This window comes from Bradyrhizobium sp. WSM1253, from assembly GCF_000244935.1.
GTDB lineage: Bacteria > Pseudomonadota > Alphaproteobacteria > Rhizobiales > Xanthobacteraceae > Bradyrhizobium > Bradyrhizobium canariense.
In genome coordinates this window covers 4879438-5107342 of sequence record NZ_JH600073.1, presented here as the reverse complement: position 1 = coordinate 5107342, position 227905 = coordinate 4879438, and the positions used below count along the sequence as shown (strand labels likewise).

The window sequence follows — 227905 nt, the reverse complement described above, 5'->3', positions numbered from 1 at the left end:
TCTTCGCTGCTTTCTTTGCAGCACTTTTCTTCCTGGTCGCCGTCTTCTTCGCCACGTCGCATCTCCTCAAATTGCGCTGCCGAAGTTATGGAGCTCACGCGACCGTGTACAGGCGCGTTTCTGCATGGCGCGGCGTCGGGGCGCGTTGTGGCGGCCGAAGGCGCGCGAGACGCTCATGAGGTCGTCTCCCGTGACGCATGTATCGGTTGAATGATGGAATGAACTGCCGCCAGATTGCGGCATCGCGAGCGGGTTTTTGACGCCGCCGTTTGGAGAGTGACAAATTGGGACGTTTGCCTACAGCCACACAGCATCCCATGTCGGTGGCGATCGCCGATGGAAGGGGGCGTCGCGGGCGTGCGCGAGGGACGGGAGGTGGTAGCGGGAGCGCTACCACGGACCAATTGCCTTACCAAGGGCTGGAGACGGGCAGAAGAGTTGGAGAAAGCCCCAATCGAGACCAGAAGGTCAAACGGTCCCGTGCGTCAACACTGGAAATACATCGGAAAACTTTGCCATCAGAGCACTCGTCTCCCCTTCGCGCAAGAAGCAGCCCTCCCCGGCCGTGACCCTCGACGGACGTAGAGCTTCAGTCGAAGCTCTCAATTGCAAAGCCGGGCAATCTGAGCTCCACACGCGCGCATAGGCTCCTGCGATTGCGCCACGCGCGCCTGAATGAGAGCACCTTCAAAGGCCGCCAAGATTACTGGCGCGAGCGTCTCCGCATTCTTCGGAGCCATTCCGCATCGGATCAAGCCATCAGCAATCGTTTGGTGCCAGAGACCGAAAGCGTTCTTGCATGCCTTGGTGAGCGCCTGAGATTGGGGTGCAGTTTCCAATGCAACGGTGCACACGGGGCAGCCAGCGGTGAACCCGGACTTTGCCAACTGTGCCGCGCTCCCCGCAAACAACTTGCGGACACCCTCCGCAGCGCGGCCGCCTTCGGGGAAGCACTGCGCGATGCCCCCAGCGACATTTTGTGCAGCCCATTCGAGAGCGGCGACTCCAACCTGCTCCTTACCATCCGGAAAATAGTGATAGGCGGAACCCCAGGGCGCTCCCGACTCCTGGACCAGCCGCCGCCATGAGGCCGCGGCATAGCCCTCTCTCTGAAAGAGAGACATGGCGGCCAAAATCATCTGTTCGCGCGGTGAATGGGCTGTCATGGGCGTTTGACTAGGACGATCGTCTTATCTATAGACGTAGAGACGTTAGGACAAATGTCATAATGGAGGGTGGGGATCTATGAAGGCGGTATTGTTGCATGCCTACGGCGACGCTGAGGCGCTTCGGGTGGAAGAGGTTTTGAAACCGCAGCCCGGGGCTGACGAAGTGCTCATCCGGATCGAAGCGGCGAGCGTCAACTACGCCGACATCGTGCGTCGGCGCGGTGATCCCTATCCACTGCGGACACCTTTGCCGGCGATCCTCGGCAGCGAAGCCGCCGGTGTCGTCGACGCCGTTGGCGAGGGTGTCACAACGCTGCATCCCGGTGATCGGGTGTTCGCGTTTTTCGGCGGAGACGGTCTTGGCGGCTACGCTGAGTACGCCCTCGCCGGCGTCGACAACGTCATCAAACTGGACCCAAGACTCGATTTTGACGTCGCTTCCACGCTTGTCGTTGCCGGCGTGACTGCTTTTCAAATGCTCAAGGACGCTGGACGGCTCAAGCCCGGCGAATCTGTCTTCATTCCCGGCGGCGCCGGAGGCGTTGGCAACTACGCAATTCAGCTCGCCAAGATTTTGGGCGCCGGCTGCGTCATTGCCGGCGCCAGCACACCCGAACGCCGGCAGCAAGCCTTGGCGCGGGGCGCCGACCACGCCATCGACTCTACCGCCGATGATTGGCCGCGCGAGGTGAAGCGGCTCACCGGCGGACGCGGGGCCGATGTGGTTCTCGATATGGTCGGAGGCGCATTTTTCGACCAGGCTCTGGCCGCGCTCGCACCATTCGGGCGCCTCGTCGTCTATGGGACCGCCAGCAGGAAGCCCTCTTCTTTCATCGCCCAACGCCTGATGCCGATGAACCAAGCCGTGATTGGCTACTACGTCAGCCACTGGTTCAAGGCTCGGCCGGATCAAGCGCAGAAGGCCTTCGACACCGTTGCAGGATTCGTGATCGAACAGCGCCTTCATGTGGAGGTTGCCGGGCGGCTGCCACTCGAAGGGGCCACCGAAGCTCACCGCATCATGGAAGCGCGGCAGGCGACGGGAAAATACGTGCTCAAGCCGTCGCTGACCGCCCCTTGAGCTAAGCAGCGCCACGTATCAACGGCGGCACGCAGCACGCCGCCGATATGTCGGAACCGAAGATGGCAGGCCGGCTGTCTTGAAAAGGGAGGAAACCATGACGATGAGCGACGAGCGTCCCGCATCGCGAGAGAATGGAGGGCTAGCGCTCTTCCGCGAGCTTTTGCGCACAGGCGCGCCAGCCGCTCCCATCTGCATGCCACTGAATTTCCAGTTGTCCGCGGCAGAGCACGGTAGCACAGAGTTTACTGGTTGGCCCGGACCACAGTTCGCAAACCCAGGAGGGGTTGTGCACGGTGGTTACCTCGCCGTGATTTTGAGCTCGGCGATGTCCTGTGCCGTCCATACGACACTTAATGAAGGCGAGGGTTATACGACAACGAACTTTACTGTGAATCTCACCCGTCCGCTAAAGCCGGGACCGGGCCCTGTTATCGCCTCGGGCGTCGTAGTTCACCGCGGCAGACAAGGCGCTACTGCCGAGGGTCGCATCGTCGATGACACGGGCAAGCTTCTTGCGCACGGCACAACGACTTGCGTGATTTTCGCTCCGCGAAAACAAGACTAGCAGTCGCTGCATTTACCAAATTGCTGCCTTCAAAGGACCTTACGAGGTTTCGCATCACCGGGACGACCGATCGTCCACTCGCGGGTGTCAAGGTGATCGATGTTGGCCACTACGTCGCAGCACCGCTGGCAGCGATGATACTGGCGGATCAAAGGGACGGACGTCATGCGCGTTAAGCGATCAGGACATCGAGCGGTAATGCCGCTCGCGGAGGCGGCCTGCGGGCTTGGGCGGGGTTGCTTGGTGCAGCAACGGGACTCCACACGGATGTCAGACGCCACGCGCCGACAAGCACGAGGGTCGGCCGACATGAAACAGAGAGTGTCTGTGACAAGCCAGCAAACGGGAGACATTCGCAGGACCGCGATCGTCACGGAAACCTCGTCCGGCACCGGACAGGCCACCGCAAGGGCGTGCGCGATTCCGGTTTTGTCGTCTAGGAAAGACGGCGAGAAATTACTTAGCCGTTGTTGTCATCACCGCAAATCTGCGCCGGCTAATGTAATTGTCAGCTACTCTGGGGCGCCTGACCGGGGCAACAGCGCACGATGGTGCGCAGAAAAGTCCAATATCGAAGATTGGCGTACAAAATCGTGCAATGGCGGAGGGAGGGGAGCTGGGCTCGAACCTTCTCCGCCCGTATAGCAAAAATCGCTGGTATCGGCTGCTTTCGACGGTGATCGAAGTGGCCGATGGCTCGAGCCCCCCAGCATTGGACCGAGCCCGCCGGGACCGGTGGGGTAAGCTGGGCCACGATGCTGCGTCCTGATGGGAACCACTGTTGATCGCGCCGCCGCGGCCGGATGTTCCGGCACCGAAGAACGTGCATTGCCACTCTGCACATCGTCCGGGCCTCGGCCGGGGCACTGGCTTTCGGCCTAAGGCTCCTGCCGGCGCGGCAGATATAGCGGCCCGGCCTTACACAACGGCGCAGCCAGCGGCCGTCGCCACGGTCCATTATTGGAGCGGCTTCTACATCGGGCCCCGAGGTTCGCACGTTGCGACAGGCGGCGTTGCCGGTGGTCAGGTTGGTTATCGCTGGCAGACGGCACCTGGGTGTTCGGCCTCGGAGCCCAGGGCCACCGGGCCGACCTGCGCAGCAGCAACCTCAGCACCCTGTTCGGAGCCGGCTTCGAACGATTCAAGGACCGACGCGTTCTGTCCGTTCACCGGTCAGCCACTGGCAACCATACGTCAAGGAAACGCGAGCAGGTCCGCAAAGACAAGTATAGATTGCTACTGCGGCTTTAAGGTTACAGGAAAGCTCAAGAATGTTACCCGCAGACTACGCTTTTTGCCTGGCTCTTGCGCTAGTGGTCACATTCAACCTTTACTTTGGGCCACGTATCGAGCGCGAACGCGTTGCGATGCAGTGGGGACGCAACGGCGAGCCAACATGGTACGCCCCAAAATGGTTGGCGATGTGGGGAATGATTGTCTTCATGGCGGCTGTTCGGCTCTTTATTTGGCTGGCTTCGACATATGCGCCGCAACGTGTGCACGGTGTTGAATTAGGAATAGTCATTTTCTCGGTGATCGCCGCAGGCTCTCACCTGTTCGTTTTGATGAAGTCGAGAGCGGCACGCTGAAAGAGGTCGCGCAAGTCGGCTAAGAGTCACAAACGGCCGTCGAAGCAAGCGCGTGTATTGTCCGCTCTACCAGCGATAGCCGACTCTACAACGGGATCGGCGTGCTTCGGCTTGGGACCAGAAGCGGAAGACCCGATCATACGTCAGTTCAGCTGCCCCAGAATATGTCGAGCATCCTCCGTTGTGTTGACCCGTTCCTGCTATCATCGTTTCGGTGGGAGGAGGCTTCGCGAGACATCCGCTTATGCAGGAGGACTCTCATGGGGAACGCTCTTGTGGTCCGCAAGGACCGACTGCCTCAATCTCAAAAGATGCAACGGGCAGCGCAGTATGTCCGCATGTCAACAGACTATCAGCAATACTCTATCGAGAATCAGGCGGCGGTGATCGCAACCTATGCCCAACTTCACCAGCTAACCATTGTTCGCACTTACCGCGATGAGGGACGGAGCGGGTTGAAGATTAAAAACAGGCAGGGCCTTACCGAGCTCCTCACCGACGTTCGGTCTGGTCGTGTGGACTTCGGACATCTCCTCGTATTTGACGTCAGTCGTTGGGGACGCTTCCAGGACGTCGATGAGAGTGCGCACTACGAGTTCATCTGTCGTGAGGCAGGCTTGAAAGTTGCGTATTGTGCAGAGCAGTTTGACAATGACAACAGTCTGCTTTCCAGCATCATAAAAACATCAAAAGGGTTATGGCAGCCGAGTTCAGCCGCGAGCTTTCTGGCAAGGTTCACGCAGGAGCCATGCGTCTCGCGAGACTGGGCTTCAAAATGGGAGGGCCAGCGCCGTTCGGGCTAGAGCGACAGGTTGTGGGCGACGGACACAGGCGCGGAGGAGGTTGCCGCTGACCATGATGACGGCCGGCGTCACGCGCAGCAAATTATGGTTCCTGGTTCTCAATAACTTCCGAAAGCAGGTCAGCTGTAACCTGCAAGCTGGTTCTTATTTCCCCGAGCTTTCGCGTCGAAAGCAAAGCCGGTCGATGCGATAACCTCAAGACAAACTCAAAAACCTGATCCGAATTGCGCATGAGCTGCAAGAGGTGCTCGCCACTCGGCCCATTCGCGCCTGAGAGCCAATTCTTAGCCGTCCTTTCATTCGCCCCGGTCCATCGCATCAGAGTCTTGTGAGCTTGATGGCTATTGCCAAGCTCAGACCTGAGGATATCGGCGATCAACCTTGCGTAACTGAGCGAGGTCTTCCCGTCGTTTGGAAACGTCTTGCCCGTTTTCGGAAACAAGTTTCCTCCCGAGCTAAGTTATAGTTTCAAATAGTCGACCATGCATTCTTGACACGAGTAGGGCGACCATGTTGCAGGGCACGTCTCATTCAGGCGCCGAACTGGGAAGCCAGGCCGCGAAACCCGCCGCTGAATACGTGCGGATGTCGACGGATCACCAACAATATTCAACGGCTAACCAGTCACAAGCGATACGCGAGTACGCAGCTCGTCACGGCTTTCGGATCGAGAAAACCTACGAGGACAGCGGCAAGAGCGGCCTCAATCTTGATGACAGGCAGGCTCTCAAGCAACTCATCGAGGACGTACAGACCGGAGTGGCCGAATTCTCGACCATTCTCGTCTACGATATCAGCCGCTGGGGCAGATTTCAGGACGCCGATGAAAGCGCCTATTACGAGTACATCTGCAAACGCGCGGGCATCTCGGTGCGGTATTGCGCTGAGCAATTCGAGAATGATGGCAGCCCGGTCTCGACCATCGTCAAGGGCGTCAAGCGGGCCATGGCGGGTGAGTACAGCCGAGAACTCTCGGTCAAAGTCTTTGCCGGCCAACGGCGCTTGATCGAGCTTGGCTACCGCCAGGGAGGCCCCGCCGGATTTGGGCTGAGGCGGCAATTGATCGATCAAAACGGTGTTGCCAAGGCGGAGCTCGTCCGCGGCGAGCACAAGAGCATTCAAACCGACAGAATTGTGCTCATCCCCGGGCCAGAGCAAGAGATCGAGACCATTCGGTTCATCTACGAGGCATTCGTCGCGCAAGACAAAAGCGAGCGGGAGATCGCAGACAGCCTCAATGCCAAAGGCATTACCACTGATCTCGGCCGGCCCTGGACCAGGGCGACCGTGCACCAAGTCCTCATCAACGAGAAGTATATCGGCAACAATGTGTGGAACAGGTGCTCGTGTAAGCTCAAGGGCCAGCGAATCTATAATCCGCCTGAACGCTGGATTCGTCACGATCAGGCTTTTGAGCCGATCGTCGACGAAGATACATTTAGATCCGCGCAAGTCATCATTACTGAACGTTGTAAGCGCTATTCCGATGAAGAACTTCTGGATGTGCTCCGCGGGCTGCTGGAGCAGCACGGCTATCTGTCTGGGATAATCATAGACGAACTCGAGGTCGGGCCGTCCAGCAGCGCCTATCGCACTCGTTTCGGTAGTTTGCTCCGAGCCTATGAACTGATCGGTTTTAGCCCAGACCGGGACTATCGCTATATCGAGATCAATCGTGCGTTACGCCGGATGTATCCTGATTTCATTGCAGCGACGGTGCGCGGCATCGAAGAGATCGGAGGATCGGTCCGCCAGGATACAAGCACCGACCTTCTCACGGTCAATGACGAATTCACCGCTTCTCTTTGTCTGGTCCGGTCACAGGAGACGATGGCGGGCTCTTATCGCTGGAAGATACGTTTTGATGCGGGCTTGCGGCCCGACATTACCGTGGCAATCCGGATGAACCAGATGAACAGCGCCGTGCTCGACTATTATCTGCTGCCACGCTTCGAGATGGAAACCGATCAGGTTGCGCTGGCCGAGAACAACGGGCTGGCGCTCGACGCTTATCGCTTCGACACCCTGGACATGCTGTTTGAGCTTGCCGCTCGTTCGCAACTGATGGAGGTCAGCTATGGCATCGGCTCAATGCATTGAAATCATTCCAGTCGGCTCCATCGACGTCGTCAATCCGCGCGCACGCAACCGTCGGATCTTCAAGGAGATCGTCACCAGTGTCGCCGAGCTCGGACTGAAGCGGCCGATCACAGTCAAACCGAAGGCCGGCGAAGGTGAGCCACGGTACGACCTCGTGTGTGGTCAGGGACGCCTGGAGGCGTATCAAGCCCTCGGGCAGCGCGAAATCCCCGCGGTCATTGTCGACGCCACCAACGAGGACAGCGCGATCATGAGCTTGGTCGAGAACTGTGCGAGGCGTCAGCATCGGGCGATCGACCTCCTGCACGACATCGAGGGCCTGAGGCAGCGTGGCTATGAGCCCGACGAGATCGCACGCAAAACCGGGCTCAGTGTCGAGTACGTCAAGGGTGTCACTAGCCTGCTGGAAGGAGGCGAGCACCGTTTGCTCCGTGCGGTGGAGGCCGGCCACATGCCAGTCAGCGTGGCCGTCCTGATCTCACAAGCCCCGGACAACGACATTCAGACCGTCTTGCAGCAAGCCTACGAGGAAAAGCTGTTGCGCGGTCAACGGCTGTTGGCGGCCAAGAAGCTGATCGAACAGCGCCGCCGCCGCGGCAAGGGATATAAGACGGGCCCGCGTCGGACTGATGGGGCTCCAATCAGCTCAAACGCACTGTTGCGGGCTTATCGTCAAGACGTCGATCGGAAACGGGTTCTGATCCGCAAATCGAATGGCACCAAAGCGCGGCTGGTCTTTATTTTGGAAGCTTTGCGCAAGCTTTTGACCGAGCCTGAGTTCCTCACACTTTTAGAAGGCGAAAAGCTGGACACGATGCCAAAGAACCTTGCGCTTCGTCTGCATGAGCAAGGATAGGCATTATGGCACGCCGGCCTCATATTTCGGTCCGGATGGGCTTTGAAGAGCGGACCCTGTCGGTCAGGCTCGCGGACATCCAACCCCTCAAACTGGTCTCGGAGGAACTAAAGCGCTCGCCAAAATACCGTCAGATCGCGGCCTCGATCGGCGAGATCGGCTTGGTTGAGCCGCCTGTGGTGGCACGCAGCCGTGAGAACCATGGCAAATATCTGTTGCTCGACGGCCATCTCCGGCTCGAGGTGCTACGGGAGCGTGGCCTTTTAGAGATAGAATGCCTGGTTTCGACCGAGGATGAGGCTTTTACCTACAACAAGCGCGTCAATCGCATCGCGATCATCCAGGAGCACCGGATGATCCTCAAAGCGGTCGAAAATGGTGTCTCCGAAGCGCGGATCGCCAAAGCTCTCAATGTCGATGTCGCCAGCATTCGGCGACGCCGCAAACTCCTTGACGGCATTTGCGCCGAGGCAGTCGAGCTCTTGAAGGAGCGGCATCTGACCCTGAACACGTTTTCGGAACTGCGCAAGCTCGGCGCTATCAGGCAAATCGAGGTGGCGGAATTGATGATCGCCATGAACAATTTTTCCAATAGCTATATGCGCTCACTGGTCGCGGCTACGCCGAAGAACCAGCTGGCGACGGGCTATACACCGCGTGCGCCCAAAGGCCTTTCGGATGAGCAATTGACATTGATGGAGCGAGAATCCGCCTCCCTCGCCCGTGAATTCAAGGTCGCCGAGCAGACCTACGGCGCCGATCATTTGGATCTGGTGCTGGCGGTTGGCTACCTCTCCAAGCTTTTGCGCAACGGCAAGGTGGTCGGCTATCTCGCCAAGCACTTTCAGGAGCTGCTGTTCGAATTCCAGCGGATCACCGAATCCGAGGCCAGCGCGGCCTGAAGCTAGCCGCATTTAAATCGATTCGGCGGCATTCGCGTATGCGTTGTTATGGAAGAAGTCAGCCAGCGGCTGAGCCCCGCAGGCGATGAACGGCCGCGCACACTGATGAATAAGACCGAGAGCAGCCAAAGCTCACGGTCGCTCTCGCCCACTCCGGTCCTCAGCTGAGTATAACAGCCAAAACGCACACTGAGGCTTCAGATGGCGCTGAGGCCATTTCCTCGCATTCTGGGGATGAGCATCCATCTGCATCCAACCAAGCGGCCCGACCTCTGTCTCAAAACGAGAAGAATCGCATCGTTCTGGGTTGCTTTACCGACCATGATGTTCGCTTGGTGCCGTTGCCCAGCTGAGCGGCTACACCGAGCGCAGTGCTGGCAAGACCAACATTTTCAGGTTGCCTAATGTCGTCCTTACTAGCCGCAAGAACTCTACCCAGATGGGCACAGGACCTAATCTCTACGGATTCCCCGGCAGCTTTTTCGTGGTGCTCGATTGATCCATCAGTGACCGGATCGTTGCGCCATTGGCGGCCGCATTCTCTGCGCCTGAAGCTACACGCTCGGGCGTGCACTTGGTCGACGGAGGATTTCCGCATTGCCGAGCGAGTGCCTCCCAGCCCACGCACTTCCCGGCCTGATTGCGATAACCTGGACCACCGTTGTCGCCACAAGCGGCGAAGGCGGGCGCGTTGAGTAGCGCGGCACAAAATGTCAGGCCTACAATTCTGCGCATCGTTGCTTCGACATCATTTGGGGCGCTCCACTCGGGACCCAACGAACTGGATAATCTCTTGAGCTGAGTAGACGCCTTGGGGAGCAGGGCCAGATGGCAGTTTCAGAACGCGTACATAGACGTCTTGTCCTGGCTTGATCACGGTGTCGACGCTACCGGGCGAGGTGGTCGTGAAAGCTTGGTTCCCGACGAAGGTTGTATTGCTCGTTCCAGGTGTCACTATCGTGGAGGCCCGACTTGCATCGGCTGCGCTGACAATCTGAAAATGTGTACCGCCGGCGGCTTGAGTTGTTTCTGCAGCCTTCAGGAGCACGTAGTCCTGCACTGTGGCCGAGTTAGTATAGGCGTTGCCCCGCGATTGGATGCGCCACGTGTCCGCAGTCATCTGCTGCGCGGCGACACCGCCTGAGAATCCCATTTCTTGATATTTTGTGCCGCAGCCGCCCAGCCCAAGGCATACCGCGGCGATCGCAATCCAACGCATTCTCGTCCCCCACCCTATTCAAGCGCAACTACCGAGAGAGATCAATGCGACGTTCGCCGAATCGGTAAAAATACGGGCAAGCGCGGAGCCTTCAGTTGTTCGCCCGTCCGGTCTTAGTGCTCGAATGATCAGCCTTCGCACGCACTGTGCGTTAGAGGTCTTACATGACACACCGGCGCCGGCTCGACTTCTTGTACTTGAGGAATTCCTCAAATGCGGACGTGACGTTCAAAGCCGACGACCTTTCTTTGGGTCGTAGGCGCCTTCTACGAAGAAGGACCTAATCAGTCGGAAGCACCTCCATCACGAAGGATGATGGTTGGAAGGGCTCAACAGATGTCGTTAGCGCAAATCTAAGAACCCCAATGACATCGTGGCTCGACCGCGGATATCCGCATTCACATCCTAGTTCGCGATATCCCTCTGGTCTCTCTTCGAAACTCTCTCAATTATCGCTGGCCGAATATAGCTTCCAACAAGCACCTCAATTTCATCGCCTTCCTCCGCGCCCAGCAGTGCAGAGGCGACCGGCGTGAGATGATGGACAATCCCTCGAGATGCGTCCGATTGCCCTTGGCTGATCGTTACGTTGATGACCTTTTGGTCATCGGTCAGATAGCGAAATCTCACCGTATCACCGATTTCAACCCTACGCTCACTGCTTGGGCTCGCCACCTCCTTCAACGGGGGTACGATGATCGGGAGGCCCGAATGTCTGACCGACTGCTCAACTTTCTCTCCGCCGGCACTTGCATCGAGCTGTGGCACGAGCGCTTTACTAAAGTCTTTCTCCCGAAGCTTCAGGGCGGCAAGCTGACTAGTTACTGCTGTACGGAGCTTTTCCGCTTCTTGCCGAGGATTATTGAACCAGTCCGTCGACCAAATTCGGTGGAGCTTCCAACCTAGACCCTCCAGAACTTCCTGTCTTAGCCGATCTCGGTCACGTGCTGACTTGGCCGAATGGTAAGTTGCGCCATCACACTCTACCCCAAGAACAAACCCATGCGGCCAATCCGGATGTCGGATACCGATGTCGATAAAATAGCCAGCCACGCCCACCTGCGCCACAGGCGTGCAGCCCATTGCTCGAATCTGATCGGCGACGAAAACCTCGAAGTCCGAATCCGCTTCACGTTCAGTGATATCCCCAGCGTCGAGAACACCGCTTGCGGAATACTCAAGCCAACGCTTGAGCATGTGCGCGCCAGGATTGCTGTTCTCTTCCGCCTCGATATCGGCAGCCGTCATAGACGAGAAGGTAACGATCTTCTGCTTGGCTCGGGTGAATAAAACATTCAACCGCCGCTTTCCGGCAAGCCCATTGATTGGACCGAAGCGCTGCATTACACGAGCACCCGGCTCCTCGGCTCCGTAAACCGTCCCAATAAATATGACGTCGCGTTCGTCACCCTGTACGTTCTCTAGATTCTTGATAAAGAATTCTTCGAGCCCGTCGTTTCTGTCCTTCCAAGACTCGACATACCTCTGAACCGAGCGATTGTTCGCGATAGCATATTCGAACTCCTCGATGATGAGATCTCGCTGCTTCTGATTCAGGGTGACGACGCCGAGAGACCTATCTGGGTCCGTCTGCATAAATTCAATAATGGCCTCGATCATCACCTTCGCTTCAATGGGATTGGTGCCCGCTTTGTAGCGACCTTTCACACTCTTAAAATCCACCCCCATACGCGTCATCGCCTCCGTGGGAGACGGAAACACGATCAGGGCGTCCTCGTAGACCAATCTATTCGAGAGTTTGATGAGGCCGGAATGACGAGAACGATAGTGCCAACGCAAACGCCGTGCTGGACGGAAGGCGCCATTTGCCATTTCCAACACCGACTCATTTAAGACAGCCTCGTCCTCGTCGGCCTCCTCATCTTCAATCACCGACTTGAAAAAGTTACTCGGCGGAAGTTGGTTGGTATCTCCAACCACGACCGCCTGCGAGCAGCGCAAGAGTGCCCCGATCGCAGACTCGGGGGGCATTTGCGATGCCTCGTCAATGATGCAAAGGTCAAATTGAACGCTTCCTTTAGGCACGTACTGGGCCACCGCGAGCGGCGACATCATCCAGCAAGGCTTAAGCTCGATGAGCGCCTGTCCAGCACGCTGTGTCAAATCACGGACTGGTATAAATCTCTGCTTTTTGCTGATCTCATTTTCAATCAGAGCCATTTCTGTCCAACTGGACTTCTTACCCACCCCATTCCCCATGGGCGGACGAGCGGTCGCCTTGACCTTGGCGCGAAGCTGGGCTCGCGACAACTGAATGATCTCACGGTCCTTCTCGGCGAGAGAGGCTCTCAGCTCTTCCAGCCTTCTGCCTCGATAGCGTGCAAGCTTGTGGCCCATTTGCGCAAATACAGTTTTAGCCAAGTGGCGTATCGCGAGCGCTTCAGCCTGAACGCCAAGGCCCTCCAATGAACCTCGCTCTAGCTTCTCATGGACAAGAGGCATTAGGCCCTCGGGACCAGCATCCGTGAGAGCGGTTGCAAAGGCCGCGAAGGCGAACAAGCCATTTCCGTCCATAGACGCCTGCTTGAGTGCCGAGGCCACCTCTGGCAGACCGCGGCCACGCGTAAACGCATGGACCTCAATCTTCGCGACGTCCGCTAGTTTCGTTAGAGTACCCGTGAATTTAACGTCGGCAGATAGTGCAACATCAATTGCGCGGGACGCCTCCGCCGGCGCCCCCCGATCAAGAATGTTCCGCAGCAGAGGACCGTGACCCGCGACCGATTTGGCCCAAGCGCTCAACTCCTCCAAGTTCTCTCGTCGCGTCCGGTGTCCATCAAACTTTTCACGTAAGAGTTCTCGTATTGGCTGGTGGTCGTCCAGCCTCTCACGTCCTGACAGCAGCGTCTCCAATCGCAGCTTCAAATCCCGGATCTCGTCGAGACCGATCTGCTGATTTGTTACGACCTTGGCGATGGGCCTAAGCTCAGCGATGATTCTCTTGAGGCGCGCTGCCTCATGTTCTGCAGCAGCAATCCGCTCGTCCAGGGAAGCGAAGCTGATCGAAATTCCCGTCTTCGGAATTGCGGGCAAAAGCTCCAAATGATCTAGCGCACCATTACGCAAGAATTCGCGTAACGAGGCGTGATCGTGACCACTAAACTCTGCAGAAAGCACCTCGAAAAACCGCGCTGCACGACGGAACGGCTCAAAGTCAGTATCGAGGCCACGATAGTAAAACCCAAACAGGCCTGTCGCTTCGCATTGTCTCACGAACTCGTCCGACTTACGCCGAAACGCAACAAGCTCGTCGAGATTGTGGAGTGCATCCACCTTTGAGTATTTAGGCGAACGCGAAATCGCCATGCATATTCGCTTAGCCTCACGGTAATTGGACGAGAGGAATCCAAAAGGACCAGCGGTTCGGAGGCTCGCTGCGTAGGCAACGAGCCTCTCAGTTGGAATATCAGCGGAGAGGGACATGCGCTCCGACAGCCTCGTCTGCTGCTCCTGTAGCTGCCGCCCCTCCTCGCACAACCTGCGTAAATGATAATGAGCATTGGATTCCGAGAGTTTGCCACCGCGCATGGTGAGTGCTTCACGGCCAACATCCCCACATAGGGCATGCGCCCTGCCGATGTCATCCAGCGCCCAGTTCCTGGCGGCTTCGTAAGCGGCCACAAGCGGAGCTAGTTTCGCCGCAATCTCACGCGCCCTCTTGGCCGACGCTAAGTTCGTCTGCAGCGTCTCGGCAAGAGCTTCTTCGCCAATTTCGGAGAGTGACTCGCGTTCACAGATCTCCTCGAGCTGTCGAATTTTTGCCAATACCGCCGTGTCTGGCCTCTCCGAAAGCTCCGAGGCTATTCGATCCGCGGACGCGCTTAATTCGGCACATTGTTCGAGAAATGAAGCGAGCAGGTCCGCTTGATCTTCAGCAAGTAGGTTGCGAACGAGCTCCGTCGAATGTTGCGGCAGATGGCCGATGCAGGCGGAAAGCGAGTGGCGAAGTGCCTCTAAGCTCGGCCGAGCCTCCTCGTGAAGAGCCCAGGGCTCGAGCGCATTGAGGGCCGCCGCGAGGTCGAGCGCTTCGTCCGAAGCTCGTTTAGCAATCGCGCATGCTTCTTCGACTGTGAACCGCTCTGGATGAACGAGCCGTGTGTCCTTCCAACTCGGCCCTGCAATGACTGTTTCGGCATGAGCCTTTTCGATTTTCTGGCCGAGCTGCGCGAATCGAGTCAGTCCCGCCGCTGTTTGCATCTCTGGCCGAAGCTTACAGAGCTCCAGCGTCTCGCGCGAGATCTCGGCCAGGCGATCACTGGTCGCAATGCTCTTTCCGAGAATGTCATGAACCGTCAATCCTGATCGATCAATCTCTGTCGTCAGAAGTTCAATGTAATCTGCAAGCTCTTGCCGGATACGACGGTATTCTTCGAGCTTGCTGTCATAGCCCCGAACGGCGGACGTCTTCTGCATATCAAGTCGAGCCCTCACCGACTCGATTACCTGTTCGCGCGTTGACTTCTCAGCCTGAAGCGGCAACAGGAACTCACCCAGACCGATCGCCTCGAGGCGAGCTTTGACCACATTCAGAGCTGCAAGCTTCTCCGCCACAAAGAGAACCTTCTTGTTCTCTGCAAGAGCGGCTGCAATTGCATTCACAATGGTCTGTGACTTGCCCGTACCGGGCGGCCCCTCGACGGCAAGATTTCTGCCGTCTGCGATGTCGACCAGAACACTGAACTGCGATGAGTCGGCATCCATAACCAGGCAAGGTACCTTTGCCTCGATTTCCGGCTCATCAACCTCATATTCTTCGGCAAAGGGAGAGGCACCCGCGGATTCGGAGCCGGCAAGAAGTGACTGCACTATCTCGTTCTGCGGAAACCCCGGCTGACTTGAATCGAGATCGTGGTACATTGCCATGCGAGCAGAGGGAAAGACACCAATGGCCACTTGGCGCCTAACCCGCCACTTCTTTCCATTGGGGAGAGCCTTTCCGACTTCGGCGAGATAAGCCTCAACTGAGGCTCCCTCGAACTTTGGCATCTCGACCGAAAAATCGAGCCTCAGCTTTTCGGCGAGTACGGCATTTAGCTCCGGCTCGTCGCCCGTGCCGGCAAGGAAATATTTGGCGCCCTGCGGCGTTCGCGTACGCTTCACTTCCACCTGCAGGAGGATGAGGGGCGCGAAAGAACTTTCGCTCCGCTCGACTTCCGACCACTCCAAGAACCCGAATGCAACTTGAAGCACATTCATACCGGTTTCCTGCAGCCAGGTCCGGCTCTTAGAAATGACTGCGTTCAGCTTGCGCTCCAGATCGGAAGGGAGCAACAGCATCTGAATCTTATCGTCAGTATGCCGCCCGTCAACAGGCTCGGTATCGATCGCCGGTAGATCGTAGGAGGGGAGTATCCCGTTGTTCTTGGCATGTTGGCTGAGGTTCACCTCGGACTTTTGTGCTCGAGGGGCCATTCCGAGTTGCTGCCTCAGCCGATCTCTTAGATCTCGTTCCGCGGCACGAGTTTTGTCGAGATAGTCATCGCCGTCGCGGTCTACGGCTTCCATGGCAGCGACATAGGTGTCGTCTGTTAGCCGAGCATTGATCACCGCATCCCTGAAAGTGGCCGTCTGCTCGTCACGCGGATCCTCGTCAATGGGAGGAAGAGGAACGAACTGCAGCTCATCCCCATTGCACAGCTTGAAGAACAGGACGTCCGGGAGCTCGTCTACGGCTCTCAAATGAGAATTCGAGCGCGGACCGAGTTTGGTGGATATGAGGGGGTTCCGACGGCTCAGATCGAGCAGCCGTGGACGAAGATTCTCGATTCTAGTGCGGACGAGTGCATCTAGCCCATCAGAGGCGGACGGTTTTCCCATGTAACCAGCCTCTAATTATCCGAGTTCTTGCCGCCAATGGAACAAACCCGCAGACCGACGTTGAGCGGACGATAGCCCGTTCGAGCAGCTGCGCTTCGCGCCAATGAAACGAAGAACCGAAGATTGAAGTGCACGATCGCCCTCAGATTCTCGCAGTTTCTTCCGCGAGTTATGCTTAGTTGACCCTTTTTTATGACCCAGCCGCGCGCTGTGTCTAGATAATTCTTCTTATTCACGACCAAAGTCGATCCGTGAGAACACGGCTTCGTCCCCGCGAGTCACTGCGATCGCGTATCCAATGTTGTGGAACCTGCTGTCGCTAAAAGGCAATGAGAGCCCGAGCGAAAGCGATGCGCTGCCTACCCACCAGCGGAGACTCGGACGTTGATACCAAACGGGCAAGCGTTTGCAGCTCTACGGGGCGTATGATTACAGACCCCATACTCCCGAGCGAATGATGACGTATATCAATCCGCTCGTCGCGTGCTCCCTGAGATGTCGTCGCATATAGAATAATGCTCTGCTGATTGGGGGACGCCAACGCGTACGTGGACAGCTGGTAGAGCCAATCAGCTGGGTATCCCTTCTGCCAAATGTCGCGGTACTTCGCGTCGAGAAACCCAATCAAACTATCTCCCTTGAACAGGGCGAAGTCTGGCCGAGGCCGCGGTAGACGCCGCCCCTTAGGATTTCCATGAGCCGCGTAAGCGAAAATGTCTTTGGTGACATACTCGTCCCGAATAGACTCGCTGAAGAGGTTCTCGCCCAGAAACCGTGACAGTAGTCGTTGAAAGAAACGGTTCATGTCGAAAAGAAAACCGGAAATCGGATGGGGGGCATCTGCATCGAATGACGCGCCATGCATTTCCAGGATCAGCCGGATTAGACGCAAGGCAGGCATACTCGTTGCGGTGAGACGCGTCAGCCCGCGCTCAACCTCATCAAGATCCCTTTGCTGCAGACCCGGCCGTGCATCCACCTCATGGAACGCGTCGATCAACCTCCTAACACGCAGATATAATTCGCGGTCTACTGTCATGCTTCCAGCAAGCTCCAGCCCCGACCGAAGAACTTGATTCAGCTTCCAATTGGAATGGCGATGAAAATGCCAGCAGGGCAACGCTCCATCGACGATTCCGCCGCGGGACGCTATTCTTCCAACCAGGATACGTCCCCTAGGGCTTGTCAGCCTCTCTGAAACGGGAATGTACCGCCGTGCTAGGCCTGAGCGCGATAACTCCTCAATTTCTGCTACGAGCAGGGCAATCAGAATATCGCGGAATCCCAACTTTGCGGTGGGCGCGATAGCATATCCGAGCACTCGTAGGTCGCGCAGTCCATAAGCGTACTGAAGAAGCGTTGCGAGGGGGGCACCTGATATCTTGGGATTGATCGTGATCCGAAGTGGCCCTACAGCTACGTGCCCAACGAACGATGTAGTCGTTATTTCGAGCCCTCTATATCCTTCTCGAATGTCGACGCAGCTTCGAAGCACATCTGCTTCTTTTTGAGCGTTTGGATTGTTCCTGAATGTTGTGCCCAAGAGTTGAGGGCACGAGTCCGGACCACAAGAACCCCATTCGGTCATCACGATAGGCTCAATATTCGTGCTAGGATCAGGACGGTTCAGCATCGTCTGCTTCGTCGGCAGTCAATTCAACCGCATCTTCGACGTAGGTATTCTGATCGCCTTTCTGAACCAGAGTAAGCGTCATCTCCTCATAAGTAAGAGCCTGAACCAGACTATCCTCATTTTTCGGATCGAACATTTCGTCCCGAATACGCCCACCTTTAACATCGACAAGGCCTGGGCCCAGTATCTCACTCAATGTACCAAAGTCATCGTAACAATACTCCTCGACGAGAGGGATGATGTCCTCCCGAAGCACACGCGAGAACTCCGCTACCGATTCGATCGGGTGACCTAGCAAATAGGCGTGACCGATCTGAAGATTTCGTGCATCTCGCTTCAGGTGCCTGCGTAACCTTGAATTGAGCGCGTCAAGCCAAGCGTCAAGAGGCAGATCGCCTGCCGCTCGTTTGTCCAGAAGGGAGCTGTCAGGCATCAGCTCAACAAATCCAAAGCGCCTTCTCAAAGCTATGTCGAGTAATGAAATCGATCGATCCGCTGTATTCATAGTGCCAACAATAAAAACGTTCGATGGAACGCGAAAACTTGCACCGCTCGCAAGCGTGACGGGCTTGCCTCGCTTGTCATGTTCGAGCAGTGTTATCAGCTCGCCAAAGATTCTAGGCACGTCCCCCCTATTTATCTCATCAACAATGAGAAAGAAGTGCTTGTCGCCAGCTTTCTCAGCCTCGGCACACAGTTGCTTGAAAATTCCCGCATGTCGTTCAAAGACCATTTGTCCACCAACAGCGTTCGGACGATATCCTTCAATGAAATCTTCATAGCTGTAGCCAGGATGGAAGGTGCACGTTCTCACCAAGCCTTGTGGACCAGAAACTTGCCCCCGTTCTGCTTCCGAGAGCAAAGAGTAAGGTTTACGGAATGATTGCCGCGCAGCGAGATCGTTTGCTACTCGATTCGCAAGATAAGTTTTTCCTGTGCCCGGCGGACCGTAGAGCAAAACTTGCCCCTTCCGGCGCAAGATGCCGTCTATCCTTGCCGCGAACGAATCTAGCTCAGGCAGCGGAGTAATACTGCCGGTTGTCCGAGTGCGCGTCTCGGGGGCACTAGATGAGCTAGCCCCGCCGTCAAACAGTCTACGTTCAAGTGCGAGCAAGTTCTCGCTGTTCTTACCCAACTCGTAAACCGTGGTGCGCGGCCCCTCAGACTGAGGCAGTTGCCAGGAATCGAGCAGTAGCCACTTAACCGGTCGTTTATGGGGGAATCGGAGACCACTCTCATATTCATAGGGCCCAATAATCCGTCCTATACCGAGAACCGTCTGACCTTCGCAGGCAAGGATGAGATCATTTTCTGCCGCGTCACGCGCAAACTTTACGATCTCGCCCGCTTTCCGAGAAGCTACTCCAGAATTGGTATAAGCAGGAATCAACCACTCCGTTATACGATCTTTGAGAGTGACCTTTTCTTCTCCAATATAATCGGAAAGATCTGGGACCGTATCTGGCCAGCCAATAGAAACGTAATTACCGTCACGCATTGGAGACCACTGGCTATCACCCGCACTTCCCTCGGTTGTGCCAATTCGCCAATACCGATGAAACCCTCCCGTTCTTCTATTCAATGCCGAGGTCAGCACGCTAACCGGGACGCCCAGGCGGCGAGCAATTGACACAAATCGACCGGCACAGAGGAATCTTGGTGCTCCCGCGTCAAGTATGCCGACTTGGTCCGGCGGCATCTGGAGTAACTTGTAGAGATGAAAGCGCTGGTAACGTGGACTGTGATAGTCATCTAGCTTGTCGGGATTCGCCAAGAACCAGTATTTATGCGCCCATCCATCACGGGATAGGTCCGGTGCGGCGGCCTCCATCTGCTCTTGCAACAGATTGTAAACTTCATCGGAGTGGTCGTTCGAAGCCAGAGAGCTCAAAACCCTATGTCCGGCGATCAATTCGTCACGTTGGCGCCGCGCTATTTGGATCGCTTCTTCCAGACCGATGACCTTCGGACTTGTCCCCTTGCCTCCAATCCAGGCTCCATCCGTTGGCCTCTGATACACACCAAATTTTAGCGCGGCCCCTCCGCCAATGCCGCCAAATGCGTTCGTTACAAACGCTTCGTCATTCTTGAATTCTAACCAATAACTCAGGCAGCGCGCGTCACTGTCCCGACGACCGTGCATCGACAGCAACAACGCCTCGCCGTCTAGACCGCGAAGTACGTCCGGACCAAATCGCTCGCTGAAAGTGCGGACGTATTGGTCGTGCTGTTCATTCGTGACTATCTCACCCGATGCCTGGCCCCGATCTACAATTTCCTGAAGATCCGTAAGAAGCCGATCGGTTACCGGTTGCCCATTCATTGGATTTTCTAACGCTCCATAACAACAACAAGCTGTGACAGAAATCGAGACCAGGCTGTCCACCTCACCGGTCCGAGCGGTGTGAAAGAACGCCCACTACTGTCGACCTAGGTCGCAGCGGAGAACAGATGTTATGGAAGAAGTCGGCCAGCGACCGACTAGCGAACCCATCTTGACCGTCTCGTCCATTATTCAACTAGCCGCCTCAGTTCTTTTGAGATCATTGCAGTTTGTTTTTTGAACTGGCTTCTCTGCTTATTGGCGGAAGATCGCCAATGGCGTTCAAATTGGACGTGCAGGTCCTTTGAGTCTCTATAAAATCGTGAGATGTCCAGCTGCTCCTGCGCAGGTCTCTTCTTCTTCGCCGCTTGGTAGAATTGGTAGGCGACGATATAGAGTTTATCGAAAGCCCTGCAAAGCGCATTCCAACTTCGACTGTCTTGGGAGGGACACTCGCCAACAAAAGCCCTTCGTCTTTCGCGCGTGTTCAAAATTTTTTCCAAGTGGCCCCACATTGCCGACACTGCGAGCCACTTGGCATATCCATTGTTCGCATTTCCCCGAGCTTGACTTGTTGCCGCGCGACGTAGCCACCACTTCACGAGATACAGATGCGGTTCCGTACCATTGAATATTGTCTTGTAATGAGCTTCGAACAGATGCTCGACACCTGATCGAACCTCGCGGGGATCGAGCGCACAGGCCCCGACAGCTTGAGCTAGCTCCTCTCGCTTGACCTGTTTAGCGTTCTGGCCCCCTTCTCGCCTTGCCTCCGATTTAGACTGCCGCTTGCGGATATACTGGTAGCCCAGTTTGTGTAGCTCCCGTTGGATTCGAATCTGTTCAGCATCATTGGCGTACAGATCGGATGCCTTTATCGCATTTTGGAAGTTGGTAGCTCCTACAACCTCCGAAACGAAGCCCGGGTAATCGAACTCTGGCACTTGCATCACCTTGACAAGTACTGCAGCCTCGGAAGTCGTACTGTGTTCAGCAATAGTGCGCACCGTTTGCTGGCCATTTATTACCTGGGCGTCCCACATCTGAAGTGCGCTTGTGTCCCCCTTGATGTACTCGGCACGACTACAGATGATTGTAATTCCATTGTTGAGATAGAAGAACCGAGACGAATGCTTGGTAAGTGTCTTGGACATCTCTTTGTTGATTTTGCTTTCGCCCAGATAGCCACGAATATTCTTAGCAAAGAGACGCGTCCCACATTGCTTGTAAAGGGTTGCCACCGATCTAATTTCTGCGGGAAAGATCCATGAGCGAATTTTCGATTTGGCGTCTGGTCTTTCGATAATCGTCGGACTGCTTGGCTCAATAGCTAGCGAGGTTACGGGGATCGGCGGCGCTATTCCATCTGCATAATCTCGATAGATACGGGCAAGATCGGTGGCATCAATGATCTCCAGGATGCGCGACCGAGTGCTGCGCCCAAACCTGCGACGCTTGTCTGCAGATACTTTCCCGGTGGTCAAATAATAGAGACGCGGCTGGTAATCATGTGACACTAGCCTGTTTCTTGCGTATCTCAACTTCTCTCTAGTCGTGGGATTCACTCGATCCAGCAAATCATTCAACCTGGAGCTATCGCCAGAATACAAACTTTCGCTATCCATCACGAATCGATCGATGTCGGAGGTCGGCTCTGCCTTAGATCCAAAGGATGCGCGATACTTTCCTTGAACTAAATGAACAATCCTTGCCCCCGAATCGATGTAAATCGCGTCGAAGCCACCGTCCTTTGAAGCTCCTACGACAGAAGCTGCGATGTTGTTGTCAGCTTCTCCAGCCACGTAGGCCTTTAAGAACCAGAGGACGAACAAGTTGTCTTTGCCGCTGGCTAAGCCTGGATGCGCTCTTCCGAGCTCGGCAAGTTCCTTTCTTATTCCCTCACTAGCGACTGTGGTCATGTTCGCCCCTCGTTGTTCTTGCCTTGTAACCGTCCGCATCTTTTGCGACGCGAACGAAACACCCACCGAGTTGCTTTGCTGACATCACCCGCAATCGACGCGAGGGTCCAAACATCATCTCAAATACGCAGCTTGCCATAATTCAGATTGTAACCCATAGTTGCAGCATGCCAAGCTCTCCCAAGCATGGAAGATCACCATAAGCGGACAACAAGGGGACTCGGCTCCGGTGACAACCTAGCTAGATCTGTGAGGCAAACACGCACAGATCCTATTCGGCTCCCAAACATCGCCTGGCGGCGCGGCTCAGTTCGTAGATTATCAATCCAGGACCTCGGCGCGGTAGCCTCGTCGGCGCGGGCGAGCGAAGTCGGCTCGGTTGAGCTGATGCTCAACCGGAACGCGTGAACGCTGGGCGAGGGCAGCGGACCAAAACGGGCCGGCGGAGGACGGACACGACAAGTCATTGAATTGGCTGCCCAGACAAGGAGGGATCCACGGAAGAGGCATAAAGCAGTTGCCCTTCGCATTCGCAGCATGGCCATGGTTTCGCTCTCTAGAGGTGTGGCATACGTTTTCCACGGCAGACCGCATAGCGCGGCAATACCCATAAGACGAAGGCCCAATGGCTCGCCTTAGGCTCTGTGTTTGCAACCCCCTATGGATTTTAATAAGTTCCTCCCCGGGGGAGTAAGGAATCAACGGCGGCGCGACTGCAAGTCACCACGAGAGCAGGCCCGAAATACATCCACGCACGCGATGCGCGATATGGGAAGTCAATCTGCTGCCGACCGATTGATCGCCGAAAACCAAACACCTGACCTTACATAAAAATGAAAGCGGATGGTCCGTACTGATAAGAACAAAATATTCCTGGAAGGGAATCTGCGGGAAGAGACCCGATCAGCGTTGGTATGTATCTATCAGCTCATTCAGAAGCTTGGCTACCAAGACGTTGTCCTCGACTTCTCCGGCGCAACCTATGTCGACGCCGGCATGATGCTGCCTATCGCCAGCTATGCCGCATACTATCGAAAAAATCAGATCGATTTTTCGCTCGTAGAACCAGCGGACCCTGTCTTGCAGCGACTCTTCATAAACACAAATTGGGCGCACTTTATCGATCCACAGAAATATGCGCTCAACAACCGACGACGCTCGAACAATCTACCCGTGCTCCAGTTCCAAGACGGCGACGCCCAATTCGACGTAGTGAATCGGGCTATGGAAATTCTGATGGAGACGATTAAAGTTCAGGAGCGCAAGCAGCTGAAAGCTCTCGAATGGGCTTTGAACGAAATTACGGACAACGTTTTAAATCACGCTGAGAGCCCGATCGGCGGGCTAGTTCAAATCCAATCGTTTCCGTCTAAAAATCGGGTTTCATTCTATGTTGCAGACGCAGGCCTAGGCATCCCATCGACCCTTCGAAAGGCCATTGCTGGAATTTCCAGCGACTCGGACGCACTTGATCGCGCTATTCGCGAAGGCGTGACTAGAAATAAGGCTACCAATCAGGGAAACGGCCTATTTGGAACATTCAAGTGCTGCGAGGAAAGCAGCGGGTCTTTCCTTATCCTCTCAAACCACGCGGTCCTTCGTTATGATTCAAAGGGTCTCTCAGTAAAAACCGACAACGTGCCTTTTCGCGGCTCTTTCATTAGCGCGACTATAAACTATTCCACCGAGGGGCTATTGGAGAAAGCGTTCGTATTCGGCGGCAAGATTCACGAACCAGCCAACGACTTTATCGATATGCATTACTCTCATGTGGAGGATAAGATTTTGTTTGAGGTCTCCAAGGAAGTCGAGGGGTTTGGAAGCCGAGAGTTCGGGCGCCGCGCAAGATCAAAGATCGACAACATCCTTGTCGACAAAAACAATTCTATCCTTTTCGACTTTGGCGGCATTCCATTGATCTCTTCCAGCTTCGCTGACGAAGTATTTGGAAAGCTCTTCGCCGAGCTAGGCGCCATGGAATTCATGCGTCGATGCGAATTTCGATCGGTAGATGCGACTGTGAAGCGATTAATCGATCGCGCCATAAGTCAACGCATGAAGGAATCAAACTGACCCGAAAGAACCACTTTTCCAAGAACCATCTTTAGGCTGATTTGGCGTGCGCCTATCTACAATTTTTACCTTCAATAGCAATGGGCGACGCAGACTTCGTGCTATGTCAAAGCCCCCCAACGGCGATTCGCTAAGAGTTGTTATGGAAGAAGTGAGCCGTTGACCGACTGTTGCGGATTCCGGGGATTGCGGCCAGGGATTCCGATTGAACGCGACCATGCATTCCGATCGAAGGCGGCCACCTGTTCCGACGAAGGCGGCCGGAGTGTCGTTGCCGGCATGAGGAGTTGGGTCAGGTTTTCTTGGCTGCGTCAAGATTGGCGCGCTGCGCAGTGATCTTTCGCATGCTGTCTCCCTTGAGTGTGAGGCGGTGAGCATTGTGGACGAGCCGATCCAGGACGGCGTCGGCGATGGTCGGGTCGGCGATGACCTCATGCCAATTTTCGATCGGCACCTGGCTGGTGATGATGGTCGATCCGCGCTGGTGTCGATCGTCGACGACTTCGAGGAGATCGCGACGCTGCTCGCCGGTAAGCGGTGCGAGGCCCCAATCATCGAGGATGAGCAAATCGACCCTCGATAGTGTCTTGAGGAGCCGCGCATAGCGTCCGTCCCCGCGGGCGAGCGCAAGAGCTTCGAACAGCCTTGGCAGGCGATGATATAAGACGGATCGATTATCGCGGCATGCCTTGTGGCCGAGTGCGCAGGCGATCCAGCTCTTGCCGACGCCGGTCGGCCCGGTGATGAGCAAATTTTGCTTGCGGCTGATCCAATCGCCATCGACGAGCTTGGCAAAGAAGGCGCGGTCGATGCCGCGCGGAGCGCGCAGATCGACATCTTCGACGATTGCGGCCTGCCGTAGCGAGGCGAACTTCAGGCGCACGATGAGCCTTTTGTTCTCTCGCTCGGTTGCTTCGCGATCGATCATCAGGCCGAGGCGCTGCTCGAAGGTCAGCGCGGTAACGTCCGGTTGGCGTTGCTGATCGTCGAAGGCCTTGGCCATGCCGGCGAGCCCGAGAGCAGCGAGACGTTCGTGGGTGTGGTTGCTGAGCATAAGGTCTCCTTGTTGGTGGTCAGTGGTAGTAGCCGCGGCCACGGATGTTGCCGTGCTGGATGGGATCGGCCTCGGGGGCGGTGTCGGGAAGGAAGGCTTTGTCCAGGCCGGTCTTGAGGATCGAGGCGATCGACCGATAGCTCGCTGAGCCGATGCTGATCCCACGGCGGCACGCGGCTTCCAGACGTTGCGTCCCATAGGTCTTTTCCAACCGCAGGATGCCGAGACAGGATCGGAAGCCCTGCTCGGGATGGGGCTTTGTCCGCATGATCGCCTGGCACAGCGCGATCGTGGACGGACCGATCTTCTCGGCGGCGGCCAGCAGACGTGCCGGCGTCCAGAAGGCGTATCGGCGATGTGCGCTCGGCATGTGCTCGGGGATCGTGGTGTGGCGGCGCCTGACGCCTGAGCGTGCGTGGCTGGCGATCCGGGTGCCGCGATGGAACACCTCGATGGTTGCCTCGGTGGCCCGCACCTCGACGACCTGGCGGATCAGGCGGGATGGCACCGAGTAGAAGTGCCCCTGAACCTCGACATGGTAATCCGGCGCTACACGGGCACGACGCCATTCGGCGTACTGATAGGGTTCGGCCGGCAGCGGCATCAGGGCCGGACGATCGATGGTGTCGAAGAACTCGCGGCGGCTGGCACCGAGCTTGCGCATCAGGCGGGCGTTGAGTTCGTCGACCAGGATGCGGATCGCAACGTTCAACTCGGCGAGCGAGAAGAAGCGCCGGTTGCGCAGCCGCGCCAAAATCCATCGCTGGACGATAAGAACCGCCGCCTCCACCTTGGCTTTGTCGCGCGGCTTGCGGGGCCGCGCCGGCATAATGGTGGTGCCGTAATGGGTGGCAAGATCCTGGTAAGTCCGGTTGACGCCTGGCTCGTAGCGGCTCACCACCGTCACCCCGGCCTTCAGATTGTCGCAGACGAGCGCCTTCGGCACTCCGCCCAGGAAGGTGAGCGCATCCACATGGGCGCCGATCCAGTCGGGCAGCGCCTCGCTGAACCGGGCTTGGACGAATGTGTAGTTCGACGCTCCCATGACCGCGACAAAGATCTTGGCGGCGCGCACCTCCCCGGTAAGCCCGTCGAACACCGGCACGGTATCGCCGGCGAAGTCCACGAACAGCTTTTCGCCGGCCGCGTGGGTCTGCCGCATGGTCGCCGTGATGCCGTGGCGCCATTCGACGTAGAGGTCGCAGAACCGGCTGTAGCCGTAGCCGTCGGGATGATGGCCGCGGTATTCCTCCCACAGCAGCGCCAGCGTTACGCTGCGGCGGCGCAACTCGGCATGGACATGCCCCCAATCCGGAAGCGGCTTCGATCGCGGCGGGTTGTAGCCGGCTGGCGCAAACAGCTTGCGCTCCAGTGCTGTGTCGTCGAGCTCCTCCGGTATCGGCCAGGTGATGCCGATCACCGCGGCGCGGCGGACATACTCCGCGATCGCCGTGCGACCGATCCCGACCGATCGGGAGATCACCCGATCGCTCACCCCACAGGCATACTTCAGGCGTAGAACTTCTCGAATCTTCCGCATCGGCAATCTCTCGGCGGGCATCGGACCTCCCATTGCGTGAACCGCAAAAGGAGGGACCTTGCCCCGTTCAGATTGCCGACAACGCCCCCCGTCTCACCCTATCAACAGGGTGGCCGCCTTCGTTCGGATTGGGTGGCCGCTTTCGATCGGAATCGCTGGCCGCCTTCCGTCGGAATCGGTGGCCGCTTTGCCTCGGATTCCGCAGACTGTCGAATAGGCTGCACGCCACAATCGACCAGGTAATCAGCCAGCCGGTCCATCTCGAAGGGTGATCTGGTCGGGTCCTCCTCATCTCCCAGAGGTACCCAAAGCACCATCCCCTCACGCGCCCTGGTCAGAAGGACACGATACTTGTTTATCGTGTATTCACGCTCCCGTGGCCGCCTCACGTTGGTCCAATTGGTCCCGCGGAACGTCCGCGGTAGGAGTTCACCGTCGCCAACAGTTAGGTCCCATCCCCAGCAAACCGCCACCCTGTCCAACTCGAGGCCCTGGCACTCGAATTCCGTCGCGGCGGTCTCCAATGCAAATGACGATCGCAAATCACCTCGCGGCGCGGTGAACCACTCAGCGTAGTCCAATTCCTTCCTGAACCCGGCCGAAACTTCGAGCCCATATGGCCTCAAGCGAGAACAGCCCGAACTTGCGACCAAGCCGAAGCGCCTGGAGCCGAGGGTCGTCTTGCGTAGCCACGCCCTGGCATCATCCAGGCGCCTTACGAGGGCTATCGGGAAACCGGTATAATCTATGTGTCGGCGCGCATCTTTGGGTCGCCCCGTCAGTACAGCATCAACCCAGTCGGCATGCTCCAACGCACGATGACTGCGGATTGAGCTACTCAGATGCATGCTTGGCCACACCTCCGCATTCACGCCTGCGGCGTCGACACCCGCTCGCTCGATTGCGGAAGGACTACAAATGAGCCGCCAGTTGGCATAGGACTGATTTCGAGCGGCAATCCATTCTCCAACACCAGCTTCCCCGTCATGAATCTCCTGCCCGCTTCCGCAGAGAGCCACGACCATGACGCCCCTCGCATGGCGGTTCATAACCTCTAGAATCTGCGCCGGTTCGGAAGTTGCCGCAACAGCAGAGGCCAATTCAGACACGGCACCGAAGCTACGCTGTCGAGCCGCCATCTTCTGCATCTTGGCTGCATCCCAGGCGCGCTGCGCTTCATCGAAAATTACAATGCTTTCTGACGGCGGCGATTGGCTCTTTTGCGCCTCGGCAAGGTATGCATGCACGCTATGGAGCAACGATTCGGCATGTCGCTGCGCGATAGCTTTGGTACAGCCTTGACGATCTTTATAGTCTGCCGCCAAAGCTGCTTTTAAGACCTTCAACAGAGGACCGTTTCCCGACAGGAAGACGCTCCGCCACCCCGCCTGCAGAAAGGCAGGGCTATGCGCGATACGAAGTCCCGTTAGCGTCTTCCCGGCGCCAGGAACGCCTGTGAGAAGGCACAAGATCTTTTGGCTCCGCTCGCGAGACTCTCGCGCGATACCCTCGATCGCCTGCATGGAGCGATCTATCGTATCGCGGTCGGCCAGTGCGGCGTTGATGTCTTCCGAGCCGTGCTTGTTGAACAAACTCACCGTGGTCTCGATGACTCCAGGAATCGGACGATAGGAACTCGAGCACCACTGTTCGTGCGAAATATCGTCCGAACTCCCCTTCCCGTCGTCGTTCGCGATGCGAATTAGCAGCGCTACGAAATTGGCTTCACCGACGCACTGTGTGTCCTCGATCAACGTCGCATCGGATGTGGGCACCACATGGCTGGACTGGGCCTCCGTTGAGCACACGATGGGAACGATCTTCAGCCCTTGGCTTTCCGCGTGATAGTAGGCCAGATCGAGACAATAGTCGGCGACTTGAGCCAAAGCGTCGCTCGTCGCTGTGGAGCTCCCTGCTTTGAACTCAACAACTGCGATTGTTTCGCGAAAGAGGAAAGCAGCATCCAAGCGCTTTTCTCGGCGGGGGATGCGGTATTCTAAGACGACGCCGACATCCGAGTATCGCACGTTAGCGGCGATGAGCTGTTCGCAAGCCGATTTCATAAGCCGAACGGCTTCACCCCACGACCATCCTTGCTTATGAGAGAACTGGCTGAACCCAGAAACTGCATCACTTCGAACCAGGCGGGCGAAGATCGCATCGTCCGGCGTAGTGAGAAATTCTTGAGCCGTATAGCTCGCATATGCGACCATGTCGAAAAAGTACCCCGCCTTATCTGCCCAACGGCTTCTAAACTAGTGGCCACTAAAGGCGCAAATGTCCACAGGGGCGCTCAACGCTCTCCTACCTCCCCATCAAAAAGTGGTAGCTGATCTTGTGGGGGCAAAGATATCCTACTCCGGCTTGCAGGCGTGAAACCGAACTCCGACGCAATGCGCATCATGATCTCTGCCTGTCGGTTGGCGATTGCGAGGTAGGGTGACTGTATCGGATATCCTGTCGGTGATTTTACCATGGTACCGAACTTCTGGATCTGCTCCATCGCTTCTGCCCACATCGCATAGGCGCCGCAGTAGGTAGCAAGGGCGCCGCGATCGAGGTGAGTTATGAGGCCGAGTTTTGCAAGCTCGCCTGTCAGCCGCGCCCATTCCCGTCTGGCAACTGAATTGAGTTCTAGTGGGCAGTCGGGTAACGCGGGTTCAGGCCGCGGCTCGTGCATATTAAGGGGACGCTTCCCCGGGTTGCCGGTCAACGCCTTAATCCTTGTTGGTTTTGGACGACGGCCACGCATGTCCGTTCTCGATCACACCAGCGGATCAAGAGCGCCGCCCGCGGATTGCGTCTCCTGCTCTAGCGTTTCAAACACAGCGCCATCTTGCTCGCGAGTTGCCTTCTCACCTGTGAACGCTTGCCATCGGCGGATCGCAACGTCGACGAACAATGGATCGATCTCGGATGCCAAGCAGATGCGCCCACACGATTGCGCCGCGATAAGCGTAGTTCCGCTTCCCAGGAAGGGCTCATACACCGCCTGTCCGGGACTGGAATTGTTCAGCATCGGCCGGCGCATGCATTCGACGGGCTTTTGGGTCGAATGCTTGGTTTCGGCATCCTGCCCACCGCTGCTGATATTCCAGACGGTCGTCTGCTTGCGATCGCCAGTCCAGTTGCCCTTCTTCCGGACCGCATACCAGCAGGGCTCATGCTGCCAGTGATAGTCTCCCTGGCTCATGACTAAGCGCTCCTTGGCCCAGATGATCTGCGCACGGATCGAAAAGCCGCTCTTTAGAAGGCTCTCGGCTACGATGGTCGAGCGTAGAGCACCATGCCAGACGTAAGCGATTTCGCCTGGATATAAGCCCCAAGTAGGCGCCCAGTCGGCGATCTCGTCGTTTTGGATTTTGCCGGTCCTTTTCGAGTTGTTGACACCGCGGCGATGACGCCATTCCGGGTCGTACTCGACACCATAGGGCGGATCAGTGACCATCAATTGAGGCAAGGCACCAGCCAGCAGTGAATGGACGAGAGCTGCGTCTCGACTATCGCCGCACGCAACACGATGCGGACCGAGCTGCCAGATGTCACCAGGTCGGGAGACCGCGACCTCGACGACCGAGGGGGTATCGTTCTCGTCCGTTAAGCCGCTTTCGACCCGTGACAGCGCGGCCGCCAACTCTTTTTTACTGAAGCCGATAGATGCGAGATCGGCCCCCAACGCAGACAGATCAGCCAGTTCGAGGCTTAGCATCTTGCTGTCCCAACCTGAATTTAGCGCAATCCTATTGTCGGCAAGCACCAACTGGCGGCGTTGCACCTCCGTCAATCCTCGGAGGACCACAACCGGCGCCTCCGTCAGCCCAAGCTTGCGAGCAGCGGCCAGCCGGCCGTGTCCCGCGATGATATCTGCGTCTTCGCTGACGAGGATTGGATTCGAAAAGCCAAAGGTGCGAATGCTGCCGGCGATCTCGGCGACCTGGGCCGGACTATGAGTGCGCGCATTGCGGGCGTAGGGGATCAGCCGATCAAGCGGCCAGTATTCGATTTGAAGTCGCGCGTTCGCTACTTCTGGGTACGTCGCTTCTGTCATGTCTCGGCCTTTGCACATCGCGTTGTCATCGGGCACCCTCCCCCCCTAGGGAATTTCGCGACAATTGTCCGAAACCAGCGCCATTGAATTGATTCACCTTTTGAGCAGGGCCGCGCGTGACCATCCCGAGCCGCTCAAAGGAAAATAATGGTTGGTTTTGCCTGCTGCTTACTGCGTTGCGGCAGACACGAAGGGCAACAGAACCACCCACGCCGAAATTGTGTTGCGCCTTCAAAGTGTTGCAGCTGGTCGCCGCACGGCTAAATGCTTGGCAGGGCGAGGCGCCGGAAATGCATTCCTCTACAGGCCCGAAAATTCGCCTGCGCTGGAAAAAAATCCCTGAATGAGAGAGGCGCCGGTCCGTGCACGCGTCAATTGCCGACTTTTGACCCGCCCCCCTGGTCGCGAGCCTATGCATTCGCCGGACCTTTCCAGTGTCCGCTTAACCGATAGCGCTCGAAGATTAGCTTGAGACCATCACCTCGTCGGCAGAGCTCCGCCTCCGTGGCAGCGATCCGTAATGGTTCGTCTATGAAGTCGACTAGCGCGCAATAAAGGGCGACTTGGTTTGCTAGTTCGCATCGAAGGTTATCGCTCCAACGCCGTTCCGCCGCGCAGTGAGCGGCTTCCGCCGAACGTATCGATGGTGTTCTGGGATGAGGCGACTCTTGCCGCTGAACCTGCATTGCCGAGCCTCTTCTGCAACTCGAAGCGACGGCCGATGCGTTGGCTGCATCGCGGCAAGGATCTGACAAGGTTGAGTCAGATTGGTTAGTATGAAAGGTTTGGATGGCGTCGGCGTCACTGCCATCGTGGCATCCATGCTCCCCTGACGATGACTTTCTGGTCCGACGAGCGCGCGCGGCAGCTTCGAAGCGCCTTCGCCAGCTACTCTCAAGATCCAGAAATTTTGACCAGACAGGCTCGTAGTGATTGCGGTGCGAATAGCCTCCGTGCCTCGTCTTACGGAACAGCCCTTTCGCCTCGAGCTTTGCCGTCGCACGAATGACAGTACGACGGTGGACGTTTAGCAGGCTTGCAATTCGATCCAGGCTTGGATCGCATTGTCCGGTTCTGCGGTTGAAACTGTCAAGAAGAGTGGCGCCGACCTGACGTTCGACTGCAGACAAATCGTCCGCGAGCGCGACTACCTTGAAAGCGATTAGTATCGGGAGTGTGTGCACTCGCCTTGCTGGGTTCACTTCGCCCTCCTATTGCACGACAGCCGCTAGAGGGTCCTGCGTTTCACAAACTTGCAAGGCGTGCCGACGGGCTCAGGTACTTGCAGGTAAGCCAGCGGAATTGGAAAATCGAAAGGGAGTGTGGAAAACCAATCCGGCGGCCGAACCGCGCAGGCTAAGCTGGTGAAATGCTCGAATCAGTTGTGCGGCCTGAGCTCAGTTCAGCTTGGAGGAGAATCTTCATGTCAATGATGACAAGTCGCCCGAAGCGAGGGCTTGATCCTGACAGCGCGTTCAAGAAATGGTCGGGCGAAGCGCGGTTTGCGCAGCTGGTTCAGTTGTCCGGCACGGCGGAGCCGCCATCTGAAGATAGAGCGCACGTGAATATCCGAGATCCTAGGGTGTTACGCGATTATCAAAATTGTCGTGCCGCAGCTGAGAAAGATTTCTACGACCAGCTATCCGACGCGCAGATCATTGGATCTGGAATTGCAGACGGAGGACATGGTCGAATACCCATCGATCCCAGTCTCTGGGACATCCTGGAGATCGACTACGAATTCTACGAGGCGAATGGGGAGGACCGCAGTTTCAAAAAGCTTGAGTTCTTCGCGCTATCGGCGGTCCCCCTGAACATCAGAACAATTCCGAAATGGCTCGATGATCTGCTTGGACAACAGGGTTACAATAGTTTCCGGCATACCGAAGATTATCGACACGTCTGCCTTCACGGCATCGACTATGTTTTGTCACCCCTTCTGGCCAAGATCGTGCGGATTTTGCATCTCGCGCGTCTCGAGGACGGGCACGGTTGGCGTAATGGCAAGCAAGTCCTGGAATCGGCCGGCTCAGCCCAACTTAAGATGAACGACGCCCTCAAGGACCGGAAGGATAGCAAGGCGCTCATTCAATCGGATGGTAAGGGCATGTTTCGTCTAGCCCTCGAACCACCTCCGGATGCCTCCGAAGACCCGTAAGCAAGAGGCAGCTCAGAAATTTCTCTTACTTTTCAACGATTCTTTCTCCCGCCCGGCAACCTCCGCAAGCCCCCCGACGAAGGCTCCGCAAATCAGCACACTCCCCGCGTAGTCACGAGCACTAACGCGGAGAGCTGACGATGAATGAGCACCTAAGCGAAAAGGCATTGGCGAGACGCCTCTCGATTTCGCACCGCACCCTACAACGTTGGCGACAAGAAGGGATTGGCCCTGGTTATTTGAAGCTTGGCCACCGCGTCGTCTATCCCCTCGAGATGGTCGAGGCGTGGGAGCGGAGCTGCAGAAAGTGATCCGCTCTGGCGAAGGGCCTGTACACGGCATCATCTGTTCAGGCGAATCTGACCACCTCGACGAAATCGCCGAAATTCTGGCAGCTGGCCTGAGGCGTCTGGCGGCCCAGAAGTCCAGTCGAAAACCCGCCAATTGCGGAGAAAGTTCGCTTCACTTCTCGCCCGACCGGAGCGGTGGTGTGCCTTCCTACTCCGCTGAGGCTCTCCATGACTGATCCGGTTCTAGCTCAATTGGCCGCCCTCAAGAATGCGCCCGCGTCGGCCCTGAAGGCAAAATGGCGCACATTGTTCGACACAGAGCCACCACCCTATAACCGGCGCTTCCTGGAGAACCGGCTGGCCTACCGCATTCAAGAACTGGCCTATGGCGGACTGAAAAAGGAAACCGTCGAGCGGCTTCGGGTGCTGGCAAAGCAATATGACGGCAAGCCAGGCGAGAGGCCGAAGGGGCGGAGTCTACGCCTGCCGATCGCCGGGACCCGTTTGATTCGGGAGTGGCAGGGAATCGAGCATTCGGTCACCGTCCGCGCTGACGATTTTGAGTACCAGGGACGCCCCTACAGGTCCCTCTCCGCCATTGCCCGGGAGATCACAGGCGTTCGCTGGAACGGCTGGGTGTTCTTTGGGCTAAAGAACCACCGCGGTGCTGTATGACCAGAAAGCCACAGCCCGCCACGCCGGCTCCACTGCAAAAGCTCCGGTGCGCCGTCTACACCCGCAAGTCCAGCGAAGAAGGTCTTGAGATGGAGTTCAACTCGCTTGAGGCCCAGCGGGACGCTTGTGAGGCTTACGTGTCCAGCCAGCGCGCCGAGGGCTGGCTCCTCGTGCCCGACCGATATGACGACGGCGGGTTCTCCGGTGGCACCCTGGACCGGCCTGCGCTGAAGCGACTGCTCGCGGATATCGAGACCGGCAAGATCGACATCGTCGTAGTCTACAAGATCGATCGGCTGTCACGCTCACTGATGGATTTTTCCCGGCTGGTCGAGGTCTTCGATCAGCACAAGGTCACGTTTGTTTCAGTGACGCAGTCCTTCAATACCACCACGTCGATGGGCCGCCTGACGCTGAACATTCTGCTATCCTTTGCGCAGTTCGAGCGCGAGGTGATTGGCGAGCGCATCCGGGACAAATTCGCGGCATCCCGTAAGCGAGGCATGTGGATGGGCGGGTGGGCTCCGCTGGGCTACGAGGTCAAAGACCGCAAGCTGATCGTCAATGACAAGGATGCCAATCTCGTCCGCTCGATCTTCGATCGCTTCCTCAAGGTAGGGTCAGCCACCACGTTAGCGCAGCAGTTAGTCGCAGAAAACATCCGCAACAAATACGGCAAGTTGATCGACAAGGGCATGCTCTATAAGATGCTCAATAACCCAGTCTATGTCGGTGTGGCCCTGCACAAGGGCGTCTCATACGCCGGTGAGCACAGCGGCATTATCGATCGCAAGATCTGGGACAAGGTACAGTCAAAATTTCAGGAAAACCCTCGCAAACGAGCGGCTGGTACACGGGCACAAACGCCCGCCCTACTGAAGGGGATTATCTTCGGTCCCACCGGCGTCGCGATGTCGCCAACCCACACACGGAAGAATGGCAGGCTCTATCGATATTACCTGAGCCAGAATGTCCTTAAGCAGGGCGCTGGCGATTGTCCCGTCGCACGCGTTCCCGCCGCTGAGGTCGAGAAGATCGTGATCGACCAGGTCCGCCTTCTCCTTCTCTCCCCCGAAATCATTGTCCAGACCTGGCGCGACGCTCGTAAATCCATCAAGGGCTTGACCGAATCTGACGTCCGCGACTCCCTGCTGGCATTCGGGCCGCTCTGGAATGAACTCTTCCCTGCTGAACAGTCCCGTATCATTGAACTCCTCGTCGAGCGGGTTGATGTCCGGACGGACCGCGTTGATATCAAGCTTCGGATCGCGGGCGTGACATCACTGATCGGCGAATTGGCCCGCGATTCCGTCACTCAACAGGATGCCGCATGACGACAAGTCCTCAAGCCAGCAAAGCCATCATCAGCCAGGATGGGCGCACGGCGATGGTCAGCATTGCCGTGAGCTTTCTTCAGCGGGCCGGCCGCAAGCAAATCCTGTCCCCTGCGGGGGCGGCACCCTGGTCGCCCGCCCCGCGTATAGACAGCGCCCTAGTCAAGGCAGTCGTCCGCGCGCATCGTTGGCGCCAAATGATCGAGAGCGGCAAGTACCCCTCGTCTGCAGAACTGGCCAAAGCAGAGAAGGTCAATGATTCCTATCTGAGCCGCATCTTGCGATTGACCTTGCTTGCGCCAGACATCATTGAGGCCATCCTGACCGGACGCCAGCCCACTACGCTCCAACTTGATGAGTTGCTTAAACCTCTGCCTACGGCCTGGAGCCAGCAGCGCTCCAAGCTATGCATTCCGCAGTAGCAGCTCGCTAAAGCTCGTCAGAGCACGGGTTCGCTGATCCATTGTTATGGAGTTTGATGACTCGCTTTGCGAAACGCAACTGATAAGCTAGTCACTTCGAACAATCCTATAGATCAATCACTTGGACCAATTCTCCGCTTACCGACCGCGCGAGATCGACTACGTGCCGGTGATGGGTAAACAAGATGATCTGTCGTCGCTCTCCGGCCGCCGCTAAAAGCCGAAGCATGGCCATAGTACGGCTCTCATCGAAACTAGACAGCAGATCGTCGCCGATGAATGGCATCGGTTCCGAGGTGCGCCGCTCCAGCAAAGCGAGGCGCAGGGCCATAAACAACTGGTCGCGTGTGCCTTCGCTGAGACCGCTCACCGGCACCTGCTCGCCGTCGCGACGCTGCGCCACCAGCACCGGCTGGTCGTCGTCGCTATAGGCGACTACCAGACCGGCGAAGGCAGTGTCGGTAGCCATGGCGAACAGCGTGCTGGCGCGGGCGATCAGCGGATCCTGCACCATGGCACGATGCCGCTCGATAGTACGCGATGCCAGTTTCGCGGCCGCGGCGCGCAGCAGCCAGCGCTCGGCGATAGACAACAGTTCGGCGCCGGCCTCGGCGCGCTCGGTGGCCGCCGCAGGCGCGTTGCGGCCTTTCAGCAACGCATCGAGCTGGGTTTTCCTGTCGTGATGAACCGCCGAGGCATTGGCGATGTCCCTGAGCAATTGATTCTGCCGCACTTCCTCGCGGGCGATGTCGCCGGGCAGCAAATCGAGATCGAGGCCTTCGCGCTCCCGACGCAGCGCGTCCTCGTCGCGGCTCTCGCTCTCTTGCAGATCGAGCTGTAAAGCGACGCGTTCGCTCTCCAGCGCATGCTTCGCGGATAATCGCGCCAGCGCATCGGGCAAGACATCGGCGTCGACGCCGAAGGCCCGGCAGGCTTCGTCGAGCAACGTCGCCGCAGCTTGCCGCTGCACCAGCAACGCCTTACGCCTGTCGGCGCGTTGTGTGGCGTTGTGGCGCAGCCGCTTGCAGGCCTCGCTCGCCTTGCTCGAACCCGCCAATGCCGTCGACAGTCGCGCGAGTGACTCCTGCGCCGATACGCTTTTAAGTTGCGGCGCGGCGCGATCGATGATCTCGAACACTTCCTGGTCGAAGGCTTTCAGGTCGGCCTCGATGGTCTCGACGCGATGGCTCTCGCTCTCGCGGCTTGCCTTTGGCAACGCTATCGACTGCCACACCGCCAGCGCCGCCTCGGCTTCCGCGGCACCTGCCGTCGCGACAAGTCCGATGCCATCCATGGCGGCGGGCCAGATCTCGCGCTGCGCGGTCAAGGCCGCCTGAGCTGCGGCCAAAGCCGTCACTGCTTCGGACAAGTCGTGTTCGGTGCGCTGCCCTTTGACGGCGCGCGTGCGGGCATCGGCCCACGCCGCCTGCAATTCATCGACGCGGCCTTTTGCTTCGCGAAACAGGATTTCCGGCGCCCCCCTGCCGTCTGGCGTCCGGCCAACACTGCCCAGGAACGCCATCAGTGCGGCCGTGCCGGATTGCAGACTTGCGGCCAATGCGTCGAGGCTGACCTTGTGCGCGTCGAGCTTGCCGAGCTTATTGAGGATGTCCTCGATCTTACCGCGCCACAGCGCCATTTCTGCCGGGCTATACGGCGTCAGGCCGGCAGCCGACCAGCTGTTCGTCCAGCTGACCGCGAGTTCGGCCAATCGCGCCTGCAGACCCCGCAGTTTCGCGGTATCCCGCTCGCGCGTGGCGCAATGAACTGCGAGACGCTGCAGCGCGTCTTCATAACGCGTGGCGCGCACGGTGTCGTTGAGCAAAAGGTCGGTGATGCCGTCAATCGTTTTGGATGATCGCTCAACTTCGGAAAATCGCAGTTTTCGCGCAACCGCATCGCCTTCGATCGCTAAGTACAACGCCTCGAGCTGGCTGTCGCGCTGCTGCCGCGCGCCAACGAGATCGCTGCGGCTCGGCACAGTGCCACCGCCGCTCAACTGCGCCAGCTCGGCGTCGGTGGACGCGATCGACTCGTCGGTGGCGGCAAGGCTGTCACCGAGGCGCTTGATCTCACTCTCTGCGACCTCCGTATCACGGACGAATTTGGCGATGGTGGCGGCATCGGGCAGCGGCAGCGCGCGCAGCCGGTCTAACGCGCCCGGCGCAGGGTCGATTGCTGCGACCGCCGACTCCAGACCCGAGGTTTCATTGTTGAGCGATGCGAGGTCGCGGCGATAGCGATCCGCCTGAGCGGGAATGTCGCCCAACGCATCGAAACGCTGCCGGATGTGCTCGACATCCAGTACGGACTGATGCGGACCGCCCTCGGCCTTGAAGGCGTCGTACTCGCTCTGAGCGCGCAGTTGGCGCGTTTCAGCTTCCTTCAGCGCCTGTGCGGCGCGATTGAGCTTAGCGATGGCATCGCGCGAGCACGCCAGCGCTGGGTCAGTGGGCAGGCGCTGCAGGAGGACCTCATGCGAACCAAAGCCGAGCCGGTGCGCGAGGCCATCGAGTTGGCGTTCGGCATCGTCGCGCGCTTGCCGACGGCGCGGCAGATCGTCTATAGCCTTGCGCACTGCGCCAAGCCGCTCACGTAACGCCTCGATGGCGGAAGCTTCCGCCAACACGTCTCCGTCGATAGCCAGAGCAGCCATCTCGGCAGCCTCAAGGGCGTCGGTAGCATCGAGCGCGGCCACTTCGCGCAGGAAAGCGGCATCACTGTCGAGCGCGCTGCGCCATGCCGCCAGCGACTGCGGCGGCACCGCCGGCAGATCCCCGAGACCAGCAAGTTCGGTTGCGACACTCTCCAGCCGCGCCAGTTTTGACCGCACACGGAGCGTGCGTTGCCAGCTTGCCAGCACGCCACCGCTGCGACCATGCTCGGTACTCAGCGCCTGGAGATTGTCCCGCGCCTGCTGCACGGCGGCTTCGAAATCGCGCACTGCTTCGCGGGTCACGAAGGCGTCGCGCAACGCCTTGTCAGCCTTGTCGCGGCGATCTGCCGCCACGTAGAATGGCTTGCCCGCCGATTTTCGCGGAGTGAAAAGCTCGTCGCCCTCAGTCTGCAGCTTCTCCCGCACATGGGACAGCGCGGTCATGCCCGCGGAACTTGCCGCCAGCGTTTCCGCAAGACGACCACCGGCATTGAGCAGGTCCTCGCCACCCTCGCGTAGAGCCTGCGCGGTGAGGCCGAATTCGCGGCCGAAATTTTCACGCGACAGGCCGCCGAGCAGCGGCGCCAGCGTGTCGGTTGGCAGCGGCTTTTCGTCGACGTCGATCAGTGTGTTCTGCTTGCCCCTGCGGCGGCGCGCCGTGATCAGCCGGCCGTCGGAATGGCGGAATGCGCCGCCGACGCGTAATTTGCTAGCTTCGTGAAGAAAACCGTATTCGATGCGACTAGGATTAAACCCGAACAGCAGGTCGCCGATCGCGATCAGCGCCGAGGTCTTTCCGCCTTCGTTGGGGCCGAGCACCACATGCAATGCGGCATCCGGGCGAAACGTCAGGCTGCGGTCGGTGAAGATGCCGTAGCGTTCGAGGTCGAGCCGTTCGATTTTCACGACAGCGCCCCGCTCAGTAGGGCGCGCGCTTCACAGACGAGCTTATTCTGCAGGTCCTCAGCCGACAATTCGTCATGCAAATCCTTCGGCAATTTCGCCTTCACGGTGTCGATCAGCTCGGCCATCGCCGCGGCGAATTCCGGATCCTGGGCAGCCTCAGCCAGCATGCGGTCGAGATCGAGACTGTCCTCCGCTGACAAATTGGCAGCGGGCCGCGGCGGCAGCGTGGTCCTGACCTTAAGCTGCTCGACCCAGCAATCGTCCCCGAACTGGAGGGAGCGGGCACGGATATCGTCCTCGAGCAGTTCGCGCCGAGCGATGAGTTGATTGTGCAGCAGCGTGGAGCCAGTCAGCGTCACCCGGATTGCCAGGGGGCGGCCTTCAGCATCACGATGCGCATCGGCAATGGCGGCCGTGACGCGCGCAACCACCTCGTCCTCCCTGTCGGCATCAACGATGTCGAGACTGAGATGCGCCCAGCGCGCGCCGTCCAGCGCCAGCGGCGTGACTTCGACGATTTTGCCGTCCTCGACGGTGACGCGCACCGCGCCCTTGGCGCCGGTCTCGCGGATGCTGCGGCCTTGAAGGTTTCCGGGGAACACAATCCAAGGATCTTTGTGAACGATTTCCGCGGCATGGATATGCCCGAGCGCCCAGTAGTCGTAACCGAAGCGCTTCAGATCATCGACGGTGCATGGCGCATAACCCTCGTGGCCAGGCCGCCCGTCCAGCGACGTATGCAGCACGCCGATGTTTAGCCAGCCGTCACGGCGCGCCGGATAGGTCTCAACGAATTCCGCGGTAAAACGGTTCGGAAAACTGCGCCCATGCAGCACGACGCGATATGCGTCGAGGATGATAGTCGCCGCCTTGCTCGACGGAAAGACGTTCACTGTATTGGGATAAGCGAGGTCGCGCGACATTAGGCTTTCAGCGTCATGATTGCCCTTGACTATAAATGTCGGGATTCCCGCGCGATGCAACGCGCTGACGGCGCGGACGAAAAAAAGTCCGGTGGTGACGTCCTTCCAGTCCCCGTCAAACACGTCGCCAGCGAGTATGAGGAAAGCAGCCTCGCTGGCGACCGTCTCGTTAATCAGCGCTTCTACGGCCCGGCGGCCGGCATTGGCGAACCGCCGGGCGACGTCCTCGTCCTTTAGTCGCAGACCCGCGAATGGACTGTCGATGTGAAGATCGGCTGCGTGGATGAACGTGAAGCGCATAATGCTAAATGCTCTCAATGTTCGACGTTTTGGAGCTCGCGGCGTCGCTGTTCGACTCACGAGACGTGTGATATTGATACCTAATAGCCTTAAAGTAGAAATGGCGCTTGCGATTATGGCCGCAATATCGGAATGACCAAGGTGAGCTTTTTGCTGGGGACCAGGCGGTGACGAGAGTGAAATGACAGATCCGACAAGGGGGGGAATCGAGCGGGTTGCACAAGGTCAAAACATAGCCATCCACGCCGATCCTGCCGCTACATCCACGTTCGCATTGCACCAAATTCGATTCCGGTGATCCGGATAGGATCAATGGTCGATTCCGTCGAAGCTGGACCTTCCTAAGTTTTCTTTTGCAGTGGCCGCAGTTTCCAAATATCTACCGTCCTAGTTGTATATATTAATCTGACAATTTGTTTTTAGGAGATTTCGGGTGGGAGCGGCTGAAGATATTCTTGAGTGGTCGACAACAAAGTTGACCCCTTGGCGCCAAGATGCGCTTCGAAGACTAGCGGGTGGCGCAGCAACTGGCGCGCAGGATCAGGACGACCTTCTCAGCCTCGTCAAAGAAAGTGCCGGCTTTTCGATTTCCCCAAAGCCGGCTGCGCCAATTGCCTTGGCGAAGGCTCATCTCTCGGGGGTCACCGCCGGGGCGTCACTTCAGATCAAAACCATTCGTAACGTCACGAATGTCAATCGGCTTATGCAATCGGCGGCGCTGACGTTCGCCGTCAAAGGTTTAACCATCATTTATGGCCGAAACGGCAGCGGAAAGAGCGGCTTCGTTCGGATATTTCGTACCGCCTGTCGTACACGTTCTGACAATCCGGCCAAGTTAAAGGTGCTGGCCGATGTCTACGGATCGAGCGCGGGGCCGCAGGAAGCTGAAATTGTCATCGAGACAGCCGCCGGAGAGGTCGTTGTCCCCTGGAAGGCAGGCGGGTCCGCTTCGGAAGCCCTCTTGCAGGTCGCGGTTTTTGATAGCAACGCGGCAGAGCTGTATGTGGATGGGGGCAACCAGATTCAGTTTCTGCCTTTCGGCCTCGCACTACCGCATAAGCTCAACGCATTATGCATCACGCTCAAAAGCAAACTCGAAGCCGAGCGGAAGCCTATCACGGACCAGATCGCCCTCCTAATGGTCGCATTCGAATTACAGCGTGCAACCAAGGCTCAGACATTTTACTCCGCGCTATCGGCCAAAACGACCGATGCGCAGATCGATGAAACGGCGAAGTTCTCGAAAGACGATCAGATTCGGATCGACGAACTGACGCGCCTGTTGACAGCCACGATGGCATCGAGCGCCGACCTGACTGCGCTGTCGGCTTGGGTGCAGGGGTTCGGAAAGGAATGCGGCAGCCTCGCTCAAGCTTTGAGCGATGCGAAGTTAGACGAGTATTACACCCTCAAGCAGCAAGCTGTGGAAGCCCGGAAAGCCGCGGGGCTCGATGCTGCGGTGCTGTTCTCGACCGAGTCCCTTCCAGGCGTCGGCGGAGAAACATGGCGACGCTTGTGGCTCGCAGCACGGGATTATTCGATTGCCGATGCTTATCCAGCACGCGAATTCCCGGTTCTCAATTCCACTGATGCTGAAGAAAGCTGCCTACTCTGCCACCAGCCGCTCAGCCCTGCCGCTTCGGAAAGATTGCGACGGTTCCAGGCATTCGTTGGTGGCGCACTCGCAACCGCTGCAGACCAAACCGAGTTGAAGGTTGCCGCGGCAGTGATCGCCCTACCCAATCTCGCGATGTTTACATCGAAGGACTGGCCTAACCGTTTGGAACAGATTCGCAAACGAGACGGCAAATTGGCCGAAGCGATCATTGTCTTCCAAAGCAGCGTAGCTGAACGGCATGCTGCCGCGGTCACGACTCTGGAGGGCACCAAGGGCACGGCACCAGTTTCAACGCCGGTGATTTCCCCCGAGGCAGCATTAACCGAACTATCGCAGCTTCTATCTCAGGAAGCGGCGGCGTTGGCGAGCGCCGATGAGGCGGGACAGCGCGCTATACTAGCAGCTGAGCAAGCAGAGCTTGCCGATCGCAAGATTTTCGCGGCCGCCCGCGAAACGGTGATCAAGCGTCGCGATCTACTAAAATTGGATGCGCTCTACCTTCTCGCTCTCGCCGAGGTGCAGACGACCGGGATCACGAAAAAGGCAAACGACCTTGTCGACATTCATCTGACCAAAGTCGTAATCGATCGATATGAAGCCGAGCGAAAGGCGCTGGACATCGCGCATCTCAAGGTCAGTCTAAGCCGCAAGAGCGATCAGACTAAGGCCGCGTTCCAAACCACACCCGGCACCACGCTGACGAAGTTGACTTCGGACATCTTAAGCGAGGGCGAACAGCGTGCGCTGGCCCTAGCGGCCTTCCTGACAGAGATCGCTGTCACGGAGGGGAATGGTCCGATTGTCGTCGACGATCCAGTGTCATCTCTCGACCGCGACCGCGGTCTGAGGGTCGCCGAGCGTATCGCGAGCGAAGCTCTGACACGCCAAGTCGTCGTCTTTACGCACGACTTGGTTTTCTTTAACGATTTATGCAGAGAGGCTGACACGCTCGGGGTCACGGCCGAGACAATCGCCCTGTTCGCTGACGCCGCCAATGCCGGCAAGGTCGATCCGGCTGGAGTCGTGTGGAGGGGATTGAACGTCAACAAGCGGCTCGCCCGAATCCGCAATGACTTCGCGACGATCAAGAAGTCTCACGCCTTGAGTCCGGCCGATTACGAAGTCGCGATCAAGAACCTGTATGGTCGCCTGAGAGATACCTATGAGCGTCTCGTTGAGGAATGCATTTTCTGTGACGTCATCCGACGGGGCACCGACCGGATCGAGACGCAGAAACTGCGGATGGTCCACCTCTCTGACGCGCTCGCAGTCAGATTCCATGAGGGCATGAGCAAGGCTAACACCTACAGTCACGACAATCCGGCTGCCGCCACCGTCGCAGTCCCCAATCCCACGGAGTTCGAAAGCGATCTCGCGTCAATTGAGAAACTCATTGGCGACCTGAAGATGGAGAGTTCCAAGGCGGAGGCCGCAAGGCCAAGCATGAAGCTGAAATAGCTGGGCTTGGTCGTTGCAACACTATTACTTGGTCGCGCGCGGTGCATATGGCGCGCTCACGGCAGATAATCTGGGAATTGGAGGTTCTCCCTTATCCGGGAGAAACAGCTGAACTCCTTTGGGCTGAACCTCATAAGTAACTCGAAACAATTGAATTCTGAAATCGTACCAAATGGACTGGGTCCAGAGGTTCGGAGAAAAACAGGCCTTTCGGAGAACAATGGGAAATCCTGCTGGTCGGCGGTCCAGAGCTCCAATTTGGAATTGGCTACTAAAACTGGGCTTACTTGCTAAGGGAACGGGCCGGAGAAATCGTTGTGTCGGCCGATGTGGCGGAGAGAGTGGGATTCGAACCCACGGTACGGTTTCCCGCACACACGCTTTCCAAGCGTGCGCCTTAAGCCACTCGGCCATCTCTCCGGAGCGCACTCTCTTGAAGGGGCGCCGATGATTTTGCAAGGGATCGCGGGGAAATCGGGTGATTTTTCCGTAAGATGTTGTATTTCATAGATAATATCGGGCGCCACGCTAACGCTCGGAACCGCCTGCCGGCTGAACCGGCGGCGGGTTTGGTGCGACGATTCACTCAAGACCGTCAAACAAGACCGGGGGCCCCATGATCATCCGCAACACCATCGCCGCGCTGAGCCTGATTTCGGCTGTCGCCGCCGCCTTTGCAGGACCGGCCGCCGCACAGGTCTGCACCCGGCAAGGGGGCGACGTCAGCTGTGACGACGGACGGCGCGGGATGCTTTCGGGCGATGCCATCCTCTGGCCGGACGGCACGCGTTCGAGCGCGACGCCGCATCAGAGCGTCATTATCGGCAACAAGAGCTCGGTGCATGTCGGGCCCGGCGTGTTCGTCGGCCAGGGCAAGGGCATGGTGCCGCTCGACGATCCGAACGCGCCGAACAAGCGGCAGTGCGCGATTCTGGAAGGCGTGTCGTATTGCTATTGAGGCTCTCGTCTTCGCCCCTGCCCTCCCCGAAATGAACGGGGAGGAGACTAGATCAGCCGCACGCCCGATATCGCCGACTTGAGCCAGCGCAGCGCTTGCGGCGGCTGGTTGGCGAGCGGCGCAACCGCGGCCTTCTCCGTCCGGCACTTCTCCAGTTCTGCGACGAAATCCGCCGACCATTGCTGGATGGTGTGGCCGCGCAGCTTCTTCATCATCGCATCCCAGCGCATCTTGCGCTCGGTGAGCGGCATCGCGGCCGCGACCGCGATCGCGCGCGCCATGCCGTCGATGTCGTGCGGATTGACCAGCAGCGCGGCGTCGAGTTCGTTGGCCGCGCCGGCGAATTTCGACAACACCAGCACGCCGGGATCGGCCGGGTTTTGTGCGGCGACATATTCCTTGGCGACCAGGTTCATGCCGTCGTGCAGCGGCGTCACCACGCCGATCTGCGCGGTGCGGTAGAGTCCCGCGAGCACGGCCTGGCTAAAGCCCTTGTTGAGATAGCGGATAGGTGTCCAGTCGGCCTCGCCGTGGCGGCCGTTGACGTCGGACACGAGCCGCGCGACTTCGTTCTGCAAATTGCCATAGGCTTCGATGGCACCGCGCGAGGGATTTGCGATCTGCAACAGCGAGATGCTGCGCGCAAACTGCGGATGCTCGGTCCAAAGCCGATCGAACGCGCTGATGCGGTTGACGAGGCCCTTGGAATAGTCGAGCCGGTCGACGCCGATCGCGAGCCGCTCACCGTTGAGGCTGCGGCGAAGCCGGGAGACGTCCGGATGCGACGCCGATTTCGCCGCGTATTGCGCGAACTTCTCGGCGTCGATGCCGATCGGAAAGACCTCGCAGCGCGTTCGGCCATGCTGCGAGATCGCAACGCCGTCTTCGACGGCGAGGCCGAGTTCGCCCGCGACATAGCCGAGAAAATTCTGGCAGTCGTCATGGGTCTGGAAGCCGATCAGATCGTAGGCCAGCATCGCCGTGATCAGCTCGCGATGATTGGGCACGCCCTGCATCACCGCGGCGACAGGCCATGGCGTATGGAGGAAGAAGCCGATCGGATCGTCGACGCCGAGGTCCCGCAGCTCCGCGCCGAGTGCGAGGAAATGATAATCCTGCACCCAGAACGCGGTTTGTGCTTTCCGAAAGCGCATCAAGGCGCGCGCCATGAAGGCGTTGACCTCGCGATAGCTGACATAGTCGTCACGCGAGACGCGGATCAGATCGCTGCGCGAGTGCAGCGCCGGCCACAGCGCCGAATTGGCAAACCCCTCGTAATACCCGCCATAGTGTGCCGCCGGCAGATCCAGCGTCGCGATCGCGCCCGAACCCAATGCTTCGATTTCGGCGAACGGCTCCTTTTGATGACCGTCACGCACACGGCCCGAGGAACCCACCCAGATCGCGCCCGAATGTTCCACGACGGGTAACAAGGCCGCCGCGAGACCGCCCGTCATGGGCTCGTTGGGTTTGCCGCGTGCGACGCGATTCGAAACGACGACTAAGTTCACAGGTCGTCCCCTCCTGTTTCATTCCACCCGTTTAACTGCCGTTCATCAATATGGTTCCTGATCATCCTTTGCACCAATTGAAACCAAAATCGGGCGTGCGCGTTGGAACCGGTTTACCTCCAGGGAACCCGACGATTTCGCTACACAAAGTCGGTTTGGGTTACCGTGGCGCGCACAGCATGAAACGGGCGCGCTGGGGAATTACGCGCGCGATATGTGGCTCCGAGATGTCGGTGCCTTATTCCAACCTTGAGTCGTCGAGCAGCCGCGCGAGGAACGTGCGCACGTCGTTCGGCGCGTCGAAGTGCCCGTTGACACCCATAGCGCGGCGGCCGACCGAGAAAGCGAGCCCGTTCATGTCGGGCATGATCGCGAACACGGTCTCGTCGGTGACGTCATCGCCGATGAAGATCGGACGGCGGCCCTTGAAAGGCTCGTGCTTCATCAACTCGCGCACGCCGGTCGCCTTGGTGAAACCGGAATGCTTGATCTCGCAAACGAACTTGCCGGGCAGCACCTCGATCGGCGCATTGGGCAGGTCGGCGCGGATCAGCGAAACGGATTCATAGATCGCCTTCTCCGCATGCGGCGCAAGGCGGTAGTGCAGCGCCAGCGAATAGCCCTTGTCCTCGAGCAGAATGCCGGGACTGAGCTTGGCGACCGCCGCGAGCCGCCGCTTCAGCTCCTTGTCCAGCGGCGGCGCGCTGACGGCATCGGCTTCGTTGTCCACCGAAAGCCGCATCTCCGCGCCGTGGCCGGCGACGGCGCGAAAGACATCGGGCGCGAAGATCAGGTCGATGTCGTTGAGCGAACGGCCGCTGACCATCGCCAGTGCGCCCGAGGTGCGCTCCGTCAACCGGTTCAGCGTTTCCGACAGGCCGGGCGGCACCCACACCTCGCGCGGCGTCGGCATCAGGTCGAGCAGCGTCCCGTCGATGTCGAGCAGGATCGCTGTTTGATTGAGATGCGGCACGAGCGCGTGGGGCACCGGCACCGCATCGGGCGCTTCATCGTCGACCATGGTGCGCTCTTGATCCAATTCAGCCAGTTCCGATTTCATAGTCTACTCCATGGAAGCAAGCGGCCGCGCGATTTCTTCGAGCGATCTGCGTTCCGCCGAGATGGCATAGCGCCACGCCACGATCGCGGCTGCGATCATCAGGAAGGCCCCCAGTAAATAGCCTGCGAATACGCTCGTGCGCGACCCCGTGTCGATCAGCGCCCCGAACAATGCGGGGCCGATCACGCCGCCGATACCGGTGCCGACCGCGTAGAACACGGCGATCGCGAGCGCGCGGACTTCCAAGGGAAACGTCTCGCTGACGGTGAGATAGGCGGCGCTCGCGGCGGGCGAGGCAAAGAAGAAGATCACCATCCAGGCGATGGTCTGCCCCTGCGCGCTCAAGGCGCCAATCGAGAACAGATAGCCCGACAGCGCCAGCAACAAGCCCGACACCCCATAGGTGAACATGATCATGGTCCGGCGGCCGAGCGTATCGAACAGGCGGCCGAGCAGCAGCGGGCCGAGGAAATTGCCGGCGGCGAAGGGGAGCAGATACCAGCCGACATGATCGGCGCTGATGCCGTAAAAATCGGTCAACACCAGCGCAAAGGTGAAGAAGATGGCGTTGTAGAAGAAGGCCTGCGCGATCATCAGCACGAGGCCGACCATCGCCCGCTGGCGATAGACCGAGAACAGCGTGTGCACGACCTCGCGGATCGGCGTGTGGCTCCGCATTTTCAGGCGGATCCTGGCGAAGCGGCCGTCGGTCGTATCCTGGTCGTGTCCGAGCACCGAGCGTTCGATCTCGTCGACGATGGCGTGGGCCTGGTCGGGACGGCCGTGGATCATCAGCCAGCGCGGGCTCTCCGGAATCCACATCCGCATCAAGAGCACGACGAGGCCGATGGCCGCGCCGATGAGATAAGCGAGGCGCCAGCCGAGATCAGGGCCGATCACCGCGGGATCGAGCAGCACAATGGCCGCTACGGCGCCCATCGCGGCACCGATCCAGAAGCTGCCGTTGATGACGAGATCAGTCCAGCCGCGATAGCGCGCCGGCACCAGTTCCTGGATGGTCGAATTGATCGCGGTATATTCGCCGCCGATGCCGGCGCCGGTGAGAAAGCGAAACAGTGCGTAGCTCGCGACATTCCATGACAGAGCCGTCGCGGCCGTCGCCGAGAGATAGAGCGCGAGCGTGATGAAGAACAGCTTCTTGCGACCGATGCGGTCGGTGAGCCAGCCGAAGCCGAGCGCGCCGAGCACCGCGCCTGCGAGATAGGCGGAATTGGCAATGCCGAGATCGAGATTGGAGAAATGCAGCGAGGGACTCTGCTTCAGCGCGCCGGAGAGCGCGCCGGCCAACGTCACCTCGAGGCCATCCAGAATCCAGGTGATGCCGAGCGCGAGCACGACGCGGGTGTGAAACCCGCTCCACGGCAGCGCGTCAAGTCGCGCGGGAATGCTGGTTTCGATGATGCGGTCGCCCGCGGCCGCCTTCGCGACCGCCTTGGAGACCACAGGTCCATCGTCCGGCGCTAGGCTTCGCTGCAATTCCATCGCGTTGTTGCATCTGACCAATGGACATGGCCCCGGTTCACATAGCGTGGACAGGGGCGATCCGATCAAGGGGGTGCGGCATTCCGCCTGCCACCTGCGACAACGTCTGCGGCGAGGGCAGGTTCCCGCAGGAACGACTGCTCGCGCCGCTGGTTTTCGGTGGAGCCGCAAGGAGTTGACGCATGGCTCATGCCAGAAAGACGACACATTCTCGCAAAACATCGGCGAGCAAGAGCACCAGACGCGCCGCACCGAAGCGCTGGTCACAGCGCGTGACGAAGGAGAGCGACGCGCTCGACCTCAAACAAGGCGTGTTCAAGCTGACCAGCGCGAAGAAAATCGCGGCTTCGTTGAAGCGCTCGGCCGAGCACAGCGCGCGCCGCAAGACCGGCGCCTACCGCTCGGCGCTGTCGATGCTGACGTTCTACATCAACCGCGCCGGCAAGACGCTGCCGCAGACGCAGCGCACCCGGCTGGAGCGGGCAAAGGTGGAGCTGAAGCGGGCGTTCGGGAGGGAGTGAGCGCCAGGTCGTCCTGGACAAGCGCAGCGCCGATCCAGGACCTGTTACCCCAGGGAGCAGTTTGGCGAAGATTCGGGGTTAGCGGCCCGCGCCGCAACTTCGCGCTGGGGTAATGGGTCCTGGCTTTCGCCAGGACGACGGCGGAGTGCGTGGCGCGCTTCGGGCCTTACGCCGCGCGGATATTCCCCATGAAGCGGTCGAGCTCGGCGCGCAGGCGGGTGCTTTCGGACGATAATGTCTTGGCCGAATGCAGCACCTCTTCCGAAGCCGAGCCGGTTTCGGCGGCACCGCGGTTGACCTGGCCGATGTCGGTGGCGGCGGTCTGAGTGCCCTGCGCGACGGTCTGGACGCTGCGCGCGATTTCCTGCGTCGCCGCGCCCTGCTGCTCCACTGCGCTCGCGATCGACGTCGAGATCGACGAGATCTGGCCGATGGTGGCGCCGATCTCCTTGATCGCCGCAACCGACTCGGCGGTGGCGCCTTGCATGCCCGTGATGTGCGAGGAGATCTCGTCGGTGGCCTTCGCGGTCTGGCTCGCCAGCGACTTCACCTCGCTGGCGACCACCGCAAAGCCGCGGCCGGCATCGCCGGCGCGCGCCGCCTCGATGGTCGCGTTCAAAGCGAGAAGATTGGTCTGCTCGGCGATCGCCGTGATCAGCTTGACGACTTCGCCGATCTGCTGGGCGGCGTGCGAGAGCTTGCCGATGCGGTTATCGGTCTCCCTGGCCTGCACCACGGCGTTTTCGGCAATACGGCTGGAATCGCGCACCTGGCGGCCGATCTCCTCGACCGAGGCCGAGAGCTCTTCGGTCGCGGTCGCGACCGACTGCATGTTGCTGGAGGCCTGCTCGGAGACGTCGGCGACCTGGCTCGACAGGCTCTGCGTGGTCTCGGCGGTACGGGTCAGCGTCGAGGCCGCCGATTCCAGCTGCACGGCGGAAGCCGAGACGTTGGAGACGATGGCACCGACCGCGCTCTCGAAATCGTCGGCGAAACGAATCAGCTCGGAACGGCGAGCAGCGCTCGCTTCCTTGTTCTGGGCTTCGTTGGCGGCAGCGTCGCGCTCGGCCTTGGCCACGGCCTGCACCTTGAATTCCTCGACCGCGCCGGCCATCTCGCCGATCTCATCCTTGCGGCCCAGGCCCGGGAGCACGACGTCGAAATTGCCCGAGGCAAGCTCGCGCATTGCCTTGCACATCGCGATCATCGGACGCGAAATGCCGTTGCCTAGCATCAGGGCGAGCGCAGCGCCGACGGCAAGGCCGCCCAGCGCCATCATCAGCATCAGCCGCTCGGTCTCGCCGATGGTGGCATTGGCGTTGACCTCGATGCGCTGCTGATCCGCCGTCAGCTCCGACCGCAGCTCACCCGAGAGCTTGAGAATGGACGCGGCCGTCTTGGTCATGTCGCCGTTCAGCTTGACGATGACCTTCACGTTCTCGGTCAGTTTTGAAAAGGAGGTGCGGTACTGCTTGAGGAGATTGCTGATCTCGGTGACGCGGTCGGTGATCTTCTGGTCGTTGGCATAGATCGAGACCAGCAAGGTCTCCAGGAATTTGATACGGGCGATCACGCCGTCGGCGGTCTTCGGCTCCGGCTTGGCGACGAAGGCGCTGACCGAGGTGGAGACCGCAAGGTATTGCGATGTGATGTCCTTGGCCGTGCTCTGAACCGAGTTCAGGCCCGCCAGTGCCGCGGTATCGGCGAGGTCGTCGAACTTGAACCGGATCTTGTTGCCGACGCTGTTGAGCTCATCGGTCGCGATCTTGCCATTCTCGCGCGTCAACGTGATGATCTCGCCGAACACCTTGGTAAAGCCCTTGAAGTCGGCCTCGAGCCTGCCGACCTGCTCGCGGCGCGCTGCGCCCGTGGTGGCCGCCGCCGACTTGGCGATCGCGGCCCTCAGATTCTCTTCGGCTGCTTTGGCCGCGGTCTCATCATCCGCCGCGCCGGTCAGCGTGTAGGCCCGCGCCAGCCCCTGGTAAGCGATCAGCTCGCGATCGACCGTCCGCGCAAGGTCCGCTTCGGCGACGCTGGAGCGGTAGGAGGCCACGGCGGCCTGGATCCGCTCGAAGCCGAAATACGCGAAAGCCATGCTGACGGCGAGGATGGCGAGCACCGCCACGAAGCCGAGGATGATTTTTGCGCGAAAACGCAAGGTGAGCAGCTTCGATGTGGTCGGCTTCGACTTGACGGGCATTCCCCACCCCATTCCATTCGCGGAAAAACAGGCGCAGCCCGGAAGCAGCCCGCTTCCTGACGCGTGAGCACGGTAAATGGCAAAGGATAAGCGGCGGTAAACTTGTGGCGCCGCAACTGGCGGTTAGGTGACGCAGGGTCTCGTCGTCCTGGACAAGCGCTACCCAGTGAGCAGTTGGCGATGACTCGGGGTTAGCAGTTCGCCCGACAACTCCTCCTTGGGGTAATGGGTCCTGGCTTTCGCCAGGACGACGGCGGAGTGCGTGGCGCGCTTCGGGCCTCACGCCGCCCGGATATTCCCCATGAAGCGGTCGAGCTCGGCGCGCAGGCGGGTGCTTTCGGACGACAGCGTCTTGGCCGAATGCAGCACCTCTTCCGAAGCCGAGCCGGTTTCGGCGGCACCGCGGTTGACCTGGCCGATGTCGGTGGCAGCGGTCTGAGTGCCCTGCGCGACGGTCTGGACGCTGCGCGCGATTTCCTGCGTCGCCGCGCCCTGCTGCTCCACTGCGCTCGCAATCGACGTCGAGATCGACGAGATCTGGCCGATGGTGGCGCCGATCTCCTTGATCGCCGCAACCGACTCGGCGGTGGCGCCCTGCATGCCTGTGATGTGCGAAGAGATCTCGTCGGTCGCCTTCGCGGTCTGGCTCGCCAGCGACTTCACTTCGCTGGCCACGACGGCAAAGCCGCGGCCGGCTTCACCGGCGCGTGCCGCTTCGATGGTCGCGTTGAGCGCCAGAAGATTGGTCTGCTCGGCGATCGCCGTGATCAGCTTGACCACTTCGCCGATCTGCTGGGCGGCATGCGAGAGCTTGCCGATGCGATTGTCGGTCTCCTTTGCCTGCACCACGGCGTTTTCGGCAATGCGGCTGGAATCGCGTACCTGGCGGCCGATCTCCTCGACCGAGGCCGAGAGCTCTTCCGTCGCGGTCGCGACCGACTGCATGTTGCTGGAGGCCTGCTCGGAGACGTCGGCGACCTGGCTCGACAGGCTCTGCGTGGTCTCGGCGGTGCGGGTCAGCGTCGAGGCCGCCGATTCCAGCTGCACGGCCGAGGCCGAGACGTTGGAGACGATGGCACCGACCGCGCTCTCGAAATCGTCGGCGAAACGAATCAGCTCCGAACGGCGAGCAGCGCTCGCTTCCTTGTTCTGGGCCTCGTTGGCGGCGGCGTCGCGCTCGGCCTTGGCCACGGCCTGCACCTTGAATTCCTCGACCGCGCCAGCCATCTCGCCGATCTCGTCCTTGCGGCCCAGGCCCGGCAGCACGACATCGAAATTGCCCGCGGCAAGCTCGCGCATCGCCTTGCACATCGCGATCATCGGACGCGAAATGCCGGTGCCGAGCAGGAAGGCGAGGACCGCGCCGAGCAGCGTGCCGCCGACGGCCAGCATCAGCACCAGTTGCTCGGTCTTCCCGATGGTCGCTTCCGATTCGGACTCCAGCCGCTGCTGTTCGGCAACGAGGTCCGCCTTCATGGCGGTAGCACCCTGAAGGATCGCGCCGGCCGAACCGCTCATCTCGGTGACGAGATCGTCGATCATCTTGGCATTGGCGATCAGTTTCTCCAGCGATTCCCGATAGGCACCGAGTAATCCCTTGGCATCCTTCAGGCCGGCGACGATCTTGTCGTCCATGGAATAAACCGCGCCGAGCGAGTTCTCGACGAATTTCAGCCGCGCCAGCGCGCTGGTCGCAATCGCCTGATCGGATGTCAGCACGAAATTGGTCGCCGCCGCGTTCGCGGTCTGGAATTGGGCATTGACCTGCTTGGTCCCGAACTCGATCGCCTGCGCCTCGGAATCGGAGGCATTGTTGCCGATGTCGTCGAGCTTGTATTTCAGGAGGTTGGCGTTGCGCATGAGCTGGTTCTGCACCAGCAGCGCGCTGTCACGCTTGGCCTGGAGGACTTTTGCGAAGGTCGCGGAGAAGTTGGAGAACTCCTTGGCGAGCTTGCCCAGGCCCTCCCGGCGCGCCGGCTTCTTGGCGCTCTTGACCGCCTGGTCGATGGCGCTCTTGAGGCCGGTCTCCGCGTCCAGCGCCGTCTTGGCGTCGTCCTCCTTGCCGGTGACGACGAAGTATTTGGCGGCCGAGCGATAGGCGAGCAGCTCCCGGTCGATATTGCGGGCGAGATCGGCCTCGGTGACGCTGCTGCGGTAGGACCCGACCCCGGACGAGACCCGCTCGAAGCCAAAATAGGAGAAAGCCATGCTGCCGGCGGAGATCACCAGCACGGCGGCAAAGCCCAGAATGATCTTGGCGCGGAACCTGAGGGTCGGCATTATGGTGCGCTTCGACGAAGACGCGATACGTCCGGACATTCCCACCCCCAACCCTCTGTTCTTGCAACGCTCAGCCGGCCCGGAAGCAGCCCTTCCCGAACCTGTGCGGAAAATTAAGGCAGAAACGTCAAGAGGCGGTAAATCCAGCCGGCCTGCACCCCGGGTGGCGAGACTATCCGTCCTCCCGGCGCTCGTTCAGCCTTGCCGGGCCGAGGGGGCCGTGTTGCGGCCAACCGGAAAGCGCCTTACTCTTGGGGAACTTGTCGGACACTTATCAGGCACTTGGCGTTAGACCGGGCTGGTCCTCGAGGGGAGAAACGAGTGGGGCAAACCGATTTTCGGTTTGGCGGTGCGTCTGGCGTTGCCGTTGCCAAATCGAAGGCTGCGAGCGTCGATGAAGCCGTGGCCGAGCTCGTCGCCCAACTCCCGTCCGACGAGCTGGCGCTGATCCTGGTCTTCCTCTCGCCCCGCTACGACCCCCATCGCTTCATCGCCGAGATCACCCGGCAGTTCGATGAGACCCGGATCTGCGGTTGCACGACCGCGGGCGAGCTCGCCCCTGACGGCTGGGACGAGAACAGCGTCGTGGCGCTCGCGTTCAGCCGTGCCGATTTCTCGGCCGCGGTGCGGCCGATTTTCAACCTCGACAGTTTCCGCGTCGAGGACGGCCGCAGAATCGGCGGCGAGCTCCGGCACGAGCTGTTGCGGATCACCCCGCAAGTCGATCGCGGCAATGCCTTCGGCCTCGTGTTGATCGACGGCCTGTGCCGCCGCGAAGAGGCGGTGATGTCCGCGATCTATGCCTCGCTCGACGACATTCCGGTTGTCGGCGGCTCCGCGGGTGACGGGATGCGCTTCGAGAAGACCTGGGTGTTCTGCGACGGCAAGGCACACACCAATGCCGCCCTCCTGATCCTGTTGAACACCTCGCTGCCGTTCCGGGTTTTCAAGTGCGACAATTTCGAGCCCAGTCCGCAGAAGATGGTGGTCACCGAAGCCGACATCGAAAATCGAACGGTCAGGGAGCTGAACGCGGAGCCAGCGGCCGAGGAATATTCGCGCATGGTCGGGATCCTGGACGCCAAGCTCGATCCGTTCTCCTTCGCGTCCCACCCGGTGCTGGTGCGGGTCGGCGGCGCCTATTACGCGCGGTCGATCCAGCGCGTCGAACCGGACGGCTCCTTGCATTTCTTCTGCGCCATCGACGAAGGCATGGTGCTGACGGCGGCGACGTCGCGCAGCCTGGTCGGCTCGACCCGCGACACCTTCACCGAAATCCGCGACCAGATCGGAGAGGTCTCGCTCTATATCGGCTTCGAGTGCCTGCTCCGGCGGCTCGACGCCGAGCAGCACCAGCTCACCCGCGACATGTCCGAACTGTACCGGCAGAACCGAGTCGTCGGCTTTCACACCTATGGCGAGCAGTTCGGCTCCATGCATGTGAACCAGACCTTCACCGGCGTCGCGATCGGAAGGCGCCCGTCGTGACGGACATGTGGCAGGGCCCTGATGCGACCGACCAGTTGCGGCGCGAGGCGGCGAAGCTGAAGAAGATCAACGCCGCCCTGATGTCGCGCGTCGAGCGCTCGATGGACCAGCAGCTCAACGCCTTCTCGCTGTTCGAGACTGCGATTGCGCTCGACCACAAGGTCCGCGACCGGACTCACCAGTTGCGCGGAGCGCTGCATTCGGTCGAGCGCGCCAATGAAGAGCTCTACCGCGCCAAGCAACAGGCTGAAGCCGCAAGCTCGCTGAAATCATCGGTGCTGATCTCGGTCACCCACGACCTGTTGCAGCCGCTCAACGCGGCGCGGCTGACGCTGTCGGCGCTGACCGAAATGATGGAGTCGCAGGAAGCGGGCCTGCTGATCGACCAGGCCGACCGCTCGCTGCTGATGCTGGAGGACCTACTGCGGTCGCTGCTGGAGATCGCAAAGCTCGACGCCGGCGCACTCAAGCCCGACGTGCGCGCCATCGCGCTGGCGCCCCTGTTCGAGCAGCTTCGCAACGAATTCGAGCCGGTCGCGGCGCGGCAGGGGCTTGCCCTGCACATCCGCACCTCACCGCACGCGGTGAGGTCGGATGCGATGATGCTGCGACGGATCCTTCAGAATCTGCTTGCCAATGCGATCCGCTATACCCGCAGCGGCGGCGTCGTCATGGGATGCCGGCTGCGGGGCGACCGCATCTGCGTCCAGGTCTCCGACACCGGGCCTGGAATTGCGCAGGCGCAGCAGGAGGCAATCTTCCGCGAATTCCAGCGCGGCGAAGCAACCGCGACCGACCAGGCCGGCTTCGGGCTCGGCCTCTCCATCGTCCGCCGTTTCGCAACCGTGCTCGGTCACGGGGTGCAGTTGTCGTCCCGGATCGGCAAAGGATCGACCTTCACCCTGGAGCTGGAGCCGACCGACCTCGCGGAGGTCGGCGACGAGGTGCACGAGATCAAGCTCGACGAGCGGCACTATAGCGGGCTCGAAGGCGCCAAGATCCTGCTGATCGAGAACGACCCGAACGGCTCGGAGGCGATGGCCGCGCTGCTGGAAGGTTGGGGCTGCGACGTCGCGACCACGCGCTCGGCTGCCGATGCGCTGCTGCGCCTCAGCGAGCTCGGCGGTGCGCCGGATGCCGTGATCGCCGATCTGCACCTCGATCACGGCGAGAGCGGCCTGTCGGCCATCGCCGATGTCCGCCAGCATCTGAAGCTCGACACGCCGGCCATGATCATCACCGCCGACTACTCCGACAAGGCTGCAAAGGAAGCGAGCCGCCACGGCCTCGAGGTGCTGAAGAAGCCGATCAAGCCCGCCGAGATGCGGGCGCTGCTGTCGTTCCTGCTGGGCTAGTCCCGCGCGGGTGGATCGGGCTGTGCCCGCTCGCGATGGGCCGTGGGGCTCTCGGCTGCCAGCGTCGCGAAGTCGATCCTGGACATTTCGACGATCGCCTTGGTGCGGCTGAGCACGTTGAGCTTGCGCAGGATCTCGGAGACGTGGACCTTCACCGTGGTCTCCGAAATCGTCAGCTCGTAGGCGATCTGCTTGTTTTGCAGGCCGCGCTGGAGCATTTCGAGCACGCGCAATTGCTGCGGCGTCAGCTCGTGCAGGCGCTTCAGGAGATCCTGCGCGGGGCCGGACGCCCGTTGCGGCCGGGCCCGTCCGCGATAGGCGGCGGGAACACAGACCGAGCCGCGCAGCACCTCGCCGATCGACTGTGCCAGCTCCTGCTTGGACGACGATTTGGGGATGTAGCCGGACACGCCGAGCGACAACGCGCCGGACACGATCTGCCGATCCTGATGTCCGGATACGATGACGACGGGAATTTTTGGAAACGCCTTGCGGATGCGGATGATGCCCGAAAGACCCGTGGTGCCCGGCATCGACAGATCGAGCAGGATCAGGTCGAGTTCGGTGCTCGCCGCGATCTGCTCCAGCGCGCCGTCGATCGACGTCGCCTGAACAATATCGGCCGCGGGCGCCACCATCCGGAGCGCGCCTTCGAGCGCCTCGCGAAACAGCGGATGGTCCTCGACGATCAGAAATCGCATCACGTAAGAGCCATTGTGAAGACCTTGCTGAAGACCTCGCCCAGGAGGCCGCCAGGGCCGGCGTCGAATTGAACGCGTTGAGAATGGCTCGGCACCGCCAAGCCGGCTTGATCCAGGTCAAGAACGACACTGCGCGTCATTGCGACCTGCCGCGATCGGGCCGCGCATAAGGCCGGCTGCGCGGATCGGGCAGCTCCATCTTGCCGATTTCGATGATCGCCTTGTTGCGGCTGAACAGGCCGAGCTTGCGCAGGATCTCGGTGATATGCGCCTTCACCGTGGATTCCGCGAGCTGAAGCTCCTGGGCGATCTGGCGGTTCGGATAGCCGCGACGCAGGAGGTCGAGCACGCGAAGCTGCTGCGGCGTGAGCTCGTGCAGCTTGACCTCGAGCGCCTTGCTGGCCTCGGCCCGCCGCTGCGGCGTCGCCACGAAATCCTTCGGCACCGACACCGACCCGCTCAGCACGCCCTCGATCGATTGCGCCAGCTCACGCTTCGACGTCGACTTGGGCAGATATCCGGCGGCACCCAGCGCCAGCGCCTCGCGGACGACGCGCTGGTCCTCCTCGCTCGACACGATGGCGACCGGCAGGCGCGGAAAGGCCTCGCGCAAGCGCAGAAAGCCGGAGAAGCCGGTCGCGTCCGGCAGCGAAAGATCGAGCAGCGCAAGGTCGATACCCTGCTCGGCCGACAGGATATGCAGCGCATCCGCGATCGACATCGCTTCGAAGATCCGCGCTTCCGGCAAGGCCAGCCGCACCGCATTGCCGAGCGCCTCGCGAAACAGCGGATGATCGTCGATGATCAGGAAGCTGGTCATGGCGCCTTCCCAACACTGCATCGCACGCGCACCTGCCGCGGCGGCGGAAGCGGCACATCCATGCGATCGCCGTCCGGCGCCGGGATGATGCCGGACGGACGCTACCACATCCTCCCGATCGCGCTCGGTCAAGATCGCTCAGTCGTTCGATTCGGATTGGACCGTCAGCAGGAAGGAAAAGATGTGGTCGAACTGATCGTCGGTGAAGACCTCTTTCCAGGCCGGCATACCCTTGGTCGGCCGCCCCTCATGCACGGTGGTCCAGAATTTCTCGCGCATATCGTCACCGTAGCGATGACGCAGCAGCCGCAGGTCGATCTTCCGCTCGCTCTGGATCGCGTCCGGACCGTGGCAGTGCGCACAGGTTCCGTTGAATATCTCCTTGCCCGAACCGACGGCCTCGGTGCCGGGCGCGTCGCCCTTGGTCTCGGTGGCGACCACACTGGCGGTCTGCGTCGCGCCGGGCCCGGCCCCGATGGTCGTTCCCGCCGGCATCGCTGGGGCCGCACCGAAGCGAGCCGGCTGGCCGGTCGGCAAGCCATATTTGACCGCGAGCGCGCCGATCGTGGCCTGAAGCTGCGGCAGGACGGCATCGACGCGATCACGCAGCTCGGTGGATGTCTTCGCAAAGCCGATCGCCGCATCCCATGACAGGCCTTCGCCCTCGGTGAGCTGAATCTGATAGCGATCATTGTAGCTGGTCTTGTTCAGCCAGCCGGCGACCGGGCCCCAGATGAAGGCGACGTCGGCCTTGCCCTGATCGAGCGCCTGCATGCCTTCCTCGGGCGACAGCACCGTCACCATCCGGATGTCGGCGCGGCTCGCGAGCAGGTTTTGCGGCGTGCTGGCGAACTGCACGGCAACACGCTTGCCGTGGAGGCTGTCGAGGCTGTTGAGCACCTGCCCCTTGGCCGCCACGAGGCCATAGCCCTCCTTCGCGACCGTGCCGGAGAAGATCACGGCCGGTCCCATGAAATCCTCGGACCGCGGCAGCCCGATCATGGCGTCGCATTGCTTGCCGAGCAGCGTGACACGCACGGTGCGCTTGCCGAAATAGGATTTGTACCAGTCGTAGGCGACCGGCCGGCCGAGCGCCTGCGCCAGGGCCTGCCCGATCTCGACATAGAAGCCCGGCTGAGACGGATTATCGCTTGAGAATGGAAGATTGGTCGGGTCGGCGCAGAGACGCAGCGGCTGCGCCTCGTCCGCATGCAGCAAGGCGGGAACCACCAGCGCGGCGGCACATGCGAGCAGACCTGCGATGGCGCGATTTCGGCTCGCACCGATGCCAGAACGATTCGGACGCATCCTCGTCTCCCGTAGCTCTTGATTGGGCCGGAGCTCTGTTGAGCCAGGCGCTGCGGCACCAGGCATCGGCCGATGCCGCAGCTCGTGTCAGGAAAAGGCGCGCGCGTATCCCGTCACCTCGAGGATGCGCGCGCGAGTGCTCACTGGACGGAGAACACGAAGAGCGAACCGCCCTCGGGGGCTGCGGCCGTCATCTTCTTTCCTATCTCGCCCAGGAACGCCGGCAGCGCAGCGGTGCGGCCGACGACGATGGCGACATATTGCGTGCCGTCGACCTGATAGGTCACCGGACCTGCGCCGATGCCGGAGCCGAGATTCTTGCTCCACAACACCTTGCCGGACTTCGCATCGATGGCGCGGAAATCGCCATGGATGTTGCCGGCAAACACGAGGCCACCGCCGGTGGTCAGCGTGCCGCCGTTGAAGGGCAGGTCTTCCTTGATCGACCAGACCTTCTTCTGCGCGACCGGGTCCCAGGCCACGAGCTCGCCGAGGAAGCCGCCGGGACCTTCCTTGGTCGGGAATTCGGCGCCGAGATAGAACACACCGCGCTTGTAGGCGACGTCCGAGACCGACCAGTCCATGCAGACGTTGTTGGACGGGATGTAGACGAGACCGGTCTGCGGATTGAACGACATCGGCTGCCAGTTCTTGCCGCCGATCAGGTTCGGGCAGATGTCCTTGGCGGGATGATTCGGCCCGGGACGCTTGTCGGGATCCTCGACCGCGCGCATCGTGGCGACGTCCCACTTCTTGGCCCAGTTGGAGAACACGTATTTCTCCGCCGAAAGCACCTTGCCGGTCTCGCGGTTGGCGACGAAGAAGTAGCCGTTGCGATCCGCCTTCATCAGCGCCGGAACGGTGCTGCCGTCGATCTTCAGATCCGCGAGCACGGCTTCGTTGACGCCGTCATAGTCCCAGGCATCGGCCGGCGTGGTCTGGATGTGCCACTTGATCTTGCCGGTGTTGGGATCGAACGCCACCGTCGAGGCGGTGTAGAGGTTGGTCAGCTTGCCGAAATTGCCGTCGCCGGTCGAGCGCACCGCCGTATTCCAGGGTCCAGGATTGCTGGTGCCCCAATAAACCGTGTCGGTCTTCGGATCGTAGGAGCCGACCAGCCAGGGCGCGCCGCCGCCATGCTGGGCGGAGTCGCCCTTCCAGGTGTCGCCGCCGGGCTCATCCGGCGACGGAACGGTATAGGTCTGCCACAACTGCTTGCCGGTGCCGATGTCGAAGGCCTGGAGCGAGCCGCGTACGCCGTATTCGCCGCCGCCGAACCCGGTGATGACCTTGTCGCGCACGACGAGCGGCGGCGAGGTGATGACCGAACCCTGCTTGTAGTCGACCACCTTCGTCGTCCACAGCGACTTGCCGGTCGCGGCATCGAGCGCCGTCAGCTTGCCGTCGAGGCGACCGACGAAGATCTTGCCGTCGGCATAGGAGACGCCGCGATTGTTCACATCGCAGCAGGCGTATTGCAGCACGTCCTCGGGAATATCGGGCTCGTAGGTCCACTTGCGCGCGCCGGTGGCGGCATCGAGCGCGTAGACATATTTCGGGCCCCAGGAGCTCGAAACGTAGAGCGTGTTGCCGACGACGATCGGCGAGGATTCGTTCGAACGCAGCGACGCCAGCGAGAACGAATAGGCGAGCGTCAGCTTGCCGGCGTTCTCGGTGTTGATCTGCTTCAGCGGGCTGAAGCGCGTGTTGCCGTAGTCGTGGCCGGCAACGGCCCATTGGTTCGAATCGGATTGCGCCTTGAGCAGGGAGTCGTTGGCGCGAACGCCCGGCGTAGCGGCGGCCAGCATCGCAATCATCGAGATGCCAGCCAAGAAGCCCTTCGTTCCAAAGGTCATGTATTCCCTCCGCGGTGTTGTTGTGCACGCCATGTTGGGCGCTTGAGCGCGCTGCGCTCGTGATGCGCAGTTTGTCTGCGAGCCATCGTTCGAAATTACAGCATCGCCGTTTCGCGGTTAGTATAGGCGGAAGGTAGTAGTGCGGATGGTTGGCGAGTTGCGCCGCTCATCTCGTTGTTCAGACTTGCGTCTTGTCCCTGCTTGCAGCTCGAAACGAGCCGTCGGATTTGGGCGCACCGCGACACAATCGGGCCGCTCCCATCCGGCGTCGCGTGCATCGGTCACGATGATGGCGCTACCACCACCGCAAATTTTTCGAAGACGTTCGCGGCAAGTTTTCGCGAGGTCGAGTCGGTCAGCCGCGCGCCGAGATGTGCGAGCTTGCCGCCGGTCTGCGCGTCGGCCTCGTCGTGCAGGATGGTGACGTCGGGCGATCGTTTCCAGCCGGACCGTGGCCCGACCTTGGCAAAGCCCGCGACGCCGCCCGCGCGGCGCCTTCACCGGACCGACCTTCAGCCCCACGGTCGCAGTCCTGGGCGCCCCGGCCGGCGCGGCTCGCCACCGGCATCGGGCCAGCACAGCTGCGGTGCACCGTCACGAACAAAATCAATGACTTAGCTTGCCACCGCCTACTACCAAGATCGCGATTACATTGGCGCAAGCGCGTGCTCCTATTCGTGTCAACGAACAAGACATCAAAGGGAGGCATGACGCGCGAGGACCCCACGTCCAGGACCAGCGCCTCGCACCGGCGGTTGAACCAAGCCCGCCGCTGACGAAGCGCACATCGTTTTCGAAGGCTCCTTGCAAAGTCGCGCCACGCGCTGGCGGCGGCACGGGGTATCGCGACCGAATCGCGCACCGCGGCAACCGTCACGGATGACCTTTCCATGACGCGCCGCCTGTAAAATCCCAGTTGCAAACTTCCGTTCGCGCTGTCTCTAATTGGAATAACTATAAACATTCGGGAGGTACTCACGTGTCTACAGTCAAACTGACGGTGAACGGCAAGGCTGTTGCCGTCGACGTCGAGGACCGCACGCTGCTGGTTCAGCTGCTGCGCGACCACCTCAACCTCACCGGAACCCATGTCGGTTGCGACACCAGCCAGTGCGGTGCCTGCGTCGTCCATATGGACGGCAAGGCGGTCAAATCCTGCACTATGCTGGCGGGACAGGCCGACGGCGCCAGCATCACCACGATCGAAGGCATCGCCAAGGGCGACGAGTTGCACCCGATGCAGGCAGCCTTCCGCGACAATCACGGCCTGCAGTGCGGCTATTGCACGCCGGGCATGATCATGTCGGCCATCGACATCGTGCACCGCTATGGTGGCCAGCTCGACGAGGCCACCGTCCGCCACGAGCTCGAAGGCAATATCTGCCGCTGCACCGGCTACCACAACATCGTCAAAGCCGTACTGGACGCAGCAGGCCGCATGAAGGTCTCGCAGGCGGCCGAGTAATCGGCGCGCCTCGAAACAAAAACCATCGCCGCCGCTTTCGAGGGAAAGCGCGGTCAAGACAAATTCCGGTCGGGAGGACCAGACATGGGTGTTGAAGGCATTGGCGCGCGCGTCGTGCGCAAGGAAGACAAGCGTTTCATTACCGGCAAGGGCCGCTACGTCGACGACATCAAATTGCAGGGCATGACCCATGCCCATTTCATCCGCAGCCCGCACGCGCATGCCAAGGTGAAGGGAATCGATTCCTCCGCCGCGCTGAAGATGCCGGGCGTGGTCGCGGTGCTGACGGGACAGGAGATCGTCGACGACAAGGTCGGCAACCTCATCTGCGGCTGGGCAATCACCTCCAAGGACGGCAGCCCGATGAAGATGGGCGCATGGCCGGCGATGGCGCCGGAGACGGTGCGCTTCGTCGGTCAGGCGGTCGCAGTCGTGATCGCCGAGACCAAAAATCTCGCACGCGACGCGGCCGAAGCCGTGGTCGTGAACTACGAAGAGCTGCCCGCGGTCGCCGACGTTCACGCCGCGATCAAGTCCGGCGCGCCGCAGCTGCATCCCGAAGCTCCCGGCAACCAGGTCTATGACTGGGTGATCGGCGACGAGGGCGCCACCGATGCCGCCTTCGCCAAGGCCGCCAACGTGGTGAAGCTCGACGTCACCAACAACCGTCTCGCGCCGAACGCAATGGAGCCCCGCGCGGCGATTGCCGATTACGATTCGGCGGAAGAGCACTTCACGCTCTACACGACGTCGCAGAATCCCCACGTCGCCCGCCTCGTGCTGTCGGCGTTCTACAACATCGCACCCGAGCACAAGCTGCGCGTGATTGCGCCTGACGTCGGCGGCGGCTTCGGCTCGAAAATCTTCATCTATCCCGAAGAGATGGTGGCGCTGTGGGCCTCGAAGAAAGTCGGCCGTCCCGTGAAATGGACCGGCGACCGGACCGAGGCCTTCCTCACCGATGCGCATGGCCGCGACCACGTCACCCATGCCGAGATGGCCTTCGACGCCAACAACAAGATCACCGGATTGAAGGTGAAGACCTACGCCAATTTCGGCGCCTACATGTCACTGTTCTCGTCCTCGGTCCCGACCTATCTCTACGCGACGCTGCTGTCGGGCCAGTACAACATCCCGGCGATCCATGCCGAGGTGGTCGGGGTCTACACCAACACCACGCCGGTCGACGCCTATCGCGGCGCCGGCCGCCCCGAGGCGAGCTATCTGATCGAACGTCTGATGGAGACGGCGGCGCGGCAGTTGAAGGTCGATCCGGCCGCGTTGCGCCGGACCAACTTCATCACCCAGTTCCCGCACCAGACGCCGGTGATCATGGCTTATGACACCGGCGACTTTAATGCCTCGCTCGATGCCGCGATGAAGGCGATCGACTATGCCGGCTTTGCCGGGCGCAAGGCCAAGGCGAAGGCCGACGGCAAGCTGCGTGGCATCGGCGTGTCCTGCTACATCGAGGCCTGCGGCATCGCGCCGTCGAAGGCCGTCGGCAGCCTGGGCGCCGGCGTCGGTCTTTGGGAGTCCGCCGAAGTCCGCGTCAACCCGGTCGGCACCATCGAGGTGCTGACGGGATCGCACAGCCACGGCCAGGGTCACGAGACCACGTTCTGCCAGCTCGTCGCGGAGCGGCTCGGCGTTCCCATCAGCCAGGTCTCGATCGTCCATGGCGACACCGACAAGGTGCAGTTCGGCATGGGCACCTACGGCTCGCGCTCGGCCGCCGTTGGCCTCACCGCGATCCTGAAAGCCATGGAGAAGATGGAATCCAAGGCCAAGAAGATCGCCGCGCATGCGCTGGAAGCTTCGGAAGGCGACATCGTCATCGAGAACGGCGAGTTCAAGGTGGCCGGAACCGACAAGGCGATCGCCTTCCCGATGGTCGCGCTCGCGGCCTACACCGCGCACAATCTGCCTGACGGGATGGAGCCGGGCCTGAAGGAAAGCGCCTTCTACGACCCGACCAATTTCACCTTCCCGGCCGGCACCTATATCTGCGAGCTCGAGGTCGATCCCGGCACTGGCAAGACGTCTTTCGTCAACTTTGTCGCGGCCGACGATTTCGGCCGGCTGATCAACCCGATGATCGTCGAAGGCCAGGTCCATGGCGGTCTCGTGCAAGGCATCGGACAAGCGTTGCTCGAGCACGCGATCTACGACGCCAGCGGGCAGCCGGTCACGGCCTCGTTCATGGACTACGCCATGCCGCGCGCCGACGACGTTCCCTCGTTCAATCTCTCCCACACCACGACGCTGTGCCCGGGCAATCCGCTCGGCATCAAAGGGTGCGGTGAGGCCGGCGCGATCGGCGCGTCAGCGGCCGTGATCAACGCGATCACGGATGCGATCGGCAAGAACAATCTGGAAATGCCCGCAACCCCGGACCGGGTGTGGCGCACGATCCACGCGGCTTAAGGGAGGAACGAAGATGTACCAGACCGTTTATCATCGCGCGTCCTCGGTCGACGAGGCCGTCAGCCTGTTCTCCAAGAGCAGCGAAGCAAAGTTCCTCGCCGGCGGCCAGACGCTGCTGCCGGTGATGAAGCAACGCCTCGCCAGTCCGTCCGACGTCATCGACCTCGGCAAGATCAAGGAGCTGCAGGGCGTCGAGCTCTCAGGCGACGTGCTGACCATCAAGGCCGGCACGACCTATTTCGACATCATGCAGAATGCCGATGTGAAGAAGGCGATCCCCGCAATCGCCTATCTTACCTCGGTGCTTGGGGACCCCGCCGTGCGCTATCGCGGCACGATCGGCGGCTCGATCGCCAACAACGATCCTGCCGCGGATTTTCCGGCCGCGCTGCTCGCGCTCGGCGCCACCGTGAAGACCAACAAGCGGTCGATTACGGCGGATGACTTCTTCCAGGGCCTGTTCACGACGGCGCTGGAAGACGGCGAGCTCATCACCGCCGTGTCGTTCCCGGTTCCGGCGAAGGCAGGCTACGAAAAGATGCGCCACCCGGCGTCTCGCTTCGCGCTGACCGGCGTGTTCGTCGCGCAGACGAAGTCGGGCGAGGTTCGGGTGGCCGCCACCGGCGCCTCGCAAAGCGGCGTGATGCGGGTCCCGGCCATCGAAACGGCGCTGAAGGCGAATTGGTCGCCGTCGGCGATCGACAGCGTGAGCATTTCGGCGAGCAATCTGCTGGCCGACATCCACGGAACGGCGGAGTACCGCGCCAACCTCATCAAGGTGATGGCGCAGCGCGCGGTGGCTGCCGCTCGCTGATCATCGCGCCTTAGCGCCTCAACACAAATTTTCCGCGGCGCGCACTTCGGTGCGCGCCGTTTTATTTGGCCGTGCGGGTGAAAAGCGCTTGCCTCACTGGCGTGGAGGCGAGAAAAGTTAATCGGCCAATTAACTTGCCCCGCAGAGGAACGCCTCGGCGCTTGCCGACCATCGGCAATATGCGCCTTGGATCCGAGGAAACAAACACGTGCCCGATCAATCAGCCCAAAACTCCTCCGTCCGCACCTCCGGCCCGCTCGCAGGTTTCCGCATCGTTGAATTCGCCGGCATTGGACCAGGCCCGTTCGCCTGCATGATGCTGGCCGACATGGGCGCCGAAATCGTCACGCTCGATCGGGTCGGCGCCAGGAAGAACATGAAGTCGGTCGCAGGCCGCGGCCGCAAGGTGGTCGAGCTCGACCTCAAGGACAAGGCGGCGATCGCGGAGGTGCTCGATCTGCTTGCGAATGCCGACGCACTGGTCGAGGGTTTTCGTCCCGGCGTGATGGAGCGGCTCGGCCTCGGGCCTGACGTGGTGCTCGCGCGCAATCCAAAGCTGGTCTACGGCCGCATGACCGGCTGGGGCCAGCAAGGCCCGCTCGCCAACGCCGCCGGCCACGACATCAACTACATCTCCATCACCGGCGCGCTCGCCGCGATCGGCACGAAGGAAGCGCCGGTGCCGCCGCTCAATTTGGTCGGCGATTTCGGCGGCGGCGCGCTCTACCTCGTGGTCGGCGTGCTCGCGGCGCTGCTGGAGGGCTCGCGGTCAGGCAAGGGCCAGGTCGTCGATGCCGCGATGTGCGACGGCGCGGCATCGCTGATGTCGTTCTTCTTCGACATGACCACGCTCGGCCGCTGGACCGAAGGCCGCAACGAGAACTTCCTTGACGGCGGCGCGCATTTCTACGGCGTCTACGAATGTGCCTGCGGCCATTTCGTCTCGATCGGCTCGATCGAGCCGCAGTTCTACGCGTTGCTGCGCGAACACGCCGGCCTGACCGACGCCGACTTCGACGCGCAGATGGACCGCAAGGCCTGGCCCGCGCTGAAGGAAAAATTGAAGACGGTATTCAAGAGCAAGACGCGCGAGGACTGGTGCAAGATCATGGAAGGCACCGACATCTGCTTTGCGCCGGTGCTGACCATGTCGGAAGCGACCGAGCATCCGCACATGGTCGCCCGCAACGTCTTCGTCGAGCGCCACGGCGTGAAGCAGCCGGCGCCGGCGCCGCGCTTTTCGCGGACGCCATCGGCGGTGCGCGAGCCGGAAGTGGCCGAGATCGGCGCGGTGATGAAGGCGTGGAAGGCGGGGCGTTAAGGCCTCCGCTGTCGCATCACACTCCGGGTCGTCCTGGCGAAAGCCAGGACCCATAGCCACCAAACGTGGTTTGACGAAGACCCGGAGTTACCAGTCCGCCCACCGACCGCTCCATGGGGTAATGGGTCCTGGCTTTCGCCAGGACGACGGCTGTGTTTGACGCTGCGGCGTGCCTATAGGTAGCGCGCCTACGCCGCATCCACCTTCAACACCCCACGCCGGATCTGATCCTCCTCGATCGATTCGAACAGCGCCTTGAAATTGCCCTCGCCGAAACCGTCGTCGCCCTTGCGCTGGATGAACTCGAAGAAGATAGGGCCGATCGCATTGGCCGAGAAGATCTGCAGCAGCACCTTAGTCTGGCCGCCGTCGACCACGCCCTCCCCGTCGATCAGGATGCCGTTTTTCTGAAGCCGCGCGACGTCCTCGCCATGCTTCGGCAGCCGCGCGTCGATCCGCTCGAAATAGGTCGCGGGCGGCGCCGGCATGAAGGGCAGGCCCGCTTCGCGCAAGTCCTCGATGGTGCGGTGGATGTCGCGGCAGCCGCAGGCGATGTGCTGGATGCCTTCGCCGCGATAGATATTCAGATATTCCTCGATCTGGCCGGAATCGCCGGCGTCCTCGTTGATCGGAATCCGGATCTTGCCGTCGGGGCTCGTCAGCGCCCGCGAGAACAGGCCGGAGGCGCGGCCCTCGATGTCGAAGAAGCGGATCTGGCGGAAGTTAAAGAGTTTTTCGTAGAACCCGGTCCAGACATCCATGCGGCCGCGATGGACGTTGTGGGTGAGGTGATCGAGATAGAACAGGCCGGCGCCGGCAGGCCGCGGATCGCGCGCGCCGAGCCATTCGAACTCGCCGTCATAGGCCGAACCCTTGGCGCCGTAGCGATCGACGAAGTAGAGCAGGCTGCCGCCGATGCCCTTGATCGCGGGGACATCGAGCGTCTTCTGCGCGGAGGACACATCCGCAGGTTCGGCGCCGAGTGAAATCGCGCGGTCATAGGCCTTCTTCGCATCGACGACCCGAAACGCCATTGACGGCGCACAGGGGCCGTGCGCGGCGACGAAATCGTGACCGTGAGTGCCGGGCTCCTCGTTGACCAGATAGTTGATATCGCCCTGACGATAAACCGTGATCGTCTTCGTTCTATGGCGCGCGACGGGCGCATAGCCCATCAGCTTGAACAGGGCGTGCAGCTGGTCCGGATCGGGATGCGCATATTCGACGAACTCGAACCCGTCGGTGCCCATCGGATTATCGGCGGTGATCGTGGCCGGCGGTGCATCGTGCGGAAACGGACCCATGCTGCTCTCCCAAATTGCTGTTGAGAGGAACTATCCTTCACGACGCCTGCAATGAGCGTGCAAATGGGACGCTGTTTGGCTATGTTGTGCACGGTCCGTGCATAAAATGGGTAAACCGCGCATGACTTTGGTGGATGCCTTCGACCTCAAGATCCTGGGCGCGCTCCAGGACGACGGCCGCCTCACCAACCAGGAACTGGCCGACCTCGCAGGCCTCTCGGCCTCGCAATGCTCGCGGCGACGGATGCGGCTGGAGGAGGAGAAGGTGATCTCAGGCTATCATGCCGATCTCTCCAGCGAGGCGCTGGGCTTCGGCGTGGTCGCCTTCATCCAGGTGACGCTGGCGACCCACTCACCGGATAACTCGAAACGCTTCCGAACGCTGGTCAATCGAATCGACGAGATCCAGGAGGCCTATTCGCTCACCGGCGACGCCGACTATGTGCTGAAAGCCGTACTGCGCGACCTGAAGGGTCTCTCCAATCTCGTCAACGACGTGCTGATGCCGCACCAGAGCGTGGCGCATGTGCGCTCTTCGATCGTGCTCGACCGGCTGAAGGAAAGCACGCGTCTGCCGCTGAAGGAAATCAAACCCGGCTGAAATCGAGGGAAATCCGGCATTCGCGCTGCGCGCGCGATCTGCGATGATCCCGGCCAATCTGCGGAGACTGAGCCATGGCCCTTCAGCTTCGACCGAACTGCGAATATTGCGACCGCGACCTGCCCCCGAACGCAACCGATGCGCGGATCTGCTCCTATGAATGCACGTTCTGTGCGGACTGCGCGGAGACGAAACTGTCCAACGTGTGCCCGAACTGCGGCGGCGGTTTTGCGCCGCGCCCGATCAGGCCAGTGCAGGAATGGCGACCGGGCGTGTGCACGACGAAGCAGGCGCCGTCGGATAAGCGAGTGCATCTGAAGTACAGCCTGGAGGACGTCGCGGCGCATTGCGCGCGGGTCAAGGACGTACCGCCTGAAATGCGCTGACTTCGTAGGGTGGGCAAAGCGAAGCGTGCCTACCGCGATCGCGGAGAGGAATGGTGGGCACGGCGCTGATGCCCCTTTGCCCACCCTACAAGACCGAGTGTGGGGCGCCCTACTCCGCCGGCAAAACCGTCCCTTCGACCTCACCAAAACCGACGCGATAGCCCTCGCCTTGACACCAGCCGCGCATGACGAGGCTGTCGCCGTCTTCCAGGAACGACCGCTTGATGCCGTCGGGCAATTCGACCGGCTCGGTGCCGTTCCAGCTGATCTCCAGCAGGCTGCCGCGCTGGTTCTTCTCCGGACCGGAAATGGTGCCGCTCCCGAGGAGATCTCCGACATTCATGGCGCAGCCGGAGGAGGCGTGGTGCATCAGCTGCTGCACCGACGACCAGTACATGTACTTAAAATTGGTGCGGCTGATGCCGGCCGGCGCGTTGGCTCCGGCGGCACGCAAGGAGACGTCGAGCTCCACATCATAGTTCTGCGGCTTGCCCTGCTTGAGGTAGTCAAGCGGCACCGGCTCCTGCGCCGGCCCGCTCAGGCGAAACGGCTCCAGCGCCTCGCGCGTCACCACCCACGGGCTGATCGAGGTCGCGAACGCCTTGGCGAGGAACGGGCCAAGCGGCACATATTCCCATTGCTGGATATCGCGCGCGCTCCAGTCGTTGAGTAGCACGAAGCCGAAGATCATCTCCTCGGCCTGCTGCTCAGTGAGCATGCCCCCCATCGGCGAGGGCTGCCCGATCACGACACCCATCTCCAGCTCGAAATCGAGCCGCTTGCAGGGCGCAAAGCTCGGCACCTCGACAGAGGGCGGCTTCAGCTGCCCGCGCGGACGCTTCACCTTGGTGCCCGAGACCACGACGGTCGAGGCACGGCCGTTGTAGGCGATCGGCATGTGCAGCCAGTTCGGCTGCAGCGCATTGTCCTTGCCGCGGAACATGACGCCGACGTTGGTGGCGTGCTCCTTGGACGAATAGAAATCGGTGTAGCCGGAGACTGCGAATGGCAGATGCAGTTTCGCATCGCGCATCGGCACCAGAGCCTGCTTGCGCAGCTCCTCGTTGTCGCGCAGCTCGGGATGATCGTGGCGCAGCAGCTCGCTGATCCGCGCCCGCGTCTTCGCCCAGACCTTTGGTCCCAGCGTCATGAAAGCATTGAGCGACGGCGTCGAGAACACGCCGAGCGGCCCGACGTCGAGCCGCGAATCCTGCTCGAGTTCCCAGAGATCGAGCACATAGTCGCCGATCGCCACGCCGACGCGCTGAGTCGGATTGGCCGCGGTCGAGAACACGCCGTAGGGCAGGTTCTGGATCGGGAAGTCGGAGGCGGGATCGACGTCGATGAAAGAGCGGAGGCTGGGATCGTTGGGGTGGGTTGTCACTTTTTCACTCGGTCCTTTTTCCTTCTCCGCTTGCGGGAGAAGGTGGCATAGGCGGCCTTTGGCCGCCGTTACTTAAGAGAACGCCGAAGCCAAGCTTCGGCTTTGGCGCCGGATGAGGGGTTGTATCTGCGTGTCCGAATGAGAGAGGCTTGTTCGCGGAGACAGACCCCTCACCCGTCTCGCCGCTACGCGGCGAGCCACCCTCTCCCACAAGGGGAGAGGGGAAGATCGCTACGGCTTGCTCGGATCGAACCGCTTTTCCAGGCCCTTCCAGCAATCCGCGTAGTCGTCCTGCAACGTCGCGGAATTCGCGGCGTGCGCGGTGACGCGCTGCGCGTAGCGGGTCTCGAACATGAAGGCCATGGTGCCAGTTAGCTTGACCGGCTTCAGCTCGCCATTACTGGCGTGCTCGAAAGCGTCGCGATCGGGGCCGTGCGGCAGCATGCAATTGTGCAGGCTCATGCCGCCCGGCACGAAACCTTGCGGCTTGGCGTCGTAGACGCCGTAGATCAGGCCCATGAACTCGCTCATGATGTTCATGTGATACCACGGCGGGCGGAAGGTGTTGTCGGCGACCATCCAGCGCTCGGGGAAGATCACGAAGTCGATATTCGCCGTGCCTGGGGTCTCCGACGGCGAGGTCAGCACGGTGAAGATCGAGGGATCGGGATGATCGAAGCCGATCGCGCCGACCGGCGAGAAGCTGCGCAGATCATATTTATACGGCGCATAATTGCCGTGCCAGGCGACGACGTCGATCGGCGAGTGCGGCAACGTCGTCTTGAACAGTGCGCCGCCCCATTTCACGAATAGCTCGGTCGGTGTGTCCTTGTCCTCGTAGTGCGCGACCGGCGTCAGGAAGTCGCGGGCATTGGCGAGGCAGTTGGCGCCGATCGGCCCGCGCTCCGGCAGGGTGAAGGCGCCGCCGTAGTTTTCGCAGAGATAGCCCCGCGCCGGTCCGCTCGGAATCTCCACCCGGAACTTGACGCCGCGCGGGATCACCACGATCTCGCCGGGCTCGGCATCGATCCGACCGAACTCGGTGACGATGCGAAGATTGCCCTGCTGCAGCACGAACATCAGCTCGCCGTCGGCATTGTAGAAGTGCTGGTCCACCATCGACTTGGTGATCAGATAAACATGGGCGGCCATGCCGGCCTGGGTATTGACGTCACCGGCGGTGGTCATGGTCTGCACGCCCTGAAGGAAAGTCATGTCCTCCTTCGGGATCGGCGCCGGATCCCAGCGCAACTGCGCGATCGGCAGATCGTTTTCATGGCACGGTGCCGAGCGCCACAGGCCGCCGTCGGCCTTCTCGAAGCGACCCGAATGTTTCACCGACGGGCGAATACGATAAAGCCATGAGCGCTCGTTGCTGCCGCGCGGCGCCGTGAAGGGAGAGCCGGAGAGCTGCTCGGCATAGAGGCCGTAGGCACAGCGCTGCGGCGAGTTGCGCCCGATCGGCAGCGCGCCCGGCAGCGCCTCGGTCTCAAAACTGTTGCCAAAGCCGGACATGTAGCCCGGCGTGACCTGGGCCGTGCTGCGAATGATCTGATCGGGCGAGGTATTGATGTTCATGATGATCCTCCTCCTTGCAGGGCGGCCCACATCTCCTGGTCGCGCTTGTCGGTCCAGATCACGGGGTCGTCGATTCCCGACGCCTCGTCGAAGGCGCGCGACACGTTGAACGGCAGACAGTGCTCGTAGATCGCGAAGCTCGAAAATTTCGGATCCATGACCTCGCGCGTCGCGGCCATCGATTCCTTCAGCGTGCGGCCCTTGGCGACCGAGATTTCGGCGGCGCCATAGAGCGAGGTGACGAAGTCACGCGTCATCGCGATGGCTTCACGCACCGTGGCAACACCTTTGAGCGCATCGCCGCGGCCCGGCGCGATCGCCTTGGGATTGAAGTTGCGGATTTCGTTCAGCGTCAGCGGCCATTCGCGCAAATGCGCGTCGCCGCAATAGCAGGCCGAATGGTATTCGATCAGGTCGCCGGAGAACATCACCTCGGCATCGGGCACCCAGGCGACGATGTCGCCGGAGGTGTGGCCGGCGCCGAGCTGCATCAGGCGCACCTCGCGCTTGCCGAGATAGATCGACATCTCGCCTTCGAAGGTCAGCGTCGGCCAGGTCAGGCCGGGAATGCTCGATGCGTCCTGAAACAGGCGCGGGAAGCGGCCATACTCGGAATCCCAATCCTGCTGGCCGCGCTCCTCGATCAGGCGATAGGTCTCCTGCGAGGCGACGATGCCCTGCGCCTTGTAGGCGGAGGCACCGAGCACGCGCACGGCGTGATAATGCGACAGCACGACATATTTGATCGGCTTATCGGTGACGGTACGGACGCGCTCGATCACCTTGTTCGCCATCGCCGGCGTCGATTGCGCGTCGAACACCAGGCAGCCGTCGTCGCCGACGATGATCGCGGTGTTCGGATCGCCCTCCGCGGTGAAGGCGTAGAGATCGGTGCCGATCTCCGAGAAGGTAATCTTCTTTTCGGAGAGGTCGCCGGTGGATGCGAAGTTCTTCGCCATCAATTCATCCTTCAAGTCTTCGGGGTTATTGTTGTTGCTGTTGTTGTTGCTGTTGCTGCTGCTGGCCGTCGATCATGCGCCGCCTGGCGAGGAGGATCGCCTCCCGCAGCACGTCGATATCGCCGATGTGATTGGCGAGGATCAGCACCAGCGCCGCGTCGAAATCGGCGCTTTGCTCGTCGGTGAAGCCACGATGCGCCTCCACGATGGCGCGAAAGGCGTCGTCGGGCCGCGCGAAGTTGGAACTGGTCGAGAGCGGCATGCGAATCCTCAATTCAAGCCTTGAGACCGCGACAGCGCGGTCGCAATCGCTTCGCGCGTTGGACGCCGGAAGCGCGCCGCAACGTAGCCGTCCGGCCTGAGTAAGTAGGCTGAGCCTGGTTCCGCATCATAGCGCTTTGCGGTGAGCGCTGCCGGATCTGCGAGCCCGTCCTTCCCGCCGATGCGGATATCCTTCACACCAACCGGCGCCTCAATCGCCGCGCCATTGCTGAATGACAGCAAGGTGAAGTCCGTTCCACCCTTGCGGAACGCGTCCGTCAAATAGGCTTGCTCGCCCGTGGGCGTCGCAACGGGAGCATCGAGCATCGAACAACCCGGGAGCGGACCACCGCGCCACGCATCCGCATCCGGCGATGACAGCGGCGAGTCATAGCTGCACGGCACCGAGAGCCGCCCGCCATTGACCATGCGCTGGCCGAACTCCGTTTCCTTGGCCAGCGACAGCACCGCCTTACGCAGCCGCGCTTCCTGATGCGAGTTCGGTGCCATGAAGTCGGTCGAGCGGGTGGATTCGCGAATGTTCTCGTCGGCAGCCAGGCTGCGCTCGACATGATAGCTCTCGAGCAGGCTCGCGGGTGAAGCGCCGCGCAGCACGCGGTCGAGCTTCCAGGAGAGATTCTCGGCGTCCTCAAGTCCCGAGTTGGCGCCGCGCGCGCCGAAAGGCGACACCTGATGCGCGGAATCGCCTGCAAAGATCACGCGGCCATGGACGAAGCGGTCCATCCGTCGGCACTGGAATTTGTAGAGCGATATCCACTCGAACTCGAACTTGTCGTGGCCGAGCATGCGCGCAATCCGCGGCCGCACGTTCTCGGGCTTCTTCTCGACGATGGGGTCGGCATAGCGATTGAGCTGAAGGTCGATGCGCCAGACATCATCAGGCTGTCGGTGCAACAGCGCCGAACGTCCCGCATGAAACGGCGGATCGAACCAGAACCAGCGCTCCGTCGGGAATTCCGCGGTCATCTTGACGTCGGCGATCAGGAACTGGTCCTCGAACACCTGTCCCGCGAAGTCGGCGCCGACCATCTGCCGCAGCGAAGAGCGCGCGCCGTCGCAGGCGACGACATATTGCGCGTGCAGGCGATAGGCGCCCTCCGGCGTCTCGATTGTCAGCGCAACGGAATCGTTGCGGCGCTCCAGCGCCGTCACCTTGTTGCGCCAGCGCAGGTTGATCTCGGGTAGATCGCCGATGCGGTCGACCAGATAGGCTTCGGCGTAGTACTGCTGGAGATTGATGAAGGCCGGCCGCTTGTGACCGTCCTCCGGCAGCAGATTGAACTGGTAGAGCTGCTGCTCGCCGTGGAAGATGCGGCCGACGCTCCAGACCACGCCCTTGTCGACCATGCGGTCGCCGACGCCGAGCCGGTCCCAATATTCCAGCGACCGTTTCGAGAAGCAGATCGCACGGGAGCCCTCTCCGATACGGTCGGCATCATCCAGAAGGACGACGTGCTGGCCGCGCTGGGCAAGGTCGATCGCAAGCGACAGCCCGACCGGGCCCGCGCCGACGACCACCACGGGATGCTCGGCCGCGCTCTGGCCGGGACGATCCTGATCGGGGTGGCGGCGATAGCCGAACTGGGTTTTGGCCTGATGCGTATTGGCCTTCGCCATGCGCTAACCTCGGCTCTGGTCAGGAGAGGCCTGATCTGCTAATAGTCTCACGTGCAACTATTTTGGACCGGAGCCGGCCGGCCGTCAACTGGAATTCGGAGCGCTCTCCCTTGGCGAGGACATCCAGCGACATCGCGCTGAAGACACGCGAGGCCGATGAGGCCTCAGCGCGGCCAAAAACACGGCTCGACCTATTCAGGTTCGTGCCGTTCCGCCTCAACCGGCTCGCCGCGGAGGTGAGTTCCGCGCTCGCGGTCGAATATCAGGAACGTCACGGCCTCGACATCCCGGCCTGGCGCGTGATCGCGACGCTCGGCTTCCGCAACGATGCCTGCAGCGCGCAGTACGTCGCGCAATGCACCCGCACGCACAAATCCACCATCAGCCGCGCGGTGACCATGTTGCTGCACCAGGGTTTGATCGAGCGCGTCGAGAACGAAGCCGACCGCCGCGAATTCCGCCTGCGACTGACAAGGAAAGGCCGCACGCTCTACGAGGAACTGTTTCCGCAATTGCTGCGGCGGGAAGACGAGATTCTCGCCTGCCTCTCGGCGCAGGAGCGCAAACAGCTATCGACGCTGCTCGGCAAGATCGAACAGAGCCTCGACCTGATCCAGACCAGCGAAGAGGCCGACGCCAAGCAGGCGTATTGATCACTTCGCAAACGATCGCGACGGCGGCAAATGCAGCGCCCAAACATCGACCTTGTCGCTGGCGCGCGGATAGATCTCCGTCACGATCGGATCATGCCCGGGAATGAACCGGTCAGGATGGCCGGCGAGACGCTCGATCGTCTCCCAGCCAACCGCCATGTCGCCGACATTGTAGACGATCGGGAATGGGCTTCGGCGCTGGAGATTGGCGTAATAATGCGCGGCATCCGACGCCAGCACCACCGGTCCGCGGGCGGTCTCAACCTTCACCACCTGCAGGCCGTCCGAATGGCCGCCGACGCGGTGCACGGTGACGCCGGGCGCGACCTCGCCGTCGCCGGAATAGAAATTGACGCGCTCGCCATAGACATGGCGGACCATCTGGGTGACGTGCTCGACCGAGAACGGATGTCGCAGCAGTCCGTTGCACATGCAGCGCCCCGTCGCGTAGGCCATCTCGCGCTCCTGGATATGGAAGCGCGCGTGCGGGAAACGGTCCAGATTGCCGGCGTGGTCGTAATGCAGATGCGTCACGATGATATCGCGAATGCTCGACGCCGCGACACCAAAGCGCTCCAGCGCGTCGACCGGATTGAGCGTCAGCTTGCGCGCCCGCGCGGACGCTTCCTCGGCATTGAAGCCGGTATCGACCAGAATGTCGCGGCCGTTGCCGCGGATCAGCCAGACGAAATAGTCGAGGTCCTGCGCCGCGCTGTCGTGCGGGTCGGGCGCGAGGAAGTTCATATTGGGCGTGCGCGGCGACATCGTCGCATAGCGCAGTGCGTAGATTTCGTAGGCGTTTCCCATGATTTTGATCTTGCTCTTTTGTGGATGCACCTTCAGGGGCGATCGACCGCACCAAGCCATCGTCCACCGCAAAGGTCAAACACCGGAGGTTGCGAAGCAGGCCCGTCCGCAATGTGAGACCAATCACATTGTTGTAGCCACGGCTGCCCTAACGTGCAGCCGCAATGACAACCAGAATGCATCGCGTGCAATCGTGACCGCCCGTTTATTCCCCCCGCAACATGCCCATGCGTCGCGGTCAATTGTCGCGATAGCGCCGAATCCGCAAGCGGTTGACGCCCCCCTTCGCCGGTTTGATAATGCACATTGCGTAAGTTAAGGTCGCCGCGGCGCAAGCTGGAAACGGCGCCTTTTTGGCTGGATCGCGCTAATTATGAAAATTCGCCTGCTTTTCGTTCTGTCCTTGCTCGTGTCGCTCGTCCCGACCGCTCCGTCACTTGCGGCCGGCGATCGCTTTGCGCTGGTCATCGGCAATGCCAAATATCCGGACGCGGACGCTCCCCTGAAGGAACCGCTCAACGACGCGCGCGACGTCGCAGACGAGCTCAAGCGCGACGGCTTTTCCGTCGAGATCGGTGAGAACCTGACCGGCGACGGCATGCGCCGCGCCTTCGACAAGCTCTACGGCAAGATCAAGCCGGGGTCGGTGGCACTGGTGTTCTTCAGCGGCTTCGGCATCCAGTCCGCGCGGCAGAGCTACTTGCTGCCGATCGATGCGCAGATCTGGACCGAATCCGATGTGCGCCGCGACGGCATCAGCCTCGAAACCGTGCTCGGCGAGCTCAACACCCGCGGCGCCGGCGTCAAGATCGCGCTGGTCGACGCCTCCAGGCGCAACCCGTTCGAGCGCCGGTTCCGCAGCTTCTCGGCCGGCCTCACCCCCGTCATCGCGCCGAACGGCACGCTGGTGATGTATTCGGCGGCGCTGGCGTCAGTAGTCTCGGACGCCGGCGGCGAGCACAGCCTGTTCGTCCAGGAACTCCTCAAGGAAATCCGCGTCCCCGACCTGATGGCCGAGGAGACGCTGAACCGCACCAAGATGGGCGTCACCCGTGCCTCGCGGGGCGAGCAGGTGCCGTGGATATCCTCATCACTGGCCGAGGATTTCTCGTTCATTCCAGGGGCCGGCGGGTCGCGCCCGACAATGACCCCGCCACCCCCGCCTCCCGCGCCGCCGGCCGTCGCCAATAACCCGCCGCCGGCTCCGCCCGCACCATCGCCTGTGCCGCCGAAACCGGCCGACACAGTCGCAGCACCGGCTCCGTCACCGAAGCCGCAGGTCGAGGCTGCCTTGCCTCCTGCACCGCCGCCGCCTCCGCCCGTGATTCCGGCCGACCCCGTCACCGCTCCGAGCATGGAGAGCGGGCCGAGTGCGGCCGTCCTGGCCGACGACCCCACCATCAAGGGGCTGACCGCCAAGATCGCGGCCAATCCGGACGACGTGAACGCGCTTTACCGGCGCGGCCAGGTCTATGCCAGCAAGGGCGCCTACAGCTTGGCCATCAAGGATTTTGACGAGACGCTCCGGATCAACCCGAAGGATGTAGAGGCTCTGAACAACCGCTGCTGGACCCGCACCGTGGTCGGCGACCTCCAGGGCGCGCTGAAGGATTGCAACGAGGCCCTGCGGCTGCGACCGAACTTCGTCGACGCGCTGGACAGCCGGGGGCTGGTCAATCTGAAATCGGGGGCGGTCAAGAACGCCATCGCCGATTTCGAGGCAGCCCTGAGGATCAATCCGCGCCTGACCTCCTCGCTGTTCGGACGCGGGATCGCCAAGCAGCGCAACGGCTCGGCCCAGGAAGGTGCACTCGACATCGCCAATGCCAAGGCGATGGACCCGAACATTGTTCAGGAATTCGCAAGCTACGGAGTGCGTTGATATTTTTTTGAATCGAGGCCGGTGTGCCTCGAACCCGCGGCGGCCCCGCGAAGACTAATCGAACGGATGCCGCAGGCCGTCCCTTCGGGGGCTTATTGCAGGGATTTTGGAACGACGCGAGCTGGCTGCGCAGGAGGGACTGGCTATGAGATTGGCTGCAAAGGGACTTACCGCAATCCTGTCCATCATCACCGTTGGCGCCGCGCTGTCGCTGACGATCCCGCCGGCATTCGCGGGCGACGACGGCAACAGCAAGAACGTCACCGAGGACGAGATCGTCCGCGCGCTGGCGCCGCCGCCGAAGAAGCCGCTGACCCGCGGCCTCTCGATCGCTCCGCAGGCCGATCCCGCACCGAGTGCGACGGAGACCAAGCTGATCCAGTCCGTGCGCGGCCGCTCGACAAGGTCGCTTTCATCGACCGAGCGTGAAGAAATCGCGTCGGCGGCCAAGGACAAGCCGAACATCGATCTCGAAATCACGTTCGACTACAACTCGGCCAATATCAGCGCCAAATCGCTTGCCTCGGTCCAGGCGCTCGGCCGCGCGCTGACCAGCCCCGACCTGAAGGGCTCGACCTTCGTGGTCGCCGGACATACTGACGCCGCCGGCGGCGAGAGCTATAATCAGGATCTGTCGGAGCGCCGCGCGGATTCGATCAAGCGCTATTTGGTCGACAAATACAGCATCTCCGCGACCGACCTCGTCACGGTCGGCTATGGCAAGAGCAAGCTGAAGGACCCGGCCCAGCCGATGGCGGAGGTCAACCGTCGCGTGCAGGTCGTCAACATGGAAAACAAGACCACCGCATCGAAGTGAGCACGACGTAATCCTTTGAAGTGACAAGTCGTGATGTGGTGTAAAGTCTCGCTTCCAGCACGCGTCCCGCAGGCTTGCGGGACGCTGCTTTATTTCAGGGAAACGCTCACCATGGGCCGCGCGCGGACGGCCGCGAGCCAGGCCAGGACGATCCGGCAATGAACCTCTCCGAATATCTCAAGCCGGCCGGAACGGTGGTCTTCGTCGTCGTGCTCGGCGTCGGCTATTATCTGTTCGAGCATCGGCACCGCGCCGAGCCCAAGGAAACGCCGAGCGAGGCGCTGGTCATCGTGACCAAGTCGACCAATGCCTGCTTCTCCGACCTGGTCCGGGTGACCGGCTTCTTCGTGCCGCGCCGCGAAGCCGTGGTCGTCGCCGACCAGGAGGGATCCAGGGTCACCGACCTCTTCGTCACCGAGGGCACCCTCGTCACCGACAATCAGGAGCTGGCGCGCCTGACCGCACCGCCCCAGATCCCGGGCCAGCCGCAGCGGCCCGGCCCGCAAGGACCGGTCTCGCTGAAAGCCCCTGCGCCGGGCCTCGTCACCGAGGTCCGCACCATCGTCGGCGCACCGGCCTCGCCACAGGCCGGCCCGATGTTCCGTATCGCCGTCAACAACGAGATCGAGCTGGACGCGCAGGTCCCGGCGGTGCACATGGCCAAGCTCAGCTCCGGCGCGACCGTGCGCATCAGCCGCGACGACGCGCCCGATTTGATCGGGCGGGTCAGGCTGGTCGCGCCCGAAATCGATCGCGCCACCCAGCTCGGCCGCGTGCGCATCAGCGTCACCAACAATCCCTCGCTGAAAGTCGGCGTGTTCGCCCGCGCCTCGATCGACGCCAAGCGAAGCTGCGGCGTCGCGGTTCCCAAGACCGCGATCGACCATCTCACCGTGCAGGTCGTCAAGAGCAACATTGTCGAGACGCGCAAGGTACGGGTCGGGCTGTCATCGGACAGCGCGACGGAAATCCTGGAAGGCCTCAACGTCGGCGAGATCGTCGTCGCCGACGCCGGCTCTTCGCTGCATGACGGCGACCAGATCAAGACCATGTTCGCCGATGAACTCGATCGCACGCGGGTACGCTGATGGCTCTCAATATCTCGGCATGGTCGATTCGCAATCCGCTGCCGTCGGTGGTTTTTTCCATCATCCTCCTGATCCTCGGCTGGGTGTCCTTCACCAAGCTCGCGGTGACGCGGCTACCCTCGGCCGACATTCCCGTGATCTCGGTCGCGGTATCGCAGTTCGGCGCGGCACCCGCCGAGCTCGAATCCCAGGTCACCAAGACGGTTGAAGACGCCGTCTCCGGTGTCGAAGGCGTCAGGCACATCACCTCGCAGATCACCGACGGCCTGTCGGTGACGACGATCCAGTTCGCGCTGGAAACCAACACCGACCGCGCGCTCAACGACGTCAAGGACGCGGTGACGCGCGTGCGCTCCAACCTGCCGCAGAACGTCACCGAGCCGCTGATCCAGCGCGTCGACGTCATCGGCCTGCCGATCGTCACCTACGCCGCGATCTCGCCCGGCAAGACGCCGGAGCAGCTCTCCTATTTCGTCGACGACGTGGTCAAGCGCGCGCTGCAGGGCGTGCGCGGCGTCGCCCAGGTCGAGCGCATCGGCGGTGTCGAGCGCGAGATCCTGGTCTCGCTCGATCCCGACCGCCTGCAGTCGATGGGGTTGACGGCCGTCAATGTCAGCCAGAGCCTGCGCGGTACCAATGTCGACGTCGCCGGCGGTCGCGCCGAGATCGGCAAGAACGACCAGGCGATCCGCACCCTCGCCGGCGCCAAGACGCTGAGCGACCTCGCCGGCACCATGATTCCGCTGTTCGGCGGCGGCGAGGTCCGGCTCGACGATCTCGGCACCGTCACCGACACCATCGCCGACCGCCGTACCTTCGCCCGCTTCAACGGCGAGCCCATCGTCGCGCTCGGCATCAAACGCTCCAAGGGTGCCAGCGACGTGAAGGTCGCCGAGGCCGTGCAGAAGCGCATCGACACGCTCAAGGCCACCTATCCCGACGTCGACCTGAAGGTGATCGACACCTCGGTCGAATATACCAACGGCAATTACCACGCGGCGATCTCGACCCTGTTCGAGGGCGCCATCCTCGCCGTCGTCATCGTGCTGTTGTTCCTGCGCGACCTGCGCGCCACCATCATCGCCGCGATCTCGCTGCCGTTGTCGATCTTCCCGGCATTCTGGGCGATGGACCTGCTCGGCTTCTCGCTCAACCTCGTCAGCTTTCTCGCCATCACGCTGTCGACGGGTATTCTGGTCGACGACGCCATTGTCGAGATCGAGAACATCGTCAGGCACATGAACATGGGCAAGTCGCCCTATCGTGCCGCCCTGGAAGCCGCCGACGAGATCGGCCTCGCGGTGATCGCGATCTCGCTGACGATCATTGCGATCTTCGCACCCGCGAGCTTCATGTCGGGCATCGCCGGACAGTTCTTCAAGCAGTTCGGCATCACCGTCTCGGTACAGGTGTTCTTCTCGCTGCTCGCGGCGCGCTTTGTCACGCCGGTGCTCGCCGCCTACTTCCTCAAACATGGCAATCACCAAGAGCCGCCGCCCGGCCGCGTGCTGCGGTCCTATCACAGGATCGTGGGCTGGTCGGTGAAGCACTATTTCATCACGGTGCTGGCCGGCTTCGGCGTCTTCGCCGCCTCGATCTGGAGCATCACGCTGCTGCCGCAGGGTTTCCTGCCGGCGCAGGACAGCTCGCGCTCGCTGGTTGCCCTCGAGCTGCCGCCGGGCACGCAGCTCGCCTACACCGAAAAGGTCACCGAAGACATCGTGGCGCGCCTGCGCAAGCGGCCCGAGGTGAAGAGCATCTTCGTCGATGGCGGCCGCGTTCCACCAGGGACCCAGGAAGTCCGGCGCGCCGCCTTGATCATCAACTACACGCCCAAGGACAGCCGCGATATCACGCAGCGCGAGCTCGAATTCTCGATCAGCCAGGAACTGGAGAACATTCCGGACATCCGCTTCTGGTTCCTCGACGAGAACGGCCTGCGCGCCATCTCGCTGGTCGTGACCGGCGCGGACGCCAACATCGTCAACAACGTCGCCAGCGAACTCGCGACGCAGATGAAGCGGATTCCCACCATCTCCAACGTGATCTCGGAAACCACGCTGGAGCGGCCCGAGCTGCGCGTCGAACCGCGCGCCGATCTCGCCGCACGGCTCGGCGTCTCGACCGAAAGCCTGTCGCAGACCATCCGCGTCGCCACCATCGGCGACGTCGGCCCCGCGCTCGCCAAGTTCGACGTCGGCGACCGTCTGGTGCCGATCCGCGTGCAGCTCGAGGATGCCGCGCGCGGCAATCTGAAGACGCTCGAACAGTTGCGCGTGCCACTCGGCGAACACGGCGAGAAGGGCGGCGTGCCGCTCTCCGTCATCGCCGACGTCAAGCTCGACCAGGGTCCGACCAGCATCAACCGTTACGATCGCGAGCGACAGGCGACCGTCGCGGCCGATCTCGTCGGCTCCGCCGCGCTCGGCGACGCCACCAAGAAGATCTACGACCTGCCGGTCATGAAGAGCCGGCCGAAGGGCGTGAAGGTCTCCCCCTCCGGCGACGCCGAAAGCCTGAACGAACTATCCGAAGGCTTTGCCACCGCGATCACGGCGGGCCTGATGATGGTCTACGCCGTGCTGGTGCTGCTGTTCGGCACCTTCCTGCAGCCGATCACCATTCTGTTCTCGCTGCCGCTCTCGATCGGCGGCGCGATCGCGGCCCTGCTGATCACCGGCAAGCAGCTCACGACACCGGTGTGGATCGGCATCCTAATGCTGATGGGCATCGTCACCAAGAATGCGATCATGCTGGTGGAATTCGCCATCGAGTCCATTCACGCCGGCACACCGCGCGAAGAAGCCATGATCGACGCAGGCATGAAACGCGCACGCCCGATCGTGATGACCACGATCGCAATGGCCGCGGGCATGATGCCAAGCGCGCTCGCGGTCGGCGCGGGCGGCGAATTCCGCTCGCCGATGGCGCTCGCGGTGATCGGCGGCCTGATCTTCTCGACCATCCTGTCACTGGTGTTCGTGCCCGCGATGTTCATGGTGATGGACGATCTCGGCGCCCTGATCTGGCGCTTCGGCAAGCGGCTGGTCGTGCACAGCGAAGATGCGGAGGGCGCAAGTCACCACGGAGCTGCGCCGGCGGAAGCGATGCAGCGGCCGAAAAACATCGTGCATCCTGCGGCGGAGTAGCTATTGCCTTCAGATCTCGGGCTCGACATCGGTAAGTGAAGTGCTATCTTTCGGGAATGAACCTCATAAGCCGAACGCTTGAGATCGACGCCGACACTGATGCCCGTCTCCGGGAGATCGCGTCCGAGCGGGGAAAGGACATCGCAACGGTTCTCGCGGAGGCCGTCGCATTGCTCGATTCAGTGATCGACGTTTCCAGTCCAGATCTCGCAGAGGACCGCAGTCGTTACGACGACTTCAAGCGCACCGGCCTGGCTGTCCCACTCGACGACGTTAAAGCGTGGGTGGCAAGCTGGGACTCGGCAGACGAGCTGCCCCGTCCCCAGCCGCGCAAGGTGAAATGATCCACCTTTCGCCAGCCGCGGTCGAAGACATCGAGCGGCTGCGAACACTCCTCGATACTGTTAATCTTGGCGCCGCGAAACGCGCCTTGGCCTCGATCTGGAAGGCAATCGATCGGCTGCCGGAATTGCCGGCGCTGGGCAAACCGACTGAGGATGCCGTCATCCGCCAAATCATCATCCGCTTCGGCTCGTCAGGTTACATCGTGCGATATGTCATCGCTCCCGAGACAGGCGATATTCTCATTACGAGAATCTGGCATGGCCGTGAGGCACGGACCTGACGCCCCTACTCGTTCCGCGCGATCGCCGTCAGCTTGGTCATGTTCCGCAGCAGGATGCGGCCGCGCTGGAGATCGAGGATCGCTTCCTTGCGCCAGGCCTGAAGCTGGCGGTTGACGCTCTCGCGGGCGGCGCCGACGAAGACGCCGAGTTGCTCCTGCGAGATGTGCACCTCCGAGCCGAAATCGGCGGCGAGCGCGCAGAGGCGCCGCGCGAGGCGAACCGGCAGCGGCTGGAGCATGGACTCTTCCATGCGCTCGCTCTGCCAGCGGATGCGCTGGCACAGCAGCGCGATGATCTTGATCCCGACTTTCGGCTCGCGTTCGAGGAAAGCCAGAAAGTCTTCGCGCCGCAGCACGAACAACTCGCTGGCTTCGCCCGCGGTGGCGTCCGCAGTGCGGCTCTGGCCGTCCAGCACCGCAACCTCTCCGAACAGGTCGCCCGGCCCCATGAAGTTCAGCGTCAGGCGGCTGCCGTCGGAGGCGCCGGTCTCGATACGGACCTGGCCTCGGCGCACGCCGAACAGCGCATCGCCCGCGTCGCCCTTCTGGAACAGCACCTCGCCGTTCCCCAGATGCTGGGTGTGGCAGAGATTCGCCAGCCGCTGGAGCTCGTCTGCGCCGAGATCGGCGAACATCGCATTCATCTTGAGGATGACCGCAAATTCGGCCTGCTTGCTCATTTCAATGTCCTTGTGAATTTCGTTGGCAAATCGCTTGGAACCATCAACATCAGGATCGCGTAAAACCGCGCCGGGGAAGTGTGCCATAAGTCACATAACTTTGCAGCACCCCCAGACTATTTTTCCGTGCTTGGAGCCGCTTCCCGTCCCGGGATAAACTCAGGCGCAAAGGACGCGCGCAAATGACGGTCATCTGCCGGATTCGACGCCGATCGTCCGCCGCTGGAAAGTCGACATGAGAGCAGTGAAATTCGCCGGCGCGGCGGTGGCCGCCGTCGTCATCGTGATCGCACTCCTGCTGGTGGTCGGGATCCCCTCGGGCTTCCTGACGTCGACGATTGCCTCGCGTGTTGAGAGCGCGACCGGCTATCGCCTGTCGATCGACGGCACGACCAGAATCAGCCTGTGGCCGACGCTGAACGTAACGCTGAACGACCTCACGCTTGCCGACCCCAAGGACCGCAGCGGCATCACGCGCCTGACCATCGACAGCGTGCAGGCCGACATGTCGCTCTCGAGCGTCTGGTCGGGCCGCCCGAAGATCAGCGAACTCGTCGTCACCCATCCCGTGCTCTACCAGCCGCTGCTGCGTGAACGCCTGCCGAATGCCGGCGGCACGTCGAAGCCGGTCGCGCTCGATACCGACGGCGCCGCCATCGACCGCGTCAAGGTCACCGATGGCGAGATCGCATTCGCGCGCATGCGCGATCGTGTCGAGAGCCGCATCAGCGCCGTCAATGCCGATGCCATCGTCGGTCGCGACCGCAAGGTCAACATCACCGGCACCGCACGGGTCGGCGAGCATCCGACCAAGTTCGACATCAAGGCAACCACGCCGGCGCCGCCGGCCGACCGGCCGACCATTCCGGTGGATTTCGCCATCGACATGCCGGACGTGCTGAAGTCCCGGCTCGCAGGTCATGCCGAGATGCGGCTGAGCGGCGACGTCGTGATGATCAACGGCGTGAGCGGCACGCTCGGCGACGGCGCGTTCAACGGCTGGGCCTCGGTCGATATCGCGAGCAAGCCTCTGGTCAAGCTCGATCTCGACTTCCAGCGGCTCGCGATCCCGCTGGCGAAATCGCCGGAAGGCGCGTCCGGCCAGCCCTGGAGCGATGCGCCGATCGATGTGTCCGCGCTCAACTATGTCGATGCGCAAATCAGGATCTCCGCGCATGAGGCGGTGATCGGCGAGGCACGCCTCGCGCCGCTGGCGGTCGATGCAAAACTCGCCGGCGGCGTGCTGAAGGCCGGCACCGCCAATCTCGGCGCCTATGGCGGCCAGGTCACGGGCGAATTGATCCTGGATGCCACCAGCGGCGCGCCGAGCTTTGCCATGCATTCCGACCTCGCCGGCGTGCGCGCGCTGCCGCTGCTGCAGGGCCTCGCCGAATTCGACCGGATCGACGGCAAGCTGCAGGCCAAGCTCGCGCTGCGCAGCGCCGGCACCAGCCAGCGCGCGCTGATGGCGAACATGCAAGGCACGGCCTTCGTCAATTTCCAGGACGGCGCCATTCGCGGCATCAACGTCGCACAGATGATCCGCTCGCTGACATCGGGCACGCTGTCCGGCTGGCAGGAAAACGGAGACAGCAGTCGGGAGCAGAGCACGGATTTGTCGCAGCTCTCGGCGTCGTTCCGGATCGACAAGGGCCAGGCGGTGACCACCGATCTCAACCTGACCGGACCGCTGGTCCGCGTGACCGGCGCCGGCACGATCGCACTCGACACCAAGATGATGGGCTTCCGCGTCGAGCCGAAGCTGGTGATGACGACCGAAGGCCAGGGTCGCGCCGCCGAGCCGGTCGGCTTCGGCATTCCCGTGATGATCCAGGGCACCTGGTCGCAGCCACGGATCTATCCTGACATGGCCGGCATGCTGGACAATCCGGATGCCGCCTATGCCAAGCTGCGCGAGATGGGCAAGGGGCTGTTCGGCGCTGATGGCGCCGGGCTCGGCAACATCTTGGGCAGCCTTGGTCTCGGAGGGACCACCGCGCCGGGTGGCGGCAATGCGGCCGGCAATGCCAATCCGCAAACCCAGCAGCCCGCCGGACAGAACAATTTGCTCGGTGGCCCCCTGGGCGAGGCGCTCGGCAATCTGATCCAGCAGGGACTTTCCGGTGGCGCGGGAAACGGCACGGCGACTGGGACTGGCACCGGCACTGGCACCGGCCGCAGCCGCAGCCTGCCTGCGGCGCCATCCCCATTGACGCCGCAAGCCTCGCCGGCGTCCCCCGCCCTGGAGGACCCGCCGGCGGCGCAGCAGGACAGCCAGCCGATGAACGACGTGCTGCGACAGCTCTTTAATCGATGATTGCAGGACCAAAGCGCTGGACTCCCAGCCCTCCCTTGCCAAGCCCATCCCCTTACATCGGCTTGCCCGGCAGCGGCTTCCTCCAAACGGACGAGACTGCGACAATTCACCATGCTTGCGCCTGCCCAGCGTCCAAGGCGGATAACCAAGACGGGTAACCACGCCGGCTGCTCGGCCGGCCCTTGACCAGTCCCTTCACAGTCCCCTGGACCAAATTGTGCTAGAAGGCTCGCAGGGTCCGTGCGGACCGTAGCGCCGGCGCTGATGGTGGCGCGAGAGGATCGGGATGGCAGGAGCGAACGACAAGACACGGTTTCTGCGCGAGGGTCTGTTCGCCAAATACGTCGTCTCTCTTGTCGGCCTCGTCGTGTTCGTGCTCGCCGTCAACGGCGCGATGGAGAGCTGGATCTCCTACCGCGCCACCAAGACACAGCTGACCGACGGTCTCGAGGACAAGGCGCAGGCAGCCGCGCGGCGGATCGAGCAGTCGATCTCCGAGCTCGAGCGCCAGATCAGCTGGGTGACGCGGGCGAGCCAGGACACGCTCGAGAAGCGCCGCGCCGACTATGCCCAGCTGCTGCACCAGGTCTCGGTCGTCACTCAGCTGTTCCAGCTCAACGGCGACGGCCGCGAGGTGCTCCGCGTCTCGCGCCAGTCGACCACGACCGGCAGCAATGCCGACCTCTCCCGCGACATGCGCTTCACCGACACCGTCGCCCGCGGCGTCAGCTACGCACCGGCCTGGTTCTCCGACCGGACGCCGTTCATGTCGATCTCGGTGGCGCATTCCGGTTTCAACGCCGGCGTCACCGTGGCCGAGCTCGATCTCAGCTTTCTCTCCGAGTACCTCTCCGACGCTCAGGTCGGCAAGGCGGCGTTCGCCTATGTGGTCGATCCGCGCGGCCGCGTGCTGGCGACGTCCTCGAAAGGGCCCGAAATCGGCAAGGACCTCTCGAAGCTGCCGCAAGTTGCGGCCGCGGTTGCGCCCGGCCACGCGCCCGACAATTCGGGCACCGACTTCAACGGCCATGCGGTGATGAGCGCCGCGAGCACCGTGCCGAAGCTCGGCTGGAGCGTGATGTTCGAGCAGCCGACCACGCAAGCCTTGATGCCGATCCGCGACCAGCTGGTGCGCATTGCGCTTTTGATCGGCATGGGCCTGCTGGTCGCGATCCTCGCCGGCACGCTTCTGGCGCGCCGCATGATCATTCCGATCACGGCGCTGCGTGACGGCGCGCACAAGCTCGGCGAGGGTGATTTCAGCCATCGCATCGAGGTGCACACCGCGGACGAGCTGGAAGATCTCGCTGGCCAGTTCAACCGCATGGCCAGCCAGATCCAGGAAACCTATTCGGATCTGGAGACCAAGGTCGAGGAGCGCACCCGCGATCTCGCGCAGTCGATCAACGAGCTCAAGGTGCTGGAAGAGGTCGGCCGCGCGGTCGCCGCCTCGCTCGATCTCAACGCCGTGCTGCCGACGATCGCCGCGCGCGCCATCGAGATCACCCATGCCGACGCCGTGCTGATCTACGGCTATGACGCGCAGGTGCGTCGCTTCAATCTGGTCGAGGCCAACGGCATCGACAAATCCGCCGACGGCGCCCATGTCACGATTGATGAGGGCCAGGATATCCTGAGCGATTCGGCCGGCAGCGGCGAACCGATCGCGATTGCCGATCTCGACCAGGCGTCCGAGCAACCGCTGCGCGACGTCGCGATCGAAGCCGGCTTCCATTCGGTGCTGGTGGTGCCGCTAGTCGACCAGCAGGGCACGCTCGGCTCGCTGGTGGTGCTGCGCCGAGCCAGCGGCGAGTTCGCCCCAAGCATCATCGGCCTGATGCGCACCTTCGCCAACCAGGCCGTGCTGGCGATGCGCAATGCGCGGCTGTTCACCGAGGTCGACCACAAGGGCCGCGAGCTCGCGGCTGCGCACGAAACCGTGCAGCAGCAGGCCGCCAAGCTCCAGGAGCAGACCGAGCAGCTGCGCAACTGGAATCGCTCGCTGGAAGAGCGGGTCGAGAAACAACTCGGCGAGATCGGCCGCATCAAACGGCTCGAACGTTTCCTCGCGCCGCAAGTGGCGCAGCTGATCGCCTCGTCGGACGGCCACGACGCGCTCCTCGACAGCCACCGCCGCGAGGTCACCGTCGTGTTCTGCGATCTGCGCGGCTTCACCTCGTTCACGGAGGCGACCGAGCCCGAAGAGGCGATGAACGTGCTGCGCGAATATCACGCCGCGCTTGGCGAGCTGATCCACCGCTATGAAGGCACGCTCGACCGCTTTGCCGGCGACGGCGTGATGATCCTGTTCAATGCGCCCATCCAGTTCGCCGACCACACCAAGCGCGCGGTGAAGATGGCGGTCGAGATGCGCGACACGATCGGCGCCCTGACCGAGAAATGGAAGAACCGCGGCCACTCGCTCGGATTCGGCGTCGGCGTCGCCATGGGCTACGCCACGCTCGGCCAGATCGGCTTCGAGCAGCGGCTCGAATATGCCGCGATCGGGAGCGTCACCAATCTCTCCTCCCGCCTCTGCGACGAAGCCAAGGCCGGCCAGGTCGTCGTCAGCCGCCGCGTCTACGGCATGGTCGAGCCCTGGGTCGAAGCCCGCGCGCTCGACGATCTCGTGCTCAAGGGTTTTAACCACCCCGTGCTCGCGATGGAGATTCTGTCGTGGCGCGAGGAGGTCGAGAACGTGGTGGACGCCGCCGCGGCAAGGTGGCGCGGCTAGCCAAAACAAAAAACTGCGAAAACAACCCCATGCACAGTAGCCGGGGCCTTCAAGATCAATGGCTTACGCGGGCACGGAATGGGCTGGAAGCGGTGCGGGTGATCACGCCCCGCGCTTCGGCCCCATCGCCTCGAACCCGGCCTTCTGCTCGTCGCTCAGGTCCGCCTCGAAATCATCGAGCGCGTCGCTGACGCCGTTCACGGCTTGCAGCATCGTCTCCAGCCGCGCCTTCACGGCGGTGAGACGGGCCTGTGGTGTCGGTGCTGGCTGTGACGGACAGGCGCTGAGCGTTTCCATGGTGCGCAGCGTGGTGTCCTGGAGCACGTCGAGGCGGGCGCGGCCGGTGTCGTCGAGCTTGAGCGTGGCGGCGATCTCGGCCGCGGGCCATTGCTGCTGCACGAGCTGCTCATATTGGCGCTGCAGCTTCTCGTCGTAGCGGGGATCGCTGTCCGCCTGACAGGCCGATGCCGTCTGGGGATTCTTTTGCTGGATGGCTGCAAGCGCGGCGCGGCGGTCCTTGGCCAGGCTGTCGAGCTTGGCCTTCTGGTCGTCGTCGAGGAGATCGACGAACTTTGCGAGCGATGGCGCGACGGCATCCGTTGCCTTGATCATGGCTTCGATACGCTCGCGCATCAGGCCGAGGCGCTCGATGGCCGTCGCGGGGACCTGCGTCGGACAGGCGGCGCGGATGGTGTCGCGCGCGGATGCCCACGCGGTCGCGAGCTCGTCGAGCGCTGTGCGCTGCAATTCATTCGGCTGCACGGCAGCGGCGATGCGATCGACCGGCAGGCCGCCGGTGTCGCTGGCATCGCAGACCGTCTCCGCGGTCGGGACTCGCCGTCCGCGCCGGCCGTGCGGCGTGGTGTAGGCGGCAAGCTCCGTGGCCGCATAGGGCGCGAAGATCGCGGCATAGATGTCGCCATAGCCATAGAGCGAGAGGCTGGTCGTATCGCCGAGGATGATTGCGGTGGTGAGATCGTCATGCGCGAACGGCCAGAACACCGGGCCGACCCAGCCGTAGCTGCCGTCGGGATGGCGCCACCAGCCCTGCGGACGGCGGCCGCCGCGCCAGCCCGCCAGCGCAGCTTGCGCCGTCATTGCGGCACGGAGGACGTAAGGATTCGCAGGCTGGCCGCGCTCTGAGCCGCGCGGATCTTGCGACCGCAACGCTGCGGACCGGTATCGGCTGCCCCGCACCGCCATGCGGGCATGGCGCAAGCGCGACATGCCGATCATGTGGCCGACGGCAAAGCGCGCGACACCGAGCGGGCCGCCGCGGAAGCCGAACTGCGCCTCGGCGCGGCTTGGCAGCAGGAGCGCCAGAATCGCCAGCGTTGCGCCCGTTAGCGCCAGCCCCAGCTTGGGTCCCAAGCGTGATCTCGACATGATCACTGACCTGTCCACCTTGGCCCTCCTCCGGCGCCAAGCGCGCATCGCGTCGCATCACAATGACGCGCGAGGGAACCAAATGTTCCGGAAGCGTACAGAGCAAAGCGTCGCGGTATTTGCTTAGGACGTCTCGGCGGCGCCTGAGCGAGCGCCTCGTCCTTCGAGACGACCGCTTGGCGGCCTCCTCAGGATGAGGCTTGGCAGCGCATCCTTCTACGTTGAATGCCGCCGCAGACTCATTCCTCATCCTGAGGGCCCGCCGCAGGCGGGCGTCTCGAAGGATGGCCGCAGGAGCCGCGGCGAAGCGCCGCCTTCACTCCGCCTTCTGCGGCAGCACGAAGGTCTGGCCAGGATAGATCAAGTTGGGATTGTGGATCTTGGCGCGGTTTGCGTTGTAGATCACGGCAAAGCGGGCGCCGTCGCCATAAGCGAGCCGGCTGAGCGCCCATAGGCTGTCGCCGCGGGAGATCACCCGGCTGCCGCCTGTTTCCGCCGGTGCACCGCCGACGACATCCGCCGGCGAGGCCGATGCAACCGCCGTGGCCGCGGGCGCCCGCGCCATCACCCCTGACCCGCCCTTCGGTTTCGGTGCGCCCATCAGTCGGGGGCGGGCCGCAGGCCTGTCCGATACCGATGCCACGACATCCGACTTGTCGTCGGGCTTCTCGGCCTTCGCTTCCTGCTTCGTCTCTTGCCTCGCGGCGGGTGCAGGGCGCGCGGGCGGCGGCGCGGCTTCGGCGATCGTCACCGGCATGCTGCGGCCGGATTGCGTGACGGTGCCGTCAGGCGATTTCGCCCGCAGGGTCAGCTCATAGGAACCGGCGGGAAGCTGCGGCGGCGTCATGACGAATTGGCCCGAGGCATCCGCCACCACCGTGTCGATCGGCTTGCCGTCGCGCAACAGCTCGACCTTGGCGCCCGGCGTCGCCTGGCCCGCGATCACCGCCGCCTCGCCGTGATCGTCGACGCGCGCGACGTCGAAACGGGGGCCGGCATCCGCAACCGCCGGCGGCGGCTTGACCGGTGCAAGATCGGCAAGTGCGGCCGTGACCTGCTTTTGCGTCTCGGCCAGCGCACCCGCCTTCGGCTCGGGGGCCGGTGCCGGAGACGCAGCTGGCGCCGGCGGCGCGACCGCGGCGAGCTTGGGCTCTTCCGGCTTGGGCTCGACCTTGGGTTCCGGCTTGGCGGCGATGTCGGTCTTCGCCCCCATCGGCAACAGGCGACGCAGCTCGGTGGGGCCGATCACCAGCACGGTGCCGCCCACCGCGAGCAGACAGAATGCAATGAAGGCCTTGGATGCGGTCAACATCGGAAACGAACCCTGATCAGGAAGAATTTTGCAAATCAATCGGCCCAGCAAGGTGCGCCGTTTTGGTCACGGCAGCAAGACGGTCGATAGGATGATGAGCCGGCACGGAGATGAACCGACGCACCCCCGCCGGTGTCAAATGCTCAAGGCCGCATCGCGGCATTTTTCTCGAGGGATTGTCCCGTGAACGCATTTTGCCGTCCCGCACAATGGCCTGTTGGGCTGGTGCTTGCCCTGACAATGGCCGCAACTCCAGGGCTCGCCGCGTCCGGCCCGCCGCCGGATTACATCCTCACCGACAATGCCGATCTCGCCTTCACCTCACCCGATGGCGCCACGGGGATCGAGCAGTACATGAAGGACGGCGGCGATTTCGACGTCAAATGGCAGGCCTGGGCGAGGCGTGGCGAACAGATGACGGAGCTCAAGCCCGAGCAGGGCTACGGGGCCGGCTTCCGCTTCACCCCCGACTCGCAATGGCTGGTGCGGATGCAGAAGACCGGTTCCGGCGAGCAGGACCTCTATCTCTACCATGCCGAGAAGGGTGCCTTCGTCAGCGCGACGAAGACCTCGTTCAGCGACTTGGCCTGGGCCTATTTCCACAGCCGGCCCGACACCGGGAAGATGAAGCTCGACTACCACATCTCGGCCAATCTCGTGAAAGGCACCGAAGAGGCCTATCGCGGGCTCGGCGTGCACTGGCCGGACAACCGTTACCTCGTGATCTCGTTGTCGGGCGAAATGGACAAGCACCCGAAGAACGTCGCCGTGAAGGGATTGGCCGACTGGCGCTGCCGCTATGATCTCAAGACCGGGACCTTCGACGTGCCGGCGACGTTCGCCAAGACCAATGCGGAAGCGTTGAGATGGGAAATCCGACGCTGAGGGAACCGTGGTCCACCGCGCCTTCAGACAAGCGAGGGAACCAACCCTCTGATTCCGTTCCGATTCATGCTTTTCTAACCCTCACTGGTAACGCGCTCTTGTCGGTTTTGCCGCATCTTGCATCCCACGGGAGGGCTGCATGGGCACATCGATCCGATGGAGCGCGCGCATGCGCGCGTTGCTGCGCCGTTGGCGCGGAGCGCCGCTGACATGGCTGATCGCAGGCGGCTTCGTGCTGATGGCCGCAATGGCTGTGGGCACCGCGCTCACCGTCGACCGCTTCCGGCAGAATGCAATTGAAAGCGGCCGTGACAGCGTGGAGAGCGCGGTCCGGTTGCTCGCCCGCCATTTCGACCGCGAGTTCGAGGATTTTGCGGTGCTGCAGAAGAGCATCATCGCGGAACTCGAAAGCCATGGCATCGAATCCGCAGACGTCTTCCGCAGCGAGATGGGCACGCTCGCCATGCACGAGGTGTTGCGCGCCAAAGCCAGCGGCTGGTCCGACGTCGCCGGCGCCAATTTGTTCGACGCCAAGGGCGTGCTGATCAACTCGTCGCGGCGCTGGCCGGTCGCCGATGTTTCGGTCGCCGACCGCGGCTATTTCGATCGCCTCAAGAACGATCCGGCTTCGCAGGAGGAGGTCGAGGTCGTGCCCGGACGGTTGGGCAGCGGACCGGTCATCGTATTCGCGCGCCGCGTCTCCGGCCCCCACGGCGAATTCCTCGGGTTGGTCTCGCGCGCGATCGCGCCGGAGCAACTCGAATCCTTCTTCGCCTCGAGCGGGCTCGGCGAGGATTCCTCGATCGCGATGCATCACCAGAACGGCCAGTTGCTCGCGCGCGTTCCGCATGTGGAGACGATGATCGGGCAGAATTTCCGCAACGGCACGCGCGAGCAGATGGCGGTGTTCGAGCGAACCTTCGTCACGATGCAGCTCGCAAGCCCGATCGACGGCAAGGATCGCATCGTCGCCGCACGCCTCCTGACCGGCGAGCCGCTGGTCGTGGTCGCGACCAAGTCGCTGGATGCGGCGCTGGCGACATGGCACACGCAAACGAAATTCTTCGTGGCCGTCGCCGTGCTGTCGATCGGCCTGCTCGTACTCACGCTCTATTTCATCTTCCGCCAGATGACCCGCCGGCTCGCCGTGGAGAAGCAGCAGCTCGACACCGCGATGAACACGATGACGCAGGGTCTCCTGATGTTCGACCAGGACGAGCGGCTGATCGTCTGCAACCGGCGCTACATCGAGATGTATGGGCTATCGGCCGATGTGGTGAAGCCCGGCGCATATTTCCGCCAGGTGATCCGGCATCGCCACGACACCGGCTCGTTCCACGGCGACGTCGATTCCTATTGCGACCGCATTTTGGGCGATGCCGGGCAGACGCAGAGCACGATCGTCGAGACCTCCGATGGCCGCCTGATCGAGATCAAGAACCAGCCCGGCGCCGCCGGCGGCTGGCTCGCGACCCATGACGACGTCACCGAGCGCATCCGCGCCGACGAGCGCATCGCGCATATGGCGCATTACGACGCGCTGACCGACCTGCCCAACCGCGTGCTGATGCGCGGCCATCTGGAGCGGCGCGTCGCCGAGCTTGCCCAAGGCAAGCCGTTCGCGATCCTCTATATCGACGTCGACGAGTTCAAGGGTGTCAACGATTCGCTGGGACACGAGGTCGGCGACGAGCTGCTGCGCCAGGTCGCGAACCGCCTGCGCGCTTGTGTCAGCGGCAACGACATGGTCGCGCGGCTGGGCGGTGACGAATTCGCCATCGTCAAGGCCGGCACCCGCGACGACGCCGAGCTGACGGCCCTGGCCGAGCAGGTCCTGAAGGCGCTGCGCGCGCCCGTGGACTGCAACGGCCAGGACGTCCCGACCGATGCCAGCATCGGCATCGCGATCGCACCCGACCACGGCGACAATCCCGACGATCTGCTCAAGCGCGCCGATCTCGCGATGTATGCGGCAAAATCCGAGGGCCGCCGTACCTTCCGTGTCTTCGCGCCCGAATACGACGCCAAGGCGCGGCTGCGCCGCCAGCTCGAGTTCGATCTGCGGCAGGCGCTGGCCCGCGGCGAGTTCGAGGTGCACTACCAGCCGCTGGTCGATCTCGCGGCCAACGTTGTCACCGGCTGCGAAGCGCTGCTGCGCTGGCATCATCCGGAGCGCGGCATGGTCTCGCCCGCCGATTTCATCCCGGTTGCGGAAGAGACCGGATTGATCGGCGAGATCGGCGAATGGGTGCTGAGGCAGGCCTGCCTCGAGGCCGCCAGCTGGCCCGGCGACATCGACATCGCGGTCAACGTCTCGCCGGTGCAGTTCCGCTCGCGGACATTGGCGCTGAAGGTGGCAGCCGCGCTCGCCGAGTCGGGGCTCGCGCCCGGACGGCTCGAGCTCGAGATCACCGAGACCGTCCTGATCCGCGATGACCAGGAGGCGCTGACGATCCTGCAGCAGTTGCGCGAACTCGGGGTGCGCATCGCGCTCGACGATTTCGGCACCGGCTATTCGTCGCTGAGCTATTTGCATCGTTTTCCGTTCGACAAGATCAAGATCGACCGCAGCTTCATCAGCGACATCGGCGAACCCGAGGATTCCTCGCCGATCGTGCAGGCGGTGGTGCACATGGCCGCCGCCCGCCACATGGCGACGACCGCCGAAGGCGTCGAGACCGAAGCGCAGCGCGCGGTGCTGCTCCAGCTCGGATGCAGCCAGATGCAAGGCTGGCTGTTCAGCCCTGCCGTGCCGGCGGCGAAACTGAAGCAGCTGTTGTCGGCACAGGCGGCCGCGGCGTAGCGGCGCCCCGGTCATCCGGTCCCGCCGTTTGGAGGATGTGTCGCAGAATCGGACAAGGCTTGTCCGCTTCGAAATCCGGCCATCCCGCGCCACAAGCGTGCCCAATCGCGCATCGATGTGACGGCCGTGTGGCGGCCTGCCCCCCTTTTCTTACAAGCACTTCCCCTCCCCGCCCGCCCGCCGTGCGTTCGCGAAAGCGCGGGCCGGCTTGGAGCAGGATCGGACAAAGCATGCCGGGTTCAGGAAATACGCACCGCAATCGCGGCGCATAGAACACGCGCCGTTCCGTACAAATGCGGACGACTGATCGAGAGCCCGAGCTGATCAGGAGGAGCCACACCATGACCGGGAACATTGCACTCATGCGCAATCCCTCGCACAAGGGCTTGCCGCCCGCACCCGACGCACAGCCCGACGACCGCTCGACGTCCGAACGGCGCGCCGCCGACGCGGAGATGGCGCGTGTGCTCAGGACCGAGCCGTTTCGCGTGGCGCTGGACTCCTCGGGTGCCGGTATCGCGCACTGGAAGCATGATCCGCTGCACGACGTCGTCGAGCCCATGCGCCACCACGTGGTCATGGCGCATAAAGGCGTGATGCAGCGCATGGAGCGGCGCTCGGGAAAATCGATCTCGATCGGCACGTTTCGTCCGGGGGTCGTGAACATCGTTCCGGAAGGGTCGAGCTCCCGATGGGACATTCCGAAGCCCGTCGACGTCGTTCAGCTTTACCTTCCCGACGCAACGCTGCAGCGCATCGCCGGCGAGGCCGGAACCGCGGGGCCCGCCGAATTGATTGAGCGAACGGCGCATCCCGACACGATCACGTCCCGACTGCTCCTGAGCGCGGCGGATTCGCTGGAGAGCCATGGCGTGCTTGATACGCTGTTCCGGCATCAGCTCACGGATCTTCTGGCCACGCGCCTTTTGGCTGCGCATGCAGGCTCGCCAACCACGTTCCAGCCGACCATGGGCGGACTGGCGCCGAAGGTCCTGCTCCGTGCAATCGAACGATTGCGCTCCGATAGCGAAGCGGACGTCTCGCTCGATGCGCTGGCGTCCGATGCCGGGCTATCGCGCTTCCATTTCTGCCGGTCCTTCAAGGAGAGCACCGGGCTGTCGCCGCATGCCTGGCTGCGCCAGCACCGGCTCGAGCAGGCCATGAACATGCTGCGGGAGAGCGACGAATCGATCGTCTCGGTCGCCGCGGCGCTTGGTTACTCCTCGCAGACCGCCTTCGCCGCGGCATTCAAGAAGCTGACGGGCGAGACGCCGAGCGATTGGCGCAGGCGCATGCGTTAGCAGCAATCTCTCGACAACGACGGCAATCGCGCTGGGGCACCGGCAAATCGGGTCAGCTACATCATCTCCATGTCCAGACCAATCGAGGGAGACCAAAGATGACCTGGAAAAACTTCGTCAACCGACGGCTGATTGCCTCACGCCGCCGAAGCCTTGCGACCGCGACCTTGTACGGACTCTCGCTGGCCGTTCGCTTCACGTCGGCGACGGGCGAGGAAGTGGAAATTCCAGCTTACACCATGCACCCGGCACAGCCGCCCGTTTCCATCATGATCCGAAATGGCCCCGGCCTTCCCTATCAGGACTGGAGTCGAAGTGAGCTTCAGCCCGTTGTCCTAGGCTACGGCCGGCCACCGAATTCGCTGCAGGCACGCTGCATCGCGCCCTAAGGCCAGCGACCCAACCAAACCCACGCGCTGACGCGGACGCTGCCCTCAACGCAGCAGCGCGGTCGCGCGCGGTCTTTCGAACAGCAACCAAGGAGAAAATCCATGCGACTCGTCATCATCGGCGCCGGCTTCGCCGGCATGTACGCCGCCCTTTCCGCAGCCCGGCTGCGCGACATCCGGGGCGTTTCGCCGCAAGATCTGCAGATCGCGCTCGTCTCACCGGAGCCGACGCTGGTGGTCCGTCCGCGGCTCTACGAGCCGAAGCCGGAAACCCTGACGGCCCCGCTGCTCGACGTCCTCGAGGCGATCGACGTCGACTACATCCAGGGCAGCGCCGAGACGATCAACACCGAGGCCCGAACGGTGCAGATCACGCCCGCGAAGGGCGCGCGAAAGACGCTGTCCTACGACCGCCTCGTCGTGACCACCGGCAGCCGGCTGTTCCGTCCGAACATTCCGGGCCTCGCCGAGCATGGTTTCAGCGTCGATTCGCTCGACGATGCCGTTGCGCTCGACAAGCATCTGCATGGTCTCGCGAAGCGGCCTGCCGTGAACGGACGCGACACGGTCGTCGTCGCCGGCGGCGGCTTCACCGGGATCGAGGCGGCCACCGAAATACCGGCGCGGCTGCGCGAAATCCTGGGCCCCAATGCCAGGACGCGCGTCGTCATCGTCGATCGCAACACTGCGATCGCACCCGACATGGGTGCAGGCGCCCGCCCCATCATCGAGGAAGCCTTGCGCAAGGTTGGCGTAGAGACACGGCTCGGCGCCGGCGTCGCCGCGCTCGACGAGAGCGGCGTCACCCTTTCCAGCGGTGAGCACATCGAAACCGAGACGGTGATCTGGGCGGCGGGCATTCGTGCGGCGCCGTTGACCGGGCAGATTCCCGCCGAGCGCGACAATTTCGGCCGGTTGCTGGTCGACCGCTGCTTGCAGGTGCCAGGCGTTCAGGGTGTCTTCGCGGCCGGCGACGCGGCACGCGCCGCCTGCGACGACGAGGGCAATTACGCACTGATGTCGTGCCAGCACGCCACGCGGATGGGCGCCTTTGCCGGCAACAATGCCGCGGCCGAATTGCTCGGCGTTCCGACCAGGCCCTACCACCAGAAGGCCTACGTCACGTGCCTCGACCTTGGCAAAGCCGGTGCGCTGTTCACACGCGGATGGGAGCGCAAGGTCGAGCTGGTCGGCGACGTCGCCAAGAAGACCAAGCGTGAGATCAACACCGTCTGGATCTATCCGCCGAAGGCGGAGCGCGCCCTGGCGCTCGCGTCGGCCGATCCGGAACGGGTGACCGAAGTCTAGACGCCCACGTGATGATGGCCGCGCTCCCGCGGGGCGCGCGGCCGCCACTGCAGACCGATCATTCAGGAGCCCACAGCATGAACCAGCAGATCCGCAACCTCGCGTTCGCGATGCCGCTGACGAACCCGGCTTTCCCGCCCGGCCCGTATCGCTTCATCAATCGCGAATATTTCATCATCCAGTACCGGACCGACCCGGAGGCATTGCGCCGGATCGTGCCGGAGCCGCTGGAGCTGACCGAGCCTGTGGTGAATTACGAATTCATTCGCATGCCCGATTCCACCGGCTTCGGCGACTACACGGAAAGCGGCCAGATCATCCCGGTGTCCTTCCGCGGCCAGACCGGCAGCTTCGTCCACCAGATGTTCCTCAACGACCATCCGCCGATCGCCGGTGGCCGCGAGCTGTGGGGCTTTCCCAAGAAGCTGGCCCAGCCGAAGCTGGCCGTCGAGACCGATACCCTGGTCGGTACGCTGGACTACGGTTCGGTGCGCATCGCCACCGGCACCATGGGCTACAAGCATCGCGCCCTCGATCTTTCCGCCGAAGCACGGAAGCTCATCGCGCCAAATTTCCTGCTGAAGATCATTCCGCATGTCGACGGCACCGCGCGCATTTGCGAGCTGGTCCGCTTCCATCTCGAAGACGTGACGGTGAAGGGCGCGTGGACGGGGCCCGCCGCGCTCGATCTCTTCTCCCACGCGCTCGCGCCGGTCGCCGAGCTGCCGGTTCTTCAGGTGCTCTCGGCCAAGCATATCGTTGCCGACCTGACGCTCGGATTAGGAACCGTGGTGCACGACTATCTGGAGCGGTCCGCGGTGGCGCGATCGCGTGGAGCCGAAGCTGAAATCCTGACCGAAACACAGGCCGGCTGACCGAACGGGTCGCATTGCAAGGAGTAGTCGCCATGTTCAACGTGACGCGCGAACAAATCGATTCCGCACGACCGGTCAATCCGCTGCCCTACGATGTCGTTGCGCTGGTGCTGCAGGGTGGCGGCGCGCTCGGCGCCTACCAGGCAGGCGTCTACGAAGGCTTGCACGAGGCGGGGATCCGGCCGAACTGGCTGGCGGGCATCTCGATCGGCGCGCTCAACGCCGCCATCATCGCGGGCTCCCCGGAAGACGAGCGCGTGGCGCGGCTGCGCGAGTTCTGGGAGACGATCTGCGCAACCCCGGTGGAATGGCCTGCCGGCGAGGGACTGGCCGGCGCGCTACCCTTCGCGTTCGACTTCAACTCCCTGCACAACACGCTTGCCGCGATGCGCGCGCTGTTCCAGGGCCAGCCCGGCTTCTTCAGGCCGCGCTTCCCCTCGCCCTTGTGGTCGCCCTTCTCGGGCGACGCGTCGACCAGCTTCTATGACACGGCGCCGTTGCAGCGGACGCTGGAACAGCTGGTCGATTTCGACCGGCTGAACTCGGGCGAAGTGCGCGTCAGCGTCGGCGCGGTCAACGTCCGCACCGGCAATCTCACCTATTTCGACACAGCCGAGCGGCGGCTCGGTCCGAAACACTTCATGGCTTCGGGCGCGCTGCCGCCCGGATTTCCCGCCGTCGAAATCGACTCCGAGCACTACTGGGATGGTGGCGTGGTCTCCAACACGCCTCTCTCCCGCGTGCTGTCGGGCGATGCGAAAGACACGCTGACGTTCCAGATCGATCTCTGGTCGGCGCGGGGCCGCGTGCCGCACGACATGATGGAGGTTTCGAGCCGACAGAAGGACATTCAGTATTCCAGTCGCACCCGCGCCGTCACCGACCAGGCGCTGCGGATGCAGAAGATGCGTCAGGCGCTGCAGCGGACGATCGACAGATTGCCGGAGGCCGCAAGAAACGATCCGGAGATGCACGCCATCGCCGAGCTCGCCCGTCACCGCTCCCACAACATCATCCACCTGATCTACCAGTCCAAGCTCCACGAAGGTCACTCCAAGGACTACGAGTTCGGACCGAAGGCGATGCGCGCGCACTGGCAAAGCGGGCGGGACGACATCCGCCGCACGCTTGCCGACGGACGGCGCCTCGAGCCGCCGCCTTCCGAACTCGGCATCGTCACCCACGACATTCACCGCCGCGATTGACGTCGCCGGCAACCATCATCGAAAGGAGTTTTTCATGTTGAAAGGCAAAGTAGCGATCGTCACCGGATCGACCAGCGGCATTGGCCTCGGGATCGCAAGAGAGCTGGCCAGCCTCGGCGCCGATATCGTCCTGAACGGCTTTGGCGAACCGGGAGCGATCGAGAACATCAGGGCCGGCATCGAACGCGAGGACGGCGTGCGCGTCGCGTATGACGGCACCGACATGTCGGATGGCGAGGCCGTGCGCGGAATGATCGAGGCGACCATCGAAAAATTCGGACGGCTCGACATCCTCGTCAATAATGCCGGCATCCAGTTCACCGCACCAGTCGAGGAGTTTCCGCCCGCCAAGTGGAAGACCATTCTCGACATCAATCTGTCGGCGGCATTTCACGGCATCGCTGCGGCCGTGCCCCAGATGAAAAAGCAGCGATGGGGTCGCATCGTCAACATCGCTTCCACGCATGGTCTCGTCGCATCCGCCCACAAGGCAGCCTATGTCGCGGCCAAGCATGGCCTCGTCGGCCTTACCAAGGTGGTAGGCCTTGAAACCGCCGGCAGCGGCGTCACTTGCAACGCGGTCTGTCCCGGCTGGGTGCGCACGCCGCTCGTGGAGAAACAGATTAGCGACATCGCGGCGGAGAAAGGCATCAGCCAGAAGCAAGCAGCCGAAGAGCTTCTCGCCGAAAAACAGCCGTCGCTGGACTTCGCCTCCCCGAAGCAGATCGGTGGCACCGTCGCCTTCTTGTGCTCGGCCGCGGCCGACCAGATCACCGGGACGACGATCTCCGTCGATGGCGGCTGGACCGCGCGATGAACGCGTGACGAGCCTCTAATCCACCAAGCGATGACGGCCGCGCTCTCCCTGGCGGCGCGGCCTGCTCAACCATGACCAGCCAGAGTCAACACCAACCGAGCGCCCAACCCTTCAAAACAGGAGACCAACATGAATCTGCACAACACCTCATATCCCGTGTCATCGGGACCCGAAGAGCTCGTTCCGTCGCGCTACGCGCTGAAGATCGGCGAGATCGACGTGCTGGTGGTCAGCGACGGCGTGCTGCCGTTGCCGACCAAGATGCTCGCGCACAACGCTGACCCGGCGGTGCGGGCGACCTGGCTGCACGACATGTTCCTGCCGCAGGACGCTTTCGACTGGGCGCTGAACGCCGTCATGGTCCGCAGCGGCGGCAAGACCATCCTCATCGACGCCGGACTGGGCTCGGACCCGAACCTGAACTTGCCGCGCGCCGGACAGTTGATCAGGCGACTGGCGGCCGCCGGCATCGATCTTTCGGCGGTGACCGATCTGGTGTTGACCCATCTGCACATGGACCACATTGGCGGCCTGCTGGTCGACGGCGTGAAGGAGCAGCTGCGCAAGGACCTGCGTATCCATGTCGCGGCCGCCGAGGTCAAATTTTGGGAAAAGCCTGATTTCTCCCGCACTGCCATGCCGGAAGGGTTTCCGGACGCGCTTCGATCGACCGCCAAGCAGTTCCTGAAGGAGTACGGCCCTCAGCTGCGGCTGTTCGATGACGAGCACGAGATTGCGCCCGGCGTCATCGCCCGTCGCACCGGCGGTCACACCCCCGGACACAGCGTGGTTCGCATGGCGTCCGGCGATGACGCGCTGACATTCGCCGGCGATGCCGTGTTTGCCGTCGGGTTCGAGCAACCCGACTGGTTTAACGGCTTCGAGCACGACCCCGAGGAGGCCGCGCGCGTTCGCGTTCATCTGTTGCGACAGCTTGCCGAGACCGGCGAAATGCTGGTGGCGACGCACCTGCCGTTCCCGTCCGTGGGCCGGGTGGCAGCCGACGGCGACGCCTTCCGTTGGGTGCCGGTGTTCTGGGACTACTGACCGCTTGCCGGGTTAGAGCTGAAGCAGGGCGCGGACTCGATAAGTCCGCGCCCTTGAAAATAGGATCAAACATCGACCCTCGCGGTTGCCCTGCTGAGACGGCTGGAACCCGATCAGCGGGCGCCAGCCGGCATTGCGTCACGTGCAGCGCAGGCGGCTCCTCGTCTGCGCTCTTGCGCGCGCGAGATCGAGCGAGGAGATATGGCGATCGCGGCATTCAGGATGATCACTCTCGTAGCGGTTGCTGCCATGATCGGCCCATCCGTGCAGGCCCGCGACGACGGTCGCTACGCGAACTCTCCCCTCAAGGGCTGGTTCGAGAGCCTGCACAGCAAGGGCGGAGGTCCCTGCTGTGCCGACGCCGACAGCACGGCGCTGGACGATGTCGACTGGGACACGAGCAACGGACATTATCGCGTGAGACTCCTGGGCGACTGGATCGAGGTGCCCGACGACACCGTGATCACCGAGCCGAACCGCGCCGGCCGCACCATGGTCTGGCCGTATTACGTCAACGGCCGCGCCAAGATCCGCTGCTTCATGCCCGGCAGCATGATTTGAGATTTTGAATTCTAATGTCCCGGGCGCGGCGCAGCATGCAACGATGCGCCTTGAACCGGACGGCGCGGGCTCACTTGATTTGCTTGGCCGCGTGGATCTCGACGAACTCGGCGTCGGGATGGGCGACGATGGTGGCGAACATGATGCCACTGATGATGAGCGACCAGGCGGTGTCCCAATAAATCCAAAACACGTGCCAGCCTCCGTTTCGATCTGCTCCGCCCGCGGGATCAGGGTAACGGCAAGGCGAGGCTGCCGTTCCCAGTCCGCGAGCGGCGCGGGCGAGGTGCTATTTTGGTTTGGTCGGCGCGGAGTTGGGATCGGTTTGGCCGGTGTGGCGCTTTGCCACGACGTCCTCATCGCGCTCGGCCTGACGCGGGCGCGGCGGCGACTTGGGCTGGCCCGCCTGACCGCCATGCTTGCCGCCCATGTCGGGCTTACCTTCGAGATCGTTTTCACGGGGCATGCCGGTTCAATGCGCTCGCGCGGCATTGGTTCGGTTCGCCTGTGAACGAGTTCATAGGATCGCCGCGATTTGCAGCGCACGATCGCCAGGCCCACCCCCGGGAGCATTCTCATTCATATGACTGACGGATTCGGCCTGATGCGGAAACGACTTGTCGCCTGGACGATCCTGACCTGCGCGCTGCTCGCGGTCACCGTGTGGACCGTGCTCGGGCCGCCCCACACCCCGCCCGGGCCCCATCTGCCCTCCCGCACAGCGGCGATACGGTAAGCCTCCCACCGATACCATTTCGGCATCAATCGATCCCAATTGGAATTTGGTGCGGCGGGGCGGCTGCCGCTATCCTCCCGGCAAAACGACAAATGCCGCACCGGCATCCAGGAGGGACCCCATGCTGAGACCGACCCGACGCATCAGATCCGGCGTACCCCGCGCCGCGATCGCCACCACGCTTGCTTTCCTCACTCTCATTTCTGGAGTCCGCGCCGGCATGGCCGAGACCTTCGCCTATGTCGGCAATGCCGACAGTAACGACATCAGCGTGTTCAAAATGGCCGAGAGCGGCGAGATGACGCCCGTGCAGAAGGCCGCCTTCACCGGCGTCGAAAAGCCCGGCTCCTCGACGCCGCTCGCGATCACGCCCGATCATCGCGTGCTGATCGCCGGTGTCCGCTCGCAGCCGTTCGTTGCGGTGAGCTTTGCGATCGATCCCAAGACGGGCCAGCTCAGCCATATCGGCAACGGCCCGCTCGCCGACAGCATGGCCAATATCGCCATCGACCGCGGCGGCAAATTCCTGTTCAGCGCCTCCTATGGCGGCAACAAGGTCGCGCTAAATCCGCTGCTCGCCAACGGCGTCGCGGGCGAGCCGAAGCAGGTGATCCCGACCGGGCTGAACGCGCACGCCTTCCTGCCCTCGCCCGACAACCGCTTCGCGTTCGCGACCAATCTCGGCTCCGACCAGATTCTTGCCTTCGCGTTCGACGCCACGACCGGCACGCTCACGCCGAGCGATCCGCCGGCTCACAAGGTGCCAGAGAAATCGGGGCCGCGGCATTTCGTGTTCCACCCCAACGGCAAGTTCGTCTATCTCCTCCACGAGCTGAACGGCGACGTCGCGGCGTTCGCCTATGAGGCCAAGGGCGGCGCATGGGACGAGATCCAGCGCACCAGCGCGCTGCCGGAAGGATTTACCGGAAAGCCCTGGGCCGCCGACATCCACATTACCCCCGACGGCCGTTTCCTGTACGCCTCCGAGCGTACCACCAGCACGCTCACCGCCTACAAGGTCGATGCAACCACCGGCAAGCTGACCACCATCGGCAGCGTGCCGACCGAGAAGCAGCCGCGCGGCTTTCACATCGATCCCAGCGGGCGCTACCTCGCCGCAGTCGGCGAGCTCTCCGACAGCATGACGGTCTATGCCATCGACCAGAGCAGCGGCGCGCTCGCCAAGCTGAAGTCCTATGCCACCGGCAAGAAGCCGAACTGGGTGGAGTTCTTGAGCCTGCCGTGAGATTGCTCCGCTGCGGGATGAGTTCGGCCTGCATGGTGCGAGACGCCCGCTTTGGCGGGCTCCTCACCATGAGGGTCTGACATCCCGCCGCGAAGCATGACCTCATCCTGAGGGCCCGCCGCAGGCGGGCGTCTCGAAGGATGGCCGCAGGGACAGTGGAAGACAGCGAACCTTGGCGCCGGTCCCGAAGACTAAATCACGGGCGGCATCGCGCCGCCCGTGCTGCTGCGGCATTCTCATTCGGCCGGCCCTGATGTGCCCTTGGCTCGCAGCGATCGCTTCTGCTAACGATAAGGCCGTCAAGGCCCCAACCGGAATGACCCATGCGTTCATTGCCTGCGCGTTCTGTTTCCAGACATCTCGTTGCGCTCACCGGACTGCTGTTGCTGTCGGCCCAGCCCGCTGCCGCCGCCGATGACGACGCGCCCAAGGGGCCGGCGGTCACGGTGCTGAAGGTCGCAAAATCCTGTTTCTCCGACATCGTCGAGGGCACCGGCACCATCCTCGCGCGCGAGGCAAGCTCGGTGCGGCCGGAGCGGCCCGGCCTGAAGGTGACGGAGGTGCTGGCGGAAGCCGGCGACACCATCACCGCAGGCCAGGTGCTGGCGCGGCTGGCGCTGCCCGAGGGCGGCACACTTCAGATCACCGCCCCCGTGGCAGGCGTGATCGCGACGTCGACCGCGCAGATCGGCAACCTCGCCTCCGCCAAGGGCGAGGCGCTGTTCACGATCGTGGCGCGCAGCGAGTACGATCTCGTCGCCCTCGTCGCGACCAGCGATATGCGCAAGCTCGCGGTCAACCAGGTGGCGACCGTGCGCATCGCCGGCGCGGGCGATATCGACGGCAAGGTGCGCCGCATCGGCCCGACGGTCGAGCCGAACATCCAGCAAGGCATGGTCTATATCGGCATTTCCTCGCAGAAGCGGCTGTTGCTGAATGCGAGCGGCCGCGCGCTGATCAAGTCGGGCCAGAGCTGCAACGTCGCGGTGCCGCTGACATCGGTGCAGTATTCCTCCGCCGGCACCGTCGTGCAGGTGATCCGCCGCAACCGCGTCGAGACCAAGCGCGTCGAGGTCGGACTGATGTCGGGCGGCAATATCGAGATCCGCGACGGCCTCAACGAAGGCGATATCGTCGTGGCCCGCGCCGGCGCGCTGCTGCGCGAAGGCGATCCGGTGCGCACGGTGATGGCTGCGGAAGCGGCGAAGTAATCGCCACAATCGTCATTGCGAGAAGCAAAGCGACGAAGCAATCCAGAATCTTTCCGCGGGAAGATTCTGGATTGCTTCGCTCCGCTCGCAATGACGATGGAGAGGCAGATGTGCGTTAAACACGCACATCGTAGGGTGTGCAAAGCGAAGCGTGCCCACGTCTTCTATAGAGCGCGTCTTCTATCGAAATGTTGGAGAGATGGTGGGCACGGCGCGTTGCGCCTTTGCCCACCCTACAAGACCTAAGAAAAACTAGCCGCCGGCTTCGCCGAAATGGACGTCCTCAAGCAGCGAGGAGGAGACGGACGGGACCTGGTCGCCTTCGCTGGCGCGGGAGATGGCGAGGCGGGTCTTGTTGAAGACGCTCTCGGCGCTGCCCTGGGCATTGAGGTTGTTGAGGAACTCGCTGACAAGCACGCTGTGCTCGCCCTTGCCGTCGTCGACGACCTTGCCGGGCGAAGCCGAGGAGAGGATCAGCGCATTGTCCGTCGCGCTGATCGGCGCGAGGCCGTGGCTGTAGGAGCGGAAGCGGCGCTCATAGGGATTGCGGCGGGAGGCGTCGACCACGACGAGCTTGGCCTTGGCGCCCTGCTCCTTCATCATGTCGAGCACGCCTTCGATGGAGACGCCCTGACGACGGACATCGTTTTCCTTCCAGATCACGGCATCGACCGGCAGCATGTAGCTCTCGCGGCCGGCCTGCACGCCGTAGCCGCCGAAGAACAGCATGACGACGGTGTCGCGCTTGATCCGGGACTTCAGGCGATTGACGGCGCGGACCATGTCGTCCTTGGTCGCGTCTTCCACCATGTCGACGTCAAACCCGTTCTTGCGCAGCGACGAAGACAGCGCGCGGGCGTCGTTGATCGACTGCGTCAGCGGCGCATTGGCGTCGGGGTAGTGCCCATTGCCGATGACGAGGGCGAGACGCGAGGCCTGGCCGATCGAGCCGGTGACCTGGTCGGTCGAGACGGCCTTGGCGGCATCGAGCGCCCGCATGTTCAGGGCAGCATGGGCGCCGATCACGAGCGAGACCGTGCCGATGAGGGCTGCGGCCAGCGCGATCGTGCGTCGGGAAATGTCGAGCTGCGTTACATTCATCTCGCGTCATTCCTGTCACTGCCAAAGACCAGCCAAGCACGCGCACACTGTTTGAGTAGCGCGATAGCGTCTTTGGGTTTGAGGGATTGGCCGGGGTGTGCCCCCGAATTGCGCGCAATTTGCGGCGCCGCACCAAACAAAGCCTTAACCGGATATCGCCTCCCCCGCAATAGATCGCCGAAAATTTGAGCTAAGTCACTGGAAGTACGCGCTAATTTGCACCGCCAAAAGTGTGATTTTTTTGCGTCCCCGTAGCCTTCCGGAGCCTGATTATGCAGGCTTCGTGCCGGCTTTTTCTGTGACTGTCATCACATTTGTATTTCCTGCGAATCCGGGTAGCTTTTTCAACGACTTGCAGGGGGTGGCACGCGGCTGGGAGCGTGCCGGCCGGCGCCCTCGGCCAAATTCCCGCGACCAGGTATTTCATGAGCTTTCAATATTTTGCCGGCGCCACCTGCCGGGCGCTGACGGCGCGGAAGGACGGCCCCTCGCTTTACGACGTCTGCGATCCCGTATTGTCCGTTGCGGCCAGCGGCGATCCGCATCTGGCCAAGTTCTACAAGACCGCCCTCGGCAATCCCGCATTGCGGGTGCTGCTCCGCCGGGCCGGTCTGCCCGAACTGCGCGATGAAGGCAAACTGGCCCGGCTGCGCCACGCGCTGGTGCGCGCCCGCGACGAGGCCGAGCCCGATTGGGCGGCGGTCGGCCAGCCCGTTGCCGACCTCGTCGACAGCATCGCGCTGGATCATCCCAAGCCGCCGCCGGCCATGTTCACCGGCGCCATGCCGCAACAATCGCAGATCGACGGCGTGATCCGCGACTGCGCGCAGCATCTGCTGGGCTCGTACCGCAAGAATGGCTTTCTGCCGACCTACGCTGCGTTCAACCTGATCGGCGACCCCGATTTCCGCGGCCGCGAGCTGACCATCGCGCTCTCGGGTCTCAACGCGCGCGGCTACAAGAACTCCTCGCTGCTGTTCAACCTCGCCCGTGTCTTCATCGCGCGATCGCCGGCGCGCGCTGTCGTCAATCCGCCCTGGCGAGGGGTTGCCGAACCGATGTGGGAGCCGGTGCAGATCCGCCACCGCTCGGCCTATTACGACGCGTTCTTCATCGAGGCGCTGCTCGGCTATGTCGAGAGCGGTCTCGCCTCGCCTACCGAGATGACGGCGGCGAAGCGCGCGGTTGCCGACATGGTCGATTTCTGCGTCAACATCAGCCGCGAAGAGGTCGAGGGCATCGACGGGGCGCGGTTCAACGTCATCACCGCGCTCGCGCCGGCGCCGCATCCGCGCTTCTCACGCTATTTCGCCCAGATCAAGCAGGACCTCGGTTTCGGCGTCTACGTGCCGGATTGCGACACCACGGCGTGCTCGATCTCCGCGGCGACGCAGGCCGGCTGCACCGATCCGATCCTCGACCAGCCGCTGCTGGATTTCTATGCAGGCTATCAGGTGCGCGCCGGCGTCAACGAGCCGCGCGTGACCGTGCCGATCAACGACAATATCGACTATGAGGGCGGGGTTGCGACCTGGATCGACAATCTCAAGGGCGAGCGGCCCTATGGCAACGATCTCGATCCGACGCTCAATCTCGACATTCTCGAGGTCAGCTTTCGCAACCTCGCGCGCTGGAAAGTATTGGAGACGCCGGCGCGGCTCGCCACCGTGCATCGCATCATCGGCTTCCAGAAGCGGCTGGCGGCGAGCGGCGCCTTCGCCAATCCGCGCTCGCACATCTATTATCTGCCGGAGCTCTACAGCGCCTATTTCGGCCGCTGTTATGCCGCCTTCCTGGCGCTGCCGCTGGCGGCGCAGGCGATCATCGATCCCGACGGCGATTTCGATTTCATCCGCCACCGCGTGCTGTCTTACGTCAAGGGCGAGCTGATGGCCGCCGAGATGAACGTGTTCGACGCAGCGCTCGCGCTGATCGCGCTCGGCCATCTCGGTGCGGACCCGCGCGCCTTTGCGCCGGCGCTGAACGTGATCGTCGCGAGCCTCGGCGAAGGCGGCCGCCGCGGCCCGTTCCGTGCCTATGAATGGAACAAGATGAAGACGCCGACGCGGATTTTGGTCGGCGGTCCGGAGGTGACGTCGGCGTTCGTGCTGATGGCGCTGGCGGTGGCCAAGCGGGCGATGACGCGGGGATAGGTTTCGTAGGGTGGATTAGCGAAGCGTAACCCACCACTTCTGCCGCCGTGGAGACGAAAGAGGTGGGGTTACGCCTTCGGCTAACCCACCCTACAAAACTTCGCTCGATGACGGGAAGTTGAAAGCCCAAGTGCCAGGCATATGCTGGCCGGGCGGACAAAAGCCGACCACAATTGCGAGGTCTATCGCAATTTTCATCACACGCGGACCGGCATGTTGCGAAAATTCCTGATTGCGCTGTCATTGCTCGCCTTGTCCTTGCCCGGCCTGGCGTCGCAGGCTGAGGCCGCCGACATCACCGGCACCGCAAAGGTCCGCGCCGGCGACGCGGTGGCGATCGGCAACACGCGGATCAGGCTCGGCGGCATCGACGCGCCCGCGGTCGACCAGCTCTGCCTCAACAACAAGGGCGAGCGCTGGACCTGCGGCATCGCGGCCCGCGACGAGCTCGCCAAATATGTCGACGGCAAGAACTGGGTCTGCCATGCGAGGTCGATCGACCGGCGCGGCCGCACCGTGGCGCGTTGCGATGTCGGCGGCGAGGATATCCAGAAATGGCTGGTGCGCGCAGGCTGGGCGCTGGCCTACACCCGCATGTCGCACGACTATGAGGCGGACGAGAAGGCCGCGCGGGAGGCCAAGGCCGGGATGTGGCAGGGCGCCTTCATCGCGCCCTGGGACTGGCGCGTGCGCAACAAGAAGACCACCATCCTCGGCGCCACCAAGCCGCCCGACGGCGCGCATGCGATCCTGCTCGCTTCGGCCTCGGGGCCCGTCGCGCCCTCGCCGGACTGCACCATCAAGGGCAACGTCAACACCGCCGGCGAGTGCATCTATCACCGGCCGACCAGCCGCTGGTATGCGCAGATCAAGATGAAGATCAGCAAGGGCACGCGCTGGTTCTGCTCGGTGGAGGAAGCCGAAGATGCGGGCTGCCGCGAGACTAAGAGATAACCCACGTCAGACCTGCGTTTTCCGGCCTTTTCTTGCACCGCAGCGCCGCGTAAAAGTGTGAATCAGCGACCCACCATCCTGTTCTCAGGCAACAAGGACCAACAGCAATGACCGTTCGCGCGGGCCGGGAATTTCTGGCCATCCCCGGGCCCACCAATATGCCCGACGAGGTGCTGCGGGCGATGCATCGTCCGGCGATCGACATCTACTCCAAGCAGATGACCGATCTGACCGAGAGCCTGCTCAGCGACATCTCGAAACTGTTTGCCACCAAGGGCAAGTCCTACATCTACATCGCCAACGGTCACGGCGCCTGGGAAGCAGCATTGAGCAACGTGCTGTCGCGCGGCGACAAGGTGCTGGTGCTCGAAAGCGGGCGGTTCGCGATCGGCTGGGGCCATGCCGCGGCGCTGATGGGTGCCGAGGTGGAGGTGCTCAAGGGTGACTGGCGCCGCGCGGTGCGGCCGCACGAAGTCGAGGAGCGCCTGCGCCGCGACAAGGAGCACACCATCAAGGCCGTCGTCGTCGTCCAGGTCGACACCGCCTCAGGCGTGCAGAACGACATCGAGGCGATCGGCAAGGCGATCAAGGCGAGCGGTCATCCGGCGCTGTACATGGTCGACACTGTCGCCTCACTCGGCTGCATGCCGTTCGAGATGGACAAATGGGGCATCGACGTTGCGATGTCGGGCTCGCAGAAGGGCCTGATGACGCCGCCCGGCCTCGGCTTCGTCACGGCCAATGCGCGTGCGCTCGAGGTCCACAAGAAGGCCAATATGGCGACACCCTATTGGAGCTGGAGCGAGCGCGAAGGCAGCGAGCATTATCGCAAATATGCCGGCACCGCGCCGGTTCATCTGCTGTTCGCGCTGCGCCAGGCGATCGACCTCTTGCACGAGGAAGGGCTGGAGAACGCCTTCCGCCGCCACAGCCTGCTCGGCGAAGCCGCGCGCCGCGCGGTCGGCGCATGGTCGGAAGGCCAGGTGCTCGGCTTCAACATCGCGGAAGCCAGCGAACGCTCCAACACCGTGACCACAGTGACCATGAGCAACGGCCATGATCCCGCAATCCTGCAACGCTATTGCAAGGAGAAGTGCGGCGTCGTGCTCGGCACCGGCATCGGCGATCTCTCGGGACAAGCCTTCCGCATCGCCCATATGGGCCACGTCAACGCCCCGATGCTGCTCGGCACGTTGGGGGTGATCGAGGTCGGGCTGAACGCGCTGAAGATCCCGCACGGCAAGGGCGGGCTCGAAGCGGCGGTTGCGTATCTCGGCGAAGAGGTGGCGGCGTAAGCGTCTTTTTTCCTTCTCCCCTTGGGGGAGCAATCTTGTAGCCCGGGTGAGCGGAGCGACACCCGGGATTCTTGCGTGAGTCCCCGCATGTCGCTTCGCTCATGCGGGCTACGGCAGCGGCGGGATCCGATACGCCTCGACCTGCGCCTTCAGTTCCTCCAGCGAGGCAAGCGGCGCCTTCGGATCCACCCGATATTCCCCACGCGCCAGCCACGACAGCACCTTCGCATCGACGATCGGCGAATGGTGGATGACGTCGCCGTAATTGTCGAGGTTATGCGTCACGTCCTTGATCGCCCGGAAATCGTACAGGCGCACATTGGGAAGCTGCGTCAGGCGCTGCGCAATGACGGCGGTGAGGTCGGTGACGATCTTCAGCGTCGCAGGCGAAGCGTCGCGCATCGCGACGAATTGCAGGATCGAATAGGGCGGGAAGTAGATGTCGAAGGTCACGTCCGGATGGCGCGCGATCAGGCCGACGGCGTCGCGTTCGAAATGCGTTATCATGGCATCGTAACGATAGCCTTCACCGAGAAAGCGGCTGCGTACGGGATCGGTGATATAGGCGAAGGCCGCGAGCGTCCTTTTCGCATTATAGGCGCGCGCGACGTCGATATCGCGCGGCAGCGCATAGATGTCGTCGACGTCGGCCAACGCAAACTTGACGGGCAGATAAGGCGCGGCCCGGGTCAGCGGCTGCCGCAGCGGCGGAACCGACCGCAGCAACGCAAACAGGGATTCCTTCGCCATCGCCGCGCTGAACAGGTAGGACGCGATGCCCTTTGCCGTCCCGCGATAGAGATCGGCAGAGAGATAAGGATCGGTCTCGATGTCGGCCGCATCGACAAAGATGAAATCGTCCATCGCCCAGATCACGCGTTTTGCGCCGCGGTCGATGGCCTGCTCGAGCACAAAACCCTGCTGGCGCGAATTGGAGCCGGTCATCGCCAGCTTGAGCGAGTGCACGCCAAGCCCATGATCGATGTCGCTCTGGCGGAAATGGATCGCGAGCGAGGTGCCCATGAAGGCGGCGTCGAACAACTGGCTGCGGATCAGCCCGGCATTCTGCACGCGCGTGTCATCGGAATAGAACGGCGCGACGAGGCGCGAGGGGCGAAACAGCTGCAAGGGATCGATGACATAGGTGAGCGCAGCCGCGCCCAGCACGCACGCGATGCTCGCGAGGAGAAGACGCCCTGGATGTGTGAACGCGCCTTGCATCAGAACCGGAAATAGATGAATTCACTGTGGCTCTGGATACCCAAAACCCCGAACGCAAGCACCAGCGACGCACCATAGAGGACCAGCGGCTGCATCCGTCCGGCTATCAGGCCGCCACCGACCCTGCGATTGGCGTGGTCGTACCCCATGATTCCTTGCGTGTTCGGCGCCAGCCACACCAGCGCGGCATAAATTGCGACCATCACCGACGCCGCAATCTCCTCGCGGCCGAACACGATATTCGCCGGATCGGCCATCGCATTCAGAATCCGCATGGCCCAATCGACCCGCTCGGCCCGGAAGAAGACCCAGGCGACAACGACGGCGAGAAAGGTCAGCACGGCCCCGGCGACGCGAGCTGGGCGCGCGAGCAATTTCGGAACATTCGGCACCCGCGCGTTGAAGGCGTGATTGATACAGAGATAGGCGCCGTGCAGCGCGCCCCAAATGACAAACGTCCAGGCCGCGCCATGCCAGAGCCCGCCGAGCAGCATCGTGAGCATCAAATTGACGTAGCGCAGCACGCGGCCGCGACGGTTGCCCCCGAGCGGAATGTAGAGATAGTCGCGCAGGAAGTGCGACAGCGTCATGTGCCAGCGTCGCCAGAACTCGACGATGCTGGTGGCCTTGTAGGGCGAGTTGAAATTGACCGGCAGGAAGATGCCGAACATCAGCGATATCCCGATCGCCATGTCCGAATAGCCCGAGAAGTCGAAATAGAGCTGGAAGGTGTAGGCGAGCGAGCCAAGCCAGGCCTGATCAAAACTCGGCGCGCGCGCATCGAAGGCGAGCGCGACCAGCGGCTGGATTCCGTCGGCGAGGCACGTCTTCTTGAACAGGCCGATCGCGAAGATGATGAGGCCGCACAGGATCAGATGCCCATGCGGATGCTTGGTTTCCTCCCGCTCGAATTGCGGAATCATGTCCTTGTGGTGAAGGATTGGCCCCGCGATCAGATGCGGAAAGTATGTCACGAAGAGCGCGTAGTGCGGCAGCGCGTAGGCCGCCACCTGCCCGCGCCAGGCATCGACCAGGAACGCGATCTGGGTGAAGGTGTAGAAGGAGATGCCGACCGGCAGCAGGATGTGGACCGCAAAATGCGTGCCGGCCAGTGCATTGACGTTTTCGGCGACGAAGCCGGCATATTTGAAGATGCCAAGCACGAGGAGATCGCCGGCGACGCCGAGGGCAAGGGCGGCCTTTCGCTGCGACCGAGCAAGCTTCGCTACGATGAGGAGATGGCCTATGCCATAGTTGAAGGCGATCGATATCAGCAACAGGGCTACGAACTGCCAATTGCCGATGGCATAAAAAGTGAGCGAGGCCGCCGCCAACCAGATCACCGGGGCCAGATTGCTGCGCCGCCCGAGCCGGAAATAGCCTGCCAGCGCGGCCGGCAGGAACAGCAGGATGAACGGGTAGGAATTGAACAGCATCAGGCTGGACCGGCGGCGGGGATTAGGAAGCCTAAAGCATAGAAGGGACCGATCAACAACCCGGCGACTTGACGCTATTCTGGCGCAGTCCTTGGCGCAGTGGCGCTGGCAATTCGTGGAATCGGGACGATATAAGGCAGGACGCATCTTCTCCCTCTCCCCGCCTGCGGGGAGAGGGTTGGGGTGAGGGGGAGTCTCCACGAGGACGGTGACAGCGAGACTCGCGGAGAGCCCCCCTCACTCGGATTGCATCTTCGATGCAATCCGACCTCTCCCCGCAAGCGGGGCGCGGTGAAGAAGAAGCCGCGCGCGAACGTGACATGATGAGGATCGAGTGACACAAGCCAAACCACCTTCCCAGCCCCCCGTCGCCCCGCGCCGGCCGCATTCCTTCACGCGGCATGGGATCACCGTGACCGACGACTATGCCTGGCTGAAGGACGAGAAATGGCAGGAGGTGCTGCGCGACCCCGCGGTGCTCGATCCCGACATCCGCAAATATCTGGACGAAGAGAATGTCTACACCGAGAGCCTGCTCGGCCACACCTCATCGCTTCAAAAGACGCTGGTGCGCGAGATGCGGGGGCGGATCAAGGAGGACGATTCCAGCGTGCCGTCGCCGGATGGTCCCTTCGCCTATTTCCGCAAATTCCGCGAAGGCGGCCAGCACGAGCTGTTCGGCCGCATGCCGCGCGATGGCGGCGAGGGCCACATCGTGCTCGACGGCGATGCGCTCGCCAAGGACCACACCTATTTCAAATTCGGCGGCAGCCGGCACTCGAATGACCACAGGCTGCAGGCCTGGAGCGCCGACACCAAAGGCTCGGAATATTTCTCCATCCGCGTGCGCGACTGGGCGACCGGAAAGGACCTCGACGACGTCGTCGAGGAGACCGACGGCGGCGTGGTCTGGAGCAAGGACGCAACGTCGTTCTTCTACGTGAAGCTCGACGACAATCACCGCCCGATGCAGGTGTGGCGGCACAAGCTCGGCACTGGGCAGGCAGACGACACGCTGGTTTACGAAGAGCAGGATTCCGGCTGGTTCACCCATCTGCACGAGAGCACCAGCGGGCGCTTCTGCGTCGTCGCGGGCGGCGACCACGAGACCTCCGAGCAGCGGCTGATCGACCTCGCCCATCCCGACGCACCGCCGCGCCTGGTCGCGGCACGCGAGGAAGGCGTGCAATATTCGCTGGCCGACCGTGGCGACGAACTGTTCATCCTCACCAACGCCGACGACGCGATCGACTTCAAGATCGTCACCGCACCGCTGGCATCACCCGAGCGCAAGAACTGGCGCGATCTGATCCCGTATCGCCCGGGCATCTACATCATCGATCTCGATCTCTATGCCGGCCACATGGTGTGGCTGGAACGCGCCAATGCGTTGCCGTCGATCGTGATCCGCGACCTCGCGACCAAGGAAGAGCACGCCATCGCGTTCGACGAGGCGGCCTATTCGCTGGATACGATGGGCTCCTACGAATTCGAGACGACGAATTTGCGTTTCGCCTATTCGTCGATGACGACGCCGTCGGAAGTCTATGACTACGACATGGTCAAGCGGACGCGTACCCTACGCAAGCGGCAGGAGATTCCGTCCGGCCACAATGCGAGCGACTACGTTACGACGCGCATCATGGCGAAGGCGCATGACGGCGCCGAGGTGCCGGTCTCGATCCTCCATCGCCGCGGGCTCACGCTCGATGGCGCGGCGCCGCTTCTGCTCTACGGCTACGGCTCCTACGGCATGGCCATGCCGGCTTCGTTCAGCGCCAACCGCCTGTCGCTGGTCGATCGCGGCTTCGTCTACGCCATCGCCCATATCCGCGGCGGCGCCGACAAGGGCTGGGGCTGGTATCTCGACGGCAAGCGCGAGAAGAAGACCAATTCGTTCGACGACTTCTCGGCCAGCGCCCGCGCACTGATTGATGCGAAGTACACCAGCGCAAAGCGCATCGTCGGCCACGGCGGTTCGGCCGGTGGCATGCTGATGGGCGCGGTGGCGAACCGCGCCGGCGAATTGTTCGCCGGCATCGTCGCCGAAGTGCCGTTCGTCGACGTGCTCAACACCATGCTTGACGACACGCTGCCGCTGACGCCGCCGGAATGGCCGGAATGGGGCAACCCGATCGAGAGCGAAAAGGATTTCCGCACCATCCTGTCGTATTCGCCCTACGACAATGTCGCGGCGAATGATTATCCCGCGATCCTGGCAATGGGCGGATTGACCGATCCGCGCGTCACGTACTGGGAGCCCGCCAAATGGATCGCGCGCCTGCGCGCGACGATGAGCGGTGGCGGCCCGGTGTTGCTGCGCACCAACATGGGCGCCGGCCACGGCGGCGCCTCGGGACGCTTCAACCGGCTCGATGAAGTCGCGATCGTCTATGCGTTCGCGCTGTGGGCGGCTGGGATGGCGGAGGCCGGGGTGTAGGCGTTCATATGCCTCCCCATCGTCGTCCTGGCGAAAGCCAGGACCCATACCGCGTGATCTATCCGAAGAAGGTCGGTGTCAGTACCGCGCGAAAACACGACAACTCCGAGTCTTCGCCAAATTACTCCCTGGGGTAATGGGTCCTGGCTTTCGCCAGGACGACGACGGAGATTGTGGGACGAGTTGTCGGCCTTTACCTTCCGTTCGCCTTCCGCCATGCGGCGAAGTCGGTCAGCGTCTGCGGGTCCGTCGCCGGATAGAGACCGAAAATGCCGCGGCCCTTGTTGACTTCTTCGGTGACGAAGTCCTCGAACGCGGTCATCTCGAAGGTCTCGTTGGCGATCTCGTCAGCAAGATGCGCGGGAATCACGATCACGCCGTCGCTGTCGCCAAGAATGACGTCGCCGGGAAACACCGGCGCGTCGCCGCACCCGATCGGCACGTTGATTTCGATGGCTTGATGCAGCGTCAGATTGGTCGGTGCGCTCGGGCGGTGGTGGTAGGCGGGGATCCCCAGTTTGGCGACCTCGGCCGAGTCGCGAAAACCGCCATCGGTGACGACACCGGCGACACCGCGCTTCATCAGGCGCGTGACCAGGATCGCACCGGCCGAAGCGGCGCGCGCGTCCTTGCGGCTGTCCATCACCAGCACGCTGCCTGGCGGGCAATCCTCGACCGCCTTGCGCTGCGGATGGGAGCGGTCCTTGAAAACGTCGATGGTGTTGAGATCCTCGCGAGCCGGCATATAGCGCAGCGTGAAGGCTTCACCGACCATGGTCGGCTGGTTGGCGCCGAGCGGGTGCACATCCTGGATCATCTGGATGCGCAGGCCGCGCTTGAACAGCGCTGTGGCGACGGTGGCGGTGGAGACGGATTTGAGCTTGTTGCGGGTGGCTTCGGTAAGTTTCGTCATTTTCACGCTCTCTAGTAAATCGAGGGCTCGCCGATCGGCGCGCCGAAATCGGTCTCGAGGAAGTCGAAATCGCAGCCGTCATTGGCCTGCTTGATGTGCTTGGTGAACATCCAGCCATAGCCGCGCTCGAAGCGGCGCTCGGGCTGCTTCCAGGCGGCGCGGCGCTTGTCGAGCTCGGCTTCCGACACATCGAGATTGATGGTGCGGGCGGCGACATCGAGCGTGATGCGGTCGCCGTTCCGCACCAGCGCCAGCGGTCCGCCGACATAGGATTCGGGGGCTACGTGCAGAATGCAGGCGCCGTAGCTGGTGCCGCTCATCCGCGCATCCGAGATGCGCACCATGTCGCGCACGCCCTGCTTCACGAGCTTGGTCGGGATCGGCAGCATGCCCCATTCCGGCATGCCCGGTCCGCCCTGCGGCCCCGCATTGCGCAAGATGAGAATGTGGTCTTCGGTGACGTCGAGATCGGGATCGTCGATCGCCTTCTTCATCGACGGATAATCGTCGAACACCAGCGCAGGCCCAGTGTGCTTGAGGAAGCGCGGCGCGCAGGCGCTCGGCTTGATGACGCAGCCGTCGGGCGCGAGATTGCCCTTGAGCACGGCGAGCGCGCCTTCCTTGTAGATGGGATTGTCGATCGAGCGGATCACGTCGTCATTGTGGACCTCGGCCTGCGCGATGTTCTCGCCGAGAGTCTTGCCGGTGACGGTGATGCAATCGAGATGCAGATGCGGCTTGATCTGTCCCATCAGCGCCGGCAGGCCGCCGGCATAGAAGAAGTCTTCCATCAGATAGGTATCACCGCTCGGCCGCACATTGGCGATGACAGGCACCTTGCGGCTCGCAATCTCGAAATCGTCGAGACCGATGTCGAGACCGGCGCGGCGAGCCTGCGCGATCAGATGGATGATCGCATTGGTCGAACAGCCCATCGCCATCGCCACTGCGATCGCGTTCTCGAACGCCTTGCGGGTCTGGATCGCCTTCGGCGTCAGATCTTCCCAGACCATCTCGACGATGCGGCGGCCGCATTCGGAGGCCATGCGGATGTGGTTGGCATCGGCGGCAGGAATCGAGGAGGCACCTGGAAGCGTCATGCCGATCGCCTCGGCAATCGCGGTCATGGTGGAAGCCGTGCCCATCGTCATGCAGGTGCCGTAGCTGCGCGCAATGCCAGCTTCGATGTCGAGCCAGTCCTTCTCGGAGATTTTTCCGGCGCGGCGCTCGTCCCAATATTTCCAGCCGTCCGAGCCCGAGCCGAGCGTCTTGCCCTTCCAATTGCCGCGCAACATCGGACCGGCCGGCAGATAGATCGCCGGGATGTTCATCGAGGTCGCGCCCAGCAGCAGCGCCGGAGTGGTCTTGTCGCAGCCGCCCATCAGCACCACGCCGTCGACGGGATGGCTGCGCAGCAGCTCCTCGGCGTCCATCGCCAGCAGATTGCGATAGAGCATCGTGGTCGGCTTGAGCAGCGATTCCGACAGCGACAGCGCCGGCAGCTCCAGCGGCAGACCGCCGGCCATCAGGATGCCGCGCTTGACGTCATCGACGCGCGACTTGAAATGCATGTGGCAAGGTTGCGCGTCCGACCAGGTGTTGAGGATCGCGATGATCGGGCGGTCCTTCCACTCCTCCGGCGCGTAGCCCATCTGCATGGTGCGGGAGCGATGGCCGAACGAGCGGAGATCGTCGGGTGCGAACCAGCGCGCGCTGCGGAGCTGGTCGGGCGTTAGTTTCTTCTTGGTCATGATTGGGTGCCCCATTTCTGCACGGTGTTCCGCTCGATGGCGCGGAAGATCAGGTTCTCGACAAAAAGCCCGATGATGATCACCGTCAAGAGGCCGGCGAAGACCGCAGGTATGTCGAGCAGGTTGCGGTTTTCGAAGATGAACCAGCCGAGCCCGCCCTGCCCCGACGACACGCCGAACACCAGCTCGGCCGCGATCAGCGTGCGCCAGGCGAAGGCCCAGCCGATCTTGAGGCCGGTGAGGATCGAGCCGAAGGCCGCGGGAATCAGTATCTTCGCCACATAGGGCAGCCCGCGCAGGCCGTAATTGCGGCCGACCATGCGCAACGTGTTGGACACGCTCTTGAAGCCGGAATGGGTGTTGAGCGCGACCGGCCACAGCACCGAATGGATCAGCACAAACACCAGACTGCCGTTGCCGAGACCGAACCAGATCAAAGCGAGCGGCAACAGCGCGATCGCCGGCAACGGATTGAACATCGCCGTGACCGTCTCGAGGAAATCGGTGCCGATACGGGTCGAGATCGCGAGCACGGTGAAGATCGCGGCCAGCACAATGCCGGCCGAATAGCCCATGAACAGCACTTTGAGCGAAGCCCAGACGCGCATCGGGATGGTGCCGTCCTTCACACGCTCGAACATCGTGATGACGGTGTCGTGCAGCGTCGGAAACAACAGGGGATTGTCGAGGGCGAGGCCGTAGGCCTCCCAGACCGCCGCGAGGAACAGGATAATGACGGCCTTGCGGACAAACCCATCGTTCCACAACAGCTCGACCACGCTCAGCTTGCGCTCGACTTCGGCTGCGCTGCCGGCGACCGGCGCCTCACGTAGCAGGATCCTGGCTTCGCCCATGTAAGGCTCCCTTAATGCGCCGTTGCTTCGGAGGCGAACAGGAGATCGTGAATCTCCTTCTCGAGCCGGCCGGCACTGCCATCGTCATTGGAGACCTTGTCGACGTCGACCACCTCGGCCTTGACGCGGCCGGGATGCGGCGACAGCAGCAGGATGCGGTTGCCGATGCGGATGGCCTCCGCAATCGAGTGGGTCACGAACAGCACGGTGAATTTGGTCTCGCTCCAGAGCTGGAGCAGCTCGTCCTGGCAGGTTCGCCGCGTCAGCGCGTCGAGCGCGGCGAACGGCTCGTCCATGAGCAGGATGTCCGGCTCCATCGCCATGCCGCGCGCGATCGCGACGCGCTGCTTCATGCCGCCGGACAGCGTGTGCGGATAAGCATCGACCACGCGTGTCAGGCCGACCTTCTCGATATAGGCCCGCGCCCGCGCTTCGGCGTCCTTCCGCGACAATTTTCGCGCGGTCAGCAGTGGAAACATCACGTTGGCCAGCACGCTCTTCCAGGGCAGCAGCTGGTCGAACTCCTGGAAGATCATCATGCGGTCGGCGCCGGGACCATGGATCTCGCGGTCGTTGATGGTCATGCGGCCTTCGCTCGGCGCCATGTAACCGCCGACGGCCTTGAGCAGGGTCGACTTGCCGCAGCCGGACGGCCCGAGCAGCACGAAGCGATCGGACCTGTCGACGGTGAAGCTCACCCTTTCGGTCGCGGTGACGACGGCGCTGGAGGTCTTGTAGCGCAGCGTCACGGAGCTGACGTCGAGCAGCGCCATCAGTTGCCCTTCAGGTCGTGGGCGACGGGGAGATAGTAATCGGTCCAGGCCTTGGGCTGAGTCTTCAGCGTGCCGGTCTTGAACAGATGGGCGGCGAATTTCATCGTGCCCTGCGGTTCGAGATTCCACTCCATCATGCCGGGCTCCTTCAGGAGTTCGAGCAGCTCTTCCACCGAGGTCTTGTCGCCGGTGATCTCCTTGTAGATCTCGACCGCCTGTTTGGTGTCGCTGCGGATCAGATCCTGCGCTTCCTTGGTCGCATCGCGCACGGCCTGGATGATCTTCGGGTTGGCATCGGCGAACTTCGTGGTGGTGAAGAACTGCGCCTGGCTGAGCGGCCCGCCCATCACGTCAGGCGACGACAGCACGACATGCGCACCCGGCACGTTCTTCAGCTCGAGGAAAGTGAACGGCGGAATCGAGAAATGGGTGTGCACCTCGTGCTTGGAATTGGACAGCGCCGCATAGGCGTCGGGATGGCCGAGCTGCACCGTGTTGACGTCCAGCTTCGACCATTGGTCGGCACCAAAGGCCTCGGCCGCGGCGATCTGAAGCACGATCGCCTGGGTCGAGACTTTGACGGTCGGCACCGCGATCTTGTCGCCGGGGCCGAAATCCCTAATCGACTTGATGTTGGCGTCACGGCTGATCAGCGTCATCGGCTGCGCCGAGGTCGCGACGATGCCCTTGACGCCGCCGCGAGTGCGGTCCCACAGCAGCAACAGATTGCCGGTGCCGGTGTTGAGGATGTCGACGCCGCCCGCGAGCAGCGCATCGGTCTGCGCGCCGCCGCCGGAGAAGGTGACCCATTTGGTGGTGACACCCGCTACCCCGAGCTGGGCTGCGTGCTTCTCGATCAGCTTCTGCTTTTCCATGATGTGGCTCGGCATGTAGAAAATGCCGGGCTGACGCGACAACGATATCTCGGATTTTTGCTGCGCCTTCGCGGGCGAGGCCGCCAGCGCCGTGGCGGCGATCACGGCGACGGCCGTGAGGCCACACTGCAATTGCTTGATCATTGTTGTTCGTTTCCTCTGGCCGCCATTGACGAGCGATCCCACTAATGCACTAATGTATTAGTGCATCAAGGGCAAGGTGGCCGGAGCTCTTCGCATGGAACCAGCCCACCCTGCGCCCCGCAGGATCACCCGCCCCGGCGCGCGGCTCGACCGGGCCCGGCAGGCCGCGCCGCAAGTGTTCGAGCGGCTGCGCAACGCCATTCTTGCGCTCGAACTGCCGCCGGGCTCGCCGCTGTCGCGCACGGATCTCGCCGCACAATTCGGCGTCAGCTCGACGCCGATCCGCGACGCCTTGATGCGGCTGGAGGAAGAAGGGCTGGTCGACGTGTTTCCGCAGCACGCCACCGTCGTCAGCCGGGTCGACGTCGGTCGGGCCGAGCAGGCCCATTTCCTGCGCCAGGCGCTGGAGCTCGAAATCGTCCGCCTGCTCGCGCAGCAGCACGGCGAAGCCCTGGTCATACGCCTCGACCACACGATCGCGCTGCAGCAGCAATTCGCCAAGGCCGGAGACTTCCAGAGCTTCATTGCGGGCGACAATGATTTTCATGCGCTGCTTTATGCCGCGGCCGGCAAGCAGGAGCTCTGGACGCTGGTGCGCAGCCGCAGCGGACATATCGACCGGCTGCGCCGGCTGCATCTGCCCTCACCCGGCAAGGCCCAGAACATCGTCCGCCACCACAAGCTGATCACGCGCGCGATCGAGGCCGGCGACGCCGATGCTGCGCAACAGCATCTGCGCAAGCACCTGTCGGGCACGTTGAGCGAGCTCGACACGATCCGAAGCCACTATCCGGAATATTTGACCGACTAGGCCCTATGGCGTGCGGTTGTCGCGAGCGCTTGTGCACGTCACCGTGCATAAGTTTGGCGCAACCGAGTTCGCCTTTTGCGAGCAATCGTCGGATCGATGGCGAAGTGCTTGCAGGCCGGATGCAATCCGCGCAACAATTTCAGAATTGATGGTTTGATTTGCGGTCGCTGGGAAAACCCATCCAGCCCGGAGGATACCAGACGTGGCCAACATCCTGATCGTGGATGACGACCCGGCCGTGCAGATGACAATCCGGCTGCTCCTGGAGAGGGCCGGTCATCATGTCACCGTCGCCGGAGACGGCCGCAAGGGACTTGCGCTGTTCGAAGCCGGCCAGTTCGACCTTCTGTTTCTCGACATCTTCATGCCCGGCATGGACGGCCTGGAGACGATGCGCCACGTCCGGGCGCTGCAGCCGGCGATTCCGATCGTCGTCATTTCCGGCCGTTCGTCCGCGCCGGATGCCCATGCGGAGCCGGACTTTCTCAAGATGGCGACCAAGCTCGGCGCGGTGGCGAGCTTGCAGAAGCCGTTCCGGGCCGACGCGCTGCTCGCCGCCGTCGCCGGCTGCCTGGACGCGGCGCGGACGGCGTCGGCGAGGAATCCGGATGTCAGCACCGGCCGCCGATGACAAGAACCTTCATTCTGTTCCAACCGAGCACGGGCGCGGCCATTCAGGAAGCGGTGCAAATTTCGCCATGACCCTCGCTACGCGGCTCGCGATCGCGATGATCCTGCTGGTGACGGTCACCGTGGCCGCGGTCGGCTGGCTCGGCTATCGCAACATCACCCAGGCCGTGATTCCGCGGGTCCTGGAACGGATCGAAGCCCAGTCGAGCCTGCTGGCCACCCATCTTGAATCTTATGTGGCCGGCGCTCGCGGCGATCTGCTCGGTTATCGCTCCGCCGCTGCCATCAATGGCATGATCCGCGCTCATATCGGTGGAGGCATCGACGCTGTCGACGGCGTTTCGGAGCAAACCTGGCGCGAGCGCATCGCCACGCGGTTCGCAGCCGAGATCGACGCGAAGCCGAGCTACGGGCAATTTCGAATCATCGGCCTTGACGACGACCAGCGCGAACTGGTCCGCGTCGATCGCGCCGGCCCGAACGGAGCAGCACGGATTGTCCCCAACGACGAACTGGAACGCAAGAGCGACCGAACCTACTTCCAGGAGACGATTCGATTGGCGCCGGGCGACATCTATGTTTCGCCCATCGATCTCGCCACCCGGCAGGGAGGAACCACGGACCCTCACATTCCCACGATGCGCGTCGCGACGCCGCTGTTCACGCCTGATGGCAAGCCGTTCGGCATCGTCATCGCCAATATCGACATGCGTCCCGCGCTCGACCGCATCCGCTCGACCGCGAGCGCAGGGGGAGAGATCTATGTCGTGAACTCGCGTGGCGACTATCTCGTCCATCCCGATCGCACGCGGGAATTCGGTGCATTGCATGGCAACGGCAACGATTGGCGTCGTGACTTTCCTTTCTTTGCAGCCCGGGCCGGCCTGCCGCAAGGTTCCACGCAGCTTACGAGCGACCAAGCGGGTCGGCCGAGTGGAGCGGCGATCGCACCGGCGCTGCTGGCCGGCAAGGAGTGGTTGGCTATCATCGAGACGGCCCCACCGTCGGTGTTCAGCCGCGTTCCGGCGGCCATTCAAAAAACCTCCTCGCTGGTCGGCCTGCTTGCTGTCCTTGCCGCAGCTTTGCTTGCGGTGCTGCTGGCGCGCTCATTGACATGGCCGATCGGGCGCCTGACTGCGGCGGTGGAGGCGATCGGCAGCGGACGGCACGCCGAGATTCCCGTCGATGCGAGCGGAGAGACGGGTGTGCTGGCGCGGGCCTTCGCTCAAATGGTCGAGGAAACGAGAGCGAAGACGGCCGCTCTTGAACGCGAGATCGAGGAGCATCGCCGCACCGAGGCCGCGCGAAGCCATCATGAAGCGCGCGAGCGCTTGTTCAGCGCCGCCGTCGAATCCTCCGACGACGCGATCGTGATGCAATCGCTCGACGCCATCATCACCGGCTGGAATGCCGCCGCCGAGCGCCTCTACGGCTACTCGGCGAATGAGGCGATTGGGAAATCCACCGCGATCATCGTCCCACCCGACCGACGCGAGCAAGGCAAGGACTATTTACGGCGGATCGCCGGAGGTGAACCGATCGAACGCTTCGAGACGGTGCGCCTGCGCAAGGATGGCACGCCGGTCGAGATCTCACTCAGCCTGTCGCCGATCAGGGGCCCATCGGGCGAGATCATCGGCGCCTCCGGCACCGCGCGCAGCCTGACCGAGGCGCGGCGGGCAGAGCGGGCGTTGCAGCAGCAGCTGGAGGAACGGCGACAGCTCTTCGACACCTCGCAGGATCTGATCATGGTGATGGACGCGCGCGGCCACATCGCGCAGATCAGTCCGAGCAGCGAGGCCATTCTCGGCTACCGGCCGGAGCAGATGATCGGCCGGAGCGGCGCCGATTTCATTCATCCGAGCCATCTCGACCGGTCCCGCGACGAGATGCGCGCGCTGCGGCGCGGCGAACGTCTCAAGCTCGCCGACACCCGCTGCTTCCACAAGAATGGCCACGAGGTCTGGCTGTCCTGGCTCGGCAGCTGGTCCGCCCAGGCCAAGCGCTACTTCTTCGTCGGGCGCGACATGACGGAGGCGAGGCTTGCACAGGAGTCCTTGCGGGAGAGCGAGCAACTTGCGCGCAACATCATCGAGACCTCGCTCGACGCGTTCACCCAGACAGACCACACCGGTGCCATCCTGAGCTGGAACTCGCAGGCCGAGAAGCTCTTCGGATGGACGCGTGAGGAGGCGATCGGCAAGAATGCGATTGAACTTTTTATCGCCCCCAGTGAGCGCGAAAGCGTCACGGCCAGACTGAAGCTCTTTCTCGACTCTGACCAACAATCGCCAGCCAATCCACGGCGCGAAGTTTTGGTGCGGCGGCGCGACGGCAAGGAATTTAAGGCCGAGCTCAGCGTCACGGCGCTCCGGCGACGCGAAGGTATCCTCTTGAATTCGTTCTACCGCGACCTGACCGACAAGATCGCGGCCGACGAGCGCATCCGCCATGCCGAGAAGATGGAGGCGGTCGGCCAGCTCACCGGCGGCGTGGCGCACGACTTCAACAACATCCTCACCGTCATCACCGGAACGATCGAGATCCTGGCCGACGCGGTGGCCGGGGAGCCGGAGCTCGCGGCGATCACGAAGATGATCGACGAGGCCGCCGGGCGTGGCGCCGAGCTGACTCAGCACCTGCTGGCGTTTGCGCGCAAGCAGCCGCTCCAGCCGCGCGAAATCGACGTCAACGCGCTGATCATCGACACCGCGAAACTGTTGCGGCCGACGCTGGGCGAGCAGATCCATATCGAATCGGTGTTCGAGGACGAGAACTGCGTCGCGACCGTCGATCCAAGCCAGCTCACCACCGCGATCCTCAACCTCGCACTCAATGCCCGCGACGCCATGCCCGGCGGCGGCAAGCTGATCGTGGAGACGGGCGCGGCCTATCTCGACGAGGCCTATGCCAGCGTCAACGACGTCCCGCCGGGACACTACGTGCTGATCGCCGTGAGCGACACCGGCAGCGGAATTCCCGCCAACATGTTGGCCAGGGTGTTCGACCCCTTCTTCACCTCGAAGGGACCGGGCAAGGGCACCGGACTCGGGCTTTCGATGGTCTACGGCTTCATCAAGCAGTCCGCGGGCCATATCAAGATCTACAGCGAGGAAGGCCACGGCACCACGATCAAGATGTACCTGCCGCCCGGCAAGACGCCGACGGTGGTCGGCGAGGGCGTGACGCCGGCGACCATCGAGGGCGGACACGAGACGATCCTGGTGGTCGAGGACGACCGGCTGGTGCGCGACTACGTGCTGGCGCAGCTGCATTCGCTCGGTTACGTCACCTTGCAGGCTGCGAACGCCGCGGAGGCGCTCGCCATCGTCGCCGCCGGAAAACCGTTCGACCTCCTGTTCACCGACGTCATCATGCCCGGCAAGATGAACGGACGGCAGCTCGCCGACGAACTGCAGAGAACGCGTCCAGATCTCAAGGTGCTCTACACGTCCGGCTATACCGAGAACGCGATCATCCATCACGGCCGGCTGGATTCGGGCGTTCTGCTGCTGGCGAAGCCCTATCGTAAATCGGATCTGGCACGGACCATCCGCAAGGCGCTGAGCAGTTGATGGTGCGTCGGGCTGGGTGAGAACCCGTAGCCCGGGTGAGGGAAGCGATACCCGGGAACACTACGAGCCAAGTCCCGGATGTCGCTTCGCTCATCCGGGCTACGAAATGTCACCCACGGAATTTACGACGCGCGCTGCGCCGCGGTCATCACGATCCGGATCAGATCGGCGGCATTGCGCGCACCGAGCTTCTTCATGATGTTGGCGCGGTGGTCCTCGATGGTGCGCGGGCTGATGCCGAGCGTGCGGCCGGCCTCCTTGTTGGAGGCGCCGGCGGCAAACTGCTCGAGCACCTCGCGCTCCCTGCGCGTCAACGGCTCGCGCCCGGGGAAATGCAGCGAGCCGAACTTCGGCGCCGCGTTCTCCGACTGCCTGCGTGCATAAGCACCGATCGCCTCGTCCAGCCGGCCGACGATCTCGCTGCCGCGGAACGGCTTCTCGATGAAGTCGAGCGCGCCGCTCTTGATGGCCCCTACCGCCATCGCGATATCGCCCTGTCCGGAGATCATGAAGATCGGTGCCGGATAGTCCTCGCCGTGCAGCTCATTGAGAATATCGAGGCCCGACTTGCCGGGAATGTGCACGTCGAGCAGGACCGCTGCAGGTGTGCGGTTTCGCGCGACGGAGAGCAATGCTGCGCCGTCCGCAAAACAGATCACCTCATAGCCCGCCGCCTTCAACACCATCGACAAGGTGTCGCGAACGGCAGCGTCGTCGTCGACCACGAAGATTTCACCGCGAGAGCTTTGTTCGGCCATGTGCCACACATCCGGTTGGCATGAAGGATTCGCGTCCGCCCCAACCGTTATGGCGTTCGGCGCGGATTCGGCCCACCGTATTTGTACGGGACATGGACTTAACGCACAAGTAGCGGCAGGGCGCCTAATTGCGGAGGACGGAGAATATCCATGCTAAATTTGGCCGCTACGCCGCCCCTCGTCGCAATGCCCGAAGTCGATAGCCGTGAGCTGATTGCGGCTGACCTTCGCAAGCTGATCTCGCAGATCGAGACCAGCATGGGCCGGACGGCCACAACCATGGATCAAGAACACGGGAGCGGTCCGGAAGGTTCCGCCGACGTCTTCGTACTCGACGATGTCACACTCCGGTATGCCACGGCGATCGCCGCTCTCGACGCCTGCCGGGCCGGCCTTGGCCACGCCCTGGAATGCCTGTGGGAAGCCGGCCGCACGGTGTAAATCGCGATCGCTGCGACGCGGCGACCGCATTGTTTCATCGCATGGCCGGCCCGCGGCTCAGGCGCGGTGCCGCTCCACGATCGCGTCGGTGGCGACGCCACCCCAGGTGTGGATCGCCGGCAGGCCCATCGCGGTCTTGCCGAGATTGGCGAGGCTGATGCGCAAAGCGGCCAGATCCAGCGGCTTGGGCAGGCTCTGGAGCTCGATCCCGACGGAACGGGCGAAGCTGCGGGCGGCGCTGCGGCGCTTGCCGTCCATGCCGCTGACGACGATCACGGCGCCGCCAAATTTCGCCTTCGCCATCTCGCCCAGCACGTCGATGCCGTCGCCATCCTCCAGCACGAGATCAAGTGTCACGCAATCGAAGCGCGCCGTGCGGAGTTTTTCGATCGCTTCGGCCACGGACGGCGCCACGGTGACTTCGTGGCCGGCCTGCTTGGCCGCGACCGTGATCAGGCTGCGCTGCGTGGCGTCGTCGTCGACCACCAGAAGCTGAAGCGCGCGCCGCTCGGCGCTGTGGGGCAGGTTTGACGGGAGAGGTGAGAAAGAGCTTCTGGGCATTACGGTATCCTGAGATTGAGACCGGCAATGGATACACGGTTCGCGCTTAGGCGACGTAAAGCCGCGGCGGCAAATTCAGTCGGATGTTTCAGCAAATGTGAACCAACATCGCGGAAAACGGCGACGAGACGCACGTGAAGATCACGCCGCCTCGTCACGGCCACCGGCCGCGCCGCGCTTCTTCCGGTTCTTGCCACGCAGGAATTGGATGTCCATTTCGACGCCGTTGACGCGCACCAGTTCGCAGCGGCGGTAGGCGAGGCCGGTGGACGACAGCAGCAGGAAGAACTCTTTGAGGTTCAGGCCCTGAATCGAGCCTTCCACCGTCAGGATGGCGTCGGTGTCGGAGATCGCGTTGAGCTTGCAGTCGCGGCGCCAAGTGCCGTCGATGGCCATGATGCAGACATCATAGCCGCGACTGAACGTCACGCGTTCCGCGCCCTTGCCATCCTCGGCCATGCCTATCGTCCTGCCATGACCGCTACGCGCGGCGCTGCGCCGGCAAGAGCCGGCTTGGCGGCCGCGGCACGCGCGTCGTTCGGCTTGTAGAGACCGCGCCGCTCCGGAATCGGCCTGAACGTATCGGTCAGTCCGACCACCGTTTCGGCCGCGCCCAGCACCAGGAAACCGTCTCCCTCGATCTGGCGAGCCAGGCGGTTGAAGATGTTGATCTTCGTGTCCTGGTCGAAATAGATCAGCACGTTGCGGCAGAAGATGACGTCGAAGGTGCCGAGCTGAGCGAAATCGTGCAGCAGATTGAGCTGCCGGTGCTGGATCATCGCCCGCAACTCGGGATTGATCTGCCAGGTCTCGCCGGTCTGCTTGAAATATTTCATCAGCATCTGGATCGGCAGGCCGCGCTGCACTTCGAACTGGCTGTAGATGCCGGCCTTGGCCTTCTCGAGCACCTCCTGCGACAGGTCGGTGGCGATGATCTCGACGCGCCAGCCGGTCAGGGCCGCACCCATCTCCTTCAGGCTCATCGCCAGCGAATAGGGCTCCTGCCCGGTCGAGCCGGCGGCGCACCAGATGCGCACGCTGCGGCGGCCGGCGCGGGCCTTGATGATCTCCGGCATGATGGTGTCTCGGAAATGATCGAACGGGACCTTGTCGCGAAAGAAGAAGGTCTCGTTGGTGGTCATCGCCTCGACCACGCTGGTGACGAGCGCGCCCGAGCCAGCGCCTTGCAGCTTCTGCACGAGCTCGCCGATACCGGAGATCCCAGCCTTGCGCGCCAGCGGCAACAGCCGGCTTTCAATCAGATATTGCTTGTCTGCGGACAGATCGAGCCCGGAATGATCCCTCAGGAACTTACGCAGATACTCATATTCGGTCGGGGTCACGGATGGGCCTCTCGGAAGCTGTACTGGGAACACTCTGGCCGGAACACTCCGCCAGACACTCAGACCATGGCTTGTCCGACCGGGATCAAGCCGACTTCAGCAAATTTGTCGGCGATGATGTCCTTGTCGAAGGGCTTCATGATGTACTCGTTGGCGCCGCCGCTGAGCGCCTGAGCGATATGAGCCACGTTGTTTTCAGTGGTGCAGAACACGACCTTGGGCTGGTCGCCGCCCGGCAGGCGGCGCATGTGGCCCATGAACTCGAAGCCGTCCATCACCGGCATATTCCAGTCCAGCAGCACAGCGTCGGGCAGCTTGTGCTGACAGACCTCGAGCGCCTTGGAGCCGTCCTCGGCCTCCGTGACTTCGAATTCCAGGCCTTCCAGGATCCGGCGTGCGATCTTGCGCACGACGCTGGAATCATCGACCACCAAACACGTCTTCATCTTGGTTCTCCGGCTTCGATGTTTTCGGGGCTCACGCAGCCATTTGCACTTCGGTTTTGAGCTCGAGGACGCGATCGACGTCGAGGACGACCATGAGCTGGCCGTCGAGGCGGTGGACACCGCCGGCGAGCTTGGCCATGCGGGGGTCGAGATTGACGGGGTTTTCTTCCATGCCGTCCTCGGCGAGCCGCAGCACTTCGCCGATCTGGTCGATCAGGAGGCCGTAGGATTCACCGCGCAGATCGACACCGACCGCCATCGGGATCTTGCCGTCCTCGGGCTTGGGCAGGCCGAGCCGGGCGCGCATGTCGACCACGGTGACGATGCGGCCGCGCAGGTTCAGCACGCCCGCGATCTCGCGCGAGGACAGCGGCACGCGGGTGACGCGCTCGGGCATGAACACGTCCTGGACGCGGGAGATCGGCAGGCCGAACAGCTGGCCACCGATCATCGCGGTGACGTATTCGACCATGGCGCCTTCGCCGGACTGGGTCTTCTTGGTCATGTTGCGTATCTCCTGATCCCGCTGGTTACGCTGCTGCGCGGCTCAGCTCGGAGGCGCCGGCGGCGCCCGCGGTCTGTTCCTTCAGCGCCGCGATCAGACCGGGACGGTCGAACTTGGCGACATAGTCGTGGAAGCCGGCCTGACGGCCGCGCTCGATCGCCGCCGGCGACACCAGCGCGGAGAGCCCGATGATCGGCATCGCGCCCAGATTGCTGTCGGAGCGGATGGTCTCGGCAAACTCGAACCCGTTCATGTCGGGCATCTCGATGTCGGTCAGGACCACGTCGAAGGTCTGCGCGCGCAGCGCGGCCAGGCCCTCCTGAGCGGTCGGCGCGGTGCGGACGCGGTAGCCGGCGGCCTTGAGCACCGGGGCCAGCATGTTGCGGAAGAACGCCGAGTCGTCGACCAGCAGCACCGATTGCGAGTGCAGCGACGGCTTCATCTCCTTGCGGGTGAACCAGTCGGAGAACGCCATCGGCAGGAAGTGGCCGACGTCGATCACCTCGGTGGCCTGGCCCTTGATCACGGCCGAGCCGAGAATGCCGGAGGAGGAGCCGCCGACCTCGATGTTGAGCCGTTCCTCGACGATGTCGATGATCTCGTCGACGACGAGGCCCATGGAGCGGCCGTCATCGGAGAACACCAGGATCGGCTGGGCGCCCTGGCTCGCGATGGTGACGCTCTCCATGGCAACGAGCGGCATCAGCTGCTCGCGGTACTGCACCATGTAGCGGCCGTTCGAGAACTCGATCTTGTCGGCCGGGAGTTCTTCCAGGCGCGTGACGAGCCCGAGCGGGACCGCCTTGGGCTGGGACGAGCCGGCGCGGAACACCAGCAGCGAGGTGGTCTGCTCGCCACTTCCGATGCTGTGAGCCCCGTTCTCGCTGTTCATGTCATGGGCCGAGGAGCCGGCGGCGCCGAGCGCCTTGGCAATGCCGTTGGGGTCGATGATCATGATGACCGCGCCGTCGCCCAGGATGGTATTGCCCGAGAACATGTCGATGTGACGCAGCTTCGTCGACATCGGCTTGACCACGATTTCTTCGGTGTGGAACACGCCGTCGACGACGATGCCGAAGGTCTGGCTGCCGACCTGCGTCACCACGATGAAGCCGTTCTCGGGATCGGAGACGGCGCCGTCGTCGATCTTGAGCAGCTTCTTGAGATGGATCAGCGGCAGCAGCTTGTTGCGCAGCCGGAGAACCGCGGTGTCCTTGATGCGCTCGATGCGGTGCTCCGAGTTGGCGCGGGCCCGCACCAGCTCGACCACGGAGAGCTGCGGGATCGCGAAGCGGTCGCCGGCGGCTTCCACGATCAGCGCGGAGACGATGGCGAGCGTCAGCGGGATCTTGATGGTGACGGAGGAGCCTTCGCCGGCGACCGACTTGATGTCGATGGTGCCGCCGATCTGGTCGATATTGGTGCGCACCACGTCCATGCCGACGCCGCGCCCCGACACCGAGGTGATGGCGGCAGCAGTGGAGAAGCCCGGCGCGAAGATGAACTTGTGGATCTGGGCTTCGCTCATCTTCTCGAGCTCGGCCTCGGTGACCAACCCTGAGGAGATCGCCTTGGCCTTGATCCTGTCGGTGTTCAGGCCACGGCCGTTGTCGGCGATGCAGATGATGATGTGGCCGCCCTCGTGATAGGCGGACAGGCGAATGGTGCCCTGCTCGCCCTTGCCGCCGGCGAGACGCTCGGCCGGAGTCTCCAGGCCATGGTCGGCGGAGTTGCGCACCATATGGGTGAGCGGGTCCTTGATCAGGTCGAGCACCTGGCGGTCGAGCTCGGTGTCGGCGCCGTGCATCTCCAGCTCGATCTGCTTGCCGAGTTCGCTCGAGAGGTCGCGAACGATGCGGGGCAGCTTCTGCCAGGCATTGCCGATCGGCTGCATGCGCGTCTTCATGACGCCTTCCTGCAGCTCGGCGGTGACGTTGGACAGCCGCTGCAACGGCACCTTGAACTCGGTGTCCTCGTTGCGGCGGGAGATCTCCAACAGCTGGTTGCGGGTCAGCACCAGCTCCGAGACCATGGTCATCAGATGCTCCAGCGTATCCACGTTGACGCGGATCGACTGGTTGGCGATGCTGGCGCCCTCGCCGGCGCCCTCGTCGGCGATCGACTTCTTCGGCGCGGCCTTGTCCTTGGGCGCCTTGGTCTCTTTGGCGACAGGCGCCGGAGCTTCAGCGGCGGGTGCGGGCTCAGCCTTGACCTCAACCTTGGCAACCGGGGCCGGGACTTCGATCGGGGTTTCGCGGAAGGCGCGCTCGAGCTCGTCGAGCGACACTTCGCCCGGACGCAGCGGGCGCTCCAGGCTCGGGTCGGCCAGCATGCCGGAGGTCGGCGCGGCTTCAACGGCGACAGGCGCTTCCGGCACCAGCGGCGGCGCTTCAGCCACGGGAGCAGCAGCACCCGCCGCCATGGCCGCCATGCCCTGCTCGACCATCGCTTCCAGCTTGTCGATGAGATCGCGGTCGGTGCCCTCGGGCTCGGCTTCGGTCGCCTCGAGGCCTGACAGGATTTCCTTGATGCGGTCGATCGAGGCCAGGATCACCGTCACCGCGCCGGCCGTCACCGGCATGCCGTCACGGAATTTGCTCATCAGCGTCTCGCCGGCATGCGCCAGCGCTTCCAGACGCGGCAATCCGAGGAAGCCGCACGTGCCCTTGATGGTGTGGACCAGCCGGAAGATGTTATCCAGGATCTTGGCGTTGTTCGGCTCCTGCTCGAACTTCACCAGCTGATTGTCCACGGTGTCCAGGCTCTCGCTGGTTTCCGTCAAAAACTCCCGCAACAGATCATCCATGAGCTACGCCTTACTGACCTGGATCTGGACCTCGACACCCGAGCCGCGCTGGCATGAACGGAAGTCCCCACCTTGGATCGTTAGACATCCCCTTTCACGGTCCCGTTAATTTCATCCTCCGTGCTAATACGGATATTGAAGACAAGTTTGCCGTTCGACTGCAGGCGACAGCGTTTTTCGGCAAAACCGGCCCCACGCCGCAACCGCGAGACGCGTTAGGTGAACGTGCCGATAACAGCGGGACCAGGCGCGCGGGAAAGCCCTGCTCGTGAAGGACGATATGCGCGGTCTTCGCGGAATTGTATCGAGCCGCCTGCAAGCCGCGGCAGTCTCGCCACGTTCGCTTGGTGCTTTGCCGGGATACGCAAGACCCGCATTTGCGGTAAACGAACCGTTACCCGTGTCCACTGCGGCCGGTGCCGCGCTAACCCAGGCGCGCGGCCGAGGCAAGGTCGCCGTGGGGACGGTGCTCCGCCAGGCAATCGTTGATGGCGGCGAGCAGCGCGTGCGGCGTGAACGGCTTGCGCAGACAGCGCGCCGCACCGAGCTCCAGCGCCATCCGGAGGAAATCGGGGGCAGGCGAATTCAGATTTGCGAACGCGTAGCCGGACATCGCGATCAGCGGAACGGCTGGCGCCCGCTCGTGGAAGATCCTGACCGATTCGAACCCGCGCTTGTGCGGCATGAAAATATCGATGATCATCAGATCGAACTGCTCGTGTTCGAGCGCGCGAAGTCCGGCTTCCCCCCTTCGGCGATCGTCACCCGAAAATCGTTGCGCTGGAGATAGACCTCGATGGCCATGCAGACCATCGGGTCGTCGTCGACGACGAGAATATGGCGCAGACTTTCTGTCCCCGTTTGAGCTTCCCGATTCGGCGATTCAATAATTGAACCGTGGCGCACGCCTTTCTCCTTTGCTCGAGAAATGAACTGTTGAGAATGTCGTTGCCGGCGCGAGGAAGACGATGGACGCGGAATCTGCGGCCACGCGGCGCCAAGGTTCAAAACAATGTTTGAGAATTGCAGGCACTCGTCCGACCAACGAGGGTGCACGGGTCGACCGGCGTCCGATGGCAGCGCGGATGCAATGCTTCCGGCTCATGAAGGCCCCTTGCCGCTTTTACCTGCGCAACCCCTCGCAGATCGGTCCGCCGGCTCATCAGCGAATCAGCGTGCCATTCTCATTTCGGCCGCAAATGCACCAGCCTGTCTGCCCCCAACGGGTATACGCAGAGCGACACAACCATTATAATAAGGTTTTGCTGCCGCACAACCGGATGACGAACAGGAACATGGCGGCGATCACTTCGAAACGCGCCGGATCAACCATGACCGCGACCACCCTCCGAATGGATGCTCCAGTCGACGATCTGGATCTGCTGGGTTCCCAAATCGGTATCGTGGAAATGGTCAGGGAATCTGTCTTGGCGAGGGCGACGTGCAGCGGCGATCACCGGTCGGACAACTTGTCCCAATTGCCTATATATCCCGACGGGAAGATGATGGAACTTGCGCGGACGGCAAGCAGTTTCGCGTGCTGCGGCCCGCGGGTCCGAGAGACGGGAGGCTACTTTGGAAACGATGGTGCGTTCCTCCAACGGTTTCCTGTCCGCGCTGTCGGCAGACGATTATGAATTGATCCGCCCGCACCTGCGTACGGGCGATCTGCCGCATGACGCGGTGCTGGTCGAGACCGGCGAAACGCTCAAGCGCGCCTACTTTCCTCATCGCGGCGTCATCTCGTTGGTGGTCGAGCTCGCCAGGGGCGAGCACGTGCAAGTCGCCATGATCGGCCGCGACAGCCTGCTCGGAACGCTCTCGACCATGGGCGATTCCTGCGCGCTGAACACGGCCATCGTGCTGGTTCCCGGCTCCGCCTCGATGATGGACCTCGACCGGCTGCGCATCGCGGCCGACCAGAGCGGCACCCTGCGGACGCTGCTCACGCGTCACGGGCTCGCGGTCTACGCGCAGGTGCAGCAGACCGCGGGCTGCAACGCCGCCCATCCGGTGGAGGCACGGCTGTCGCGCTGCCTGCTGCACACCCATGACCTCTCCGGCGATTTCCGGCTGCTGCTGACCCAGGAGGCGATGGCGCAGATGATCGGTGCTCGGCGCAACAGCGTGTCGCTGGTCGCCAATACCTTGCAGCAGGCGAATTTCATTCACTACAGCCGCGGACACATCCAGATCCTCAACCTGGACGGCCTGCGCCAGACGGCGTGCGAATGCTACGCCACCGTGAAGGCGCAGTATGACCGGCTGCTCGGCCCACGCTGACGGTGCCGCGGCGTGGTAAACCGGCCGCTAATTCCGGCCCGCAAACACGGATTGTCCTGCTACCGGAACTGAAATCCGGATGCCGTAGACATGGACGTGACGCGCGCGCCTGTACGGGCCAGCGGCAAACCAACCGTGATCAAGGCAGGCCAAACCATGTTCGAAGTCACCGTCGCGCCTGCGCAGACAGCGCTTGATGCCGAGCCTGCGCGCGAGCCGGGCGCGTACCAGGCGCTGGTGCGCGAGATCGGCGAGGACGGTGCTTGCGAAGTGCGCGACGTGTTCTGGAGCGAGACCTGTGCGCGCCTGCAATTGTTCCGCACGCTCTCGCTCGCGCAGCACCACGGCAGGATCGCGCGCGAAGCGCATTCGCTGAAGAGCGCGGCCGGAACGTTCGGCTATGTCAGGCTCGCGGTGCTGGCGCTGCGGCTGGAGAAGACCGCGGAGAGGCTCGGCGACGCCGGATTTCGCGACCTCCTGGACCTGATGGACGCGGCCTATGCCGCCGGGCGCGCGCAGGAGCCGGAGGGCTGACGCGCGCGCTCGAAAACGCCGTAACCACTCACACGTGCATGCCCGCCGTACTTCTACGGCTTGGGATTTTCACAGATGGCTAATCATAGGCAGCGATAGTCGCCGGAAACCAGGAGGGTTTCCATGTTCACCTACGAGACCGCGGACCAGAAAGAAGTTCGTCGCTTCCGCATCGCACAGTTCAACGGCCGGATGGCGACGGTGGCCGCTGGCGAGGCGACGGTGACGGGCTTCGTGCGTTCGGTGCTGGAGCAGGAATCGAGCATGCCGCCCCGCTGGACCATCACGATCATTCCCAACGTGCCGAAGGAAGAGCTCAAGCCGCTGCGGCCCTCGTCGCGCGCGCGTCCCTTCGCCGAAGATTATTTCTGAGCACGATCGGAGCCGCGGGTCTTTCTCGAGAGATGTCTCACGCTTGGCCCTCGCCGCTGGCGGGCGGCCCGAGGCAAGAGCCTTCAGTCGATCGAATGCAGCAGCGCCGCACGGACGAGGTCCGCCGTGTTGCGCGCACCGAGCTTCCGCATCGCCTCGGCGCGATGGCTCTCGAAGGTGCGCGGGCTGATCTGCATCCGAAGCGCACCCTGCTTGTTCGAATATCCCTCGCTGATCAGCCTCAGCACCTCGCCCTCGCGCTTGGTCAGCCGCTTCTGGCCTGACAGGCCGAGGATCTCGCCGCTCGACACCCGCTGCGGCTGTGGCGCGCGCGTGAGCTTCGGTTCGGCCTCCGCGGTCGGCAGACCAGCCGTGGGAGAACCGGCAAGCTGTTTGACGAGGCCACAAACCCGCTCGGTCTGCACCAGCGCATTCTCCACGACCCGCTGCAAATAGGCACGGTCGCCCGTCACCGGCGCGAGCTGATCGCTGTGATGCTTGATCTCGCCCATGTAGAGCAGGAGCGCCGTGAGGGGACCGTTGAGCTCGCGGGCGATGGCGGCGGCCATTTCGTCGGCCGCCTTGGCGCGGGCGGCGTTCAGGCGGACGACATCGAGCTCTTCAGTTGGAGCAGCGTTGCTGTCGTACCATTCCGACGGCCGCGAATCAGTGGCCGTATCATTCTGTGACCCCATGTCACTCGTTTAGCGGAACCCAACGCGATCTGTGGTTAACTTTTTGCTCCGTAAGACTACGGTGAATTTGGCAGTTTTGTGCCGAAACCCCGACACAGGCACACTTTATGCTTGAGTAGCAACGTCCCTCAACATTCTTAGGTTGCTGAACCTGCCCAAATGGTAGGCGGGTCAACGGAAGCCTTCTTAACGATCCGACCCGCGCCGATTACCTGAGGCCCCGGATTTTACGGATATATTAACGGCGGCTTGCTTCTCTATGTCACAATTGAGAGCGCGCAAATGCCTCCATGCATGGGGCCGATAGGCCTGCTGGAATCGTTGCGGAAGATTGCGTGCAATGAACGAGATCGACCAGCTATCGAACTTCTTGCAGAAGCTGACGCCGCTGTCGCGCAGCTGCCTGCTCAGCGAGCTTGAACGGCTGGAGCTGTGCGGCATCGACATGCCGGGCTCGTCCGACCTCCAATCCCGGTTACGGGCCGAATTTCGCAAGGACGGATCGAGCCAGGCGCGCGCCACCAGTCCTTCGCGCCATTTCTTTGCGCCGCTCGAGCTGCTCCTGATCGACGGCGCGCCCGAGCATGCCAATATGGGGCGGATCTCACGCAACACCCTCACCCCGATCTGGGAATGGATCTGCCGCGACCTGCTGCCGACCATGGCGCGCGACTACATCAAGGCGATCAACGACCAGGTCGCCGCCAACAACCAGAAGGAAGTGCTGAAGATCGCATCGACCTTCCAGACCAAGGTCGTCAAGGTTCTCGAGAGCACCCTGGCCTCAGCGGAGAGCACCGAGTTCGCGCGCGGCAAGCTCGCGCAATATACGGCGTCGCGCACCGCCTTCGACGACGTGAAGAAGATGCAGCACGTGCTGCGCGCCGGCGCTGCGCTGCCGAAATTCAACGAAAAGCTGCCCGAGAAGATCGCGAAATTCGACGACGGCCTGGTCGATCAGATCACCGCACGATTGGACGCCTTCAAGAAGGCCCATCCCGAGGCGCTGCCGTTCGCACTGACGCTGGTGGCGAGGCGGCTGAAGACGTTCTGGCAACTGGTGCGCCTTGCCACCAAGGCCGCCGCGAGCAAGAGCGCCGCCGATGTCGCCGCCACGCGCTATGCCTGCGTCGTTCACATGGTGCTCGACCAGCTGGACGACAGGCGCCTCGCCTTGCGCATCGCGCTCCGGCACAACCGGGTGCTGATCGCACGCGACCTGCTCGCCGAGATCTACGACACCGAATATGCGCTCAAGGTGCGGATCGACGGCATCGAGCATTGCGAATGGGGCATTCGGCTCCAGCAATTGATGGACGCGATCGCGGCGCTGGTGGCCGCCGAGGTGAGCCGCTTCCCCTCCAATGTCGGCCACATTCTCGGCTCGCGCCGGCTGCGCAGCCACGATACGCTCGGTAGAAAGCTGTCTTATCTGGCCTGGAAGGGACGCGATGCGATCGAGGACGGCGCGGCCGCGTTGCGCAAGCTGATCGGCCAAACCTGATCCCTCGCTAATGCGCGCGCGGCAGGCACAGGAAGCGATCGAGAAATCGCCCTGACAGCACGAACCTGAACCACCAATACATTATTCGCCGCGACGTCATTGCTGCGATCCTCGACAGCCCACCACCGGCTGCCCAGAGCAATAGCGCACGTGCAGCAATCCGCTTGTGATGTGCTTCACACGGGCGCCAGCGCGCACCGACGCATTGTCGCAGAACCGTCACGAGCGAACCGGGAAAAATGCGCGCATCGCGCGCAATTGAGGCACGCCATTATTCAATTGGGCGAGGCGCGCGCGGCTTGGTCCAATTGCAGGACAGTGCGCGTGCATGCAGCCTTACTGCGCGTCGCGGAATCTCCAGTGATTGCCGCAACCCTGCGCCCGATGCGCGGGCAGACGTAAAAACTTCTCGAACAAGACGCAGACAATTTTAGACGTGATGGGTGCTTTAACGTTACCCAGATAATTCGACAATCGACTGAAGCCTTCCATATTTGAAACTGCTCACGTCGCTAACACACCGGCACGGAACGGGAGTGCTTGCGATGAACGACGAAATTGTAGAACTCGCCGAACGAAGGCCGAAGACCTTCGGACGGCGAAAGATGAAGCCGCGCGCCTGCGTGGCCGACGGCAAGCGCCATCTGCGCGCGTTTCTCGCGGAAGTTCTGGAGGATCTCGGCTTCGTCACCACCGAATGCGCCAGCGCCGAGGAGCTGCAGAGCGTGCTGACGAGCGGATTGCCCGACCTGATCCTGCTCGGCATCGCTGCCGACGGCATCGAGCCCGGAAAATTTCTGGAGACGCTGGTGCGCGAGGCCTTTGACGGAAAGGTTCTGACGGTGGGCGCCCGCGAGTCGATCATCGTCAGGGCGGTGCAGCAGGTCGGCGAGGAATACGGCCTCAAGATGCTGCCGCCGCTGACCACGCCCTTTGCCGCGGAGACGCTGCGCGACCGCGTCGCGATGCTGTTGCCGGAGGAGCCGGCGCCGAGCCCGGCCGTGCATGTCGGCGAGGCCCTGCACGCCGGCTGGCTCGAGCTCTGGTACCAGCCCAAGATCGACGCGCGCACGCTGATCCGCAATAGCGCAGAGGCGTTGGTGCGGATGCGGCATCCGACCTGGGGCGTGGTGCCGCCGGCCTATTTCATCCCCGAAGAGCACGACCCGAATCTGCGCGACCTCTCCGAATTCGTGATCGAGCGCGCCATGCAGGACTGGCACTATCTGCTGGAGCAGCAGAGCCCGGTCGATCTCGCGATCAATCTGCCGGCGTCCTATCTGAAGGAGCCGCAAGCCGTGGGCGATCTCTGCCGCCGCATGCCGACGCATCCGGCGTTCGGCGGGCTCACGATCGAGATCGACAGCGAGGAGGCGATCCGCGACCTCGATCTCCTGGTCGAGGTCGCCCGCGAACTGCGTCTGCACAATATCGGCCTGTCGATCGACAATCTCGGCGCCAACTGGCCGTCGCTGATGGATCTCGGAAAAATTCCGTTCATCAAGCTGAAGGCCGACCGGCACTTCGTCACCGGCAGCGGCACTGATCGCCTCAAGCGCACGGTGTGCCGCCACATCGTCGAGCTTTCACATGGCTACGGCGTGCACGCCGTCGCCGAGGGCGTCGAGAGCCGCGCCGACCTCGTCGCCGCCAACGAGCTCGGCTTCGACCTCGTGCAGGGTTTTCTGTTCGGCAAGCCGATGCCGCTGAAGAAGTTTGCGCGGAGCACGCTGACCCGGACGGTGATGGGGTGATATCGTTCGCGGGCGACGGATTAGGCTATCGCCGCGCAACCATCCGTCGTCGAGCGCATGGAGCTCGCCTCACCATTCGGGCTGCGTGCCTCGGCCTGCTCGACGTGAAGCGCGAATCCGGTCGCGCCGGAATGCTCGAGCCCCGCGCGGAGCTGCATGCTCGGAATCAGGTAATCGCCGCCATTCTGGCGTCGGTAAGGAATCGGCGATGTCGTCGCAAGCGTTCGCATCCTCTCGCGCAACCGTTCGGCAGTCGCCTGGAAACCCGCTTCGTCGAGTTTGTCGGCCTTGTAGACAACGAACGGCGGAAGCACGTCATATCCCGGATAATAGAGGATGCCGTGATTGATCGGGAACAGCAGGTCGTCGATCGGCCCGTTGATCCCGCGCGCCGAATAATGCTCCTGCCAGCCGCCGGCGGTCACGATCAGCATCGCGCGTTTGCCCGCTAGCCTGCCTTCGCCGTAACGGTCGCCCCACCGCTTGTCGCTGTGCTCGCCGACGCCATACGCGAAACCGTAGGCGAACACGCGGTCGACCCAGCCCTTGAGGATGGCCGGCATGCTGAACCACCACAGCGGGAATTGCAGGATCAGAACGTCCGCCCACAGCAGCTTCTCGATCTCGGCCTTGACGTCCGCGGTGAGCGTGCCCGACTCGAACGCCTGCTTGGAGGCGGCGGCCGGCGCCAGCCGCGCGTCCGGCGGCAGCAGCGGAAAGTCGGCGCGGCCGATTTCGGATGTCCAGCCCTGGGCGTAAAGGTCTGACATCCGCACCTCGTGTCCCTGGGCCTCGAGTTCTCTGACGGCGATATCGCGGAGCGAGCCATTGAGGGAGCGCGGTTCGGGATGAGCGAAGACGATCAACACTTTCATGATCAGCACCTTGGTTGACGATTGCGAGCAGCAGGTAGCGCCTCCGACTGCAATCCGGTAGTTGTCGCCAATGGATAGGATCCTGCCGAAATATGGATAGATCGGACATTACGCTCGAACGCATGCGCAGCTTCGTGCGGGTCGCCGAGCGCGGAAGCCTGTCCGCGGTCGCGCGCGAGCTTGGCCTCGGCCAGTCGACAGTGACGCGGCATCTTCGGGAACTGGAGCAGGCCGTCGGCGTGCCGCTGCTCACGCGGACCACACGCAGCGTGACGATGACGGAGGAAGGACGCCGCTACTACGCCGACTGCGTGCAGATCCTGCGCCTGGTCGAACTCGCCGGCGACGAGGCGCGCAGCACACGCGGTGCGCCTGCCGGAACCGTGCGCGTCTCCTGCACCGCGGCCTTCGGCGTGCTCCACGTCAGTCGTTTGGTTTTCGCGTTCCAGGACCGCTATCCCGACGTGGCGGTTGATCTCAGCCTGACCGACGAGCGGATCGACCTTGTGCGGGAAGGTGTCGATATCGCCCTGCGTCTGGGGCCGCTCACCGACAGCTCGATGAAGCTCAGGCTGCTGGGTCAGTCGCGTCGGGTGCTTGTGGCCGCACCGGACTATCTGGCTTCGCGCGGCAGGCCCACGCGCCCGCAGGATCTCGCCAGCCACGAGGGTATCAGGATGTCGAACATCGCCGGCAGCGACGTGCTCGTGCTGCACGGGCGCCGCGGCGGCCGCCATGCGGTCCCGTTCGCAGGGCGGCTGCGGGTGGATCACGGGCTGGCCGCACGGGAGGCGCTCGCGGCCGGTCGTGGCATTGCGCCGGCCCATCTTTGGCTCGTCGACGACCTTCTTGCATCCGGCCAACTCGAGCGCGTGCTTCAAGACTACGCGCCGCCTTCCGTTCCGTTCAACATGCTGATCGTCCCGGAGCGGTCCGGCATCGCGCGGGTACGGCTGCTGATCGATTTTCTCGCCGAGGGAATCGCGCGGCTGCCGGGGATTGAAAAGGCGCAACCGGGCAAGAGGTGAGGCCGCGTCAATCCGGCCTCAGGCAAACCGCCGCGCGAAGAAGACGCAGGCGACCACCAGCGCGGTCGCCACGATCATGCTCCAGGCGACCGGTTCGTGCAGAAGCCAGCCTGCAAGCGCGAGACCGAAGAACGGCTGGAGCTGCTGCAACTGGCCGACACGGGCGATGCCGCCGATCGCGAGCCCGCGGTACCAGAAGATGAAGCCGACGAACATGCTGAAGACCGAGACATAGGCGAGCCCGATCCAGGCGGGCACATCGATGCCGCTCCATGTCGACGGCCAGGTTAGAATCGCGACCGGCAGCATCAGCGGCAGCGACAGCAGCAGCGCCCAGGAGATCACCTGCCAGCCGCCGAGCCGGCGCGACAGCGCGGCGCCTTCGGCATAGCCGAGCCCGCACAGCACGATCGCCGCGACCATCAGGAGATCGCCGGCGAGCGATGCGGTGCCGTCGTTGGAGAGGGCAAAGCCCGCGACGGTGGCGCTGCCCAGAATTGCGAACAGCCAGAACATCGGCTGCGGCCGCTCGCCGCCGCGCAGCACGCCGAAGATCGCGGTCGACAGCGGCAAGAGCCCGATGAAGACGATCGAATGCGCCGAGGTGATGTGCTGGAGCGCGAGCGCCGTCAGCAAGGGAAAACCGACCACGACGCCGATGGCGACGATCGCGAGCGAGACGAGATCCTTGCGCTGCGGCCGCGCCTGACGGAGCAGGCCGAGCACGGCCACACCGATCAGCGCCGCGATGACCGCGCGCACCGAGGTCAGAAACAGCGCGGAAAACCCGCCGACCGCCACCCGCGTCGCCGGCAGCGAGCCGCTGAAGATGATGACGCCAAGAAGCCCGTTGCTCCAGCCGGTGGCGGAAGAGTGCATGTCTGTCTCGTGTGTGGGGTGGTGGTCCGATCTGGAGGTGCCAGCCGGGGTGGCGTGACGATTACCATTAAGCCTTCCGGGGTCGGACAACAAAAAAGCGCGAAAACAACCCCATGCACAGTAGACGGGGACTGCAAGATCAATGGCTTACGCGGGGGCGGAATCGTCTGACTGGGCGACACTTAATTCGCCTTGATGCCCGCTTCACTGATTAGCTTGCCCCATTTCGCACTTTCGCTTTGGATGAAACGGCTGAACTGCTCGGGCGAGGTCGGTGCAGGCTCTGCGCCAAGCGTCCGGATCTTCTCGACCACCGACGGATCCTTCAGGGCTTTTCCGAAAGCTTCGTTCAACCGGCCGACGATATCGGCTGGCGTGCCGGCCGGAGCAACCAGCCCGAACCAGCCGACGGATTCGAAACCCGCAATACCGCTCTCGGCGAGTGTCGGCACATCGGGCAAGGACGACAGACGCTGCGCAGACGACACACCGATGGCGTTGAGCTTGCCTTCGAGGATCAGTTGCCTCGATGCGGGGATATCCAGTACCGCGAAGGGGACATGGCCTGCGAGAACGTCGACCGTCGCCGGTGCGGTCCCGCGATAGGGGACCAGCTCCATGGCGATCCCGGTCTTCTGCGTGAACAGTGCTGCGGTCAAGTGCATGGCCGTCGAATTGCCGCCATGCCCGATCGACAACGCGCCCGGCTTGGCCTTGGCAAGCGCGATCGCCTCCGCCGTCGTGTGCGCCGGCACGTCCGCCGAGGCGACGAGCACGAAGGGAATTTTCGCGAGCAGGGTGATCGGCGCAAGATCCTTCGGATCGAACGGCATCGACGAATTGAGGTGCGGATTGACCGTCAGGCTGCCTGCCGGCGCGACGCCGAGCGTATAGCCATCAGGCTTGGCCTGTGCCACGGCAGCCATGCCGATGTTGCCTCCAGCACCCGCGCGGTTCTCGATCACGAGACCCTGCTTGAGCTCGGCGGTGACCAGCGGTTCGAGCGCGCGGATGACGGTATCGGCGCTGCCGCCGGGCGGAAAGGTCACGATGATCTTGATCAATTGCTCGGGATAGGCCGCTCGGCCCGCCTCCAGCGGCAGCACGGCGAAACTCGCGGCCGTCAGCACGGCCAAAATGCGGCGGCTTGCAACGTGAAACACGTTTCCCTCCCCGGTACGTTCTTGTTTGTGAACCACGCCTTGGTGAACCACCTCCCGGCGGACTTCGCCGCGAGACCGTCGGCTTCAAATCGCCTTACGCCGAAGCGCCGATGATGCGCGTCAGCAAGCCTTGTGGGTCCGCGGGCGCGGCCTGCCCGCGCCAGGCGATGTGCTGATCGGGCCGAGCCAGCACCAGCTTCTCGGCATACGCGCCGTTCGCTTCGTCCGGCGCGATGTCGAGCAGCGCGAGCGGAATGCCGCGCTGCTCTGCGGCAGACTTCAATAGCGCCACATCGATCGCCGGATCGAACCGCAGCAAAGTGTAGCCGGCGCCGAAGGCATCGTAGAGCGATCGTCCGTCCCGCAGAAACAGGTGCGGCGCGCGAGCGCCGGGCACGGTGGAGGGCGTGAAGCTGCCCATCGCGTAGGCCGGCGGCGTCTCGCCGTCATAGGCAATGATCGGCGAGGCATCGTAATAGTAGCCGAAGTTCAATCCGGCACAGCAATATTGCTGCACGTTGAGATCGTAGGCCGCCTTGGCCAGCGCTGCACGCGCGGCGTGGCCGCGCGGCGTGTCGTCCTCGATCTCCGCGGAGACGCCGCCACGCTGCGCCATCATCTTCATCGCATGGTCCATGGCAAAGCGCGACACCTGTTCGGTGATGGGCTGACGCTCCGCCTCGTAGGCATCGAGGATCGAAGCCGGCGCCCACCCGTTCAGATGCGCCGCCACCTGCCAGCACAGGTCGACGGCGTCCGCAATGCCCGCATTCATGCCGTAGCCCGCATACGGCATCCACAGATGCGCGGCGTCGCCGCAGATGAAGACCCTGCGGTCGCGGAAGCGATCGGCGACAAGTCGACGCCCGACCCAGTCCTCCTTGCTGAGGACGCGGTATTCGAAGCGCTCGTCGACGCCGAGAATGGCGCGGATCGCCCAGTCCCGATCGACCGAATCAAATTCGGGCTCGTCTGGCTTCAGGTGATTGTGGATCAGCCAGCGGTCACGACCGTCGATCGCGACCGTCGTGCCTGAACGTCGCGGGTTGAGCGAGAGCACCATCCAGGCCGGCTTGTGCGCGCCCATCAGCTCCTTGAGCTGCGGCGCTTCGATGAAGGTCGATTGCACGCGCTGGATCACCGGCGTGCCGGACAGGTTGGCACCGATCGATTTGCGAACCAGCGAACGGCTGCCATCGCAACCGATCACAAAGGAAGCCTCGATGCGGAGCGAGCTTCCGCTGTCGAGGTCGCGCGCCAATGCGACCACATGGTCGTCATTCTGCTCGATGTCCGTGATTTCCGTGCGCGCCAGAATGGTGATGCGCGACTGGGCGGCGGCATGGCTGAACAGGATCGGCTCGAGATAGACTTGGTTGATCCGGTGCGGCGGCTCCGGCGTCGGCCACCAGGTATCGGGGCCGCCGGTGGCATTGTAGCGGCGTGCGCGCGAGGGAATGTCGATGCGACACAGCTCGATGCCGGTCGCCGTGGTCCGGTAGGAGCAGTCGTTCGGGAAATCTGCGGGCAGGCCTGCGTCGCGCAGCTTTGCGGCGACGCCGAGCCGGCGGAAGATCTCCATCGAACGCGCCGAGACGTGATTGCATTTGACGCTGGGCGGATCGCCGGCATGGCGGATCTCCGCGACCACGACGTCGATCCCACGGGAAGCCAGATCCATCGCCGCGGTCAATCCGATGGGCCCGGCGCCCACCACCAGCACCTGTGTCCTCATGTTCGTTTCCAATCCCTTGGCGATCGCGGCTTCACCGTCCACGGGATGCATTTTATTGCATGCTCGCTTATGTGATAAGCCGGAAAGAACTCATCAATTCATGAGCTTTGCCTATGAACGTCACCTTGCGGCAATTGCAGGCCTTCACCGGCGTGTACCGCACGCGCAGCATCACGCGGGCCGCGCGCGAGCTGGGGATCACGCAATCGGCGGCGAGCCTGTTGATCCAGCAGCTCGAAGCGCAGCTCGGCGTCAAACTGTTCGATCGCTCCACGCGTTCGGTGCAGCCGACGCTGGCCGCTGACGAGGCAGTTCATGTCGCCGAACGGATGCTGGGCGATGCGCTGGGCCTGTCGCGGCGCATGCGCGACCTGGCGCAAGCGCGCGCCGGCCGGGTCGCGTTTCTCGCCTCAGCCGGTACCGCATCGGCGCTGCTGCCCTCGGTGCTCGCAAAATTCCGGGCAGGCTATCCCGACATCGAAATCGACATGCGCGACGTCGCCGCCGACGATCTCGTTCCGCGTCTGATCGCGACGGATGCGGAGTTCGCGATCGGCAGTGTCGAGGGAGAATTCGCGGAGCTCACGATCGAGACGCTGACCCGCGGCCGCCTGAGCGCGATCGGCCGCCGCACCGCCGACTTCGCGGCACGGCGCTCGCTGACATGGGACGAGTTGGCTCAGATGCCGACGATCGCGATGCGGGGCGAGACGCGGATTCGCATGCAGATCGATCAGGCGCTGGGCACCCAGGGCAAGCACCTCAACCCAACCTATGAAGTGACGCTGATCAACACCGCGCTCGCCATGACGGCGCAGGGCCTCGGCCTCGCGATCCTTCCTGCGACGATGCTGCCGGCAGATCAATTTCCGACTCTGATCGCAAAGCCGCTGATACGCCCCGCCATTACCCGCCCGGTGTCGCTGCTGCAGCGCCAGGGTCGGACGTTGTCCCCGGCCGCGCAGGCGTTTGTGGCGACGGCGCGGACGGTGCTGGCGGAGCGAGGGCCCGCAAGATCGGACTGATCTGCCGCGCTTTCTGGAAGCCGTTTTATTGTGGCGGATGATATTGGCGGAGAGGGAGGGATTCGAACCCCCGATAGGCTTGCACCTATGCCGCATTTCGAGTGCGGTGCATTCGACCACTCTGCCACCTCTCCTGAAGGCGCCAAGTAAGGAGCAGGGCCCCTGTGGTTCGGGCGTTAATAGGCGAGGATGGCGGGCCAGACAAGGCTGGGAGCGCGAAAATCCGCTGCCTGTTTCGGCCCGGGCGCCCCTTCCCGGCACGAACGCGAGGGAAAGGCGGCCCCATTGCCGGTTTGACGCGTATTTGTCGGGCGCGAGGTGGAGTCCAATTCGCGACCCCAATGCGGAGACACCCTCTCCCCCCGCCCTCCCCCGCACGCGGGGGAGGGAGCGCACCACCGGTTGGGGCAGGCACTGAGATTCATCGCATGTTCGAAAAAAGGGGTGGGACCGCCAGACGCGGTAAACACTGGCGGTCCCGTGCCGCTCATTGAAATACTGGCTGGGAAGGGCGGCTTCGCCGGCCAGGTGAGGCGACGGTTCCACCGTAGCGTGTAACCCGTGCACCGCAACGCAATCCGTTTCTTAACCTAACCAGACAAGGTTACTCCTTGTCATTCTTTGTCATTCTTTGCCTTTTTTCTTCCCGTTCTCCGTGGAGTCCCGGTCTTTGCCATTATCTTTGCCGTTACCTTTGCCTTGGCCGTTGTCCTTGCGGCGATTGGTGAAGCGGGCATTGCCGAGGCCGGTGCCGATGGTGAGCACGCCCCAGCGATCGACGTCCTGCATGAACGGCACCTCGGAGAGGCCCTGAACCACGCCGTCATTGTGCATCAGGATCGCGGTATCGTGCTCGCCGATGGAAGGGATGCCCTCGAGCAGGCTCGCCGGCAGGTTGAACTTGCTGCTCTCCCAATTGCCCGGCAGGTTCTGCGCGCCTTTCTCGATCGAGCCGTCCGCGTTGATCACGCCGGGACAGGCAATGCCGATGAACGGCGCCAGCTTGTAGCCTTCCTTCTCGGCCTCGGTGATCAGCCCCTTCAGCATCTTGGTGAGCCGCTTCACCGCGCCTTCGCGCGTCGGCTCGTCGTCGGCATGGCGCCACAGCTCGGACTTCACGACCTTGGCTTTCGACAGGTCTTTTGCCTTTTTCCAGCTGGTCTCCACCAGGCCGCAGCGGATGTTGGTGCCGCCGATATCGACGGCGAGGATGCTGTCATGGGCCTCGAAGATCCAGGACGGCGCCAGATGCAGCGCGCCGATCAGGCCGGCTTCGTCGGGGTGATGGCGGATCGGCATCATGTCGATCTTGAAGTCCTCGGATTTGAGGATGATCTCCGCGCGCGCGATCGCGAGCTCGCCCAGCCGGGAATCGCGGAAACCGCCGCCGACCACGATGCGCTCGGTCTTGGCCCAGGCCTTGGACTTGAGGAAACGGCGGGTGACATAGGCGAGCTCCTGGGCAAAGTCCTCGATCGCGCTGTGCACCAGCGCGGAGGCCTCGGTGTCGTCGCCGACCAGGATGGCGTCCAGCGTCTTCTTGCTGATCTCATCCGACGGCTCCTTGCCGAAAGGGTCCTCGCCGGTCTTGCGCAGCGGCTTGCGCCAGCGATCGAGGATCTCGCGAAACGCGCCCTTGCTGGCGCGGTCGCCGAGAAACCCGTCCTCGTCCTTCATCTCGATGTTGAAGCTGTCGATGTCCACCGACGGCAACCGCTCCGCGCCGTGGGTGGCGATGCCCGTCGTCGTCTTGACCAGCTCGTCCGTTGCCATGGTAAGCCCCTTGCCCGTCTGACTGAATTCGCGGGGACAACGGCGGGGGAACCTGTTGGTTGCCGCGCGGGCCGAAATTCGCCTGCGGGGCCGGATCGGGCCCAAATGCTTCAAATCCGGGCCGTTTTCGCCGGCTTTTCCTTGACTCCGTGCTGTCAGCGGCTATAAATCCCGCAACCGGCGCGGGGCGTTTCTCGCGCCGCTTGTTTTTGCGTGGGTTTTCAAAGGGATAACTCCCGCCCGCACGAAACTCGCATAAACCCATAACGACTGACAAAAAGCCGGCCCCGACGATATGTCGCGAGGCCGGGAATGAACACGAAGGAAAACAACGATGTTCGCAGTCATCAAAACCGGCGGCCGGCAGTACCGCGTCGTTCCGGATGATGTCCTGGAAGTAGGCAAGATCGAAGGCGAAGTCGGCTCGATCGTGCAGCTCAATGAAGTTCTCCTGGTCGGCGGCGACACGCCGATCCTGGGTCTGCCCACGGTCGCAGGCGCCTCCGTTGCGGTCGAGGTGCTCGACCACAAGCGCGGTCCCAAGGTCATCGCTTTCAAGAAGCGCCGCCGCAAGAACTCGCGCCGCAAGCGCGGCTATCGCGACGAGATCACGGTGCTGCGCATCTCGGAGATCCTGACGGACGGCGCCAAGCCCACCAAGGGGCCGCGTCCGAAGCGGGAAAAGGTCGTCAAGGAAACGACCACCGAAGAGGCCGCCGCATAATTTGATCACGCGCCATAACGAATTGATGCGTGAGAAATTGTGAAATGATTCCGTCAAGGAATTGATCTAGACATACGTAGAATTTCGGAGACGAGCCATGGCTCACAAAAAAGCAGGCGGTTCATCGCGCAACGGTCGCGATTCCAAGGGCAAGCGCCTCGGTATCAAGGCGTTCGGCGGGGAAGTTGTGATTCCCGGCAACATCATTGCGCGTCAGCGCGGCACCACCTGGCATCCCGGCCTTAATGTCGGCATGGGCACGGACCACACCTTGTTCGCCAAGGTCGAGGGTCGCGTAACGTTCCAGGCCAAAGCCAACGGCCGCACCTTCATCTCGGTGCTCCCGCTCGCAGAGGCGGCTGAATAGACGGTGGATCAAATTTGGAGTCCGCCGGGTCCCAGACCGAACCGGCGGAGTCCTTGAGATCCTAGAGATCGAAGGCTCCAGGGGAGGCGGGAAACCGGCCTCCCCTTTCGTTTGCGTGCTCATTTCACTGAGTGACTTCGACGGAGCCGGACATGTTGCAGGATTTTTCGAGCGTGACCTTGCGGGAGGCGAGACCGAGCGTCGTCGCCACCGAACGGCTGACCTTGCGGCGGCCGACCCTCGCCGACGTCAGGACCATCGCCCTCCTCGCCAACGACCGCCGTGTCGCCGAAAACACAAGGCGCCTCCCGCATCCCTATTTGCAGGACGACGCTATCGCCTTCGTCCGCGCCACCGCCGCGCCCGGCGGCGAGACGGTGTTCCTGATCGAGCATGACAACGGCCCCGTCGGCGTGGTCGGCATCGACCGCTCGACGCCCGACAATGCCGAGCTCGGCTATTGGCTCGGCGTCGAGCATTGGGGCCGGGGCTTTGCCACCGAGGCCGCGCGCGGCGCGATCGACTTCTTCTTCGAGGAGTTCGAGGACGATCATCTCTATGCAGGCGCGCGCGTCACCAACCCGGCCTCGCGCAACGTGCTGGAGAAGTGCGGCTTCCAGTGGAGCGGCGTCCAGCTGCATCGCTTCCTGGCGCTGGGCTCGTCCACGCCCGTCGACTGCTTCCGCCTGTCACGCAGTGTGTGGGCGTCGCTGAAGAGCTGGAGCAGTGCGCGGAGGGTGAGGTAGGCGGAAGCGCCTCAATCACAATCGTCGTCCTGGCGGAAGCCAGGACCCATTACCCCAGGGTGAAGTCGTGGCGCGGACGACCAACCACGAATCTTCATCAAACTCCTCCCTGGGGTAATGGGTCCTGGATCTGCGCTCCGCTTGTCCAGGACGACGCCGATGACTGTGATTACGCCGGCGGATTCACATCCGCGTCCCCACGCCCGAGATCGCGCTCACGCAAGTAAATATAGAATCCGGCGCCGATGATGATGGCGGCGCCGACGATGGTGGCGATTTCGGGCACGTCGCCGAACACGACGAAGCCGAAGATCACCGCCCAGACGATCATCGAATATTGATAGGGCACGACGACGCTGGCCGGCGCGAGCTTAAGCGAGCGGTTGACGCAGAACAGCGCCGTGACCGAGACGCATCCCGCCAGCGCGAAGATCACGAGGCTGCCCGGTGTCGGCGGCACCCAGTGGAACGCCGACAGCACCGCACCCAGCAAGAACGTGCCGACGAATTGCGACGACGCCATCACGATATCGGGCGTCTTGCGCAGGCTGCGCGTGATCAGCATCAGCGTGGCGAAGGAAAGACTGCCGCCAAGCGCGATCAGCGCCGGCAGGCTCACCGTCTGTGCCGACGGCCGCAGCGCGATCAGCACGCCGCAGAAGCCGATCAGGATCGCCGTCCAGCGCCGCCAGCCGACCTTCTCGCCGAGAAAGACCGCCGACATCGCGGTGACGAAAATGGGCCCGGCGAGATAATAGGTGATGACGTCGGCGAGCGGCAGGTAGACCGTCGCAAGGAAGAAGGCCGCCACTTCCAGCGTCGACAGCACGACGCGAAAGAGCTGGAGGCCCGGCCGCTCCAGCTGCAGGAACTGGTGACGCTGCCGCCAGACCAGCGGCGATAGCAGCAGCAGCGCTGCGCAGGCGCGCAGGAACAGCAGCTGCCCCACCGAATAAGTCCCGACCAGGAACTTGCCCATGGCGTCGCCGAACGAGAACATGAAGATCGACAGCACCATGAGTGCGATCCCGGCGAGGCGCGCCGAGCGTTCGTCATAGGCCGAGAGATTCTTGAAGAGGGGCATTGCTGTCGTTCGTGGAAACTCGTCATTGCGAGGAGCTCTTGCGACGAAGCAATCCAGACTGTTGCCACGGAGACAGTCTGGATTTGCTTCGCTTCGCTCGCAATGACGAGCGGAGAGAGCGTCGGAACGGCGACCGGAGTCGCTTGCGGTCGTTTTAATGACGTGAGCGCCCGCGACAAGCCCACGCAAGACGAATTGAACGGATTGCCGCACTCTTCGCGTCGCGGTAGCGATAGGCGACACCGAACGAAAGAGCCAGGAAAGAGCTTAGCCATGACCGACTTCGACCCGGCCCGGCATCGCATGATCCCCGCGCAACGCTGGTTTGAGGATTTCGTGGTCGGCGAACGCTTCGTGCTGCCGAGCCGCACGCAGACGACGGCCGTGTTCACGGCGTTCCAGACCGCGAGCGGCGACACCCATCCGGTGCATTACGACGTGGAGTATTGCCGCAGCCGCGGCATGCCGCATCTGCTCGCCCACGGTTTCCAGACGCTGATCCACACCGCCCCCGGCGCCGGCCTGTTTCCGTTCATGGTCGAGGACTCCCTGGTCGGCTTCCTCGAGCAATCGAGCCGGTTCCTCAAACCGGTGTTCGCCGACGACACAATCTATCCCGCGCTCGAGGTCATCGAGCTGGCGCCGGGACGCTCGACCGGCGCGGTGACGCTCAAAAGCACCGTGTTCAACCAGCGCAAGGAGCTGGTGCTGGAGGGCACGCAGAAATTCCTGATCCGGCGCCGGCCATCCTAACCGCATGAAGACCAGTCCACTGCCGGTCTTCGCCAAACGCCTCCCTGTGGTTATGGGTCCCGGATCTGCGCTTCGCTTGTCCGGGACGACACGTAGGGGCCGCCGGCCAGTTGGTTAAGCAAGGCCACAAATCGCCGGGTTTCGGCCGATTTGCGGGTCTATCCGGGTTGCCGCGCGGGACCGGCTGGCCTACCTATGGCCCATGAAATTCCTAGACGAAGCAAAGGTCTATATCCGCTCCGGCGACGGCGGAAACGGCTGCGTGGCGTTCCGCCGCGAAAAATTCATTGAATTCGGTGGCCCCTCCGGCGGCAATGGCGGCCGCGGCGGCAATGTCATCATCAAGGTCGCAGACGGCCTGAACACGCTGATCGACTATCGCTACCAGCAGCACTTCAAGGCCCAGAAGGGCGAGAACGGCTCGGGGTCGGACCGCCACGGCGCCAATGGCAAGTCGATCGTGCTGAAGGTCCCCCTCGGCACGCAGATCTTCGACGAAGATCGCGAGACCATGATCCACGATTTCACCACGGTCGGCGAAAAGTTCGTGCTGGCCGAAGGCGGCAATGGCGGCTTCGGCAACGCCCATTTCAAGACCTCGACCAACCGCGCGCCGCGCAATGCCAATCCCGGCCAGCCCGGCGAGGAGCGCTGGATCTGGCTGCGGCTGAAGCTGATCGCGGATGCCGGCCTCGTCGGCCTGCCCAATGCCGGCAAATCGACCTTCCTCGCCAAGGTCAGCGCGGCCAAGCCGAAGATCGCCGACTATCCCTTCACCACGCTGCATCCGCAGCTTGGCGTCGTGAATGCCGACGGCCGCGAATTCGTGCTGGCTGATATCCCCGGCCTGATCGAAGGCGCGCATGAAGGCGTCGGTCTCGGCGACCGCTTCCTCGCCCATGTCGAGCGCTGCCGCGTGCTGCTGCATCTCATCGACGCGACCTGCGAGCATGCCGGCAAGGCCTACAAGACGGTGCGAACCGAGCTTGACGCCTATGCCGGGCAGCTCACCGACAAGATCGAGATCGTCGCGCTGAACAAGATCGACGCGGTCGAGCCGGACGAGTTGAAGAAGCAGAAGGACCGGCTGAAGCGCGCCGCCAAAAAGACCCCGCTGCTGCTCTCCGCCGCCACCGGCGATGGCGTGCAGGAAGCGTTGCGCGCTCTAGCGGATGTGATCGGCGAGAGCCCGGTCTCGGCGAAAGCCAAGAGCGCGGCCGAAGCGGAGCCTTGGTCGGTTTGAACAATCCGGCTTGAAGACCCTCATGGTGAGGAGCGCGGAACGCGCGTCTCGAACCATCAAGGCCCGGCTCTCGCCCGTGGCCATCCTTCGAGACGCCCGCTTGTCGCGGGCTCCTCAGGATGAGGTTCGTTGCTTGTGACGCAGCGGAATGGGACCCCCTGCTTGTCTTCGCGCCCTCGATAGCGCAGCATCGGCCAATCAAGAAACGGCAGGGATGATTCATGGCGCGCGCGAAGAACGTTCTCTGGATCATGTGCGACCAGCTTCGCTATGACTATCTCGGCTGCACCGGCCACCCCACGCTGAAGACACCGAACATCGACGCCATGGCGAAGCGCGGCGTGCTGTTCAGCAAGGCCTATGTGCAGTCGCCGATCTGCGGCCCGTCGCGCATGTCGTTCTACACCGGGCGCTACATGCGTTCGCACGGCTCGCACTGGAACGGCTGGCCGTTGCGCGTCGGCGAGCCCACCCTCGGCGATCACCTCAACAAGCTCGGCGTGCGCAACGTGCTGGTCGGCAAGACCCACATGGCGCCCGATCTCGAAGGCATGAAGGCGCTCGGCATCCCGCCGGAATCGATGATCGGCGTGCACGTCGCCGAATGCGGGTTCGAGCCCTATGAGCGCGACGACGGCCTGCATCCCACGGGGCGGCCGCGCCCGAAATACGACGAGTATCTGCGCCAGCAGGGCTTTGATGCGCCCAATCCCTGGGAACATTGGGCCAATTCAGGCGCGGCCGAGGACGGTTCGCTCCAGAACGGCTGGCTGCTCGTGCATGCCGACAAGGCCGCGCGCGTGCCGGACGAGCATTCCGAGACGCCCTACATGACGCGGCGCGCGATGGACTTCATCAGCGAGGCCGAGACCGACGGCAGGCCGTGGTGCCTGCATCTGTCCTACATCAAGCCGCACTGGCCCTACATCGCGCCCGAACCTTACGCCAGCATGTATTCGACATCGGACATGATCCCGGTGATCCGCTCCGAGCGCGAGCGCCAGAACCCGCATCCGGTGTTCGGCGCCTATATGGACATGCGCTACTCCCGCAACATGGCGCGCGACGATGCCCGCGAGAAGGTGATCCCGACCTATATGGGCCTGATCACCCAGATCGACGACCAGATGGGCGTGCTGATGAAATTCCTGGAGGAGCGCGATCTGCTGGACACCACCATGATCGTGTTCACCTCCGATCACGGCGATTATCTCGGCGATCACTGGATGGGCGAGAAGGATCTGTTCCACGAGCAGTCGGCAAAGATCCCGCTCATCATCATCGATCCCTCGAAGGAGGCGGATGCGACGCGCGGCACGCGCAACGATGCGCTGGTCGAAGCCATCGATCTCGCGCCGACCTTCGTGGATTATTTCGGCGGCAAGGTGCCGGGCCATATCCTCGAGGGACGCTCGCTGCTGCCGCTGATGCGCGGCGAGAGCCCGCCCGATTGGCGCAAGGTGGCGTTCTCCGAATACGACTATGTCATGCAGGACGTGCGGCTGAAGCTGAACCAGCCGATCGAACGCTGCCGCCTGTTCATGGTGTTCGACGGCCGCTGGAAATACATCCACGCGTCAGGCTTCCGCCCGATGCTGTATGACCTCGAAACCGATCCGGAAGAGTTTCTGGATCGCGGCGACGATCCAGAGTGCGCCGGCATCATCGCACGACTGCAAGCCGAATTGTTCGACTGGGCGCTGCATCCCAACGACCACATCACAACACCGCGCGAGAAGATCGCGGCCTATGCCGACAACCAGCTCCAGGTGAAGGGCGGGATTTTGATCGGCATCTGGGACGAAGCGGAGCTGGCGTCGATCAAGGACGGCATCGCGCAACGCGCGAAGCTCTAAGACCCTCATGGTGAGGAGGCGCGAAACGCCGTCTCGAACCATGCAGGCCGCGCTGTGGCAGTCGGGCCTTTCATCCTTCGAGACGCGCGCAAGAGCGCGCTCCTCAGGATGAGGGAACAGAGTGAGGCGCCTGGGTCAATTCTCGATCTTGTATCCCGTCGCCTTCACGATCGGTTGCCAGAACGCCGTGTTGGCGGCGAGCTCCTTGGCCAGACCTTCCGCGCTGCTGCCGACCGGAATCAGCCCGATCGCGGTCAGCTTTTCCTTCACTCGGGCTTGGCGAGCGCGGCGCTTGCGGCTGCGCCGAGCTTGCTCGCGAATTCCGGCGGGCTGCCGGCGGGAAGCCACATGCCGTACCAGGCGTCGGCGACGAGATCGATGCCGCTCTCCTTCAAGGTCGGTACCTCCAAGGCAAACGGCGAACGTTCGGCGCTCGCGACCGCGATGATCTTCACGCCCTTGGCGCGATGCTGCGGCAGCGCATCGGCCAAAGTGACGATGCCGAAGGAGATGTGACCGCCGATGATGTCGTTGAGGATGGGCGCACTGCCGCGATAGGGCACGCGCGTCATGGGAATGCCGAGGTCCTTCTCGAGCTTGGAGCCCATGAAATGCGGGATGGTGCCGTTGCTCGGCACACCGAACGATGCCTTGTCCGGATGCGCCTTCAGCCAGGCGACGAATCCCTTGAAATCCGCGGCATCGATCGTCGGACTGATCACGACGGCGAACTCAAACCGCGCCAGCAGCGAGACCGGGACGAAATCTCTTGCGGTGTCGAAGCTCGGGGTCGTCTCCACCATCGGCAGCAGGTACATCGTGGGCCCGGTGGTCACCAGCACCATACTGCCGTCGGGGCTGCCCCCTTTCACCGCCTTGATGCCGATCAGGCCGTCTCCGCCGGTGCGGTTCTCGACCACGATGGTCCGCTGCAGCGCCGGCGCCATCTCCTGCGCGATCAGCCGGCACAGCGTGTCGCCGCCCGCGCCCGCCGCGAACGGGAAGATCATTTTTGTCAGCCCGGTCTGTGCTTGCGAACCGCCCACCTGCGCCAACAACGGCAACCCGAGGCATCCGGCGATGAAGTTGCGGCGATCCATTGGCTTCCTCTTTGAGCCCATTATGGTTGGCGACAATTAGAGCCAGACGAGCGTTCCGGACAAGCGCCGTTTACCGGGCCTGCCGCCTTGCGCCGGCCATCGTCCTGCTGCAAAAGCAGGCCTTACCGGCGCCGCTCTCCAGCACATACACACACCACATACACACATGGCCAGCCCCGAACTCAGTCAATTCCGCCGCATCGTCGTCAAGGTCGGCTCTGCGCTGCTGGTCGATTCCGACAAGGGCGAGGTGCGGGCGTCCTGGCTTGCCGCGCTCGCCGACGACATGGCCAAGCTGCATCGCGAGGGACGTGACGTTCTCGTCGTCTCCTCCGGCTCGATCGCGCTCGGCCGCAGCCGCCTGAAATTACCGCGCGGCCCGCTGAAGCTGGAGGAGAGCCAGGCGGCCGCCGCCGTCGGTCAGATCGCGCTGGCGCGGATCTGGTCGGAGGTCCTTGGCGCCCACGGCATCGGCGCCGGCCAGATCCTGGTGACACTGCAGGACACCGAGGAGCGCCGCCGCTATCTCAACGCGCGCTCCACCATCGGCAAGCTGCTGGAGTGGCGCGCGATCCCCGTGATCAACGAGAACGACACGGTCGCCACCAACGAGATCCGCTACGGCGACAATGACCGCCTCGCCGCGCGCGTCGCCACCATGGCGAGCGCGGACCTGCTGGTGCTGTTGTCCGACATCGACGGGCTCTACGACGCCCCGCCGAAGAACAACCCGAACGCCAAGCTCATTCCCGTCGTCGACAGCATCTCCTCGGAGATCGAGGCCGTTGCAGGCGACGCCGAGTCCGAGCTCTCGCGCGGCGGCATGCGCACCAAGGTCGAAGCCGCAAAAATCGCGACCACCGGCGGCACGCATATGCTGATCGCCTCGGGCAAGATCGAGCATCCCCTTCAAGCGGTCGCCGATGGCGGCCGCTGCACCTGGTTCCTGACGCCGGCCAATCCCATTACGTCGCGAAAACGCTGGATCGCGGGCTCGCTGGAGCCGAAGGGCACGCTGACCATCGACGCCGGCGCGGTCGCGGCGCTGCGCGCCGGCGCCAGCCTGCTGCCGGCCGGCGTGATCAAGGTCGAGGGCCAGTTCGCCCGCGGCGACGCCGTGATCGTGCGCGGCCCCGACACCAGCGAAGTCGGCCGCGGCCTGATCGCCTACGACGTCGACGATGCCGAGCGGATCAAGGGCCGCTCCTCCCCGGATGTGATGGCGATTCTCGGGATCAGCGGGAGGTCCGAGATGATCCACCGCGATGATCTGGTGATGGGCGGGTAGCGGCCGCAGCGGTCCTTTTCCGAGGAAGTTGGTAGGCCAAAGACCTAGCCCGGTGCGGCCGGGGAGACCTGCCATACCCGTCCCGCCCTTCGCAAAAGCGGGATTTCCGTGCTAGGACACCGCCTTAGCAGAAGGTTGAACTCCCCATGGCCGCCCCCCTCAAAGCCGTCGACGGCAATGCCGATCTTCAGGCGCTGATGACCGATCTCGGTACCCGTGCCCGCGCTGCCGCGCGCGTGCTCGCGCTGGCGCCGCCGGAGCAGAAGAACCGGGCGCTCGAGGCCATGGAGCGGGCGATCCGCAACAATGCAGCTACGATCCTTGCTGCCAATGCCGAGGACGTCACCGAGGCCCGCGCCTCCGGCAACGCCACCTCGTCCTTCATCGACCGCCTGACGCTGACGCCGGCGCGGGTCGAGGGCATGGCCGAGGGCATCGGCATCGTGCGCGGCATTGCCGATCCGGTCGGCATCGTCACCGAGAGTTGGCAACGGCCGAATGGCATGACCATCGAGCGCGTGCGCGTGCCGCTCGGCGTCGTCGGCGTGATCTTTGAGAGCCGGCCAAACGTTGCGGCGGACGCCGGCGTGCTGTGCCTGAAGTCCGGCAATGCCGTGATCCTGCGCGGCGGCTCCGACAGTTTCCGCTCCTGCCGCGCGATCCACGAATGCCTGGTGCAGGGCCTGCGCGAAGCGGGCCTCCCCGAGGCCGCGATCACGCTGGTGCCGACCCGCGACCGTGCGGCGGTCGGCCAGATGCTGTCGGGGTTGAACGGCGCCGTCGACGTGATCGTGCCGCGCGGAGGCAAGAGCCTCGTCGCGCGCGTCGAGCAGGAAGCGCGCGTGCCGGTGTTCGCGCATCTCGAAGGCGTCAATCACGTCTACGTCGACGGCAGCGCCGACCTCGCCATGGCGAAATCGATCGTGCTCAACGCCAAGATGCGGCGCACCGGCGTCTGCGGCGCCGCCGAGACGCTGCTGGTTGATCGCGCTGCTGCCGGTAAAAACCTGAAGCCGCTGATCGAGATGCTGATCGAGGCCGGCTGCGAAGTGCGCGGCGACGACGCCGTGCAAAAGACCGATGCCCGCGTCAAACCCGCGAGCGCGGACGATTGGGACACTGAATATCTCGATGCGATCATCGCAGCGAAGGTGGTGGACGGCGTCGACGGCGCGATTGCGCATATCCAGAACCACGGCTCGCACCATACCGATGCGATCGTGAGCGCCGATGAGACCGCTGCGAAGAAATTCCTGAGCGAGGTCGATTCCGCGATCGTGCTGCACAACGTCTCGACGCAGTTCGCCGACGGCGGCGAGTTCGGCTTCGGCGCCGAGATCGGCATCGCCACCGGCAGATTCCATGCCCGCGGCCCGGTTGGCGCCGAGCAGCTGACGAGCTTCAAATATCGCGTTCACGGCACCGGGCAGACGCGGCCGTAGACGACGCAGGGCGCGGGGCATTGAGCAACAATTTCGTCGCGCCACGTTTCTTCGCGCAGGCCATACCAAGCCACACTTCGGGCATGCGCATCGGCCTGCTCGGCGGCTCGTTCAATCCGCCGCACCAGGCCCATCGCGCGATCAGCCAGTTCGCGCTGAAACGTCTCCAGCTCGATCGCGTGTGGTGGCTGGTGACGCCAGGCAATCCGCTGAAGGAGAACGGCGCGTTGCACGAGCTCGGCGAGCGCATGCAGGCGGCGCGCGACGTGGCCGACGACCCCAGGATCGAGGTGAGCTGTCTCGAATCCGTCATTCGCACGCGCTATACTATCGACACGATCAACACCTTGCGCCGCCGCCTCTCGGGCTTGCGCTTTGTCTGGATCATGGGCGCCGACAACCTCGCTCAATTCCATCGTTGGCAGCACTGGCGGCGCATCGCCGGTCAGGTGCCGATCGCGGTCATCGATCGCCCGCCGCAGAGCTTTCGTGCCCTCGCCTCTCCCGCCGCCCAGGCGCTCAGGCGCTACCGCTTGCCGGAGAATGAGGCGCCATTGCTTGCCGATCGGGCCGCCCCGGCCTGGGTATTCCTGACCGGTATGAAGCTGAATCTCTCGTCGACCGGCTTACGGAACCCGGACGGAAGCTGGAAAGGTACGAAGTGAGTCGGATTTGTGCGAACGCCATGCGGCCTTCGGCTCTCTGGCATATTGAAACCCTTAACCCCACATGATGTAGTGTAACCAGTGAGCGCCGGATTCGGCGTTCGCGATACAGTGAAAGGAATGGTCCCTGACCACATCTGTATTGTCCAAGACAGCATCACCCAAGACGGCTTCACCGAAGTCTGTTTTACCCAAGGTTGCCAAGCCGACGCGTAAAACATCGACCAAAGCTGCGGCCTTGAAGGCGCAACCCGACGCCGACAAGACGCTGAGCCTGATCCTCTCCCGCCTCGACGACATGAAGGCGGAAGAGACGGTTACCATCGACCTTCGCGGCAAATCGGCCTACTCCGACTACATGATCGTCACGACCGGCCGGGTGAACCGGCACGTCGGCGCGATCGCGGAGAACGTCGCCAAAGGCCTCAAGGAAAACGGCATCAAGAACATCCACGTCGAGGGCTTGCCCAATTGCGACTGGGTGCTGATCGATTCCGGCGATGTGATCGTGCACGTGTTCAGACCCGAGGTCCGCGAGTTCTACAGTCTCGAGAGATTGTACACGCAGGGCCCAGGGGCGGCGAAGGCGATCTGAGAGGCTGCTGGCCGATTTCGAATCGGCTGACGCGCATGCTAGCGTCGTGCGCGCGCATATCGCGCGCGGTCCAGAAAACGCGACCCTGAACATATTATGCGCATAGCCGTCATTGCGGTGGGCCGGCTGAAGCAGGGCCCCGAACGGGAGCTTGCCGACCGCTATTTCGAGCGGTTCGACGAGGCCGGCCGCAAGCTCGGATTCCGCGAGCTCGCCATCCACGAATTGCCCGAAAGCCGTGCGCGCGATACCGCGACGCGGATGGCCGAAGAGGCCGCGGCGATCTCGGCGCATATTCCCGAAAAATCGGTTCTGGTGGCGCTGGACGAGCGCGGCCAGAATCTGGATTCGACCGTATTCGCACGGCATCTCGGCCGCTGGCGCGACGAGGGTGCCGGTCACACTATCTTCATGATCGGAGGGGCGGACGGACTTTCGCCCGAATTGCGCCGTAAGGCCAAGCTCGCGATCGCGTTCGGCTCTGCGACCTGGCCGCATCAAATGGTCCGCGTCATGCTTCTGGAACAGCTTTATCGGGCCGCCACCATTCTGGCCGGCCACCCCTATCACCGCGCGTGATCCGCGCCACAACGAGCACCTTTGCCTAAAGCGATGCGAGCGCCTGTCCTCAACCTGCTGCTGATCGCCGGCATGACCGGCGCAAGTATTTTGGGCGCAAGCCTTGCGCAAGCTCAGACGCCTGCACCGCAGACTGCGGCCGTCGCGCCCGATGCGATCAAGCAGCGCGAGCAGGAGCTCGAAGCCGCGCGCGCCAGCAAGAAGAGCGCGGAGGAAGCGCAGGCCAAGCTCAAGGCCGAGATCACCTCGCTCGGCCAGGACCGCACCCAGCTCAATCAACAGTTGATCGACACCGCCGCCAATGTGCGCACCGTCGAGACCAAGATCGACGAAGCCGAAGCGCGGCTGCGATCGCTGAACGGCCGCGAGCAGGCGATGCGCAGCTCGCTCGATTCGCGCCGCGCCGACATCGTCGAGGTGCTGGCGGCCTTGCAGCGCGCCGGAAGGCGGACGCCGCCGGCGCTGTTGGTAAGGCCCGAGGATGCCCTGAAATCGCTGCGCACGGCGATGCTGCTCGGTGCCGTGGTGCCGGAATTGCGCGGGCGCGCCGAGAAGATCGCAAGCGAGCTCGGCGAGCTCGTGGCCTTGCGCAAGACCATCGCGACCGAGCGCGACCAGCTTGCCTCCGACCGCGACAAGGTCCGCAACGACCAGACCCGGCTCGCAGCTCTGGTCGACGAGCGGCAGCGCCAGCAGGCGTCGCGCGAAAAGGACCTCGACGCCGAGAATGCGCGCGCCGTCGCGCTCTCACGACAGGTCGGCGATCTCCAGGGGCTGATCGCCAAGATGGAGCAGGATCTGCAAAGTGCCGCCAAGGCGGCCGAGAAGGCGGCTGAGGCCGCCAAGCAGGCCGAGGCAAAGGCCGCTGCAAACGCGGCCGCCAGCGCCAAGACCGGCCCTGGCGCTTTCAAGGATCGTTCCCGGACCACCCCTGCGATGGCCTTCGCTGCGGCCAAGGGCCTGCTGCCTCTTCCGGTTAACGGTAACAAGATCAGGGATTTCGGCGGTTCGGACGGGCTCGGCGGGGTCCAGAAGGGCATTTCGCTGGCGACCCGGCCCGGCTCCCAGGTCACGACGCCGTGTGATGGCTGGGTAGTCTATGCCGGCCCCTTCCGCAGCTATGGACAACTCTTGATCCTCAATGCCGGGGGCGGGTATCATGTGCTGATCGCCGGGATGGAGCGCATTTCGGTCAACATCGGTCAGTTTGTGCTCACGGGGGAGCCTGTCGCGACCATGGGGTCGACTTCTCAAGTCGCCTCCATTCTCGCCACGAACGCGAGTCAACCTGTGCTCTATGTCGAGTTCCGCAAAGACGGCACTCCAATCGATCCAGGCCCATGGTGGGCCGCAAATGAAGGCGAGAAGGTTCGCGGATGATGCGCAAGACTTCAGTTATCCTCCTCAGCGCGGCCACCGGTGCGGCGCTGACGCTGTTCGTGACGCAACCGCGCGCAGTCTTCATGGGCTCCAGCGCGCGAGCCGCCACCGCGGACACCTATCGCCAGCTCAATTTGTTCGGCGACGTCTTCGAGCGCGTGCGCTCGGACTATGTCGAGAAGCCCGACGACACCAAGCTGATCGAATCCGCGATCAGCGGCATGCTCACCGGTCTCGATCCGCATTCGAGCTACATGGACGCCAAGAGCTTCCGCGACATGCAGGTGCAGACCCGCGGTGAGTTCGGCGGCCTCGGCATCGAAGTCACGATGGAAGACGGCCTGATCAAGGTGGTCTCGCCGATCGACGACACCCCGGCCTCGCGCGCCGGCGTCATGGCCAACGACATCATCACCAATCTCGACGACGAAGCGGTGCAGGGGCTGACCCTGAACCAGGCAGTCGAGAAGATGCGCGGCCCCGTCAACACCAAGATCAAGCTCAAGATCATCCGCAAGGGCCAGGACAATCCGATCGACGTCACGCTGGTGCGCGACAACATCCGCGTCCGTTCGGTGCGCGCCCGCATCGAGGCCGACGACATCGCCTATATCCGCATCACCACCTTCAACGAGCAGACCACCGAAGGCCTGAAGCGCGAGGTCGCCAACCTCTCGAATCAGATCGGCGACAAGCTGAAGGGCTACGTCATCGACCTCCGCAACAACCCGGGCGGGCTGCTCGAGGAAGCGGTCACCGTCTCCGACTCCTTCCTGGAGAAGGGCGAGATCGTCTCGACCCGCGGCCGTAATGCCGAGGAGACCCAGCGCCGTACCGCGCATACGGGCGACCTCACCAAGGGCAAGCCGGTCATTGTGCTGGTCAACGGCGGCTCGGCTTCGGCGTCGGAGATCGTCGCCGGCGCGCTGCAGGACCACAAGCGCGCGACCATCGTCGGCACGCGTTCGTTCGGCAAGGGCTCGGTGCAGACCATCATTCCGCTCGGCTCCGGCAACGGCGCGCTGCGTCTGACCACGGCGCGCTACTACACGCCGTCGGGCAAGTCGATCCAGGCCAAGGGCATCGTGCCCGACATCGAAGTGCTGCAGGACGTGCCGGACGAGCTGAAGTCGCGCACCGACACCAAGGGCGAAGCTTCGCTGCGCGGCCATCTCAAGAACGACGGCGACGAGAAGACCGGCTCGCAGTCCTACGTTCCGCCGGACGCCAAGGACGACAAGGCGCTCAAGCTCGCCGACGATTTGCTCCACGGCATCAAGAACAGCGCCTCCGCGGCGCCCACCCCGGGCGGCGACAAGGCCACGACCGACAAGCCCAAAGCGGCGAACTAAGTCGGCGCATCGCGATCTGACGAAAAGGGCGGCTCCCGGAGCCGCCCTTTTTGCTTGGAACTCCTGATATCCCCGGCCTATCCCGGCCTGCCGCCGCTTGACCTCGGCGTGGTATCGTCGTCTCGAGTGATTCGGGATCGCGCATGACTGAAACGGCCGATGATCTGAGCGCCCCGCTCGGACGGGACAAGCCGCGCCGGAAACGCCGGCTGCGGCTGCCGTTCACCGCCATGCAGCTGCTCGCAGTCCTGCTCGGCCTGTTCCTGGTCACCTTTGCCGGCTTCGCCATCTTCAACAAGGATCCGCTCGGCGGCGAGCCGATGACGCGGCTCGCGATCCGCGAGCCCAGTGCCGCAGACAAGACCGGCGACGACAAGCCGGCCGCCGCCAGCCACGGCCAGGACAGCAAGCAGGAAAGCAAGCAAGAGACCAGGGACGCACCGAAGCAGGCGGGCGAGCAGAAGACCGTCACCATGATCGACGGTTCCACCGGCACCCGCCACGACGTGGTGATCGGCGGCGATGCCGCCGGCAAAAGCGAGGCGGCCTCGGCCTCCGCACCGCCGCCCGTCATGGCCGGGATCGACCCAAAACTCCTTGAGAAATCGCGCTACGGCATGATCCCGGCGATGTCCGGGGATCTGAAGCCGTTCAACGTCTATGCGGCGGATGCCGATCGCTCCAAGGCCGCCAAGATGCCGGTGGTCGCGATCCTGATCGGCGGCCTCGGCGTCGGCGCCGCCAAGACCACCGATGCCATCATGCGGCTGCCACCGGCGGTGACGCTGGCCTTCACGCCTTATGGGTCCGATCCAGGAAAACTCGCCGAGCGCGCCCGCGCCCAGCGCCACGAGATCTTCCTCCAGATTCCGATGGAGCCCTACGACTTCCCAGACAACGATCCGGGACCGCAGACGCTGCTGACTTCGCTGAGCGCCGACCAGAACATGGACCGCCTGTACTGGCATCTGAGCCGGATGCAGGGCTATGCCGGCCTCACCAATTTCATGGGCGCCCGCTTCATCGCAACGGAGCCGGCGATGCAGCCGATCATTCGCGAGGCGGCCAGGCGCGGCCTCGGCTTCTTCGACGACGGCTCATCGCCCCGCAGCATCGCACCGCAGGCCGCCGGCAGCCTGGCGATGCCGTTCGGCAAGGGCGATATCGCGATCGACGCAGTGCCGACCCCGGCCGAGATCGACCGCGCCCTGACCAAGCTCGAAGCGGCGGCGCGCGAGCGCGGCGTGGCCGTAGGCACCGCCTCCGCCCTCCCGGTCTCGATCGAGCGCATTGGCGTCTGGACCAAGACATTGGGCGACCGAGGTATCCTTTTGGTGCCATTGACAACCGCGATGCTGAAATCAAAATCCAGCTAAATCAACGGATTGGTACGGCACAGGCCCGCGGGGCCTGCTTCAGCCTTACCGACGGCATGCGAGAGGTCTGGCGGAATGGCGCGTTACGAGGATCTGCCCTACCGGACCTGCGTCGGCGTGATGTTGCTCAACAAGGACGGACTGGTGTTCATCGGCCGCCGCGCCGGTGGCATCGAGCATGTCGACGACACCCATGTCTGGCAGATGCCGCAGGGCGGCGTCGATCCCGGCGAGGATAATTGGGAGGCCGCCAAGCGCGAGCTCTATGAGGAGACCAGCGTGCGCTCGGTCGAGCGGCTCGGCGAGGTTCCGGACTGGCTCACTTACGACATTCCGCGCACGGTTGCCGGGCGCGCCTGGAAGGGCCGCTACCGCGGCCAGCGCCAGAAATGGTTCGCGGTCCGCTTCACCGGCAAGGACAGCGAGATCAACGTCGAAAAGCCCGGCGGCGGCCACAAGGCCGAGTTCGTGAGCTGGCGCTGGGAACCGATGAAGAACCTGACCGGGCTGATCATCCCGTTCAAGCGTCCGGTCTACGAGCGGGTGGTGAAGGAATTTTCCGCGCTGGCGCGGGATTAGTTCAGGTCGCCATTCCAGCTTGATGCTAATGCATCGCCTGAAATGACGACGAGAGATCCACGCGTGACCCATGAAAAGCCTTACCGTCCCAATGTCGGAATCGCGCTGTTCAACGCCGATGGCCGCGTGCTGATCGGGCACCGCTTCAAGGGCGACGGACCCGAGATCATCCTGCCGGGCCTCGACTGGCAGATGCCGCAGGGCGGCGTCGACGAGGGCGAGGATTTGCGCGATGCCGCGCTGCGCGAGCTCTGGGAAGAGACCAGCGTCAAGAGCGCAACCTATCTCGGCGAGACCGACTGGCTGACTTACGAATTTCCGCCCTATGACGGGCCGCAGACGCATCGGCTGGCGAAATTCCGCGGTCAGCGCCAGAAATGGTTCGCGCTGCGCTTCACCGGCAAGGATGACGAGATCGATCCGCTGACGCCGCGCAACGGGCAGCCCGCCGAGTTCGACGCCTGGCGCTGGGAGCGGCTCGACCGCGTCCCCGATGTCGTGGTGCCGTTCCGCCGCCACGTCTACAGCGCAGTGGCGCAGCAGTTTGCGCCCTTCGCCAACTAAAAACGCGAAAACAACCCCATGCACAGTAGAACGGGGTTGAAATCATTAGAGAACTTTCGCCGGAAATTTGCGCGAGCCTAATTGATCGGTCCCACCGTGAACGGGCCGATCGCGATGACGTGGCAGTCGCTGTCGCGCTTGGCGCAGTCGGCGAGCGCGGAATTGACGGCGGTCTGCTCGTCCGCGGCCTTGAGGCCGAGGCCCGGCCGGCCCGCGGTGCCGACCGCGACGGCGTTCCAGCCCATGCCGTCGGCGAGCTTGCGCACGACCTCGTCGCGCGCATCTGCGACGATCGAGGCGTTGGACGCCGCGTGGAAGAAGCCGGTGATCCTCAGCAGGGTCGGGATCGGCACGACGAAATTCTCGTCGACCGCAACGACCAGGCAAGCGACGCCGGCGATCGCGCCGCACGATTCCAGCGAACGCCGCGCGGCATCGTCGGCGGATGATGCGCCCATCACCATGAAATATTGACCGCCCGGGCCGAGCGCGACCGCGCGGGATTTTGCAGCGGGCACGAACATGTTCTCGAGGCGGACTTTCGCGGGATCGCGCACCATCGGAAAGTCTTTGGAGGCAAAGGCGCGCTCGGTCATGGCATCATGCCGGACGAATGGCTGCGGCGGCATCGGCGGCTTGCCGTGCGTGTAGACAATGTTGTTGCCGACCGCATAGAGCTCGCAGCGCCGCGGCGACTGCGCGGCATCGGCGCGCTTCTGACACTGATCGAGTGCGGCGTTGCGCGCGGCTTCCTCGTTCGGCTGATTCAACGACGCGCCGGTGAACCCGCCGACATTGAGCGCGAACGCCTTGTAGTTGCCGGCAGCGGAATAGTCGCCAGCCAGGTAGTTGCGGATGCGCTCGTTGATGAAGGGGACGCTGTCGGCGGGAAACTTGCCGGCCATCGGTGAAGCCGATGGTGCCGGCATGGGCATCGGCGCTTTCGCTGCCATGGTGGCTGACGGGCTTGGCGCTGCTGCCGCAGCCGCGCTGGGCATCGGACTTGATGCAGAGCTTGGCGCAATCGCTGCAACCGCCGGCGCCCTGGTGGTCTCGAGCTTGGTGAAATAGAGGAAGCCACCGACGCCGATGGCGACGACGGAGACGACACCGACCACCAGCGGCCACATCCAGTTCGGCGCGGCCGCAGCCTTCGCCACCTTCTTGATTTGCGGCGTCGCGTAGCTGCCGTCCCCGCGCCGCATTGCCACCATGTAGGCGTGCACCGGCGTCGGGATGTTCTTGACCTCCTGCGCGCCGATATCGGCGAACTGCACCGACAGCTTGTTGGCGACCTGCTCGTGCACGGCGCGGGAGACGCAGATGCCGCCGACCTCGGCGAGGCCCTCGAGCCGGGCGGCGATATTGACGCCGTCACCGAGCAGATCGCCGTCGCGCTCGACCACGTCGCCGATGGTGATGCCGATGCGGAACGACATCAGCCGGCTTTGCGGATAGGCCATGTTGCGGGTTCGCAGGGATTCCTGAATGTCGATCGCGCAGCGCACCGCATCGACTGCGCTTGGAAATTCCGCGAGCACGGCGTCACCCGCAGTGTTGAAGATGCGTCCGCCCGCCTTGGCAATGAAATCGTCGACAACCTCGCGATAGGAGGCGAGACGCCGCAGCGTCTCCTCTTCGTCTTCCGCGACCAGTCGTGAATAGCCGGCAATATCGGCTGCGAAAATCGCTGCGATCTTGCGTTTCATTTTGCGGCCGGCCCCCGGAACAAAGTTCGCGAGTGCAGAATGGCGCGATCGGCGGCGCGGTGCAACAAAGTTTCAGCGCCCGCCACTTCCGTGACGAGCGCTGAACTTATTCAGGAATTTTCAGTTCGGGCCCCGGCGCGATGCACCGGGGCTTAGTGCATAGCCGTGCTGCTGAGCTGCTGCTGGATGCTCTTGAAGTGGTCGAGCCGCGCGATGGCTTGATCGAGCTCGTTGCCTTCGTGCTCCTTCAATCCCTCTTCCATCTCCGAGATAGTCGCGGCGAACTGGGCGCGATCGAGCTCGGCCAGCGAGGTCGCGACGTCGGCGAGTACCGTCAGGCCCTTGTCGGAAACTTCGGCGATACCGCCGAGCACGATGATCTTCTCGTGCTTGCCGCCGGTGGTCACGGTGAGAATGCCGGGCCGGATCGCGGCCACGACAGGAGCGTGTCCCGCCAGCACGCCGAAATCACCTTCGACGCCGGGGATATCGACCTGGTCGACCTCGCCCGAGAAGGCGAGCTTTTCCGGCGAGACGAGATCGAAGTGGAAGGTGGCCATTGGAAACCTGCGAATGGTGAGTAGCGAATTGCGAATGGAGCGGGAGCAGCGCGACTATTCGCTACTCCCTGCTCGCCCTTCGCAGCTTAGGCCGCCTCGGCCGCCAGCTTCTTGCCCTTCTCGATCGCCTCTTCGATGGTGCCGACCATGTAGAAGGCGGCTTCCGGCAGGTGATCGTACTTGCCTTCGCAGAGGCCGCGGAAGCCCTTGATGGTGTCCGCGAGGTCGACGAACTTGCCGGGCGAGCCGGTGAAGATTTCGGCGACGTGGAACGGCTGCGACAGGAAGCGCTCGATCTTGCGGGCGCGGGCCACCGTCAGCTTGTCCTCTTCCGAAAGCTCGTCCATGCCGAGAATGGCGATGATGTCCTGCAGCGACTTGTAGCGCTGCAGCACCTGCTGGACCTGACGCGCGGTGTCGTAGTGCTCCTGGCCGACGACGAGCGGCGAGAGCATGCGCGAGGTCGAGTCGAGCGGATCCACCGCCGGATAGATGCCCTTTTCCGAGATCGCGCGGTTCAACACCGTGGTGGCGTCCAAATGCGCGAACGAGGTCGCGGGCGCCGGGTCGGTCAAGTCGTCGGCCGGAACGTAAATGGCCTGCACCGAAGTGATCGAACCCTTCTGCGTGGTGGTGATGCGCTCCTGCAGCGCGCCCATGTCGGTGGCAAGCGTCGGCTGGTAACCCACGGCGCTCGGGATACGACCGAGCAGCGCCGACACTTCAGAACCGGCCTGGGTGAAGCGGAAGATGTTGTCGACGAAGAACAGCACGTCCTGGCCCTGGTCGCGGAAGTGCTCGGCGACGGTCAGACCGGTGAGGCCGACTCGGGCGCGGGCGCCGGGCGGCTCGTTCATCTGGCCGAACACCAGCGCGCACTTCGACTTGACGCTCGGATCCGGATTGTGCGGATCGGCGTTGACCTTGGACTCGATGAACTCGTGATAGAGGTCGTTGCCCTCGCGGGTACGCTCACCGACGCCGGCGAACACGGAGTAACCACCGTGGGCCTTCGCGACGTTGTTGATCAGCTCCTGAATCAGCACGGTCTTGCCGACGCCGGCGCCGCCGAACAGGCCGATCTTGCCGCCCTTGGCGTAGGGCGCGAGCAAGTCGACGACCTTGATGCCTGTGACGAGAATTTCAGCTTCGGTCGACTGGTCGGTGTAGCTCGGCGCTTCCTGGTGGATGGCGCGCATGCCTTCGGACTGGATCGGGCCGGCTTCGTCGATCGGCTCGCCGATCACGTTCATGATGCGGCCGAGCGTGCCCGCGCCGACGGGAACCGAGATCGGCTGACCGGTGTCGGTCACTTCCTGGCCGCGGACCAGACCTTCGGTCACGTCCATCGCGATCGTGCGCACGGTGGACTCACCGAGATGCTGCGCAACTTCCAGCACGAGGCGGATGTTGCCGTTCCTGGTTTCCAACGAATTCAGAATGGCCGGCAGATGGCCTTCGAACTGAACGTCGACGACGGCGCCCATGACCTGGGTGACACGACCGACCTGGGTAGCTGCTGTAGCCATGAAGCTCTCCTTCGAAATTCTTTACTTGAACGACCGTCGTTTGGTTCGTGCGTCAGACCGCCTCGGCGCCGGAGATGATCTCGATCAGCTCCTTGGTGATCTGGGCTTGACGGGTTCGGTTGTAGATCTGGGTTTGCTTGCGGATCATTTCGCCCGCGTTGCGGGTGGCGTTGTCCATCGAGCTCATCTGCGCGCCGTAGAACGAGGCGTTGTTTTCCAGCAGCGCGCGGAAAATCTGCACCGCGATATTCCGCGGCAACAGGCCGGAGAGGAGTTCGTCTTCCTCCGGCTCGTAGTCGTAGGACGTCGACGGCGCGTTCGCCGCCTTTTCTTCCACGGTCAACGGAATGATCTGCTGCGCGGTCGGGACCTGGGCGATCACCGACTTGAACTGCGCGTAGAACAGCGTGCAGACGTCGAATTCGCCGTTGTCGAAGCGGGCCAAGACCTTCTTGGCGATGTCCTCGGCGTTGAGGAAGCCGAGCTGACGAACGCCGCGCAGGTCGAGGTGCTCGATGATCTGCTTGTCGTACAGGCGGCGGAGCTGCTCGTAGCCCTTGCGACCGACGCAGAAGAATTTGACTTCCTTGCCCTGCGCGATCAGCGCCTGGGCGCGCTCGCGCGCGAGACGCACGATCGAGGAGTTGAAGGCGCCGGACAGACCACGCTCGCCGGTGCAGACCAGCAGCAGGTGAACCTGATCCTTGCCGGTGCCGCCCAGCAGCACCGGAGCGCCGGGCGAACCGGCGGCAGCGCTGGCGATGTTGGAGATCACCGCGCTCATCTTGTCGGCATATGGCCGCGCCGCCTCGGCCGCCTGCTGGGCGCGGCGCAACCGGGACGCCGCGACCATCTGCATGGCCTTGGTGATCTTCTGCGTCGCCTTGGTGGAGGCGATGCGGACGCGCATGTCTTTAAGTGACGCCATTCTTCGTTCACCCCGGCGGTTCGACCCCTTGGATCAAGCCGCTAGCCTATCCCAGTCGTCATGCCCGGGCGTGTCCCGGGCATCCACGTCTTCGTTTCCATGCAGTGAGGCACGGAAGGCCGGGACACGAAGCCCGGCCTTGCGACCGTTCTCTTATGCGAAGCTCTTGGCGAAACCTTCGACCACCGACTTCAGCTTGGCGGCACTGTCGTCGGAGAGATCGCGGCTATCGCGGATCGCGTTGAGGATATCGACGTTCTTGCCGCGCAGCAGCGACAACAGACCGTCCTCGAACGCGCGCACCTTGTTGACCGGAAGCGGATCGAGATAGCCGTTGGTGCCGGCCCAGATCACGCAGACCTGCTCTTCCATCTTCAGCGGCGCGAACTGCGGCTGCTTCAGGAGCTCGGTGAGACGCGAGCCGCGGTTGAGCAGGCGCTGGGTCGAGGCGTCGAGGTCGGAGCCGAACTGCGCGAACGCCGCCATTTCGCGGTACTGCGCCAGCTCGCCCTTGATCTTGCCGGCGACCTTCTTGGTGGCCTTGGTCTGCGCCGAGGAGCCGACGCGCGACACCGACAGACCGACGTTCACCGCGGGGCGGATGCCCTGGAAGAACAGGTCGGTTTCCAGGAAGATCTGGCCGTCGGTGATCGAGATGACGTTGGTCGGAATGTAGGCCGACACGTCGTTGGCCTGGGTTTCGATGACCGGCAGCGCCGTCAGCGAGCCCGAGCCCTGGTCCTTGTTCAGCTTCGCCGCGCGCTCGAGCAGGCGGGAATGCAGATAGAACACGTCGCCCGGATAGGCTTCGCGGCCCGGCGGGCGGCGCAGCAGGAGCGACATCTGGCGGTAGGCGACGGCCTGCTTGGACAAATCGTCATAGATGATGACGGCGTGCATGCCGTTGTCGCGGAAGTACTCGCCCATGGTGCAGCCGGTGAACGGCGCGATGTACTGCATCGGTGCCGGATCCGACGCGGTAGCGGCCACGATGATCGAATATTCGAGCGCGCCCTGCTCTTCCAGCACCTTCACGAACTGGGCAACGGTCGAGCGCTTCTGGCCGATCGCGACGTAGACGCAATACAGCTTGATGTTCTCGTCCGGCTGCGCGTTGAGCGGCTTCTGGTTGAGGATGGTGTCGAGCGCGATCGCGGTCTTGCCGGTCTGACGGTCGCCGATGATCAGCTCGCGCTGGCCGCGGCCGATCGGGATCAGGGCGTCGATCGCCTTGAGGCCGGTCGCCATCGGCTCGTTCACCGATTTGCGCGGAATGATGCCGGGTGCCTTGACGTCGACGCGCATGCGCTTGTCGGCCTGGATCGGGCCCTTGCCGTCGATCGGATTGCCGAGCGCGTCGACGACGCGGCCGAGCAGGCCCTTGCCGACCGGCGCGTCCACGATGGCGCGGGTGCGCTTGACGGTCTGGCCTTCCTTGATCTCGCGGTCGGCGCCGAAAATGACGATACCGACGTTGTCGGTCTCGAGGTTCAGCGCCATGCCGCGGGTGCCGTTCTCGAACTCGACCATTTCACCGGCCTGGACGTTATCCAGACCGTAAACGCGGGCGATACCGTCGCCGACGGACAGCACCTGTCCGACTTCGGAGACTTCAGCTTCCTGGCCGAAATTCTTGATCTGGTCCTTGAGGATCGCGGAAATTTCCGCGGCGCGGATGTCCATCAGCCTGCCTCTTTCATCGCGTGCTTGATCGAATTGAGTTTGGTGCGAAGCGAGCTATCGATCATCCGGCTGCCAAGCTTGACCACGAGGCCACCGATGATCGAGGGATCGATCTTCACGTTGAGCGCGACGTCCTTGCCGGTCACCGACTTCAGGGCAACCTTGAGGGCGTCGAGATTCTTGTCCGAGAGCGCCTCCGCCACGGTGACGTCGGCCGTCGCCTCGCCCTTGAACCTGGCGACCAGGGCGCGATAGGCGCGGATGACGTCAGCCACCGCGAACAGGCGGCGGTTGGCGGTCAGCACTTTCAGGAAATTGGCGGAGATGCCGGCGATGCCCGCCTTGTCCAAAACGGCCGAGAGGGCCCTGGACTGGGCATCGGCCGCGAACACAGGGCTGCGGACGAGGCGCTTCAGATCGGCGCTTTCGTTCAGCATGCCCTCGAATTTTTCGAGATCGGCTTTGACCTCGTCGACCACTTTCTGGTCGCGGGCCAGTTCAAACAAGGCCGTTGCATAACGGCCCGACACACCGGAAACGGACGTATCTTCTGCAGCCACAGACGTGCTCTTTTTGCTGTCAAACTCGCAAGGGAAAAACCGTCGCCACAAAGCGGCGCCTAGCGATCCAAGCCCTTGGAATTCAAGCGGGACTTCGATTTTCGACCCCGCACGGAAGTGCCGGGCTCGTTAAAATCGCGGCTTTGCTAACATAGCAGGCGCGCACGTGCAACATGACGCCAAATTAAAGGCATGACGTTCTGTCGCCAGTTCGTCGCACTCCACGACGACGCGACGACGACCTGCCATGCCGCGGAATTGCCACAGCCCCTAAGCCCACCCCCGAGCCGATGCCGGCCATTGGTTCCTGCCCTCAGCGCATAGCGGCCATGAACACGGATCGCTGAGGCGTGATTCCGGCGCATCCAGCTTCACTCGCCGAATACTTTCCGAATTCTAAATGCGGAAAGCGATGACTTCGTTTTACAGTATTCGCGAGTAATTTAGAGGTTAACGAATCGTTAAATTCCAATATTACGGAATGTCGGCTGAATATCTCCGCCGGTAACAAGATATTACACGGCGACACAGAACGGATTTACTGCCCAATTCACGCCTCATTAGGAATCGAAACGCGGTCCCGCTCGCAAACTTACGGGGGCTCCACTTGCCACATATGTGGCAATACTAGCTTAGGGACCAATATATGCTTTGTTTGAAGACGCTGGGCTCAGTGACCCGGCCGCGTACGGCGATCGCTTTTGTTGCCGCAACTCTTCTCATCGGGGGAACTGCCACCGAAGCTTCCGCCAAATCCCGGCATCACCATCGGTATTCCCACCATCATCACCGCCACCAGGCCCAGAACGATGCCAACACGTCCTCCGATTGGCGTAACGCTAATGCGTCGATGACGCCGTCGCAGGGCACCGGACGTGCCTTCTCCGGCATGGCTTCCTTTTACGGGAACGAGTCCGGCAGCAGGACTGCCTCGGGCCAGCGCTTCAACCAGAACGCCATGACCGCGGCGCACCGTTCGCTGCCGTTCGGCACCAAGCTGCGGGTCACCCATGGCGGCTCCAGCGTCATCGTCACCATCAACGACCGTGGCCCGTTCGTTCGCGGCCGTGTCCTCGACCTCTCCACGGGCGCTGCCCGCGCTATCGGCCTCACCGGCGCCGGCGTCGGCCGCGTCACCGCGGAAGTCGTCTCCTAAAGCGCGCGACGCGTGAAACAAGCCCGCCGTCTTGGGGGACGGCGGGCTTCGTCATTCCGGGGCGCGCGCAGCGCGAGCCCGGAATCCATCGAACAGCAGGGTCGGTGGATGAATGGATTCCGGGTTCGCGAGTTCGTCGCGCCCCGGAATGACAGCGGCTACAAAAAGCTCTGCGGATCGACGTCGACCTCGAGCTTTTGATTGCCCTTCGGCTTCGGGCATACGGCAAGCCAGTTGCGCAGATAATCCGACAGGTCGAAGCCGCGCGCCGATTTCACCAGGATGCGGAAGCGGTAGCGGCCCTTGATGACGGCGAGCGGGGCTTCCGCTGGGCCCAGCACCACCACCCGCTCGTCGCGCGGCGCGAGCGCAACGAGGTGGCGGCCGAAGCCTTCGGCGCTCGGCCGGTCGCCGGCGGAAATGATCAGGCTCGCGAGCCGCCCGAACGGCGGATACAGCGTGCGTTCGCGCAAATCGATCTCGCTGTCGTAGAACGCTTCACGGTCGCAGGCGATCAGCGCCTTCATCACGGGATGGTCGGGCTGGTGGGTCTGGAGATAGCCGACGCCGCGGCCCTGCTCGCGCCCGGCGCGGCCGATCACCTGGTTGAGCAATTGCCAGGTGCGCTCGGAGGCGCGCGGATCGCCATTGGACAGGCCGAGATCCGCATCGACCACGCCGACAAGATTGAGCCGCGGGAAATTGTGGCCCTTGGCGACGAGCTGGGTGCCGATGATGACGTCGACGCGGCCCTCCGCGATGTCATTCAGCTCGGAGCGCATCGTCTCGATCGAGGTGATGAGATCGCTCGACAGCACCATGGTGCGCGCCTCCGGGAACAGCGCGGCCGCCTCTTCCTGCAAGCGCTCGACGCCGGGCCCGACCGCGACCAGCGATTCCTCCGCCGCGCAATGCGGGCAGGTTTGCGGACGCGGCATCGAGAAGCCGCAATGGTGACAGACGAGGCGCTGGCGGAAGCGGTGATCGACCAACCAGGCATCGCAGATGGTGCAGGCAAAGCGATGGCCGCAGGCGCGGCACAGCGTCAACGGCGCATAGCCGCGGCGATTGAGGAACAATAGCGCCTGCTCGCGCCGCTCGATCGCGGTCCTGATCTCGGACGCCAGCCGCGGCGAGATGAAGCGGCCGCGCGCCGGCGGCTCGCGGCGCATGTCGATGGCCTCGATATGCGGCATGTGCTGGCCGCCGAAGCGTGACGGCAGCGCGATGCGCTGATAGCGGTTCTTGCGCGCATTGACCTCGGACTCGACCGACGGCGTCGCCGATGCCAGCACGATCGGAACCTTCGCGATATGCGCGCGCACCACCGCCATGTCGCGGGCGTGATAATGCACGCCCTCGTCCTGCTTGTAGGCCTGGTCGTGCTCTTCATCGACCACGATGAGGCCGAGATTGGCGTAGGGCAGAAACAGCGCCGAGCGCGCGCCGACCACGACCGGCGCGCTGCCCTCGGAGATCGCCGCCCAATTGCGTGCGCGGGTGCGCGGCGTCAGCTCGGAATGCCATTCCAAGGGACGCACGCCAAAACGCTGCGCGAAGCGATCGAGGAACTGGCCGGTGAGCGCGATCTCCGGCATCAGGATCAGCGACTGTTTTCCGCGGCGGATCGCCTCGGCCACGGCTTCGAAGTAAACCTCGGTCTTGCCCGAGCCGGTGACACCGTCGAGCAGCGCGACGTGAAAGCTGCCGTTGGCCGCGAGCGCGCGCATCGCATCAACTCCGGCGCGCTGGAGCGGCGAAAAATCCGGCCGGCTGAAATCCGGATCGGGCGGCGGCGGCGGTGGAGGCGGCGGCATCGGCTCGACCGTGAGCGTGCCTTCGTCGACGAGGCCGTCGATCACGCCGGCCGAAACGCCGGCCTCCTTGGCCGCCTCGGACTTGCCGTGCAGCAGCCGGTCCGACAGCACCTCGATCAGGCGCTGCCGCGCCGGCGTCAGTCGCCGCGGGAGATCGCCGGTCAGGCGCACGCCGGCGCGCACCCGCTCGGGGCCGAGGTTCTCGCCCATCCGCAGGCACATGCGCAGCACCATGCCGCGCGGGCTCAGCGTGTAATTGGCGATCCAGTCCACGACTGCACGCAGCTCGGGCTTCAGCGGCGGGATGTCGAGCTTTTCGCTGACCTCCTTGAGGCGGTTGTGCAGGCGCGGATCCGGATTGGCGTTTTCGGCCCAAACCACGGCGAGCACCTCGCGCGGGCCGAGCGGCACGCCAATAATGTCGCCCGCCTTCAGCTCCATCCCACGCGGCACCTTGTACGAATAGGTCTGGTCGAGCGCGACCGGCACCAGCACGTCGACCATGCGGGTCGCGTTGGCGGAGACGGCGTTGCTGCGCGACGTGTGGTCCATGGAGGGGAATCGGAACCCGGGGGCTTCAAGGCTAGCGCCCTGAGGCGGCCTTAGCGAACGATAAACGAGTGTGATGCGATATACTGAGTGGAATCACCACGTCCAGAGCGCATGAGCAAAGCGGCCGCCCCACAGATCGAGCTCGCCAGCGCCGATCCTGACATCGCGCAGGAGATGACGCGCTGGCTGTCGCATCTCGGCGCGGAGCGACGGCTGTCGCCGAAGACGCTGGAAGCCTATGCCCGCGATCTGCGGCAGTGCCTGAATTTCCTCTGCGGCCATTGGGGCGAGCGTGTGACGCTGAAGCGTTTCGCCGCACTGGAGGCCACCGATATCAGGGCCTTCATGGCGATGCGCCGCGCCGACGATATTGCCGGGCGCTCGCTGATGCGCGCACTGGCGGGCCTGCGTTCGTTCGGCCGCTTCCTCGAGCGCGAAGGCAAGGGCAAGGTCGGCGCGCTCTCGGCGATCCGCGCGCCGAAAGTCGCAAGGAGCCTGCCAAAGCCGTTGCCGATGGCGTCGGCCAAACGTCTTGCGGACGCCGACGAGCGCGCCGGCGAGGATCGCGAGACCTGGATTTTGGCGCGCGATGCCGCGGTGATGGCACTCCTCTACGGCTCGGGCCTGCGCATCTCCGAAGCGCTGGGGCTGACGCGCCGCGAGGTGCCGCGTCCCGGTGAAGGCGACGTGCTGATCGTGACAGGCAAAGGCAACAAGACCCGCATGGTGCCGGTGCTCCAGAACGTGCTCGAACTGGTGCAGGAGTATGTCGCGATGTGCCCGTATCCGCTGCCGGCCGAAGGCCCGATCTTCGTCGGCGCACGCGGCGGGCCGTTGAGCCCGCGCATCATCCAGCTCGCGATGGAGCGGCTGCGCGGCGCGCTCGGCCTGCCCGACAGCGCCACGCCGCACGCGCTCCGGCATTCCTTCGCCACGCATCTGTTGTCACGCGGCGGCGATTTGCGCGCGATCCAGGAATTGCTCGGCCATGCCTCGCTCTCGACCACGCAGATCTATACCGGCATCGATGCCGAGCGGCTGCTGGAAGTCTATGCCAGCGCGCATCCGCGGCGCTGATGCTGACATGAAGCTGTCATAGCAAGCCTCGCGGCGCGCATGCCTCTTGCGCGGCGCCCGCGGTTCGGTCAATCGTGGGGAACCGAGCCAGGAGGAATTTATGAGCGCACATGAAAGCATGGAGCATGCCGAGCACGCCGAACACGCGTCCGGCTCGAACAAGAAGATCGCGCTCCTGATCGCGGTCCTGGCGCTGTTCCTGGCGATCTCCGAGACGCTCGGCAAGGGCGCCCAGACCGAATCGATCAGCAAGAACGTCGAGGCCTCCAACCTCTGGGCCTTCTTCCAGGCCAAGAGCATCCGCCGCACCGTGGTGCAGACCATGGCCGACCAGGGCAAGCTCATCCTCGGCGCGGCGAGCGACGAGGCCAACAAGGTGGCCGTGCAGAAGCAGATCGAGGACTGGCAGAAGACCGCGCAGCGCTACCGCTCCGAGCCCGAGACCGGCGAAGGCACCGAGCAGCTGGCCGAAAAGGCCAAGCACGCCGAGCATGAACGCGACGAGGCGACTGCGAAATATCATCACTTCGAGCTGGCGTCCGCCGCCTTCCAGATCGGCATCGTCCTGGCCTCGGCGACGATCATCACCGGCATGCTACCGCTCGCCTGGATCGCGGGCCTGCTGTCGCTTGCCGGACTTGGAATGACCGTGCTCGGCGCATGGTCGCCGCATCTGCTGCATCTGCATTGAGGCTCGTAACCCGCATGAGCGCAGCGACATGCGGGGAGCCACAATAAGGAATCCCGGATATCGCTTTGCTCATCCGGGCTACGCGACGCTCATTGCGTCGGCGCTCAACGCGCTTCGTGCACGCTCTTGCGAAAACGCTGGATCAGGCGGAGCGTGCGGGAGGACCAGCCTTCGCCGTTGCCGGCGATCAGCTCCTTGATGCGCCGCTTGACCGGATCGACCAGCTCGGCGGCCTTGGCACGCAGCTTCAGCACCAGATCGTACAGCCGCTCGAACCAGTGCATCTCCATCAGCTTGTCGCGCGTCACATCGAACACGAAGGCGGTGACGCCGACCCCGAGCAGCTTTGCGAACACGATGGTGAAGACCGCGCTGGTCCAGTATTCGTGCGTGAGCAGCCACAGGCCGACCAGCTTGAGCGGAAACAGCGGGACGATCGGTACAGCGAACACGATCAGCGTCATCGCCGGCGACAGCGCATCGACGCGGTCCGACATCCATTGCTTGAAGCGGGCGAGCGGGACGATTGCGACAACCCGCGCGACGATCGGTTCGAGATGGTCCCACAGCCAGGCTTCGATCAGGAAGATGATCGCAAGCAGGACCCAGACCGGTTGAAGCAGGCGGCGTAGCATGTGTTTCCCGCCCGATTCGGCGCTGGGCGCCACCTACATATGGATGGCCCGCTTGCCGACTGCAAGCGCGGCTTCCTTGATGGCCTCGGAGCGGGTCGGGTGCGCGTGGCAGGTGCGCGCGAGATCCTCCGCGCTGCCGCCAAACTCCATGAGAACGGCCGCCTCATGGATCATTTCCCCGGCCTCAATGCCGATAATGTGCACGCCGAGCACGCGATCGGTCTTCGCATCTGCGAGAATCTTCACAAAGCCGTCGGTGGTCTGGTTGACCTTGGAGCGGCCGTTGGCGGTAAAGGGAAACTTTCCGACCGTATATGCCACGCCCGCCTGCTTCAGCTCCTCCTCGGTCTTGCCGACGGAGGATACTTCCGGCGTGGTATACACGACGCCTGGGATAACATCGTAGTTCACGTGGCCGGCCTGCCCCGCGATGATCTCGGCAACCGCGACGCCTTCATCCTCGGCCTTGTGCGCGAGCATCGGGCCCGCGACGACGTCGCCGATGGCATAGACGCCCTTCACGCTGGTGGCGAAGTGCGGATCGATCTGCACGCGGCCGCGATTGTCGAGCGCAACGCCGGCTTCCTTCAAGCCCAGCCCATCCGTGTACGGCACACGGCCGATACAGACGAGAACGACATCGGCTTCCAGCGTCTCGGCAGCGCCGCCGGCGGCGGGCTCGACCGTCGCCTTCAGCGCCTTGCCGGAGGTGTCCACGCCCGTGACCTTGGCACCCAGCTTGAACGCAAAGCCCTGCTTCTCCAGGATGCGCTGGAATTGCTTGGCGATCTCCCCGTCCATGCCGGGCAGGATGCGGTCGAGGAATTCGACGACGACGACTTCGGCGCCGAGACGCTTCCACACTGAGCCGAGCTCGAGGCCGATCACGCCGGCGCCGACGATCAAGAGCTTGCCGGGGACCTTGTCCAGCGACAGCGCGCCGGTCGACGACACGATGCGCGTCTCGTCGATCTCGATGCCCTTCAGACGCGCGATGTCCGAGCCGGTGGCGATCACGATGCTCTTGGTCTCGACCACCTGCGACTTGCCGTCGGCGGAGATCTCGACCTTGCCGGTGCCGAGAATCTTGCCGGCGCCCTTGAGCACGTCGATCTTGTTCTTCTTCATCAGGAACTCGACCCCCTTGACGTTGCCGTCGATGCCCTGCTGCTTGAAGTTCATCATCGCAGGCAAATCGAGCTTCGGCGCGGAAACGCTGACGCCCATCTTGGCGAAGGAATGCCCGGCCTCCTCGAACATTTCGGAGGCGTGCAACAGCGCCTTCGACGGCATGCAGCCGACATTGAGGCAGGTGCCGCCGAGCGTCGCGTTCTTTTCCACCACGGCGACTTTCATGCCGAGCTGCGCTGCACGCACCGCGCAGACATAACCGCCCGGTCCGGTGCCGATGACGACGAGATCGTATGCCATGAGAGAAAGTCCCGTAAGTTTAGCGTTGAGGGATGTGTCAGCGTCCGCGCGGCGCGTCAGCGTCCGCCGGACACATCGAGAATGGCTGAGGTGACGTAGGAGGCCTCGTCCGACATCAGCCAGACGATGGCATTGGCGACTTCATCGGCAGTACCGACGCGCTTCATAGGCACCATATGGGCCAGACGATGGGCGCGGTCGGGCTCACCGCCGGCAGCGTGGATTTCGGTGTCGATCAGGCCGGGCCGGATGCCCGCGACACGAATGCCCTCGCCGGCAACCTCATGGCCGAGGCCGACGGTGAAGGAATCGATCGCGCCCTTGGACGCGGCATAGTCGACATAGGTGTTCGGCGCGCCGAGCTTGGCAGCAACCGACGACAGATTGACGATGACGCCGCCCTGGCCGCCGTGCCTGGTCGACATCCGCTTCACCGCTTCGCGCGCGCAGAGGATGGAGCCGGTGACGTTGACCGCCATCACGCGCTGGATGCGCTCGGCCGACATCTCGTCGACGCGCACGCCGCTGGTCCCGACAATGCCGCCATTGTTGACGAGCGCGCCGAGCGTGCCGAACGCGTCCGCGGCCTTGAACAGCGCCAGGATATCGCTTTCCTCGGCGACGTCGCATTTCACCGCGATGGCCTTGCCGTTGCTGGCCGCGATCTCGGCGACCACCTCGTCGGCGGCGGTCTTGTTGCTGGCATAGCCGACCACGACGCGAAAGCCGCGCGCGGCCGCCGCAATCGCGGTCGCCCGCCCGATGCCGCGGCTGCCGCCGGTGATGACAACGACTTTATCCGTCACGCGCGTCTCCATGGTTCGACACGCGCCGTCGCGTAAGGCGACGGCGCTCGCAGAGCATCAGCGATCAGAGATCGAGCACCAGGCGCGCCGGATCTTCCAGGCTCTCCTTGACGCGAACAAGGAAGGTCACGGCTTCCTTGCCGTCGATGACGCGGTGATCGTAGGACAGCGCCAGATACATCATCGGGCGGACCTCGATCTTGCCGCCGACGACCATCGGCCGCTCCTGGATCTTGTGCATGCCGAGAATGCCGGACTGCGGCGCGTTCAGGATCGGGGTCGACATCAGCGAGCCGTAGATGCCGCCGTTCGTGATGGTGAAGGTGCCGCCCTGCATCTCGTCGATCTTGAGCTGGCCGTCGCGGGCACGGCGGCCGAAATCGGCGATGCCCTTCTCGATCTCCGCGATCGACTTGTTGTCGCAGTCGCGCACCACGGGCACGACGAGGCCCTTGTCGGTGCCGACGGCGACGCCGATGTGGTAGTAGTTCTTGTAGATCAGGTCGGTGCCGTCGATCTCGGCGTTGACGGCCGGGATGTCCTTCAGCCCCTGCACGACGGCCTTGGTGAAGAAGCCCATGAAGCCGAGCTTCGAGCCGTGCTTCTTCTCGAACGCATCCTTGTAGTGCGCACGCAGCGCCATGACGTTGGTCATGTCGACCTCGTTGAAGGTCGTGAGCATGGCGGCGGTGTTCTGCACGTCCTTGAGGCGGCGCGCGATGGTCTGGCGCAGCCGGGTCATCTTGACGCGCTCTTCGCGGGCTGCGTCGTCGGCCGGCGAGGGTGCGCGAACCTGGACCGCTGCGGCCGGCTGGTTGACCGGGGTCGGCGCCGAGGCCGCACGCTCGATCGCGGCGAGCATGTCGCCCTTGGTGACACGGCCGTCCTTGCCGGAGCCGGGAACGGTCGAGGCGTCGATGCCGGTCTCGGCCGAGAGCTTTCGCACGGAGGGCGCGAGCGGCGAGTCGGCCGGCGGTGCTTTCGACGCGGCCGGGGCGGCGGATGGAGCCGCCGCGGCGGGAGCAGGCGCGGGCGCGGCAGCCGGCTTGGCGGGCGTCTTTGCGACGCCGGCCGTGCCCTCGGTGATCTGTCCGAGCAGCGCACCGACCGCAACGGTCGTGCCATCTGCGGCGATGATCTCGCTCAGCGTGCCCGCGGACGGCGCCGGGACTTCGATGGTGACCTTGTCGGTCTCGAGCTCCACCAAGGGCTCGTCGACGGCGACGGGATCGCCGGCCTTCTTGAACCAGCGGCCGATGGTGGCCTCGGTGACGGATTCGCCGAGGGTCGGCACACGAATTTCAGTCATGGTCTTTTCCTTAAGGAGATCGCCAATGCGGTCGGGAATTTTCAGGTGTCATCGGCCTGCGAAAAGCAGGCCATCCAGCAAGCCGAAACGTTCGCATTCACGACGGACGCCACGGTTTGCCGGATGCCCCGCTCCAGTGCGCCATTGCACACAAGGCGGGGCATAACGCAGCTCGAAAAAGTTCAGCTCAATGCTTCGTCCAGGAACGCCTTCAGCTGCGCCTGATGCTTCGACATCAGACCTGTGGCGGTCGCGGCGGAGGCGGCGCGGCCGACGTAACGCGGACGCCGGCTCGCACCGTTCACCTGGTTCAGCACCCATTCCAGATAGGGCTCGATGAAGTGCCAGGCACCCATGTTGCGGGGCTCTTCCTGGCACCACACGACTTCGGCCTTCTTGAAGCGCGACAGCTCGGCCACCAGCGCCTTCAGCGGCACCGGATAGAGCTGCTCGACGCGCATCAGGTAGATGTCGTCCATGCCACGCTTCTCGCGCTCCTCGTAGAGGTCGTAATAGACCTTGCCCGAGCAGAGCACGATGCGGCGGATCTTCTCGTCGGGCACGAGCTTGACCGCTTCGCCCGGCAGCATCTGGGCGTCGTCATACAGGATGCGGTGGAAGGTCGTTCCCTTCGCGAGCTCCTCGAGGCGCGACACCGCCCGCTTGTGACGCAGCAGCGACTTCGGCGTCATCACGATCAGTGGCTTGCGGATCTCGCGATGGAGCTGCCTACGCAGCACGTGGAAGTAGTTCGCCGGCGTGGTCGGATAGACCACCTGCATGTTGTCTTCCGCGCACATCTGGAGATAACGCTCCAGACGCGCCGAGGAATGCTCCGGTCCCTGGCCCTCATAGCCGTGCGGCAGGAGGCAGACGAGGCCGGACATGCGCAGCCATTTGCGCTCACCCGAGGAGATGAACTGGTCGAACACGACCTGCGCGCCGTTGGCGAAGTCGCCGAACTGCGCTTCCCACAGAGTCAACGTGTTCGGCTCGGCGAGCGAGTAGCCGTATTCGAAGCCGAGCACGGCTTCTTCCGACAGCAGCGAGTTGATGACCTCGTAATGGCCCTGCTCGTGACCGAGATGGTTGAACGGCGTGTAGCGGCTCTCGTCTTCCTGGTCGATCAGGACCGAGTGGCGCTGCGAGAAGGTGCCGCGCTCCGAATCCTGCCCTGACAGGCGGACATGATGGTTCTCGTTGAGCAGCGTGCAGAACGCCAGTGCCTCGCCGGTCGCCCAGTCGATGCCCGTGCCGCCGTCGATCGCCTTGGCGCGGTTTTCGAGGAAGCGCTGGATGGTGCGGTGGACGCGGAAACCATCCGGCACCTTGGTAATCTTGCGACCGATGTCCTTCAGGGCGGTGATGTCGACGCCGGTGACGCCACGCCGCGCATCTTCTTCCTGATCCGCGATCTTGAAGCCGGCCCATTTGCCGTCGAGCCAGTCGGCCTTGTTGGGCTTGTAGCCGGAGCCGGCTTCGAGCTCGGCATCGAGCCGCGCGCGCCAGTCGGCCTTGGCCTTCTCGACCTCGCCCTCCGTCAGCACGCCTTCGCTGATGAGACGGCGGGCGTAGAGCTCGAGCGTCGACGGATGGGCCGCGATCTTCTTGTACATCACCGGCTGGGTGAAAGCCGGCTCGTCGCCCTCGTTATGGCCATGCCTGCGGTAGCAGAACATGTCGATGACGACGGGCTTGTGGAATTTCTGCCGGAACTCGGTCGCGACCTTGGCCGCGAACACGACGGCTTCCGGATCGTCGCCGTTGACGTGGAAGATCGGCGCGTCGATCATCTTCGCCACGTCCGACGGATACGGCGACGAACGGGAATAACGCGGATAGGTGGTGAAGCCGATCTGGTTGTTGACGATGAAGTGCACGGAGCCGCCGGTGCGGTAGCCCTTCAGGTCCGACAGGCCGAAACATTCCGCGACCACGCCCTGGCCGGCGAACGCGGCATCGCCATGCATCAGCAGCGGCATCACTGAGATGCGCATATCCGGCGGATCGCCGTGCTGGTCCTGCTTGGCGCGGACCTTTCCGAGCACCACGGGATCGACGATCTCGAGATGCGAGGGGTTGGCGGTCAGCGACAGATGGATGCGGTTGCCGTCGAACTCGCGATCCGAGGACGCGCCGAGGTGATATTTGACGTCGCCCGAGCCTTCGACCGCATCAGGATTGGCAGAACCGCCCTTGAACTCGTGGAACAGCGCGCGATGCGGCTTGCCCATCACCTGGGTCAGCACGTTGAGGCGGCCGCGATGCGGCATGCCCAGCACGACCTCCTTCACGCCGAGATTGCCGCCGCGCTTGATGATCTGCTCGAGCGCGGGAATCAGCGATTCAGCACCGTCCAGGCCGAAGCGCTTGGTGCCGGTGAACTTGGTGTCGCAGAATTTCTCGAAGCCTTCGGCTTCGACCAGCTTCATCAGGATGGCGCGGCGGCCTTCGCGGGTGAAGGAAATTTCCTTGTCCGGCCCCTCGATCCGCTCCTGAATCCACGCCTTCTGCGCCGCGTTGGTGATGTGCATGAACTCAACGCCGAGCGTCTGGCAATAGGTGCGCTCGCAGATCGCTGTGATTTCGCGCAAGCTGGCGTATTCGAGACCGAGCACATGGTCGAGGAAGATCTTGCGGTCGAAATCGGCTTCGCTGAAGCCGTAGGTCCGCGGATCGAGCTCTTCGCGATTGCGCTGGGCTTCGATGCCGAGCGGATCGAGCTTGGCGTGGAAGTGGCCGCGCATGCGGTAGGACCGGATCAGCATCAGGGCCCGGACCGAGTCGCGGGTGGCCTGGAGCAAATCGGCGGAGGAGAGGCCGCCGCCCTTGTCGCCACCCTTGGCCTGCGCCTTGGCGGCGATCTTGGCGCCGACCGTCTTCTCGACTTCGGCCCAATTGCCGTCGAGCGCGGAGGTCAGATCGTCCTGCGGGGTCAGCGGCCAGTTGGCGCGCTCCCAGGACGGGCCTTGGGCGTTCTTGCTGATGTCGCCCGGCTGGTCGTTGAGGCTCTTGAAGAAGTCCTGCCACTCGGCATCCACCGAGGACGGGTCCTTCTCGTAGCGGGCGTAGATTTCGTCGATGTAGGTGGCGTTGGTGCCCTGCAAAAAGGAGGAGAGGGCAAAGGCTGCGTTCGCGTCTTGGCGAGACATACTTGAGTTCCTGGCGATTTCGGTTCGCGCATAACAAACGGCGCTGGCGCTGGGCTCCCCGGCAGAGGACCAGCGCGACAGGCACCATTTACCCTATTTGCTACGAAACTTCGCCCGGAAAATTACGAAGGTGTGAATCAGGCTTTCAATTTTTCGGCAAGCGTGTGCCCGAGCCGAGCGGGAGACGGGGACACTGTAATTCCAGCCGATTTCATCGCGTCGGTCTTGGAACCGGCGTCCCCCTTGCCGCCGGAAATGATCGCGCCGGCGTGGCCCATGCGGCGGCCGGGAGGGGCTGTGACACCGGCGATGAAACCGACCATCGGCTTCTGGCGGCCGCGCTTGGCCTCGTCCTTGAGGAACTGGGCGGCGTCTTCCTCGGCGGAACCGCCGATCTCGCCGATCATGATGATCGACTCGGTCTTGGGGTCGCCGAGCAGCATTTCCAGCACGTCGATGAACTCGGTTCCCTTGACCGGATCGCCGCCGATGCCGACCGCGGTGGTCTGGCCGAGGCCTTCCTGGGTGGTCTGGAACACGGCTTCGTAGGTCAGGGTCCCCGAGCGGGAGACGATGCCGACGCTGCCGGTCTTGAAGATGTTGGCCGGCATGATGCCGATCTTGCACTCGCCGGCGGTCATGACGCCCGGGCAGTTCGGCCCGATCAGGCGCGACTTGGAGCCCGCCAGCGAACGCTTCACCCTGACCATGTCGATGACCGGGATACCTTCCGTGATGCAGACGATCAGCGGGATCTCGGCATCGATGGCCTCGCAAATCGCATCGGCCGCGCCCGGAGGCGGCACGTAGATCACGGACGCATCGGCGCCGGTCTTCTCACGCGCCTCGCGCACGGTGTCGAACACCGGCAGGCCCAGATGCGTCGCGCCGCCTTTGCCGGGCGAGGTGCCGCCGACCATCTTGGTGCCATAGGCAATCGCGGCCTCCGAATGGAAGGTGCCGTTCTTGCCGGTAAAGCCCTGGCAGATGACCTTGGTGTTCTTGTCGATCAGGATGGACATGAGGTCTGCTTTCGCGAAACTAACGAGTGAGAGGTCAGTGGATGCGGCGGTAGACGCCGGTGAGCACGTCGGCCCAGCCTTCCGCGTCCGGCGAGAACTGGATCTTCAACGAATAGGAATCGTCGTCGATGATTTCATAGACGTGGCGCGCATTGCCGCGGAGCGAGCCGCGCACCAGCGTCAGGGTCTTGCCGACCCACCCGCCGGAGGCGGGCGAGGGCGGCGTGTAGCCGAGCGAATCGTACCAGAACAATTTGTAGGTCCGGTCTTCGCGGTCGAAGGTGAAGATGCCGTGGGTGGCGAAGCTCTGCTTGCCGTCGCGGGTCTGGACCGAGTCCTGGATCAGATAGAAGCCATTGAGATCCATGTGGGCCACGACGTGAGAGGTCGCCGTCCCGCCCTCCGTCCAGCGCGACGGAAAGACCACCTCTTCGCCATTCCATTCACCGGCGAACGCGGCAAGACGCGCGTGCTCCGGCAGCGGGGATGATGCAGCGAGATGGTCCTGGGTCATGGCCTCAGCCTTCCTTGACGGCCTTCACGATCTTCTGCGCAGCGTCGTCGAGATTGTCGGCCGGCACCACGTTCAGGCCGGACTCACGGATGATCTTCTTGCCCAGCTCGACATTGGTGCCTTCGAGGCGAACCACCAGCGGCACGCTAAGGCCGACTTCACGAACCGCAGCCGTGACGCCCTCGGCGATCACGTCGCACTTCATGATGCCACCGAAGATGTTGACCAGGATGCCCTTCACGTTGGGATCCGCGGTGATGATCTTGAAGGCGGCCGCGACCTTCTCCTTGCTGGCGCTGCCGCCGACGTCGAGGAAGTTCGCCGGCGCCATGCCGTAGAGCTTGATGATGTCCATCGTCGCCATCGCGAGGCCGGCGCCGTTGACCATGCAGCCGATATTACCGTCGAGGGTGACGTAGTTGAGGTCGTGTTTCGACGCTTCGATTTCCTTGGCGTCTTCCTCGGTCTCGTCGCGCAGCGCGAGCACCTCGGGGTGACGGAACAGGGCGTTGTCGTCGAACGACACCTTCGCGTCGAGCACGCGGAGCTGGCCCTGCTTGGTCACGACCAGCGGGTTGATCTCCAGCATCGACATGTCCTTGGCGACGAACGCCGCGTAGAGCTGCGCGGTGAGCTTCTCGGCCTGCTTGGCGAGATCGCCGGAGAGTTTCAGCGCGTTCGCGACGGTGCGGCCGTGATGGCCCATGATGCCGGTCGCGGGATCGATCGAGAAGGTCACGATCTTCTCAGGCGTGTTGTGCGCGACGTCCTCGATGTTGACGCCGCCCTCGGTCGACACCACGAACGAGACGCGCGAGGTTTCGCGGTCGACCAGGATCGAGAGGTAGAATTCCTTGTCGATGTCGGAGCCGTCCTCGATGTAGAGGCGGTTGACCTGCTTGCCGGCGGGGCCGGTCTGGATCGTGACGAGCGTGGCGCCGAGCATCTGCTTGGCGAATTCGGAAACTTCCGCGGCCGACTTGGCGATGCGGACGCCGCCCTTGTCGCCGGCCGAGGCTTCCTTGAACTTGCCCTTGCCGCGGCCGCCGGCGTGGATCTGGCTCTTCACAACCCAGACCGGGCCCGGGAGTGCCTTTGCCGCCGCGTCCGCATCGGCCGCCTTCAGGACCGGAACGCCCTTGGAGATCGCGACGCCGAACTCGTTCAGCAGCGCTTTGGCCTGATATTCATGGATATTCATATGGTCGCTCCCTGAACCCGCGGGCGGTGACCTCGTAGGCCCACCTCAGTCTTGTGGCTGGCATACCATATACCACAGGAACTGCAACCCGGATTCTCTGACATCGATCTCTGGACTTGCGGACCAGGACCCGCCCCAACCTTAAACAAGGTTTGGCGGACCCCGGAAATGAAACCGCCGAAGACCGGTTTTCGATCTTCGGCGGAATGTTTCGACCTTAGCGGCCCAGAAGATCGGGTGCGATCTTCTTGCAGGCATCAACCAGACCCTGCACCGCGCCGACCGACTTGTCGAAGGCTTCGCGATCCTTGCCGACGAGCTCGATCTCGACGACGCGCTCAACGCCCTTGGAGCCGATCACGACGGGCACGCCGACATACATGTCCTTCACGCCGTATTCGCCGTTCAGGTAGGCGGCCGAGGCCAGCACGCGCTTCTTGTCACGCAGATAGCTCTCGGCCATCGCGATCGCGGAAGCCGCCGGCGCGTAGAAGGCCGAGCCGGTCTTGAGGAGGTTGACGATCTCGGCGCCGCCGTTGCGGGTACGGTCGACGATCTCGTCGAGGCGCGCCTGCGAGGTCCAGCCCATCTTGACGAGATCGGGCAGCGGGATGCCGGCGACGGTGGAGTATTTTACCAGCGGCACCATGGTGTCGCCATGGCCGCCCAGCACGAAGGCGGTGACGTCTTCGACCGAAACGTTGAACTCGTCGGCCAGGAAGTAGCGGAAGCGCGACGAATCCAGCACGCCGGCCATGCCGACGACCTTCTTGTGCGGCAGGCCGCTAGCCTTCTGCAGCGCCCAGACCATCGCGTCGAGCGGGTTGGTGATGCAGATGACGAAAGCGTCGGGGGCGTATTTCTTGATGCCGGCGCCGACCTGTTCCATGACCTTGAGGTTGATCGAGAGGAGGTCGTCGCGGCTCATGCCGGGCTTGCGCGGCACGCCGGCGGTGACGATGCAGACTTTTGCGTTGTCGAGCGCCTCGTAGGAGTTGGCGCCGGTGTAGTGCGCGTCAAAGCCGTCGACCGGCGAGGACTGCGCGATGTCGAGCGCCTTGCCCTGCGGCACGCCCTCGGCGATGTCGAACATCACCACGTCGCCCAGCTCTTTCAGGCCGATGAGATGAGCCAGCGTTCCGCCGATCTGACCGGAGCCAATCAAAGCAATCTTGTCGCGCGCCATGTGAACCTGTCCTTTAGACACGTAAGGAGGGGAAAACTGAGACGGGTGGTTATCCCTTTCGCCTCCCCCGTTCAAGTCACGGGTTGCCCAATTGTCGGGCTTGCCGGGATAGCAGCCAGAATACCCAGGCTGTCATTCCGGGATGCGCCAACAGGCGCAGGCCCGGAATCCATGAGGCGGCAGAGTCGGCGGCAGGATGGATTCCGGGCTCGCGACTTCGTCGCGCCCCGGAATGACGCCGGAGAAGATGGTGAAATAGGACTTAAGTCTCCACCAACCCCTTGGTCGAACCGCTGGCGGTGGAATCCTTGCGACCGTGGGGCAGTGCCAGATAGGATTCCGAGCTCATTTCGATCAGGCGCGAGGCGGTGCGCTTGAACTCGTTGGCCTCGTTGCCCTCATTGGCGAGATAGAGCGAGATCGGGTTGGCATCGGCCGAGGCCATCAGCTTCACGGCATTGTCATAGAGCGTGTCGATCAGCGTAATGAAACGCTTGGCGGCGTTGCGCTGGGAGAAATCCATCACTGGAATATGGTCGACCAGGATGGTGTGATAGTCGTGCGCCAGCCTGAGATAGTCGGATGCCCCGAGCGGCTTCTCGCAGAGATCGGCGAACGCGAAGCGCGCCACGCCGTGGGCCGAGCACGGCACGTGCAGGATGCGGCCCTTGATCGAAATATCGCGCGACTTGCATTTGGCGCTGCCTGACATCTTCGACCAGGCGCGGTCGAGCGCGGCGTCGGCCTCGGTGTCTGCCGGCGTCAACCACATCGGCACGCCCTGAAGCTTTTCCAGCCGGAAGTCGGTGCGCGCGTCGAGCCGCAGCACGTCCATGTGGTCGGTGATCTGTTTGATAAAGGGCAGGAATAGCGAACGGTTCAGACCGCCCTTGTAGAGGTCGTCAGGCGCGACGTTGGAGGTCGCAACCACCACGGTGCCGAGCTCCAGCAGCTTTGCGAACAGGCGGCCGAGGATCATCGCGTCCGCGATGTCGGTGACGTGGAATTCGTCGAAACAGAGCAGCCAGCTCTCCTCGAAGATCGCATGCGCCGTCAGCGCGATGACGTCGCCGTCGGCGATCTCGCCTCGGGCGATGCCCTGGCGAAAATCGTAGATGCGCTCGTGCACATCGGCCATGAATTCGTGGAAATGCGCGCGCCGCTTGTGCTCGACGGTCGAGTGCTGGAAGAACAGATCCATCAGCATGGTCTTGCCGCGGCCGACCTCGCCATGGACGTAGAGCCCATGCGGCGCCTCGTCCTTGTCGCTGCTGAACAGGCGGCTGAGCAGGCCCTGCTTGCGCTGCGGCTTGTAATCGGCGAGCCGCTGGTCGAGCGCCGCATAGGCGTCGGCGATTTCGGCCTGCGCAGCGTCGGGCTCGATCGCGCCGGACGCGATCTGGGCCTGATAGGCTTCGCGGAATGAGGAACTGGGGGTCGAGAGCATGCTCTTTACCGCCAGAGATGAGCGGAAATTGCAACTCCGTATTGGCGCAAGGGCTTATGCGCTCCGCCCACATCCACGTGGTCGGAGGCGAATAATTGAGATATCACAGGGCTAAAGCGGCTGCTTTGAGGTTCCTGGCATGGCCCTTAGTATCGAGGACTCCGAGGTCGAACGTCTCGCGAGGCGTCTGGCGCAACTCACTGGCGAGACGGTTGCTCTTGCTACGAAGCGAGCTATCGAAGAGCGCCTCAGGCGCATCGACAATCAGTACTGCAAAACTGCTCTTTTGGAGGATATGGCCGCAATCCGTCGACGCTGGAGCGAGCTGCCTGTGGTAGCCGACCGGATGCCCGACGAAATAGTAGGATACGACGAACACGGATTGCCATTCTGACTTCAGTCGATGCTAGGCATCTACGCGCCATATGGGTCGGCGTCGCTCCGTCTTCTGCGAGCCAAGACTCACTCACACAACTCATAAGCGTCCTCGACCACATACGGGCCGCCGCCCGTCGATGCGCGGGACGAGAACAGCACGAAACGTTCGGCCGTGAACGCCTTGCTGGGAAAATAGCCGCGCAGCGAAAGATAATCGGCGACGTCACGGTCGGTGGCGTCGTGCAGCCGGGCCAGCGTGACATGCGGGATGAACTTGCGGCCTTCAGGGTCGAGGCCGATCCGCTGCATCAGGCGCTCGAGCTCGGCCTGCAATTCCATCAGCGGCTTGCTCGGCACGATGGTGGCGACCACCGCGCGCGGCTTGCGTCCGCCGAAACTCTGCAAACCCTGCACCTTCACCTCGAACGGCTTGCGGTCGACGCGAAACAGCATCGAGGCGATTTCGTTGGCGGACATGCCATCGATATTGCCGATGAAGCGCAGGGTGACGTGGTAATTTTCGGGATCGATCCAGCGGGCGCCGGGAAGGCCGCCCCGCAAATTGGAAAGCGACTGGCCAATCTCGGCCGGAATTTCCAGACCAGTGAACAAACGCGGCATCGTTTCGCACTCCCGATGCTTGGCCATGATCCCATGGGAAAGATCATATCCAAATTTTAGAGCCGGCGACGAATCACCGGTACCTCAATTCCTATCGCAGTTGTGTGACTCTGCGAAGCATCGCGCGCCTCACCCCGGTAAAACCCTGGGAATTACGGGCGGCGCTGCCTGCTTTTCAACGCCGCTGCTCAGCTATCGTGCCAATGAATGCCTCAACCGTGGGCAAGATATTCCTGACGATGATGTCGACGCCGGCCGCGGTCGGATGAATGCCGTCGGCCTGGTTGAGCTTGGCATCAGCCGCGACACCGTCGAGAAAAAACGGATAGAGCGGCACGCCGAATTTTTTCGCCAGATCCGGATAAATCGAATTGAAGCGCGCGGCATAGTCCGCGCCGTAATTCGGCGGCGACAGCATACCGCACAGCATCACCGCGATCTTGCGCGCCTTGAGGCGCTGGACGATCTCGGTCAGCGCGGTGCGCGTCAAATCGGGATCGATGCCGCGCAGCGCATCGTTGGCGCCGAGCTCGATGATCACACCGTCGGTTCCGTTGGGGACCGACCAGTCGAGCCGGTCACGGCCCCCCGAGGAGGTGTCGCCGGACACCCCGGCATTGGTCATGTCGACGTCTATGCCTTTGGATTGTAAAGCTTTTTGAAGCCCAGTGGGGAACGCTTGCTGGGCCGGGAGGCCGAGGCCGGCGCTCAAGGAATCGCCGAGAACCACCAGCTTGATCGGTTTCGCCGCCTCGGCCCATGCCGGATTTGGCACCGTCATCAAAGCGAGCATCAACACGGCTATGTGCATGAACAATCCGTAACGCCTCTCGACCGCGCGTGCGGAGTTGCCATATGACCGGACCATGGACACTCGCATCTCTTCCTCTTCGCTCGCCGACAGTTCGGCGGACACCATCGCCATCTCCAACGTCAATCTGTCATTGGGTACGGGCGCGGCACGCGTTCACATTCTCAAGGATATCAGCCTGCGCGTCGGCCGGAGCGAGACGATCGGCCTGATCGGCCCCTCAGGTTCGGGCAAATCCACGCTGCTGATGGTGATGGCGGGGCTGGAGCGTCCTGATAGCGGAGAGGTGGTGGTCAGCGGCACGCCTTTCAATGCCCTCGACGAGGACGCGCTGGCCCGCTTCCGCGGCCGCCAGGTCGGCATCGTCTTCCAGTCCTTCCATTTGATCCCGACCATGACCGCGCTGGAGAACGTCGCGGTGCCGCTCGAGCTTGCGGGCAATCCCGACGCCACAAAGCGCGCGGCGCAGGAGCTGCAATCGGTCGGGCTCGGCGACCGTCTGCATCACTATCCGACGCAGCTCTCCGGCGGCGAGCAGCAGCGCGTCGCGCTGGCCCGCGCGCTGGCACCCGATCCCGCGATCCTCGTTGCCGACGAGCCGACCGGCAATCTCGACGAAGCCACGGGACAACAGATCGTCGACCTGCTGTTCAGCAAGCATGCCGAGCGCGGCATGACGCTGGTGCTGGTCACGCACGATTCCTCGCTGGCGCATCGCTGCGATCGCGTGATCCGCCTGCGCTCCGGGCGCATCGACACGCAGTCGGCGCCGGCATGAGCCTCGCTGCCGAACCGTTTGCGAAGCCCAATGGCGTTGCGCTGTCGCTGCGCTACGCGCTGCGCGAATTGCGCGGCGGCCTGCGCGGCTTCTACGTCTTCATTGCCTGCATCGCGCTCGGCGTGATGGCGATCGCCGGCGTCGGCTCCGTATCGGCGAGCCTGAGCGACGGCCTCGCCCGCGAGGGCCGTACGCTGCTCGGCGGCGACGTGTCCTTCGTCTTGTTCCAGCGCGAGGCGAAGCCGGAGGAAGTCGCCTTCCTGCGTTCGCGCGGCACCGTCTCGAGCGCCGCCACACTGCGCGGCATGGCGCGCTCGGCTGAGGGCAAGCTGGCGCTGGTCGAGATGAAGGCCGTCGACGACACCTATCCGATGCTGGGACAGCTGACGCTGGCGCCGCCGCTGCCGATGTCCGACCTGCTCGCAGAGCACGACGGCGCGTTCGGCGCGGCCGCCGATCCGACGCTGCTGGCGCGGCTGTCGCTCAAGACCGGCGATCGCGTCACCGTCGGGACTGCCACGTTCCAGATCCGCAGCGCCGTCGAAGCCGAGCCTGACAAGCTCGCCGGCGGCATCGGCTTCGGCCCGCGCTTCCTGATCAGCGAGGCGGGCCTGCGCGCCACGGGGTTGGTCCAGCCCGGCAGCCTGGTGCGCTGGGTCTACCGGGTGAAGCTGCCGGAGATCGCCAATAGCGAGCGCGCCACCGACGCCTTCATCGCGGACGCCCGCAACGCCGCGCCGCAGGCCGGCTGGGAGGTCCGCAGCCGCTCCAATGCGTCGCCGCAGCTCGAGCGCAACATCAACCGCTTCACGCAGTTCCTGACGCTGGTCGGCCTCGCCGCGCTGCTGGTCGGCGGCGTCGGCGTCGCCAATGCCGTCAAGGCCCATATCGATCACAAGCTCGAGGTGATCGCGGCCTTCAAGGCCGTCGGGGCCACCGGGCGCGACGTGTTCGGCATCTATCTCGCCCAGGTTCTCCTGCTCGCCGCGATCGGCTCGGTGATCGGCCTCGCGCTCGGCGCCGCCATGCCCTTCGCAATCGTCGGCCTGTTCGGCAAGCTGCTGCCGCTGCCGGTGGTGCCGGCGGTGCATGCCGACGAACTCGCGCTGTCGTTCGTCTATGGGCTGCTGACGGCGCTTGCATTCGGCCTGTGGCCACTCGGGCGGGTGCACGACGTGCCGGTGGCCGCGCTGTTCCGCGACACCATCAGCTCCGAATGGCACCGGCCGCGCTGGAGCTATCTCGTCTTCATGGCCGTCGTGATCGCGCTGCTCATCGCGGTCGTGATCGGGCTATCCTTCGACAAGCGCATCGCCGCGGTGTTCGTGGCCTCCTCCGTGGTCGTGTTCGCGCTGCTGCGCGGCATTGCCGCTCTGCTGATGACGATCGCACGGCGGCTGCCGCGCACGCGGTGGCCGATGCTGCGGCTTGCGATTGCCAACATCCACCGGCCGGGCGCGCTGACGCCCTCCGTCGTGCTGTCGCTCGGGCTCGGCCTCGCCGTGCTCGTCACCATCACCCAGATCGACGGCAATCTGCGCCGGCAGTTCCTGGCGGCACTGCCCGAGCACGCACCGTCGTTCTTCTTCATCGACATTCCGAGCACGCAGGCCGAGCAGTTCGACTCATATCTGCGCCAGCTCGCCCCTGGCGCGAAGGTCGATGACGTGCCGATGCTGCGCGGGCGCATCGTCGGGGCCCGCGGCGTCCGCGCCGAGGAGCTCAAGCCCAGCACCGATTCCGAGTGGGTGCTGCAGAGCGACCGTGGCCTGACCTATACCGCCGAGCTGCCGAAGGGCTCCAAGGTGGTCGAGGGCGAGTGGTGGAGCGCCGATTATTCCGGCCCGCCGCTGGTTTCGATGGAGAAGAAGATCGCGGACGGACTCGGCCTCAAGCTCGGCGACGAGGTCGTGGTCAATATCCTCGGCCGCGACATCCCCGCGAAGATCAGCAATCTGCGCAGCGTCGACTGGCAGGGCCTCGGCATCAATTTCGTCCTCGTGTTTTCGCCGAACGCGTTCAAGGGCGCGCCGCACACCCACATCGCGACGCTGACGGAAGCCGGCGGCGATGCGGCCGGCGACGGCAAGATCATCAGGGAGGTGGCTGACGCCTATCCGATGGTGACGAGCGTGCGCGTGCGCGAGGTGATGGAGACGGTCGGCTCGGTCGTGACCAACCTGGCGCTGGCGATCCGCGGCGCCAGCGCGGTGACCCTGATCTCGGCGATCCTGGTGTTGGGCGGCGCGCTCGCCGCCGGCCATCGCCACCGGGTCTACGATGCTGTAATCCTCAAGACCCTGGGCGCGACCCGGCTGCGGCTGCTCGGCGCCTATGCCCTCGAATACCTCCTGATTGGCCTCGCTACGGCGGTGTTCGGCGTTTTCGCCGGCAGCGTCGCGGCCTGGATGATCGTGACCCGGCTGATGACCCTCACTTTCGTCTGGCAGGGCGGCAGCGCCGCCGGCGTGGTCGCGGCTGCCTTGGTCGTCACGGTCGGCCTCGGGCTCGCCGGCACGCTGCTGGCGTTGAACAAAAAGCCCGCCACGGTGTTGCGGAATTTGTGACAAATGGTAGCGGGCGGCGGCACGGGAGCGAAATCGCACGATTCCGGCGATTAACCACGTCCGCTCGTCTGGATTGCAGGGAAGGGCGACATTCAGCCGCGCGTGGACGGTTGCAGCGGATGTGTTAGTTTCCCACATATCGAGTGGGTTCGGAGCCCCGATTGTTAGCCAAAATTTAGTCGGCAGACATCGGTATCCGAGATAGAGTTTGACGAACCGGCGGCATGGCGACCCTCATGCCGGACCGGACCAACCAACGGGAATTCGACCATGTCGGACCTAGACCGCAATTACGCTTCTCCTTTCGGCAGGGCCGCCGGGCGTGTTGACGCCGCGACGGTCGATGCCGGCCTGCGCGCCTACATGCTGCGCATCTACAACTACATGAGCATTGGCCTCGCCATCACCGGCTTGGCCGCGCTCGGCGTCTACATGGCCGCCGTGACGGATGTTCCGACCCCGGAAGCCGTCCGCGTCGGCAAGCTGTTCCTGACGCCGTTCGGCTACGCGATGTTCGTCAGCCCGCTGAAGTGGCTGTTCATGCTCGCGCCGCTCGCCATGGTGTTCGTGATCTCGGCGGGCATCAACCGTCTCGCTCCCTCGACCGCCCAGATCCTGTTCTGGGTGTTCGCGGCGCTGATGGGCGTCTCGCTGTCCTCGATCTTCCTGGTGTTCACGCACACCTCGATCGTGCGGGTGTTCTTCATCACCGCGGCGACCTTCGGCGCGCTCAGCCTCTACGGCTACACCACCAAGCGTGACATGAGCGGAATGGGTTCGTTCCTGTTCATGGGCCTGATCGGCATCGTGATCGCGAGCCTGGTAAACCTGTTCCTGGCGAGCTCGGTGCTGCAGTTCGTGGTGTCGGTGGTCGGCGTGCTGGTGTTCGCGGGCCTCACGGCCTGGGATACCCAGCGGCTGAAGAACGACTACATCTACGGCTACGCCTCGGCCGGCGGTGACATCGCAGAGCGTGCGGCCATCACCGGCGCGCTGTCGCTGTACCTGAACTTCATCAACCTGTTCACGCTGCTCCTGCAGCTCCTCGGCCAGCGCGACTAAGCGCTGAGGCGAGAGGACGGACACGAACCCCGGCCGAAAGGCCGGGGTTTTTGTTTGGGTGGGCCGGACGTCGTCATCGCCTGCCTTGTGCGCAATTGCGCACTGGGGCGGGCGATCCAGTACGCCGCAGCGGCTCTGTTCTTGCTGCACTGTTTCGGAGTACTGGATGCCCCGCCTACGCGGGGCATGACAGCGGAGAAGATGGAGGCTGCTTCGCTCGCAATGACGACGTGGGGAGGCGGTTCGCCTCTTCCAGCCGTCCCAGGAAGGCTCTAATCTTGCGGCATGTCCGCACCCGATATCAGGCCCACCATTGAGGCCGACCTTCCCGCCATCACCGCCATCTACCAGCAGGCTGTCCGCGAGGGCACCGCGACGTTCGAGCTGGAGCCGCCCGATCTCGCCGAGATGACGCGCCGCTACCGTACGCTGATCGACGGCGGCTACCCCTATTTCGTCGCCATCCTCGACGGGCGCGTCGCCGGCTACGCCTATGCCGGCGCCTACCGGCCGCGGCCGGCCTACCGCTTCACGGTCGAGAACTCGATCTATCTCGATCCGTCCTTCCACCGCCGCGGCATCGGAGCGCTCCTGCTGGAGCGGCTGATCGTCGAGTGCGAGGCGCGCGGTTTCCGCCAGATGATCGCCGTGATCGGCGATTCCGCCAATGCGGGTTCGATCGGCGTGCACAGCAAGGGCGGCTTCAAGATGATCGGCACGCATCCCAGCGTCGGGCTGAAATTCGGCCGCTGGCTGGACACGGTGATGATGCAGCGGGATCTTGGCGAGGGCGCGAAGAGCGTGCCGGGGAAGTAAGGCCCGTAGCCCGGGTGAGCGAAGCGATACCCGGGAAGGCTGCAAGCAAAGACCCGGATGTCGCTACGCTCATCCGGGCTACTGGATCCCTGCTCACACCACCGCCAATTTGCGATCGATCACCAGGAGCACGCGCTCCAGTTCGTGGCCGCGGCGCAGGATCAAGCCCGTCGCCGAGATCACGCTGTACATGCCCTGCTTGCGCGCGAGGCGCGGATCCTTCTCGATACGATAAATTGGCACTTCCGAGGCGCGGCGGAAGACCGAGAACACGGCGCGATCCCTGAGGAAGTCGATGGCATAGTCGCGCCACTCGCCGTCGGCGACCATCCGGCCGTAGAGATTGAGAATACGGTGCAGCTCGAGCCGGTTGAACGTCACGCGGCTCAGCTGCGCATTCGAAGCGGCGGGGCGCGCCGCCGCGCGCTGTTCGCTCGGATCGGCATCCTCCGACAGACTCATAGGTCGCCTCCTGTCGCATCAGCATGACCGCGTCCGCGAAGAACCGTCCCCGGAACCGCGGATCATGACAGTTGCATGATCGCGCCAACTGTTCCCCACCGCAAGGGGCCCCTGGAAGGACACTGGACCGGAGCAAACCGCCCACACGCAGCGGTGGAACTCTGTCGCGGCAAACCGTCACGGGATCGTTAGCAGGAATCACAGTGTCGCCGCTTTTCCGCCAAGCGACTGCCGCCCTGCATTGCGAAAAGACTTGTGTGCGTTGACCCGGTCCTTTCGGTTCCGGATTCCTCAGCCCCCAGCCCCCCGGGGCCGTCAGGATCGGGTCTGTTCGCACGACAAGGAGGGCCAACGCGAGTTGGTCCTTTTTTGTTTGGGTCGGTTTTGTCTGTGTCGGGATGTTTCTGCCTCGACGCATATCTCACCATCTCCGCACAAACTCTCTCCCCTCATCCTGAGGAGCCGCGAAGCGGCGTCTCGAAGGATCGAGGCCGAGCTGCCTCAGTAGGGCCTGCATGGTTCGAGACGGCGCTGACGCGCCTCCTCACCATGAGGATTGAGAGCGTGCTTGAGTCGGAAGATTCGAAGTGTGCGCGTCAGTGCAGCGACGTATACGCCGCGCCCAGCATCGGGCCCGGCTTCTCGCGGCTGCCGTCCTGAACATAGACCACGGCACCGTCGACGCCGTCGCGCGTGAGGTTCTCGATCGGCACCGTCCAGCTTTCCGGACGGCCGGTCCAGTCGCCGACCTTGAGCAGGTTGCGCACCACGTTGTGATAGATGACCTGCTGTCCACGATTTTCGCCGCGGCTGATCGCGATCGGCACCGATTTCGCAATCGAGCAGATCCAGACCTCGCCGTGGGACACGGTCGGCTCGTTGCTCGCGGCCACCGAGACGTTGATCTGCTTGCCCGCGAGCGACATCGTCACCGGCACGCTCATCACGCCCGTGCCCGTGTCGGTTTTGCCGATCGCGCTTTCGATGCCGGTGCGGTCGCTGCCGACGACATGCGTGGAGCCGTTGACCACGACCTGCGGTGTGTAGACTTCGCGATCGCCGCGCATGCGCGAATAGGCACGCTGCCGTGCAGAGAAGCGCGAATCGGCCAATGTGTCCTTCCAGCCGAGATAGTCCCAATAGTCGATCGGCATGCTCAGCGCGATGATCGAGGGATCGCGGGCGAGGTCGCCGATGATCTTGTCGGCCGGCGGGCAGGAGGAGCAGCCCTGCGAGGTAAACAATTCGACAACGGCGCGGGGATCAGCCTCGGCAGGACGGATGACGGCGACGATCGCACAGAGACCAAGAGCTCCCGACCAGAGGGCGCCGGACCAGCGTGAAACCAGATGAGAAGCCGTCATTGTTGTCATGTCGAACGCCGTACACCATTGCTCGTGAGAGGGAAATCTTACCGCCGGATGGTCACCGTAGTCTTACGGGCCTCACACTTTCGTCCGCCAAAGTAACCGTCCAAAGCGTGGGGTTCTCCGCCGGGCGGGCCCATCTGAAGCCTGCCGCAAACGCGTGAAGGCGGCCTTGTGATAGGCCGCCTTCGTGTAACCTACTACTCACTTCGCAGTGAGCCACCGTTCACAAGTCCGCGCTTACGCCGCGAGCTTGCGCAGCACGTAGTGCAAGATGCCGCCGTTGCGGTAGTATTCCAGCTCGTCCAGCGTATCGATGCGGCAGAGCAGCGAAACGCGCTGCAGCGAACCGTCGCCGGAGACGATCTCCGCGGTCAGCTTCTGGCGCGGCTTGAGCTCGCCGACGAGGCCGCGCAGCGTGACCTTCTCGTCGCCCTTCAGACCGAGCGACGACCAGGAGGTGCCGTCCTCGAACGTCAGCGGCAGCACGCCCATGCCGACCAGGTTGGAGCGGTGGATGCGCTCGAAGCTCTGGCAGATCACGGCGCGCACGCCGAGCAGACGCGTGCCCTTCGCGGCCCAGTCGCGCGAGGAGCCGTTGCCGTATTCGGCGCCGGCGAACACCACCAGCGGCACCTGCTCCTGCTGGTACTTCATCGCGGCGTCGTAGATCGACATCTGCTCGCCGTCTGGCCAGTGTTTTGTCAGACCGCCCTCAGGGATATTTCCATCCGCGCCCTTGAGCATGAAGTTCTTGATGCGGATATTGGCGAAGGTGCCGCGCATCATGACTTCATGGTTGCCGCGCCGCGTGCCGTACTGGTTGAAGTCGGCCGGACGTACCTGGTGTTCGCTGAGATATTTGCCGGCGGGCGAGGTGAGCTTGATCGAACCGGCCGGCGAGATGTGGTCGGTGGTGATCTTGTCGCCGAACATGGCGAGGATGCGGGCCTCGACGATGTCGGTGACCGGCTCCGGCTCCTTCTTCATGCCTTCGAAATAGGGCGGGTTCTGCACATAGGTCGAGCTCATGTTCCAGCGATAGGTCTCGCTCTCGACCGTCTTGATCTTGCGCCAGTTGGTGTCGCCCTTGAACACATCGGCATACTTCTTCTTGAAGATCGACGCGGTCACGAACTTCTTCATGAAGGCGTTGATCTCCTTCGTCGTCGGCCAGATGTCCTTCAGGTAGACCGGCTTGCCGTCCTTGCCTTCACCGAGCGGTTCGATGGCGAGGTTCTTGGTGACGGTGCCCGCGAGCGCGTGGGCGACCACGAGCGGCGGCGAGGCCAGATAGTTCGCCTGCACGTCCGGCGAGACGCGGCCTTCGAAGTTGCGGTTACCGGAGAGCACGGCAGCCGCGACAATGCCGTTGTCGTTGATCGACTTCGAGATCTCCTCGGGCAGCGGACCGGAATTGCCGATGCAGGTGGTGCAGCCGAAACCGACCAGGTTGAAGCCGACCTTGTCGAGATCGGCCTGGAGACCGGAATCGGCGAGATAGGCCGCCACCACCTGACTGCCCGGGGCGAGCGAGGTCTTCACCCACGGCTTTGCCTTGAGGCCCTTCGCGGCGGCGTTGCGCGCCAGCAGACCGGCGCCGATCAGCACGCTCGGGTTCGAGGTGTTCGTGCAGGAGGTGATCGCGGCGATGACGACGTCGCCATGGCCGATGTCGAACTTCTTGCCCTCGACGGCAAAGCGCTTCGCCGGCTCCTCGGCCTTCTTGTATTCGGTGGCGAGCGCGAGCGAGAAGCCCTCGGCCACGGACGGCAGCGCAATGCGGCCTTCGGGGCGCTTCGGACCGGCCATCGACGGCACGACGTCACCGAGGTCGAGCGTCAGCGTCTCCGTGAACACCGGATCGGCCGACTTGGCGGTGCGGAACAGCCCTTGCGCCTTCGCATAGGCCTGCACCAGCGCGACGCGCGCCGAGGCGCGGCCGGAGGTCTTGAGATAATCGAGCGCGGCGGCGTCGACCGGGAAGAAGCCGCAGGTCGCGCCATATTCGGGCGCCATGTTGGCGATGGTCGCCTTGTCGGCGACCGAGAGATGGTCGAGGCCGGGGCCGAAGAACTCGACGAACTTGCCGACAACGCCGAGCTTGCGCAGCATCTGCGTCACCGTCAGCACGAGGTCGGTCGCGGTGACGCCTTCCTTCATCGCGCCCTTCAGCTTGAAGCCGACGACGTTGGGCAGCAGCATCGACAGCGGCTGGCCGAGCATGCAGGCTTCGGCCTCGATGCCGCCGACGCCCCAGCCGAGCACGGCGAGACCGTTGACCATGGTGGTGTGGGAATCGGTGCCGACCAGCGAGTCGGGATAGGCGACCTCGAAGGTGCCGGTCTTCTTGCCGACCGTCATCTTCTCCTTCTTGGTCCAGACCGTCTGGGAGAGATATTCGAGATTGACCTGGTGGCAGATGCCGGTGCCGGGCGGCACGACGGAGAAGTTCGAGAACGCCTTCTGGCCCCATTTCAGGAACTCGTAGCGTTCCTGGTTCTGCTTGTATTCCTCGGTGACGTTCTTGCCGAACGCCTTGTTGTCACCGAAGAAGTTCACGATCACGGAGTGGTCGATGACGAGGTCGACCGGCACCAGCGGATTGATCTTCTCGGCATCGCCGCCAAGCTTCTGCATCGCGTTGCGCATCGCGGCGAGATCGACCACGGCGGGGACGCCGGTGAAGTCCTGCATCAGCACGCGCGCCGGGCGGAAGGCGATCTCATGCTCCAGCGACTTCTTGCGCAGCCACTTCGACACCGCGACGATGTCTTCCTTCTTGACCGAGCGGCCGTCCTCGTTGCGGAGCAGGTTCTCGAGCAAGACCTTCATCGAATAGGGGAGTTTCGAAATTCCCTTCAGACCATTCTTCTCGGCCGTGGGCAGGCTGTAATAGACATAGGTCTTGGCGCCGACCTTGAGGGTCTTTTTGCATTTGAAGCTGTCGAGCGAGGTCATGTAGGAAATCCCAATTGTTAGTTATACCCGGCAGGGTATTTTAACACCGTCAGCGTAGGCAGGCTGAGTCGCTTGCAGGGGCAGGTTGAGTTGCTGCATCAAGTAGTTCCGGGCTTATAGAAGCTTTCTAACCGCGCCGCCACAGCCACAAACGTGCCGCGGCAATCCGCGAGCCAAAAATTCCCATACGCTACCCCAAGTTTTCCTGAGGCCTGACGTTGAGCGGGCTGGTACGAGGCGAGATGCAGCTTTCCGGACATGGGGTCACATGCGTGCGGGGCGGCCGCGAGGTGTTTGCCGGGCTCGATTTCGGGGCCGGCTCCGGCGAAGCCGTGGCGGTCGTGGGCCGCAACGGATCGGGCAAGACCTCGCTGCTGCGGCTGATCGCGGGCCTGCTCATTCCGGCGGGCGGCACGATCGCGCTGCACGGAGGTGACGCCGAGCTGACATTGCCGGAGCAATGCCATTATCTCGGTCATCGCGACGCCCTGAAGCCAGCCCTGAGCGTGGCGGAGAATCTGACGTTCTGGGCCGATTTCTTGGGCGGCGAGCGTTTCGACGCCGGCGAGAGCCTCGCCACCGTCGGGCTCGACCATGCCGCCGATCTGCCCGCCGCCTTCCTGTCCGCAGGCCAGCGCCGCCGGCTCTCGCTGGCCCGCCTGCTGACCGTCCGCCGGCCGGTCTGGCTCTTGGACGAGCCGACCACGGCACTGGATGTCGCGGGCCAGGACATGTTTTCCGGATTGATGCGCGAGCACTTGGCGCGCGGCGGCCTGATCGTCGCCGCCACCCACGCCCCCCTCGGGATCGATTCGCGGGAGCTGCGGATCGGGGGTGCGGTGTGATTCCGATGGACCCTCAGTTTTCCGAGCGGCGGGGTGCCGCTCTCTCCGTTCCCTCCCCCCTTGTGGGGGAGGGTCAGGGAGGGGGGTGCGGCGGGCGACACTTTCTCGGATCAAGCGCTGGAAAAACGGGCTATCTGTTGCTGGCCGCGCGCGAACGATCCGCATCTCTCCCGGGGCCACCCCTCTCCCCCGCCCTCCCCCACAAGGGGGGAGGGAGCGCAGTTTGCCCTGGGCACCAGCCGAGCTCTTATGGCCGTCTCGCCGTGGAAAGAGCCACCCCATGACCGCCCTGTCTGCCCTGATCCGCCGGGACATCCGGATCGCGCTCCGCGTCGGCGGCGGGGCATTGATTGGCGTGCTGTTCTTCCTGACCGTGGTGGTGCTGATGCCGTTTGCGGTGGGGCCGGATCTGGCACTGCTGTCGCGGCTCGGGCCGGCGATCCTGTGGCTGGGGGCGCTGCTGGCGAGCCTGCTCACCCTGGACCGGCTGTTCATGGCCGACCACGAGGACGGCTCGCTCGACCTGATCACGATGAGCCGGACCCCGCTGGAACTCGCCTGCGCGGCAAAGGCGCTGGCGCATTGGCTGGCCGCCGGCCTGCCGCTGATCGTCGCAACCCCCGTGCTCGGCCTGCTGCTCAACCTCGACATGGTGGCGACCGGCGCGGTGGCGCTGACACTGCTCGCCGGCACCCCGGCGCTGACGTTCACCGGCATGATCGGCGCGGCGCTGGCGGTGACGCTGCATCGTGGCGGATTATTGATGGCCGTCCTGGTGCTGCCGCTGTCGATCCCGGTGCTGATCTTCGGGGTCGCGGCCTCGCAGGCGGTGATCGTCGGCCCCATGACGTTCGGCGCGCCGTTCTCGATCCTGTGCGCGCTGTCGCTGGTCAGCCTCGTGATCGGCCCGTTCGCGGCTGCGGCGAGCCTGAAGCATGGGCTGGATTGAGATGGGCTGGACTGACCTTGACCCCGATCAACTTTCGCTGCGGACTTTCGTGCTGATTGCGTGAGCGCTTACCTGTGATTATCAGGATACCATGACGCTGATCGACCTCGCCAACCCCACACGGTTCCTCGCGCTGACGGCGCGGCTGCTGCCGTGGCTTGCGGCTGCGACAATCATCCTGCTCGCGATCGGGCTCTATCAGTCCGCCACCGCGCCCGACGACTATCAGCAGGGCGCGACGGTGAAGATCATGTTCATCCACGTGCCCAATGCCTGGCTGTCGATGTTCGTGTGGGGCGTGATGAGCATCGCATCGTTGGGCACGCTGGTGTGGCGACATCCGCTCGCCGACGTCGCCGCCAAAGCGGCAGCTCCGATCGGCGCCGCCTTCACCTTCCTTGCGCTGCTGACGGGCTCGCTGTGGGGCCGGCCGATGTGGGGCACCTATTGGGAATGGGACGCGCGGCTGACCTCGGTGCTGATCCTGTTCCTGATGTATCTCGGCCTGATGGCGCTGTGGCGCGCGGTCGACGATCCCTCCCGCGCGGCTCGCGCCGCCGCCGTGCTGACGCTGGTCGGCGCGCTCAACCTGCCCATCATCAAGTTCTCAGTCGACTGGTGGAACACGCTGCACCAGCCGGCGTCAGTGATGCGGATGGGCGGCTCGTCGCTCGACAGATCGTTTCTGATTCCGCTGCTGGTGATGGCGGTCGCGTTCACCCTGCTGTTCGTCACGCTGCACATCGCGGCGATGCGCAACGAGATTTTGCGCCGCCGCGTCCGCTCGCTGCAAATGATGCAGGCGAGCCGTGTGGCGTTTTCAGAAATCGGCACCGGCTCGCGTGAGGGCAGCACGTCAAAAGAAGTCGGGGCTGCATGATCATGTCGCTCGGTCCCTACGCGCCCTTCATCGTGACATCCTATGCCGCGGCCGCCCTCGTGGTCGTGATCCTGATCGGCTGGATCGTGCTCGATTATCGCAGCCAGACACAGCGCCTGCGCGAGCTCGAGCGCAGCGGCGTGACCCGCCGCTCCGGCCGTAGCGCGACGGATCGGCCATGAGAGATCGAGAATGAGCGAGCAATCATGAGCGAGCAATCGACGTCCGCTCCGCCACAGCGCCGCACCTTCCTGATGGTGCTGCCGCTGATCGCCTTCATCGGCCTGGCGCTGTTGTTCTGGTTCCGGCTCGGCAGTGGCGATCCCTCGCGAATCCCTTCCGCGCTGATCGGACGCCCCGCGCCGCAAACCATGCTGCCGCCGCTCGAGGGATTGCAGGCTGACAACGCGCAGATCCCCGGCCTCGATCCCGCCGCGTTCAAGGGCAAGGTCAGCCTCGTCAATGTCTGGGCGTCCTGGTGCGTGCCGTGCCACGACGAGGCGCCGCTGCTGACCGAACTGGCAAAAGACAAGCGCTTCCAGCTCGTCGGCATCAACTACAAGGATGCCGCCGACAATGCGCGGCGCTTCCTGGGGCGCTACGGCAACCCGTTCGGCCGCGTCGGCGTCGATGCCAACGGCCGCGCCTCGATCGAATGGGGCGTCTATGGCGTGCCGGAGACTTTTGTCGTCGGTCGCGAAGGCACCATCGTCTACAAGCTGGTGGGACCGATCACGCCGGAGAATTTGCGGACGGTGTTGTTGCCGCAGATGGAGAAGGCGTTGAAGGCGGCGGGGAGCTGATCGCCGCTCTCGTGCCCCGGACGCTGCGCAGCGCGTGAGCGGTGCGCTGCAGAGCCGGGGCCCATGTCACAGCGCGACGCGTTGCCTTCTGGGTCCCGGCTCTGCGCAGCAGCGTTTCACGCTGCAGCGCGTCCGGGACACGGGACCCTCACCCCTTCCGCACATCCCCCGCCTCGGCCTCGCTCGCTTCCAGCGACGCCGGCTCGAGGTGATAGCGCTTGGTCAGCGGCATCTGGGCAATGGCGAAGATCATCGTGATCGGGGTGACGCCGAACACCTTGAAGTTGACCCAGAAGTCGGTGCTCTGGGTGCGCCAGACGATCTCGTTCAGCACCGCCATGCCGGCGAAGAACAGCGCCCAGCGCAGCGTCAGGATGCGCCAGCCCTGCGGCGTCAGATTGAACATCTGGTCGAACATCACGGCGATGAAGGAGCGGCCGAACAACAGGCCGCCGCCGAGGATCGCGGCAAACAGGGCGTAGATGATGGTTGGCTTGAGCTTGATGAAGGTCTCGTCGTGCAGCACCAGGGTCAGCGTGCCGAACACCAGCACGATCACGCCTGTCACGATCGCCATGATCGGGATGTGGCGCGTCACGACATAGGAGGCGATCATCGCCGCGACGATCGCGACCATGAAGGCGCCGGTCGCGGCGAACAGATTGAACTTCGCATTCACGAAGAAGAACACGAGCAGCGGGCCGAGCTCGGTCGCGAGCTTGAACAGCGGATGCGGCTGGGTCTTGTCCATTCTTCAGCTTTCGATTCCGGCAATCGCGCGGGCGAAATCGCGCGCGGTGAACGGCGCGAGATCGTCGACGCCTTCGCCGACGCCGATGAAATGCACCGGCAGTTTGAATTTCTCCGCGAGCGCCACCAGAATGCCGCCGCGGGCGGTGCCGTCGAGCTTCGTCATCACGAGGCCGGTGACGCCGGCGGTGCGATGGAAGGCCTCGACCTGCGACAGCGCGTTCTGGCCGACGGTGGCGTCCAGAACGAGCAGCACCGCATGCGGCGCAGTCGCGTCCACCTTGCGGATGACGCGCACGACTTTTTCGAGCTCGTTCATCAGCTCGGCCTTGTTCTGAAGCCGCCCGGCGGTGTCGATCAGGAGCACGTCGGTGGCCTGCTCCTTCGCCGCCGTCAGCGCGTTGAAGGCGAGGCTCGCCGAATCCGAGCCTTGTGCGCCCGATATGACGGGGGTCCTGGTGCGTTCGCCCCAGACCTTGAGCTGCTCGATCGCTGCGGCGCGAAACGTGTCGCCGGCCGCCAGCATCACCTTGCGGCCTTCGGACACGAATTTTTGCGAGAGTTTCCCGATGGTGGTGGTCTTGCCGGAGCCGTTGACGCCGACCACCAGGATGACGAACGGCTTCTTGCCGGCGTCGATCTCGAGCGGTTTCGCCACCGCCGCCAGCACCTTCTCGACCTCGGTCGCGACGACGTCCTTGACTTCGTCCGCCGAGATCGCCTTGTCGTAGCGCCCGGTGCCGACCGCATCCGCGATCCGCACCGCGACCGAGGTGCCGAGGTCGGCGCGCAGCAGCACGTCCTCGATGTCGTCGAGCATGGCGCGGTCGAGCTTGCGCTTGGTGACGAGGTCGGCGACCGCGGTCCCGAGCGAGGACGAGGTGCGCTTCAGCCCGTCGGACAGGCGGCGCCACCAGCTCAGCTTGGGGGTCTCGGGGGTGGTATCGTTCATGGTGGCGGTGTGTTAGCCGTTCCGGCTCGCAAACGAAAGTCTTGACCGAAAGTCCTGCAATTGCTCGATGTTCCCGAATTGACCGCCGAGGAAATCTTAGGCCGCGTGCTCCATCGCGACGGATTGATGCTGGTCATCGACAAGCCGGCCGGCCTGCCGGTGCATCGCGGACCCAAGGGCGGGGCCAATCTGGAAACCTCCTTCGACGCGCTTCGTTTCGGCCTGCCGCGGCCGCCGGTGCTGGCCCACCGGCTGGACAAGGACACCTCCGGTTGCCTCGTGCTCGGCCGCCATCGCAAGGCGACGGCGTCGCTCGGCCTGCTGTTCAAGCATGGCAAGATCGGCAAGACCTACTGGACCATCGTCGAGGGCGGCCCCACTGAGGACGAAGGCACCATCGACATGCCCCTCGGCCGGCTCAATGCCGAGCGCGGCTGGTGGCAGAAGCCCGATCCCGAGGGCCAGAAGGCCATCACCAACTGGAAGGTAATGGGCCGGGGCGACGGCCTGACCTGGCTCGCCATGGAACCGGTGACCGGACGGACCCATCAATTGCGGGTGCATTCGTCGGCGACCGGCTGGCCGATCTTCGGCGATAACATTTACGGCAACGGCCCGCGCTTCGGCGAGCCGAAGCTACACCTGCATTCCCGCGAGATCGTGGTGCCGATCTCTCGGAACAAGGAGCCGGTCCGCGTGGTGGCGCCGGCCCCACCCCACATGCACGAGCGGCTCCGGGCCTGCGGGTGGAACGGAGAATAATCCTGTCAGTCCCTCATGGTGAGGAGGCCGCGTAGCGGCCGTCTCGAACCATGCAGGCCCGCATCTCGCCCGCGGCCATCCTTCGAGACGCCCGCTTTGCGGGCCCCTCAGGATGAGGGCAGTGCCCGCCGCGCTCCCTATAGTTTACGAAACGTTCAGTGCTCGTCGCTAATGATAATGGTTGCTTAGAACAAGCTTCCGTCAATCTGCTCAGGACGAGCTGCGCGTCATGTCCACGGCCGAATTATCGATCATCGACGAGGTCGAGTCCGCGCTTCGGACTGGCTCGGCGGAAAAGGGCCTGGCAACAGCCCGCCGCGTCACCGACCTGTTCCTGTCCTCCGCCGGCAGTTTCGATGACGAGCAGATCGCCCTGTTCGACGACGTGCTCGATCGCCTGATCGGCACTATCGAGCTCCGCGCCATCGCCGACATGGGCGCACGCGTTGCGCTCGCCGAGATCAGCGCGCAGCTCGCCCCGATCGCGCAGGCGCCGCCATCGGTCATTCGCCGCCTCGCCAACAATGACGAAATCCGCATCGCCGGTCCCGTGCTGCAGGAATCCGCGCGCCTCGACGATGGCGCGCTGGTGCAGATCGCATCATCCAAGGGCGAGCCGCATCTGCTCGCGGTCGCCGGACGTTGGTGGCTGAAGGAGATCGTCACCGATGCATTGCTGGCGCGGCGCTATCCCAGCGTCAGCCGGCGGCTCGCCGCCAATCCCGGCGCGCGCGTGTCCGGAAACGGATTTGCTGTCATCGTCGGACAAGCCGAGGCCGATCCCGAGCTCGCGGTCAGCGTCGGCGTCCGCGTCGATCTGCCGTCAGACCTGCGCCGTCAATTGCTGCGCTCGGCGAGCGATGCCGTGCGGACCCGTCTGTTGTCGCGCGCGCCGCCGCATCTGTTCGAGGAGATCCAGACCGCGATCGCCGCCGTCACCGTCGGTGTCGAGCGCGAGATGTCGGGGGTCCGCGATTTCGAAGGTGCCAAGCGCGCCGTCGCAGGCCTCAAGGCGACCGGCCAGCTCAGCGAAGCGACGCTGCTCGGCTTCGCCACGCAGCGGCGCTACGAAGAGGCGGTGGCCGCATTGGCCGCATTGTCGGGATCGACCGTCGAAGTGATTCGCCCGCTGATGCAAAGCCTGCGCGAGGACGGCCTGCTGGTGCCATGCAAGGCGGCGCAGCTCACCTGGGAAACCACCGCCGCCGTGCTCGAAAGCCGCTTTGCGAGCGGCGCGATGAAGCCCGCCGATATCGCAAGGGCTCAAAGCAACTACGCGCGCATGACCCCGGAGAATGCGCGGCGGACGCTGCGGTTCTGGCAGGTGCGGGCGTTGTAGGCGCGTTAGAGACGCTGCGCGCCAAATATTCCGCCGTCGTCCTGGCGGAAGCCAGGACCCATAACCACCGAATTCAGTTTGGCGAAGACTGCTAGTTGGCCGTCGCGTGCGACAACTTCTCCATGGGGTAATGGGTCCTGGCTTTCGCCAGGACGACGGCGGAGCAAGTTCAGCGTCTCGAGAGCTAAACCGTCAGCCGCGCGCCATCACGACCGGCGATCCGCAGCGGCACGACGCTGCCCATTCGCTCGCCCGCAATCGCCACCGGCAGATAGTGCTCCGTCCGTCCCTGCTCCTCGCTCTCGATCAGCACCTCGCGCGCGGCGCCGATCTCGGCTTGCAGCCGCTGCAGAAGCGCAGCTTCACCGGCCGCACGCAGCCGCTTCGCACGCTCCTTGATCGCACCGCCCGCCACCTGCGGCATCCGCGCGGCCGGCGTGCCGGGACGCGGCGAATAGGGGAAGACGTGGAGGAAGGTCAGGCCGCATTCCTCGACCAGATCGAGCGAGCGCGAGAACATCTCCTCGGTCTCGGTCGGAAAGCCCGCAATGATATCGGCGCCCAGCGCGATATCCGGGCGCAGGCGACGGACCTGGCCGCAGAACGCGATGGCGTCGCCGCGCGTATGCCGCCGTTTCATCCGCTTCAAGATCATGTCGTCGCCCGACTGCAGCGACAGGTGCAGATGCGGCATCAGCCGCGAATCCTCGGCGATTGCATCCAAGAGATCGCTGTCCGCCTCGATCGAATCGATCGATGAGATGCGCAGGCGCCTCAGCTCCGGCACATGCCGCAAAATCTGCTTCGTCAGCAGGCCGAGTTTCGGCGCGCCCGGCAGGTCCGTGCCGTAACTGGTGAGGTCGACGCCGGTCAGCACGATCTCGGCATGGCCGCGCTCGACCAATGCCCGCACCTGATCGACCACGGCGCCCATCGGCACCGAGCGCGAATTGCCGCGCCCGAACGGGATGATGCAGAAGGTGCAGCGATGGTCGCAGCCGTTCTGCACCTGCACGAACACGCGCGGCAGGCCGCTCGCAAAGCCGTCGACGAGATGCGGCGCCATCTCCTTCACCGACATGATGTCGCTGACGGCGATTTTTTCGCTGGCACCGAGATCGAACGCCGCACGCGCCTCGCGCCATGCGGACGACCGCATCTTGTCGTCATTGCCGACGACGCGATCGACCTCGGCCATCCCGGCGAACATGCCGCTTTGCGTCTGCGCGGCGCAACCGGTGACGACGATGCGCGCTCCCGGCCGCTCGCGCTTCAGCTTGCGGATCGACTGCCTCGCCTGCGCCACCGCCTCGTTGGTGACGGCGCAGCTGTTGATGACGATGGTGTCGGAGAGCCCCGCGCCCTCGGCCTCGCGGCGGATCACCTCGGCCTCGAAGGCATTGAGGCGGCAGCCGAAGGTGACGATATCGACGGTCATCAGCCGACCGGCGCGAACAGCGCCGGATCGAAACTGCCTTCATATTCGAAGGTCGCCGTGCCCGTCATCAGCACGTGATCGTCGCGCTCGCGCCATTCGATGCCGAGCTTGCCGCCGGGCAGCGTGATCTCGACATTGCGCTCGGCGCGCTTCAGCCGCGCCGCCGCGACCGCCGTGGCACATGCGGCCGAGCCGCAGGCCCTGGTCAGGCCGGCGCCGCGCTCCCAGGTGCGGATCGTGATGTGCTGGGGATCGACGATATGGGCGAGCGTGATGTTGGCGCGCTCCGGGAAGATCGGATGGTTCTCCAGCAGCGGACCGAAACGCTCGAGGTCGTAGGCGTTGACGTCATCGACCCAGAAGATCGCATGCGGATTGCCCATGCTGACCACCGAGGGCGAATGCAGGATCGGATTGTCGATCGGGCCGATCTGCAATTCGATGTAGCGGGTGTCACGGAATTCCTGGTCGAGCGGAATGTCCTGCCAGCCGAATTTTGGCGCGCCCATGTCCACCGTATAAAGATCCGGCGCCGGACCCTGCCAGGCGTTGAGCAGGCCCGCGGCCGTCTCGAACGTTGCCTTGCTCTGGCCGGTCTTCTCGAAGATGCGGCGCACGACGCAGCGCATGCCGTTGCCGCAGGCTCCTGCCTCGGAGCCGTCACTGTTGTAGATGCTGATGAACGCTTCGGTGCCCTCGAAGCGCGGCTTCTGCAGCACCATGAGCTGATCAAAGGGCACGCCGCCTCGCGCCGATGCCACCGCGCGGGCATCGTCCGCGGTGACCTTTGAGGTGGAATCGCGCATGTCGACAACGACGATCTCGTTGCCGATGCCGTTCATCTTGGCAAATGCGTGGTTGGCCAGCGCGCTCATGAAAATTCCCGAATTTCGCCTGCCTTATATGGCGATCCTTGGCCCTCTTGGCCAGTAATTTGCCGACAACAGCCAGGAGGCTGCCATGACGCATCTGTCATGGGACGAATTCGGCGCTCGCGTGTTAGAACGGCGAAATTCGCGCGATCCGGGACATGCGGCCGGGTTAAGGCCTCGGGGACGTAAGGCCTTGGCGGATAAGCTATTGGGGAGAATAAAAATGTTCAGGTTTCGTCGTCTCGCTTTAGCCGCGCTGATCCCGGCAGCGGCCTTGTCGTTTGATCTGTCCGCCACGCTGGCCCAAACGCCGAGCCCGGCGCCGGCCGCATCAGCGAGCCCCTCGCCGGCTCCGTCGGCCTCGCCCGCCCCCGCGGCAAGTGCCTCACCCGCACCCGTGGCCACCCCGTCGCCGGCGGCAAGCGCCTCGCCCTCGCCCGCAGCCAGTGCCTCACCGAGCCCGGCCGCCCCGCCGCCCGCTGCGGCCGCGACGCCGGCTCCCGTGCAGACGGCCGATCCCTTCGGACAGGAGACCACGCTCGAGCCCAAGAAGGTCGTGATGGTCAAGGGCACTGCCAATTGGGACTCTGCCTTCGACACGCTGATCGACGCCTTCAAGGCGCTGAACACGTTGCTGGACAAGCAGGGCATCAAGCACGCCGGCAATTCGATGATCGTCTACACCTCGACGGACGACACCGGATTCACCTTCCTTGCCGAGATCCCGGTCGAGCAGGACCCGAAGAACCTGCCGAAGGACATGAGCGTCGGCAAATCGCCGGAGGGCAAGGCGTTGAAATTCGTCCATCGCGGCTCCTACGACAACATGGACAACACCTATGAGGCGATCACCAATCACCTCGACGACAAGAAGCTGGAAGCCAAGGACACCTTCATCGAGGAATACCTCACCGATCCCCTGAAGACGGCCGAGGACAAGCTCGTGATCAATGTTTTCGTGCCGCTGAAATGAGACCGATGAAAAAGCCAGCCATCCTTTTGACGTCCCTTGTTACGTCCTTTGCCGCCGGGCTGCTGGTAACGCCCGCGCTCGCCGACGATTTTCCGTCCGCGATTTCGGTGAGCGGCGAAGCCACTATCTCCGCCGCGCCTGATCTGGCGCAGATCGACGCCGGCGTCGCCAACGACGCCAAATCCGCGAAGGAAGCCTCCGACGCCAACAACGCCGCGATGGGCAAGGTGCTGCTGGCGCTGAAGGGCGCAGGCATTGACGAGAAGGATTACCAGACCTCGCGGCTGTCGCTGCAGCCGCAATACGGCCAGAACAAATCCACCGGCGCCTCGCCCGTAGTCGGCTTCCGCGCCTCAAACCGCGTCACCGTGAAGATCCGCGACGTGACCAAGGTCGCCGCCATCATCGACACACTGGTCGGCGCCGGCGCCAACGATATCGGCAACATCTCTTTCGAGGTCACGCAGGCCTCAAAACTGCTCGACGATGCCCGCGAGAAGGCTGTCGCAGACGCCCGCCGCAAAGCGGAGATCTACGCCAAGGCCACTGGCGTCGCGCTCGGCGCGCCGCTGAGTGTGTCCGAAGGCGGCGCTCCGATGCCGCTGTTCAAGGGACGCATGGCCGCAGCGCCGATGGCCGCAGGCGGCGCAGCCGTTGCGCCCGGCGAGGAAACGCTGGCGGTGACGGTGAATGTGAGCTGGGCGATCAAGCAGGGGCAGTGAGGCCGCAAGAGGCACGCTGCGGCGCCAATTTCAGGCGTCGTCCTGGCGAAAGCCAGGACCCATTACCCCAGGGCGTGGTTATAGCGCGAAGCAGCTAACCCGACTGTTCGCCAAACTACTCCCTGTGGTAATGGGTCCTGGATCAGCGCTCGCTCCGCTCGCTTGTCCAGGACGACGGGTTGTTTGCTTGATGGAGTCAGATCTCCACCACCTGCCCGGGCTTCATCGCCACGAACCGCTCCTGCGGAACCTTCGCGGCGTCGAGCGCCTCGACCAAGGCCTTCGCCGGCGCATCGATTGCTTCATCGGTCAGCTGAAACGTGCCGTGGTGATGCCCGAGTGCTTTCTGCGCGCCGCAATCCGCCAGCGCCTTCACCGCGTCTTCCGGGTTCATGTGCTGATCGCGCATGAACCAGCGCGGCTCGTAGGCGCCGATCGGGAGGATCGCCAGACGGAGCGGCCCGTGCTTGTCGGCGACGCGGCGGAAATGCCCGCCATCGCCATAGCCGGAATCGCAGACGACGTAGATTTTCCCCGCAGGCGTCTCCAGCACGAAACTCGCCCACAGCGCCTTGTTGCGATCGAACATGCCGCGCGCCGACCAGTGCCGGGTCGGCACCAGCGTCACGGCGATGCCGCCGCCGAGCTCGACGCGATCGTGCCAGTCGAACGCTTCCACCTTGATCGTCGCATCGGTGCTGCGCATCGTGACGTCGTTGCCGAGCGGGGTCACCACACGCGGGGCGAAATTCTTGGCGAGCCGCGACAACGTCGCCATGTCGAGATGATCGTAATGGCCGTGCGAGACCAGCACGGCATCGATTTTCGGCAGCTTGTCGAAGGCAATGCCGGGATCGTTGTGCCGCTTCGGCCCGGCAAAGCTGACGGGCGAGACCCGCGAGGACCAGACCGGATCGACGAGAATGTTGAGGCCGCCGGTCTGGATCAGCCAGCTGGCGTGGCCGACGAAGGAGAGCCGCACCTTGTCGCCCTCGACGCGCGCCGGCGGGGTATCGGCATGGGGGCTCGGCGCCCAATCCGGCCAGGTCGCGCGCTGCCGCTTGCCGCCGAACTGCCAGCGCAGGACCTCACGAAGCGATCGTGGCGGCGCGCCGTCCGGATCGAAGAAGGTCAGTCCGTCGAAATGGTCGGAGACCGGGCCGTCATAGGTTTTCATGCGGGACATCCAAAGGGAGGGCACACCGACCAATGCGCTGGCCCCGGCGAGCAGTCCGAAAAGGCGGCGGCGGGTGATCGGCACGGATCTGGCTTCAGGGATGGTCGGAGCGGCAGGACATCACCGCTATATGGGCGGGGTCTGCGGAAAAGGAACCCAATGCCGAAAATGTCATATTTTCAAGGCCTTGCCCTCCCGAAGGCGTCCCGGCGTCCTAACTTTCCTTGACTTTCGGGCGGGAGCGGCGTTTAACCCCCGGCACTTTCTCGGAAAGGCTTTCTTTTCGACCCGCCCACTGGCCCCAGAGGCCAGAGGCCAACGCCCGACAGCGCGATGCGCCCTCGGGCGTAAAGGTGTTTGGAAGATCGCTCGCCCAAGTGAGTGGTCATCCCCCGCGAAGGCGGGGGATCCAGTATCCCGGACGCGGCTCGGCTAGAACCGGAAAGCCACGGCGTACTGGATGACCCGCCTTCGCGGGGCATGACAACAGTGAATACGGCAACCCTGCGTAAGCAGGACAAGGGACAACGGCATTGTTCGACAATCTGTCGGAACGGCTTGGCGGCATTCTCGATCGTCTGACGGGGCGCGGTGCGCTGACCGAAAAGGACGTCGACGCCGCCATGCGCGAGGTGCGCCGCGCGCTGCTGGAAGCCGACGTCGCCCTCGAAGTGGTGCGCAGCTTCACCGAGCGGGTCCGCGAGCAGGCGATCGGCGCCACCGTCGTCAAATCGGTGACGCCCGGCCAGATGGTGGTCAAGATCGTCCATGACGAGCTGATCAACACGCTCGGCGCCGAAAGCCAGACCATCGACATCAATTCCGTGCCGCCGGTGCCGATCATGATGGTCGGCCTGCAAGGCTCCGGCAAGACCACCACCACCGCAAAGCTCGCCCGTCGCATGGTCCAGCGCGACAAGCGCAAGGTGCTGATGGCGTCGCTCGACATCTACCGTCCTGCGGCGATGGAGCAGCTGGCCGTCCTGGGCCGCGATCTCGACATTCCGACACTGCCGATCGTCGCCGGCCAGCTGCCGGCGCAGATCGCGAAGCGCGCGCTGGAGGCCGGCAAGCTCGGCGGCTACGACGTCGTGCTGCTCGACACCGCCGGCCGCACCACGCTCGACGAAGAGATGATGGCGGAAGCAGCAGCCATCAAAGCCGCCGCCAATCCGCATGAAGTGCTGCTGGTGGCGGACAGCCTCACCGGCCAGGACGCCGTCAACCTCGCCCGCGCCTTCGACGAGCGCGTCGGCCTCACCGGCATCGTGCTGACACGAGTCGATGGCGACGGCCGCGGCGGCGCCGCGTTGTCGATGCGCGCGGTCACCGGCAAGCCGATCAAGCTGCTCGGCACCGGTGAAAAGACCGATGCGCTGGAGGATTTCCATCCCGACCGTATCGCCGGCCGCATCCTCGGCATGGGCGACGTGGTGTCGCTGGTCGAACGCGCTGCGGCCAATATCGATGCGGAAAAGGCTGCGCGCACCGCCGAGCGGATGCGCAAGGGTCAGTTCGACCTCAACGACATGCGCGAGCAGCTGTCGCAGATGGCGAACATGGGCGGCATCAGCGGCCTGATGGGCATGATGCCCGGCATCGCCAAGATGAAGAACCAGATCGCGGCCGCCGGCATCGACGACAAGATCTTGAAGCGCCAGGTCGCGGTGATCGATTCCATGACGCGCGACGAGCGCCGTCATCCCGATCTGCTCAAGGCCAGCCGCAAGAAGCGTATCGCCGCAGGTTCCGGCCAGAGCGTCGAGCAGGTCAACAAGCTGCTCAAGATGCACCGGAACATGGCCGACATGATGAAGGCCATGGGCTCCGGCAAGCGCGGTCCGCTCGCGGGCATCGCCCAGGCGATGGGTTTTGGCGGCGGCATGAAGCCGCCTTCGCCGGAAGAGATGAAGGCGCTGCAGGAAAAGATGCAGGGCGGCGGCGGACAAGGTTTGCCCAGCCTGCCGAAGGATTTGCCGCCCGGGCTGCGCCAGGGTCTGCCGAACGTTCCAGGCCTGACCGGGCTGAGCGGCAAGCCGATGCTGCCGGGCCTCGGCGGTTTCCCGGGCAAGAAGAAATGAGGAATTCGTCGCGGGAGATCGCAACGGTCTCGCGCAACGCGGAATACCAATCAACCGAACAAAACGTACTTTGAAGGAGAACTTAGATGTCCGTCGTTATCCGTCTCGCCCGCGCAGGCACCAAGAAGCGCCCCGTCTATCACGTCGTCGTCGCCGATTCGCGCTTTCCCCGCGACGGTCGCTTCATCGAGCGTCTCGGCTATTTCAACCCGCTGCTGCCGAAGGACAACGAGACCCGTCTGAAGCTCGACATGGACAAGGTGAAGGCCTGGCTCGCCAAGGGCGCGCAGCCGTCGGACCGCGTGTCCCGCTTCCTCGACGCCGCCGGCGTCAAGAAGCGCGAAGTGCGCAACAATCCCGAGAAGGCCGTGCCGCGCAAGGAGCGCAAGGCGCAGGCCGAAGCCGCCGCGAAGGGTTAAGGCCAGATCATGCCGGCGCTGGTCTGCGTCGCGCGGATCGGCGCCGCGCATGGTGTGCGCGGCGCGGTCAAACTGTGGACCTTTACCGAGGATCCATTTGCCGTGCGGAGCTACGGCCTGCTCTCGTCCAAGGATGGCAAGCGCCAGTTCGAGGTCGCAACGGCGCGCGCGGCCAAGGATCATCTGGTTGCGACGTTCAAGGGCGTCACGACCCGCGATGAGGCCGAGCGCCTCAACGGCATCGAGCTCTACGTCGCGCGCGAAAAGCTGCCCGCGACGGACGAGGGCGAATATTACCACACCGATCTGATCGGGCTCGCCGCCGTCACCACGGCCGGCGATGCGCTCGGCCGCGTGCTCGCGATCCACAATTTCGGCGCCGGCGACATCATCGAGATCGCGCCGCCCACGGGGACCACGATGCTGCTGCCGTTCACGGACGCGGTGGTGCCGGAGGTCGATCTCACAGGGGGCCGCGTCGTGATCGCGCTGCCGCAGGAAATCGCGGGGGAGGATCCCTCCCCGGGTCGTCCCGGCCTAGTGCGCAACTTGCGCACGGGGGGCCGGGACCCATAACCACAGGCCAGAATTTTTAGCTAAACTGATCGCTCCAGCCGTCGCCAAACGAAGTGCGGTGGTTATGGGTCCCATCTGCGCTCCGCTTGTCCGGGACGACAATAACTGAGATCCGATGACCAACCCCTCACCCTGGCGCGCGACGGTGCTGACGCTGTTTCCGGAGATGTTTCCGGGGCCGCTCGGCGTGAGCCTGGCCGGCCGGGCGCTGGCTGGCGGGCTCTGGGAACTGGAGGCGCGGGACATCCGGGCCTCGGCTACCGACCGCCATCGCAGCGTCGATGACACCCCGGCCGGCGGCGGACCGGGCATGGTGCTTCGGGCCGATGTTCTGGCGGCCGCGATCGATGCCGCCGGGATCGGCCCGGACCGGCCGAAATTGCTGATGAGCCCGAGAGGTCGGCCATTGACCCAGGCCCGCGTCCTCGAACTGGCCAAGGGTCCGGGTCCCCTGATCGTCTGCGGGCGGTTCGAGGGGGTGGACCAGCGCGTGATCGACGGGCGAGGCCTGGAGGAGGTCTCGATCGGGGATTACGTCCTCTCCGGCGGTGAAATCGCGGCCCTGGCCCTGATCGACGCCTGTGTTCGGCTGCTGCCGGGCGTGATGGGCAAGGAAGCCTCGGGAACCGAGGAAAGCTTCTCCGACGGCCTGCTCGAATACCCCCAATACACCCGGCCGCAGCTGTTCGAGGGGGCACCGATCCCTGATATCCTGACCTCCGGTGACCATGCCAAGGTCGCCAGCTGGCGGCGGGCGGAATCCGAGGCCCTGACGGCGGCCCGGCGACCGGATTTGTGGGCCCGGATCCCGAGCAAAGTCCCGAATCGGGCAGGACGCCAAAAAACGCCAAAAAACAAGACAGACGGGTGACAAACGCTCCGGCTTGCCTTATAGCAGCGGCCACATCCGCAATGGCTGGATAAACGAATTTCGCGCAGCCCCCGTTTTCCAAGGCTGGGCGCGCCGATGGAGATTTACCCATGAACCTGATCCAACAGCTCGAAAAAGAGCAATTCGACAAGCTCTCCGCCAACAAGGAGATCCCGGAGTTCGGCCCCGGCGATACCGTGATCGTCAACGTGAAGGTCGTCGAAGGCGACCGCACCCGCGTGCAGGCCTATGAAGGCGTTTGCATCGGCCGTTCCGGCGGCGGTCTCAACGAGAGCTTCACGGTGCGCAAGATTTCGTACGGCGAAGGCGTGGAGCGCGTGTTCCCGGTGATGTCGCCGATGATCGACTCGATCAAGGTGGTGCGCCGCGGCAAGGTGCGTCGCGCCAAGCTCTATTATCTCCGCAACCTTCGCGGCAAGTCGGCCCGCATCGTCGAGAAGAAGCAGGACCGCCCGGCTGCTGCCGTCAACGAGTAAGCTCCGCTTACATGCGAGTTTCCAAAAGCGCGGGGCCAAACCCCGCGCTTTTTTGTTGCGTCAGCCGTGCGCGTCAAAGCCCTCGCGATTCCAGTTCGGCCTGCTATATATTCTTGGAATGTTTCCAGATTTGACCAGCCTCTCGCCCGTCAAGCGCGTCGTCATCGACGATCGCTCGCGGCTGCCCGGCCGGTTCTTCGGACGCTTCGCGACCTCGGCAACGTCAGAGCTTACGCGCGCAGCCTAAAAGCTGCGCTGACGATTTCGTTGCCCCGCGCGCCAGCCGCGCAACCCGCTCTACACAACATTCCTGGAGCTGACGCTCATGCCCAAGCCGACCACATTGTACGACAAGATCTGGAACGACCATCTGGTGCACGAAGCCGAGGACGGCACCTGCCTGCTCTATATCGATCGCCATCTGGTGCACGAGGTCACTTCACCGCAAGCGTTCGAAGGCCTGCGCGCCACCGGCCGCAAGGTCCACGCGCCCGAGAAGACGCTGGCCGTCGTCGATCACAACGTGCCGACCACCGACCGCACCAAGCCGAACCCCGACCCTGAAAGCATCGAGCAGATCAAGGCACTGGCCGACAACGCCAGGGAGTTCGGCATCGAATATTACGACGAGTTCGACAAGCGTCAGGGCGTCGTCCACGTCATCGGCCCCGAGCAGGGCTTCACGCTGCCCGGCACCACCATCGTCTGCGGAGACAGCCACACCTCGACGCACGGTGCGTTCGGCGCGCTCGCGCACGGCATCGGCACGTCGGAAGTCGAACACGTGCTGGCGACGCAGACGCTGATCCAGAAGAAGGCGAAGAACATGCGCGTCACCGTCGACGGCAAATTGCCGGATGGTGTGACGGGCAAGGACATCATCCTGGCGATCATCGGCGAGATCGGCACCGCAGGCGGCACCGGCTACGTGCTCGAATACGCCGGCGACGCGATCCGTGCGCTCAGCATGGAAGGCCGCATGACGGTCTGCAACATGTCCATCGAAGGTGGCGCGCGCGCCGGCCTGGTCGCGCCGGATCAGAAGGCGTTCGACTTCCTGCGCGGCCGCCCGAAGGCACCGAAGGGCGCGGATTGGGACGCGGCGATGCGTTACTGGGAGCGCTTGCGCTCGGACGAGGGCGCGCATTTCGACCACGAGCTGCGGCTCGATGCCGCAAAGCTGCCGCCGATCGTGACCTGGGGCACGAGCCCTGAAGACGTGATCTCCGTCACCGGCAGCGTGCCCGATCCCGACAAGATCGCGGACGAGGCCAAGCGCCTGTCGAAGCACCGCGCGCTGAAATATATGGGCCTGACCGCGGGGACGAAGATCACTGACATCAAGCTCGACCGCATCTTCATCGGCTCCTGCACCAACGGCCGGATCGAGGATCTGCGCGCCGCCGCGAAGATCGCGGAAGGCAAGCAGGTCGCAGGCGGCGTCAACGCCATGGTCGTGCCGGGCTCCGGCCTCGTGAAGGAGCAGGCCGAGGCTGAAGGTCTGGACAAGATCTTCATCAACGCCGGCTTCGAATGGCGCGAGCCCGGTTGCTCGATGTGCCTCGCGATGAACCCCGACAAGCTGGCTCCGGAAGAGCGCTGCGCCTCGACCTCGAACCGCAACTTCGAGGGCCGCCAGGGCTTCAAGGGCCGCACCCATCTGGTGTCGCCGGCGATGGCGGCGGCCGCGGCGATCGCAGGTCACTTCGTCGACATCAGGGAGTGGCGGTAAGCCGCTCGTTTTAATTTGAGCGATCGCGGCAAACCGCCGTTAATCGGTAGCGCCGACACTGCGTCCTCGCGAACATTTCGCGAGGACACGAGCTCATGGCCAGCAAGCCTGAATATGTCGATCTGATCAGCGCGGCGACGCCCCAGCACCGGCGGCGCGCGGCACCGCTGCGCATGGTCGCCAAGCCCGAGGTCGAGGAGACCTCGAAGCTCAGCCGCTGGCCGCCGGCGATGTTCAAGCAATGGAAGATCGAGAACCTGACGCGATGGACGTCGGCGTCGTGGAAACTGAAGGATTGGCTTTAAGCCACCGGATGAACAAAGGGCGCCGTCGAGGCGCCCTTTTCATTTCGATCGTGCTTACCAATAGCGGTACGGATGGTGCCAGCGATGCCGGCGGCAGACGCGGCGCGGGCCGTAATAGGTCCAGATGACCCGGCATCGGCGCGGATGGCTGTAATAGGGATAGTAGCCGCCGTAATAGCGCCGATGAAAATGGCGATAGCCGTAATGCGGGCGATAGATGCCGTAGCGGTGGAATCCACCTCCGCCATAGTGGCGAACTCCGCCGTAGCGATAGCCGCCGCCATGAAACGCGGGCGCGGCGCGGAAGCCACCAGCATGGAAACCACCGCCGCGGAAGCCACCGATATGTCCTCCGCCACCGTGGAAGCCGCCTCCACCGTGGAAACCGCCGCCGCCATGAAAGCCGCCGCCACCATGCCCACCGCCGCCACCGCCGCCGTGGCGAACCGGGATCACATCGTCACTTGCGGCCTTCGCCACAGGCAACGCCGTCGGATTGATTGGAGTCATCGCCTCAGCACGACGCGTCGTTCCGGCCGACAGCATCAGCGTCGCGGCGGCCGCAATGCCGAGCAAGCGCATCGGGCTTGCCCTGAGACCCAATATTCTCAGCATCGACTTCTCCCTGAATCTGGACAGCGGAGTTGCGACGCTCGCTCCCGGCGTGCGTCATCCCTGTTCATTGGCGGTCGCTCCCAAGATTAAATTAGGGACAGCGACGTGAATGCCTCATGAATGAACGACGGGCGCAGCATCGCGCCGCGAGGTCACCGCCACGGCCCGAAGCCGAGCACGAACGGTGCGGGCACGCCGTAGGGATAAGGACGGTAGTAGACCGGCCGCGCGTAGTAATGCGGATCACGACGCGGGGCGTATCGCACGACGTCGGACCGCACATGTCGGCGCCCGTCGAACACCGCGCGCCCGGCCGACGCATCGGGCAGCTTCGTCACCCTGTGCGCAGCGGACGCGTGAGACAGGCCTGCGGCAAGCCCGACGCCAACCGCCAATGCGAACCATCTCGTCATGACGACCTCCGCCTCAGCGCGCGACGGGCACGGCGTTCGTATCAGCCCCGGCGCCAGTAGCAGCTCATATGCGGCACGATCACCGTGCCGCTGGGGCGAAATTCCTGCACATAGGTGGCGTTGCACTCGCGGACCGCATCGGGACCGGGATTGTAACGGGGATAGACGCCATCCGGACTGTAATAGGGCGTGACGCGCAGGCGCGCCGGGGGCCGCTTGCGCGGCGGCGGCAGATCGTCTCGCGAGGCCGCCTGGGCCAGCCTGATCCCGGGAGCCGCGGTCTGGGCCTCCGCGCCAACGCAAAACTGCGAAAACAACCCCATGCACAGTAGCGTCAGCGCTGTTTTCGCTCCCATTTTTCCGCCCATCTGAACGTCCACTTCGAGGCCCTAGGCTCCCCGTTTTGACGGCGCCCGTCAACCTCGCCGCGCTTATAAAGCCGGATGCATCGCCGCGAAACCCACGCTATGAGAAGCCCATGTGGACGGAATTGAAAGCACCCTCGCTGGCCGAGATGGAAGCGATGGCGCATGAAGTGTTCGAACGCCTGCCGGCGGAGTTTCGTAGGCTGTGCGAGGGCGTGATCATCCGCGTCGACGACTTCCCCACCGAGGAAGTCCTGGACGAGATGGCATGCGAGAGCGAGTTCGACCTGCTCGGCCTGTTCCAGGGCGTCGGCCTGCCGCAGCAGAGTTTTGGCGACGTGGCGCGGCTGCCCAACATGGTGTGGCTCTACCGCCGGCCGATCCTGGATTACTGGGCCGAGCACGACGAAAGCCTCGGCCATATCGTTCGCCACGTCCTGATCCACGAGATCGGCCATCATTTCGGCCTGTCGGACGACGATATGGCCGCGATCGAGGCTCAAGAGCCCGGTTAGGCAGACGAGATCTGCCGAATTCGGCCTAGGATTTCCGCCCCGATCGCGATAAATACCGGTTCCCTAGACCACCCCGGGAAAGCGCAACCATGGACAAGTTCACCACGCTGGAAGGCGTCGCGGCGCCGCTGAAGATCATCAATGTCGATACCGACATGATCATTCCGAAGCAGTACCTCAAGACCATCAAGCGCACCGGCCTTGGCAAGGGGCTCTTCTCCGAGCAGCGCTACAAGGACGACGGCAGCGAGAATCCCGATTTCGTCCTCAACCAGCCCGCCTATCGCAATGCGAAGGTGCTGGTCGCCGGCGACAATTTCGGCTGCGGCTCGAGCCGCGAGCATGCGCCCTGGGCGCTGCTCGACTTCGGCATCCGCTGCGTGATCTCGACCTCGTTCGGCGACATCTTCTACAACAACTGCTTCAAGAACGGCATTCTGCCGATCCGCGTGGCCCAGGAAGACCTCGACAAGCTGTTCGACGACGCCGAGCGCGGCGCCAACGCGACGTTGACGATCGATCTGCCGAACCAGGAGATTCGCGGCCCCGACGGCGGCATGGTCAAGTTCGAGATCGACCCGTTCCGCAAGCACTGCCTGATCAACGGCCTCGACGACATCGGCCTGACGATGGAGAAGAAGGCCTCGATCGATACCTATGAGGAGAAGCTCAAGCGCGAACGCGCCTGGGCCTGATCTCAAGTTTTTGTTTGAGCCCCGGTGCTGACAGCGCCGGGGCTTTTTCTTTGCCAGCGTTGTCCTCTATAGCTTGCGCCCATGTTGCCTGACATCGTCACCTTCTGGCACGGCCCAATGGACGCCCTGCGCCAGACCTGTCTGCGCTCGCAGCTGGCTGCCGGCCACAAGGTCACGGTCTACAGTTTCGACACCATTCCCGGCCTGCCCGCAGGCGTCGGCAACGCGGACGCCGAGGCGATCCTGCCGCATGCGTTCTCCGAACGATTGCGACCGCCGCAGCCGGACGGCAGCTGGCGCGACTGGACCACGCTTCAGTTCAGCGACTTCTTCCGCATGAAGCTGATGGCGAAGGGCCTCGGCCTCTGGCTCGACGCCGACGTGCTGCTGCTGAGGCCCGTCGAGATCGATCCGGCAAAGCCCTACTTCGCGTGGGAGCGTCCGCGCCAGCTCGGCAATTCCGTGATTTACCTTCCGCCCCGGCACGGCATCGTTGCCGCCTTCGAAGAGCTGATGGAGCAGGAGGAGCTGACGCCGAACTGGCTGTCGATACGCCATCGCGTCACGTTTGCGATGCGCCGCCTGCGCGGCGGCTCGAACCGCCTCTCCGATATCCGTGTTGCGATCTTCGGCCCGGCGGCACTCACCGCGCTCGCGCGCCGCACCGGCGAGCTGCACTGCGCCTTGCCGAAGCAATCGTTCTACGCCGTGCATGCCGAGCCAAAACTGTTCTTCGATCCCTCGAGCTATCTCGGCCTCGTCACCGACCGCGAGATCATCGGCCTGCACATCTCGCCCAAGGGAAGGGGTGGTGAGAAGCCGATTCCGGGTAGTCTTTATGCATGGGCGACGGAGCGGTTCGGCTAACGCCTGATGGGATGAGACTCGCCCGGCGCCGCGACGGCGGTGTGTCCAGCGGATGGATGGGTAACAAAACAGACCGGATGGATGGGTAACAGTCGTTCATGATTTGGTCGGCTGCGGCACGAGCAGCAAGGTCCAACCGTGCAGAAATCTGCCGTCAAGGTCGTGCCCGGACGGGTGTCTGGTTGCGGCCTTAAACAAGATAGTCCTGCCGTCCTAGCGGGAGTTGCATTAGCCTGCCGGGGGTTTCAGCCGCTTCGTTCCCATTTCGGACTAGCTGATCCGCCGCAATGGACCTGCACTCAGATCGGACTACTTCGCTCCCGAGCGCATCAAATTGTCTGCAGCCAGATCATTTGCTGCTTCGTCCAATTGAAATTGGTTTAGCCGCCGCCATTGTACTTTGCCGGTCTCCACAAACGTCGGCTCGTGCAATGGTCACGTCCGACCTGCACAGTAGCCATATGGCAATATTAATTAATGCAATGGCGCGGCACTGCCGCCGGAATTCGGCGTTCCGATGCTGTTTGTCGACGGATTTCACCAACGACTGTCGGCTTGTGCCGACGGCGCTCCAGGGACCGACAATTACAGCGATTGACCTGCAATACCGTCACCTT

At 63.3% G+C, this 227905-nt stretch carries 195 protein-coding genes, 2 tRNA genes and 2 pseudogenes (1 of these 199 cut by a window edge); 106 read left to right on the top strand and 93 right to left on the bottom strand.

Features of this window, described 5'->3' with window-relative positions:
- On the bottom strand, positions 1–55 hold the beginning of the coding sequence (locus BRA1253DRAFT_RS25520; protein WP_007599129.1) for an amidase family protein. It extends 1526 nt beyond the left edge of the window; only the first 55 of its 1581 coding nucleotides appear in the window; its start codon is at positions 53–55; its stop codon lies beyond the left edge, outside the window.
- Between the two features lie 547 nt (positions 56–602).
- Entirely contained in the window at positions 603–1166 is a 564-nt protein-coding gene (locus BRA1253DRAFT_RS25515) for a TetR/AcrR family transcriptional regulator (RefSeq protein ID WP_007599128.1), read from the bottom strand.
- Between the two features lie 79 nt (positions 1167–1245).
- Here BRA1253DRAFT_RS25515 and BRA1253DRAFT_RS25510 point away from each other — a divergent pair, with 79 nt between their 5' ends.
- The 8 genes and pseudogenes from BRA1253DRAFT_RS25510 (at position 1246) to BRA1253DRAFT_RS25480 (ending at position 9068) form a co-directional block, all read left to right on the top strand.
- Entirely contained in the window at positions 1246–2250 is a 1005-nt protein-coding gene (locus BRA1253DRAFT_RS25510; protein WP_007599127.1) for an NADPH:quinone oxidoreductase family protein, read from the top strand.
- 97 nt (positions 2251–2347) lie between these two features.
- Complete coding sequence (locus tag BRA1253DRAFT_RS46255; protein WP_007599122.1) at positions 2348–2818, top strand: PaaI family thioesterase; 471 nt, start codon at positions 2348–2350, stop codon at positions 2816–2818.
- On the top strand, positions 2785–2994 hold the full coding sequence (locus BRA1253DRAFT_RS46250; protein WP_354127124.1) for a CoA transferase: 210 nt from the start codon (positions 2785–2787) through the stop codon (positions 2992–2994). The genes BRA1253DRAFT_RS46255 and BRA1253DRAFT_RS46250 overlap by 34 nt, the downstream gene beginning before the upstream one ends.
- A 1095-nt stretch (positions 2995–4089) precedes the next feature.
- On the top strand, positions 4090–4407 hold the full coding sequence (locus BRA1253DRAFT_RS43725) for a DUF1648 domain-containing protein (protein WP_007599121.1): 318 nt from the start codon (positions 4090–4092) through the stop codon (positions 4405–4407).
- A gap of 260 nt (positions 4408–4667) precedes the next feature.
- A pseudogene (locus tag BRA1253DRAFT_RS25500) lies at positions 4668–5248 on the top strand (recombinase family protein); the annotation flags it as partial.
- A 472-nt stretch (positions 5249–5720) separates the two neighbouring features.
- Positions 5721–7310, top strand: a complete 1590-nt coding sequence (locus tag BRA1253DRAFT_RS25490; RefSeq protein WP_007599116.1) for a recombinase family protein — start codon at positions 5721–5723, stop codon at positions 7308–7310.
- The gene (locus BRA1253DRAFT_RS25485) at positions 7288–8166 is read left to right on the top strand and encodes a ParB/RepB/Spo0J family partition protein (RefSeq protein WP_007599114.1); all 879 of its coding nucleotides are present in this window, start codon (positions 7288–7290) and stop codon (positions 8164–8166) included. Before BRA1253DRAFT_RS25490 ends, BRA1253DRAFT_RS25485 begins: the two co-directional genes overlap by 23 nt.
- Before the next feature lie 5 nt (positions 8167–8171).
- Positions 8172–9068 carry a plasmid partitioning protein RepB C-terminal domain-containing protein gene (locus tag BRA1253DRAFT_RS25480; RefSeq protein ID WP_007599112.1) on the top strand — a complete coding sequence of 299 codons (897 nt, stop codon included), beginning with the start codon at positions 8172–8174 and terminating at the stop codon, positions 9066–9068.
- Positions 9069–9816: 748 nt separating this feature from the next.
- Here the strand turns inward: BRA1253DRAFT_RS25480 and BRA1253DRAFT_RS25475 are convergent.
- The 5 genes from BRA1253DRAFT_RS25475 to BRA1253DRAFT_RS25455 all read right to left on the bottom strand — a co-directional run bounded on the left by BRA1253DRAFT_RS25475 (position 9817) and on the right by BRA1253DRAFT_RS25455 (position 22000).
- Positions 9817–10287 (bottom strand): hypothetical protein, encoded by a 471-nt coding sequence (locus tag BRA1253DRAFT_RS25475; RefSeq protein ID WP_007599111.1) that lies wholly within the window; start codon positions 10285–10287, stop codon positions 9817–9819.
- A 405-nt stretch (positions 10288–10692) separates the two neighbouring features.
- Positions 10693–16125, bottom strand: a complete 5433-nt coding sequence (locus tag BRA1253DRAFT_RS40515; RefSeq protein WP_007599110.1) for a DUF4011 domain-containing protein — start codon at positions 16123–16125, stop codon at positions 10693–10695.
- A gap of 319 nt (positions 16126–16444) precedes the next feature.
- On the bottom strand, positions 16445–17713 hold the full coding sequence (locus BRA1253DRAFT_RS41740) for an McrC family protein (RefSeq protein ID WP_007599109.1): 1269 nt from the start codon (positions 17711–17713) through the stop codon (positions 16445–16447).
- Between the two features lie 28 nt (positions 17714–17741).
- Entirely contained in the window at positions 17742–20144 is a 2403-nt protein-coding gene (locus BRA1253DRAFT_RS41735) for an AAA family ATPase (protein WP_157158621.1), read from the bottom strand.
- A 125-nt stretch (positions 20145–20269) separates the two neighbouring features.
- The gene (locus BRA1253DRAFT_RS25455) at positions 20270–22000 is read right to left on the bottom strand and encodes an AIPR family protein (RefSeq protein WP_007599106.1); all 1731 of its coding nucleotides are present in this window, start codon (positions 21998–22000) and stop codon (positions 20270–20272) included.
- Between the two features lie 843 nt (positions 22001–22843).
- Here BRA1253DRAFT_RS25455 and BRA1253DRAFT_RS25450 point away from each other — a divergent pair.
- Entirely contained in the window at positions 22844–24073 is a 1230-nt protein-coding gene (locus tag BRA1253DRAFT_RS25450; RefSeq protein ID WP_007599104.1) for an STAS-like domain-containing protein, read from the top strand.
- Positions 24074–24365: 292 nt separating this feature from the next.
- Here the strand turns inward: BRA1253DRAFT_RS25450 and istB are convergent, their stop codons facing one another.
- The 5 genes from istB to BRA1253DRAFT_RS25425 form a co-directional block, all read right to left on the bottom strand.
- Complete coding sequence (gene istB, locus BRA1253DRAFT_RS25445) at positions 24366–25127, bottom strand: IS21-like element helper ATPase IstB (protein ID WP_007592724.1); 762 nt, start codon at positions 25125–25127, stop codon at positions 24366–24368.
- A 19-nt stretch (positions 25128–25146) separates the two neighbouring features.
- Positions 25147–26688 carry an IS21 family transposase gene (gene istA, locus BRA1253DRAFT_RS25440; RefSeq protein ID WP_007599102.1) on the bottom strand — a complete coding sequence of 514 codons (1542 nt, stop codon included), beginning with the start codon at positions 26686–26688 and terminating at the stop codon, positions 25147–25149.
- An 80-nt stretch (positions 26689–26768) separates the two neighbouring features.
- Positions 26769–28880 (bottom strand): DNA/RNA helicase domain-containing protein, encoded by a 2112-nt coding sequence (locus BRA1253DRAFT_RS25435; protein ID WP_007599100.1) that lies wholly within the window; start codon positions 28878–28880, stop codon positions 26769–26771.
- A gap of 80 nt (positions 28881–28960) precedes the next feature.
- On the bottom strand, positions 28961–29347 hold the full coding sequence (locus BRA1253DRAFT_RS25430; RefSeq protein WP_245286092.1) for a phage terminase small subunit P27 family: 387 nt from the start codon (positions 29345–29347) through the stop codon (positions 28961–28963).
- 84 nt (positions 29348–29431) lie between these two features.
- Entirely contained in the window at positions 29432–30751 is a 1320-nt protein-coding gene (locus tag BRA1253DRAFT_RS25425; protein WP_007599096.1) for a site-specific DNA-methyltransferase, read from the bottom strand.
- 80 nt (positions 30752–30831) lie between these two features.
- On the opposite strand from BRA1253DRAFT_RS25425, the gene BRA1253DRAFT_RS43720 reads away from it, so the two are divergent.
- Positions 30832–31062, top strand: a complete 231-nt coding sequence (locus tag BRA1253DRAFT_RS43720) for a hypothetical protein (RefSeq protein WP_157158620.1) — start codon at positions 30832–30834, stop codon at positions 31060–31062.
- A 63-nt stretch (positions 31063–31125) separates the two neighbouring features.
- On the opposite strand, the gene BRA1253DRAFT_RS46245 is transcribed toward BRA1253DRAFT_RS43720, so the two are convergent.
- On the bottom strand, positions 31126–31899 hold the full coding sequence (locus tag BRA1253DRAFT_RS46245) for a helix-turn-helix domain-containing protein (protein ID WP_371261373.1): 774 nt from the start codon (positions 31897–31899) through the stop codon (positions 31126–31128).
- A gap of 239 nt (positions 31900–32138) precedes the next feature.
- Between BRA1253DRAFT_RS46245 and BRA1253DRAFT_RS25420 the strand changes: the two genes are divergently transcribed.
- The 5 genes from BRA1253DRAFT_RS25420 (at position 32139) to BRA1253DRAFT_RS25405 (ending at position 35594) form a co-directional block, all read left to right on the top strand.
- On the top strand, positions 32139–32873 hold the full coding sequence (locus BRA1253DRAFT_RS25420; protein ID WP_007599091.1) for a hypothetical protein: 735 nt from the start codon (positions 32139–32141) through the stop codon (positions 32871–32873).
- Positions 32874–33013: 140 nt separating this feature from the next.
- Positions 33014–33184, top strand: a complete 171-nt coding sequence (locus BRA1253DRAFT_RS41725; RefSeq protein WP_007599089.1) for an AlpA family transcriptional regulator — start codon at positions 33014–33016, stop codon at positions 33182–33184.
- 207 nt (positions 33185–33391) lie between these two features.
- Positions 33392–33838, top strand: coding sequence for a DUF2924 domain-containing protein (locus BRA1253DRAFT_RS25415; protein WP_007599087.1), 447 nt, complete (start codon positions 33392–33394; stop codon positions 33836–33838).
- The gene (locus BRA1253DRAFT_RS25410; RefSeq protein WP_007599086.1) at positions 33835–35172 is read left to right on the top strand and encodes a recombinase family protein; all 1338 of its coding nucleotides are present in this window, start codon (positions 33835–33837) and stop codon (positions 35170–35172) included. The genes BRA1253DRAFT_RS25415 and BRA1253DRAFT_RS25410 overlap by 4 nt, the downstream gene beginning before the upstream one ends.
- On the top strand, positions 35169–35594 hold the full coding sequence (locus BRA1253DRAFT_RS25405) for a hypothetical protein (protein ID WP_007599084.1): 426 nt from the start codon (positions 35169–35171) through the stop codon (positions 35592–35594). The genes BRA1253DRAFT_RS25410 and BRA1253DRAFT_RS25405 overlap by 4 nt, the downstream gene beginning before the upstream one ends.
- A gap of 106 nt (positions 35595–35700) precedes the next feature.
- On the opposite strand, the gene BRA1253DRAFT_RS25400 is transcribed toward BRA1253DRAFT_RS25405, so the two are convergent.
- Positions 35701–39156 (bottom strand): YhaN family protein, encoded by a 3456-nt coding sequence (locus tag BRA1253DRAFT_RS25400; protein ID WP_007599082.1) that lies wholly within the window; start codon positions 39154–39156, stop codon positions 35701–35703.
- On the bottom strand, positions 39153–40379 hold the full coding sequence (locus BRA1253DRAFT_RS25395) for a DNA repair exonuclease (protein WP_007599080.1): 1227 nt from the start codon (positions 40377–40379) through the stop codon (positions 39153–39155). The genes BRA1253DRAFT_RS25400 and BRA1253DRAFT_RS25395 overlap by 4 nt, the downstream gene beginning before the upstream one ends.
- A 433-nt stretch (positions 40380–40812) precedes the next feature.
- Between BRA1253DRAFT_RS25395 and BRA1253DRAFT_RS25390 the strand changes: the two genes are divergently transcribed.
- The gene (locus BRA1253DRAFT_RS25390; protein WP_007599078.1) at positions 40813–43455 is read left to right on the top strand and encodes an AAA family ATPase; all 2643 of its coding nucleotides are present in this window, start codon (positions 40813–40815) and stop codon (positions 43453–43455) included.
- Positions 43456–43785: 330 nt separating this feature from the next.
- Here BRA1253DRAFT_RS25390 and BRA1253DRAFT_RS25385 read toward each other — a convergent pair.
- Positions 43786–43875, bottom strand: a tRNA-Ser gene (locus BRA1253DRAFT_RS25385).
- A gap of 196 nt (positions 43876–44071) precedes the next feature.
- Here BRA1253DRAFT_RS25385 and BRA1253DRAFT_RS25380 point away from each other — a divergent pair.
- Positions 44072–44413, top strand: coding sequence for a hypothetical protein (locus BRA1253DRAFT_RS25380; protein ID WP_007599077.1), 342 nt, complete (start codon positions 44072–44074; stop codon positions 44411–44413).
- A gap of 47 nt (positions 44414–44460) precedes the next feature.
- Here BRA1253DRAFT_RS25380 and BRA1253DRAFT_RS25375 read toward each other — a convergent pair whose 3' ends face one another.
- The 3 genes from BRA1253DRAFT_RS25375 to BRA1253DRAFT_RS25365 all read right to left on the bottom strand — a co-directional run bounded on the left by BRA1253DRAFT_RS25375 (position 44461) and on the right by BRA1253DRAFT_RS25365 (position 48487).
- Positions 44461–45924, bottom strand: coding sequence for a trehalose-6-phosphate synthase (locus tag BRA1253DRAFT_RS25375; RefSeq protein WP_007599076.1), 1464 nt, complete (start codon positions 45922–45924; stop codon positions 44461–44463).
- A gap of 238 nt (positions 45925–46162) precedes the next feature.
- Positions 46163–46984 (bottom strand): trehalose-phosphatase, encoded by an 822-nt coding sequence (otsB, locus tag BRA1253DRAFT_RS25370; protein ID WP_007599075.1) that lies wholly within the window; start codon positions 46982–46984, stop codon positions 46163–46165.
- 3 nt (positions 46985–46987) lie between these two features.
- Positions 46988–48487, bottom strand: a complete 1500-nt coding sequence (locus BRA1253DRAFT_RS25365; protein WP_007599074.1) for an MFS transporter — start codon at positions 48485–48487, stop codon at positions 46988–46990.
- A 182-nt stretch (positions 48488–48669) separates the two neighbouring features.
- On the opposite strand from BRA1253DRAFT_RS25365, the gene BRA1253DRAFT_RS25360 reads away from it, so the two are divergent.
- Positions 48670–49008: a DUF3175 domain-containing protein gene (locus BRA1253DRAFT_RS25360; RefSeq protein WP_007599073.1), complete on the top strand. Its 339-nt coding sequence runs from the start codon at positions 48670–48672 to the stop codon at positions 49006–49008.
- 166 nt (positions 49009–49174) lie between these two features.
- Here the strand turns inward: BRA1253DRAFT_RS25360 and BRA1253DRAFT_RS25355 are convergent, their stop codons facing one another.
- On the bottom strand, positions 49175–51208 hold the full coding sequence (locus BRA1253DRAFT_RS25355; protein WP_007599072.1) for a methyl-accepting chemotaxis protein: 2034 nt from the start codon (positions 51206–51208) through the stop codon (positions 49175–49177).
- 279 nt (positions 51209–51487) lie between these two features.
- Positions 51488–53527: a methyl-accepting chemotaxis protein gene (locus BRA1253DRAFT_RS25350; protein WP_007599071.1), complete on the bottom strand. Its 2040-nt coding sequence runs from the start codon at positions 53525–53527 to the stop codon at positions 51488–51490.
- A gap of 282 nt (positions 53528–53809) precedes the next feature.
- On the opposite strand from BRA1253DRAFT_RS25350, the gene BRA1253DRAFT_RS25345 reads away from it, so the two are divergent.
- Positions 53810–54976 carry an FIST N-terminal domain-containing protein gene (locus tag BRA1253DRAFT_RS25345; RefSeq protein WP_007599070.1) on the top strand — a complete coding sequence of 389 codons (1167 nt, stop codon included), beginning with the start codon at positions 53810–53812 and terminating at the stop codon, positions 54974–54976.
- Positions 54977–54981: 5 nt separating this feature from the next.
- Positions 54982–56331, top strand: coding sequence for a hybrid sensor histidine kinase/response regulator (locus BRA1253DRAFT_RS25340; RefSeq protein ID WP_007599067.1), 1350 nt, complete (start codon positions 54982–54984; stop codon positions 56329–56331).
- On the opposite strand, the gene BRA1253DRAFT_RS25335 is transcribed toward BRA1253DRAFT_RS25340, so the two are convergent.
- The 4 genes from BRA1253DRAFT_RS25335 to BRA1253DRAFT_RS25320 all read right to left on the bottom strand — a co-directional run bounded on the left by BRA1253DRAFT_RS25335 (position 56328) and on the right by BRA1253DRAFT_RS25320 (position 61016).
- The gene (locus BRA1253DRAFT_RS25335; protein WP_007599066.1) at positions 56328–57032 is read right to left on the bottom strand and encodes a response regulator transcription factor; all 705 of its coding nucleotides are present in this window, start codon (positions 57030–57032) and stop codon (positions 56328–56330) included. The two genes, BRA1253DRAFT_RS25340 and BRA1253DRAFT_RS25335, sit on opposite strands and share 4 nt — an antisense overlap.
- A 136-nt stretch (positions 57033–57168) precedes the next feature.
- Positions 57169–57852, bottom strand: coding sequence for a response regulator transcription factor (locus BRA1253DRAFT_RS25330; protein WP_035995389.1), 684 nt, complete (start codon positions 57850–57852; stop codon positions 57169–57171).
- Between the two features lie 138 nt (positions 57853–57990).
- Positions 57991–59160, bottom strand: coding sequence for a c-type cytochrome (locus BRA1253DRAFT_RS25325; RefSeq protein ID WP_007599063.1), 1170 nt, complete (start codon positions 59158–59160; stop codon positions 57991–57993).
- 140 nt (positions 59161–59300) lie between these two features.
- The gene (locus BRA1253DRAFT_RS25320) at positions 59301–61016 is read right to left on the bottom strand and encodes a PQQ-dependent methanol/ethanol family dehydrogenase (RefSeq protein WP_007599061.1); all 1716 of its coding nucleotides are present in this window, start codon (positions 61014–61016) and stop codon (positions 59301–59303) included.
- Positions 61017–61995: 979 nt separating this feature from the next.
- Between BRA1253DRAFT_RS25320 and BRA1253DRAFT_RS25315 the strand changes: the two genes are divergently transcribed.
- The 4 genes from BRA1253DRAFT_RS25315 (at position 61996) to BRA1253DRAFT_RS25300 (ending at position 67043) form a co-directional block, all read left to right on the top strand.
- Positions 61996–62481, top strand: a complete 486-nt coding sequence (locus tag BRA1253DRAFT_RS25315; RefSeq protein WP_007599059.1) for a (2Fe-2S)-binding protein — start codon at positions 61996–61998, stop codon at positions 62479–62481.
- 84 nt (positions 62482–62565) lie between these two features.
- Positions 62566–64908: a xanthine dehydrogenase family protein molybdopterin-binding subunit gene (locus BRA1253DRAFT_RS25310; RefSeq protein WP_007599057.1), complete on the top strand. Its 2343-nt coding sequence runs from the start codon at positions 62566–62568 to the stop codon at positions 64906–64908.
- 13 nt (positions 64909–64921) lie between these two features.
- The gene (locus BRA1253DRAFT_RS25305) at positions 64922–65722 is read left to right on the top strand and encodes a xanthine dehydrogenase family protein subunit M (protein WP_007599055.1); all 801 of its coding nucleotides are present in this window, start codon (positions 64922–64924) and stop codon (positions 65720–65722) included.
- A 208-nt stretch (positions 65723–65930) separates the two neighbouring features.
- Positions 65931–67043: a CaiB/BaiF CoA-transferase family protein gene (locus tag BRA1253DRAFT_RS25300; RefSeq protein WP_007599053.1), complete on the top strand. Its 1113-nt coding sequence runs from the start codon at positions 65931–65933 to the stop codon at positions 67041–67043.
- Positions 67044–67231: 188 nt separating this feature from the next.
- Here BRA1253DRAFT_RS25300 and hppD read toward each other — a convergent pair whose 3' ends face one another.
- Positions 67232–68347 carry a 4-hydroxyphenylpyruvate dioxygenase gene (gene hppD, locus BRA1253DRAFT_RS25295; protein WP_007599051.1) on the bottom strand — a complete coding sequence of 372 codons (1116 nt, stop codon included), beginning with the start codon at positions 68345–68347 and terminating at the stop codon, positions 67232–67234.
- Positions 68348–68468: 121 nt separating this feature from the next.
- Between hppD and BRA1253DRAFT_RS25290 the strand changes: the two genes are divergently transcribed.
- Both BRA1253DRAFT_RS25290 and BRA1253DRAFT_RS25285 read left to right on the top strand, forming a co-directional pair.
- A complete protein-coding gene (locus tag BRA1253DRAFT_RS25290) occupies positions 68469–68948 on the top strand; it encodes an Lrp/AsnC family transcriptional regulator (protein WP_007599049.1) in 480 nt (159 codons plus the stop codon).
- A gap of 74 nt (positions 68949–69022) precedes the next feature.
- Positions 69023–69334: a DUF1272 domain-containing protein gene (locus BRA1253DRAFT_RS25285; protein WP_007599047.1), complete on the top strand. Its 312-nt coding sequence runs from the start codon at positions 69023–69025 to the stop codon at positions 69332–69334.
- 109 nt (positions 69335–69443) lie between these two features.
- Here BRA1253DRAFT_RS25285 and fahA read toward each other — a convergent pair whose 3' ends face one another.
- The 5 genes from fahA to BRA1253DRAFT_RS25260 all read right to left on the bottom strand — a co-directional run bounded on the left by fahA (position 69444) and on the right by BRA1253DRAFT_RS25260 (position 75154).
- Positions 69444–70718 carry a fumarylacetoacetase gene (gene fahA / locus BRA1253DRAFT_RS25280; protein WP_007599046.1) on the bottom strand — a complete coding sequence of 425 codons (1275 nt, stop codon included), beginning with the start codon at positions 70716–70718 and terminating at the stop codon, positions 69444–69446.
- 231 nt (positions 70719–70949) lie between these two features.
- On the bottom strand, positions 70950–72296 hold the full coding sequence (hmgA, locus tag BRA1253DRAFT_RS25275; protein ID WP_007599045.1) for a homogentisate 1,2-dioxygenase: 1347 nt from the start codon (positions 72294–72296) through the stop codon (positions 70950–70952).
- Positions 72293–73255, bottom strand: a complete 963-nt coding sequence (locus BRA1253DRAFT_RS25270; protein ID WP_007599044.1) for an MBL fold metallo-hydrolase — start codon at positions 73253–73255, stop codon at positions 72293–72295. The genes hmgA and BRA1253DRAFT_RS25270 overlap by 4 nt, the downstream gene beginning before the upstream one ends.
- A gap of 25 nt (positions 73256–73280) precedes the next feature.
- On the bottom strand, positions 73281–73517 hold the full coding sequence (locus tag BRA1253DRAFT_RS25265) for a DUF2783 domain-containing protein (protein WP_007599042.1): 237 nt from the start codon (positions 73515–73517) through the stop codon (positions 73281–73283).
- An 8-nt stretch (positions 73518–73525) separates the two neighbouring features.
- A complete protein-coding gene (locus BRA1253DRAFT_RS25260; RefSeq protein WP_007599040.1) occupies positions 73526–75154 on the bottom strand; it encodes an FAD-dependent oxidoreductase in 1629 nt (542 codons plus the stop codon).
- A 110-nt stretch (positions 75155–75264) separates the two neighbouring features.
- Here BRA1253DRAFT_RS25260 and BRA1253DRAFT_RS25255 point away from each other — a divergent pair, with 110 nt between their 5' ends.
- A complete protein-coding gene (locus BRA1253DRAFT_RS25255; RefSeq protein ID WP_007599039.1) occupies positions 75265–75807 on the top strand; it encodes a MarR family winged helix-turn-helix transcriptional regulator in 543 nt (180 codons plus the stop codon).
- On the opposite strand, the gene BRA1253DRAFT_RS25250 is transcribed toward BRA1253DRAFT_RS25255, so the two are convergent.
- Complete coding sequence (locus BRA1253DRAFT_RS25250) at positions 75808–76614, bottom strand: N-acyl homoserine lactonase family protein (RefSeq protein WP_035995385.1); 807 nt, start codon at positions 76612–76614, stop codon at positions 75808–75810. It abuts the gene before it with no gap.
- A 373-nt stretch (positions 76615–76987) separates the two neighbouring features.
- Between BRA1253DRAFT_RS25250 and BRA1253DRAFT_RS25245 the strand changes: the two genes are divergently transcribed.
- The 6 genes from BRA1253DRAFT_RS25245 to BRA1253DRAFT_RS25220 all read left to right on the top strand — a co-directional run bounded on the left by BRA1253DRAFT_RS25245 (position 76988) and on the right by BRA1253DRAFT_RS25220 (position 84175).
- Positions 76988–78496, top strand: a complete 1509-nt coding sequence (locus tag BRA1253DRAFT_RS25245) for a caspase family protein (protein ID WP_007599037.1) — start codon at positions 76988–76990, stop codon at positions 78494–78496.
- A 145-nt stretch (positions 78497–78641) separates the two neighbouring features.
- On the top strand, positions 78642–79313 hold the full coding sequence (locus BRA1253DRAFT_RS25240; RefSeq protein WP_007599036.1) for an OmpA family protein: 672 nt from the start codon (positions 78642–78644) through the stop codon (positions 79311–79313).
- A 158-nt stretch (positions 79314–79471) separates the two neighbouring features.
- Positions 79472–80401, top strand: a complete 930-nt coding sequence (locus BRA1253DRAFT_RS25235; RefSeq protein ID WP_007599035.1) for an efflux RND transporter periplasmic adaptor subunit — start codon at positions 79472–79474, stop codon at positions 80399–80401.
- Positions 80401–83550: an efflux RND transporter permease subunit gene (locus BRA1253DRAFT_RS25230; protein WP_007599034.1), complete on the top strand. Its 3150-nt coding sequence runs from the start codon at positions 80401–80403 to the stop codon at positions 83548–83550. The genes BRA1253DRAFT_RS25235 and BRA1253DRAFT_RS25230 overlap by 1 nt, the downstream gene beginning before the upstream one ends.
- Positions 83551–83585: 35 nt before the next feature.
- Entirely contained in the window at positions 83586–83894 is a 309-nt protein-coding gene (locus BRA1253DRAFT_RS25225; RefSeq protein ID WP_245285962.1) for a hypothetical protein, read from the top strand.
- Complete coding sequence (locus BRA1253DRAFT_RS25220; protein WP_198288261.1) at positions 83831–84175, top strand: type II toxin-antitoxin system RelE/ParE family toxin; 345 nt, start codon at positions 83831–83833, stop codon at positions 84173–84175. The genes BRA1253DRAFT_RS25225 and BRA1253DRAFT_RS25220 overlap by 64 nt, the downstream gene beginning before the upstream one ends.
- A 5-nt stretch (positions 84176–84180) precedes the next feature.
- On the opposite strand, the gene BRA1253DRAFT_RS25215 is transcribed toward BRA1253DRAFT_RS25220, so the two are convergent.
- Positions 84181–84855 (bottom strand): Crp/Fnr family transcriptional regulator, encoded by a 675-nt coding sequence (locus BRA1253DRAFT_RS25215; protein ID WP_007599026.1) that lies wholly within the window; start codon positions 84853–84855, stop codon positions 84181–84183.
- Between the two features lie 235 nt (positions 84856–85090).
- Between BRA1253DRAFT_RS25215 and BRA1253DRAFT_RS25210 the strand changes: the two genes are divergently transcribed.
- The gene (locus BRA1253DRAFT_RS25210; protein ID WP_007599025.1) at positions 85091–87172 is read left to right on the top strand and encodes an AsmA family protein; all 2082 of its coding nucleotides are present in this window, start codon (positions 85091–85093) and stop codon (positions 87170–87172) included.
- Between the two features lie 286 nt (positions 87173–87458).
- Entirely contained in the window at positions 87459–89906 is a 2448-nt protein-coding gene (locus BRA1253DRAFT_RS25205; RefSeq protein WP_007599024.1) for an adenylate/guanylate cyclase domain-containing protein, read from the top strand.
- 102 nt (positions 89907–90008) lie between these two features.
- Here BRA1253DRAFT_RS25205 and BRA1253DRAFT_RS25200 read toward each other — a convergent pair whose 3' ends face one another.
- Together BRA1253DRAFT_RS25200 and BRA1253DRAFT_RS25195 are read right to left on the bottom strand one after the other, a co-directional pair.
- Positions 90009–91292: a Spy/CpxP family protein refolding chaperone gene (locus BRA1253DRAFT_RS25200; protein WP_051058540.1), complete on the bottom strand. Its 1284-nt coding sequence runs from the start codon at positions 91290–91292 to the stop codon at positions 90009–90011.
- 316 nt (positions 91293–91608) lie between these two features.
- Complete coding sequence (locus BRA1253DRAFT_RS25195; RefSeq protein WP_007599022.1) at positions 91609–92604, bottom strand: LysM peptidoglycan-binding domain-containing protein; 996 nt, start codon at positions 92602–92604, stop codon at positions 91609–91611.
- Positions 92605–92787: 183 nt separating this feature from the next.
- Here BRA1253DRAFT_RS25195 and BRA1253DRAFT_RS25190 point away from each other — a divergent pair, with 183 nt between their 5' ends.
- From BRA1253DRAFT_RS25190 to BRA1253DRAFT_RS25145, 10 genes are all read left to right on the top strand, one after another.
- A complete protein-coding gene (locus BRA1253DRAFT_RS25190; protein ID WP_007599021.1) occupies positions 92788–93489 on the top strand; it encodes a hypothetical protein in 702 nt (233 codons plus the stop codon).
- Positions 93490–93628: 139 nt separating this feature from the next.
- The gene (locus BRA1253DRAFT_RS25185) at positions 93629–96292 is read left to right on the top strand and encodes an EAL domain-containing protein (RefSeq protein ID WP_007599020.1); all 2664 of its coding nucleotides are present in this window, start codon (positions 93629–93631) and stop codon (positions 96290–96292) included.
- 341 nt (positions 96293–96633) lie between these two features.
- Positions 96634–97593 (top strand): AraC family transcriptional regulator, encoded by a 960-nt coding sequence (locus BRA1253DRAFT_RS25180; RefSeq protein WP_007599018.1) that lies wholly within the window; start codon positions 96634–96636, stop codon positions 97591–97593.
- A gap of 98 nt (positions 97594–97691) precedes the next feature.
- Positions 97692–97982: a hypothetical protein gene (locus BRA1253DRAFT_RS25175; RefSeq protein WP_007599017.1), complete on the top strand. Its 291-nt coding sequence runs from the start codon at positions 97692–97694 to the stop codon at positions 97980–97982.
- A gap of 102 nt (positions 97983–98084) precedes the next feature.
- A complete protein-coding gene (locus BRA1253DRAFT_RS25170; RefSeq protein ID WP_007599015.1) occupies positions 98085–99290 on the top strand; it encodes an NAD(P)/FAD-dependent oxidoreductase in 1206 nt (401 codons plus the stop codon).
- A gap of 77 nt (positions 99291–99367) precedes the next feature.
- Positions 99368–100165, top strand: coding sequence for an acetoacetate decarboxylase (locus BRA1253DRAFT_RS25165; protein ID WP_007599014.1), 798 nt, complete (start codon positions 99368–99370; stop codon positions 100163–100165).
- 32 nt (positions 100166–100197) lie between these two features.
- A complete protein-coding gene (locus BRA1253DRAFT_RS25160; protein WP_007599013.1) occupies positions 100198–101370 on the top strand; it encodes a patatin-like phospholipase family protein in 1173 nt (390 codons plus the stop codon).
- A 34-nt stretch (positions 101371–101404) separates the two neighbouring features.
- Positions 101405–102187, top strand: coding sequence for a 3-hydroxybutyrate dehydrogenase (locus BRA1253DRAFT_RS25155; RefSeq protein WP_007599012.1), 783 nt, complete (start codon positions 101405–101407; stop codon positions 102185–102187).
- Positions 102188–102316: 129 nt separating this feature from the next.
- Positions 102317–103234 carry an MBL fold metallo-hydrolase gene (locus BRA1253DRAFT_RS25150; protein WP_007599011.1) on the top strand — a complete coding sequence of 306 codons (918 nt, stop codon included), beginning with the start codon at positions 102317–102319 and terminating at the stop codon, positions 103232–103234.
- A gap of 201 nt (positions 103235–103435) precedes the next feature.
- Positions 103436–103795 (top strand): hypothetical protein, encoded by a 360-nt coding sequence (locus BRA1253DRAFT_RS25145; RefSeq protein ID WP_007599010.1) that lies wholly within the window; start codon positions 103436–103438, stop codon positions 103793–103795.
- A gap of 70 nt (positions 103796–103865) precedes the next feature.
- Here BRA1253DRAFT_RS25145 and BRA1253DRAFT_RS45885 read toward each other — a convergent pair whose 3' ends face one another.
- Both BRA1253DRAFT_RS45885 and BRA1253DRAFT_RS43710 read right to left on the bottom strand, forming a co-directional pair.
- Positions 103866–103988: a hypothetical protein gene (locus BRA1253DRAFT_RS45885; protein WP_007599008.1), complete on the bottom strand. Its 123-nt coding sequence runs from the start codon at positions 103986–103988 to the stop codon at positions 103866–103868.
- A 96-nt stretch (positions 103989–104084) separates the two neighbouring features.
- The gene (locus BRA1253DRAFT_RS43710; protein WP_157158619.1) at positions 104085–104261 is read right to left on the bottom strand and encodes a hypothetical protein; all 177 of its coding nucleotides are present in this window, start codon (positions 104259–104261) and stop codon (positions 104085–104087) included.
- Between the two features lie 117 nt (positions 104262–104378).
- Here BRA1253DRAFT_RS43710 and BRA1253DRAFT_RS44875 point away from each other — a divergent pair, with 117 nt between their 5' ends.
- From BRA1253DRAFT_RS44875 to BRA1253DRAFT_RS25135, 3 genes are all read left to right on the top strand, one after another.
- Positions 104379–104531: a hypothetical protein gene (locus BRA1253DRAFT_RS44875; protein WP_210161956.1), complete on the top strand. Its 153-nt coding sequence runs from the start codon at positions 104379–104381 to the stop codon at positions 104529–104531.
- 121 nt (positions 104532–104652) lie between these two features.
- Positions 104653–105777, top strand: a complete 1125-nt coding sequence (locus BRA1253DRAFT_RS25140) for a beta-propeller fold lactonase family protein (protein ID WP_007599001.1) — start codon at positions 104653–104655, stop codon at positions 105775–105777.
- Positions 105778–106100: 323 nt separating this feature from the next.
- Entirely contained in the window at positions 106101–106988 is an 888-nt protein-coding gene (locus tag BRA1253DRAFT_RS25135; protein WP_007598998.1) for an efflux RND transporter periplasmic adaptor subunit, read from the top strand.
- A 252-nt stretch (positions 106989–107240) separates the two neighbouring features.
- On the opposite strand, the gene BRA1253DRAFT_RS25130 is transcribed toward BRA1253DRAFT_RS25135, so the two are convergent.
- The gene (locus tag BRA1253DRAFT_RS25130) at positions 107241–108089 is read right to left on the bottom strand and encodes a caspase family protein (protein WP_007598997.1); all 849 of its coding nucleotides are present in this window, start codon (positions 108087–108089) and stop codon (positions 107241–107243) included.
- 425 nt (positions 108090–108514) lie between these two features.
- Here BRA1253DRAFT_RS25130 and BRA1253DRAFT_RS25125 point away from each other — a divergent pair, with 425 nt between their 5' ends.
- From BRA1253DRAFT_RS25125 to BRA1253DRAFT_RS25115, 3 genes are all read left to right on the top strand, one after another.
- Complete coding sequence (locus BRA1253DRAFT_RS25125; RefSeq protein WP_007598995.1) at positions 108515–110242, top strand: hypothetical protein; 1728 nt, start codon at positions 108515–108517, stop codon at positions 110240–110242.
- A 213-nt stretch (positions 110243–110455) separates the two neighbouring features.
- Positions 110456–111196: a thermonuclease family protein gene (locus BRA1253DRAFT_RS25120; protein WP_035995378.1), complete on the top strand. Its 741-nt coding sequence runs from the start codon at positions 110456–110458 to the stop codon at positions 111194–111196.
- 107 nt (positions 111197–111303) lie between these two features.
- Positions 111304–112491 (top strand): alanine--glyoxylate aminotransferase family protein, encoded by a 1188-nt coding sequence (locus BRA1253DRAFT_RS25115; RefSeq protein ID WP_007598984.1) that lies wholly within the window; start codon positions 111304–111306, stop codon positions 112489–112491.
- A gap of 108 nt (positions 112492–112599) precedes the next feature.
- Here the strand turns inward: BRA1253DRAFT_RS25115 and BRA1253DRAFT_RS25110 are convergent, their stop codons facing one another.
- Positions 112600–113712, bottom strand: coding sequence for a hypothetical protein (locus BRA1253DRAFT_RS25110; protein WP_007598982.1), 1113 nt, complete (start codon positions 113710–113712; stop codon positions 112600–112602).
- Entirely contained in the window at positions 113712–115148 is a 1437-nt protein-coding gene (locus BRA1253DRAFT_RS25105; RefSeq protein ID WP_007598980.1) for an MBOAT family protein, read from the bottom strand. The genes BRA1253DRAFT_RS25110 and BRA1253DRAFT_RS25105 overlap by 1 nt, the downstream gene beginning before the upstream one ends.
- Positions 115149–115482: 334 nt before the next feature.
- Here BRA1253DRAFT_RS25105 and BRA1253DRAFT_RS25100 point away from each other — a divergent pair, with 334 nt between their 5' ends.
- Positions 115483–117588 (top strand): S9 family peptidase, encoded by a 2106-nt coding sequence (locus BRA1253DRAFT_RS25100; RefSeq protein ID WP_007598978.1) that lies wholly within the window; start codon positions 115483–115485, stop codon positions 117586–117588.
- 193 nt (positions 117589–117781) lie between these two features.
- On the opposite strand, the gene BRA1253DRAFT_RS25095 is transcribed toward BRA1253DRAFT_RS25100, so the two are convergent.
- Genes BRA1253DRAFT_RS25095 through BRA1253DRAFT_RS25075 form a run of 5 tightly spaced genes read right to left on the bottom strand, consistent with a single transcriptional unit; the run spans position 117782 to position 122898 of the window.
- On the bottom strand, positions 117782–118501 hold the full coding sequence (locus BRA1253DRAFT_RS25095; RefSeq protein ID WP_007598976.1) for a ribonuclease activity regulator RraA: 720 nt from the start codon (positions 118499–118501) through the stop codon (positions 117782–117784).
- An 11-nt stretch (positions 118502–118512) separates the two neighbouring features.
- The gene (araD, locus tag BRA1253DRAFT_RS25090; protein WP_007598974.1) at positions 118513–120252 is read right to left on the bottom strand and encodes an L-arabinonate dehydratase; all 1740 of its coding nucleotides are present in this window, start codon (positions 120250–120252) and stop codon (positions 118513–118515) included.
- Complete coding sequence (locus BRA1253DRAFT_RS25085) at positions 120249–121106, bottom strand: ABC transporter permease (protein ID WP_007598972.1); 858 nt, start codon at positions 121104–121106, stop codon at positions 120249–120251. The genes araD and BRA1253DRAFT_RS25085 overlap by 4 nt, the downstream gene beginning before the upstream one ends.
- An 11-nt stretch (positions 121107–121117) precedes the next feature.
- A complete protein-coding gene (locus BRA1253DRAFT_RS25080) occupies positions 121118–121879 on the bottom strand; it encodes an ABC transporter ATP-binding protein (RefSeq protein WP_007598970.1) in 762 nt (253 codons plus the stop codon).
- Positions 121879–122898, bottom strand: coding sequence for an ABC transporter substrate-binding protein (locus BRA1253DRAFT_RS25075; RefSeq protein ID WP_007598968.1), 1020 nt, complete (start codon positions 122896–122898; stop codon positions 121879–121881). Before BRA1253DRAFT_RS25075 ends, BRA1253DRAFT_RS25080 begins: the two co-directional genes overlap by 1 nt.
- A 94-nt stretch (positions 122899–122992) precedes the next feature.
- Between BRA1253DRAFT_RS25075 and BRA1253DRAFT_RS25070 the strand changes: the two genes are divergently transcribed.
- The 3 genes from BRA1253DRAFT_RS25070 to BRA1253DRAFT_RS25060 all read left to right on the top strand — a co-directional run bounded on the left by BRA1253DRAFT_RS25070 (position 122993) and on the right by BRA1253DRAFT_RS25060 (position 127914).
- Positions 122993–123709, top strand: coding sequence for a GntR family transcriptional regulator (locus BRA1253DRAFT_RS25070; RefSeq protein WP_007598966.1), 717 nt, complete (start codon positions 122993–122995; stop codon positions 123707–123709).
- A gap of 202 nt (positions 123710–123911) precedes the next feature.
- Positions 123912–124340 (top strand): response regulator, encoded by a 429-nt coding sequence (locus tag BRA1253DRAFT_RS25065; RefSeq protein ID WP_007598964.1) that lies wholly within the window; start codon positions 123912–123914, stop codon positions 124338–124340.
- Positions 124318–127914: a PAS domain S-box protein gene (locus BRA1253DRAFT_RS25060; RefSeq protein ID WP_007598962.1), complete on the top strand. Its 3597-nt coding sequence runs from the start codon at positions 124318–124320 to the stop codon at positions 127912–127914. Before BRA1253DRAFT_RS25065 ends, BRA1253DRAFT_RS25060 begins: the two co-directional genes overlap by 23 nt.
- A gap of 122 nt (positions 127915–128036) precedes the next feature.
- Here BRA1253DRAFT_RS25060 and BRA1253DRAFT_RS25055 read toward each other — a convergent pair whose 3' ends face one another.
- Positions 128037–128672, bottom strand: a complete 636-nt coding sequence (locus BRA1253DRAFT_RS25055; RefSeq protein WP_007598960.1) for a response regulator transcription factor — start codon at positions 128670–128672, stop codon at positions 128037–128039.
- Positions 128673–128822: 150 nt separating this feature from the next.
- Here BRA1253DRAFT_RS25055 and BRA1253DRAFT_RS25050 point away from each other — a divergent pair, with 150 nt between their 5' ends.
- Complete coding sequence (locus BRA1253DRAFT_RS25050; RefSeq protein ID WP_007598959.1) at positions 128823–129113, top strand: hypothetical protein; 291 nt, start codon at positions 128823–128825, stop codon at positions 129111–129113.
- Positions 129114–129170: 57 nt separating this feature from the next.
- Here BRA1253DRAFT_RS25050 and BRA1253DRAFT_RS25045 read toward each other — a convergent pair whose 3' ends face one another.
- From BRA1253DRAFT_RS25045 to BRA1253DRAFT_RS25015, 7 genes and pseudogenes are all read right to left on the bottom strand, one after another.
- A complete protein-coding gene (locus BRA1253DRAFT_RS25045; protein WP_007598958.1) occupies positions 129171–129674 on the bottom strand; it encodes a response regulator in 504 nt (167 codons plus the stop codon).
- 141 nt (positions 129675–129815) lie between these two features.
- On the bottom strand, positions 129816–130133 hold the full coding sequence (locus BRA1253DRAFT_RS25040; RefSeq protein WP_007598957.1) for a hypothetical protein: 318 nt from the start codon (positions 130131–130133) through the stop codon (positions 129816–129818).
- A 2-nt stretch (positions 130134–130135) separates the two neighbouring features.
- Positions 130136–131017: a protein-glutamate O-methyltransferase CheR gene (locus BRA1253DRAFT_RS25035; protein ID WP_007598956.1), complete on the bottom strand. Its 882-nt coding sequence runs from the start codon at positions 131015–131017 to the stop codon at positions 130136–130138.
- Positions 131018–131076: 59 nt separating this feature from the next.
- A complete protein-coding gene (locus BRA1253DRAFT_RS25030) occupies positions 131077–131463 on the bottom strand; it encodes a response regulator (RefSeq protein WP_007598955.1) in 387 nt (128 codons plus the stop codon).
- A 31-nt stretch (positions 131464–131494) separates the two neighbouring features.
- Positions 131495–131968 (bottom strand): chemotaxis protein CheW, encoded by a 474-nt coding sequence (locus BRA1253DRAFT_RS25025; RefSeq protein WP_007598954.1) that lies wholly within the window; start codon positions 131966–131968, stop codon positions 131495–131497.
- 25 nt (positions 131969–131993) lie between these two features.
- The gene (locus tag BRA1253DRAFT_RS25020) at positions 131994–134774 is read right to left on the bottom strand and encodes a hybrid sensor histidine kinase/response regulator (protein ID WP_007598952.1); all 2781 of its coding nucleotides are present in this window, start codon (positions 134772–134774) and stop codon (positions 131994–131996) included.
- A 424-nt stretch (positions 134775–135198) separates the two neighbouring features.
- Positions 135199–135680, bottom strand: a pseudogene (locus tag BRA1253DRAFT_RS25015) (response regulator).
- A 678-nt stretch (positions 135681–136358) separates the two neighbouring features.
- Between BRA1253DRAFT_RS25015 and BRA1253DRAFT_RS25010 the strand changes: the two are divergent.
- The 3 genes from BRA1253DRAFT_RS25010 to BRA1253DRAFT_RS25000 all read left to right on the top strand — a co-directional run bounded on the left by BRA1253DRAFT_RS25010 (position 136359) and on the right by BRA1253DRAFT_RS25000 (position 137963).
- Entirely contained in the window at positions 136359–137057 is a 699-nt protein-coding gene (locus tag BRA1253DRAFT_RS25010; RefSeq protein ID WP_198288260.1) for a Crp/Fnr family transcriptional regulator, read from the top strand.
- Between the two features lie 156 nt (positions 137058–137213).
- Complete coding sequence (locus tag BRA1253DRAFT_RS25005; RefSeq protein WP_035995376.1) at positions 137214–137591, top strand: Hpt domain-containing protein; 378 nt, start codon at positions 137214–137216, stop codon at positions 137589–137591.
- 123 nt (positions 137592–137714) lie between these two features.
- A complete protein-coding gene (locus tag BRA1253DRAFT_RS25000; protein ID WP_007598946.1) occupies positions 137715–137963 on the top strand; it encodes a hypothetical protein in 249 nt (82 codons plus the stop codon).
- An 83-nt stretch (positions 137964–138046) separates the two neighbouring features.
- Here the strand turns inward: BRA1253DRAFT_RS25000 and BRA1253DRAFT_RS24995 are convergent, their stop codons facing one another.
- Positions 138047–138658 (bottom strand): LuxR C-terminal-related transcriptional regulator, encoded by a 612-nt coding sequence (locus BRA1253DRAFT_RS24995; RefSeq protein WP_007598945.1) that lies wholly within the window; start codon positions 138656–138658, stop codon positions 138047–138049.
- 340 nt (positions 138659–138998) lie between these two features.
- On the opposite strand from BRA1253DRAFT_RS24995, the gene BRA1253DRAFT_RS24990 reads away from it, so the two are divergent.
- Complete coding sequence (locus BRA1253DRAFT_RS24990; RefSeq protein ID WP_007598942.1) at positions 138999–140162, top strand: hypothetical protein; 1164 nt, start codon at positions 138999–139001, stop codon at positions 140160–140162.
- A 545-nt stretch (positions 140163–140707) separates the two neighbouring features.
- Entirely contained in the window at positions 140708–141916 is a 1209-nt protein-coding gene (locus BRA1253DRAFT_RS24985) for an EAL domain-containing protein (RefSeq protein ID WP_007598940.1), read from the top strand.
- A gap of 20 nt (positions 141917–141936) precedes the next feature.
- Here the strand turns inward: BRA1253DRAFT_RS24985 and BRA1253DRAFT_RS24980 are convergent, their stop codons facing one another.
- A complete protein-coding gene (locus BRA1253DRAFT_RS24980; protein WP_007598938.1) occupies positions 141937–142791 on the bottom strand; it encodes an NAD(P)H-dependent oxidoreductase in 855 nt (284 codons plus the stop codon).
- 92 nt (positions 142792–142883) lie between these two features.
- Between BRA1253DRAFT_RS24980 and BRA1253DRAFT_RS24975 the strand changes: the two genes are divergently transcribed.
- Positions 142884–143819, top strand: coding sequence for a LysR family transcriptional regulator (locus BRA1253DRAFT_RS24975; RefSeq protein WP_007598937.1), 936 nt, complete (start codon positions 142884–142886; stop codon positions 143817–143819).
- Between the two features lie 18 nt (positions 143820–143837).
- Here the strand turns inward: BRA1253DRAFT_RS24975 and BRA1253DRAFT_RS24970 are convergent, their stop codons facing one another.
- From BRA1253DRAFT_RS24970 to BRA1253DRAFT_RS24960, 3 genes are all read right to left on the bottom strand, one after another.
- Positions 143838–144698: a DMT family transporter gene (locus BRA1253DRAFT_RS24970; protein ID WP_007598935.1), complete on the bottom strand. Its 861-nt coding sequence runs from the start codon at positions 144696–144698 to the stop codon at positions 143838–143840.
- A gap of 182 nt (positions 144699–144880) precedes the next feature.
- Positions 144881–145861, bottom strand: a complete 981-nt coding sequence (locus BRA1253DRAFT_RS24965) for a tripartite tricarboxylate transporter substrate binding protein (protein WP_007598933.1) — start codon at positions 145859–145861, stop codon at positions 144881–144883.
- 94 nt (positions 145862–145955) lie between these two features.
- Positions 145956–147596, bottom strand: a complete 1641-nt coding sequence (locus BRA1253DRAFT_RS24960; protein WP_035995374.1) for an FAD-dependent oxidoreductase — start codon at positions 147594–147596, stop codon at positions 145956–145958.
- 113 nt (positions 147597–147709) lie between these two features.
- Between BRA1253DRAFT_RS24960 and BRA1253DRAFT_RS24955 the strand changes: the two genes are divergently transcribed.
- Complete coding sequence (locus tag BRA1253DRAFT_RS24955) at positions 147710–148621, top strand: LysR family transcriptional regulator (RefSeq protein ID WP_007598929.1); 912 nt, start codon at positions 147710–147712, stop codon at positions 148619–148621.
- 44 nt (positions 148622–148665) lie between these two features.
- Here BRA1253DRAFT_RS24955 and BRA1253DRAFT_RS24950 read toward each other — a convergent pair.
- Positions 148666–148755: transfer RNA gene (locus BRA1253DRAFT_RS24950), tRNA-Ser, on the bottom strand.
- Between the two features lie 490 nt (positions 148756–149245).
- On the bottom strand, positions 149246–150394 hold the full coding sequence (locus BRA1253DRAFT_RS24945) for an ROK family protein (protein WP_007598928.1): 1149 nt from the start codon (positions 150392–150394) through the stop codon (positions 149246–149248).
- A 334-nt stretch (positions 150395–150728) separates the two neighbouring features.
- Between BRA1253DRAFT_RS24945 and rplU the strand changes: the two genes are divergently transcribed.
- The 3 genes from rplU to BRA1253DRAFT_RS24930 all read left to right on the top strand — a co-directional run bounded on the left by rplU (position 150729) and on the right by BRA1253DRAFT_RS24930 (position 152231).
- Positions 150729–151118 carry a 50S ribosomal protein L21 gene (gene rplU / locus BRA1253DRAFT_RS24940; RefSeq protein WP_007598925.1) on the top strand — a complete coding sequence of 130 codons (390 nt, stop codon included), beginning with the start codon at positions 150729–150731 and terminating at the stop codon, positions 151116–151118.
- A gap of 97 nt (positions 151119–151215) precedes the next feature.
- On the top strand, positions 151216–151485 hold the full coding sequence (gene rpmA / locus BRA1253DRAFT_RS24935; RefSeq protein ID WP_007598923.1) for a 50S ribosomal protein L27: 270 nt from the start codon (positions 151216–151218) through the stop codon (positions 151483–151485).
- A 152-nt stretch (positions 151486–151637) separates the two neighbouring features.
- The gene (locus tag BRA1253DRAFT_RS24930) at positions 151638–152231 is read left to right on the top strand and encodes a GNAT family N-acetyltransferase (RefSeq protein ID WP_007598921.1); all 594 of its coding nucleotides are present in this window, start codon (positions 151638–151640) and stop codon (positions 152229–152231) included.
- A gap of 169 nt (positions 152232–152400) precedes the next feature.
- Here BRA1253DRAFT_RS24930 and BRA1253DRAFT_RS24925 read toward each other — a convergent pair whose 3' ends face one another.
- Positions 152401–153315 (bottom strand): DMT family transporter, encoded by a 915-nt coding sequence (locus BRA1253DRAFT_RS24925; protein WP_007598919.1) that lies wholly within the window; start codon positions 153313–153315, stop codon positions 152401–152403.
- Between the two features lie 273 nt (positions 153316–153588).
- On the opposite strand from BRA1253DRAFT_RS24925, the gene BRA1253DRAFT_RS24920 reads away from it, so the two are divergent.
- The 3 genes from BRA1253DRAFT_RS24920 (at position 153589) to BRA1253DRAFT_RS24910 (ending at position 157167) form a co-directional block, all read left to right on the top strand.
- Entirely contained in the window at positions 153589–154068 is a 480-nt protein-coding gene (locus BRA1253DRAFT_RS24920) for a MaoC family dehydratase (protein ID WP_007598918.1), read from the top strand.
- 202 nt (positions 154069–154270) lie between these two features.
- Entirely contained in the window at positions 154271–155311 is a 1041-nt protein-coding gene (obgE, locus tag BRA1253DRAFT_RS24915) for a GTPase ObgE (RefSeq protein WP_007598915.1), read from the top strand.
- Positions 155312–155532: 221 nt separating this feature from the next.
- Positions 155533–157167, top strand: coding sequence for an alkaline phosphatase family protein (locus BRA1253DRAFT_RS24910; RefSeq protein WP_007598913.1), 1635 nt, complete (start codon positions 155533–155535; stop codon positions 157165–157167).
- Between the two features lie 135 nt (positions 157168–157302).
- Here the strand turns inward: BRA1253DRAFT_RS24910 and BRA1253DRAFT_RS45880 are convergent, their stop codons facing one another.
- Entirely contained in the window at positions 157303–157437 is a 135-nt protein-coding gene (locus BRA1253DRAFT_RS45880) for a hypothetical protein (RefSeq protein WP_256375807.1), read from the bottom strand.
- Positions 157434–158267, bottom strand: coding sequence for a tripartite tricarboxylate transporter substrate-binding protein (locus BRA1253DRAFT_RS24905; protein ID WP_245285959.1), 834 nt, complete (start codon positions 158265–158267; stop codon positions 157434–157436). The genes BRA1253DRAFT_RS45880 and BRA1253DRAFT_RS24905 overlap by 4 nt, the downstream gene beginning before the upstream one ends.
- A gap of 166 nt (positions 158268–158433) precedes the next feature.
- On the opposite strand from BRA1253DRAFT_RS24905, the gene proB reads away from it, so the two are divergent.
- The 10 genes from proB (at position 158434) to BRA1253DRAFT_RS24855 (ending at position 168087) form a co-directional block, all read left to right on the top strand.
- Positions 158434–159555, top strand: coding sequence for a glutamate 5-kinase (gene proB, locus BRA1253DRAFT_RS24900; protein WP_007598911.1), 1122 nt, complete (start codon positions 158434–158436; stop codon positions 159553–159555).
- 146 nt (positions 159556–159701) lie between these two features.
- Complete coding sequence (locus tag BRA1253DRAFT_RS24895) at positions 159702–160997, top strand: glutamate-5-semialdehyde dehydrogenase (RefSeq protein WP_007598910.1); 1296 nt, start codon at positions 159702–159704, stop codon at positions 160995–160997.
- A gap of 20 nt (positions 160998–161017) precedes the next feature.
- Positions 161018–161662: a nicotinate-nucleotide adenylyltransferase gene (locus tag BRA1253DRAFT_RS24890; protein WP_007598907.1), complete on the top strand. Its 645-nt coding sequence runs from the start codon at positions 161018–161020 to the stop codon at positions 161660–161662.
- 238 nt (positions 161663–161900) lie between these two features.
- The gene (gene rsfS, locus BRA1253DRAFT_RS24885) at positions 161901–162257 is read left to right on the top strand and encodes a ribosome silencing factor (protein WP_007598906.1); all 357 of its coding nucleotides are present in this window, start codon (positions 161901–161903) and stop codon (positions 162255–162257) included.
- A gap of 96 nt (positions 162258–162353) precedes the next feature.
- A complete protein-coding gene (gene rlmH / locus BRA1253DRAFT_RS24880; protein WP_007598905.1) occupies positions 162354–162836 on the top strand; it encodes a 23S rRNA (pseudouridine(1915)-N(3))-methyltransferase RlmH in 483 nt (160 codons plus the stop codon).
- Between the two features lie 33 nt (positions 162837–162869).
- On the top strand, positions 162870–164216 hold the full coding sequence (locus tag BRA1253DRAFT_RS24875; protein ID WP_007598903.1) for a murein hydrolase activator EnvC: 1347 nt from the start codon (positions 162870–162872) through the stop codon (positions 164214–164216).
- On the top strand, positions 164213–165568 hold the full coding sequence (locus BRA1253DRAFT_RS24870; protein ID WP_007598902.1) for a S41 family peptidase: 1356 nt from the start codon (positions 164213–164215) through the stop codon (positions 165566–165568). The genes BRA1253DRAFT_RS24875 and BRA1253DRAFT_RS24870 overlap by 4 nt, the downstream gene beginning before the upstream one ends.
- 143 nt (positions 165569–165711) lie before the next feature.
- Positions 165712–166944, top strand: coding sequence for a divergent polysaccharide deacetylase family protein (locus BRA1253DRAFT_RS24865; protein ID WP_007598901.1), 1233 nt, complete (start codon positions 165712–165714; stop codon positions 166942–166944).
- Positions 166945–167019: 75 nt separating this feature from the next.
- On the top strand, positions 167020–167523 hold the full coding sequence (locus BRA1253DRAFT_RS24860) for an RNA pyrophosphohydrolase (RefSeq protein ID WP_007598900.1): 504 nt from the start codon (positions 167020–167022) through the stop codon (positions 167521–167523).
- Between the two features lie 63 nt (positions 167524–167586).
- Positions 167587–168087, top strand: coding sequence for an RNA pyrophosphohydrolase (locus BRA1253DRAFT_RS24855; RefSeq protein WP_007598899.1), 501 nt, complete (start codon positions 167587–167589; stop codon positions 168085–168087).
- Positions 168088–168164: 77 nt separating this feature from the next.
- Here the strand turns inward: BRA1253DRAFT_RS24855 and BRA1253DRAFT_RS24850 are convergent, their stop codons facing one another.
- From BRA1253DRAFT_RS24850 to BRA1253DRAFT_RS24825, 6 genes are all read right to left on the bottom strand, one after another.
- On the bottom strand, positions 168165–169796 hold the full coding sequence (locus BRA1253DRAFT_RS24850) for an adenylate/guanylate cyclase domain-containing protein (RefSeq protein ID WP_007598898.1): 1632 nt from the start codon (positions 169794–169796) through the stop codon (positions 168165–168167).
- A gap of 152 nt (positions 169797–169948) precedes the next feature.
- Positions 169949–170356 carry a F0F1 ATP synthase subunit epsilon gene (locus BRA1253DRAFT_RS24845; protein ID WP_007598897.1) on the bottom strand — a complete coding sequence of 136 codons (408 nt, stop codon included), beginning with the start codon at positions 170354–170356 and terminating at the stop codon, positions 169949–169951.
- Between the two features lie 86 nt (positions 170357–170442).
- The gene (atpD, locus tag BRA1253DRAFT_RS24840) at positions 170443–171885 is read right to left on the bottom strand and encodes a F0F1 ATP synthase subunit beta (protein ID WP_007598896.1); all 1443 of its coding nucleotides are present in this window, start codon (positions 171883–171885) and stop codon (positions 170443–170445) included.
- A gap of 52 nt (positions 171886–171937) precedes the next feature.
- Positions 171938–172813 carry a F0F1 ATP synthase subunit gamma gene (locus BRA1253DRAFT_RS24835; protein WP_007598895.1) on the bottom strand — a complete coding sequence of 292 codons (876 nt, stop codon included), beginning with the start codon at positions 172811–172813 and terminating at the stop codon, positions 171938–171940.
- A 153-nt stretch (positions 172814–172966) separates the two neighbouring features.
- Positions 172967–174496 (bottom strand): F0F1 ATP synthase subunit alpha, encoded by a 1530-nt coding sequence (atpA, locus tag BRA1253DRAFT_RS24830; RefSeq protein WP_007598893.1) that lies wholly within the window; start codon positions 174494–174496, stop codon positions 172967–172969.
- The gene (locus BRA1253DRAFT_RS24825) at positions 174496–175056 is read right to left on the bottom strand and encodes a F0F1 ATP synthase subunit delta (RefSeq protein WP_007598889.1); all 561 of its coding nucleotides are present in this window, start codon (positions 175054–175056) and stop codon (positions 174496–174498) included. The genes atpA and BRA1253DRAFT_RS24825 overlap by 1 nt, the downstream gene beginning before the upstream one ends.
- Positions 175057–175702: 646 nt before the next feature.
- Between BRA1253DRAFT_RS24825 and BRA1253DRAFT_RS24820 the strand changes: the two genes are divergently transcribed.
- Positions 175703–176212, top strand: coding sequence for a septal ring lytic transglycosylase RlpA family protein (locus tag BRA1253DRAFT_RS24820; RefSeq protein ID WP_007598887.1), 510 nt, complete (start codon positions 175703–175705; stop codon positions 176210–176212).
- A gap of 158 nt (positions 176213–176370) precedes the next feature.
- Here the strand turns inward: BRA1253DRAFT_RS24820 and BRA1253DRAFT_RS24815 are convergent, their stop codons facing one another.
- Positions 176371–178581, bottom strand: a complete 2211-nt coding sequence (locus tag BRA1253DRAFT_RS24815) for a primosomal protein N' (protein WP_007598886.1) — start codon at positions 178579–178581, stop codon at positions 176371–176373.
- A gap of 111 nt (positions 178582–178692) precedes the next feature.
- Between BRA1253DRAFT_RS24815 and BRA1253DRAFT_RS24810 the strand changes: the two genes are divergently transcribed.
- Positions 178693–179658, top strand: coding sequence for a tyrosine recombinase XerC (locus tag BRA1253DRAFT_RS24810; RefSeq protein WP_007598884.1), 966 nt, complete (start codon positions 178693–178695; stop codon positions 179656–179658).
- A 100-nt stretch (positions 179659–179758) separates the two neighbouring features.
- Complete coding sequence (locus BRA1253DRAFT_RS24805) at positions 179759–180349, top strand: DUF4337 domain-containing protein (RefSeq protein ID WP_007598882.1); 591 nt, start codon at positions 179759–179761, stop codon at positions 180347–180349.
- A gap of 104 nt (positions 180350–180453) precedes the next feature.
- Here the strand turns inward: BRA1253DRAFT_RS24805 and BRA1253DRAFT_RS24800 are convergent, their stop codons facing one another.
- The 10 genes from BRA1253DRAFT_RS24800 to zapE form a co-directional block, all read right to left on the bottom strand.
- Positions 180454–180984, bottom strand: coding sequence for a hypothetical protein (locus BRA1253DRAFT_RS24800; RefSeq protein ID WP_007598880.1), 531 nt, complete (start codon positions 180982–180984; stop codon positions 180454–180456).
- Between the two features lie 33 nt (positions 180985–181017).
- The gene (lpdA, locus tag BRA1253DRAFT_RS24795) at positions 181018–182415 is read right to left on the bottom strand and encodes a dihydrolipoyl dehydrogenase (protein ID WP_007598879.1); all 1398 of its coding nucleotides are present in this window, start codon (positions 182413–182415) and stop codon (positions 181018–181020) included.
- 56 nt (positions 182416–182471) lie between these two features.
- Positions 182472–183233: an SDR family oxidoreductase gene (locus BRA1253DRAFT_RS24790; protein WP_088941101.1), complete on the bottom strand. Its 762-nt coding sequence runs from the start codon at positions 183231–183233 to the stop codon at positions 182472–182474.
- Between the two features lie 52 nt (positions 183234–183285).
- Complete coding sequence (gene odhB, locus BRA1253DRAFT_RS24785; protein WP_007598877.1) at positions 183286–184530, bottom strand: 2-oxoglutarate dehydrogenase complex dihydrolipoyllysine-residue succinyltransferase; 1245 nt, start codon at positions 184528–184530, stop codon at positions 183286–183288.
- 182 nt (positions 184531–184712) lie between these two features.
- Positions 184713–187682 carry a 2-oxoglutarate dehydrogenase E1 component gene (locus BRA1253DRAFT_RS24780; protein ID WP_007598875.1) on the bottom strand — a complete coding sequence of 990 codons (2970 nt, stop codon included), beginning with the start codon at positions 187680–187682 and terminating at the stop codon, positions 184713–184715.
- A 137-nt stretch (positions 187683–187819) separates the two neighbouring features.
- A complete protein-coding gene (gene sucD / locus BRA1253DRAFT_RS24775; RefSeq protein ID WP_007598874.1) occupies positions 187820–188704 on the bottom strand; it encodes a succinate--CoA ligase subunit alpha in 885 nt (294 codons plus the stop codon).
- A 34-nt stretch (positions 188705–188738) separates the two neighbouring features.
- Positions 188739–189218, bottom strand: coding sequence for a DUF1579 family protein (locus tag BRA1253DRAFT_RS24770; RefSeq protein ID WP_007598873.1), 480 nt, complete (start codon positions 189216–189218; stop codon positions 188739–188741).
- 4 nt (positions 189219–189222) lie between these two features.
- Complete coding sequence (gene sucC / locus BRA1253DRAFT_RS24765; protein WP_007598871.1) at positions 189223–190419, bottom strand: ADP-forming succinate--CoA ligase subunit beta; 1197 nt, start codon at positions 190417–190419, stop codon at positions 189223–189225.
- 217 nt (positions 190420–190636) lie between these two features.
- Positions 190637–191605 carry a malate dehydrogenase gene (gene mdh / locus BRA1253DRAFT_RS24760; protein ID WP_007598869.1) on the bottom strand — a complete coding sequence of 323 codons (969 nt, stop codon included), beginning with the start codon at positions 191603–191605 and terminating at the stop codon, positions 190637–190639.
- 262 nt (positions 191606–191867) lie between these two features.
- On the bottom strand, positions 191868–193052 hold the full coding sequence (gene zapE, locus BRA1253DRAFT_RS24755; RefSeq protein WP_007598866.1) for a cell division protein ZapE: 1185 nt from the start codon (positions 193050–193052) through the stop codon (positions 191868–191870).
- A 139-nt stretch (positions 193053–193191) separates the two neighbouring features.
- On the opposite strand from zapE, the gene BRA1253DRAFT_RS24750 reads away from it, so the two are divergent.
- On the top strand, positions 193192–193446 hold the full coding sequence (locus BRA1253DRAFT_RS24750; protein WP_007598864.1) for a type II toxin-antitoxin system VapB family antitoxin: 255 nt from the start codon (positions 193192–193194) through the stop codon (positions 193444–193446).
- A gap of 68 nt (positions 193447–193514) precedes the next feature.
- Here the strand turns inward: BRA1253DRAFT_RS24750 and thpR are convergent, their stop codons facing one another.
- Both thpR and BRA1253DRAFT_RS24740 read right to left on the bottom strand, forming a co-directional pair.
- Positions 193515–194051 carry an RNA 2',3'-cyclic phosphodiesterase gene (gene thpR / locus BRA1253DRAFT_RS24745; protein WP_007598862.1) on the bottom strand — a complete coding sequence of 179 codons (537 nt, stop codon included), beginning with the start codon at positions 194049–194051 and terminating at the stop codon, positions 193515–193517.
- A gap of 175 nt (positions 194052–194226) precedes the next feature.
- The gene (locus BRA1253DRAFT_RS24740; RefSeq protein ID WP_007598859.1) at positions 194227–194862 is read right to left on the bottom strand and encodes an arylesterase; all 636 of its coding nucleotides are present in this window, start codon (positions 194860–194862) and stop codon (positions 194227–194229) included.
- A gap of 55 nt (positions 194863–194917) precedes the next feature.
- On the opposite strand from BRA1253DRAFT_RS24740, the gene BRA1253DRAFT_RS24735 reads away from it, so the two are divergent.
- The 4 genes from BRA1253DRAFT_RS24735 to BRA1253DRAFT_RS24720 all read left to right on the top strand — a co-directional run bounded on the left by BRA1253DRAFT_RS24735 (position 194918) and on the right by BRA1253DRAFT_RS24720 (position 200085).
- Positions 194918–195640, top strand: a complete 723-nt coding sequence (locus BRA1253DRAFT_RS24735) for an ABC transporter ATP-binding protein (protein WP_007598857.1) — start codon at positions 194918–194920, stop codon at positions 195638–195640.
- Positions 195637–198207 carry an ABC transporter permease gene (locus BRA1253DRAFT_RS24730; protein WP_007598856.1) on the top strand — a complete coding sequence of 857 codons (2571 nt, stop codon included), beginning with the start codon at positions 195637–195639 and terminating at the stop codon, positions 198205–198207. Before BRA1253DRAFT_RS24735 ends, BRA1253DRAFT_RS24730 begins: the two co-directional genes overlap by 4 nt.
- Before the next feature lie 270 nt (positions 198208–198477).
- The gene (locus tag BRA1253DRAFT_RS24725; RefSeq protein ID WP_007598855.1) at positions 198478–199269 is read left to right on the top strand and encodes a Bax inhibitor-1/YccA family protein; all 792 of its coding nucleotides are present in this window, start codon (positions 198478–198480) and stop codon (positions 199267–199269) included.
- A gap of 285 nt (positions 199270–199554) precedes the next feature.
- A complete protein-coding gene (locus BRA1253DRAFT_RS24720) occupies positions 199555–200085 on the top strand; it encodes a GNAT family N-acetyltransferase (protein ID WP_007598854.1) in 531 nt (176 codons plus the stop codon).
- A 93-nt stretch (positions 200086–200178) separates the two neighbouring features.
- Here the strand turns inward: BRA1253DRAFT_RS24720 and BRA1253DRAFT_RS24715 are convergent, their stop codons facing one another.
- The 3 genes from BRA1253DRAFT_RS24715 to acnA all read right to left on the bottom strand — a co-directional run bounded on the left by BRA1253DRAFT_RS24715 (position 200179) and on the right by acnA (position 204875).
- Positions 200179–200547 (bottom strand): DUF2794 domain-containing protein, encoded by a 369-nt coding sequence (locus BRA1253DRAFT_RS24715; protein ID WP_007598853.1) that lies wholly within the window; start codon positions 200545–200547, stop codon positions 200179–200181.
- A 596-nt stretch (positions 200548–201143) separates the two neighbouring features.
- On the bottom strand, positions 201144–201920 hold the full coding sequence (locus tag BRA1253DRAFT_RS24710) for a thioredoxin family protein (protein ID WP_007598850.1): 777 nt from the start codon (positions 201918–201920) through the stop codon (positions 201144–201146).
- Positions 201921–202154: 234 nt separating this feature from the next.
- The gene (gene acnA / locus BRA1253DRAFT_RS24705; protein ID WP_007598848.1) at positions 202155–204875 is read right to left on the bottom strand and encodes an aconitate hydratase AcnA; all 2721 of its coding nucleotides are present in this window, start codon (positions 204873–204875) and stop codon (positions 202155–202157) included.
- Between the two features lie 242 nt (positions 204876–205117).
- Here acnA and ccmA point away from each other — a divergent pair, with 242 nt between their 5' ends.
- The 5 genes from ccmA (at position 205118) to BRA1253DRAFT_RS24680 (ending at position 208352) form a co-directional block, all read left to right on the top strand.
- Positions 205118–205720, top strand: coding sequence for a heme ABC exporter ATP-binding protein CcmA (gene ccmA, locus BRA1253DRAFT_RS24700; protein ID WP_007598847.1), 603 nt, complete (start codon positions 205118–205120; stop codon positions 205718–205720).
- A gap of 280 nt (positions 205721–206000) precedes the next feature.
- Positions 206001–206669: a heme exporter protein CcmB gene (ccmB, locus tag BRA1253DRAFT_RS24695; RefSeq protein ID WP_007598845.1), complete on the top strand. Its 669-nt coding sequence runs from the start codon at positions 206001–206003 to the stop codon at positions 206667–206669.
- A gap of 91 nt (positions 206670–206760) precedes the next feature.
- On the top strand, positions 206761–207549 hold the full coding sequence (locus BRA1253DRAFT_RS24690; RefSeq protein WP_007598843.1) for a heme ABC transporter permease: 789 nt from the start codon (positions 206761–206763) through the stop codon (positions 207547–207549).
- Positions 207546–207731 carry a heme exporter protein CcmD gene (gene ccmD, locus BRA1253DRAFT_RS24685; RefSeq protein ID WP_007598841.1) on the top strand — a complete coding sequence of 62 codons (186 nt, stop codon included), beginning with the start codon at positions 207546–207548 and terminating at the stop codon, positions 207729–207731. Before BRA1253DRAFT_RS24690 ends, ccmD begins: the two co-directional genes overlap by 4 nt.
- Positions 207732–207755: 24 nt before the next feature.
- Positions 207756–208352, top strand: a complete 597-nt coding sequence (locus BRA1253DRAFT_RS24680) for a DsbE family thiol:disulfide interchange protein (RefSeq protein WP_007598840.1) — start codon at positions 207756–207758, stop codon at positions 208350–208352.
- 148 nt (positions 208353–208500) lie between these two features.
- Here BRA1253DRAFT_RS24680 and BRA1253DRAFT_RS24675 read toward each other — a convergent pair whose 3' ends face one another.
- Positions 208501–209103 (bottom strand): septation protein A, encoded by a 603-nt coding sequence (locus BRA1253DRAFT_RS24675; protein ID WP_007598838.1) that lies wholly within the window; start codon positions 209101–209103, stop codon positions 208501–208503.
- A gap of 3 nt (positions 209104–209106) precedes the next feature.
- The gene (gene ftsY / locus BRA1253DRAFT_RS24670; RefSeq protein ID WP_007598836.1) at positions 209107–210054 is read right to left on the bottom strand and encodes a signal recognition particle-docking protein FtsY; all 948 of its coding nucleotides are present in this window, start codon (positions 210052–210054) and stop codon (positions 209107–209109) included.
- A 60-nt stretch (positions 210055–210114) separates the two neighbouring features.
- Here ftsY and BRA1253DRAFT_RS24665 point away from each other — a divergent pair, with 60 nt between their 5' ends.
- Together BRA1253DRAFT_RS24665 and BRA1253DRAFT_RS24660 are read left to right on the top strand one after the other, a co-directional pair.
- A complete protein-coding gene (locus BRA1253DRAFT_RS24665) occupies positions 210115–210816 on the top strand; it encodes an RluA family pseudouridine synthase (RefSeq protein ID WP_007598835.1) in 702 nt (233 codons plus the stop codon).
- Between the two features lie 229 nt (positions 210817–211045).
- Positions 211046–212155 carry a DUF2336 domain-containing protein gene (locus BRA1253DRAFT_RS24660; protein ID WP_007598834.1) on the top strand — a complete coding sequence of 370 codons (1110 nt, stop codon included), beginning with the start codon at positions 211046–211048 and terminating at the stop codon, positions 212153–212155.
- Positions 212156–212339: 184 nt separating this feature from the next.
- On the opposite strand, the gene mtaB is transcribed toward BRA1253DRAFT_RS24660, so the two are convergent.
- Both mtaB and dapF read right to left on the bottom strand, forming a co-directional pair.
- Positions 212340–213593: a tRNA (N(6)-L-threonylcarbamoyladenosine(37)-C(2))-methylthiotransferase MtaB gene (gene mtaB, locus BRA1253DRAFT_RS24655; RefSeq protein ID WP_007598833.1), complete on the bottom strand. Its 1254-nt coding sequence runs from the start codon at positions 213591–213593 to the stop codon at positions 212340–212342.
- Positions 213593–214468 (bottom strand): diaminopimelate epimerase, encoded by an 876-nt coding sequence (gene dapF, locus BRA1253DRAFT_RS24650; RefSeq protein ID WP_007598832.1) that lies wholly within the window; start codon positions 214466–214468, stop codon positions 213593–213595. Before dapF ends, mtaB begins: the two co-directional genes overlap by 1 nt.
- A 220-nt stretch (positions 214469–214688) precedes the next feature.
- Between dapF and BRA1253DRAFT_RS41705 the strand changes: the two genes are divergently transcribed.
- Positions 214689–215438: a GyrI-like domain-containing protein gene (locus BRA1253DRAFT_RS41705; RefSeq protein WP_083869895.1), complete on the top strand. Its 750-nt coding sequence runs from the start codon at positions 214689–214691 to the stop codon at positions 215436–215438.
- A 5-nt stretch (positions 215439–215443) separates the two neighbouring features.
- Positions 215444–216160: an SIMPL domain-containing protein gene (locus BRA1253DRAFT_RS24640; protein WP_035993901.1), complete on the top strand. Its 717-nt coding sequence runs from the start codon at positions 215444–215446 to the stop codon at positions 216158–216160.
- Positions 216161–216356: 196 nt separating this feature from the next.
- Here the strand turns inward: BRA1253DRAFT_RS24640 and BRA1253DRAFT_RS24635 are convergent, their stop codons facing one another.
- On the bottom strand, positions 216357–217421 hold the full coding sequence (locus BRA1253DRAFT_RS24635) for an MBL fold metallo-hydrolase (RefSeq protein WP_083869893.1): 1065 nt from the start codon (positions 217419–217421) through the stop codon (positions 216357–216359).
- 449 nt (positions 217422–217870) lie between these two features.
- On the opposite strand from BRA1253DRAFT_RS24635, the gene ffh reads away from it, so the two are divergent.
- From ffh to BRA1253DRAFT_RS24600, 7 genes are all read left to right on the top strand, one after another.
- A complete protein-coding gene (gene ffh, locus BRA1253DRAFT_RS24630; protein WP_007598828.1) occupies positions 217871–219418 on the top strand; it encodes a signal recognition particle protein in 1548 nt (515 codons plus the stop codon).
- Positions 219419–219504: 86 nt separating this feature from the next.
- On the top strand, positions 219505–219837 hold the full coding sequence (gene rpsP, locus BRA1253DRAFT_RS24625; RefSeq protein ID WP_007598827.1) for a 30S ribosomal protein S16: 333 nt from the start codon (positions 219505–219507) through the stop codon (positions 219835–219837).
- A gap of 9 nt (positions 219838–219846) precedes the next feature.
- Positions 219847–220413: a ribosome maturation factor RimM gene (rimM, locus tag BRA1253DRAFT_RS24620; RefSeq protein ID WP_007598826.1), complete on the top strand. Its 567-nt coding sequence runs from the start codon at positions 219847–219849 to the stop codon at positions 220411–220413.
- Positions 220414–220528: 115 nt separating this feature from the next.
- Positions 220529–221284 (top strand): tRNA (guanosine(37)-N1)-methyltransferase TrmD, encoded by a 756-nt coding sequence (gene trmD / locus BRA1253DRAFT_RS24615; protein WP_007598825.1) that lies wholly within the window; start codon positions 220529–220531, stop codon positions 221282–221284.
- 110 nt (positions 221285–221394) lie between these two features.
- Complete coding sequence (rplS, locus tag BRA1253DRAFT_RS24610) at positions 221395–221781, top strand: 50S ribosomal protein L19 (protein WP_007598824.1); 387 nt, start codon at positions 221395–221397, stop codon at positions 221779–221781.
- A 325-nt stretch (positions 221782–222106) separates the two neighbouring features.
- Positions 222107–223513 carry a 3-isopropylmalate dehydratase large subunit gene (gene leuC, locus BRA1253DRAFT_RS24605; RefSeq protein WP_007598823.1) on the top strand — a complete coding sequence of 469 codons (1407 nt, stop codon included), beginning with the start codon at positions 222107–222109 and terminating at the stop codon, positions 223511–223513.
- A gap of 95 nt (positions 223514–223608) precedes the next feature.
- Positions 223609–223818, top strand: a complete 210-nt coding sequence (locus BRA1253DRAFT_RS24600; protein ID WP_007598821.1) for a hypothetical protein — start codon at positions 223609–223611, stop codon at positions 223816–223818.
- Between the two features lie 54 nt (positions 223819–223872).
- Here BRA1253DRAFT_RS24600 and BRA1253DRAFT_RS24595 read toward each other — a convergent pair whose 3' ends face one another.
- The 3 genes from BRA1253DRAFT_RS24595 to BRA1253DRAFT_RS24585 form a co-directional block, all read right to left on the bottom strand.
- A complete protein-coding gene (locus BRA1253DRAFT_RS24595) occupies positions 223873–224433 on the bottom strand; it encodes a hypothetical protein (RefSeq protein WP_007598819.1) in 561 nt (186 codons plus the stop codon).
- A 152-nt stretch (positions 224434–224585) separates the two neighbouring features.
- On the bottom strand, positions 224586–224846 hold the full coding sequence (locus BRA1253DRAFT_RS24590; RefSeq protein WP_007598817.1) for a hypothetical protein: 261 nt from the start codon (positions 224844–224846) through the stop codon (positions 224586–224588).
- A 41-nt stretch (positions 224847–224887) separates the two neighbouring features.
- Positions 224888–225169, bottom strand: coding sequence for a hypothetical protein (locus BRA1253DRAFT_RS24585; protein ID WP_035993898.1), 282 nt, complete (start codon positions 225167–225169; stop codon positions 224888–224890).
- A 155-nt stretch (positions 225170–225324) separates the two neighbouring features.
- Here BRA1253DRAFT_RS24585 and BRA1253DRAFT_RS24580 point away from each other — a divergent pair, with 155 nt between their 5' ends.
- The 3 genes from BRA1253DRAFT_RS24580 (at position 225325) to BRA1253DRAFT_RS24570 (ending at position 227288) form a co-directional block, all read left to right on the top strand.
- The gene (locus tag BRA1253DRAFT_RS24580; protein WP_007598813.1) at positions 225325–225726 is read left to right on the top strand and encodes a metallopeptidase family protein; all 402 of its coding nucleotides are present in this window, start codon (positions 225325–225327) and stop codon (positions 225724–225726) included.
- Positions 225727–225815: 89 nt separating this feature from the next.
- Complete coding sequence (gene leuD, locus BRA1253DRAFT_RS24575) at positions 225816–226421, top strand: 3-isopropylmalate dehydratase small subunit (RefSeq protein WP_007598811.1); 606 nt, start codon at positions 225816–225818, stop codon at positions 226419–226421.
- An 81-nt stretch (positions 226422–226502) separates the two neighbouring features.
- Positions 226503–227288, top strand: a complete 786-nt coding sequence (locus tag BRA1253DRAFT_RS24570) for a hypothetical protein (RefSeq protein WP_007598809.1) — start codon at positions 226503–226505, stop codon at positions 227286–227288.
- The last annotated feature ends 617 nt before the right edge of the window (positions 227289–227905 follow it).

Bases quoted from the DNA above. Each gene is read 5' to 3' on its own strand.
- BRA1253DRAFT_RS41740 (WP_007599109.1), bottom strand. From the start codon at position 17,713: ATGACCGAATGGGGTTCTTGTGGTCCGGACTCGTGCCCTCAACTCTTG.
- BRA1253DRAFT_RS25165 (WP_007599014.1), top strand. From the start codon at position 99,368: ATGAACCAGCAGATCCGCAACCTCGCGTTCGCGATGCCGCTGACGAAC.
- atpD (WP_007598896.1), bottom strand. From the start codon at position 171,885: ATGGCTACAGCAGCTACCCAGGTCGGTCGTGTCACCCAGGTCATGGGC.
- BRA1253DRAFT_RS24600 (WP_007598821.1), top strand. From the start codon at position 223,609: ATGGCCAGCAAGCCTGAATATGTCGATCTGATCAGCGCGGCGACGCCC.
- lpdA (WP_007598879.1), bottom strand. From the start codon at position 182,415: ATGGCATACGATCTCGTCGTCATCGGCACCGGACCGGGCGGTTATGTC.
- BRA1253DRAFT_RS25115 (WP_007598984.1), top strand. From the start codon at position 111,304: ATGACCGTTCGCGCGGGCCGGGAATTTCTGGCCATCCCCGGGCCCACC.
- BRA1253DRAFT_RS25095 (WP_007598976.1), bottom strand. From the start codon at position 118,501: ATGACGAAACTTACCGAAGCCACCCGCAACAAGCTCAAATCCGTCTCC.
- BRA1253DRAFT_RS25335 (WP_007599066.1), bottom strand. From the start codon at position 57,032: ATGCGATTTCTGATCGTCGAGGACCATCCGCTGTTTCGCGAGGCGCTC.
- BRA1253DRAFT_RS25160 (WP_007599013.1), top strand. From the start codon at position 100,198: ATGTTCAACGTGACGCGCGAACAAATCGATTCCGCACGACCGGTCAAT.
- BRA1253DRAFT_RS24925 (WP_007598919.1), bottom strand. From the start codon at position 153,315: ATGCCCCTCTTCAAGAATCTCTCGGCCTATGACGAACGCTCGGCGCGC.
- BRA1253DRAFT_RS24970 (WP_007598935.1), bottom strand. From the start codon at position 144,698: ATGCACTCTTCCGCCACCGGCTGGAGCAACGGGCTTCTTGGCGTCATC.
- BRA1253DRAFT_RS25430 (WP_245286092.1), bottom strand. From the start codon at position 29,347: ATGCACGAGCCGCGGCCTGAACCCGCGTTACCCGACTGCCCACTAGAA.
- BRA1253DRAFT_RS24870 (WP_007598902.1), top strand. From the start codon at position 164,213: ATGATGCGCAAGACTTCAGTTATCCTCCTCAGCGCGGCCACCGGTGCG.
- BRA1253DRAFT_RS24995 (WP_007598945.1), bottom strand. From the start codon at position 138,658: ATGGGGTCACAGAATGATACGGCCACTGATTCGCGGCCGTCGGAATGG.
- BRA1253DRAFT_RS25420 (WP_007599091.1), top strand. From the start codon at position 32,139: ATGTCAATGATGACAAGTCGCCCGAAGCGAGGGCTTGATCCTGACAGC.
- BRA1253DRAFT_RS24835 (WP_007598895.1), bottom strand. From the start codon at position 172,813: ATGGCGTCACTTAAAGACATGCGCGTCCGCATCGCCTCCACCAAGGCG.
- BRA1253DRAFT_RS41725 (WP_007599089.1), top strand. From the start codon at position 33,014: ATGAATGAGCACCTAAGCGAAAAGGCATTGGCGAGACGCCTCTCGATT.
- BRA1253DRAFT_RS25260 (WP_007599040.1), bottom strand. From the start codon at position 75,154: ATGGCGAAGGCCAATACGCATCAGGCCAAAACCCAGTTCGGCTATCGC.
- BRA1253DRAFT_RS24585 (WP_035993898.1), bottom strand. From the start codon at position 225,169: ATGGGGTTGTTTTCGCAGTTTTGCGTTGGCGCGGAGGCCCAGACCGCG.
- BRA1253DRAFT_RS24865 (WP_007598901.1), top strand. From the start codon at position 165,712: ATGACTGAAACGGCCGATGATCTGAGCGCCCCGCTCGGACGGGACAAG.
- BRA1253DRAFT_RS24985 (WP_007598940.1), top strand. From the start codon at position 140,708: ATGAACGACGAAATTGTAGAACTCGCCGAACGAAGGCCGAAGACCTTC.
- BRA1253DRAFT_RS24640 (WP_035993901.1), top strand. From the start codon at position 215,444: ATGAAAAAGCCAGCCATCCTTTTGACGTCCCTTGTTACGTCCTTTGCC.
- BRA1253DRAFT_RS24960 (WP_035995374.1), bottom strand. From the start codon at position 147,596: ATGAGGACACAGGTGCTGGTGGTGGGCGCCGGGCCCATCGGATTGACC.
- zapE (WP_007598866.1), bottom strand. From the start codon at position 193,052: ATGCTCTCGACCCCCAGTTCCTCATTCCGCGAAGCCTATCAGGCCCAG.
- BRA1253DRAFT_RS25395 (WP_007599080.1), bottom strand. From the start codon at position 40,379: ATGCGCTTCACGTTCATCCACGCAGCCGATCTTCACATCGACAGTCCA.
- BRA1253DRAFT_RS25340 (WP_007599067.1), top strand. From the start codon at position 54,982: ATGTGGCAGGGCCCTGATGCGACCGACCAGTTGCGGCGCGAGGCGGCG.
- BRA1253DRAFT_RS25365 (WP_007599074.1), bottom strand. From the start codon at position 48,487: ATGGAATTGCAGCGAAGCCTAGCGCCGGACGATGGACCTGTGGTCTCC.
- BRA1253DRAFT_RS46255 (WP_007599122.1), top strand. From the start codon at position 2,348: ATGACGATGAGCGACGAGCGTCCCGCATCGCGAGAGAATGGAGGGCTA.
- rplU (WP_007598925.1), top strand. From the start codon at position 150,729: ATGTTCGCAGTCATCAAAACCGGCGGCCGGCAGTACCGCGTCGTTCCG.
- BRA1253DRAFT_RS24805 (WP_007598882.1), top strand. From the start codon at position 179,759: ATGAGCGCACATGAAAGCATGGAGCATGCCGAGCACGCCGAACACGCG.
- BRA1253DRAFT_RS24955 (WP_007598929.1), top strand. From the start codon at position 147,710: ATGAACGTCACCTTGCGGCAATTGCAGGCCTTCACCGGCGTGTACCGC.
- BRA1253DRAFT_RS24945 (WP_007598928.1), bottom strand. From the start codon at position 150,394: ATGGCAACGGACGAGCTGGTCAAGACGACGACGGGCATCGCCACCCAC.
- BRA1253DRAFT_RS25490 (WP_007599116.1), top strand. From the start codon at position 5,721: ATGTTGCAGGGCACGTCTCATTCAGGCGCCGAACTGGGAAGCCAGGCC.
- leuC (WP_007598823.1), top strand. From the start codon at position 222,107: ATGCCCAAGCCGACCACATTGTACGACAAGATCTGGAACGACCATCTG.
- BRA1253DRAFT_RS25410 (WP_007599086.1), top strand. From the start codon at position 33,835: ATGACCAGAAAGCCACAGCCCGCCACGCCGGCTCCACTGCAAAAGCTC.
- BRA1253DRAFT_RS25305 (WP_007599055.1), top strand. From the start codon at position 64,922: ATGTACCAGACCGTTTATCATCGCGCGTCCTCGGTCGACGAGGCCGTC.
- BRA1253DRAFT_RS25235 (WP_007599035.1), top strand. From the start codon at position 79,472: ATGAACCTCTCCGAATATCTCAAGCCGGCCGGAACGGTGGTCTTCGTC.
- BRA1253DRAFT_RS24715 (WP_007598853.1), bottom strand. From the start codon at position 200,547: ATGAGTCTGTCGGAGGATGCCGATCCGAGCGAACAGCGCGCGGCGGCG.
- BRA1253DRAFT_RS24860 (WP_007598900.1), top strand. From the start codon at position 167,020: ATGGCGCGTTACGAGGATCTGCCCTACCGGACCTGCGTCGGCGTGATG.
- BRA1253DRAFT_RS25510 (WP_007599127.1), top strand. From the start codon at position 1,246: ATGAAGGCGGTATTGTTGCATGCCTACGGCGACGCTGAGGCGCTTCGG.
- BRA1253DRAFT_RS25175 (WP_007599017.1), top strand. From the start codon at position 97,692: ATGACCTGGAAAAACTTCGTCAACCGACGGCTGATTGCCTCACGCCGC.
- BRA1253DRAFT_RS24725 (WP_007598855.1), top strand. From the start codon at position 198,478: ATGTCGGACCTAGACCGCAATTACGCTTCTCCTTTCGGCAGGGCCGCC.
- BRA1253DRAFT_RS25025 (WP_007598954.1), bottom strand. From the start codon at position 131,968: ATGACCAAGAAGACCCAGTCCGGCGAAGGCGCCATGGTCGAATACGTC.
- BRA1253DRAFT_RS24975 (WP_007598937.1), top strand. From the start codon at position 142,884: ATGGATAGATCGGACATTACGCTCGAACGCATGCGCAGCTTCGTGCGG.
- dapF (WP_007598832.1), bottom strand. From the start codon at position 214,468: ATGAGCGCGCTGGCCAACCACGCATTTGCCAAGATGAACGGCATCGGC.
- BRA1253DRAFT_RS24895 (WP_007598910.1), top strand. From the start codon at position 159,702: ATGGCCGCCCCCCTCAAAGCCGTCGACGGCAATGCCGATCTTCAGGCG.
- BRA1253DRAFT_RS24790 (WP_088941101.1), bottom strand. From the start codon at position 183,233: ATGGAGACGCGCGTGACGGATAAAGTCGTTGTCATCACCGGCGGCAGC.
- BRA1253DRAFT_RS25250 (WP_035995385.1), bottom strand. From the start codon at position 76,614: ATGGGAAACGCCTACGAAATCTACGCACTGCGCTATGCGACGATGTCG.
- obgE (WP_007598915.1), top strand. From the start codon at position 154,271: ATGAAATTCCTAGACGAAGCAAAGGTCTATATCCGCTCCGGCGACGGC.
- proB (WP_007598911.1), top strand. From the start codon at position 158,434: ATGGCCAGCCCCGAACTCAGTCAATTCCGCCGCATCGTCGTCAAGGTC.
- istA (WP_007599102.1), bottom strand. From the start codon at position 26,688: ATGCCCGCCGAGAGATTGCCGATGCGGAAGATTCGAGAAGTTCTACGC.
- BRA1253DRAFT_RS24770 (WP_007598873.1), bottom strand. From the start codon at position 189,218: ATGACCCAGGACCATCTCGCTGCATCATCCCCGCTGCCGGAGCACGCG.
- BRA1253DRAFT_RS25320 (WP_007599061.1), bottom strand. From the start codon at position 61,016: ATGACCTTTGGAACGAAGGGCTTCTTGGCTGGCATCTCGATGATTGCG.
- rpmA (WP_007598923.1), top strand. From the start codon at position 151,216: ATGGCTCACAAAAAAGCAGGCGGTTCATCGCGCAACGGTCGCGATTCC.
- atpA (WP_007598893.1), bottom strand. From the start codon at position 174,496: ATGGACATCCGCGCCGCGGAAATTTCCGCGATCCTCAAGGACCAGATC.
- hppD (WP_007599051.1), bottom strand. From the start codon at position 68,347: ATGGGTCCGTTTCCGCACGATGCACCGCCGGCCACGATCACCGCCGAT.
- BRA1253DRAFT_RS25215 (WP_007599026.1), bottom strand. From the start codon at position 84,855: ATGAGCAAGCAGGCCGAATTTGCGGTCATCCTCAAGATGAATGCGATG.
- BRA1253DRAFT_RS25200 (WP_051058540.1), bottom strand. From the start codon at position 91,292: ATGTCGAGATCACGCTTGGGACCCAAGCTGGGGCTGGCGCTAACGGGC.
- mdh (WP_007598869.1), bottom strand. From the start codon at position 191,605: ATGGCGCGCGACAAGATTGCTTTGATTGGCTCCGGTCAGATCGGCGGA.
- acnA (WP_007598848.1), bottom strand. From the start codon at position 204,875: ATGACCTCGCTCGACAGCTTCAAATGCAAAAAGACCCTCAAGGTCGGC.
- BRA1253DRAFT_RS25085 (WP_007598972.1), bottom strand. From the start codon at position 121,106: ATGGGCGAAGCCAGGATCCTGCTACGTGAGGCGCCGGTCGCCGGCAGC.
- BRA1253DRAFT_RS25485 (WP_007599114.1), top strand. From the start codon at position 7,288: ATGGCATCGGCTCAATGCATTGAAATCATTCCAGTCGGCTCCATCGAC.
- BRA1253DRAFT_RS25350 (WP_007599071.1), bottom strand. From the start codon at position 53,527: ATGTCCGGACGTATCGCGTCTTCGTCGAAGCGCACCATAATGCCGACC.
- rlmH (WP_007598905.1), top strand. From the start codon at position 162,354: ATGCGCATAGCCGTCATTGCGGTGGGCCGGCTGAAGCAGGGCCCCGAA.
- BRA1253DRAFT_RS25155 (WP_007599012.1), top strand. From the start codon at position 101,405: ATGTTGAAAGGCAAAGTAGCGATCGTCACCGGATCGACCAGCGGCATT.
- BRA1253DRAFT_RS24720 (WP_007598854.1), top strand. From the start codon at position 199,555: ATGTCCGCACCCGATATCAGGCCCACCATTGAGGCCGACCTTCCCGCC.
- BRA1253DRAFT_RS25010 (WP_198288260.1), top strand. From the start codon at position 136,359: ATGGTGCGTTCCTCCAACGGTTTCCTGTCCGCGCTGTCGGCAGACGAT.
- rplS (WP_007598824.1), top strand. From the start codon at position 221,395: ATGAACCTGATCCAACAGCTCGAAAAAGAGCAATTCGACAAGCTCTCC.
- BRA1253DRAFT_RS24570 (WP_007598809.1), top strand. From the start codon at position 226,503: ATGTTGCCTGACATCGTCACCTTCTGGCACGGCCCAATGGACGCCCTG.
- odhB (WP_007598877.1), bottom strand. From the start codon at position 184,530: ATGACTGAAATTCGTGTGCCGACCCTCGGCGAATCCGTCACCGAGGCC.
- BRA1253DRAFT_RS25060 (WP_007598962.1), top strand. From the start codon at position 124,318: ATGTCAGCACCGGCCGCCGATGACAAGAACCTTCATTCTGTTCCAACC.
- BRA1253DRAFT_RS25125 (WP_007598995.1), top strand. From the start codon at position 108,515: ATGAGCTTTCAATATTTTGCCGGCGCCACCTGCCGGGCGCTGACGGCG.
- BRA1253DRAFT_RS25135 (WP_007598998.1), top strand. From the start codon at position 106,101: ATGCGTTCATTGCCTGCGCGTTCTGTTTCCAGACATCTCGTTGCGCTC.
- BRA1253DRAFT_RS25360 (WP_007599073.1), top strand. From the start codon at position 48,670: ATGGCTCATGCCAGAAAGACGACACATTCTCGCAAAACATCGGCGAGC.
- BRA1253DRAFT_RS25325 (WP_007599063.1), bottom strand. From the start codon at position 59,160: ATGCGTCCGAATCGTTCTGGCATCGGTGCGAGCCGAAATCGCGCCATC.
- BRA1253DRAFT_RS24750 (WP_007598864.1), top strand. From the start codon at position 193,192: ATGGCCCTTAGTATCGAGGACTCCGAGGTCGAACGTCTCGCGAGGCGT.
- BRA1253DRAFT_RS40515 (WP_007599110.1), bottom strand. From the start codon at position 16,125: ATGGGAAAACCGTCCGCCTCTGATGGGCTAGATGCACTCGTCCGCACT.
- BRA1253DRAFT_RS25265 (WP_007599042.1), bottom strand. From the start codon at position 73,517: ATGCCGCTCTCGACCAGTTCCAACTTCGCGCGGCCCGACGACGCCTTT.
- thpR (WP_007598862.1), bottom strand. From the start codon at position 194,051: ATGCCGCGTTTGTTCACTGGTCTGGAAATTCCGGCCGAGATTGGCCAG.
- BRA1253DRAFT_RS24660 (WP_007598834.1), top strand. From the start codon at position 211,046: ATGTCCACGGCCGAATTATCGATCATCGACGAGGTCGAGTCCGCGCTT.
- BRA1253DRAFT_RS25435 (WP_007599100.1), bottom strand. From the start codon at position 28,880: ATGGTCGCATATGCGAGCTATACGGCTCAAGAATTTCTCACTACGCCG.
- BRA1253DRAFT_RS24580 (WP_007598813.1), top strand. From the start codon at position 225,325: ATGTGGACGGAATTGAAAGCACCCTCGCTGGCCGAGATGGAAGCGATG.
- BRA1253DRAFT_RS24820 (WP_007598887.1), top strand. From the start codon at position 175,703: ATGCTTTGTTTGAAGACGCTGGGCTCAGTGACCCGGCCGCGTACGGCG.
- BRA1253DRAFT_RS25380 (WP_007599077.1), top strand. From the start codon at position 44,072: ATGATCATCCGCAACACCATCGCCGCGCTGAGCCTGATTTCGGCTGTC.
- BRA1253DRAFT_RS24910 (WP_007598913.1), top strand. From the start codon at position 155,533: ATGGCGCGCGCGAAGAACGTTCTCTGGATCATGTGCGACCAGCTTCGC.
- BRA1253DRAFT_RS25480 (WP_007599112.1), top strand. From the start codon at position 8,172: ATGGCACGCCGGCCTCATATTTCGGTCCGGATGGGCTTTGAAGAGCGG.
- BRA1253DRAFT_RS25145 (WP_007599010.1), top strand. From the start codon at position 103,436: ATGGCGATCGCGGCATTCAGGATGATCACTCTCGTAGCGGTTGCTGCC.
- BRA1253DRAFT_RS24730 (WP_007598856.1), top strand. From the start codon at position 195,637: ATGAGCCTCGCTGCCGAACCGTTTGCGAAGCCCAATGGCGTTGCGCTG.
- ftsY (WP_007598836.1), bottom strand. From the start codon at position 210,054: ATGAACGATACCACCCCCGAGACCCCCAAGCTGAGCTGGTGGCGCCGC.
- BRA1253DRAFT_RS25110 (WP_007598982.1), bottom strand. From the start codon at position 113,712: ATGCAAGGCGCGTTCACACATCCAGGGCGTCTTCTCCTCGCGAGCATC.
- BRA1253DRAFT_RS25045 (WP_007598958.1), bottom strand. From the start codon at position 129,674: ATGCCCAGAAGCTCTTTCTCACCTCTCCCGTCAAACCTGCCCCACAGC.
- BRA1253DRAFT_RS24710 (WP_007598850.1), bottom strand. From the start codon at position 201,920: ATGACAACAATGACGGCTTCTCATCTGGTTTCACGCTGGTCCGGCGCC.
- trmD (WP_007598825.1), top strand. From the start codon at position 220,529: ATGACCAACCCCTCACCCTGGCGCGCGACGGTGCTGACGCTGTTTCCG.
- BRA1253DRAFT_RS25405 (WP_007599084.1), top strand. From the start codon at position 35,169: ATGACGACAAGTCCTCAAGCCAGCAAAGCCATCATCAGCCAGGATGGG.
- otsB (WP_007599075.1), bottom strand. From the start codon at position 46,984: ATGAAATCGGAACTGGCTGAATTGGATCAAGAGCGCACCATGGTCGAC.
- BRA1253DRAFT_RS25240 (WP_007599036.1), top strand. From the start codon at position 78,642: ATGAGATTGGCTGCAAAGGGACTTACCGCAATCCTGTCCATCATCACC.
- BRA1253DRAFT_RS24815 (WP_007598886.1), bottom strand. From the start codon at position 178,581: ATGGACCACACGTCGCGCAGCAACGCCGTCTCCGCCAACGCGACCCGC.
- ccmA (WP_007598847.1), top strand. From the start codon at position 205,118: ATGCAGCTTTCCGGACATGGGGTCACATGCGTGCGGGGCGGCCGCGAG.
- BRA1253DRAFT_RS25075 (WP_007598968.1), bottom strand. From the start codon at position 122,898: ATGATCAAGCAATTGCAGTGTGGCCTCACGGCCGTCGCCGTGATCGCC.
- BRA1253DRAFT_RS24595 (WP_007598819.1), bottom strand. From the start codon at position 224,433: ATGCTGAGAATATTGGGTCTCAGGGCAAGCCCGATGCGCTTGCTCGGC.
- BRA1253DRAFT_RS24735 (WP_007598857.1), top strand. From the start codon at position 194,918: ATGGACACTCGCATCTCTTCCTCTTCGCTCGCCGACAGTTCGGCGGAC.
- BRA1253DRAFT_RS25195 (WP_007599022.1), bottom strand. From the start codon at position 92,604: ATGTTGACCGCATCCAAGGCCTTCATTGCATTCTGTCTGCTCGCGGTG.
- BRA1253DRAFT_RS25140 (WP_007599001.1), top strand. From the start codon at position 104,653: ATGCTGAGACCGACCCGACGCATCAGATCCGGCGTACCCCGCGCCGCG.
- BRA1253DRAFT_RS25170 (WP_007599015.1), top strand. From the start codon at position 98,085: ATGCGACTCGTCATCATCGGCGCCGGCTTCGCCGGCATGTACGCCGCC.
- BRA1253DRAFT_RS25515 (WP_007599128.1), bottom strand. From the start codon at position 1,166: ATGACAGCCCATTCACCGCGCGAACAGATGATTTTGGCCGCCATGTCT.
- BRA1253DRAFT_RS24990 (WP_007598942.1), top strand. From the start codon at position 138,999: ATGAACGAGATCGACCAGCTATCGAACTTCTTGCAGAAGCTGACGCCG.
- BRA1253DRAFT_RS24680 (WP_007598840.1), top strand. From the start codon at position 207,756: ATGAGCGAGCAATCGACGTCCGCTCCGCCACAGCGCCGCACCTTCCTG.
- ccmB (WP_007598845.1), top strand. From the start codon at position 206,001: ATGACCGCCCTGTCTGCCCTGATCCGCCGGGACATCCGGATCGCGCTC.
- BRA1253DRAFT_RS24810 (WP_007598884.1), top strand. From the start codon at position 178,693: ATGAGCAAAGCGGCCGCCCCACAGATCGAGCTCGCCAGCGCCGATCCT.
- istB (WP_007592724.1), bottom strand. From the start codon at position 25,127: ATGCTCAGCAACCACACCCACGAACGTCTCGCTGCTCTCGGGCTCGCC.
- rpsP (WP_007598827.1), top strand. From the start codon at position 219,505: ATGTCCGTCGTTATCCGTCTCGCCCGCGCAGGCACCAAGAAGCGCCCC.
- BRA1253DRAFT_RS25415 (WP_007599087.1), top strand. From the start codon at position 33,392: ATGACTGATCCGGTTCTAGCTCAATTGGCCGCCCTCAAGAATGCGCCC.
- BRA1253DRAFT_RS24800 (WP_007598880.1), bottom strand. From the start codon at position 180,984: ATGCTACGCCGCCTGCTTCAACCGGTCTGGGTCCTGCTTGCGATCATC.
- BRA1253DRAFT_RS24980 (WP_007598938.1), bottom strand. From the start codon at position 142,791: ATGAAAGTGTTGATCGTCTTCGCTCATCCCGAACCGCGCTCCCTCAAT.
- BRA1253DRAFT_RS25270 (WP_007599044.1), bottom strand. From the start codon at position 73,255: ATGGCGAAGAACTTCGCATCCACCGGCGACCTCTCCGAAAAGAAGATT.
- BRA1253DRAFT_RS25330 (WP_035995389.1), bottom strand. From the start codon at position 57,852: ATGACCAGCTTCCTGATCATCGACGATCATCCGCTGTTTCGCGAGGCG.
- BRA1253DRAFT_RS25020 (WP_007598952.1), bottom strand. From the start codon at position 134,774: ATGGATGATCTGTTGCGGGAGTTTTTGACGGAAACCAGCGAGAGCCTG.
- sucC (WP_007598871.1), bottom strand. From the start codon at position 190,419: ATGAATATCCATGAATATCAGGCCAAAGCGCTGCTGAACGAGTTCGGC.
- BRA1253DRAFT_RS25455 (WP_007599106.1), bottom strand. From the start codon at position 22,000: ATGACCACAGTCGCTAGTGAGGGAATAAGAAAGGAACTTGCCGAGCTC.
- BRA1253DRAFT_RS25205 (WP_007599024.1), top strand. From the start codon at position 87,459: ATGGCAGGAGCGAACGACAAGACACGGTTTCTGCGCGAGGGTCTGTTC.
- BRA1253DRAFT_RS25245 (WP_007599037.1), top strand. From the start codon at position 76,988: ATGAAAATTCGCCTGCTTTTCGTTCTGTCCTTGCTCGTGTCGCTCGTC.
- BRA1253DRAFT_RS25150 (WP_007599011.1), top strand. From the start codon at position 102,317: ATGAATCTGCACAACACCTCATATCCCGTGTCATCGGGACCCGAAGAG.
- leuD (WP_007598811.1), top strand. From the start codon at position 225,816: ATGGACAAGTTCACCACGCTGGAAGGCGTCGCGGCGCCGCTGAAGATC.
- araD (WP_007598974.1), bottom strand. From the start codon at position 120,252: ATGACCAAGAAGAAACTAACGCCCGACCAGCTCCGCAGCGCGCGCTGG.
- BRA1253DRAFT_RS25180 (WP_007599018.1), top strand. From the start codon at position 96,634: ATGACCGGGAACATTGCACTCATGCGCAATCCCTCGCACAAGGGCTTG.
- BRA1253DRAFT_RS41705 (WP_083869895.1), top strand. From the start codon at position 214,689: ATGTTCAGGTTTCGTCGTCTCGCTTTAGCCGCGCTGATCCCGGCAGCG.
- BRA1253DRAFT_RS25030 (WP_007598955.1), bottom strand. From the start codon at position 131,463: ATGAAGACGTGTTTGGTGGTCGATGATTCCAGCGTCGTGCGCAAGATC.
- mtaB (WP_007598833.1), bottom strand. From the start codon at position 213,593: ATGACCGTCGATATCGTCACCTTCGGCTGCCGCCTCAATGCCTTCGAG.
- BRA1253DRAFT_RS25450 (WP_007599104.1), top strand. From the start codon at position 22,844: ATGGTCCGTACTGATAAGAACAAAATATTCCTGGAAGGGAATCTGCGG.
- BRA1253DRAFT_RS25055 (WP_007598960.1), bottom strand. From the start codon at position 128,672: ATGGCCGAACAAAGCTCTCGCGGTGAAATCTTCGTGGTCGACGACGAC.
- BRA1253DRAFT_RS25475 (WP_007599111.1), bottom strand. From the start codon at position 10,287: ATGCGTTGGATTGCGATCGCCGCGGTATGCCTTGGGCTGGGCGGCTGC.
- BRA1253DRAFT_RS24590 (WP_007598817.1), bottom strand. From the start codon at position 224,846: ATGACGAGATGGTTCGCATTGGCGGTTGGCGTCGGGCTTGCCGCAGGC.
- BRA1253DRAFT_RS25210 (WP_007599025.1), top strand. From the start codon at position 85,091: ATGAGAGCAGTGAAATTCGCCGGCGCGGCGGTGGCCGCCGTCGTCATC.
- BRA1253DRAFT_RS25290 (WP_007599049.1), top strand. From the start codon at position 68,469: ATGACTTTGGTGGATGCCTTCGACCTCAAGATCCTGGGCGCGCTCCAG.
- BRA1253DRAFT_RS25080 (WP_007598970.1), bottom strand. From the start codon at position 121,879: ATGGCGCTGCTCGACGTCAGCTCCGTGACGCTGCGCTACAAGACCTCC.
- BRA1253DRAFT_RS25120 (WP_035995378.1), top strand. From the start codon at position 110,456: ATGTTGCGAAAATTCCTGATTGCGCTGTCATTGCTCGCCTTGTCCTTG.
- BRA1253DRAFT_RS25005 (WP_035995376.1), top strand. From the start codon at position 137,214: ATGTTCGAAGTCACCGTCGCGCCTGCGCAGACAGCGCTTGATGCCGAG.
- BRA1253DRAFT_RS25230 (WP_007599034.1), top strand. From the start codon at position 80,401: ATGGCTCTCAATATCTCGGCATGGTCGATTCGCAATCCGCTGCCGTCG.
- BRA1253DRAFT_RS24740 (WP_007598859.1), bottom strand. From the start codon at position 194,862: ATGCACATAGCCGTGTTGATGCTCGCTTTGATGACGGTGCCAAATCCG.
- BRA1253DRAFT_RS25130 (WP_007598997.1), bottom strand. From the start codon at position 108,089: ATGAATGTAACGCAGCTCGACATTTCCCGACGCACGATCGCGCTGGCC.
- BRA1253DRAFT_RS25105 (WP_007598980.1), bottom strand. From the start codon at position 115,148: ATGCTGTTCAATTCCTACCCGTTCATCCTGCTGTTCCTGCCGGCCGCG.
- BRA1253DRAFT_RS43725 (WP_007599121.1), top strand. From the start codon at position 4,090: ATGTTACCCGCAGACTACGCTTTTTGCCTGGCTCTTGCGCTAGTGGTC.
- BRA1253DRAFT_RS25040 (WP_007598957.1), bottom strand. From the start codon at position 130,133: ATGGCCGAGGATGGCAAGGGCGCGGAACGCGTGACGTTCAGTCGCGGC.
- BRA1253DRAFT_RS25000 (WP_007598946.1), top strand. From the start codon at position 137,715: ATGTTCACCTACGAGACCGCGGACCAGAAAGAAGTTCGTCGCTTCCGC.
- BRA1253DRAFT_RS43710 (WP_157158619.1), bottom strand. From the start codon at position 104,261: ATGCCCCGTGAAAACGATCTCGAAGGTAAGCCCGACATGGGCGGCAAG.
- BRA1253DRAFT_RS44875 (WP_210161956.1), top strand. From the start codon at position 104,379: ATGACTGACGGATTCGGCCTGATGCGGAAACGACTTGTCGCCTGGACG.
- BRA1253DRAFT_RS24875 (WP_007598903.1), top strand. From the start codon at position 162,870: ATGCGAGCGCCTGTCCTCAACCTGCTGCTGATCGCCGGCATGACCGGC.
- BRA1253DRAFT_RS24920 (WP_007598918.1), top strand. From the start codon at position 153,589: ATGACCGACTTCGACCCGGCCCGGCATCGCATGATCCCCGCGCAACGC.
- BRA1253DRAFT_RS24690 (WP_007598843.1), top strand. From the start codon at position 206,761: ATGACGCTGATCGACCTCGCCAACCCCACACGGTTCCTCGCGCTGACG.
- rimM (WP_007598826.1), top strand. From the start codon at position 219,847: ATGCCGGCGCTGGTCTGCGTCGCGCGGATCGGCGCCGCGCATGGTGTG.
- sucD (WP_007598874.1), bottom strand. From the start codon at position 188,704: ATGTCCATCCTGATCGACAAGAACACCAAGGTCATCTGCCAGGGCTTT.
- hmgA (WP_007599045.1), bottom strand. From the start codon at position 72,296: ATGAACATCAATACCTCGCCCGATCAGATCATTCGCAGCACGGCCCAG.
- BRA1253DRAFT_RS25070 (WP_007598966.1), top strand. From the start codon at position 122,993: ATGGAACCAGCCCACCCTGCGCCCCGCAGGATCACCCGCCCCGGCGCG.
- BRA1253DRAFT_RS25355 (WP_007599072.1), bottom strand. From the start codon at position 51,208: ATGCCCGTCAAGTCGAAGCCGACCACATCGAAGCTGCTCACCTTGCGT.
- BRA1253DRAFT_RS24675 (WP_007598838.1), bottom strand. From the start codon at position 209,103: ATGGACAAGACCCAGCCGCATCCGCTGTTCAAGCTCGCGACCGAGCTC.
- BRA1253DRAFT_RS25185 (WP_007599020.1), top strand. From the start codon at position 93,629: ATGGGCACATCGATCCGATGGAGCGCGCGCATGCGCGCGTTGCTGCGC.
- BRA1253DRAFT_RS25310 (WP_007599057.1), top strand. From the start codon at position 62,566: ATGGGTGTTGAAGGCATTGGCGCGCGCGTCGTGCGCAAGGAAGACAAG.
- BRA1253DRAFT_RS24845 (WP_007598897.1), bottom strand. From the start codon at position 170,356: ATGGCCACCTTCCACTTCGATCTCGTCTCGCCGGAAAAGCTCGCCTTC.
- ccmD (WP_007598841.1), top strand. From the start codon at position 207,546: ATGATCATGTCGCTCGGTCCCTACGCGCCCTTCATCGTGACATCCTAT.
- BRA1253DRAFT_RS25050 (WP_007598959.1), top strand. From the start codon at position 128,823: ATGCTAAATTTGGCCGCTACGCCGCCCCTCGTCGCAATGCCCGAAGTC.
- BRA1253DRAFT_RS25285 (WP_007599047.1), top strand. From the start codon at position 69,023: ATGGCCCTTCAGCTTCGACCGAACTGCGAATATTGCGACCGCGACCTG.
- BRA1253DRAFT_RS24780 (WP_007598875.1), bottom strand. From the start codon at position 187,682: ATGTCTCGCCAAGACGCGAACGCAGCCTTTGCCCTCTCCTCCTTTTTG.
- BRA1253DRAFT_RS24850 (WP_007598898.1), bottom strand. From the start codon at position 169,796: ATGAAACGCAAGATCGCAGCGATTTTCGCAGCCGATATTGCCGGCTAT.
- BRA1253DRAFT_RS24905 (WP_245285959.1), bottom strand. From the start codon at position 158,267: ATGGATCGCCGCAACTTCATCGCCGGATGCCTCGGGTTGCCGTTGTTG.
- BRA1253DRAFT_RS24930 (WP_007598921.1), top strand. From the start codon at position 151,638: ATGTTGCAGGATTTTTCGAGCGTGACCTTGCGGGAGGCGAGACCGAGC.